Below are 221,735 nucleotides of genomic sequence, written 5' to 3'. Positions count from 1 at the left end.
TCCATCGACGAGCAACCGGGCAATGCGCGCCCCGACAAGATCCCGCATCTCAAGCCCGCCTTCCGCAAGGACGGCACGGTGACGGCGGCGAATTCGTCCTCGATCTCGGATGGGGCGGCGGCGCTGGTGCTGGCCTCGGAGGCTGCGGCGAAGGCCGAGGGCCTGCCGATCCGCGCCCGCATTCTGGGCCATGCGAGCCATGCGCAGGCGCCGGCCGATTTCCCGACGGCGCCGGTTCCGGCGGCGGAGAAGCTGCTGAAAAAGCTCGGCTGGACGGTCGATGACGTCGATCTGTGGGAGGTCAACGAGGCCTTCGCGGTCGTGCCGATGGCCTTCATGCACAAATTGGGCATCTCGCATGACAAGGTGAACGTGAATGGCGGCGCCTGTGCGCTTGGCCATCCGATCGGGGCGTCGGGCGCGCGGATCATCGTGACGCTGCTCAATGCGCTGGAAAAGGCCGATCTCAAGCGCGGCGTGGCCGCGATCTGTATCGGTGGGGGCGAGGGCACGGCCATCGCGATCGAACGGGTATGAGCGTGGATTACGACGATCTGGCGAAACGCATCGCCGCGCTGACCGAAGGCGAGACCGACGAGGTCGCGCTGATGGCGACGCTCGCCTGCGAAATCCATCATGCGGATGACCGTTTCGACTGGACCGGGTTCTACCGGGTCACCGAGCCGGAACTGCTGAAGATCGGCCCCTATCAGGGCGGGCATGGCTGTCTCGTGATCCCGTTTTCGCGCGGGGTCTGCGGGGCGGCTGCCCGCGAGGGAGCTACCCAGCTGGTGCCCGATGTCGAGGCCTTCCCCGGCCATATCGCCTGCGCCACCTCCACCCGCTCGGAACTGGTGATCCCGGTCTATGCGCAGCGTGGTATCATCGCGGTGCTCGACATCGACAGCGATCAGCCCGACGCCTTCACCGAAGCGGATGCCGCGGCGCTGGAAGCGATCCTGAAGGACGTGTTCGGCGCGCTCTGACTTGACCGCCGCGCGGGGGCGGTGCATCCCCCGCGCATGAGTTATGTCTATGACCCGCCGCAGGAGGCCCCGCGCATCCTTCATGCCGATCACGAAATCCTCGTGGTCGACAAACAGGCGGGGCTGCTCTCGGTGCCCGGCAAGGGGCCGGACAAGGCCGACTGCCTGATTGCGCGGCTGCGGGGGATTTACCCCGAGGTGCTGCTGGTGCATCGGCTCGATACCGATACTTCGGGCGTGATGGTCTTCGCGCTGACGCCCCATGCGCAGCGCCATCTCGGTCTGCAATTCGAGAAGCGCCAGACGAAGAAAGCCTATCAGGCGCGGCTTTGGGGTGAGCTGGCCGAGAAGGAGGGGCGGGTCGACCTGCCGCTTTGTGTCGACTGGCCGAACCGTCCGCGCCAGCATGTCGATCATGAGAACGGCCGCCCCGCCCAGACCGACTGGCGGGTGATGCGCCATCAGGACGGCACGACGCGGGTGCGGCTGATGCCGATCACGGGGCGCAGCCACCAGCTGCGGGTGCATATGGCCGAGCTTGGCCATCCGATCCTCGGCGATCCGCTTTATGCCGAAGGCCCGGCGCAGGCGTTCGAGCGCCTGATGCTCCATGCCGAGACCCTGCGCTTCCGGCATCCCGATGGCGGGATGCATATGACCTTCACCGCGCCGGTCCAGTTCTGAAACCGATACAATCGCAGGTCTTTTCCCCGCCTGCGCGCGCAGGCATACTCCTGCGAGACTTATTGCGGAGAGCCCGATGCCCAAACCTTTGCGCCTTGGTGTGAATATCGACCACGTGGCCACCGTGCGGAATGCCCGCGGCTCGGCCTATCCCGACCCGCTGCGCGCCGCGCGTCTGGCCGAACAGGCCGGGGCCGACGGGATCACCGCGCATCTGCGCGAAGACCGCCGTCATATCCGCGACGCGGATATCGACGCGTTGCGCAGCGGCATCGACATCCCGCTGAATTTCGAGATGGCCGCGACGCCCGAGATGCAGGAGATCGCGCTGCGCCATCTGCCCCATGCCTGCTGCATCGTGCCGGAAAAGCGCGAAGAGGTGACGACCGAAGGCGGCCTCGACGTCGCGGGCGATCTGTCGCGGCTGACCGATTACGTGGGACCGCTCGTCGAGGCGGGCATCCGCGTGTCGATGTTCATCGGTCACGACCCGGCGCAGATCGAAGCCTCCGCCAAGATCGGCGCGCAGGTGATCGAGCTGCATACCGGCCATTTCTGCGACATGCATTACGCGGGCGATTTCGCCGCGCGCGATGCCGAGCTGGAGGCGCTGAAAGCGGGCGCCGCCTATGCCGACAGCCTCGGGCTGGAGGTTCATGCCGGCCACGGTCTGACCTATGAGACCGTCGAGCCGATCGCCGAGATGAAGCAGATTCGCGAGTTGAACATCGGCCATTTCCTGATCTCCGAGGCGATCTTCGTGGGGCTCGGTCCCGCGATCGTGCATATGCGCAAGCTGATGGATGCGGCGCGGGGCTGAGGCGGCATGATCCTCGGCATCGGCACTGATCTCGCGAATATCGAGCGGATTGAGCGCACGCTCGAGCGCTTCGGCGACCGCTTCCGCAACCGGGTCTTCACCGAGACCGAGCAGCGCAAGGCCGAGCGCCGCAAGGATGTGGCGGGCACCTATGCCAAGCGCTGGGCGGCGAAGGAGGCCTGTTCCAAAGCGCTTGGGACCGGGTTGCGCATGGGCATCGCATGGAAGGATATGGCGGTCACGAATCTGCCAACGGGACAGCCGGTGATGCAGGTCACGGGCTGGGCGGCGGACCGGCTTAAGGAAATGACACCAGAGGGTTACGAGGCCGTCATCCATGTGACGCTGACCGATGACCACCCCTGGGCGCAGGCCTTCGTCGTGATCGAGGCCCGCAAGCTTTCTTGACTTGGGCGCGAGGCCGCGTATTGAGGCCAAGGAATTTTGAGGCAGGGTAAGAGATAATGGCGAAGAACAAGGCCGAGGGCGGTATCCTCGACACGATCAAGACGATTGTCTGGGCACTGGTGATCGCGGGGGTGTTCCGCACGCTGTTCTTCCAGCCCTTCTGGATTCCCTCCGGCTCGATGAAGGACACGCTGCTGATCGGCGACTTCCTCTTCGTGAACAAGATGGCCTATGGCTATTCGCGCTATTCCTGCCCGTTCTCGGCCTGCCCCTTCGATGGGCGCCTGCTGGCCAGCGACCCCGAGCGCGGCGACGTCGTGGTGTTCCGTCACCCGACCAAGAACGTCGATTTCATCAAGCGTCTGATCGGCCTGCCGGGCGACAAGATCCAGATGATCAACGGCGTGCTGCAGATCAACGGCAAGGCCGTCGAGATGAAGCCCGAGCCCGATTTCGAGGAAGTCATGCAACCGCAGGGTCCGCAGGGGCTACTGCCGCGCTGCTCGAACTCGCCGGTGGGCATGGGCGATACCTGCATCAAGAAGCGCTATGCCGAGACGCTGCCCAATGGCGTCACGCATGACATCTTGCAGATCAACAATGACGGCCCCGTGGACAACACGCCCGTCTACACCGTGCCCGAGGGCATGTATTTCTTCATGGGCGACAACCGCGACAACTCCGAAGACAGCCGCTTCCCGCAATCGGTGGGCGGTCTCGGCTTCGTCCCGAAAGAGAACCTGATCGGCCGGGCCGACCGGGTGATGTTCTCCTCGGCGGGTCGCTCGCTGTTCTACTTCTGGACCTGGCGTCCGGATCGGTTCTTCAAGGCGATCAATTGAAGCTAAGCGCGGAGATCAAGGCATTCGAGCAGCGCCTCGGGCATGAGTTCAAACGGCCCGAGCTGCTGGCGCGCGCGCTGACGCATAGCTCGATCTCCACGCCGACCCGGCCCGACAACCAGCGGCTGGAATTTCTGGGCGATCGCGTTTTGGGTCTCGTGATGGCCGAGGCGCTGTTCCTGGGCGATCGCGCCGCTTCCGAGGGCCAGATGGCGCCGCGCTTCAACGCTCTCGTGCGCAAGGAAGCCTGCGCCGATATCGCCCGCAAGATCGACCTCGGTGCGGTGCTCAAGCTCGGCCGGTCCGAGATGATGACCGGCGGGCGGCGCAAGCTCGCCCTGCTGGGCGACGCGATGGAGGCGGTGATCGCCGCGGTCTATCTCGATGGTGGGTTCGACGCGGCGAAGGTGCTGATCCTGCGGCTTTGGGAAGACCGGCTCGACAGTGTCGAGGAAGACGCGCGCGACCCGAAAACCGCGCTGCAGGAATGGGCGCAGGCACGCGGCCTGCCGCCGCCGCGCTACGAGATCATCCATCGCGACGGTCCCGATCACGCCCCCAATTTCACCATCGAGGTGCGTCTGGAAAACGGCGCGCGCGAAACGGCGAAGGCCGGATCGAAGCGTCAGGGCGAGATGACGGCGGCGAAGACGCTGCTGAAACGTCTGGAAGAGGGCGCTGAGGGCTGAGCCAAGGCCCGGATCAGCCGCGCAGCGGCCCGGGCAGCGCCCGACCGCCCCCTCGGGCGGGCGCTTTCGACACCACCGCGCGTGGACAGCTCTTGCGGATTTTGCCCGATCAAGCGCAGACCACGAAGGTATCACGCCCACCCGGCGGTCAGCCGCCACCCTCCGCCACATGACAAGATGACTGGCAACGCGGGCCGTTATAAGCTACGCCGCGCCCCGTATCGCTTCGCGTATCGCCAAAAAGGAACACCCATGACCACACGCGCCGGTTTCGTCGCCCTGATCGGAGAGCCCAATGCGGGCAAATCCACGCTGCTCAACGCGATGGTTGGCGCGAAGGTCTCGATCGTCACCCATAAGGTGCAGACCACCCGCGCCCGCATCCGTGGCGTCGCGATGGAAGGCCAGAGCCAGATCGTCTTCGTCGACACGCCCGGCATCTTCCGCCCGCGCCGTCGTCTGGATCGCGCGATGGTCAACGCGGCTTGGGGCGGGGCGGCCGATGCCGACATGATCGTCCTGCTGGTCGAGGCGCATCGTGGCCTCACCCCGGGTGTTGAGAGCATCCTCGAAGCACTCCGCGAACGCGACGGCTCGCAGCCGGTCGCGCTTGCGATCAACAAGATCGACAAGGTGAAATCCGAGGAGCTTCTGGGCCTGACCGCGAAGCTCAACGAAGCGTTCGAGTTCACCAAGACCTTCATGATCTCCGCAGAGCGCGGCTACGGCGTGCAGGATCTCAAGGAATGGCTTGCGGGTGAGATGCCCGAGGGGCCGTGGCTCTATCCCGAAGACCAGATCGCCGACCTGCCGATGCGCATGATCGCGTCGGAGATCACCCGCGAGAAGCTGACGCTGCGCCTGCATGAAGAACTGCCCTACCAGCTGACCGTCGAGACCGAGAGCTGGGAAGAGCGCAAGGACGGCTCTGCGCGGATCGATCAGGTTATCTATGTCGCGCGCGACGGTCACAAGGGGATCATCCTCGGCAAGGGCGGCGAGACGATCAAGGCGATCTCGAAAGCCGCGCGCGAAGAGCTGATCGAGTTCCTCGACCGGCCCGTGCATCTGTTCCTGCAGGTTAAGGTGCGCCCGAACTGGCTCGAAGAGGCCGAGCGCTATTCCGAGATGGGTCTCGATTTCAAGGACTCGAAGTGATGAGCGAGGCGCGGCTGACCACGGATTTCTGGGTCCGCGCCTATCTCAAGCGGCTGGAGCTGGCGAATATCCCGGCCTATGTCACCGCGCATGGGCAGGCGTCTTCGGGGGCCGTGCTGGTGAAATGCGCGCGGCTCGACGGGACCGCCCAAAGCTACGAGCGGCGCGCCGACCTGATGACCGGCAAAAGCGTATGGATGCTGTTGCATGACGGTCCCGAGGCCGAGGTCGATGCCAGCATCCGCAAGCAACGCAGTTTCGACCCCGACCTTTGGGTCATCGAGATCGAGAGCCGCGACGGGCGCACGATGCTGGACGAGGATGGCCTCAGCGGCTGATCCCGAGACGGTTGAGCCCGCGACCCAAGGTCACGATCACCAGCCCGCCGATCCAGAAGGCCACGAGGAACTTCGCGCACCACAGGCCCAGCCCGCCCCATCCGAGCTTGTCGAGGTTGAGGAAGAAATACGGGTAGAACCCGGTCTCCAGCCCCCGGATCACCGCATAGACCAGATAGACGAGCGGCCAGGCGAGCCAGATCGCCGCGTGGTGGCTCGTCAGCCCGCCTTTAGGCGCGAAGGCCAGCCACCAGACCGGCACGAGGATCGGGGCGGCCGTGTGGTAGAGCAGGTTCGAGACGTAATCGAGCCCGTGCAGCGGCGCGTCACCCGCCAGCAGCAGGTGATAGACCACGCCCACGATCAGGATCCACAGCACCAGCGCCGCGAGGAACGGTTTGGCCAGTGCCCGTTTGCGCCATGCCATCCAGCCGAAGGCGAGGCCCACCAGCGTGTTCGTCCAGATCGTGAAATAGCGAAACATCAGCCACAGGATGCCCAGCGGCACGGCGGCGTGGGGGTGTTCGGCCATGTTGTTGACGAAGCTCGCGCCGAACGCCGCCAATTCGACGAGGGCGATCAGGGCGGCGAAGAGGATCGAGGCGCGTGTCATGGCGATGACGCTAGTGCGGCGCGGGTCGCTCGCGCAACTCACGAAGCTGCTTGCGCCGCAACGTCACGGAAAGGATAGTCGCTGCCATGGACTGGCAAGACCTCGGCACGATCCTCTCGGCACGACCGCATGGCGAAAGCTCGATGATCGTCGAGCTGTTCACCTCGGCGCATGGGCGTCACGCGGGGGTCGTGCGCGGGGGCGCGTCGCGGAAGATGACGGGGATCTTGCAGCCGGGAAACCGGGTCACGGCGACGTGGCGCGCGCGGCTGGAAGATCACCTTGGCAGCTACACGATCGAGCCTTTGCAAAGCCGCGCGGTGATCCTGTCGGACCGGCAGGCGCTGGCCGGGCTGAACGCCGCGACGGCTTTGCTGCGGTTCACGCTGCCCGAACGCGAGGCGCATGACGCGCTGTTTCTGGCCTCCGAGGCGCTGTTCGACGCGATGGCCGAGGGCGGCGATTGGGTGCCGACCTATCTGCGCTGGGAGTTGGGGCTGCTGGAAGAGATGGGCTACGGGCTCGACCTGTCCTCCTGCGCGGTGACCGGGTCGCGCGACGATCTGGCCTATGTCAGCCCGCGTTCGGGGCGTGCGGTGAGCCGTCAGGGCGCCGGGGAATGGGCGCCGCGACTGCTGCCGCTGCCGCTGTGCCTGCTGGGGCAGGGGCCCGCGAGTATGGGCGAGATCGTGCAGGGGCTGCGGCTGACCGGGTTCTTCCTTGGCGAGCGGATGGCGCCGGATCTGGGGGATCGGCCCTTGCCCGAGGCGCGGCAGCGGTTTGTGGATTTGCTGGGGCGGAGTGCGCGCTGACGGAGGGACGCGCCCGAGCCTCAGGGGGGCGCTTTGTTCGGCTCGTGGCTGGGCGCTTTATCTCTCAAGCCCGTAGGTCGGTGGTGCCCGCGATGTCATCGCCAATGCGCCCTCCCGGGGGGGAGGGTCGGGCGCGGCCCGGGGCTGGTCGCCCCGTGCTATAGTTGGAAACCCGCAGTGGTGCTCAAGGCCGCTCGCGATCGTCCAGCAGCAGCGTTAGCAACGCCAGATCCAGCCAGCGCCCGAACTTCTTGCCGACCTGCGGCATCAAGCCGACCTGCGTGAAGCCCAGCCGCTCATGCAGCCGGATCGAGCCCTCATTCGCAGCGTCGATCGCGCCGACCATAACGTGAAACCCGCCCTCTTTGGCACGCGCGATCAGCGCCTCCATCAGCTTCGCGCCCTTGCCGCCCGCGCGGTGGTCGCGATGGACATAGACGGAATGCTCGACGCTCAGGTGATAGCCGTCATGGGGACGGAAGGGGCCGAAGCTCGCATAGCCCACGGCACGCCCGTCTTCCTCCCAGACCAGCACCGGATAGCCCGCCGCCTGCCGATCCGCGATATAGGCGCGGCGGTTCTCGGGGCCGACCTCGATCTCGTTCCAGATCGCGGTCGTGTTGCGCACCGCGTCATTGTAAATCTCGGTGATCGCCTCAGCGTCTTGCGGTCTTGCGTCGCGGATCATCTGCGCCCCTCCAGTCTGTCGCGCCAGATTTGGCCGCGAAACCGGGCGAGCGCAACGCTATTTCTGCACGACGAAATGTCCGGTGCGGCGCACGGCCTCGGCGGCGGATACGAACTCCACGCCCAGATCGCGGGTCGCGGCCGCGTGGCTGAGGTGCATCTTCATCCCGAGCATCGGCTTGATCAACGCGATCTGCTCGTCGAACAGCGCGAGGATCGAGACGATCCAGTTCGGCGCCTTCCGCGTCGGGATCTTGCGGTCGGGGAACTCGGCCTTCAGCACCTTCGCCATCTCGAGGAAGGACATGAAGCTTTCCGCGCAGACATAGCGACGGCCGATGCTCTCGGACCGGTCGAGCGCCGCGACATGGCAGGCGGAGACATCGGCGACATCGACCACCGGAATATCGAATTCCGGCGCCATCGGGTCCTTGCCCGCCATCAGCCGCTCGATCACCGCGACCGACGAGCCGGTATGGCGGTCCATCGGCGTGCCGCAGACGAGGCCGGGATTGATCACGGTCAGCCGCATCTCGTGATGATCCTCGATGAATTCCCACGCCGCTTCCTCGGCGAAAATCTTCGAGCGCGTATAGGGGCTGCAGGTCGGCGCACGCGGGTTCGACCAGTCGACCTCCGTGATCGGGTCGGAGGTCACGCCATGCATCACCGCCTCCATCGAGGAGGTCTGGATTACGCGGGTCACACCGGCGGCCTGCGCCGCAGCCAGCACCCGCTTGGTGCCCTCGACCGCAGGCTGGATCACCTCGGCCTCGTTCTTGGGCTTGCTGAGCGGGAAGGGGGAGGCAGTGTGGATCACGGCATCGACCCCCGCCATCGCCGCGTCCCAGCCCTTATCCGCCATCAGATCGGCCTCGACGAAGCTCAGCCGCTCCAGCGCTTCGGGGCTAAGGTCGCTCAAGGCGGCTTTCACCTCCTCGCCGCGGCTGGCCTTGCGCAGCGTGCCGCGCACGATCTCGCCCTGCGCCAGAAGGTCATAGGCAATGCGTTTGGCGATGAAGCCGGTGATGCCTGTGACCAGAATTGTGCGAGCCATGCGCCCTCCGTTGTGCTGAACCTCGTCGTTCAACTTGCGGGGGCGTTGGGCGGGTGTCAAATCAGAACGGGGCGATGCGAGATTTGCCCGCATCGCCCCGTATTTTTCAGTCTGGTTCCGGCGCCGCGACGCGCGGCGCGGCACTCACCCAAGCAGTCTGCGCGCGATCACCTGCGCCTGAATTTCGGCGGCACCCTCGAAGATGTTCAGGATGCGCGCGTCGCAGAGGATGCGGCTGATCTGGTATTCCAGCGCGAAGCCGTTGCCGCCGTGGATCTGCAGCGCGTTATCCGCCGCCGCCCAAGCCACGCGGGCCCCCAGCAGCTTCGCCATGCCGGCTTCCAGATCGCAACGATGTCCGTGATCCTTTTCCCAGGCCGAGAAATAGGTCAGCTGGCGGGCGATCATCGTCTCCACCGCCATCATCGCGAGCTTCGAGGAGACGCGCGGGAATTCGATCAGAGACTTGCCGAATTGCTTGCGGTCGATCGCGTATTGCATCCCGATCTCCAGAGCCGATTGCGCCACGCCCACGGCGCGGGCGGCGGTCTGGATGCGGGCGGATTCAAACGTCTCCATGAGCTGCTTGAAGCCCTTGCCCTCTTCGCCGCCCAGAAGGTTCTCGCCCTTCACACGGAAATTGTCGAAGCCGAGCTCGTATTCCTTCATGCCGCGATAGCCGAGCACTTCGATCTCGCCGCCGGTCATGCCCTCGGTGGGGAAGGGATTGTCATCGGTGCCCGGCGTCTTCTCCGCCAAGAACATCGACAGGCCCTTGTAGTTGTCGGTCGCGGGATCGGTGCGCGCGAGCAGCGTCATCACATGGGTGCGCTGCGCATGGGTGATCCACGTCTTGTTGCCCGTCACCAGCCAGTCGTCGCCATCCTTGACCGCGCGGGTGCGCAAGGAGCCCAGATCCGAGCCGGTATTCGGTTCGGTGAACACGGCGGTCGAGAGGATCTCACCGGTGGACAGGCCCGGAAGCCATTTCTGCTTCTGCTCTTCGGTGCCACCGCAGATGATCAGCTCGGCGGCGATCTCGGACCGGGTGCCCAAGGAGCCCACACCGATATAGCCGCGCGAAAGCTCCTCGGTCACGACGACCATCGAGGCTTTCGACAGGCCGAGCCCGCCATATTCTTCCGGAATGGTCAGGCCGAAGACGCCCAGTTCGGCCAGTTCCTCGATGATCTCCATCGGGATCAGCTCGTCTTTGAGGTGCCATTCATGCGCATTCGGCTTCACGCGATCTTCGGCGTAGCGGTAGAACTGCTCGCGGATCATTTCGAGGTCTTCGTCGAGACCCGACTGCCCGAAGATCGAGCGGCCCTGAACGTCGCGCATCAGCTCGACCAGACGCATCCGGGCGGCGTTGGAATTGCCCTCGGCGATCAGCTTCGCGGCAGCCTCGGACGGGGTCCAGCTGACGTCCATATCGGCCAGGCGCACCATCTCGCCCTGGTTCATCTGGATGCCGCCCGCGATCTGCGCGAGATATTCACCGAAGCCGATCTGCACGATCAGCTTCTCCATCTCGCCCAGTTTGCCTTCCTCGGCCAGACGCGCGGCCCAGCCGTGCAGCTGCTTGAGCGACTGCTGGTAGGTGGTCAGCCAAGCAAGGCCATGGGCGCGATATTGGTTCGCCTCGAGCGCGGCGCCGGAAATGCGGCCGTCTTTCTCGGTCGCAGCGCGCAGGCTCGCGGTCGCGTCGGAGACCAGCGTCTCCAGTTCGGGCAAGCTCGCCTCCGCAAGGCCCATCAGGTCGTCCAGAATGATCGTCGTCGGCATATCGGCCCCGTCATGTGCCATGAGTCGGCTCCTTATTCTGCAGTTGCAGCCTGTCTAGTTACTTCGCAACCGCAGCGCAATAAAAATTCGCCAGTAGCGACGATTGCGACGGATAATGTCGCAGTGGTTGTCGGCGCGGTCGGATATCCGCCTGATTTCACGTCGCTTCACGGCTGCATCCCGCCGCGTAACCCGCTAGAAGCGACGCGGGACACAGAAGGGAACGCGCATGTTCGGGATGGAAGTTTGGCAAATATTCGCGGCGCTTGGCGTCACGCTTTTCGCAGGTTTCGTGAAAGGCGCGGTCGGTTTCGCGATGCCGATGATCATGCTCTCGAGCTTCGCGTCCTTCCTGCCGCCGCATCAGGCGCTGGCGCTTTTGATCCTGCCGACGCTGGTGACCAACGTGATGCAGGCCTTCCGTCAGGGTGTCGGCGCGGCGGTGGGCTCGATCAAGAATTACCGGTTGTTCATCGCGATGATCATCGTCTTCATCCCGATCAGCGCGACCCTCGTCGACGTGATCCCGCAGCCGGTGATGTATGCGCTTTTGGGCGGGCCGATCGTCGCCTTCTCGATCTGGCAGATCTCGGGACGGCAGATCCCGATGCCCACGCGCCACCGGGCGGTGACCGAGACGGGGCTGGGCATCGTCGCGGGGCTCTATGGCGGGATTTCCGGGATCTGGGGGCCGCCGCTGATCATCTACCTGATCTCGATCGACGCGCCGAAACAGGAGGCCGTGCGCATCCTTGGCGTCGTCTTCCTCACCGGCGCGATCATCCTCACCGGCTCGCATCTGGTCTCGGGCGTGCTGAACGCGCAGACGATCCCGCTGTCGCTTCTGATGATCCTGCCCGCGCTGGCAGGGATGAAGCTGGGCTTCAAGGCGCAGGACCGGCTCGACCCGGTGCGATTCCGGTGGTGGACACTGATCCTGCTGGGCGTGGCCGGGCTGAACCTGCTGCGCCGTGCGCTGATGGGTTAAGCCACGAAGGGGCGCAGCCCCTGACGGCGGGCGGAGGCCAGCGTCTTCGCCTCATAGCCCGAGACGATCTTGCGTACCGGCTTGCGATGGAGCGGCACCCCGCCTTCGCGCACCAGCCCCGCAAAGGCCGTGGTCGCCGCCAGAAGCGGTTGCCGGGCGAGCCGCCCGATATGCAGGCTCTCCAGCTTGCAGCCATCCGCCATCAGCAGGTGGTGGCCGCCCAAGAGCAGCCCGTGCCATTCGAGCACGCCGGGGCAATCGGGTTGCAGCGCGGCGCAGCCATCGGCCAGCGAGCGCGCCTCGATCAGCACCTCGTCCTCGCCGAAGATGAAATCCACCGACGGCCCGCTGAGCGCCACGCGGTGCTGCGGCATGACCCACAGATCCTGCCGCGCCGAGAAGACCGGCGCACAGAGTTTCACCGGCCGCAGATGCCCGATCGCAGGCAGGCTGACCCGCCCCGACCAGAGTACCGGCTGCGGCCCGGCATCAACGGTCTCGACCAGATCACCCGCGCGCAGCCGCGCCGCCGGCACTACGCCCTCCGGCGTCTGGATCGGGGTCGCGGGGGCGAAACAGCCCGCCGGTCCCATCGGTTGCAGATGATCTCCAAGCGCCAGCCAATCGACGCGCGGCCCGATCCGCGCGGGCCCCGCCGGATCGATCAGGGCCGCGGCCTCGTCACGCGTCAGCGGCAGCGGCGACACGCCCGCCTGCTGCCGGATCGTGCGCTGGTCGAGCGCCTCCAGCGTCAGCAGGCTCTCGCGCCCCGGCCCGTCCCAGCGCCATGTGAGCCGCATCCGCCCGCCCGTCAGTCGCTCCTGCGTGGCGTCGATCGAGATCGCATGGACCGCCGAGCCGCGCCGCTGCGCCAGCACGATGCGCCCGTCGACATCGAGATTGAGCGAGAGGAAATTCCGCCAGCCTTCGCGCTGATGCAGATGGATCAGCGGCAGGGGCGATTGCTCGCCGCGCATCAGGGTGAATTCCAGCATCAGGCTGCCGCGTGCGAGCAGCTCCGGCAATCTGCGCTCGTCGAACCTGACCGCGCCGCGATGTGCGATCTGCGCACCTATCCAGCCCTGTTGCGCCCTCATCCGCGACGCTCCGAATGCTGCTTTGATCCCATGCCTGTCTCCGCGCCCGGGGAAGCCGACACGGAAAACGCACGCCGCCTGAATAGGCCGCGCGTGGGTCTGTTGCGTCTGACTCCGGGCTTTGCCCTGCTCGATATGCCCGATTTCGGGCTTTTGCTTTTGACATATCATGACACCGCGACCTGCCTTTGGGTAGCCCCTGTCTCCGCGTCACTTGCGCCCGGTGTCGAGCCTGCAACAGCCATTGCCCCGAGGGCTTCGTCGCTCTAAGCCTGTAGCGCTGAAAAGGAGTGCCCATGACGACCGATCCCATCCGCCTGAGCGCCGATCTGATCCGCTGCCCCTCGGTGACCCCGGAGGAGGGCGGCGCGCTGGTCTTGCTGGAAGGCCTGCTGAGCGGGGCAGGCTTCACCTGCACCCGCGTCGATCGCAATGGTACGCCGAACCTTTATGCGCGCTGGGGCGCGAAGGGGGCGGCGAAAAGCTTCGGCTTCAACGGGCACACGGATGTCGTACCGGTGGGCGATGCCGCTGCCTGGACGCATGATCCCTTCGGCGCCGAGATCGTCGATGGCGTCATGTGGGGGCGCGGCGCGACCGACATGAAGACCGCCGTTGCGGCCTTTGCCGCGGCAGCGGTGGATTTCGTGACCGAGACGCCGCCCGACGGCGCGGTGATCCTCGCCATCACCGGCGACGAGGAAGGGCCGGGCCGCGACGGCACGCGGGCGCTTCTGGATTGGATGAAGGCCGAGGGCGAGGCGATGTCGGTCTGCCTCGTCGGCGAGCCGACCTGCCCGAACGAGATGGGCGAGATGATGAAGATCGGGCGGCGTGGCTCGCTCAGCTTCTATATCGAGGCCGAGGGCGTGCAGGGCCATGCCGCCTATCCGCATCGGGCGAAGAACCCGCTGCATGCGCTGGTCGATCTGCTGGGCCGGATGACCGCAGAGCCGCTCGATCACGGCACCGATCATTTCCAGCCGTCGAGCCTGCAGATCACCACCATCGATTGCGGCAACCCGGCCAATAACGTGATCCCGGCCAAGGCGCGCGCGACCGTGAATATCCGCTTCAACGACGCCCATACCGGTGAGGGGCTGATCGCCTGGGCCGAGGCGATGGCCGCCGAGATCTCCGCCGAGACTGGCATCCGTATCGCGCTCAATCCCGACATCTCCGGCGAGAGCTTCGTCACGCCGCCCGGGCCCTTCGTCGATCTCGTCGCGAAATCGGTCGAGGCGGAAACGGGCCGCGCGCCGGAGCTGTCCACCTCGGGCGGCACCTCGGATGCGCGCTTCGTGAAGGATCATTGCCCGGTCGTGGAATTCGGCCTCGTCGGCGCGACGATGCATCAGGTCGACGAACGTGTGCCGCTCGATCAGATCGAAGCCCTCACGCGCGTCTATGCCCGCATATTGAGAGACTATTTCGCATGATCAAGATCGAGCCGGTCACCGATTACACGCCCTGCCACGCGCTGCGCCGGGCGGTGTTCATCGAAGAACAGGGCATCCCGGAGCCCGAGGAATGGGACGATCTCGACGATCAGGCGGTCCATCTGCTTGCCAGCGAGGAGGGCACGCCGCTCGGCACAGCGCGGCTGATCCGCAAGGGTGAGACCGGCAAGATCGGCCGCATCTGCGTGGCGAAATCCGCGCGTGGCACCGGGCTTGGCGCGGCGCTGGTGCGCGACGCCTGCGAACGGTTTGCTGAGATGGGTTGCACCCGCGCCTATCTCTCGGCCCAGAGCTACGCGATCCCGTTCTACGAAAAGCTCGGCTTCGTGCCCTACGGCGCGGATTACGACGACGCGGGCATCCCGCATCGCGATATGGAAAAGCCGCTTTAGCTTCCTCTTGGCGAAAATATCTCGGGGGGTGAGCCGGGGTCGGCGGCCTTCCGGTGGAAGGACGCCCCGGCGAACGCCCGAAGCGCAAGCGCAGGGCTCGACACCCACGAATAGCGCAACACTCTTTGAGTGACGCCCCTCACGCCCCATGTTAGGCAAACCCATGAGCAAACCCGCCCCCATCCCCTCGCGCCAGCAAATCCTCGACTGGCTGAACGACAACCCCGACCAAGGGGCCAAGCGCGACATCGCGCGGGCTTTCGGTGTGAAGGGGCAGGCGAAGATCGAGCTGAAGCGCATTCTCAAGGACATGGCCGAGGAAGGCCTGATCGAGAAGCGCCGCCGCAATTTCCGTGATCCCAACGTGCTGCCGCCGGTGTCCGTGCTGCGCGTGATGCGCGAGGACAGTCAGGGCGACCAATGGGCCGAGCCTGCGGAATGGACTGGCGAGGGGCCTGCGCCTTTGGTGCTCTTCGTTCCGAAGGACGGCGATCCCACGCTGGCCGAGGGCGACCGCATCCTCGGCCGCCTGACCCCGGTCGACGACGAGGATTACAGCTACGAGGCGCGGCTGATCCGCAAGATCGGGCAGGCCTCGCATCGCATCGTCGGCATCTTCCGCAAGAATGCCGAGGGCGGACGGATCATGCCGATCGACAAGGGGGTCGGCAACGAATGGCAAGTGCCGACGGCGGTCACGCAGGGCGCCAAGGATGGCGAGCTGGTCGAGGCCGAACAGACCGGGCCGCGCGGGCGCATGGGCCTGCCCAAGGCGCGCGTCATCGAGGTGCTGGGCGATCCGTCCGCGCCGAAGGCGGTCTCGCTGATCGCGATCCACCAGCATGGTATCCCCGACGATTTCCCCGATGCGGTCGTGGCCGAGGCCGATGCCGCAGAGCCCGCGCCTCTGGGTGATCGCGAAGACCTGCGCAAGCTGTCTTTCGTCACCATCGACCCGGCGGATGCGCGCGACCGCGACGATGCGGTGCTGGTGATCCGCGACGACGATCCGAAGAACGAGGGCGGCTTCCTGATCTGGGTCGCGATCGCCGATGTGGCGCATTACGTCACGCCGGGCTCCGAGCTGGACCGCGAGGCCCGCAAGCGCGGCAACTCCACCTATTTCCCCGACCGCGTCGTGCCGATGCTGCCGGATCGTCTGTCGGGCGACCTGTGCTCGCTGCACGAGAACGTGGACCGCGCGGTATTGGCGGTGCGGATGAAGATCGACGCGCAGGGGCGTAAGGTTAGCCACCGCTTCACGCGCGGCATGATCCGTTCGGTCGGCTCGCTCGAATACGGGCAGGTGCAATCGGCGCGTGACGGCAACCCGGATGAGAAGACCGAGGATATGGTCGAGGAGATCATCGACCCGATCTACGAGGCTTACGAGGCGCTCAAACATGCCCGCGCGATCCGTCAGCCGCTGGAACTGGACCTGCCCGAGCGGCAGATCGTGATCGGCGACGATGGCCATGTCGCCTCGATCCGGTTCAAGGAACGGCTCGATGCGCATAAGCTGATCGAGGAGTTCATGGTGCTGGCCAATGTGGCCGCCGCCGAGGAACTGGAGAAGCTGCGCCGTCCGCTGCTCTATCGTGTCCACGAAGAACCCAGCCTCGAGAAGATCGAGAGCCTGCGCGAAGTGGCGCAGGCGTCGGGCTTCACGCTGGCGAAGGGGCAGGTGCTGCAGACCGCGCATCTGAACAACCTGCTGAGCCAGTCCGAGGGCTCCGAGTTCGACGAGCTGATCAACATCTCGACGCTGCGCTCGATGACACAGGCCTATTATGCGCCGACGAATTACGGGCATTTCGGCCTCGCGCTGCGCTCCTACGCGCATTTCACCTCGCCGATCCGGCGCTATTCCGACCTGATCGTGCACCGCGCGCTGATCCTCGGGCATGGCTGGGGCAAGGATGGGCTGAGCGCGTGGGATATCGAGAATCTCGACGAGACCGCTAAGCAGATTTCCGACACCGAGCGCCGCTCGATGGTGGCCGAACGCGACACGACCGACCGCTATCTGGCGGCTTACCTGTCGGATCGCGTGGGCAGCGAGTTCACCGGCCGCATCTCGGGCGTGCAGAAATTCGGCGCGTTCGTGAAGCTCGACGAGACCGGCGCGGACGGGCTGATCCCGATCCGCGAGATCGGGCGCGAATTCTTCCATTTCGACCGCGAGGCGCAGGAGCTGGTCGGCTCGGATACCGGCATGGTCATCACCATCGGGCAGCGTGTCCGGGTGCGGCTGTCCGAGGCCGTGCCGATCACCGGCGGGCTGATGCTGGAGCTGCTGGAAGTCGAAGGGCAGGGGATGCCCTCGGGCGACGGCAAGCGCCGCAAGGGCCGCCGCCCCGGCACGCGTCCGCCGCGCAAGGGGCCCGGCAAGGGGCCGCGCAAACCGGCCCGCGACGCCGCCAAGAAGAAGGCGGTCGCGCGCAAGGTGAAACGCACGCGCAAGAGCTGAGGCTTACAGCATCCACTCGATCGGCAGGCGCTGCGCGATCCACAGGAAGATGCGGTGCGAGAAGGGCACGCCCGGCTCGCGCTTGCGCACGCCATGCCCGGGCCGCGACCAGCGCAATTGCTGCGCGCGGGTGAGGCGCAGCCGCCATGCGCGGGCGGGGATGAATTCCTTGAAGGCCTCGGAGATTTCCGTCGCGATCTCGGGCGCGTCGATCACGATGCCCAGCTCGGTATTCAGGCGCATCGAGCGCGGATCGAAGTTGAACGAGCCGATGAAGACCCGCGCGCGATCTACCGCGAAAACCTTGGCGTGCAGCTTGTTGCGCGAGAAGGGCGAGGTGCCGCGAATGTCGGAGCCCAGCAGCCGCTCGCGGCGGTTGCGCTCGCTCGGGCGGCGCTCTTCGGCATCGGCGGCGTATTCGTAAAGCTCGATGCCCGCACGCAACAGCCCCTTGCGGCGATGCGCGTAGCCGGAATGGACCAGCGCCACATCGGTCGCGGCATAGGAATTCGTCAGCACCTTGATGGTCGCCCCCGATTGCGCGATCCGCTTGAGATACCGCACCCCCGTCCGCGTCGGGACGAGGTAGGGCGTGACGAGAACCAGTTCCTCCAGCGGTTGCCCCAAGGCGCGCACCAGATATTGCCAGAGCAGTTTGCGCCCCTGCAAAAGCCCGTGGATTTTCGACGGGTGGTCGTAGATCAACTGCGCCTCGGCGAAGATCACCCGCGCCTTGCCCGACAGCAGTCGCGACAGCCGGTCGGGATGCTGAAGGTCGTCGGCATAGCGCTTCGCCTCCGGCGCCGAAAGGCGGAGCTCTTCGGTCTTGATGATGGTCTCGGCCTCTTTCGCCTCGCAGCTGCCCAACATCTTTTCCGCAGGGATTGCGGGGGGCGCGTTCCAGTACAGATCGAACTGCTTGCCGATCTGCGCGAGAACCGGACCCGCGACGGCGACGTCGAGATCCATGTAGAGCCCGCTCTCGGAGAGGCTGTTGAAATAATCGTCGCCGATATTGCGCCCGCCGAGGATCGCCATGCGGCCATCCGCTATCATCGCCTTGTTGTGCATCCGGCGGTTCAGGCGGCGGAAATCGGACAGGTAGCCAAGAAAGCGCGCGGTCCGGATCGGGAAGGGGTTGAACAGGCGCACGTCGACATTGGGCAACTGATCGAGCGCAGCCAGCGTGCGGTCCATTCCCGCCGTGCCGTTATCGTCGATCAGCAGACGGATATGGACCCCGCGCTTGGCCGCCTCGCGCAGAGCGCCCAGCATGATCGCGCCCGCCGTGTCGTTCTGCCAGATGTAGTATTGCAGATCGAGCGAGACCTCCGCCGCGTCGATCAGTTCCAGCCGCGCCGCCAGCGCGTCGAGCGGATCGGCAAGCAGCTGGACCGCGCTCTTTGTCTCAATTCCCGCGAGTCGGTCCTGCAGCGCGGTCGCGAAGCGCCCGGTTTCGGGGGCGAGCTGCATATGGGACTTGGGGAACGGACCCTTGGGGCGCCGATGCGACAGCCTTGCGACGATCAGCGTCAGACCGGCCAGCGCGATGAGGCCGGCGATCAGGGCGAAGCCCAGAATATGAAGCAGTTCCCGTTCCATGGCTGGCATCATGTAGGCGGTTCAAGGGTTTAGGAAAGTGGGCTTCGCGCATGAAAAAGGCCGACGTGATCGCCGGCCCTTCCAAATTTTCGTGTTCCGGTCTCCGCGGATCACCCGATCGCGGCGGCTTTCACGTCGTCGTCGATGTAGGGCACGTATTGCGCGAAGTTGTCCGAGAACATCTCCACCAGTTTCTGCGCCTGCGCGTCATAGGCCGCCGCGTCGTCCCAGGTGCGGCGCGGGTCCAGAAGCACGTCCGAAACATTCGGGACCGAGACCGGAACCTCGAAGCCGAAGTTGGGATCCTTGCGGAACTGCACGTCATGCAGCGAGCCGTCGAGCGCAGCTTTCAGCAGTGCACGGGTCGCGCGGATCGGCATCCGCGAGCCGGTTCCGAAGGCGCCGCCGGTCCAGCCGGTGTTGACCAGCCAGCACGACGCGCCGGTGTCGCGGATCTTTTCCTGCAGCAGCTTTCCATAGACCTCGGGGCGACGCGGCATGAAGGGCGCGCCGAAGCAGGTCGAGAAGGTCGGGAGCGGCTCGACCACGCCGACCTCGGTGCCCGGGGTCTTCGAGGTGAAGCCCGACAGGAAGTGATACATCGCCTGCGCCGGGGTGAGCCGCGCGATGGGCGGCAGGACACCGAAAGCGTCGCAGGTCAGCATGATCACGTTCTTGGGCTGGCCCGCCATCGCGGTATCCGAGGCGTTCGGAATGTAATGCAGCGGATAGGCGCAGCGCATGTTGTCGGTGATCGAGTTGTCGTTGAAGTCCAGCTCCAGCGTCTCCTCGTCGAACACCATGTTCTCGACCACGGTGCCGAACATCGAGCAGGTGTTGTAGATCTCCGGCTCGGCTTCTTTCGACAGGTTGATCGTCTTCGCGTAGCAGCCGCCTTCGAAGTTGAAGATGCCGTTATGCGACCAGCCATGCTCGTCATCGCCCACGAGGATGCGCGAGGGATCGGCCGAGAGCGTCGTCTTGCCAGTGCCCGAAAGGCCGAAGAAGACCGCCGCGTCATCGGGGTCGTCGATCGCGTGGTTGGCCGAGCAGTGCATCGCCATGATGCCTTCGCCGGGCAGGATGTAGTTGAGAAGGGTGAAGACGCCCTTCTTGTTCTCACCCGCATAGGCGGTGTTGCCGATCAGGATCGTCTTCTTCTCGAAGTTCAGCGCGATCACGGTTTCCGAGCGGCAGCCGTGCTTCTCGGGATCGGCCTTGAAGCTCGGGCAGTTGATGATCGTCCATTCCGGGTTGAACGTGTCGAGCTCCTCACGCTCGGGGCGGCGCAGCATGGTGCGCAGGAACAGCCCGTGCCAGGCCATTTCCGCCACGAGGCGCACGTCGAGTCGATGCTCGGGATCGGCGCCGCCGAAGAGGTCCTCGACGAAGTAATCCTTGCCCTTCATATGCTCCAGCATGTCGGCATGGAGGCGGTCGAAGGCTTCGGGCTCCATCGGGGAGTTGTTCTCCCACCAGATGCTGTCTTCGACCGAGGCGGTGCGCACGACGAACTTGTCTTTGGGCGACCGGCCCGTGTGTTTCCCGGTGGTGCAGTAGAAGGCGCCACCCTTGCCGAGCGTACCTTCGTCGCGCTTGATCGCTTCTTGGATCAGCGCCGGTTCCAGCAGGTTGTAATAGACATTCGCGAGACCTTTGATCCCTTGATCTTCCAGTCGTTTCGCGGGGTTAACGCGTCCAATGTCCATCTGATGCTCCCGATGCCGTCGCGCGGCGTTACAGGGTTATTCCCGGCGCCTCGGGGCCTCGAAGCGCCGATCCGAGCAACAATGTTACCCGGATGGATCGCCTATAGCATGACAATTTTGCGAAGGAACAGAATGGATAGGGGGAGTTAGCGCAACCATTTCTAGGTTTAGCGCAATCACGGCGAAATGTCGCGGAAAGGTGAGGCAAATTAGTCAAAGGTTCGGAAATTCTGGCTCTGATGATTCGCGAAACCTTGGTGATTCGCAGCTTTTTGTTGATTTGAAGGCAACGAACGCGGAATATGCGTGTAATAACTATAAAGTAGCAGTGAAGGGATATTCCGACATGTCGAGAATCGCGCTGGTCGACGACGACCGCAATATTCTGACCTCTGTCTCGATGACGCTCGAGGCCGAAGGTTACGATGTCGAAACGTATAACGATGGACAGGCTGCATTCGACGCGTTCACCAAGCGCCTCCCGGACATGGCGGTTCTCGATATAAAGATGCCGCGGATGGACGGCATGGAGCTGCTGCAGAGACTTCGCCAGAAGACCGCGATCCCGGTGATCTTCCTGACTTCCAAAGACGACGAAATCGACGAGGTTCTCGGTCTGCGCATGGGCGCGGACGACTACGTCAAGAAGCCGTTCTCGCAGCGTCTTCTGGTCGAACGCATCCGCGCGCTGCTGCGCCGGCAGGAAGCGATCTCGACCGGCGAGGTCGCCTCGACCGAAGACACCAAGGTCATGGTGCGCGGCTCGCTGGAGATGGATCCGCTGCGCCACGCAGTGACCTGGAAGAGCAAGGACGTCACGCTGACCGTGACCGAATTCCTGCTGCTTCAGGCACTCGCTCAGCGGCCCGGTTTCGTGAAATCCCGCGATCAGCTGATGGACGTGGCTTACGACGATCAGGTCTATGTCGACGACCGCACGATCGACAGCCACATCAAGCGCCTGCGCAAGAAGATGCGCAGCGTCGATGATGATTTCACGGCGATCGAGACACTCTACGGCATCGGATACCGGTATAACGAAGAGTGATGCTACGTTGATGAGTATTGCCGGGAAGATCGGATTGGCTCGAAAGCGCTCCTCAAACTTCGCCCGTCACGCGCCGGAAACGGAAGTCGTGCTCGGCGAGGATTGGGTCGGCCCGGCCGATATCGTCGACGACGATCTGCGCAAGGGTCGGGCGCGGCGGTCGATGTTCTCGCTCAACCGCTCGCCGCTGGCGCGCAAGATCATCACCTTCAACCTGTTGGCGATGATCGTGCTGGTGACCGGCGTGCTCTATCTCAACCCGTTTCGCGACAGCCTCGTGCTGCAGCGCGAAAGCGGGCTGGTGAACGAGGCGCAGCTGGCCGCCGACGTGTTCGAGGCGCAGCTTCCGGCGGGGGCTCCGGTTAATCTGGCGGCGGGAGACGGGCTCGACCCGCTCGCGACGATCCGCGGGATGGAGCTGCCCGAGGGCGCCGATCTCTACCTGTTCGATCCCAGTGCGGCGCTGCTTGGCACCACTACCACGGGCGACCGCGCGCCGGTCGAAGAGGTCGACGGGCTCAATTTCGACAAACGCTCCACCGTGCTCAGCGATTTTCTCGGTCAGATCTGGGACTCGGTCGCGGGTCTGTTCGAGCGCGGTGGCGGCACCGCCGCCAATAGCGCACTCGACATGGTGCGCGATCTGGTGCCCTCGGCGTTGGATGGCCGCACCAAGATCGCGTCGCAGAAGAACGCCGCCGGCGAGACCATCTTCGCCGTCGCCACGCCGATCCGGCAGGGCGATCGCGTCGTAGGCGTAGTCGGGCTGATCTCCGTCGCGGGGCAGATCGACGCGCTGGTCCGCGTCGAGCGCGAGCAGGTGCTGCAGATGTTCGTGATCGCGATCATCGTCTCGATCGGGCTGTCGCTGGTGCTGGCCTCGACCATCGCCAACCCGCTTTCCGATCTTGCCGCCGCTGCCGAAATCGGGCGCGACAAGAACGCGCGCAAAATGGCACCCGCCCGGGTGCGCATCCCCGACCTGACCGCGCGACCTGACGAGATCGGGCGGCTGTCGGGCGCGATGCGCGGCATGGTCGGCGCGCTTTACGAACGCATCGACGCGAACGAACAGTTCGCCGCCGACGTTGCCCATGAGATCAAGAACCCGCTGGCCAGTCTGCGCTCTGCCGTAGCCTCGCTGCATATGGTCAAGAAAGACGAACAGCGCACCCGTCTTCTCGAGGTCATCGATCACGACGTGCGCAGATTGGATCGTCTGGTGAGTGACATTTCCAATGCATCGCGGCTCGATTCCGAGCTGGTGAAAGAAGAGGAAGAGCAGTTCGACCTGATCAAGATGGTGTCGAATCTCAGCGAATTCCTCGGGCAGCAGGCGCGCGAGAAGGGCGTCGATTTCATCACAGACCTGCCGTCGCAATCCGTGGTCATCTCGGGGCTGGAAGCGCGTCTGGCGCAGGTCTTCGTCAACCTGATCACCAACGCGACCTCGTTCTGCGAAGAGGGCGACGCGGTGCGGGTCTGGGCGCGCCAGCGCGACAATCGCGTGCTGGTCGTGGTCGAGGATACCGGGCCGGGCATTCCCGAAGAGGCGCTGACCAAGGTCTTCAAGCGGTTCTATTCGGAACGCCCCGAGGGGCAGTTCGGCGATCACTCGGGTCTCGGCCTCGCGATCTCCAAGCAGATCGTCGAAGCCCATGGCGGCGTGATCTGGGCCGAGAATATCCGCCCCACCGATGCCGACCGGACCTCCGATCCTCTGGGCGCGCGTTTCGTCGTGGGCCTGCCGGTCAGCTGAATGACCGGGTCGGACGACCTCTCGACCAATCTCCATGCCAGTGCCGTCGCGCTCGACCCCGAGCGCGGCGTTCTCATTCGTGGCGCCTCGGGCAGCGGCAAATCGCTTCTCGCGTTGCGGTTGATGGCGCTGGGGGCGTCACTCGTCGCCGATGATCGGGTCGATCTGCGCGCCGAAGGCGGGGCGCTGATTGCAAGCGCACCGGAGGCGATCGCGGGCCGGATCGAGGCGCGCGGAGTGGGTATCCTGCGCGCCGATCACCTGTCGCAAGCCCGCATCACTTTGCTGGTCGATCTCGATCGGGAAGAGGTCGAACGCTTGCCAACCTGTCGAAAAGACATGGTGTTGGGGGTCAATCTGCCCCTTGTGCTGCGCGTGCAGCATGGTCATCTTGATGTGGCAATCTTGCAATGGCTGAAAGGGGGCCGATGGGCGTGACGCGATCCGATCCGGTATGGGCACAGGCTGGCCAGCGCGTCGTGCTGGTGACCGGCCCGTCAGGTGCGGGCCGCACGACCGCAATCGGCGCTTTGGAGGATCTGGGCTACGAGCCGATCGTCAACCTGCCGCTGAGTCTCGTGCCGCGCCTTCTCAAGGGCCATCTGACCGGCCCCGTCGCGCTTGGCGTCGATGTACGCGGGCGCGATTTCTCGGCCGCGGCGCTGATCGAACTGGTCGATATGCTGACCAAGCGCCCGGATCTGCATCTCGACCTGCTCTATCTTGATGCGCGCCCCGATGTGCTCGAACGGCGCTACTCCGAGACCCGCCGTCGCCATCCGCTATCGCCCGAGGAAGACCCCGGCGCAGGCATCGCGCAGGAGATGGACCTGCTCTCGCCGATCCGGATGCGCGCCGATGTCCTGATCGACAGCTCCGAGATGAGCCCGCATGATCTTCGCGCCGAGGTCGGGCGCTTCTTCGACACGGGCCGCACCGAGGCGCTCTCGGTCACGGTGAATTCCTTCAGCTACAAGCGCGGGGTGCAGCGCGGGCTCGATCTGATGTTTGATTGCCGCTTCCTCGCCAATCCCCATTGGGAGCCGGAGCTGCGCGCGCTTGACGGTCGCGACGCGGCGGTCGCGGATTATGTCGCCGCCGATCCGCGCTTTGCGGAGTTCCACCAGCGCGTCCACGATCTGCTGTTGTTCCTGCTTCCCGCCTATGTCGCGGAGGGCAAGGCCTACCTCTCGGTCGGCTTCGGGTGTACCGGGGGGCAACACCGCTCGGTCGCAATGACCGAGAGCATCGCCAAAGCGCTTGCGGAAGCAGGGTGGCGCGTGTCTAAACGTCATAGGGAATTGGAGCGTCTCGGCCATGCCGAGAACGAAGAAACGAAGGTGAGGTCGGGCGCGTGATCGGTATCGTGATCGTGGCACATGGTGGTCTGGCGCGCGAATATCTCGCCGCTATAGAGCATGTCGTGGGCCCGCAGCGCGGCATTCGTGCCATCACGATCGAGGACGATCACGACCGCGCGGGCAAGCAGGCGGAGATTCGCGCCGCCGCCGATGCGGTCGATGACGGCACAGGTGTCGTGGTTGTGACCGACATGTTCGGCGGCTCTCCGTCCAACCTGTCTCTGATGGCCTGCGAGGCGCGAGACCGCGAAATCATCTACGGTGCGAACCTGCCGCTGCTGATCAAGCTGGCGAAATCGCGCAGCCTCGCGGTCCATGCCGCGGTCGAGGCCGCGCTCGATGCGGGACGAAAATATATCAATAGTTACAATGCCCAAGCGGGAGTGGTGAAATGTCCGTGACCCGCGAGTTGGAGATCGTGAACGAGAAGGGCCTGCATGCCCGCGCCTCCGCCCGTTTCGTCGAGGTTGTCGAGGATCACGACGCCCGTGCCACGGTAGCGAAGGATGGCCAGTCGGTCTCGGGCGACTCGATCATGGGGCTTTTGATGTTGGCAGCTTCGCGTGGAACCACTATTGAAGTGACGACAAGCGGGGCCGAGGCAGAAAAGCTCGCCGATGCGCTTCAGGCATTGGTGGCCGACAAGTTCGGCGAAGGTATGTGACGCTCCGCACCCAGCGAGGGGGTTCGCCCAATGAACCAAGAGAGCGACATCGCAATCGACGCCGCGCAAGCGGTATCGCGACCCTATGACAAGCGCCGTCTGTCCTATGCGGGTACGTTTTCCAATCCGTTCAAGGTCGGCACGATCCGCACCTTGGAATGGCTGACCGCGAAGGCACAGCTTCTGCATCTGATCCGCAAGTTCGAGAAACGCGGCGCGCCGGTCGGGGCCGAGTTCTGGCCGCAGGCGCTCGATGTGATGGGGATCGATGTCACGACGCCGCCCGAACAGATCGCCCATATCCCGAAAGAGGGCCCGCTGGTGGTCGTCGCCAACCACCCGCACGGGCTGGTGGACGGCATGGTGCTGGCCTACCTGATCGGGCAGGTGCGCGACGATTTCCTGATCCTCACCCGCTCGCTGCTGACCGGGATTCCCGAGGTTGAGCAATACATGCTGCCCGTGCCCTTCCCGCACGAGCCCAATGCCCGCGAGGACAGCCTCAAGATGCGCGCCGCCTGCATGGCGCAGCTCAAGCGCGGCGGCGTGGTGGTTCTGTTCCCGGCGGGGCAGGTGGCACATTCCGAGACGCTGATGGGGCCGGTGATCGAGCAGGAATGGAACCCCTTCACCGCGAAGATGCTCGCTCGGTCGAACGCTTCGGTGCTGCCGATCCATTTCCCGGGGCAGAATTCGCGCGCCTATCAGATCGCCAACAAGCTCAGCGCGACGGTGCGGCAGGGGCTTCTGCTCTATGAGATCAAACGCGCGCTGAACAAGCCCCAGAACCCCGCGATCGGTCCGGCGAAGGGGCCCGAAGAGATCGCCGAGGCGCTGCAAAACCCGCGCAAGTTCCTCGCGGATCTGCGCGCGGAAACGCTGGCGCTGTAAGGCGATTGGTGGAGGGGGCTCTGCCCCCGCGGTTTCACCGCCCCCCGGGATATTTGACGCAGTTGGAAAGAAAAACGCCCGGTTATGCCCCTTAGGTGGCGGCGAACCGGGCGCTTCCAACTGCACGGTCATCGGCGTCCCCGCCTGTTCCGTGAACCCATTTAAGGGGGGCAGGGTTTAGAAAGCCTTAACAGTCTTCCGACTGCCCGAAATATCCCGGGGTGAGCGGCGAAGCCGCGAGGGGCAGCGCCCCTCGACGCCGTCGCCTCAGCGCGTCGGCACCGGCTCCTCGCCGCGATAGTCGTAGAAGCCGCGCCCGGTTTTGCGGCCGAGCCAGCCGGCTTCGACATATTTCGTCAGAAGCGGGCAGGGGCGGTACTTGGTGTCGGCCAGCCCGTCATGCAGCACGTTCATGATCGCGAGGCAGGTGTCGAGCCCGATGAAATCGGCCAGCTCCAGCGGCCCCATCGGATGGTTCGCGCCGAGCTTCATCGACTCGTCGATCGAGCGCACATTCCCCACGCCTTCATAGAGCGTATAGACCGCCTCATTGATCATCGGCATCAGGATGCGGTTCACGATAAAGGCCGGGAAATCTTCGGCCGAGGCCGCGGTTTTGCCGAGCTTTTCCACCACCTCATGCAGTGCCTTGTAGGTTTCCTGATCGGTCGCGATGCCGCGGATCAGTTCGACCAGTTGCATCACCGGCACCGGGTTCATGAAGTGGAAGCCCATGAACTTCTCGGGCCGGTCGGTGCGCGAGGCGAGCCGCGTGATTGAGATCGACGAGGTGTTCGAGGTCAGGATCGTCGTTGGCTTGAGATGCGGAAGCAGGTCTTCGAAGATCGCCTGCTTGACCGTCTCGCGCTCGGTCGCGGCCTCGATCACCAGATCGGTCGGGCCCAGATCGCTCAGTTTCGTGGTCGTGGTGATCCGCTTCAGCGCGGTGGTTTTCTCGTCTTCCGAGATCTTGCCGCGCGACACTTGCCGATCGAGGTTCTTGGTGACCGTGGAGAGCGCTTTCGTCAGCGCCTCGTCGCTGATGTCATTCAGCAGAACGTCATATCCGGCCAGCGCGAAGACATGGGCGATCCCGTTGCCCATCTGCCCTGCACCCACGATGCCCACTTTCTCGATCGCCATAATTTTCCCTCTCACGCTTTGCGCCCTGACCATAGTTCTCCGCTCGGTCCATGCAAGCGAAACGCAGGGCTGAGATCATTTTAACATTAGCCGTTTGGCAAGATTTTGGGCGCAATCTGGCCTCGGGTGAGTCGAACTCAGACTGAGGTGGGAAAATGGCTTTCGAATATACGGGCGATGGCGCCCTCGATTACTTTCCGTGCAGATACGGGAAGTCCAAACTGCTGTTCCGCGGGCCGCGCCGTGCGCTGCAGGGGGATTTCATCGCCGCGATGGGCGGGACGGAGACCTATGGCAAATTCGTGGAGCATCCCTGGCCCGCGCTGCTCGAGGCGCGGCTGGAGATGCCGGTGGTGAATTTCGGCTATCTGAATGCCGGGATCGACGTGTTCCTGCACGAGCCGCAACTGGCCGCCGCATCGGAGGCGGCGAAGGTCACGGTGATCCAGTTGCTCGGCGCGCAGAACATGTCGAACCGCTTCTATGCGGTGCATCCGCGCCGCAATGACCGCTTCCTGCGCGCGTCGAGCCTGATGCGCTCGATCTTCCGCGGCGTAGATTTCACCGAATTCAATTTCACGCGTCACATGCTGAGCGCATTGAAAGAGCGCGAGCCCGAGAAATTCGCCTTGCTCGAGGTCGAATTGCAGGAGGCGTGGCTGCAGCGGATGACCGCGCTTCTGGCCAAGATCAAGGGACGCAAGCTGCTGCTTTGGCTGGGCGAATTCCACGATCCGGCCCATAGCGACACGCTCGGGCACGAGCCGCTGATGGTGACGGAGGCGATGGTGGAGACGCTGCGACCGCTCGTGGCCGATATCGTGCGGGTCGAGCCGTCGGTGACGGCGCGCAGCGCGGGCACGACGGGGATGCATTTCTCCCCGCTGGAAGAGCCGGCGGCGGAAATGGTGCCGGGGCCGCTGGTGCATGAGGAGATCGCAGCGGCGCTCGCGCCTGCGCTGCGGCCATTTCTCTAACAGGAAAGGGCGGGGAAATTCCCCGCCCTTTCGATTTGGTTCAACTCTCCCGGGGGGCAGCGCCCCTTCCGTGGATCAGAGCTTCTCGGTCAGCGCCGGAACAGCGTCGAAGAGGTCCGCGACCAGGCCGTAATCGGCGACCTGGAAGATCGGCGCTTCTTCGTCCTTGTTGATCGCGACGATGATCTTCGAGTCCTTCATGCCGGCGAGGTGCTGGATAGCACCCGAGATGCCGCAGGCGATGTAGAGCTCGGGGGCCACGACCTTGCCGGTCTGACCGACCTGCCAGTCGTTCGGAGCGAAGCCCGAGTCGACGGCGGCGCGCGAGGCACCTACAGCAGCGCCAAGCTTGTCGGCCAGCGCTTCGATCACCTTGAAGTCCTCTTCCGAGCCGACGCCTCGGCCGCCCGACACGACGATCTTCGCCGAGGTCAGCTCCGGACGATCGCTCTCGGCGACCTTGTCTTCGATCCAGCTCGACAGAGCGGGCGCGTCCGACATGGCGACGGTCTCGACCGAAGCCGAACCGCCTTCGCCGGCGGCGTCGAAGGTCGAGGTGCGGAAGGTGATGACCTTCTTCTCGTCCTTCGATTTCACGGTCTGGATCGCGTTACCCGCGTAGATCGGGCGCTCGAACGTGTCGGCATCGACGACGCCGGAGACATCCGAGATCACCATCACGTCGAGAAGCGCGGCCACGCGCGGCATCACGTTCTTCGCATCGGTCGTGGCGGGGGCTACGATATGCGAGTAGTCGCCTGCGAGCGACACGATCAGCGCGGCGGTCGGCTCCGCCAGACGGTGGCTCAGCGACGGATCCTCGGCCACGAGAACCTTCGCGACGCCTTCGATCTTGGCGGCGGCTTCACCCGCGGCGGCAGCAGACGCACCCGCGCAGAGCACGGTCACATCGCCCAGCGATTTTGCGGCGGAGACGGCCTTGGCGGTCGCGTCGACCGACAGTTCGCCATCATTCACTTCACCCAGCAGCAGAACGGCCATCACACGACCCCCTTCTCTTTGAGTTTCGCAACCAGCGTGTCGACATCCGGCACCATTTCGCCAGCCTGACGCGCTTCGGGCTCGGTGGTTTTCACCACTTCGAGGCGCGGCGAGACGTCGACGCCGTAGTCGTCGGCGGTCTTCTCGTCGAGCGGCTTCTTCTTCGCCTTCATGATGTTCGGCAGCGACGCGTAGCGCGGCTCGTTCAGTCGAAGGTCGGTGGTGACGATCGCGGGCAGCTTGACCTCGATGGTCTGCAGACCGCCATCGACTTCGCGGGTGACCTTCGCGGCCTCGCCCTCGACCACGACTTCGGACGCGAAGGTCGCCTGACCCCAGCCCAGAAGCGCCGCCAGCATCTGGCCGGTCGCGTTCATGTCGTTGTCGATCGCCTGCTTGCCGAGGATCACCATGCCGGGCTGCTCTTCCTCGACGACCTTGGCGAGGATCTTGGCGACGGCCAGCGGCTCGATATCGGTCTGCACGTCATCGGCGGCGACCACGAGAATCGCACGATCCGCACCCATCGCGAGCGCGGTGCGCAGGGTTTCCTGCGCCTGCTTCACGCCGATGGAGACCGCGATGATCTCTTCGACGGCGCCCTTCTCCTTCAGACGGATCGCCTCTTCGACAGCGATTTCGTCGAACGGGTTCATCGACATTTTGACATTGGCGAGATCGACACCGCTTCCGTCCGCTTTCACGCGAGCTTTCACGTTATAGTCGATCACGCGCTTCACAGGCACGAGAACCTTCATGGCGTGTCTCCCTTGTGTAGTCCGCCAAATTGCGGCGAACGGATTCATTCGGCAATTTTGTTACAAGAGCAAAGGGCGAAGGGACAGGGGGAAAACGCCTCGTTTTGGCCCTGAAACGTCACGTCTTTTCGACTGTTTGCGCTAGCGGTGCGTGCAAATTGCCCTAGCGTCGCGCTGTGTCCACGATCCGCCCATGAAAAAGGCCGCCCGAAGGCGGCCTTTTGCGTTTGTCTGCCGGGCAAGGTCAGTCGTCCTTGCACTCACCGGCGATCTTGCAGTCGTTCTGCATCTCGAGCCACATCGCGTTGGCGACGGCGACCAGAGCGGCCAGCGGAAGCCCGAGGATCCATGCGAAATACCACATCTGTCTGTCTCCTTAGTAAACGGTATGGCTGTCGCGCTCGACATCTTCGACCGTCACCTTGCCCCACAGGACCTTATAGACCCATGCGGTATAGGCGAGGATGAGCGGCATGAAGATGAGCGCGCAGACGAGCATGATGAACAGCGTCTGGTGCGAGGACGAAGCGTCCCAGACCGTCAGCGAGGCGTTGGGCATTTTCGAGCTCGGCAGGATGAAGGGGAACATCGTCAGGCCGACCGAGGAGATCACGCCGAAGATGCCCAGTTTCGACCAGAGCAGCGTCGAGACTTCGCGCCCGGCGCGCAGCCCCCGCACCGCCATCGCGATACCCACGAGGCCAAGGATCGGCGCAATCGCGATCCACGGGCGGTCCGCATAGGCCTGCATCCAGCTCCCGCTATGCTCGACCGTCGAGAAGAGCGGGTTGGAGGGGCCGTTGTCCGGCACCACCGAGGTGATGTGGTAGCCCTTGATCCCGAAGGCGAGCCAGATCCCGGCGAGGATATAGGCGACGAAGGCCACCATGCCCGCAACGGAGCCGATCTCGGTCGCGCGGACTTTCACCGCGCCTTCGGTCTTCACCGAGAGCCACGCCGCGCCATGCATCATCAGCATCGACAGCGACACCACGCCCGCAAGCAGCGCGTAGGGGTTCAGAAGGCCCAGCAGCTTCATGATGAAGTTGCCCGGATAGAGCGGCATCAGCATGTCGTTGAGCTCGAAGGGCACGCCTTGCAGCACGTTGCCCACGGCGACGCCGAAGATCAGTGCCGGCACCGCGCCGCCCACGAAGAGCGCCCAGTCCCAGCCGTTGCGCCACGCAGCCGAGTCGCGCTTCGAGCGATACTTGAAGCCGACCGGGCGCAGGATCAGCGCCGCGAGCACGAGGAACATCGCGAGGTAAAACCCCGAGAAGCTCACCGCGTAGAGCGGTGGCCAAGCCGCGAAGATCGCGCCCCCGCCGAGGATGAACCAGACCTGGTTGCCTTCCCAGACCGGGCCGACCGTGTTGATCGCCACGCGGCGCTCGCTATCGGTCTTGCCGACGAAGGGCAGAAGGGCCCCCACGCCCATATCGAAGCCGTCGGTGAGCGCAAAGCCGATCAGCAGGACGCCCAGCAGCAGCCACCAGATGACGCGCAGAACGTCGAAGGGGATAAGTTCAAAGAGGATCATGTTCCTTACTCCGCAGGCATGGTGACAGGGGCGTTGCCATCGCGACCGGACAGGCGGTCGTCATGGCGCTGCAGCCATTCTTGAGTGACTTCGACATCCTGATACGGGCCTTTTTTGATGTATTTGATCATCAGGCCCATCTCGATGATGAAGAGCACGGTGTAGAAGGCCACGAAGCCCAGTAGCGTGAACAGCAGGTCGCCCACCGACAGGTGACTGACCGACAGTGCCGTCGGCAAAACGCCGTCCACCGTCCAGGGTTGGCGTCCGAACTCGGCGGTGAACCAGCCCAGTTCCGCGGCGATCCACGGGGCGGGGATGACGATCACGGCCAGACGCAGCGCCCAACGCGGGTATTGCATGCCCTTCCAGTTCGAGACGACGAAGAAGTAGACCATCAGCGCGATGAAGGAGAAGCCAAGCGCCACCATCAGGCGGAAGGACCAGAAGATCGGCCAGACCGTCGGCACGGTATCGTCCGCGGCCATCTTGATCTGCGCATCGGTCGCCTGACGCGGATCGTCCACGTAGCGTTTGAGCAGATAGGCATAGCCCAGATCGCCGACGTTTTCGTTGAACTGCTTGGTGACTTCGGGCGGGACATCTCCCTTGGCTTCGCGGATTTTCAGAAGGTCGTCATAGGCGACGATACCGTTGCGAATCCGCTCTTCCGAGCCTTTCACGAGCTCGTCGATCCCGGTGATCTGCTCGGTCAGCGAGCGGGTGCCGATCAGGCCCATCACCCACGGGATGTGGATCGCGTATTTGGTCTCGCGATCTTGCTGATCGGGAATGCCGAAGAGGGTGAAGGAGGCGGGGGCCGGTTCGGTCTCCCACATCGCTTCCATCGCGGCGAGCTTCATTTTCTGGTTGTGAGTCGTCTCGTAGCCCGACTCGTCACCGAGGATGACGACCGACAGGGCCGAGGCGAGACCGAAGGCGGCCGCGACCGCGATCGAGCGGCGGGCGAGTTCGAAATGACGGCCCTTGAGCATGTACCAGCTCGACACGCCCATCACGAACACAGCCGCCGTGACGTAGCCTGCCGACACCGTGTGCACGAACTTGGCCTGCGCGACGGGGTTGAACACGACGTCGAAGAAGGAGGTCATCTCCATCCGCATCGTCAGCGGGTTGAAATGCGCCCCGACGGGGTTCTGCATCCAGCCATTGGCGATGAGGATCCAGAGCGCCGAGAAGTTCGACCCGATGGCGACGAGCCAGGTGACGACCATGTGCTTGACCGGCGAGAGTTTCTCCCAGCCGAAGAACATCAACCCGACGAAGGTCGCTTCCATGAAGAAGGCCATCAGGCCCTCGATGGCGAGCGGCGCGCCGAAGATGTCGCCCACGTAATGCGAATAGTAGCTCCAGTTCATGCCGAACTGGAATTCCATCGTAATGCCCGTGGCCACGCCCAGCACGAAGTTGATGCCGAACAGGGTGGCCCAGAACTTGGTCATTTGCCGCCAGATGGGGCGGTTGGTCATCACATAGACCGTCTCCATGATCGCCACGATGATCGACAGACCAAGCGTCAGCGGCACGAAGAGGAAGTGATACATGGCGGTCATGGCAAATTGCAGCCGTGACAGCTCGACGATCCCGAAATCCATTCTCGTTCTCCGTTTCCCTACTTGCACCCGACCTCGCCAAAAGCCGAGTTTCTCGGAAATATTATTCCTGGATGCAGCTTATGGGCGGGCGGTCTGCGCCTGACATTGAGCCAAATCAAATTGACGATGTGTCGCACGGAGACGTGAACAGGGGTGAACGACAATATGTCACATGATTTTAGTGACTTATCGTCGCAGGTCGTGCGTCATTTGAGCGCGATTGTGCCCGTGGCGGCGCTCTGATCGGGCTGTCTGTGAGACACCAGAAGGAAGCCTGCTTCGGGCAAAAGCGCGCGCAATCCGGAGAGAGTCGCGGCGGCCGTCGGCGCGTCGAGCCCTTCGGTCGGCTCATCCAGCAGCAGGATGTCGGGCTGGCGCAACGCCGCACGGGCCAGCGCCAGACGTTTCGTCTGACCGCCCGAAAGACCGGTGCCGCCTTCTCCAAGCCGCGCCTCGAGACCACCGCGCGCGGCGATCACCTCATCGAGCGCGACGGCGCGCAGTGCGGCCCAGGCCGCGTCTTCATCGAGCTGCGCCTCGGGCGGCAGGGCGAGCGCGAGGTTCTCGGCGATGGTGCCGCCGATCAGCTGGCTGCGCTGCGGAACCATGGTGAGCACATCGCGCAGGTCGCCTTCCGGCCAGTCGGGCAGCGCGCGCCCCATCACCGTGATCTCGCCACCGGACGGCTTGAGAAGGCCGGACAACACGGCGAGCGCGGTGGATTTCCCCGCCCCCGAAGGCCCGGCGAGCATCACCGTCTCGCCACGCGCGAGGCTGAAGGTCAGATCGGAAAAGAGTGGCGCGGCGCTCTTGGCGCGGGTAAAGGCCACGTTGCGCGACTCGATCAGCGGGGCGTCCGTATCGGTGGGGGCGTGGCCGCCGGGCTGCGGCCGCTCGGGCGTATCGGTCAGGTCCATGACCCGCGCGCCCGCCTCCTGCATCCGCCCGATTTCCGCCATGCCGCGACGGAGCAGCATCAGCGACTCGGCCAGCGCCAGCGCGACGAACAGGCCCACCGCGGCGCGGGCGGGTGTGATCTGCCCGGCCAGCGCCATCTGTCCGGCGATGGCCAGAGCGGCGGCTCCGGCAAGCGCGGTGGTTCCCGAAATCACGGCTCCCACGCGCCTATCGAGCGCCTCGAGATTGCGCCGCGCCAGCGCCTCGGCCTCGACCTCGGCCAAGGTCTGCGCGGTGGCGGTCTCCAACTGTCCGGCCACGGCCAGATCGGCGCGCGCACGCATCGTCTCCAGTGCGCGGCGGCGGATATTTTGCAGCGCGGTCTCGGCGGCGCGGGCATCGTGGCGGGCGGCGCGGGCCACCCAGATCAGCCCGAGCCCGCCGCCCAGCAAATAGATCAGGAATACCGCCAGCCCGATCGGTAGCCCTTCGAGCCACCACAGCATCACAAGCGCCGCGATCTGCACCATGCCGCCTGCGAGGAAGGGGATCACCAGCCGCAGCAACACGCCGTCCAGCGCATCCACATCCGAGGTGATCCGGTTCAGCGCCTGCGCACCGCGCAGCCGCGCCTGTTCCTCATGCGGGCGGCGCGAGACGCCATCCATCAGGTCGATGCGCAGCTTCGCCAGCGCGCGCAGCGTGGCGTCATGGGTCAGCAACCGCTCGCCGTAGCGCGAGACCGCGCGGCCGAGCGCGAGGCCGCGCACGCCTGCCGAGGGGGTGAAGAAATTGAAGTTGAGGCCCAGCCCCGTGATCCCGGCCAAGGCCGAGGCGGTGATGAACCAGCCCGACAGGCCGAGCAGGGCCGCCCCCATCGCGAGCACGAGGAACGACAGCGCGAGGCCCCGGCTGAAGGCCCATTTCTGATCGGCGATCAGGCGGGCGGTGAGGGTCAGAAGCGTCTTCATGCTGCGCCCTCCAAGTCGATCTGGCGGTCCATCGCGGCGACGAGCGCGGGGTCGTGGCTCGCGACGATCAAGGTGGTGCCGTGGGCGCGCAGCGCCAGCAGCGCCGCGATCACCTTGGCGCCCGTCTCGGCATCGAGATCGGCGGTCGGTTCGTCGGCCAGCACGATCGGGCGGCCCGCGTAATGGGCGCGTGCGATCAGCAGACGCCGCGCCTCGCCACCCGAGACGCCGCCGCCCATATCGCCCAGCCGGGCGTCGAGCCCGCCGGGAAGGCCCGCGACGACCTCGGTGGCCTGCGCGGCGTCCAGCGCCGCATCGAGATCGCCGGGACGGTTCAGCGTGATCAATTCGCGCAGGCTCGCATCGGCGAAGCGCGGGCTTTGCGGAATCCAGCCGAAGGCCGCGCGCCAGTCATCGGCGTTTTGCTCGGTCAGCGCGGTGTCGCCCAGTGTGATCTCCCCCGCCTCGGGATGGATCAGCCCGACCAGCGCGGTCAGAAGCGTCGTCTTGCCTGCGCCCGACGGCCCGGTGATCGCCACCGCCTCGCCCGGGGCGATGTCGCCATCGGGCAGGGGGATCGGATCGGCGGCCTCGCCGGGGCGGATTTGCAGGCCGTGCCAGTGCAGCGCCCCGAGCTGCGGCGCCGTACCTTCGCCGCCGGTGCCCATCAGCGTGTTGGCCTTGGCGATTTCGGTCTCGGTCGTCTCCAGCTCGGAGGCCACGGCGAGTGCGGCTGCCCGGTCATGCCACGCCGCTGCAAGATCGCGCAGCGGCTGGAAGAATTCGGGTGCGATCATCAGCAGGAAAATCCCCTCGGCCGGGGTCATCTTGCTGCCCCATGTGCCGAAATTCATCCAGCCGATCAGCGAGAAGCCGACATAGACCGCGACCAGCGCCACGCCGATCGCGGCGAACAGTTCCAGAAGGGTCGAAGAGAGGAAGGCCACCCGCAGAACCGCCATCGTGCGGACGCGCAGGTCTTCGGATTTGGTCTCCAGATCGGCGCGCGAGCGGGCCTCCGCGCCCAGAAGCCGCAGATCGGTGATCGCGGCGATCCGGTCGATCAGCAGGCGGTTGAGCGAGCCGATCTCGACCATCTGCTTTTCCGAGGCATCCTGCGCGGCCATGCCCACAAGCGCCATGAAGAGCGGGATCAGCGGCCCCGCGATCAGCAAGATGCCCGCGACCGCCCAGCTTTGCGTGGCGGCGAGCAGGATGAAGGCGAGGGGGATGATCCGGGCGCGCAGGAAGGCGGGCTGGTAGCGCGTGGCCCAAGGACCGAGTGCGCCGAGCTTCTCCGCCGAGAGCGAGGCCAGTTCCGCAGGCGACAGCGCGGCGGCTCCGCTGGCCTGACGCAGCGCCTTTCGGATCAGTGTCTCGCGGCTCTCGCGCAGCACGACCTCGGCGGCATCGGCGGAAAGTTTCTGCGAAACCCAGTCGAGCGCGATCCGCACGAGCGCCAGCGCCACGAAACCCGCGGCCCCGGCAAGCGGCGAAAGCGCGGGGCTTACCCCGGGCGCGACCAGATCGCCCAGCACCAGCCCGATCAGAGCGGCCTGCGCGGGCCAGATCAGCGCCGAGGCCACCCCGAGCCACCCGGCGAGCTTCAACTTCCCCGCCACCGGCTGAGCGATACGGGCCAGAACGGCTTTCGGCTTCGGCGCTTCGGTCGTGGCGTCTGTCATAGGAATTTAGGGGTCTTTTTCTCTGTCGCGCTTGGCTGTGGAGATAGCCGGGCAGAGGGTCTGCGGCAATGGCGTGCGACAATCCGCGCCTGTCACGTCTGCGGCACGTTCCGCCAATCGCGCATGAAAAAAACCGTTCGGATGAGGGTCCGAACGGTTTTCGAGGTTACCTGTAGCGGGGCCTTAGCAGGGCGCGATGTACTCGCGGCCATAGGAGTCGCGATAGCGGCACTGACCCGGCTCGTTGGCTTTGCCGATCAGAGCGCCTGCAACGGTGCCGACTGCGCCGCCGATCGCGGCGTTCTGGAGGCGGTCGCCGTCATCCGAAACAGCAGCGCCGATCGCGGCACCGGCAACACCGCCGGTCGCGGCAGCGCGGTCTTGTTGCGACATCTGGCAGCCTGCGACGGCAACGGTGGCGCTGAGCGGCAGGATAAGGAACATCTTCTTCATGGTACGTGTCTCCCTTCTGTATCTTCGGATATCCAACGTCGCCCCGCTCCGGGCAGTTCCAAGTTTTTCTTGATTCATTTTGAGCGCCCATCCTGCAGGCGTGATGGTCGTGTGGCTTGACATGCGGGGTCATTCGAGGGTCAAGCAATATGGAACCCTTCGACACAGACGACAGAAAGACACGCCTATGAGTTCGACCGCTTGGCGCGTTCCCCTGATCGGGGCGCTTTTCCTTTTCGCGCTGAGCGCGGTGGTGTTGATGGTCATGCGCCCGCTGATGGCGATCGACGAGACGCGCTATGTCACCGTCGCCTGGGAGATGTGGCAGGGCGGCTCCAAGCTGGTGCCGCATCTCAACGGGGCCATCTATTCCGACAAGCCGCCGCTTCTGTTCTGGCTCATCAATATCGTCTGGAGCGTCACGGGCCCCAGCGAATGGGCGGCGCGGCTGGTCGCGCCAGCTTTCGGGCTGCTGTCGGTCGGGCTGGTCGCGATGCTCGCGCGCAGGCTCTGGCCGGAGGAACCCGAGCGCGCCGGGCTCGCCGCGCTGATCCTCGGGACGAGCGGGGTGTTCCTGCTGTTCGGCTCCACGACGATGTTCGACACGATGCTGACGGCGGCGACGCTGCTGGGGATGCTCGCGGTCTGGGCGATGCGCGACACGGATCGCTTCGCCCCGGTGATCGGGCTCGGCATTGCGCTGGCTTTCGGCGTCTTCGCCAAGGGGCCGGTGATCCTGGTGCATGTGCTGCCGACTGCGCTTCTGATGCCGCTTTGGGCGACGGGGGCGGAGCGGCCCGCGCTCAAGCAATGGTATGCGCGGATCGGGGTCGGTTTTCTGATCGGTTTCGGCATCGTGCTGCTGTGGCTTGGCCCCGCGATCATCTTCGGCGGGGCGGAATATCGCGAGCAGATCCTGTGGAAGCAAAGCGCCGGGCGGATGGTGGAAAGCTTCGCCCATGGCCGCCCCGTCTGGTTCTTCGTGGCGCTGCTGCCCTTCTTCCTCTGGCCGTGGGGCTGGAGCCGCGCGGGGCTGGCCACGTTCAAACCCTCGCGGCTTTGGGAGGATGCGGGCACGCGCATGGTGGCGGTCTGGTTCGCCACCGCCTTCGTCGCCTTCTCGCTGATTTCGGGCAAGCAGGCGCATTACCTCGTGCCGGAACTGCCCGCGCTGGCGCTGATCCTGTCGGGGCTGCTGCCCACGGCAGAGCGTCGGATGCGCTGGCTGCGCCTGCTGTGGCTTCTGCCCGGCGTAGCGACGGCAATCGCTGCGGCATCGGTGCATTTCGGGGCGTTCCCGGAACTGCCCGAGGGCACCGGCTCGTGGCTCTTCGTGATTGCGGGTGTGGCGCTGCTCGTGGGCGGCGCGCTGATCGTGATGAAGGCGCGGCAGGGGTGGTTCGCGGAAGCATTCGTCGCGCCGCTGGTGCTGATCGCCATTCAGATCATGGTCTGGCCGATCCTTTGGAAAGTCTACGATCCGGCCCCGATCGCGAGCCTGATCGCGGCGCATTCCGAGAATGGCGTGGCCACCACCGATCGCGGCTATGCGGGGCAGTTCTCGTTTGTCGCGCGGCTGGAGAAACCCGTGACGGTGCTTGGCAACAGCGCCGATCTGGGGCGCTGGATGGCGGATCATCCCGGCGGTCTCGTGCTCGCGGCGAAGCCGATCGAGGGCGTCGACGGGCTCAGCCAGATTGCTGAGCGGCATTTCCGGCAGGACGACTGGCGTCTCTATCAGGTGGCCGAGACGATCGCGCCGCCCGCTGAAGCCGCGCCCGAGGCTGCTCCCGAGGCTACTCCCGAGACTGGGCCGGCCTCCGCGCCCGACAGCGCAAACTGACCCTTCAAAATAAAAGTCACGCCCGAAGCAGATGCTCCGGGCGTGCCTTCTAACCGATAGACGTCAAGTATTACGACTTGGTCTTCTCGGTGGGCCGCTCATCAAGAGTGACGGAGAGCGTGAGCGGCTTGTTCGCGCGCAGCAGCGAGAGCTGCACTTCGGTGCCCGGCTCGTCGGACCCGATGGCACGGGTCAGATCGCGGGGCTCTTTCATCGGCTTGCCATCGACGCCGACGATGATGTCGCCGCGCTTCAGGCCAGCTTTCTTCGCGGGCGTATCGGGCGACACATCGGCCACGAGCACGCCTTCGGGCTTGTCGAGACCCAGCGCCGCCGCGATGTCTTCGCTGACCGGCTGAATCTGCACGCCGAGGAAGCCGCGCTTGACGGTGCCGTCATTCTGCAGATCGGCGACGACGCCCTTGATGGTGTCGGAGGGCACCGAGAAACCGATCCCGACGGAGCCGCCGGTGGGCGACAGGATCGCGGTGTTCATGCCGATCACTTCGCCTTGGGCGTCAAAGAGCGGGCCACCCGAGTTGCCTTTGTTGATGGCTGCGTCGGTCTGGATGTAGTTATCGAACGGGCCCGATTTCAAGTCGCGGCCCTTGGCCGAGACGATGCCGGTCGACACGGAGGTGCCAAGGCCGAACGGGTTGCCGATCGCCACGACGGGCTCGCCGACCTGTGCGGTCTGGCTGTCGCCGAAGCCCACGGTCTGCAGGTCCTTGTCGGTATCGACCTTGATCAGCGCGATATCGGTGGCCTTGTCTTCGCCGATCACTTTCGCATCTGCGGTCGAGCCGTCGGAGAAGGTGACCTTCACGCTCTCTGCGCCGTCGACGACATGGGCGTTGGTGACGATATGGCCGTCTTTCTGGATGATGAAGCCGGTGCCGAGGCCGGTGATCTCAGGACGTTGCATCTGCTGGCCCTGGCCGTTGGGCCCCATGTCGGGCATGCCGAAACGACGCTGGAAGAACTCGAAGGGGAACTCCTGCGGCATCCCCATCTGGGCCATTTCCTGATCGTTGGCCTGCTTCTTGATCTCGATGGTCACCACGGCGGGCATCACCTTCTTCACCAGATCGACGGTGTTGGTGAAGGTTTCGGCGGCGGCCACGTTCGGGACCAGTGCGAGCCCGCTCGTCGCCACGACGCCGGCGCCGAGCATTGCGGTGGTCGCGAGGGTGCGCAGCAGGGGAGCTTTGCGAATGTCCTGCATCTTTCTCTCCTTATTGACAGGGATGCACCCTATGTGAGGGCCTAGCCTGTCAGGAACTCTGCGGGAAGATTGCAGAGCTGTTATCCTTTTCACCTTTAGGGGAGGGGTGCGTGACTTGTGCGGTGGCATCGGCCACATATGTCGCGAACCGAGAAAGCGAGTGCGATGAAACTGCTGTTGATCGAAGACGACGCGACCACCGCCGATTACGTGCTGCGGGGCCTGCGCGAAGAGGGCCATACGGTCGACCATCTCGCCAATGGCCGCGACGGGCTGACCCAAGCGCTGGGCGGCAGCTATGACGTGATGATCGTGGACCGGATGCTGCCCGAGCTGGACGGGCTTTCGATCACCCGCGCGATCCGCGCCGCGAAGGTCACGACGCCGATCATCTTCCTGACCGCGATCGGCGGGGTGGATGACCGGATCGAGGGGCTCAACGCAGGCGCGGACGATTACCTCGTGAAACCCTTCGCCTTCGGCGAGCTGTCGGCGCGGCTCGCTGCATTGGCGCGCCGCCCGCAGGCGCAGTCGGAGCAGGTGATGCTGGAGGCGGGCGATCTGAAGATGGACCTGATCGCGCGCAAGGTGACGCGCGGCGGGCAGGAGATCGACCTTCTGCCGCGGGAGTTCTCGCTTCTGGAATTCCTGCTGCGCCGCAAGGGTCGGGTGCAGACCCGGACGATGTTGCTGGAGGGCGTTTGGGATCTGAATTTCGATCCGCAGACCAATGTCGTCGAAACCCATATCTCGCGGCTCCGGAACAAGGTCGACAAGCCGTTCGACCGTGACCTCATCCACACCGTTCGCGGTGCGGGCTACCGGATTGAGGGCTGATGAAGGCACGTCTGAACCGCGCGGAAATCCTTGCCTCGACGCCGCTGCGGCAGGCGCTCGGGCTGATGGGGATCGTCTTCGCGATCCTTCTGGTGACGCTGGGCTTTGCCTATGTCGCGCTGCGCTCCTCGACCGAGGATTCGATCCGCGCCGATCTCAAGCAGCAGACGGCGGTGTTTCAGGTCGCGGCCAACCCCGAGACGCTCTCGGTGATCGTCTCGGCGGAGGCGCGGGCGTCCGATCCGTCCGAGCGCGCCATCGCCTTCGTCATGTCCGACGGGCGGCAGGTCGGCAATGTGCGGGTCACGCATGAGGGCGACCGTTGGGTCATCTCGCGGCATCCCGAATATGCGCCGCTCTCGAAACATGGATATTTCACGCTGACCATGCCGCTCGCGGGTGGTTTGCTGGTGATCGGCGAGAGCCGCGCGCCGATTGCGGAATTGACCTCGACCTTCCTCGCGATCCTCGTCTTCTCCTTCGTGCCGTCGCTTCTGGTCTCTGCCGCCTATGGCGCGTGGGTCGGGATGCGGGCGCGCAAGCGGGTGAGCGCGATCGAGGAGACGCTCGACGATCTGACCGAAGGGCGGCTGGAGGCGCGGGTGCCGCGTGACGAGATCAAGGCTAAGCGCGGCGACGACCTCGCACGGATCGGGGCGCGGCTGAACGTGATGGCCGAGACGCAGGAGGCGACGGTGGCGGCGCTGCGTCAGGTCTCCGCCGATATCGCGCATGACCTAAAGACGCCGATGCAGCGGATCTCCGTGCTTCTGTCGGAGCTGAAGGAAGCTTTGCCCGAGGATACGCCGCCCCGGGCGCTGGCCGAGCAGGCGGGCACCGAGGCCGAACGCGCGGTGGCCGTGTTCCACTCGCAGCTGCGGATCGCTCAGATCGAAGGCGGCAGTCCGAAGGCGCGGTTTGCGCGGGTCGATCTGGGCGCGCTCGCGGCCGATATCACCGAGCTTTACGAGGCGAGCGCCGAAGAGGCGGGCGGGGCGCTGACCCTGCAACGGCCCGATGCGCCGCTGATGGTGCATGGCGATCGCGGGCTGCTGGGGCAGATGCTGTCGAACCTGATCGAGAATGCGATCCGTCACGGTGGCCCTGCGCCGCAGATCACGGTGCGCCTGTCGCGCGAGAACGGCGCGATTATTCTCAGCGTAGCCGACCATGGCCCCGGGATTCCTGCAGCCGAGCGCGAGAAGGTTCTGCGCAGGCTTTATCGGCTGGAACGCTCGCGTACGACGCCGGGCAACGGGCTGGGGCTTGCGCTGGTTCATGCTGTGGCGGGGCTGCATGAGGCGGAGCTGGAACTGTCCGACAATCGCCCCGGCCTGATCGTGTCGCTGCGCTTCGCCGCGCCGGGTCAGTCGGCCTGATCGGGCAGGTCGATCTCGGTCAGGAAACGCAGGCTCAGCGGCAGGGTCGCGGCTCCCAGCGCGCGCGCATCGGGGCCCACCTGACCCTCGCGCACGATCGGAACGCCCGCGCCCGAGAGGTTGATTTTCGCGAGTTCCGCTTCGGTGGCGGCGACGAGCCGCGCGCGCAGATCGTTGGGCATCCAGCCGTCGATCACCATCGCATCGAGGTCGCACAGCGCCGCCGAGGCGGCGGCGACAGTCGCGAGACCGCGCGCCGCTTTCGCGAGCCAGTCCTCGACGATGTCTTCGGGAAGATCCCAGACATCGCGCCGCTCCCAGAGGAAACTCGCATCGAGGCCCTGCTCCGCCATCGCCGCTTCGATGGCCGAGAGCGAGGCCACGTCGAGCAACTGGCACTGGCCGCCGTGACCGTCGGGCACCGGCATCGAGGCAAGCGCGCCCGCATTGTTGTTGGGACCGGTCACAAGGGAGCCGTTCATCACCAGCCCGCCGCCCACGAAGAAGCCCACGAACGCATAGAGGAAATCGTCCGGCAGGGTCTGGTCGCCCAGCAACAGCTCTGCCGAACAGGCGGCGGAGGCGTCGTTTTCCAGCACCACGGGGAAGGGGTAGATCGCCTCCAGCTCGGCGCGGATGTCGCGTTCGCGCCAATCGGCCATTGCACTTTCTTCCAGTCCGAGCGCCACGCCCCAGTCCCACATCCGGAAGGGCGCGCCGATGCCGAGGCCCGAGATGCGCTCGCGTTTCGACGCGGGCAATTCCGTCACCATCCGGGCGATCGCGTCGATGGCGAAGGCGATGGTGTCGGCGGCGGTGGGGTAGTCGTGGCGCGAGACGCTGCGCGAGATCGGCGTGCCCATCATGTCGATCAAGATCACTTCGGTGCGGCGACGTCCGACTTTCAGCCCCAGAAAATAGGCGCCATCCGGGTTCAGGCGCATCGGCACCGTGGGCTGACCGACCTTGCCGCGCACCGGGTCGCAGCGCAGCAGGAAGCCTTCATCTTCGAGCGCGCGCATGATGACGGAAACGGTCTGCGCCGAGAGGCCCGTCATCCGCGCAATTTCGGATTTCGCGAGGGCGCCGCGGCGGCGAATCAGTGACATCACCAGCCGTTCGTTGCGGTTGCGCATTGAGGAATGATCCGTGCCAATTTTCACCGGGGCGGTCTTGATCATTTCCATCACGCGCTGGGGCACAGTTCATTCTCCGAGGCTGCTCGCGCTTAAGTTACGCTGAGTATTTATCGGCTTCCAGTGGGTGTTCTGTCAATTAATAAATCCACGTGATTTATCTATTGACGAGTCGCCCCGTCTTCGCACATGATTTGCCTCGAAGCCGATCGGAGGGACGGCTCAATTCGTTTCTGGGAGGAGACCTGACATGATGAAGAAAACCGCAATTCTCGGTGCAACCGCGCTTGGCCTGATGGCGACGGGCGCTTGGGCGGAAACCACCGCCTGCCTGATCACCAAGACCGACACCAACCCCTTCTTCGTGAAGATGAAAGAGGGTGCGACGGCCAAGGCCAAAGAGATGGGCATCACGCTCAACACCTATGCGGGCAAGCTCGACGGCGACGTGGAAAGCCAGGTCGCGGCGGTCGAAAGCTGCATCGCGGCAGGCGCCAAGGGGATCCTGATCACCCCGTCCGACAGCCGCGCGCTTGCGCCTGCGGTGCAGAAGGCGCGTGACGCCGGTGCGCTGGTGATTGCGCTCGACACCCCGTTCGAGCCCGCCGACACCGCCGATGCGACCTTCGCCACCGACAACTTCAAGGCAGGCGAGCTGATCGGCCAATGGGCCAAGGCGAAAATGGGCGACAAGGCCGCGGATGCGAAGATCGGCTTCCTCGACCTCAACCCGAGCCAGGTCTCGGTGGATTACCTGCGCGATCAGGGCTTCATGAAGGGCTTCGGCATCGACATCAAAGACCCCAAGAAGATCGGCGACGAAGACGATCCGCGCATCGTCGGCCATGACGTGACCAACGGCAACGAGCAGGGCGGCCGCACCGCGATGGAGAACCTTCTCCAGAAAGATCCGGGCATCAATGTCGTCTACACGATCAACGAGCCCGCCGCGGCCGGTGCCTATGAGGCGCTGAAATCGGTCGGCATGCAGGATCAGGCGATCATCGTTTCGGTCGATGGCGGCTGCCCGGGCGTGCAGAACGTCAAGGAAGGCATCATCGGCGCGACCTCGATGCAGTTCCCGCTGAAGATGGCCTCGATGGGTATCGAAGCGATCGCGGCCTTCGCCAAGGACGGCACCAAGCCGCAGAACTCCGAAGGTCTCGACTTCTACAACACCGGCGTGACGCTGATCACCGACCAGCCGGTCGACGGCGTCGACTCGATCTCGTCGGAAGAAGGCCTGAAGCAGTGCTGGGGCTGATCCCCGCCTGAAAGATCGGAGGGGCCGCCCGTGCGCGGTGGCCCTTTCCATTGGGCCGGATGACGGCCCTTCACCCCACATTGCACAAAGAGGATGACGGACATGACCCAGACCGTTCCGCCTCGCGGCCAGTCCTTCGAGCACGGCCTCGACCAAAGCGACAAGACTGTCGCGGCCTTCAAGACTAAGAAACGCGGGCTTCTCGGCACGATCCAGCACGGGCTGCACGGCAATCCGACGATGGTGCCGGTGATCGTGCTGCTGTTGTCCGTCGCCGTGTTCGGCCTGGTCGCAGGGGACAAGTTCTTCTCGGCCTTCAACCTGACCCTGATCATGCAGCAGGTCTCGATCATCGGGATGCTGGCTGCGGCGCAATCGCTGATTATCCTGACCGCTGGCATCGACCTGTCGGTGGCCGCGATCATGGTGCTGATGTCGGTCATCGCGGGTAACCTTGCCGTCTATATGGGCGTGCCCGCACCGATCGCGCTGCTGATTTCCTTCGCAGGCGGCACCGGCGCCGGTTTGCTGAACGGCTTCCTCGTCACCAAGGTGAAACTGCCGCCCTTCATCACCACGCTCGGCACCTGGTCGATCTTCTACGCGCTGAACCTGTGGCTTTCGGGCGCGCAGTCGATCCGTTCGCAGGATATCGACAAGTTCGCGCCCCTCCTGAAATTCTTCGGCAACACGATCACCGTCGGCAATGCGCGGCTGACCTATGGGTCGGTCCTGATGGTCGTGGTGTTCCTCGTGCTCTGGTATCTGCTGAACAAGACCGCCTGGGGCCGCCACGTCTATGCCGTGGGCGACGACAAGGACGCGGCGGAACTGGCCGGCATCCGTACCGACCGCACGCTGCTGTCGGTCTACGGTCTGGCCGGGCTCGTCTGCGCGATCGCAGCCTGGGCATCGATCGGCCGCGTGGGCTCGATCTCGCCGCAGGCCTTCTACGAGGCGAACCTGCATTCCATCACCGCCGTCGTGATCGGGGGCATCTCGCTCTTCGGCGGGCGCGGCTCGATCCTCGGCGCATTGTTCGGGGCGCTGATCGTGGGCGTGTTCCAGTCGGGGCTGCGGCTCGCGAATGTGGACGTGCTCTGGCAGGTCTTCGCCATCGGCTGGCTCATCATCATCGCGGTCGCTATCGACCAATGGATCAGAAAGGTTTCGGCATGACGCAAGAGCCCATTCTCACCGCACGCGGTCTGGTCAAACGCTATGGCCGCGTCACCGCCCTCGACGAATGCGACTTCGATCTCTACCCGGGCGAAATCCTTGCCGTGATCGGCGATAACGGGGCCGGGAAATCCTCGCTCATCAAGGCGATTTCCGGGGCCGTTACGGCCGACGAGGGCGAGATCAAGCTCGAAGGCAAATCGATCTCCTTCAAGAGCCCGCTCGAGGCGCAGGATGCGGGGATCGCGACGGTCTACCAGACTCTCGCGCTCTCTCCCGCGCTGTCGATCGTGGATAACATGTTCGTCGGGCGCGAGCTGCGCCGCGCCGGTCCGATGGGCAAATGGCTGCGGATGCTCGACAAACCCGCGATGCGCGCCTTCGCCCGAGAGAAGCTCAACGATCTGGGGCTGGCGACCATTCAGGACATCGATCAAGCGGTCGAGACGCTGTCGGGTGGCCAGCGTCAGGGCGTGGCGGTGGCCCGCGCGGCGGCCTTCGGGTCGAAGGTGATCATCATGGACGAACCGACGGCGGCGCTGGGCGTGAAGGAAAGCCGTCAGGTGCTCAACCTGATCCTCGATCTCAAGGCAAAAGGTCTGCCGATCATCCTGATCTCGCACAACATGCCGCACGTCTTCGAGGTGGCGGATCGGGTCCACGTCCACCGGTTGGGCAAGCGGCTTTGCGTGATCGATCCGAAGAACCATTCTATGTCGGATGCGGTGGCCTACATGACCGGCGCGAAGCAGCCCGAGGATGCGAACGAAGCCGCTTGAGAGCAGGCAAGAGAGCACGAAACGCCCGGTCGGATCGGCCGGGCGTTTTTCGTTTGGGGCTGTGTCCTTGGCGCGGGGCGACCAGCCCCGGGCCGCGCCCGACCCTCCCCCTGGGAGGGCGCATTGGCGATGCCAGCGCAGGCACGAATGAGCGACGGGCTTGCGAGATAAAGTGCTCAGCCACGAACCGATCAAAGCGCCCACCCAAGGCTCGGGCGCACCCCTCAGCCCCAAAAGAAACCCCGCGCCCTCCCGAGCGCGGGTTTCCCGTGAAACATCAAGGGATCGTCAGCCGCGGCGACCCGCTTCCAGCGCGTCCTCGAAGGTACGCAGCCCGGTCTTCGGGGCCTGAACCAGCACCGCCATGTTGCCCGGCTTATGCTCGTTGCGCAGCATCTTGGTATGGGCCTGCGGGATCTGATCCCACGGGAAAACCTCGGACATGCAGGGGTCCAGACGCCGCTCCACCATCAGCTTGTTGGCCGAGGCCGCCTGCTTGAGGTTGGCGAAGTGCGAGCCCTGAAGGCGCTTCTGGTGCATCCACATGTAGCGCACGTCGAAGGTGCAGTTGAAGCCCGAGGTGCCGGCGCAGATCACGACCATGCCGCCCTTCTTCACGATCAGCGTCGAGACCGGGAAGGTCGCCTCGCCGGGGTGTTCGAAGACCATGTCCACGTTCACGCCCTTGCCGGTGATGTCCCAGATCGCCTTGCCGAACTTGCGGGCCTCTTTCAGCCACTCGTTATATTCCGGCGTGTTGACCGTGGGCAGCTGACCCCAGCACTTGAAGTCCTTGCGGTTGATGACGCCCTTGGCGCCCTGATCCATCACGAACTGACGCTTGCTCTCGTCCGAGATCACGCCGATCGCGTTGGCGCCTGCGGTGTTCGCAAGCTGGATCGCGTAGGAGCCCAGACCGCCCGAGGCGCCCCAGACCAGCACGTTCTGGCCGGGCTTGAGCTCATGCGGGTGGTGACCGAACAGCATCCGGTAGGCGGTGGCCAGCGTCAGCGTGTAGCAGGCGCTCTCTTCCCAGGTCAGGTGCTTCGGGCGCGGCATCAGCTGCTGCGCCTGCACCCGGGTGAACTGCGAGAACGAGCCGTCATGCGTCTCGTAGCCCCAGATCCGCTGGCTGGGCGAGAACATCGGGTCGCCGCCGTTGCACTCCTCGTCGTCGCCATCGTCCTGATTGCAGTGGATCACCACCTCGTCGCCGACTTTCCAGCGTTTGACCTTGTCGCCCACTTTCCAGACGATGCCCGCCGCGTCGGAGCCCGCGATGTGATAGGGCTGCTTGTGGCCGTCGAAGGGCGAGATCGGCACGCCGAGACCGGCCCAGACGCCGTTATAGTTCACGCCCGCGGCCATCACGAGGACGAGCACTTCGTGGCTGTCGATCTCCCAGGTGTCGACGACTTCCTGCTGGAACGACTGCTCGGGCTCGCCATGGCGTTCGCGACGGATCGCCCAAGCGTACATTTTCGGGGGGACGTAGCCGAGGGGCGGCATCTCGCCGATCTCGTAGAGGTCCTTCTCCGGCGCATCGTAGGGCGCGATACCGGTTTCCTGATCAAGGGCCATGGCTCTCTCCTGTCTGTCCTTGCCGCGCCGCAGAATCGGGCGGTGTTCGTTCAGAGGGATACGCATGGCTGCGCAACTTTTCAATCCCTGACGTTCCGTTTTTGTAATTTTATGTCCCTCGCGATTTTATAGCTGCGGGCAAACCCCTATTTATCAAGCCTCGCGCTGCGGACGCTGCGTGAAAGCCAGCCACGCCGCGTTGCAGCGAATTGACAGGATCACAAAATTCAATTTAAACCATCCCAACGCGCAACAATATTGCGCAACGAAGATTCGTATTCCGATGGAGGCCGCCATGACCGACACGATGCCCGCCAAAGACCGCCCCTGGCTGTTTCGCACCTATGCGGGCCATTCCACGGCCGCCGCCTCGAATGCGCTCTATCGCAACAACCTCGCCAAGGGGCAGACGGGCCTCTCCGTGGCTTTCGACCTGCCGACCCAGACCGGCTATGACAGCGATCATGTCCTGTCGCGCGGCGAGGTGGGCAAGGTCGGTGTGCCGGTCTGCCATCTGGGCGACATGCGCGCGCTGTTCGATGAAATTCCGCTCGAACAGATGAACACTTCGATGACGATCAACGCGACCGCGCCATGGCTCTTGTCGCTCTATATCGCGGTGGCCGAGGAGCAGGGCGCGGATGTGTCGAAGCTGCAGGGCACGGTGCAGAACGATCTGGTGAAAGAATACCTGTCGCGCGGCACCTATATCTGCCCGCCGAAGCCCTCGCTCGCGATGATCACCGATGTCGCGGCCTATACCCGCGAGCACCTGCCGAAATGGAACCCGATGAACGTGTGTTCCTACCACCTGCAGGAGGCGGGGGCGACGCCGCAGCAAGAGCTGGCCTTCGCGCTCGCGACCGCCATCGCTGTGCTGGACGACCTGAAAACCAAGGTGCCGGAAGAGGCTTTCCCCGCGATGGTCGGGCGGATCTCCTTCTTCGTGAATGCGGGCATCCGCTTCGTGACCGAGATGTGCAAGATGCGCGCCTTCACCGAGCTGTGGGACGAAATCTGCCGTGATCGCTACGGCGTCGAGGACGAAAAATTCCGCCGCTTCCGCTATGGCGTGCAGGTGAACTCGCTCGGCCTGACCGAACAGCAGCCCGAGAACAACGTCTACCGTATCCTGATCGAGATGCTGGCCGTGACGCTGTCGAAAAACGCCCGCGCCCGTGCGGTGCAGCTGCCTGCGTGGAACGAAGCGCTCGGCCTGCCGCGCCCCTGGGATCAGCAATGGTCGCTCCGGATGCAGCAGATCATGGCCTATGAAACCGACCTTCTGGAATATGGCGATCTGTTCGACGGCAACCCGGCCGTGACCGCCAAGGTCGAGGCGCTGAAGGACGGCGCGCGCGCCGAGTTGGAAACGCTCGACGGTATGGGCGGCGCGATTGCCGCGATCGACTACATGAAGTCGCGTCTGGTGGAATCGAACGCCGCGCGGATCAACCGGATCGAAGCCGAGGAAACCATCGTCGTCGGCGTGAACCGCTGGCAGCAGGGCGAGCCCTCGCCGCTGACTGCAGGCGATGGCGGCATCATGGTCGTCGACCCGGCGGTGGAGCAGGAGCAGATCGACCGTCTGAACGCCTGGCGTGCCGAGCGTGACGAGACCGCGGTGCAGGCCGCACTCACTCAGCTCAAGGCGGACGCGAAGGCCGGAAAGAACATCATGGAAGCCTCGATCGCCGCCGCCAAGGCGGGCGCGACCACGGGCGAATGGGCGGGCGTGATGCGCGCCGTTCATGGCGAGTATCGCGGCCCCACGGGCGTCTCGCGCTCGCCCTCGAACCAGACCGAAGGGCTCGACGATATCCGCGAGGCCGTGGATGCGGTGAGCTCGCAGCTGGGCCGCCGCCTGAAATTCCTCGTCGGCAAGCCGGGCCTCGACGGTCACTCGAACGGCGCCGAGCAGATCGCCTTCCGCGCCCGCGACTGCGGCATGGATATCACCTATGACGGCATCCGTCTGACGCCCGAACAGATCGTCGCCAAGGCAATCGAGGACGAGGCGCATGTGGTGGGGCTGTCGATCCTGTCGGGCTCGCATATGCCGCTGATCGAGGAACTGATGGAGCGGATGCGCGCGGCTGGCCTCGACCATGTCCCGGTCGTCGTCGGCGGGATCATCCCGGATGAGGACGCGAAGAAGCTCCTGAGCTTCGGCGTCGCGCGCGTCTACACGCCCAAGGATTTCGAGCTGAACCGGATCATGATGGATATCGTGACGCTCGCGACCCCGGCCGAAAAAGCCGCCTGAGCGCGCAGCCCATTTGGGATCGGGAAGAAGCAGGCGTCTTCTTCTCGACCCAAATATCCCCGCCGGAGGCTCCCGGCGTCGGACCCCGCGAAAACCGCGCCCTTTCGCCCTTCCGCCCGCCAAGGCGCGCAGGTAAGGTCGCGCCATGACGACCCCCATGATCCAGTTTTCCGAGGACCAGGCCGAGGCTTGGGATGCCGTTGCTTCCGCGCTCGAGGCGGCGGGGGTCGATATTCTCGAAGGCGCGATGACGCCCGAAAGCGGCAGCAAACGCGTGCTTTCGGTGATCGGCAAGGCGGGGTCGGGCAAGACGCTGCTTCTGGCGGAGCTTTATAAAGCGCTGGAGGCGGCAGGCGTCGATCTGGTCTCGGGCGATTTCGAGGGCAAGCGGCGCAAGGAAAAGCGCACACTGGCGATCCTCGCGCCCACGAACAAGGCGGCGAGCGTGTTGCGCTCGCGCGGCGTGCCCGCGACGACGATCCACCGCATTCTCTACACGCCGGTCTACGACCCGGAATACGAGCGGATCGCGGAATGGCTGACCGGGCAGGGCGAGCGGCCCAAGCCCGAATTGCTGATCGAAATGGGCCTGACCGAAGCGACGCTCGACCGGGCGAAAGCCTTCTACGAGTTGCACAAGTCGATCCCGGCGGCGCTGGCTTCGGCGGGGCTGCGCGGCTCGGATTTCATCAATGGCTGGAAGCGGCGCGAAGACCCGCTCGATATCGGTTTCGTCGACGAGGCCTCGATGCTCGACGAGCGCCAGTTCGACGATCTGCGCGAGATTTTCCCGACGCTGGTGCTGTTCGGCGACCCGGCGCAGCTGGCGCCCGTGAACCAGTCGGGCGAGATGGTGTTCGAGCGCCTGCCCGACGAGCGGAAACACATCCTGCACCGCATCCACCGGCAGGCCGAGGATAACCCGATCCTCGATCTGGCGCATATGTTGGGCGATGAGAGCCTCACCTTCGAGCAGTTCGAGCGCGAGATCGAGAAGGCCGCCGCCAAGGACGACCGCGTCGTCTGGGCCGAGCGGGTGGAAAGCGATCTGATGGCGCGCTCGCCGGTGCTGGTCTGGCGTAACGCCACGCGGATCCGGCTGATCCATGCCTTCCGCGCCGCCCATTCCGCCCCGGCCGACATGATGCTGCCGGGCGAGCCCTTGATCTGCGACGGGATCGAACTGCCGGTGAAGCACCGCAAGAAGCGGATCGATCTGGAGGCGCGCGGCCTGATCAAGGGTGCGCAGGTGATCTATCTCGGCCCCGGCAAGAAGCCCGGTTTCTCGCGGCTGCATGTGATGGGGGCGGAAGACCCGCGGCTCTCGGCGGCCTCGATCGTGAAGATCGAGATGCCCGACGAGGAGGAGCCGTTCATTCCTTTCGCGGCCCGGATGGGCGCGACCTTCCTGCATGGCGCGGCGGTGACGATCCACAAGGCGCAGGGCTCGCAATGGGAGGACGTTCAGGTCTTCGCGCCGGATATCTACGCGGCCTACAGGGCAGGGCGCGTCGAGGCGGGTATCCCGCTGTGGAAGCGGCTGGCCTATGTCGCGATCACCCGGGCGCAGCATCGGCTCTTGTGGGTGGTGCGGGCGCGGCTGGCGCGGCCCTCGGCGCCGCTGACCATTGACGATCTGCCGAAAGGCGGCGGTAAGCTGGAACTGAAAGCCGAGCCGCAGGACGGATAGGGCAGGAGCCTCCGGCGGGGATATTTGAGCCAAGGCGAAGGAGGGGCGAGATGGGCGTGATGGTGGTGACCGGGGCGAGCGCCGGGATCGGGCGCGCGGTGGCAGAGGCCGCGCTGGCCGAGGGCTGGCAGGTCGCCTGTCTGGCGCGCTCGGAGGACAAGCTGGCGGAGGTCGCCGCGCAAGGCGACGGGCTGGCCGTGGCCTGCGACGTGAGCGATGCGCAAGCGGTGGAGCGCGCCTTCGCCGAGGTGGTCGCCAAGTTCGGCCGGATCGACGTGCTGTTCAACAATGCCGGGATGTTCCCGCCTGCGGCCTTGCCCGACGAGGTCACGCTCGAGGATTGGGACGCCTGTATCGCGGTGAACCTGACGGGGATGTTTCTCTGCGCCCGGGCCGCATTCGCGCAGATGCGCAGGCAGGCGCCGCGCGGTGGGCGGATCATCAATAACGGCTCGATCTCGGGGCAGGTGCCGCGCGCGAAATCGCTCGCCTATACGACCACCAAACACGCGATCAACGGCATGACCAAGCAGATCGCGTTGGACGGGCGCGATTTCGACATCGCCTGCGGGCAGATCGACGTCGGCAACGCGCGCACGGGGCTTCTGGAGAATATGGATTCGGCGGCGACCAAGACGGCGGAGCCCACGATGGACGTAGCCAATGTCGCGCGTTCGGTGCTGCACATGGCGTCGCTGCCGCTCGAGGCGAATGTGCTCAACATGACGGTGATGGCGAGCGCGATGCCCTTCGTCGGGCGCGGTTAACGCACGAAGCGGAAGATCGCGGCGGCGGCCCAGCCTGCGAAGACTGCAAGCGCCAGCGACAAGAGCCCGTAAAGCGCCGCGTTCTCATGCGCGAGCGTGTAGAGCCAGCGCTCCAGCCCGACTTTGCGCACCTCGATCGCGGATTGGTATTTGTCCACCAGCTTGCCGTCGCGCAGCAGGAAGATGCGGGTCTTGTAATCGCCCTCGGTGAGGTTCGCCGGCAGCGCGAAATCGGCGCGGAATAGCGTGTTGTCCACGATATGCACGCCGCCGGTCTCGAGTTTGTAGAGCCCCTGCTCCTTTCGGATATCGACGAGCGCTTCGGTGAAGGGGATCGAATCGTCGACGGTGATCGGACCGGAGAAGGCGCGCATCGCGAGCGGAATCGAGATCCGCTGCTGGGTGTCGGTGCGCCGGTCGAGGATGTCGCCGAGCGGGCCGGAGGTGGCGACGGCGTAATAGCTGGGGGCTGCGGCGACGCCGACCGAAGCCGTGTTCACCCAGATCCCGAATTCGCGCGATTTCTTGCGGATGGTGACCGGGCCGAGCGGCCCTTCGAGCGTCACGATCACCGCGAGTTTCTGCCCTTCGGGCTCCGGCGTCTCGCGCTTGATCGCGCCGTAGATCAGGATTTGCGACCCGTCGAAGGAGGTCGTGATCCCGATATTGTCGCGGCTGAGGCCCGCCACGATCTGCTCGTCGGGTTCGGGGCGATTGGTGATCGGCATGCCCGGACGCGCGGGCAGAACCTGTTGGTCCTGTGCCAGAGCGGGCAGGGCGACGGCGCAGAGGCCGAGGGCGAGGAGGGCGGCACGGATCATCATTCGCCCCCCGTCGCGATGGAGTAGAGGTTGCTCGGATGCAGCACGAGGTCGAGGCCGAGCTTGCCCGCGACGAGGATCACCAGCAGCGCCAGCAGGATGCGCAACTGTTCTGCCTTCAGCCGTGCGCCCAGCCGCGAGCCGATCTGCGCGCCGATCACGCCGCCGACGATCAGCAGGAGCGCAAGCATCACGTCGACCGTCTGGTTGGTGATCGCGTGCATTAGCGTGGTGAAGGCCGATACGAACAGGATCTGGAACAGTGAGGTGCCGATCACGACCTTGGTCGGCATGTTCAGCAGGTAGATCATCGCCGGGACCATGATGAAGCCGCCGCCGACGCCCATGATCGCCGCGAGGATGCCGACCGCGACCCCGACCAGCAGCGGCGGGATCACCGAGATATAGAGGCCCGAGGCGCGGAACTTGAACTTGAAGGGCAGTTTGTGGACCCAGGTGTGCTGCACGCGCTTCTTGCGCACGCCACCGCCCTTGCGCTGCTTTTGCAGGGTGCGGATGCCCTCTTGCAGCATCAGAAGCCCGATCAGCCCGAGGAAGACGACGTAGCAAAGCTGCACCGCGAGGTCGATCTGGCCCAGCTCGGTCAGCAGGTTGAAGACGTAGATGCCGCTCGCCGAGCCGAGCAGACCACCCACCAGCAGCACGAGCCCCATCGGAATGTCGACCGCCTTGCGTTTGAGCTGCGCCAGAACGCCCGACACGGACGAGGCGACGACCTGGTTCGCGCCGGTCGCCACGGCGACGGAAGGGGGGATGCCGATGAAGAACAGAAGCGGAGTGATCAGGAAGCCACCGCCCACGCCGAACAGGCCCGAGAGCAGCCCCACGATGCCGCCGAGCCCCAGCAGGGTGAAGATATTGACCGAGACTTCGGCGATGGGCAGGTAGATCTGCATGAGCTGCACCCGCTGAGGAGGTTGCATCGTTAGTGTCCCCGAAGGGCAGGCGAAGTCAAACCCCGCCGTGCCGCAGGGTTACAACTGTTGCAGATATCGTCGCAAAACCTGTTCGAGCTTGGCTGCGCCCATCGGCGCGATCGCCTTGGTCTGCTCGTGGCTGATATTCTCCTGCGCCATGCCCGCCCCCATATTGGTGATGACGGAAACGGCGGCCACGCGCAGCCCGAGGAACCGCGCGAGGATCACTTCCGGAACCGTGGACATGCCGACCGCATCGGCGCCGAAGACTTTCGCGGCGCGGATTTCGGCAGGGGTTTCGAAGGTCGGGCCGGAGAACCAGCAATAGACGCCTTCGGGCAGTTCGATCCCTTCGGCCTGGGCCGCCGCTTTGAGCCCGGCGCGGATCTCCGGGTCATGTGCCTCGGTCAGCGGGACGAAACGCGCGTCCGAGGGCTCGCCGATCAGGGGATTGTTTCCCGAGAAATTGATGTGATCGTTCAGCATCATCAACCCGCCGGGCTGGATGTCCTCGCGCAGGCTGCCGGCCGCATTGGTCAGCAGCAGGCTCTCGCAGCCAAGCTCCTTGAGGATCTCCAGCGGCAGGCGCATCTCGGCGGGGTTGCCGTGTTCATAATAGTGAACCCGACCGCCGAAAACGGCCACGCGGACGCCTTCGAGCGTGCCGATCACCAGCTTCGGATTGTGGCCCGAGACGCCCGCATGGGGAAAGCCCGGAAGCTCCGAATAGGGGATCGCGACGCCCTCGACCTCCTCGGCCAGATGGCCGAGGCCGGAGCCGAGGATCAGGCCGAGGCGCGGGGCCTCGTCGCCCGCGCGTTCGCGGATCAGTTGCGCGAGTTCAGCGCTCTTTGACATAGGGCTGCCCCCCTGCACGCGGCGGGATCGCCTTGCCGATGAAACCCGCGAGGATGATCACGGTAAGGATGTAGGGCACCGCCTGCATGAACTGGATCGGCAAGGTCACGACGCCCAGATCGATATTCGGATAGCGGTTCGAGATCGCCTCCAACAGGCCGAACAGCATCGTCGCCCCAAGCGCCGGAACAGGCCGCCATTTGGCGAAAATCAGAGCCGCCAGAGCAATATAGCCGCGCCCGGCGGTCATTTCCTTCACGAAGCCAGCCGCCAGACCGGTTGCCAGATAGACGCCGCCCAGACCCGCCAGAACGCCGGTGATGGCGACGGCGGTGTAGCGCATCCGGATGACCGAGATGCCCGCGGTGTCGACCGATTCCGGGTTCTCGCCCACCGCGCGTAGGCGCAGGCCGAAGCGGGTGCGGAACAGCACCCACCAAGTGATCGGCACCATCGCGAAGGCGACATAGACGAGGATCGAGTGGCCCGAGAGCAGGTTCGAGTAGATCGGACCGAGGAAGGGCACATCCTTCACCGCGTCGGCGCCGGGCAGGGTGATCGGATCGAAGCGCCCGTTGCCCGACAGTTGCGGGGTGCGACCGCCCTGATGGAACCAGCTTTGCGCGATCAGAACGGTAAAGCCCGAGGCAAGGAAGTTTACCGCGACGCCGGAGATCAGCTGATTGCCACGGAAGGTGATCGAGGCGAGGCCATGCACGAAGGCGAGGCTCATCGAGCCTCCCACGCCCGCCAGCAGCCCGAGCCACGCATTGCCCGTCACCGCCGCGACCGCGCCGGAGAAGAAGGCAGCCATCAGCATCTTGCCCTCAAGGCCGATGTCGAATATGCCCGCGCGTTCCGAGAACAGACCTGCGAGGCAGGCGAGCAGCAGCGGCGTGCCGAGGCGAACGGCGCTATCGAGAATTTCGATGATCGTTGCGAAATCCATCTCAGGCCTCCTTCCGGGCGTTGGCGCGCGCGACGAAGAAGCTCTCGATCGGTGCGCGCAGCATGTTGTCGAAGGCCCCGGTGAACAGGATCACGAGCGCCTGGATCACGGTGATCAGTTCGCGCGGGATCGTGGTTTCCAGCGCCAGCTCGCCGCCGCCCTGATAGAGGAAGCCGAAGAGAAGCGCGGCGAGGAACACGCCGAACGGGTGGTTGCGGCCCATCAGTGCGACTGCGATCCCGATGAAGCCTGCGCCCTCGACCGAGTTCAGCACGAGGCGATGCGCCTCGCCCATCACGTTGTTGATCGCCATCAGACCGGCGAGGCCGCCCGAGATCAGCATCGCTGCCATGACGATCTTCACCGGCGAGATGCCGGCATAGCGCGCCGCCGTTTCCGACCGCCCGAAGGCGCGGATCTCGAAGCCCAGCTTGGTGCGCCAGATCAGCACCCAGACGAGGTAGCAGGCGAGGATCGCCACGAAGAACGACACGTTTGCCGGGACCGATTTCGAGAAGAACTGACCGATCAGCGGGAAGTCATGGAAGGTCGGCAGATGCGTCGCCGGGCCGAAGCGTGCGGTGGCCGGGTCCATCGAGCCGCGCGGACGCAGCACGTTGACCAGCATGTAGTTCAGCACCGCCGCGCCGATGAAGTTGAACATGATCGTGGTGATCACGATATGGCTGCCGCGCTTGGCCTGCAGATAGGCCGGGATCGCCGCCCAGGCCGCGCCGAAGATCGCGCCGCCCGCCATCGCCGCGATCAGCGCGATGGTCCAATGCGGCCACGGGAAGGCCAGCAGCACCAGCGCCACGCCGAGCCCGCCGAGCGTCGCCTGACCCTCGCCGCCGATATTGAACTGGCTGGCGTGATAGGCGACCGCGACCGCGAGGCCGGTGAAGATGAAGTTCGTCGCGTAATAGAGCGTGTAGCCCCAGCCATAGGGCGAGCCGAGCGCGCCCGAGACCATGACCTTGATCGCCTTGATCGGGTCTTCGCCGATCAGCAGCACCACGATCCCCGAGATCACGAAAGCGATCAGCAGGTTGAGGAGCGGGATCAGGGCCACGTCGACCCATTTCGGTGTCTTTTCCATTATTGGCTCTCCTCGGGCGCGGCGATCGTCCAGCCGTCCATGCCGCGCACGTCCTCGCCGCCCATGCCCGCCATCAGGCAGCCCATGCCGGTCTGGGTGGCGGTCTCGACGGGGCCGATGCCCATGACCTGCCCGTCGAACATGACCGCGACGCGGTCCGAGAGCGCCCGGATCTCGTCGAGCTCGACCGAGACCAGCAGAATCGCGGCGCCTTGGTCGCGCAGTTCGATGATGCGTTTGTGGATGAATTCGATCGCGCCGATATCGACGCCGCGGGTGGGTTGCCCCACCAGCAGCAGCGCCGGGCTTCGTTCGATCTCGCGGGCCAGCACGATCTTTTGCTGGTTGCCGCCCGAAAAGCTCTTCGCGGGCAGGCTTGGGATCGGCGGGCGCACGTCGAAGCGTTCCATCGCCTCGGCCGTGTGGGCCACGATCCCCGCATTGTCCATCACGAAGCGGTTCTTCTGATAGGCCGGATCGGTGTGATAGCCGAAGACCATGTTCTCCCACGCGGCGAAATCGAGGATCAGGCCAAGGTGGTGGCGGTCTTCGGGGACGTGCGAGATGCCCCGGCGCCGCCGCGACTGACCGTCGCTATGCTTGCCGGTGAGGTCGATCTCTTCGCCGTTGATGCGGATATTGCCGGTGCCCTTGGCGAAACCGCCGAGGATTTCCAGCAGTTCGGACTGGCCGTTGCCCGCCACGCCCGCGATGCCGAGAATCTCACCCGCGCGGATTTCGAGATTGATGCCCTTGAGGCGCTCGATCCCGTCTTCGTCCTTCACGCGGAGGTTCTCGACCTCCAGCACGGTCTTGCCGGGCTGCGCAGGCGTCTTGTCGACGTTGAGCAGAACCTTGCGGCCCACCATCAGTTCGGCCAGTTGCTCGGGCGAGGTCTCGGCGGTCTTCACCGTCGCCGTCATCTCGCCGCGGCGCATCACGCTGACCGTGTCGGTGATCTCCATGATCTCGCGCAGCTTGTGGGTGATCAGGATGATCGTCTTCCCTTCCTTGCGGAGGAAATCGAGGATGCGGAACAGGTGATCGGCCTCGGCGGGCGTCAGCACCCCGGTCGGCTCGTCGAGGATCAGGATATCCGCCTGACGATAAAGCGCCTTGAGGATTTCCACGCGCTGCTGGTGGCCGACGGAGAGCTCTTCGATCTTCTCGTCGGGGTCGACGTTGAGCTCATATTCCTCGGCGAGGCGCTTGAGTTCCTTGCGGGCCTTGGAGAGCGAGGGGCGCAGCAGCGCGCCATCCTCGGCCCCAAGGATGATGTTCTCGAGCACGGTGAAATTCTGCACCAGCTTGAAATGCTGGAAGACCATGCCGATGCCGGCGCTGATCGCAGCCTGGCTGTCGGGGATATGGGTGTGCTTGCCTTTGATCCAGACCTCGCCCGCATCCGCCTTGTAGAAGCCGTACAGGATCGACATCAGCGTGGATTTCCCCGCGCCGTTTTCGCCGATGATGCCGTGGATCGTGCCGGGCATGACCCGGATCGAAATGTCCTTGTTGGCCTGCACCGTGCCGAAGGCTTTCGAGATGCCTTTCAGCTCGATCGCGGGCGCGCCCGTGGGCGTGGCGGCAGCGTGGGCCGCCTCAGCCGCATCGCTGGCGTTTTCAGTGGCAAGGGCGGCAGTTGCCTGCCGCCCCGCGTTGTTCGACTCTGTTGTGCTCATCACTCGACCGGGCAGCTGTCGTCCGACATGTAGTCATGCACTTCGATCTTGCCCGAAGCGATGTCGGCTTTCGCCTGCTCGACCGCTTTTTCCATCTCGGGCGTGACGAGCGACTTGTTGTTGTCGTCCATCGCGACGCCGACGCCGTTCTGGGCCAGACCCATCACCTTGATGCCCGGCTTCAGATCGGGGCCCGCCGTGAACGCGTCATAGACGGCGTTGTCGACGCGCTTGAGCATCGAGGTCAGGACCTTGCCCGGGTGCAGGTAGTTCTGGTTGCTGTCCACGCCGATCGACAGAACGTCGCCATCCGCGGCCGCCTGCAGAACGCCGATGCCGGTGCCGCCGGCGGCTGCGTAGATCACGTCCGCGCCCTGGCTGATCTGGGCCTTGGCGATTTCGCCGCCCTTCACCGGGTCGTTCCAGGCCGCCGGGGTGGTGCCGGTCATGTTCTGGATGACTTTCGCGTCGGGGTTCACGGCTTTCACGCCCTGAACGTAACCGCAGGCGAATTTGCGGATCAGCGGGATGTCCATGCCGCCGACGAAGCCGACGGTGCCGGTCTTCGACGCCATCGCGGCCATCATGCCGACGAGGTAGGAGCCCTGCTCTTCCTTGAAGACGATCGACTCGACGTTGGGCTGGTCGACGACCATGTCGACGATCGCGAATTTGGTGTCGGGGTAGTCGGGAGCGACGGTGTTGAGCGTGTCGCCGAAGGCGAAGCCGGTCATCACGATCGGGTTGGCGCCGGACTCGGCGAGTTTACGCAGGGCCTGCTCACGCTGAGCTTCCGACTGCATTTCCAGTTCCTTGTAGGAGCCGCCGGTCTCTTCGGCCCAACGCTTGGCGCCGTTGAAGGCGGCCTCGTTGAAGCTCTTGTCGTATTTGCCGCCCAGATCGTAAATGATCGCGGGATCGGCCAGCGCGGCCCCGGCGCTCAGCGCGAGCGCGGTCGCGGCACCGAGGAACTTGGTGAAATAGGTCATGGATTACTCCCGAACGTTATGGCCCTGTTGGATAAGCCTGTTGGCGCGCTCGGTTCAGCGCGCGGACCCGGCGATTTGGGCAGAGCTTGCCAAAGGGGTCAAGCGTCAAGTTGTGGATGACGCGGGGTCGCAAGACAAAATTGATTGAACGGTCAGCTTGTCGCTCTAGCGAGCGGCAAAGTGAGAACCAGCGCGTCGATGCGATCGCCCTCAGGGCTGCGGTAATAGCCCTTGCGACGCCCCGATTCCTTCCAGCCGGTCGCGGCATAAAGCGCGCGTGCGGCGTCATTCTCGGCGGAGACTTCGAGGAAGGCGCTTTCGGCCCCCAGCGCCTCGGCTTCCTGTGCGAACCGCTCCACCAGCGCGCGGCCGGTGCCGTTGCGCCGCGCTTTCGGGTCGACGGCGAGGGTCAGAAGCTCGGCCTCGCCCGCGATGACGCGTCCCAGCAGGAAGCCTCGGTTCTCGTTCAACAGAAAGGCGCCGGGGCCGCGCATCAGATCCCGGAATTCGGCCTCGTTCCACGGGCGTGGTGTGGTGAAGCAGGCGGCATGCAGCTCGGCGAGGGCTTCGGCGCGCATCAGTCGAGGATCCTTGGCGGCGGGTCGGAGGGCGGAGCGGCATCGGCCGCACGCAGATAAAGTGGCGCGGGGCGCTCTCCGGGGATGAATTCGCGAGAGGCCGCGATCCGTGCGATGGCTTCGGCAGGCGCGAAAGCCGCGGGCGCGGCAGCAGCGCCGATCCGTTGGGCGACCTCTTCGGCGGCGGAGCCGATGCAGGTCAGGCCGGGTTCGGCCAGACCTTCCGGCAGTGAGTCGAGCTCATGCAGATCGAGCGGGATGTCCTGTGCGGTGCGGAACCCTTCGAGATAGGCCCGTTCCCGTGGTGCTGCGACCGCTGCAAGCACCGGACCGTCGCTGCCGAATTGTGCGGCATCGGTGATCGAGACGCCGAGCGCCGGGGCCCGCAGGCTCAGCGACAGGCCGCGCGCGGCAGAGACGGCGATGCGGACGCCGGTGAAATTCCCCGGTCCGATCCCGACGCCGATCCGCGTCAGGTCGCGCCAGCCGACGCCCGCCTCGGCGAGCACCTCTTCCAGAAGCGGCATCAGCCGTTCGGCCTGCCCGCGTCCCATCTCTTCGTGACGCGCGACGAGGCAGTCATCACCCGACAGCAAAGCGGCCGCGCAATGCGCGGCCGATGTGTCGAAGCCTAGCGTCAGATCAGGCATTGACCGGACGCACCTCTGAAACCTCGGGGATGTAGTGTCTGAGCAGGTTCTCGATCCCCATCTTCAGCGTCAGCGTCGACGAGGGGCAACCGGCGCAAGCGCCCTGCATGTGCAGGTAGACCACGCCACGCTCGAACCCGTGGAAAGTGATGTCGCCACCGTCCTGCGCCACGGCTGGGCGCACGCGGGTGTCGAGCAGTTCCTTGATCTGCGAGACGATCGCGCCGTCCTCGCCGTCATGCTCGGCATGGCCCGAGGGCGCAGCTTCGCCTTCGATTACCGGAGCGCCGGACTGGAAATGCTCCATGATCGCGCCGAGGATCGCCGGTTTCGCGTGATCCCAGCTGGTCGCGTCATCTTTCGTCACGGTCACGAAGTCCGAGCCGAAGAACACGCCGGTCACGCCGGGCACTGCGAAAACGCGCTTGGCCAGCGGCGATTTGGCCGCCGCCTCGGCGGAGGGGAAATCAGCGGTGCCGGTCTCCAGCACGGTCTGGCCGGGCAGGAATTTCAGCGTCGCGGGGTTCGGGGTCGTCTCGGTCTGAATAAACATCGCGTGCCTCCTTGGCTTGCCGCTCATATGCGCCTTCCGACTGAATTAATCAAGTAATCGCGGCTATGCGCTAGATGATGCGCGGCGCGATCTCGGCGGGATCGGTGACCTCCGGGCGCCAGAACGCCTCCGCTTCCGGTCCGATCCGCGCGAGAGCGGCCTCGAAGTCACGATGATTGACATGACGCCAGAGCGCAAAGGCCGTGGCCTCGATGGCGTTGTCGGGGGTCAGGTTGTGATGCGGGCGCAACGCCTGCGCTTCGCGGGTCATCTCGGTCCGGCTGCCGAACGGGCGCGGCGTCGCCATCACAACCCAGTGATACAGGAAGATCGCGCGCAACACGGCGGGCAGGCAATCGGCGAAGGCGATGGCCTCGACAGGGCGCAGCCGTGCGCGGAAGGTTACGAAGACGCCCTCGATCGCCGTGTAGGTCATGTTGTCGGAGTCGAGGCCCATCCGATCGCGCGCATCGGCGAGGAAAGAGGCGAACTCCTTCTGCGCATGGCGATAGGTCCAGGGCATCGGCATCGGTCAGGTGATCTGTTCGAGCTTTTCCTTCGACATCTCGCCCGGCACGATGGTCAGCGGACAGGGCAGGGTTCCGCCCTGTTTCACCATCTGCGTCACCAGCGGCCCCGCGCCGCCCTTGCCGGAGCCTGCGCCGAGGACCAGCACGCCGATCTCGGGATGTTCGTCCATCACGGCGATGATCTCGGGCACCGGTTCACCCTCGCGGATCACCAGTTCCGGCTCCACGCCCTGACGGTCGCGCATCCATTTCGCGAAGACCTCGAAATGCGCCTCGATCCGCTCGCGGGCTTCTTCGCGCATGATCTCGGCCACGCCGATCCAGTGCTGGTATTCGTCGGGCGGGATCACCGAGAGGATGATCACGCCGCCGCCGGTATGGTTCGCGCGCATCGCCGCGAACCGCATCGCGTTGAGGCATTCGCGGGTATCGTCGAGCACAACCAGAAACTTGCGCATGGCTCCTCCGGGACGGGGTGTTCGTGGATCATCGCCCGGCGCGAGGTCTTTGGCAACCGCGGGGGTGTCGAGGCTCAAAGCGGCGACCCTTGCGCCCAGTCCATATAGGCCTCGCGCGCCCGCTGCGTGCCCTTGCCGGGCGCGTAGCTGACATCGTCGAAACCTGCGACCGGGGTGACTTTGGCGAAGTTGCCGGTCAGGAAGACCTCGTCGGCATTGCGGAAATCGTCGAGCGTCAGCACCGCTTCATGCACCGTCTCGCCGCCCTCGCGCAGAAGGCCCATGATCCGCTTGCGCGTGAGCCCCGCGAGGAAAGTGCCGTTCGGCATGGGCGTGAAATACTCGCCATCCTTCACCATCCAGACATTCGCGGTCGCGCTTTCGGCGACATTGCCCATCGCGTCCTGCACCAGCGCGTTGCCGAAGCCCTTGCGCTGCGCCTCGACCAGCATCCGCGCGTTGTTCGGATAGAGGCAGCCCGCCTTCGCATCGGTGACGTTATCGGCCAGAACGGGACGGCGGAATTGCGTGGTGGTCAGCGTCGTCGCCTTGCTCGGGTCGGGCATCGCCACTTCTTCGAGGCAGAGCGCGAAGCCGGTCTCGCCGGGTTTCGGTGCGACGCCCAGATCGGACCCGGCGATCGCCCAGTACATCGGGCGCACGTAAACGGCGGCACCCTTGTCGTATTTCCGCAGGCCCTCGCGCGCAATCTCGACCATCTCCTCGGGCGCGATGGTCGGCGTGATCATCAGCGCCTCGGCGGAGCGGTTGGTGCGCGCGCAATGCGCGTCGAGATCGGGGACGACCCCATCGAAAAGCCGTGCCCCGTCAAAGACCGAGCTGCCTTGCCAAAGCCCGTGATCGGCGGCGCGCATGACGGCGATATCGCCCTCGTGCCATGCGCCTTCGAACCAAGTGCGGATGTTTTTGCCGAATGCCATCGGTGCCTCCTTCGTATCGGGCGCGATCCAACCACTCGCGCCCCGCGAAGTCCATACGACCGATTGTATCGGTGTCAGGTGTCGTGAGGTCCGGTCGCGTCTCGTTGCGGTTGAGCGTTAACCGCATGGCAACCGCGACCTGCCTAGGCTTGCGAAAGTGTCGCCTACTCGACGGCGGCGCAGCAGCAGGAGATTTCGCATGACCCCGGCCCGGCGCAGGCGCAAACGTCTCTTCGATCTGACGCTGGCACTTCTGGCGCTGCCCGTGGTGCTGCCGCTGATCGCGCTGGTCTGGCTGGCCGTCGCGCTGGTGCAGGGGCGACCGTGGTTCTACGGCGGCGAGCGGATGCATAGCCCCACGCGCAGCTTCCGGATGTGGAAGTTCCGCACGATGGAGGCGGAGGCGGGCGATCACGGCATCACCGCCGGGCATAAGCGCGCGCGGATCACCCCGCTCGGGCAGATCCTGCGGCGGTGCCACGCGGATGAGCTGCCGCAGATATGGAATGTCCTGCGCGGCGATATGAGCTTCGTTGGCCCGAGGCCGCCGCTGAGCGAGGTGGTGGCGCGTTTCCCACAGCTCTACGCGCAGGTGCTCGCAAGCCCGCCGGGGATCACCGGCCTCGCGAGCGTGCAGTTTGCTCAAAAAGAGGCGCGGCTGCTGGCGCGATGTCGAACGGCCGAAGAGGCGCGGCGGATCTACGATCAGGCTTGCGTCCCCGAGAAAGCCCGACTCGATCTGCTTTACCAAAGACAGGCCTCGTGGCGGCTCGATCTGGCGCTGATCTGGCAAACCTTGCGCGGAGGGATCGCGTGAGGGAAGCGCTCACCGACACGATCGCGACGCGCCTGATCGCGCTGTCGCGTCCGCGCAAGGCGGTCGTCATCGCGACGCTCGATGCGCTGCTCGCGATGGCGTGCCTTGCGCTGGTGTTGCAACTCGCGCCTGCCTTGAGCCGCGGGGGCCTCGGAGGGGGTGCCTGGCTCCTGGTCCCGATCGGAAGCGGTCTCGCGGCAGTGGCAAGTCTTGGCTCCGGCTTGGCGCGCCTGCCCCTGAAGGACTTCGCTATGCTGGGGGCGGGAAAAGCGGTCGTCCTTTCCTGCCTCCTTGCAATGGCCCTCTGGGCCGGTCTCGGATGGCAAGGCGGCGACACTGCGTTCTTCTTTGGTTGCGCGTTTCTATCGGGCATCGTGGTGCAGCGCCGGGCGCTTCTGGCGCTCACTGGATGGCTCTATCGACGCTCGAACGTCGTCTCGCGCATCGCGATCTACGGCGCGACGCCGGAGGGGATCGCGCTGGCACGGGCGTTGCGCGACCGATCCGGGTTTTTGACCTGCGCCTATCTCGACGACAGCCCGGTTTTGCGTGGCGCGACGTTGGACGGGGTGCCGGTCCTAGGCCCCGCGGCGCGCAAGGCGCTGATCCGCAAGTTCAATGTCGATCGCGTCGTCCTCGCCGATCCGCGCTTGCCCGAGCCGCGCAAGGCCGCGCTGGCGCGAGACCTCTCGCGCCTTGGATTGCGCTGCGAGGCGCTGCCGGATTTCGCCCTGCTGGTCGGCGGGGCGGACCTTGCCGCGCGGCTCGAACCGGTGCGCCCCGAGCGCTGGCTGGGCCGCAGCGAGATCACCGGGGGCGACCCGCCCGAGGCGGAGTTCTACCGCGGAAAATCCGTGCTCATCTCGGGGGCGGGCGGCTCCATCGGGGCAGAGCTTTGTCGTCAGATTCTCGCCTGTGGCCCGGCGAAACTCGTTCTGCTCGAACTCTCGGAGCCCGCGCTGTTCGCCCTCCTGTCCGACCTGACGCCGCTTGCCGCACGCGCAGGTGTCGATCTCGTCACCCGGCTCGGCTCCGCCGGGGACGCGGCGCTGGTGCGGGAGATTTTTGCACGCGAGGCGATCGACGCGGTGTTCCACGCCGCCGCCTACAAGCACGTCGCGCTGGTGGAGGAAAACCCGCTTTCCGGTTTCGCGAATAACGTTACTGCCACGGTCTGCCTCGCGCGGGGGGCGCGGGCCGCGAAAGTTGCGCGGTTCGTTCTGATTTCCAGCGATAAGGCGATTGCACCGCGCTCGGCCATGGGGGCGTCGAAACGGATGGCCGAGCTGGTGGTGCAGGATCTTGCGACCCGCGCGGGCGCGACGGTTTTTTCGATCGTGCGCTTCGGCAATGTGATCGGCTCGTCCGGATCGGTCGTGCCGATTTTCGAGCGGCAGATCGCGCAAGGCGGGCCGATCACGCTCACCGATCCTGACGCCACACGCTATTTCATGACCATCGCCGAAGCGGCGCGGCTCGTGCTGATCGCGGGCCGCTGGGAGGTCTCGGGGCGGGTCTATGCGCTCGATATGGGCGCGCCGATCCGGATCGGGGATCTCGCCCGGCAGATGGTCGAGGCGCGCGGGTTATGGCTGCGCGGGCCGGACTGCCCCGAGGGAGAGATCGAGCTGTTGCGGATCGGTTTGCGAAGGGGGGAGAAGTTGCACGAGGCCCCCGTGACCGGCGCGCATAGTCGCGCAACCGCGCATCCGAAGATCAGGCATGCCCCCGTGACCCATCTCTCGGAGCGCGAGACCGCCCTGCTTCTGCGCGACCTCGATGCCACCCTGGCGCAGCGCTGCCGGGAGCGGCTGGAGGCGCTCATGTCGCGGCTGCGCGGCGAGGAAAGCCAAGTCCCCGCGCCGTGTCTGGGTGAGGCGTTCAGCGCATCAGGCGCGGATGAGGGCGACCTTGAGCCGTCCGATAGCGAGGCGCGCTGGCAAGATGAAACGTCTGGAAGCCGGGTAGCGTGTTCCGTGACGGAGGGCCGGAGCTTCGGCCTCACTCAGACGCGCGGCATCGCCCTGCCAACGCCAATGCCATCAGGTCCCGCTCCACCCGGCGCGCGGGGCGCGTCAGGCGAAGGGATCGCTGGGATAGCCGACCGCGCTTAGATAGAGGCCCTGCGGCGGGCAGACCGGTCCGCAAGCGGCGCGGTCGCGCGCGGCGAGCGCTTCGCCCACGCGATCGGGCGGCCAGGACCCGGCGCCGACGCGTTCCAGCGTGCCGACAATCGAGCGGACCTGATTGTGCAGGAAGCTGCGCGCGCGCAGGTGAAACCGGACCTCGCGCCCGTGCGGGATGTCGAGCGCCTCGATCCGGATCTCGTCGAGCGTTTTGACCGGCGAGTTCGACTGGCACATGGTCGAGCGGAAGGTGGTGAAGTCATGATGCCCGATCAGATGCGCGGCCCCTTCGCGCATCGCCTCGATATCGAGCGGGTTGAGCACCTGCCAGACCAGCCCGCGGTCATGGGTCACCGGCGCGCGGCGTTGCACGAGCCGGAACAGGTAGCGCCGCTCTAGTGCAGAAAACCGGGAGTGGAATTCGTCTTCGACCCGGGCGCAGGCGAGGATCGCGACCGGCGCCGGGCGCAGGTGATAATTCAGCGCCTCCGACAGGCGGAACGGGTCCCAATCCTTCGTCAGATCGGCATGGGCGACCTGCCCGGTGGCATGAACACCCGCATCGGTGCGCCCCGCCGCCGCGATCGTATGGGGGCCGGGTTCGAGCTTCGCCAAAGCCGCCTCGACCGCGCCCTGCACCGAAGGCTGGTCGGCCTGACGCTGCCACCCGGCGAAGGGCCCCCCGTCATATTCGATTTTGAACGCGTATCTCGGCATGGAGCGGCCATAGCCCGAGCGCGCCCCGTTTCGCAATCCCCTCCCGGCCACGCGCCGCGATTGCGGGCCCCTGCACGGGGCGGCTTGCCCTCGTCATGGCCCGGAGCTACCGATTGCCGGTCGGGGAGAGAAGGGCGCGGATATGAGTTTGACGATCATGGCGGCGGTGCTGGGCGCGGCCTTCCTGCATGCCTTGTGGAATGCGCTGATCCGCCTGGGCGGCTCGAAAATCCGCGCGATGGTGATGCTGTCCATTGCCGAGGCCCTGATCGGGCTCGTCGTCGCTTTGTCGCGCCCGTTGCCGGACAGCGCCGCGCTGGGCTGGATTCTCGCCGCGGGGGTGATCCATTTCGGCTACAAGTTTTTCCTCGCCCATGCCTATGAGCAGGGCGATCTGAGCCGGGTCTATCCGATCGCACGCGGAACCGCGCCGATGATGGTGGCGATCGTCTCCGCTGCGCTGGCGATCGATGCGATCAGCGGGCTCGAATATGCGGGGATCGCCGTGCTGGGGCTCGGGATCGCCCTGATGGCGCGCGGCGTGTTCACCGATGGCGAAAGCCGCCGCCTGCTGCCCTATGCGCTGGGCTCGGCGCTGGCGACCGCGAGCTATACGCTGGTCGACGGGATGGGCGCGCGGATCTCGGGCGAGCCCGTGGGCTATGTCGGATGGATCATGGTGCTGGGCGGGGTGTTCTTCGCCATGGGCATGGTCGGGCTGCGTGGAACCGCGATGCTGCGCTCCGCGCCGCGCGAATGGGGGATCGCGACGCTTGGGGCGGCGGCCTCCTATGCGGCCTATGCGATTTCGATCTGGGCGATGACCCGCGCGCCGATCGCGCTGGTCGCGACCCTGCGCGAGACCTCGATCCTGTTCGCGGTGCTGATCGGCTGGCTCGTCTTCGGCGAGAAGATGCGGATGACGAAGGCGCTGGCGGCGTTGTTGATCGTCTCGGGCGTGGTGCTGACGCGGGTCTGAGCGATTAAAATCGCGGCTGGCCTTGGTCGTCGCAGCTGGCAGGCATGGCGTCGTCCGCCGGGCGCGCGATCAGGTGTCCGGTCACGATTTGCAGCGGCGTGAAGGGCGGCTCCTGAAGCGCGGGCTGGATCTGGCGGGTCACATAGCAGCCGCCGAAACTCTCGGTCTTGCCGTCACGCGTCCGGGCGCTCACCGTCACCCCGAGCGTGGTATAGATCGAGCCGGCCGCGCCTTCCGACATGACCGGGCCGATCGTGACCGAGGCCTCGGCGGTGTTTGCATAGCCTTTCGCGAAATCCGCATAATCGCCGTTCTTTTCGGGATGGGCGAAATAGCTCCAGGCGCGGGCGTAGTGATGCAGCGAAATCGCGTTATAGAGCGAGCGGATCAGCGCGGACGGGGTCGAACGGTCGTCGAGATAGTCCGGCGCGGCCATGGCCGATTGCGCGGAAAACACGAGAGCCAGAAGTGCGAGACTGCGGCGCATGCGACCTCCGTTTCGCGGCCCGTGCGGCATGGGTCGCCGCGCCGGGGCCGCAGTTCGAGTCAGCTTCGCTCGGGCACGAGTTGTTGCACGATGCCGACGAGCAGCAGGTAGATGGACGTGACGACCAGCCCCCAATGCGCCCAGCTTGCCGGATCGAAATCGACCCATGCGGCCCAGCCCGCGAAGAAGGTCCACAAAAGCGCCATCGGCAAGGAAACCACGCGCCAGCGCTTCGTACGCACGGGGTGGATGAACTTGAGCGGCAGGAACATCGCGATGGCGAGCGCCACGACGACGAGCAGGATCGTCCAATAGCCCGGCTTGAGCGCGAACAGCACCAGCACCAGCATGTTCCACGCGCCCGGGAAGCCCTGGAACGAGTTGTCCTTCGTCTTCATCCGGGTGTCGGAGAAATAGACGACGCTGCCATAGGTGATCGCGATGATCGCGAGCCAGCCCGTCCATCCCGGCAGCAGGCTCGACTGGAACAGCGCGAAGGCGGGGATGAAGACATAGGTCAGATAGTCGATGATCAGGTCCATCAGGACGCCGTCATAGAGCGGGAAATTCGCCTTCACATCGTAGCGCCGCGCGAGCGGACCATCGATCCCGTCGACGAAGAACGCCGCGACGAGCCAGAGGAACATCAGCGACCATTCGCCCTCCGCAGCCGCGAGAAGCGCGAGCATCGACAGCACGGCGCCGGTGGCGGTCAGGAGGTGAACGAACAGGGCTTTGATGCGGATATCCATGCGTCCCCTGATGCCGGATTTGCGACGCAGGGGCAAGCGTCGCTTCAGGCGCGCGGATGGCTCTTGTCGTAGATTTCCATCAGCCGCGCGGCATCGACGGCGGTGTAGATTTGGGTCGTGCCGAGGCTCGCATGGCCCAGCAGTTCCTGAATGGCGCGCAGGTCGCCGCCGGCCGCCAGCAAATGCGTCGCGAAACTGTGACGCATCGCATGCGGGGTCGCCGTGGAGGGCAGGCCCAGCGACATCCGCGCCCGCTCCATCGCCTTGGAAATCATGCGCGGATTGAGCGGCTTTCCGCGTGCGCCGTAGAACAAGGGCGCATCCGGCTCGGCGGGGTAGGGGCACAGGCGCATGTACTCCGCGACGGCCTCGCGCGCGGCGGGCACGACCGGCACGAGCCGCTCCTTGTCGCCCTTGCCGCGGATGCGCAGCACCTCGGGCAGGGGATGAGCCTCGGCACGCAGGGCGAGCGCTTCGGAGATTCGCAGTCCGCAGCCGTAGAGCAGGGTCAGCACGGCGGCGTCGCGCGCGGCGATCCACGGCTCCATCGCCTGCGTGTCGACCTGTTCGATCATCCCGGCTGCGGCGTCCTCGTTCAGCGGGCGCGGCAGTTTGCGCTGATATTTCGGGCTGCGGGTCGAGAGGATATGGCTCGCATCGAACCCGTCACGATCGGCGAGCCAGCGGATGAAGCTTTTCACCGAAGAAAGCGCGCGGGCGAGCGAGCGTGACGAGACCTCGCGGCCGCGTTCATGCGCCATCCACGCCCGCATATCGGAGGGTACAAGCTGAGCGATCCGGGCGGTGCCCAGGCTCTCGCCGTGATGGGTTTGCAGAAAACCCAGGAAGCTCGCCACGTCGTGCCGGTAGGCGGTGATCGTGTGATCGGAGGCGTCGCGCAGCCCGCGCAAATGGCTCAGCCATTCGGCGAGCGCGTCTTGCAGCCCTGCGGACGGCTCCGCCATCAATCCAGCCAGCGGCGCATCGTGCGTTCGAATACGCCCGCGAAGAAGGCCAGAAGATCGGTGCCCTGAGAGGGTTTGAACTGATGCGGGTCCTCGGCGGCCATGACCAGCATGCCGGGCAGGCGGCCCTCGCCGAGATCAAGCTGCATCAGCGCCTCGGAGCGCACCCAGTTCGCCGCCTCGCCGAAGATCGCCTCGGAGCCCGGCACGGTCTGGCGCAGCACGACCTGTCGCGGCTGTCCGCCACGCCCGCCGCGCATGTATTCGGTGATGAAGCCGGGTTCGGCCACGCAAAGCACCTCGCCCAGCTGGCGCAGCGCCGGGTCGTTCTCGTTCTGGTGGCTTTCCAGCACGAGGCGCACCGCGTCGACGCGCAGGATCTCGGCCACTTCGGTCGCGAGATTCGACAGGAAGGACTGGAAGTCATGCGGGTCGAGCATCCGCAGCACCGCGCGGTGAATCTGGTTCGTGCCCGCGAGGTTCTCGTAAGCCGCCGCGATGACCGACCGGTGGGTGTCTTCCAGCCGGTCGAGCCGCGCCTCGAGCCTCGACATGGCCGCGCCGCGCAGGTCGACGATATTGCCGCCCATCGCGGCCTCGTTCGCAGCGATCAGCGCCCGCATCAGGTCGCGGTCCTCGAGAATCACGTCAGGGTCGGAAATGATCTTGTCGCGGAGTTGCTCCACGAGGGCCGGTTCGGTCATGCCTGTCTCGTCGCTGGTCGATGCATCATTTTTTCCAAGCATACACGATGCGCCCCGCGACGCAGTCCAAAAAACGGCCCGTGCCACGAAAAAGGCCCGCCGGAGAGGCGGGCCTGTGCCGTTTCGGACTCACGCGAGAAGATCAGATCTTCTGGCCGGTCGCTTCCCAATCCTTGAGGAACTGGGCCAGACCCTTGTCGGTCAGCGGGTGGTTCGCCATCGACTTGATGACCGCCGGCGGCGCGGTGATCACGTCGGCGCCGATGCGCGCAGCGTCGCTGATGTGGTTCACCGAGCGGATCGACGCGGCGAGGATCTGGGTCGAGAAATCGTAGTTGTCATAGACCGTGCGGATGTCCTCGATCAGCTGCATCCCGTCGAGGTTGATGTCGTCGAGACGGCCGATGAAGGGCGAGATGAAGGTCGCGCCCGCCTTCGCGGCGAGGATCGCCTGCGCGGTCGAGAAGCACAGCGTGACATTGACCATGTGGCCTTCGGATGCGAAAGCCTTGCAAGCGGTCAGGCCGTCCCAGGTCAGCGGAACCTTGATCGCGATATTGGGGGCGATCTTGGCGAGCTTCATACCTTCTTCGATCATGTCCTTGGACTCGGTCGCGACGACCTCGGCCGAGACCGGCCCGTGGACCATGTCGCAGATTTCCTTGGTGACTTCGAGAATGTCGCGGCCCGATTTCAGGATCAGCGAGGGGTTGGTGGTCACGCCATCGACCATGCCCAGATCGTTGAGTTCCTTGATCGCGGCGGTGTCGGCGGTATCGACGAAGAATTTCATGGCAGCTCTCCTTGGCGGCAGTCGCGAGCGTGTTAGCGCAAAAGCGGCGAGGGTGAAAGAGGTCGCAACGGGAGAGGGGCTCCGCCCCGCGGCGTCGCCGCTCCCCGAGATATTTAGGGCAGTTGGAAGGCAGGGCGATGTCTGAGCCCGGTTGGTTCGAAGAGGGCGCGCGGGTCGCGGTGCTGACGGCGGAGCCGATCGGGCGGCCGCTCGATTATCGCGCGCCGGAGGGCGGGTGTTTCAGCGGGGCTTTCGTCGAGGTGCCGCTGGGGCCGCGCAAGGTGCTGGGTGTGGTCTGGGGGCCGGGCGAGGGCGGTTTCGATGCCGCCAAGCTGCGCGCGGTGAACCGGGTCTTCGACGTGCCGCCGATGCGCGACGAGCTGCGCGTCTTTCTGGAGCGGATGGCGGAATACACGATGACGCCCTTGCCGCAGGTGCTGCGGCTCGCGACGCGGGCGCCGGGCTTGGGCGACCCGCCGGGCATGCGCAAGATTTACCGGCTGGGCGACCGGGAGCCGTCGCGGATGACCGATGCGCGGGCGCGGGTGCTGGAGGTGCTGGAAGAGCATGGCGGTGCCGGCTTCTACCTGAGCGAGCTGGCGCATCTGGCGGGGGTGACGACGCAGGTGGTGAAGGGGCTGGTGAAGACCGGCGCGCTGATCGAGGCGGAGGTGCCGCGCGATCAGCCGTTCCCGCGGCTCGATCCGGCGCGGCCCGGCAAGGCGCTGTCGGAGGCGCAGGCCGCCGCGGCGGAGGCTTTGCGCGCGGGCTCCGGGGCCTATTCGACGACGCTTCTGAAGGGCGTGACCGGCTCGGGCAAGACGGAGGTCTATCTGGAGGCGGTCGCGGAATGTCTTCGCAAGGGGCGGCAGGCTTTGGTGCTGCTGCCCGAGATCGCGCTGAGTTCGGAATTTCTCTCACGGGTCGAGGCGCGGTTCGGCGCGCGTCCCGGCGAGTGGCATTCCGGCGTCACGCAATCCGAACGTCGTCGGCTATGGAAGGCTTGCGGGGCGGGAGAGGTGCAGCTTGTCGTCGGCGCGCGCTCGGCGCTGTTCCTGCCGTTCCGCGATCTGGGGCTGATCGTGGTCGATGAGGAGCATGACAGCTCCTACAAGCAGGAGGAGGGCGTTCTCTATAACGCCCGCGACATGGCGGTGTTGCGCGCCTCGGGCTGTTCCGCGCAGGTGGTTCTGGCCTCGGCGACGCCGAGCCTCGAGACTTGGGCGAACGCGGAGGCCGGGAAATATCAGCGGCTCGATCTTGGCGCGCGGTTCGGCACGGCGGAGCTGCCCGAGATGGGTACGATCGACATGCGTGACGAAGCCATCGAGAGCGCGCATTGGATCGGGCCAACGCTGGTGAAGGAGGTTCTGGCGCGGGTGGCCGAGGGGCAGCAGGCGATGCTGTTTCTCAACCGTCGCGGCTATGCGCCGGTCACGATCTGCCGCGCCTGCGGACATCAGATCGGCTGCGATCATTGCGATGCGCGGATGGTGGAGCACCGTTTCCTCAAGCGGCTCGTCTGCCACCAATGCGGCGAGACCAAGCCGATCCCGGTAAAATGCCCGAGCTGCGAGGTGGAAGGGAAGCTCGCCCCCGTTGGGCCGGGGGTGGAGCGGCTGGCCGAGGAGGTCGCGGAGCGCTTTCCCGAGGCGCGTCTGGCGGTGCTGTCCTCGGACCTGTTCGGCTCGGCCCGTGCGCTGAAGGAAAAGATCGCGGAGATCGCGCAGGGCGAGGCCGATATCATCATCGGCACGCAGATCGTGGCTAAAGGGCATAACTTCCCGCGGCTGACCTTGGTGGGGGTAATCGACGCCGATCTGGGCCTGCAGGGCTCGGACCTGCGCGCGGCGGAGAAGACGTTCCAGTTGATGCGGCAGGTGGCGGGCCGGGCTGGCCGGGCCGAGGAGAAGGGCGCGGCGCTGTTGCAGACCTATCAGCCCGAGCATCCGGTGATCCGCGCGATTCTGGGCGGCGACGAGGAGGCGTTCTGGGCGCAGGAGGCCGCCGCTCGGCAGGCGCAGGGCGTGCCGCCTTACGGGCGGATGGCGGGGATCATCCTGTCGGGGCCGGATTTGCAGCCGCTGTTTGAGGTGGGCAACCACCTCGCGCGCAACGATGCCGCGCTGCGCCGGATAGGGGCGCAGGTCTTCGGGCCCGCGCCTGCGCCGATCGCACGGGTGCGCGGGCGGCATCGGGTGCGGCTCTTGGTGAAGGCAGAGAAAAGCGCGCCGCTGCAGGGCGCGCTCAAGGCTTGGCTCAAGGGGCTGAAACTGCCGACCAATGCGCGGCTCGCGGTCGATATCGATCCGCAGAGCTTCCTTTGACGGCGCTTAGCGGTTCGCTCCGGGAACCCAGAGCACATCATCCTTGCCGTCGTCATTCGCGATGCGGGCTGCGACGAAGAACCAGTCGGAAAGGCGGTTGAGATATTTCACGGCCCATTCGTTGACGCCTTCGATCGCGGCCAGCGACACGGCCTCGCGCTCGGCACGACGCGCCACGGTGCGCGACATATGCAAGTGCGCGGCAAGCGGCGTCCCGCCCGGCAGGATGAAGCTGCGCAGCGGCTCCAGCTTCTTGTTCATCGCGTCGATCTCGGTCTCGAGCCGGGTCACCTGGGACTCGACCATGCGCAGGACCGGGTAGCCCGCCTCGTCGTCATGCTCCATATCGGGCCGCGCCAGATCGGCGCCCAGATCGAAGAGGTCGTTCTGGATCACGGAAAGCTGCTTTTGCAGCGCCTCATCCGCATGCAGGCGCGCAATGCCCACGGTCGCATTCAGCTCGTCCACGGTGCCATAGGCGGTCACGCGCGCGGAATGTTTGGCGACGCGCACCCCGTTCGAGAGCGCGGTTTCCCCGGCATCGCCGGTGCGCGTGTAGATGCGATTGAGAACGACCATCAGCCACCCCTTCTAAGATAAACGAACAACAGGATCAGCGCTATCGCGACCGCCTGGGCGGCAATGCGCAACCGCATCAGCTTGTTGGCATGTTTCTTGTTGAAATCGCCCCCGCGTCCGAAGCCCGCGATGCCGATCATCAAGATCACCAGAACCGCCAAACTCGCCAGAGCGACGACATAAAATAACGGGTCGTTGCGCATGTAGTCTCTCTCCCTCTGGGCTCAAGACATAGCTGGAGATCACGAAAATGCGAAAGGATTTTCAGCCCTTGTCCAGCACCCAGTCGAGCATTCGGTCGGGCAGGAAGCGGCGCACGACGCTGATTGCCTTGGTCGGCGTGGTGATCTTGTAGCGCGGCTTCGGGTTCGGAGCCTCGAGCGCCTTGAGGATCGCCTTGGTCACCTCGGAGGGCGGCAGCTCGAACGTGTCGGGCTTGCCGCGGCTTTGGTAGAGGCGCTTGAGCAGACTGCCCTCGTATTGCGCGCGGCGGGCGGAGTTCTCCCAATCCACCCATTTCTCGAAAGGCGGGATCGAGTTGACCCGGATTTTCGAGGTGATCGGGCCGGGCTGGATCAGCACGATCTTGATATCCGTATCGGCCATTTCGAGCCGCATCACATCGGTCAGCCCTTCCAGCGCGAATTTCGTCGAGGCATAGGCCGCGCGCCATTTCAGCCCGACGAAGCCCAGCACCGACGAGCATTGCAGGATACGCCCCTCGCCATTGTCGCCCTGCGCGCGCATCACCTTGATCGCGCGGGTCGTCAGGTCGTGCAGGCCGAAGAGGTTGGTCTCGAAGATCTCGCGCAGCGCGCCGGGCGGAATGTCCTCGGCCGCGCCGGGGCAGGCGAAGGCGGCATTGTTGTAGAGCGCGTCGAGTCGACCGCGCCCGCGCGCCAGCGCCTCGTTGAAGCCCGCCTCGATGCTTTCGGGATCGGCCACGTCGAGCTGGAAGGAGATCAGCCCTTCGGAGCGCAGGCGCTCGCAATCCTCTTCACGGCGGCAGGTGGCGAAGACTTTCCAGCCCGCGGCTTTCAGCCCATGGGCCGCGTCGTAGCCGATGCCCGAGGAGCATCCGGTGATAAGGATCGTCTTGGCCATGCGCGCGCCTTCCCAGTGGTTCGGCGGTGCAAAGAGAAACCCGCCGGAGGTTTGCCTCCGACGGGGGTATTTCGAGCCATTTGAAAAGGCAAGATTTTAGCGGCTGGCAGACCGGTTTAGGTCAATTTGCCGGGCGCAGGTACTTCTTGGAGACCCAGCCTTCGGTGCCGTCGCCCTCGATCTTCACATGCGCCCAGCCGCCGGTCTCGGCCACGACGAGCACTTCATCGCCTTTACGGACGCGGTCGATCGCGGCGTTTCTGGTCGAGGGGCCCGAGCGCACGTTGAGCGCATTGGCCGTCACGCTCCAGAGCGTGCCGCCCTCGACTTTCGGCGCCGAGGTGTCGCGATATTCCGGCGACGGTTTGAGTTCGGGGCCCGGCATCCGCGTGTTCGGCGTGATGCGGGTGATCAGGGAGGCCTTCTCGACTTTCGGCGTGTTGGTCTGCGATGCGGCGGCAGCCTTCGCAACTATTTGAGGGGCCTCGCTGGCTGAAAGCTCTTGATTGTCACTCGCGGCGCGTGAGACCTGTACGGTGTCATTCGAGGTAGCCGCCGAGGCCTGTTCGACGTTCCCGGGAACGTCGCGTCCGGCGATGGCCATAACAGCGTAAATACCCGCCAACGTGGTCAGCAATAACTTACCCATGATCAACCCCCTGATTCCGACTTGGCAGCTGGGGAAGCGTGAAAAATGTTAACACGATTCTCTCTGCTCTACGTCGGTGAAATTCCGCCGACGGGGGAAAAGTTCCGTGGAAATTCCTATTCCTGCTTTTCCCGCTGGACCGGGATCGGGCGCGGCTTTAGTAAATCCGCATGAGCAGTGACGAAGAAAATCCCCTCTCCACCAGTTCCGAACCGCTGAGCCGTGCGATCGGCGAGCGCTATCTGACCTATGCGCTCTCGACGATCATGCACCGGGCGCTGCCCGATGCGCGCGACGGGTTGAAGCCGGTGCATCGGCGCATCCTGTTCGCGATGCGCGAGCTGAAGCTGTCGCCCACCGGCGGCTTCCGGAAATCCGCGAAAATCTCGGGCGACGTGATGGGGAACTACCACCCCCACGGCGATGCCGCGATTTACGACGCGATGGCGCGTCTCGCGCAGGATTTCGCGATGCGCTACAAGCTCGTCGACGGGCAGGGCAATTTCGGCAATATCGACGGCGATAACCCGGCAGCCTCGCGTTACACCGAGGCGCGTCTGGCTTCCCCGTCCGAGGCGCTTTTGCAAGGTCTGGCCGAGGACGCGGTCGATTACCGCCCGAACTACGACGGCACGCTGACCGAGCCGGTCGTGCTGCCCGCCGCCTTCCCGAATCTCCTGGCCAATGGCGCAAGCGGCATCGCGGTCGGCATGGCCACGAATATCCCGCCGCATAACCTTGGCGAGCTGGTCGAGGCGCTTTTGGAGATGATCAAGCGCCCCGGCATCACCGATGACGAACTGGTCGAGCATATCCCCGGCCCCGATTTCCCGACCGGCGGCGTGCTGGTCGAACCGCCCGAGAATGTCCGCGACGCCTATCGCACGGGCCGCGGCGCGTTCCGCCTGCGGGCGCGTTGGGAGAAAGAGGAACTGGGCCGCGGTCAATGGCAGATCGTCGTCACCGAGATCCCCTATCAGGTGCAGAAATCCAAGCTGATCGAGCGTCTGGCCGAGGTCATCCAGACCCGCAAAGTGCCCGCGCTGGCCGATGTACGCGACGAGAGCGCCGACGATATCCGCATCGTGCTGGAGCCGAAATCGCGCACCGTCGAGCCCGAGATGCTGATGGGGATGCTGTTCAAGAACTCCGATCTGGAGGTCCGGTTCTCGCTCAACATGAACGTGCTGATCGATGGGCGGGTGCCGAAGGTCTGCTCGCTCAAGGAGGTGCTTCGCGCCTTCCTCGATCACCGTCGCGAGGTTCTGCTGCGCCGCTCGCAGCACCGGATGGACAAGATCGACGCACGTCTGGAAGTGCTCGAAGGCTATATCATCGCCTTCCTGAACCTCGACCGGGTGATCGAGATCATCCGCTACGAGGACGAACCCAAAGCGATGCTGATGGCCGAGTTCGAGCTGTCCGACGTGCAGGCCGAAGCGATCCTCAACATGCGCCTGCGCAGTCTGCGCAAGCTCGAGGAGATGGAGCTCAAACGCGAGCGCGATGCGTTGATCGAAGAGCGCTCGGGGCTCGAAGACCTGCTCGCCTCCGAAAAGCTGCAATGGAAGACAATCGGCGGTGAGCTGAAAGACATCGACAAGAAATTCGGCCGCAATGCCGAGGGCGGCGCCCGGCGCACCGGCTTCGCCGAGGCGGGCGAGGTCGAGGAAGTGCCGATCGAGGCAATGATCGAGCGCGAGCCCATCACAGTGATCCTGTCGAAAATGGGCTGGATCCGGGCGATGAAGGGCCATAACGCGCTCGATGCCGAGGTGAAGTTCAAGGATGGCGACGGGCCGATGTTCGCCATGCATGCCGAGACCACGGACCGGATCGTCGCGATGGGCTCCAACGGGCGCGCCTATACCGTGCTGGGGGCGAATCTGCCCGGCGGGCGCGGCATGGGCGAGCCGCTGCGGCTGATGGTCGATCTGCCCAACGAGGCGGAGGTGACCCATCTGCTGCTGCCGAAGGCGGGCGAGAAATACCTTCTGGCCTCCTCGGATGGCGACGGGTTCGTCTGTCCGGGCGAGGAGCTCGTGGCGCAGACCAAATCGGGCAAGCAGGTTCTGAACATGAAGGGCGCGGCGAAAACCACCGTCTGCTCGAAGATCGACGGCGATACGGTCGCCTGCGTCGGTCAGAACCGTAAGCTGCTGGTCTTCCCGCTGGAAGAACTGCCCGAAATGGCGCGCGGCAAGGGTGTCCGGCTGCAGAAATACAAGGACGGTGGCCTGAGCGACGCGAAGACCTTCACCCTGGCCGATGGGCTGAGCTGGAAGGATCCGGCGGGCCGCACCCGGACCGAGACCGATCTCGCCGAATGGACCGGCAAGCGGGCCTCGGCGGGCCGCATGGCGCCGCGTGGCTTCCCGCGGGATAACAGGTTCACCTGAGGCTTTGCCTGAGGGATCGTCCGGGCAGGTCCGGGCGATCCGCCAGGGGGCGCTGCCCCCTCTTGCCCTGTCGGGCAATTCACCCCCGGGATATTTTCACCAAGGCGAAGGGCGCGTGTTTGCTCTCTCCCGTCACGCGCGCTCTACCGTCAGCCAGATGCCGCCCTTTGGGCGTGTCGTCAGGATCATCTCCGGCACAGGCTCGCGCCCAGGCACGGCGGTGAAGCGGAACCGGGCGAGGAGCGTGGCGAGGATAATCTGCGCCTCCTGCATCGCGAAGCCTGCGCCGATGCAGATTCGCGGCCCGGCCCCGAAGGGCAGGAAAGCGAAGCGGTCATGCGTCGGATTGGCGAAACGCTCCGGACGGAAAGCATGCGGGTCGTCCCACAGCGCGTGGTGGCGGTGGAGCGCGTAGATCGGCAGCATCACCGTGTCGCCTGCGCGCACCTCGCGCCCCAGAAGCGTGTCGGGTTTGCGCGCCGTGCGCGACAGGAAGCCCGCAGGCGGGTAGAGCCGCAGGCTTTCGTTCACGATCTGCGCGACGAGGGGCATTTTCGGCAGGTCGTCGACGGTCGCCGCATGCGCGCCGAGCGCCGCCTGCGCCTCGCTGCGGGCGGCCTCCTGCACCTCCGGGTCGAAGGCGCAGAGGTAGAGCGCCCAGGCGAGCGTCAGCGCGGTCGTCTCATGCCCTGCGACGATGAAGGTCAGCAGGTTGTCGCGCAGCTCGGCCGGGCTCATCTCGCGGCCGGTTTCGGGGTCCTGCGCGCCGTCGAGCAGGTCCAGAAGGTCGGGCACAGCTTTCGCCTCGCCCGCGCGCCGGGCCTCGATGGCGCGGTCGGCATGGCGCTTGAGGTCGCGCACGACGCCCGAGGAGATCACCCGATGCGGGCGCGGCACCCAGGCGGGCAGGGCGAAGAGATCCAGAAGCGAGACCTTCGCCGTCTGCGCGATATAGGCGTCGATCGCCCGGTGGATCGCGGCGCGGTCGAAACCCTCGTCGCCCGAGAAGGTCACGTCCGAGATCACCTCGAAGGTCGCAGCTACCATTTCCTGATGCAGGTCCACCGCGCGGCCGGTATCGGCGGCGGTGCTGATGCGTTCGGCAGAGGCCTCCGCTGCGGCGCCCATGACGGGGGCGAGCGCCTCCATGTTGCGCGCGGCGAAGACCGGAGAGGCGGCGCGGCGCTGCCAGCGCCATTCGGCCCCTTCGGCGACGAACAGCCCTTCCCCCACGGCAGGCCCGAGGATGAGCTTGGTCACCACCGATTTCGGATAATCCTCGACGCGCGTCTTGAGGATGTGGCGCAGGCTGTCTGGGTCCATGACCATATGCCAGCGCGCCCCGGTATTACCCGAGATGATCGGCGCATGGGTCGCCAGTTCCGGTATGATTTCCAACAGGTTGCGCCGCGCGGCGCGGAAGCTCGCGAAGATGCCCAGCGGATGCTCGGCAAGGGGCGCACGGGTCGGAAGGCGGTGGGTGTCGTCTGTCGCAGCGTAATCCATGAGCAGATGGTAGTGCGGCACCGGTCGCTGCCCAAGGGAAACCGCGAACACAGACAGGGGAAACCCTGCATTCCGGGCTTGATTTTTCCCCGCCAGCGCAATAGGTAGCGCGCGATATTGACTCGGGCTCGCTGCTAGCGGCCCCCTAACCAGAGGCGCCCCGCGAGATGGCAAAGGAAAAGTTTGAACGTAACAAACCGCACGTCAACATCGGCACGATTGGCCACGTTGACCACGGCAAGACGACGCTGACGGCTGCGATCACGAAGTATTTCGGTGATTTCCGCGCGTATGACCAGATCGACGGCGCGCCGGAAGAGAAGGCCCGCGGGATCACGATCTCGACCGCGCACGTGGAATACGAGACCGAGTCGCGTCACTACGCGCACGTCGACTGCCCCGGCCACGCCGACTACGTGAAGAACATGATCACGGGTGCAGCGCAGATGGACGGCGCGATCCTGGTCGTGAACGCAGCTGACGGCCCGATGCCGCAGACCCGCGAGCACATCCTGCTCGGCCGTCAGGTCGGCATCCCGGCGATGGTCGTGTACCTGAACAAGGTTGACCAGGTCGACGACGAGGAGCTGCTCGAGCTCGTGGAAATGGAAGTTCGCGAACTTCTGTCGTCCTACGACTTCCCCGGCGACGATATCCCGATCATCAAGGGCTCGGCTCTGGCCGCGATGGAAGGCCGTGATCCGGAAATCGGCGAGAACTCGATCAAGGCTCTGATGGAAGCTGTCGACAGCTACATCCCGACGCCGGAGCGCGCCGTTGACCAGCCCTTCCTGATGCCGATCGAAGACGTGTTCTCGATCTCGGGCCGTGGTACGGTTGTGACCGGCCGCGTCGAGCGTGGCGTGATCAACGTCGGCGACGAACTGGAAATCGTGGGTATCCGCGACACCTCGAAGACGACCTGCACGGGCGTCGAGATGTTCCGCAAGCTGCTGGACCGTGGTGAAGCTGGCGACAACATCGGCGCGCTGCTGCGCGGTGTGGACCGTGACGGCGTTGAGCGTGGTCAGGTTCTGTGTAAGCCGGGTTCGGTTAAGCCGCACACCAAGTTCGAGGCAGAAGCCTACATCCTCACCAAAGAGGAAGGTGGCCGTCACACCCCGTTCTTCGCGAACTACCGTCCGCAGTTCTACTTCCGCACGACGGACGTGACCGGCACCGTGACCCTTCCCGAGGGCACCGAGATGGTCATGCCGGGCGACAACCTGAAGTTCGAAGTCGAACTGATCGCTCCGATCGCGATGGAAGACGGTCTGCGCTTCGCAATCCGCGAAGGTGGCCGCACCGTCGGCGCCGGCGTCGTCTCGAAAATCATCGAGTGATCCTCGGATCATAGCGATTTGCGAAGGGCCGCCCGGTTGGGCGGCCCTTTTGCTTTGCGTGAGGGGTTTGCGCGGGTGGTCGTAATCGCGGGCGTGTCGCGCTAGGTCTTCTGCGGGCGGACCATGGGGGAGGATGTGGGACATGGCAGAGGCAACTGCGGCACGCGAGTGCCATTGGGATGTGGACGGGCTGCGGATCGCGGGGCTCGAATGGGGCCCAAGGGATGGTCTGCCGGTTCTGGCGCTGCATGGCTGGATGGATCATGCGGGCAGCTTTGCCGCGCTCGCGCCGCGGCTCGAGGGCTGCCGCGTCGTCGCGCTCGATCTGAGCGGGCAGGGCCTGAGCGGGCATCGCGCGGCCCATGCGAGCTATAATATCTGGGACGACCTGCCGCAGATCCTGCGGGTGCTCGACGCTCTGGGCTGGGAGGAGTGCGTGCTGCTGGGCCATTCGCGCGGCGCCAATATCTCGGCGTTGCTGGCGGCGGCGATGCCGGAGCGGGTGCGCGGGGTCATCGCGCTCGATTCGCTGGCCCCCGAGCCGGTGGCGCGGGATTTCGTCACAACGCTGCGCGCCTATCTGACCGAGGTGCCCACGCAGGCGGCGCGGCCCGCGCGCCGTTTCCCGACGCGTGAGGACTATATCGCGCGCCGCGCGGGGCAGGGCAATGCGCGCGTGGTGGCCGAGGCGCTGGCGGACCGTGCACTGGAAGAAGGCCCGGAGGGTTGGCATCTGCGCGGCGACCGGCGGCTGTTCGCGAGCTCTGCGGTGAAGCTCGACCGCGACGATGTGGAGGCGGTGCTGCGGGCGATCCGCGCGCCGGTCCTCAACATCTGGGCCGGGGACGGGATCCGGGCGCAGCGCGAGGGCACGGCGGAGCTGGCGCGATGGGGGGCCGAGCTGATCGCCGATTACGAGAGCATCGAGATCGCGGGCGACCACCACTTCCACCTCGACCCGGAGGCGGCGGAGCAGATCGCGGAGGCGGTGAAGGATTGGCTTGCGCGCAAGCTTTGAGCGGGCGGCTGGCGCGGCCCCGCCGCTTGCGCTAGACTGATGGGACGCACGATGGAGGCTCCGATGGACAAGACCCTTTTCTGATCCCGTTTCCCTGAAACCCTGATCGAGAGAGGTCTCTCCATGTCTGCCCATCCGCTGCCGCGGCGCTTTCCTGCGCCCGATACCCGCAATCCCGTTATTCTGCCCGATGGCACGCCGCATGAACCCACCGTGTTCCTGCAGGCGGTGATCGACCATCCCAATATCGAGGTCGGGCGCTATGCCTATTACAGCCCGCTTGCCCCCGTGGCGGACGCGGCGGCGGAGCTTGCGCCATACCTCTATCCCGGCTGCCCCGAGCGGCTGGTGATCGGGGCTTTCGCGCAGATCGCGCATGGGGTGCGCTTCATCACCGCTTCGGCCAATCACCCGATGGGCGGGATTACGACCTATCCGTTCCGGATTTTCGACATGGAGACGGCGGGGAAATATCTCGAGGAGAATGCCGCGATCGGCGACACCGTGATCGGGCCGGATGTCTGGCTTGGCTTCAATGCGATGGTGATGCCCGGTGTGCGCATCGGGGCGGGGGCGATCGTGGCGGCTGGCTCGGTTATCGCGCAGGACGTGCCGCCCTTTGCCATCGTCGCGGGCAATCCGGCGCGCGTGGTGCGGTCCCGGTTCAGCCCCGATGAGATTGCACGATTGCTCGATCTGGCGTGGTGGGACTGGCCGGTGGAGGCGATCCAGAGGGCGTTGCCCGCGCTGGAAGCGGGAGATGTGGCGGCGCTGGCCGAACACGCGCCTTGAGCGAGAGGCTTGCCGCTGCGCGCAACGACGCTAGGCTCTGGGCAGCGCGACGAATTCTCCCGGAGCCCGGATGACCAACAGCCCGATCCTCTTCTCGCATATCCTGACGGGCGCGCCCGATCCCGACGGGCCCGCCGACATCGTCGAGGCGTTGCGGGACGAGCGGCTCGCCTGGGCGCATCTCGACGGGACGCATCCGCAGGCACAGCGCTGGATTCGCGAGGAGCTGGATTACCTCGACCCGCAGGCGGTGGAGGCGTTGCTGGATGTCGATACGCGCCCGCGCATGAGCCAGATCGGCGAGGGGCTTCTGGTGATCCTGCGCGCGATCAACTTCAACGAGGGCGAAGACCCCGAGGATATGGTCTCGCTGCGCATGTATCTCGACCGGCAGCGCATCCTGACGATTTCACGCAAGCGTGTGCGCGCGATCGAAGGGATGAACGCGGCGATCCGCGACGGCAAAGGGCCCAGCGATGCGGGAACCTTCCTCGTGCGACTGACCGAGGATATCGTCGGCAATATCGGGGTGTTCCAGACCGAGTTGGACGAGCGTGCCGAGGCGTTGGAAGATCAGGTCTATGGCGGGCAGGCCGACCATATGCGCCGCGACGTTCTGGATTTGCGGCTGCAGGTGATCGCGGCGCGGCGGTACCTCGCGCCGCAACGCGAGGCGTTGATCCGACTGACACAGGCGGAGAGCCCGATCATCGACGAGGTCACGCGGCGCGAGATCGAGGAAGAAGCGCTGAAGATGACTCGGATTTCGGAAGATATGGACGAGCTGCGCGATCAGGCGCAGGTGCTTCGCGAAGAACTGTCGAGCCAACTCTCGGACCGGGTCAACCGCAACACCTTCGTCCTGTCGGTCGTGTCGACGATCTTCCTGCCGCTCGGGTTTCTCACCGGTCTGTTCGGGGTCAACATTGGCGGGATGCCGGGGCTGAACTCCGACAACGCGTTCACTTATCTGGTGATCGCCTGCGTTCTGATCGTCGCGGCTCCGTTGATGGTGATGGGCCTCCTGCGCCTCTATTCGAAGCGCGGGAAGCGGTAGTTCGCGCGATCAGGCGGCCTCGCGCATGTGGCGGCCCTCCTGAACCTCTTCGATGATCTTCGCGACGAAATCGTCCAGATCCTTCGGGTTGCGCGAGGTGACGACGCCATTGTCGGACACCACGGATTCGTTCACCCAGTCGCCACCGGCGTTTTCGACATCGGTGCGCACCGAATGATACGAGGTCATCTTGCGCCCCTTGGCGATTCCCGTCTCGATCAGGAGCCATGGTGCGTGGCAGATCGCGGCGACCACCTTGCCTTGGTCGTAGAAGCTGCGCAGCAGGTCCAGCGCGCTTTTCTCGACGCGAAGGAGGTCGGGGTTGATCTGACCGCCGGGGAGAACGATCGCATCGTAGTTGGAGGCGACGACGTCGGAGATCTTGCACTGCACCGAAACGGTCTCGCCCCAGTCGGTCTCGTCCCAGCCGCGAATGTCTTCGCCGTCGAGCGAGGCGAGGTCGATTTGCGCGCCAGCCTCGGTCAGCTTGTCGCGCGGAACGGTCAACTCGGCTTGCTCGAAACCGTTGGTGGCCATGATCAGAATGCGGGCTTCGGAAATCTTGGGCATTTGCTTTCCTTTCCTTGAGGCGCAGCTTGCGCAGGTTCGGGAGAAAAACGATCTGCGCCCGGCATGCGTTCCACGACGATTTCTTCGGCGGGGAAATGCGAAAGATCGGTGGAAAGGCACTTGATTTCGGTCGCGTGAGACTTTAGCACCCACGCCACGGCCTAGGGGTATAGCTCAGTTGGTAGAGCATCGGTCTCCAAAACCGAGGGTCGTGGGTTCGAGTCCCTCTGCCCCTGCCATTGATTTTTTGGAAGAAACGTCAATGGCGAGGTCCGTTCTCATCTGCAGTTGGGCGTTTGGTTGGGAATTTTTCCCGCTCAGCGTGCTTGACTGCGGAATCATCGATGCCTGCCGGTCGAGATGAAGTGTTCGCCGTCAGGATGCCCCGCAGAAGTTTCACATCGAGGCCGAGAACTTTGGAGATTTCCAGGTCACTGAAGCCTTGGTCAGAAAGTCTCTGAAATGCGCTGCGCCGCAGATCATGAAACGACAGGTTGGTCAGGCCAGCTTTCGCCATGGTTCTCCGCCAGACGAACGAGAACCCCGCAATAGTCCATGCCTTCCCGTCTTTTAATGCGAGAATTGTAGGTCCTTGCCGTATTGGTTTTGACGCGTCGAGAATGTCCTTCAACTCTGCACTTACAGGGATGGAAATGAGACGATCATCCAGGCGTCTTCGAATGCGCAGGGTGTCGCCATCGTAGGCGTGCCACTCGAGCGGGAGAAGATCGCCCAAACGTTGGCCGGTCCATGTAGCAAGATAAAACGCCAATTTTAGCTGTGGCGAGGCCACCGCGACAAAAGCGGCCTCATCCGCTGGTGTCCAGATTTTGTCGGTGCTGAGGGTAGTTTCGGAGGGTGTGTTCATTTTTTGTTCCTTTTGTCTTTGCCATAAAATGGCTTTGTCGACTGTTTGTGGGCTCCACCGCCCGTTTCTTGCCTTGCTTCATAAGCTTCACGCTTCCTCGAAGCAGATTCGGCGAGTTTCACGTTGCGGCTCAAATAGTGCTTGTCCAGAATGGCATTGATTTCTTTCAAACTGTGCCCGGTGAAAGTGGCGATCTCCGCGACGGTGCAGCCGGCCAAAGCGAACTGAGTCACCGCGGTCCCTCGTAGGTCATGAAAGGTGACCCCCTTGATATCTGCTTTTTTCAGGACTTTCCGCCACTCGGTGCGAAACCCGTCGGATGTCCAGCTCAGGCCTCGGGAGTTCTTGAGAATAGTCTCTGACCATTTGGTTTCGTCTTTGGGCTTGAGGTCATCAAGACGTTTTTTCAGGTCCGCAGGCACGGGGAGTGTAACCAGACGCTTGGTCTTGCTCTGACGTAACTTGATGTAGCTGCCGTCATAGGCTGACCATGTCAGGCGGATGAGGTCCCCTTGTCTTTGTCCCAACCATTCCGCGAGCAGGAAGGGCAGTATCATCCTCTCAGGGGCCGCCTTCAAGAACGCGTCCTTCTGCTCAGTGCTCCATGTGATCTCAGAACGGTCGCCGGAATAGGTTTTGCCGACACGCCTGCACGGGTTCGCAGCAATGAGGCCATAATCGAGGGCCCAAGAGAGAATTGCTGCAAGTGTGGTCATCGCATAGTCGGCTTGACGCGCAGACTGCTTTGCAAGTTCATCGCGCCAGCCGAGAAAGACGGTTCTTGCCCCTGGTTCGGACATTGCAGACAACGGGAAATCGCCGAACTCTGCTTCGATCTTTGAAATGTTTCTGATGTAGTCTTTTCTCGTTCGTTCTGCGAGTTCTGCAAATTTCGGCGAGGCTTGATACTTCGTCAGAACGGCTTGCAGCACATTTTGGGCCGGAGCAGCTTTCGTTGCCACAGCCTCATTGAAAGCCGCCACGAACTCGGGATCCCCCGGCTTGCCCGGCAACCGGGGGCCTCCTTTCCAAGCATAGTGGTAGGTGACCTTTCTACCATTTGCCAAGGTCTTCTGGACCCTGTTGAGACCTTTAAGTCGAACTTGCATTTCGCTTTGCCTTCCATTTTTCGAGAGAGGAGGGCTGTGACGGAGACTAGCCCCACGGTGGTGAAGATGCGGATCGTGCCGTCCGGCGCGATTTCTGAACCGGCGACGGTCAGGCCAGCTGCTTGCATTACTTTCAATGCTGTCCGCATGTCGGTTTGCTTGAATGTTGAGGTGGATCTGGCCATGGAAATTCTCAGGGGCTGATAAGCGAGCACGTCGTCGTGGCGGGAGCGGCCAATGTGCCCTGTATTGGTTTTCTGAGGCTTGATGGCAGAAACCGACGCACCTGGGAACTGGCGCGATTTGGTTTGACCTCTCTACTAAATGTAGAGGTGTGAAGGTGTATATTGCTCTATTTGTTGTGTCTTGATGGCCGAGCCGCCGATATCCGGCCCGACCAACCAATGTTTTTCAGCCCCGCCCACGCTCAATCGCCAGCAGATTCAGACGAAAAATTTGTCGCTCTGCCTCCGCATAGTCGAGCAGGCGCTGACGCAGGCACCTGAATTCATCCAGCCGCGCCCACAACTTCCGCGTGGCCTCACAGAGACCGTCGGCGAACTGGAATCCATCGGTGTCGTAGTTGAGCGCGATTTCCCTATACCCGGGGGCAAGTTCCTCGAGCGTTTCGAGAACCAGCTCTGCGAGGGCGTCAGGATCACCTTCACGCGGATCGAGCAAGAGCCCGCCAGCTTCCAGCTTCGGAATCAGTTCATGTCGCGAGAACTGTTCGAATGGTGCAGCCCGCATTACCTTGGCCAGATCGCGCGCAGAGACGATAGCCTTCACAGCAGCTTCTTGTGTGTTCAGGGACTTTTCAAACATACGCATTGAGACCTCCGTGCGTATGAGCGGAGATCACCTCCGCTCCTCAAGAACGTGCCGCCATCTGCTCGCAGGCAGCGGCACGGGGTTGTCAGTCAAGCCGCCAAAGGCTGAGCTTGAAACGCGACGGGGTCCGCGTCGCGAAGTGCGTCGAGATAGCCGCTGAACTGGTCAGTCAGCCAGCAGATCTCGGGAACGACCGGATCTTCCGGATCGATCAACGCAAAATGCACCGCCTCGAGCGACTCAACGTCGGCGACATGCTCGAGCGTCAGCAGGTCCCGAAAGCTTTCGAGCTTCCGGGCAAGGCGCCGCGACAGAGCCTGCTGCTCAGGAAGCTCGCGGATCAGCTCGGCGACCTGCTGGACGGCTCGCTTGCCACCGAGCACACCAGCGGCGTTCATCAGCGGCTCTGCGTGTTCGACGAGGAACGACGACAGCGCGAAGAGTTGCGGTTGGAGGGGGGTAAAATGTTTCATGACAGCATTCCTCCTGTCATGCCTCGCGATCTTCGCGAGGCTTCAAGATCGGCTTGGAAAACTCCTTTTCTCCCGCCGCGGGATTGGTTGGTTGCGAGGCCATCTGGCCGGCGAGCTTCGCAAGAAGGGCTCGCCGAGGAGGTGGCCTTGTAATCGGCCGTCTTTCAAGGATCTCAGTCGAGACTCGGCTAGGGTCTGCGCGTCATGTCACTCAAGGCAGCCGAGATCATTGAAGAGTTCGCCTATCAACTCTTGCCCGCGCTGCATCTCGAGATCGGCAAGCGAGCGTGCCTGGTAGAATTCCCGGGTTCGTGGGTCTCGCTGGGCACAGAGCGCCAGGGCGCTTTCCACCCCGGCTGGACCCAATTTTCCGAGCTCGGTGTGGATCCGAGTTCGCGCGATATGCGCTCCCGTTCCGAAGTGCTTGCGCCAGACCGTCGAGGGGTAGTCGTGCGCCAAGGGCTGGCCGTCGTGACGGCGCAGAAGCGGCAATCGCTGCGTCTCTGCGCGTGCGCGCATCTCTTCGAGATACTCGACTGACACCCCCTCGAGCAGCAACGCATCGAGGAATGGGATTAGGCGCGCATGCAATCGCCCTGACAGTGGCACGTCTGCCTTCTGAGTTACGATGCTCACCCTGTAGGCATCGTCGTCCCAGCAGATATCCTCGCCCCAGAGAAGGGCGCTGTCGGCAAGTCGCAGGGGCAGAAACGACCAGAGCGCGATGACCGCAGCTTCGTTACGCAAACGTCGCGCGGGACCACGATGCGGAGCCTTGCGCGCGTCCGCAAGCAAGAGCTTCGCCAGGCTCCAGGTCTCGGCGAGGTTCGGCAGTGCTGCATATCTGACCTCCTTCAGCGGGACAACGCGACCGAGGCCTTTGCACAGATGTCGGTGGTGTCGACGTAGATCCTCACTAATGGCGTCGGCCACGCCGTGATGTCTGGCGAATTGGCAAAGCCGCAGAGTATGTGTTGCAAGCGTCGCTGGCCGTCCTTTCCGATCTCTCAGCCGTTTTTCGTGAATCCGCAGACCCTCGACGGTAATGTTGAACGGCATGCCGGCATCGCGCAACGACCCGGCATAGGACCGTAGGACGTCCTCCATGCTTTTCACCGTGCTCGGCGCGAAGAGCGCATTCGTTCGAATGTCCTCGAGTGTCTCTCGCCATTCCGCGGGCAGATCGTGTCGGTCGACTCCGAGGATGCAAGGGCGCGGCGGCGCGTCCGATCTCGGAGCACGGGGCGCCTTGCGCTCAATCGCCGCTCGGAGCGTCAACAGCACAGCCGGGTTGCCTGGAATGATGCGCGTAAGCGCTGCCTCGACCGCACGCAGGCGCCGGGTGGATCTCACGTCTGACGCGAAGGCGAGGAAGTTGTCCACCGTCGGCACCTCGATCCGCCGCTCCTCGGCGAAGGCGAGAAAGCGATCAAGCGCGCGCAGATCTTCAAGCGAGACCTCACCGAGACCTGGAGCATCTCGGTAGGGTTCAAATTGCGGATCTGAGAGAATTGTGTCGCGATCACGCCAATCGCAGCGACGAGACGCAGGGCGCATTTCCCGCAATGCATCACGTAGCTCACCGAGAACAGCCGCGTCGGGCGGCAGGATCCGATTGAATGCAGAACGGAGGTCCGCGAGCGCGCGCTTCGATTCGGCACGTTCGGCAAAGCACAAAAAGTCTTCTTTTCCCGGTGTCTCGATTTGGAGTTCTGAGGCCCAAGTCAGGAAACGGCCGAGCATCCGCAATTCGCGTGTTGGGAGGCCCGCCAGCCCGGGGAGCTCGCGCAGCCCGTCAAAGATGGGCGCTGCGATGATCTCCTGGGCCGAGCGAGTGTCGTAGGTGCGTGTTGTCATTTGTCATTCCTCTATCAGGCCGGCGACGAGCGACTGGCCGCGCTCCATCGCGCCCACCGCGTCGATGAAGGCATAAAAGCTGAGCATGGTGTCAGTCCGGTCGCCGATCCGACGCGCAATGACCACGACCTCTTCGGGATGCCGGTTGAGCAGAAGCGATGTCTGACCATGCCGGAACTGGTGTGGGGTCATGGGGAAGTTCACCACCTCCCGCATCACTTCTTTGAACTTCGATCCGAACCATTGATCCGAAAGCGGCTGTCCGTCTGCGCGCGGCGACGGCAGGAAATACCGATTGCTCGCAGCACCGGGAGCCAAGGGTCGGATGCGTCGCAGATACCAAAGCAGAGTGTCGTGGCCTGCAAACTTGTCGGGCTTGATCGAGAACCGAACATCCTCGCGTTTCGCCTTGGTGGACATAAATGGGATGAAGACCGAGATCGGTCCCTTCCCCTTCTCCGGGGCCCTGATCCAGGCGTCCTGACCTACGACTGACGCCTGCAAAACGTTGTCGATACGAAGCGGAGCCCCGGCGATCTCAAGAGCAGCGAAGGCAGCCGCCGCCCCGAGCACAAAGACCTTCGAGCGCTCTCGCGGTGTGAGCTGCCGCCCACCAGCTTGCTCAAGCAGGTGCTCCGCCGCCTCGCGCAACGGACGGTGCGCCGTGAGAAACCGTTTCTGCAGGTGTTTGGTCCCGATCAGGTTGAGACAGAATGCCTGGTTCTTCGGCGCCATCTGTTTGTCTGTCCTTGCGGCGGCTTTCAGGGCCTTGTTGCCTTTGAGCGATTGCGAAAGTGCATCACACTGATATCCAGCATGCTCCAACGTCTGCCGGATGCATTTGAGATATTTGCGCGTCGTGCGCCCAGCGAGACGCCCCGCGTTCTTCGGCGCGTTATCTCGGTCTAGCAGCGCGCCGATCACCCTGGGCGCCACGTCATCGGAGAATGCCGACAGGCAGGAAGATGTGGTGGCGTCGAGCAATCCAAGATCGAGGGCCATGCGTAAATAGGTCCGGAACGCGGCCCGTGCGACATGCGCATGCTTTACCCGCTCGTCGGTATGCTCTTCGGAGACAGGGTCCCAGTCGCCGACTGTTACATTTTTCACCCACTCACACAGCTCCGCCTCGAACGCCACCGGCAGCCTCCGGAGCGCGGACAGCTGCTGCGCGCGTTCGAAACCTATCGGCTGGGCGGGCAACAGCGATTGCAGCTGCGAATTTCTACGCAATGAATCGAGAATCCCGGCCGCCGAGCGATGGCTGTCACGACGTCCGCCCTGGTAGTGCGTCTCTAGCGTCTCCATCACACCGCTATCCAGCTGACGCGGTTGAACGCCCAGAGCGCGACAGGCTTTCGCGAGGTTGGCGATTGGGATCAGTTTTTGCGGCGCAAGCTCCCAGCGGGTGGGATGGTCTTGCGTGAGCGGCTTGAGTTTGCTGAGCAATTCGGCCCAGGCGTCGTCCAGGTCGATCGCTGGGCGGATTATTCCTTCCCGCGCCGACAGAAAACTCGCGATGCTACAACGCGCGCGCCTCCGCATCTGAAGATAGCCTTGAGCACTGCCGTTTCTGCCCGGGTCGAACCCATCTTCCGGAAAAGCCGCGTCAAAGCGCTCAAGATCAGCGACGCATATCTCTAAAGGCATGTTCTGCCGCCGTGCACAGCTTCGAAGCGCTGAGCGATAGCTCTCGGCAACGCTTGGCGTGATATTGCCGCGCGCTTCGCGCGCGGTGACGTCGGCGATCACTTCAATATAGGTCGGCACCTTTGGCAGAGCGGGTTTTGCGGATTTAGGCTTAGTGAGATTCAGCATCGGGGGTGTCCGTGTCTAAGCGGTGATTTCATGGCAAAATCGCCGCGCCGATACAGACACCCCAAGGGTTGCCGCCCGAGAAACCCTTGGGGTGTTCGTATCGGAATGGTCTTGCCGGTATCGGTGTGACTTGGCCGTATCCGATGTATCGGATCGACGAATTTTGCGGGCGTGAGTAGCGGTGAATCTGAGCTACTCCCCATCTCTTGGACAGGATCTGACGTAAATTAAGCTACTCGTTGCACCTGCTGACCGGGTTGGTTGATATCATTTCTCTGCCAATACACCAGCGCCGGTGGCTTGCCGCCGAGGGCTGAGTGAGGGCGCTGGTGGTTGTAGAAGGTCATCCATTTCCGGATGGCCGCCTTCGTCTCCGATCCTGTCTCCCAAGCGTGCAGGTAGACGCACTCGTATTTCAGGGTGCGCCACAGCCTCTCGATGAAGATGTTGTCCAGGAAGCGGCCTTTCCCATCCATCGATATGCGCACGCCGGATCGACGCAGCGTGTCCGTCCAGGCGAAGGACGTGAACTGAGACCCTTGATCGGTATTCATGATCTCGGGCGGGCCGAACTTGTGGACGGCTTCGTTCAGCGCTTCGACGCAGAAGTCGGCCTCCAGCGTGTTCGAGATCCGCCAGGCCAAGACCTTTCGCGTGTGCCAGTCCATGATCGCAACGAGGTATAGAAATCCGCGCCTCATGGGCAGGTAGGTGATATCCGAGCACCAGACTTGGTTCGGGCGATCCACTCGCAGACCTCGCAGCAGGTAGGGATAGGTCTTGTGGCCCTTTGCGGGCCTGCTGGTGTTGGGCTTCTGGTAAATCGGCATCAGCCCCATCAGGCGCATCAGTCGCCGTATCCGCTTCTCGTTCACCAAGTGTCCGTCGTTACGCAGATGCCAGGTCATTTGCCGGACGCCGAAGAACGGGGTCTCCAGGAACTGCTCGTCGATCCGTCGCATCAGGCCGAGGTTCTGTTCGGTCTCGCCCTTGGGGGTGTAGTAGAAAGACGAGCGCGCGATCGACAGCAGCTTGCACTGCTGGCCGATCGACAGGTCCGGGTGGTGAGGCTCGATCATGCCGCGCCTCACTTCCCGCCCCAGGGCTTCAGCTTTCGTTCCAAAAAAGAGTTGGCCACCGCCAGCTCCCCGATCTTGGCGTGGAGCTCCTTCACCTGCTCCTCGTCGATCTCGGGCTTCTTGCGGCCCCCGCGCTCGAACACGCCGGACGCGCCTTCGAGCAGGGCCCGCTTCCATTGATGGATCATCGTCGGATGCACCCCGAACCGGCTCGCCAGTTCGGCCGCTGTCTCTTCACCCTTCAGGGCTTCCAGCGCGACCTTTGCCTTGAACTCGGGCGCGTGCTGCTTGCGTTTCGACATCTCTGATCTCCTTCTCGTCGAAGATCAGCAGACTGCAAATCGTAGCTTATGTCAGTGTCCGAATTTCAGGGGGTAGCTCAATCATTGCCCCGGCCTCGGTGCGAGAGCTCCGAAAGCAGGTTTTCTGCGCTTGTTTTGCTTGGGGTAGGAAGGTATCGGCCGTAGACCCTGCCAAGCGCGGATGTCGCTCTTGCGCCAGCGTATTCGTCTCTTCCCGAGCACGATGGCGGGCGGCATGTCCGGTCGGCCCTCTCGCACCCACCGGTAGACCGTCTCCGGGTCGACGCCGAGATCGTCCGCGACTTCCCGAGTGGTCATGAGGGGCGCCGTCAGCTCATCATGATGTTGCGGATCCTGGTCCGGTGAGAGACCGATCGCTTTCCAGACCAGAGCCCAAGGGATTTTTCGGCCCGGACAGGAGACCCCAAGTTCTCGCAGAATGACCGGCACCGATCGGTCGCTTTGCACGTTGAAGAACGTCCGAAGATCGTCACGCGTCGCTGAGTGTTGTGCCATGTTTCACCTCCGGAGGAGGAGAAAGGAAAAGCCGGCGGGTAATCCAAATTTTGGCGGTTCTGGCTCAGTTCTGCAGGTGCGGCACTTTCGTGTAGAGGCGCCGAGACACCGCCGTTTCAGCGTCGAGGTATCGATGCCCGGTTGCATCCACCTCGATGAGCCGGGTCATCGCACCCATCGAATAGAGTTTTCCGGGATCCCAAGTCGTGTCGACATGGCTGATCTTGATCTTGATCGTCAGCTTGTCCGTCTCCCAGTCGTCGCTTTGAAGCGCGAATAGGAAGCTGTCGCCGGTCTTGCACGCCACCTTCTGCGCCGCCCGTAGCCAGCGATCTCGATCCTTCGGCCAATGCGACGCGGATTGCTTGCTGTCATAACCTGGGAGAAGAAAGAGCGGGTATCTTTTGTTGCGGTGCAGAAGCACATTCGAGAGGAACTGCAACTCAGCAGAGGATCGGCACTGTGCGATGTGTTCGACTTTGAAGCCTGCAAACGCCACGTTAGTTCCCCGTCCGCAATTCACCACATGCGACGCGAATCGGCACAGAACGCCTTGCCCGTTGGCAATCGGTTCGAGTGTCGTAAACAGTTTGCTCTTATCTCGGAGCTCGGAGATAGCCGCATGGTAGACGCGATTGTCCGTTGCACCTCGCGGCCCGATGGTCTTGCGTAGGCTGGAAAGCCGAATCCGGCACCCTTTCGACGCGGCAATGCCCCACGCTCTCTTGTCGGGCAGTGTCATGCCGACAGCGAGATATAGTCCGTGCACGAGCCGCAACGCGTTCAAGCTAAGAGTTTCGCGGTTCAACAAGTCAATCATGCCCACCGGCATCGAGTAGTAGTCTTCGTTCACAACGGTCTCCTGTTTGGTGTCTCAGGAAGGTCGTCCTGTTCCCCGGCGAGGGAAGAAAATGTTTGATCCGTGAAAATCCGGCTGCTCCCCGTGGAACTGCGCTGACCGCCCGTGAAAATCCTCGAGTGTCCGTGAAGATCCGGTTCTGATCCGTAAAAAATCCGGCAATCAGCCGCGAAAGCACGGTGTCAAAGCGTGCTCCATGAGACAGGCATGTGTCCAAGTTGTTGTTTTGTGGAATTTACTCCGGTCGAGAACAACTTTTGGAACTGTATTAGAACCCCTCCTTAGAAAAGATTTCCCGGGCAAGTGAAGCGAACGCATGCCGTGATCGAGGGCTGAACCGTCTCCTCGAAACAAACCGTTTTGGGATTTGCAGACCACTCCCACTTCCCGTTCAGGTTTGGCGCTGTGTCAGGCCGCACGCGGCCATTCGTTGAATTACATTCCTCAAGTAAATCAACGAATGATTGCACGAATACAGAGGTTCGAATGACTGAGAAGAGCACTGCCGGGCGGAAGCCCAATTTCAACCAAGCCGATATCGCGAACGCTATCGCTGATCTGCGTCGTAAAAAGGAGGCCATTAAGACTGCTAGTGTTGTCCAATGGCTCAAAGAGGCCGGGATCGCCAAATCCCCTAGCTCGGAATCTGTGAAGAAGGTCATGCAAGAGGTTCTTGATCGCGAGCGAGAAGAGGAGGAGCGGCGGTTGCTTAACGGATTGCCGATTTGGATCAAGAATGAGCTCGAACCCGGCGTGGCCGCTTTGACTTCGCACCTCCAACTGATGGTGGCCAAGGTGCACGAGCAGACGCAACAAGCTGAAAACCGCTCTCGGGAGGAAGCAGAAGGGTGGATCAGGTTGCGTGATCGGCAAATTGGCAGGCTGGAAGAACAGCTTGTCGATCAGGGTGATCAGCTTGAAAAATGCACTCAGGACCTCGAGGAAGCGATCCGCAGGGCTGAAGAATACGCAGTTGAGGTCGAAGAGCTTCGGATGAAAAATATTGAGCTGAAGAGCGCAAATTCCGCCCTCGAAAGGGCCTTCCAGACACTTTCGATGAGCCCAAGTGCATAATCCTAAAAACCCCGGCGCGCATCGAACCGGGGTGCCGGAGTTCGCGGAGCCAGGCGTCTCGCGATAACTCGCTGCTCTTCAAACCTCTGGCATTCCCTTTACGCGGCCAAACCGCTTCTGCGCCGCGATCCGGAAGGGGGCATTGGCGGCTCCGAACCCTTCGTAACCATTTCTTCGTTCGAGGATTTCGAAGAACATTCCTCCCGCGAATGGGCGGGAATAGAGCTGAAGAAAGGCGCCCGTCGCGTCCTCGTCATAGAGGATGTTGGCGGACTGCAACTTCTGCACAAATTCGCGCGACAATTCGAAGCGCGCTTCGAGATCGGCGTAGTAGTTGGATGGTATTGGCAATGGATCGAAGCCAAGATCGGCAAGCGACGCAGCGGTCTTCAGCATGTCCGTGGTTCTCAGAGCGATGTGCTGAACCGATGCTCCGAAGCCATGTGTCAGGAAATCTCCCGCGAGGGTTCGATGCGTCTCGGCGCCGTTGAGAGTGACCTGCAGGCCCTTTCCGTTCCCGGACCCGCGCGATGCGATGGCTTGGCTGCGGACCAGGCCGTCGGGGTCGATCACATCGACCATCGGGGCCTTCTGCATGTCGAATAGCGTCGTGTAGAAAAGGGTCCAGCTGAGCATCTCATCATACTCCATCGTCTGGGCCAAATGGTCGATGGAGATCAGACCGGCCTCGCATTGCGATGTCTCTTCCGCGGGCTCGAACTCCACGTCCCAGACGTCGTTGAGGCCGCTGGAGCCATCCACGAAGTGCAGAACCGAACCTCCAAGACCGCGGATCGCCGGAATTTCCAATTCCCCGGGCCCGATTGGTTGCGAGAAGGTCTTCGCGCCGAGGGCGCGTGCACGCGTAACCGTCGCCGCGGCATCCGCGACCTTGAGACCGATATCGCAGACATTGGTGCCGCGCGCGGTCCAAGTGGAGGCGGCGAAGCCCGTTGTCTCGGCGTTGATGAGAATCCGGATATCGCCCTGCCGCCAGACTTCCAGCTTCTTGTTGCGGTGCCGTCGCGACATGTGAAAGCCGAGGGTGGAGAGCAATGTCTTCAGCGTCTCCGCTTCGGCGCCCTGGGCCGCGAATTCGATGAATTCGACACCTTCCACTGCAACGCGTGCCGGAATCTCTCTGATCTTTTCTTCCAGCCCGGGCTCGGTGCGGCGGACATCGTCCATCAGCGCCACCAGTGAGCGATAGCCGTCGCGTGCGATGGTCCGCGTCGGGCCGCCGCGGAACTGGTCGTTGAAAATCTCGAGGCTCGCCGGTCCGTCGTAGCCGGTGGCCATCACGGCGCGCATGAAGCCGGAGACGTCCAGATCACCCTCGCCCGGCATGTTGCGGAAGTGGCGCGACCAATAGAGCAGGTCCATATCGATCGCCGGAGCATCGGCAAGCTGGACGTAGAAAATCTTGTCGCCCGGGATCCGCCGTATCGTATCCGGGTCGATCTTGCGGGCGAGCGAATGGAAGCTGTCGAGGATCAGGCCGACGTTGGGATGGTCCGCCCGGCGCACCACTTCCCACGCATCGCGGTGGTCCCAGACATGACGCCCCCACGCGAGCGCCTCGAACCCGACACGGATGTCGTAATCTGCGGCAAGCTCGCCCAAGGCGGCGAAATCGCCAGCCATGCGATCGATCCCGCCGAGCGCCTCGGGATGGACGGAGGAACAGACCAGCATGTCGCGGGTGCCAAGCTCGCGCATGAGCTCGAATTTGTGCTCAGCGCGTTTCAGGGCGCGGTGGCGCAGCGGAGCCGGAAGCCCTTCGAAATCCCGAAAGGGCTGAAAGAGGAAGATTTCCAGCCCGTGATCGCGCACCATCTGGCCGACTTCGCGCGGCCCGCCGTCATGGGCGATGAAATCCTGCTCGAATATCTCGATCCCGTCGAATCCCGCTGCAGCAATCGCCTCGAGCTTTTCCTGCAACGTTCCCGAGATCGAGACAGTTGCGATGGCGGTTTTCATTGGAGGCCTCCTTTCAGGATGTGGCCGGGACGGTTTTCGCGAGATCGCTGCGCAAACGGGCGACGTCGAGCGGCAGACCCGTGAAGAGCTTCCAAGCATCGACGCCTTGCCAGATGAACAGCTCGTAACCGGAAATGACCTGCAGGCCTGCCGCTTGCGCCGCGGCGAGGAATTCGGTCTCGACCGGCGTGTAGACGGCGTCGAAGGCCCATGCGCTGGCGATGGCGGATTTGGGAAGCGGCGATCCCGGATGGCCGGTCATACCGACCGGGGTCGCGTTGATGAGGCCCTCGGCGCCTTCGGACATCTCGGCGGCGTCCCGTCCCACGGTGACGCGAAGTCCCGGTCTCGCCGCCTTCAGTTCCGAGGCGAGGACATCGGCCTTCTGGATGTCACGGTCCGCAAGGCGGATCTCTGAAGCGTCGAGCGCGACCAGCGCGAAGGCGATGGCCCGCCCCACGCCGCCGGTGCCGATAAGCAGAGTTGCTCCGGGCGGAGTGGAACCGCGTGCGGCGCGATAGGCGGAGATGAAGCCGGAGTGATCGGTGTTGTGGCCCTCGGCTCCGGTGGGTTCGAAGAGGACGGTATTCACGGCACCCAGCCGCCGGACCATCGGGTCAGAGATACGCACCAGCGCCGCCACCTTCTCCTTGTAGGGGTAGGTGATGTTGAGACCCCGATAGCCCTGTGCCGCGCACTCGGCGAGGATCGTCGCGTGACCCTGTCCGAGCTCGCGCGGGACAAGCCGGTCATAGGTCACCTTCCGTCCGTTCTGCAGCCCGGCCAACCGATGAAGCCGCGGAGCCTGCGAGACGGCGATATTGTCGCCGATCAGACCCAGCCGGATGACTGCATCGTCTGACGCTGTCTCAGAAGGGCTCTCGGGGGCAGGCATCACTTGGCGCCTTTCACGAGTTGGGCGATCCGGTTGATCGCGAAGCCGTAGCCCGCGATGCCGAAACCTTCGATCTTCGCCGTTGCCGCTTTCGAGACGTAGGACGGGTGACGGAATTCGTCGCGCCGGAACAAGGCCGAGACGTGAACCTCGAAGATAGGCCCGTCGAAGATCAGCAGGGAGTCGAGGATCGCGATCGAGGTCGAAGTGAAGCCCGCCGGGTTGATCAGGATGGCGCAGGCGTTCGTGCGGGCCCATTGAATCCAGTCGACGATTTCACCCTCGTGGTTGGATTGGCGGAAGTCGATCTCCACCCCCGCCGCGGCCGCCGCGTCGCGGCTCAACCGCTCTGCATCCTCGAGCGTGTCGTGCCCGTAGATCTCTGGCTGACGCGTGCCGAGCAGGTTCAGGTTGGGGCCATTGATGACCAGGATTGGAAGGTCTTTCTGGGCCATGAGAGGTCTCCTGATGTGCGGCCCTGTCAGCCGCCGTAACCGTAAAGCCGCGGCAGCCACAGCACGGTGCCCGGCACGAAAGTGATGATTGCGAGCCCGACGATCATGATGATCAGGAAGGGCACGAGATGGCGGATCGTCTGGCCGATCGGGGATTTGGTGATCCCGCTGACGACGAAGAGCAGCAATCCGTAGGGGGGCGTTGCAAGGCCGATCATCGTGTTGACCACGACGATCACCCCGAAATGCACCGGGTCCACGCCGAGCGAGACTGCGGTCGGCAGCAGGATCGGCACGATCACGAGGAGGATTGCATTGGCTTCCAGCAAGCACCCGAGCACCAGCAGGAGCACGTTTACCATCAGCAGGAAGGTGATCCGGTCGAGCTGCATGTCGCCCAACGCGCCGCGGATCTCGTTCGGGATCTGCTCGACCGTGACCACGTAGTTGAAGGCCAGCGCCCCTGCGATCAGGATGCCTACGCTCGCGGTGGAGCGGGCGGATTGGCACACGGTTTCATAGGCCGCGCGCAGGCTGACGGAGCGGTAGAGGAAAGTCGAAATCAGGAAGGCATAGAGCGCGGCGAGTGCGGCCGCTTCGGTAGGCGTGGTAATGCCGCCGTAGATGCCGACCAGAAGGATCACCGGCATCAGCAGCGCAGGCACGGCGCGCAACGTGATGCGGGGCATTTCTCGCACCGGGACGGGCACTTCCACTGGGAAGCCGTGACGCCGTGCCTGGATCGCGTTCATTACCATCAGCAGGAGCGCGAGGATCAGACCGGGCCCCACGCCGCCGAGAAAGAGGTATCCAATTGAGGTGTCCGAGACGAGCGCATAGAGCACCATCGGGATCGAAGGCGGTATGATCGGGCCGATGATCGCGGCGGCGGCGGTGATGGCCCCAGCATAGGCGGGTGGATATTTCCCGTCCTTCGTCATCAGCTGGATGATGATCTTGCCGATGCCCACCGCGTCGGCGATGGCGGATCCCGACATGCCCGAAAAGATCAGCGATGACACGACGTTGACATGGCCAAGCCCGCCACGGAAGCGGCCCACCAGTGCACGGCAGAAATCCAGCAGCCGGTCGGAGAGCGAGCCAATATTCATCAGGTCAGCCGCAAAGATGAAGAGCGGGATCGCCAGCAGAACGTAGGAGCCGTAGAGCCCGCGCAGGACCTGCTCGGCGGCGATGCTCATGTCCTGATGCTCGAGCAGAAGATAGAGGATCGAGGCCCCCAGCATGGCATGCCCGATCGGCAGGCCGACGATGGCGGTGGCGACGATGGCCGCCACGGCGAGGGTGAATTCCCAGCTCATTCGGAGAAATCCTTGCGCGCGACTTGCGTCAGATCGGGGCTGTCATCTTCGGGGCCCGGACCGCGCAGCTCTTTGACGAGAATCCAGCCGTAGCGCAGGATCGTGACCGCCGTGAAAATTGCGAAAACGGAGAAGACGTAGCTGAAGGGGATCTTCATGTAGGCCGTCTTCTCGATCTTCATGAAGGAGATGTAGCTGAGGACATCCGGCAGTGAGGCCGCATAGATGCCGACGATGAAGAGCGAGAACAGAATGCGGAAGACGCGGCGAACCTTGGGCCGGACAGCGCCGTAGATGATGTCGAAGCGGATCTCGTCTTCTTCACGCGCCGAGACGGATTGTCCCCATAGCACGACCCAGAGCCACGCGATGACGCAGAGCTCGACCGTCCAGCCGACGGGGTGGTTCAGCACGTAGCGCATGAAAACCTGAACGATGAAGGCCAGGAACATGGCGGCCAGAAGCAGCGCCGGAACGGCGTCCGCCAGACGGCGCGCTACGTTCCGCCAGCGGCGTCTCGTGTTTTGCATCGGTTTGCCTTTCGAGGGGCGAAGGGCCGACACGGCCCCCCGCCCTCAGCTTGTCCGGGGTTCAGGCCTGGATCGCGTTGATCTGTTCGAGCATCCCCTCGGGCCAGCTCTTGGCGAAGTCGCTGGCGAGATACTTCTTCTGGGCGTAATCCCGGAAGGCGGCGCGGTCGGGTTCATAGACCTCGAGGCCTTGCTTCTTGAAGAAGTCCACCAGTTCCTGCTCGCGCTTGAGGTGCTCCTCGGTGCTGGCGGCGATTTCCTTGTCCACGGAGTCCTTCAGCAACTTCTGCTGATCGGCGTTCATGTCATCCCAGATTTTCTTGGAGATACCCAGCACGTCGAAGCCGACGAGGTGGCTGGTCAGTGCGATCTGGCTCGTAACCTCATAGAACTTCATGTTGTAATCATTGGGCAACGGGTTGTCCTGACCGTCGATCGCCCCGGTCTGGAGGGCGGTATAGACCTCGGAATAGGCCAGCGGCGTAGGGCTGGCGCCGATCGCCTCGCCAAGGAACTGCCACGCGTCGCCGCCCGGCATGCGCAGGGTCATACCCTTCAGATCTTCGGGCGTGTTGATCTTCTTCTTGGGCTTCAGGTTGACCTGACGTGCACCGAAATAGACCGGCGCGAGGACATGCAGCCCGGCCTTCGCGGCAAGGTCATTGAGTTGCTTGCCCACGTCGCTGTCGAAGACGGCTTTCATATGGGCCGCATCGCGCAGCACGTAGGCCGCGGTCAGGATCGACCATTCCGGCACCTGATCGGCCAGCTTCTGCGGCGCGACGAGGCCCATTTCCAGCGTCCCGCGCTGGATCGAGGTCAGTTCTCCCCCCTGCGGGACGAGCGTCGACTGGTTGTAGACCTGCAGGTCGAAATCCTTGGCAACGTCTTCGGAAATGCGGGCAAAGGCCTTGGCGCGAATATCGTTATTCGACACCACCGAAGACAGGCGGAGTCGTTTGCGATCTTGAGCGAGTGCAGTGCCAGCCATCAGGGTCGCGGCTGCGCCGGCGGCCCCTGTCGCCAGCACGCTGCGGCGAGTCAATTTGGTCATAGTTCCTCCCTTTCGCCGCATCGAGAGCGGCTGATCCAATTCGACATCTCGATTTTCATATGTCAACTTCAAAAATATCATACATTTTTATTTTTGACGCACAAAATCACGAGCGGGTGTTTTCATCCACCCGTTGCGCCGGCTGTCAGATGCCGTCGTTATAGGTGCTCAGGGAACGCGACCGGTCGCCAGAATGTGGTCGACGCCGCTTTCAACATGGGAGATCAGCAATTCCACGGCGGCATCCGCATCCCGGGCCAAGGTCAGGTCACGCAGGCGAATGTGGTCTTCCTTCGCCTTTTCGCCGCGAAATTCCAGAATGATCATGTGATAGCGCATGAAGCGATCGAAGACCGAGGAATGCGTGCGCATCAGGTTCGGCCTGTCGCAAGCTGCGATCATCGCGAAGTGAAAATCCCAGTCGTGACGGACCCAAGGTTGCACCGGCCCTTCACCGCCCGCGATCAGCTCTCGCTCGATCATCTCCAGTTTGTAATGCGATGAGACGACCCCCGCTTCCCACTCGATATCGCCGTTCGCTATGGACTGGCGCAGGGCGTGGGTCTCGAGCAGCAGACGCAGGTCGGCCAGATCGCGCAGGTCGGCCTTGCTGATCGGCGCCACTTCGAAGCCGCGTTGTCCCTCGGCGGTGACGAGCCCTTCGTTCGTCAGGCTACTGAGCAATTCGCGCAGGGTCGTCACGCTGACATCGTATTTCTTGCGCAGCAGATCGAGCTTCAGTTTCTGCCCCGGCTTGAACCGCCCGTGCACGATGTCCCCACGAAGGCGCCGATGGGTGATGTCCCCGACGGTTTCTCCCGGATGGCCACTGATATCGAACTTATGAATCTTCACGTTTGAGGCCGCTACCTTGTGTTCCTTCCCGACGGTTATCGCCCCGCGTCGAGACTGAGCCAAGTGCTTTCCCTATTTTCCGTCCATCTTGTTGCGGAACTCGAACGCTGAAGAAGGGAGCGTTTCTCCGAGAACCCCGAGCATTCCTCCAGTGCCGCCAGACTTAGCGGCGGGTTACTCCTGACAGCTTTGGCGGGCTCAGGCCTCTGCCCTGATTGCCGAGAGAATCCGGTTCTCGGCATCTCTCAAGCCGCGTTGCGGAGACTTGCCGTGGAACACGATGTCGTGGATTTCCTCGCCCAAGGTCCGCTCGATCAGGTTGAAGGCGGGCACTGGCGGGCGCGCCCAGGTCACCAGTTCGTTTTTGCGGGCCATCCGGTCCACCATGCTGACGATCGGCGAGGAGGCGAGGGCTTCAGGGTCCGCGCAGACCGAGAAGCGCGGCGCGACGGGGAAGCCGTTCTTCACGTGCTCCTTCATCGCTTCGGGAGACACCATCCAGGCAATCGCGTCGATGATCTGTTTCTGGCGGGTCGGCTCGACATAGGAGGGGATGGTCAACAGAAAGCCCCCGACCGGCGCGGAGACACGCCGCATCCGGCGCGAAGGAGGCGGAAGGTAAGCCACGCGCCGGGCCACGCGAGAACTCAGCTCGTGCTCGAAGCGCGCGGCGCGCATCGTCCAGCAATAGGTCATCGCGGCCTGACCGGACATGAAGTAATGGATGCGTCGCTCCCAGTCGATGCTCGCGATATCCGGGGGCGAGACCTCCACAAGCTGCTTCATGTATTCGATCACCTCGAGCGCGTCCTCGGTGTCGATCTGCAGCTTGAGCGAGTCGAACGTATCGAAACTCCAGCTCTCCTGATTGCGCAGCGGCATGTCGATGACGGTGGTGCGACAGGCAGCGAGGAAGAACATGAAGGAATTCGCGATCGGCATGCCGCGTTGTCCGTTCCAAGCGATGCCGTAGAATTCGTTCTGCGGATCGTGGAAGGCGCGGGCGGCCGCGATCGTCTCGTCGAAGGTCTTGGGATAGGTGACCCCCTCTGCGTCAAACAAGTCCTTGCGCGCGGCGAGGATTTCGATCGTGCAATAGAGCGGAATGCCGTATTGCGTGCCCTTCCAGTTGCCCGTCCCCCAGACCGAGGGGTGGAAATCGAGCGAGTTGATGGCGGCATCAGAGATCAGGTCGTCGAGGGGCGCGAGCTCTCCGCGTTCGGCGAATTCACCCAGCCACGGCATGTTCATCGCAATGACGTCATAGCGCGGCGTCATCTCCGAGAAGGTCTGGCGCGACTTGGCGTAGAGATTGGGGAGACGTTGCAGGTCAAAGCTACTGCGCTTGCCGAATTCGTTGCGGAAATCCGACCACATGTTGCGCATCGCGATGAAGTAATTGTCGTCGTTGAGCAGGAACTTGATGTCGCTCAGGTTGAGTCCGGTGATGTCCTCGCCGCGCACAGGGGAGATGATCTGCGCTGCGAAATAGCTGCCGCCGAAATAGTATTCGCTCGTCTCGGTGCCTTGCCGTAGTCCGAAGGTCTTTGCCATGTGACCTTTGACGTGGATGGCATAGCTCATGAAGGCGCTGAGCAAACTTTCCGACGGCTCGAGGAAATGCGTCTTCAAGCCGTTCCCGCGCGGCACTTGCCGTATCAGCCCGTCATCGATCATCTTCATGATCATGCGGTTGCCGGTGCTATAGGGAACATCGGCAAGACTGATGAGCCCTGACTTGTCGATTGGGCTCAGTCGCAGATGTGCGTCGACCAGTTCCAGCGTGATATTCTGATAGACGTCGGGCTTGGCACCGGGCATCTGATGGTCGAACGGAGCCCGCAACCGTCGAAGAAAATCGACGATTCTGGAAAGCTCGTGGCTCGTCAGATCAGCATCCTGTGGTTGCATTGCGTCCGGATGCTGCCCGACCGGAGTCACCTTGTCGACAATTTTTCCTGCCATTTCACCAATGCGAAGAAATCTTCGTCCCTCATGCCAGCATTCGCCGCGCTCCGATAGAGTTCGAGGATCAGGCCGGTGGTCATCAGCGGCACGTCATTGCGGCGCGCGGCATCGCTAATCAGCGTGAAATCCTTGATCATTTGCGAGACGGTGAAAGCGGGGGTGTAGTCATCGTTGACCACGGCCTCTTGCTTGTATTTGAACAGCGGCGAGGCAACGGCGCTTTCACAGATCACTTCCATCATGTCGGCCCGCGACAGCCCCCCGCTCGCGCCAATGGCCAGCGCCTCCGATAGCACGGCCGAGAAAGCGCCGACGAGGGTGTTTAGCACGAGCTTCATATAGCGTGCTTCCTCGCCCTCTCCGAGGAAGAACTGCCGTGCCGAGAAGGTCTTGATAAGGGGGAGCACCTCGTCCCAGCCCGCACGATCGCCCGACGCAAGAACCGTCAGTGCCGCTTTTGCGGCGAGATCCGTGCTGCCGGAGAGCGGGGCACGCAGGTAGCGCAGGCCCGCCTCGCTCAGGATCTGCGCAACGCGCTCGGAACATTCCGGCGAGACGGTGCTCATTTCCACCAGCAAGGCCCCGCGCGGTAGGCCGTGAATTAGCCCGGTCTCTCCCGATACCACCGCTATCAGCGCGTCGTCATTGGGCAGCGTAGAGAAGACGACCTGCACATCGCGCAGATCGCGCGCGCAGTCGGCGGTTTTTGCGCCTTTCTCGGCAAGCTTCGCACGGTTGCCCGAATCGGGTTCCACAACGGTAAGCCCGACGCCGCTGTCGAGGAGATTTCGCGCCATCGGCCCGCCCATTTTCCCGACGCCGATCCAGCCGACCGCGCGAGATTCGGATTGGGGGAGGTGGGGCGCACTCGCCATGTTGCTCATCCATATGTCTCCGTTTGTCTTGCCTCACCCTAAGATGCCGCTTCGGCGAACGCTGAAATAATTTTTCCGGAGCGGAGATTTTTTTCCTGATGCGATCGGATCGGTTTGCTACGAATCATGGCAAGCAGCGCGACGGTGCCGCGGTCCGCCGAGCGGATCACAGGCCGCAGTCGCCGCGCCGACAGGACAGGAGGAGGTCGAATTGAAAGCCGTTCGTTTTCACGGAGCAAAGGATATCCGCGTCGAGGATGTGGAGGAGCCGTCCGGGCAGCTTGCCCCCGATGACGTGCTGATCGAGCCGATCATCACGGGCATCTGCGGCACCGATCTTCATGAATATATCGCGGGGCCGATCGTCACGCCCGCTGAGCCGCATGTCTACACCGGAGCAAGCAACCCGCAGATCCTCGGGCACGAGTTTTCGGCCCGCGTGTTGAAGGTCGGTGATGCGGTCAGCGATGTTGCGCAGGGCGATCGGATCTCTATCCAACCGCTCGTAGCGCCACGCAATGACTATTACGGAAAGCGCGGTCTCTATCACCTCTCGCCGCAGCTCGGCTGCATCGGCCTCAGCTGGGCCTGGGGTGGCATGGGCGAGAAGGCTGTGGTCAAGGACTACAACGCCCAGCCCGTGCCCGACGCGCTGAGCGACGAGCAGGCTGCGATGATCGAACCGGCGGCGGTTGCGCTTTACGGCGTCGATCGGGGCGGGGTGACGGCAGGCTCCACCGTGCTGGTATCGGGCGCAGGGCCGATTGGCGCGCTGACAGTGCTTTCGGCCCATGCAGCGGGCGCGAGCACGATCATCGTCTCCGAGCCGAATCCGAACCGCCGCCGGATCATCTCCGAGATTGCTCCCTATGCCTTCGTCGTGGATCCCGGCGCGGGCAACCTTCAGGAAGTCGTGGGCGATCTGACCGAGGAAGGCGTCGGCGTCGACGTGGCGCTGGAATGCGTGGGGCTCGAGCGCTCGCTCAACGCCTGCGTCGAGGCGGTGCGCCGTCAAGGCAAAGTCGTTCAGGTCGGTCTGCACATGAAGCCCGCCAGCATCGACGCCATGCTCTGGGCGCTCAAGGATATCACGGTCGAAGCGACCTGGTGCTACCCGACCCAGATTTGGCCGCGCATCGCGCGTATGGTCGCCTCGGGCAATTTCCCGATCGAGAAAGTCATCACGGCCCGCATCCGTGCCGAGGACGTCGTGGAGAAAGGCTTCGAGGCGCTGCTCGATCCTGCCGGGGAACATCTGAAAATTCTCGTCACCACCTGACGAAACCGAACTGCAAGAAAGGGGCGAAGACCCATGGCTGAACAGAATATTGCGTTGATTGTCGGGGCTACCGGTCTCTCGGGCAGCTACACCGCGCGCGAGTTGAAATCTCATGGTTGGACGGTCGTCACGGTGTCGCGCAGCGACGTCGATCTTGAGTGGTCCGACCGTCATATCGCCGCGGATCTGACCGATGCAGAGGGCAGCAAGGCCGCGCTGGCTGCGGCCAAGGATGTGACTCATGTGTTCTATTGCACGTGGTCGCGTCAGGCGAACGAGGAAGAGAACGTCCGCGTGAACGGGATGATGGTGCGCAACCTATTCGAGGGAATCGCAGGCGCGCCGATCAAGCACGGGGCGCTGGTCACGGGCCTCAAGCATTACCTGGGTTCGTTCGACGACTACGCCAAGGTTACGCCCTACACGCCCTTCCTTGAATCAAGTCCGCGTCTGCCGGGGCCGAACTTCTACTACGCGCAGGAAGATGTGCTGCTGGAGATGGCCGAGAAATACGGCTTCACCTGGTCGGTGCACCGCCCGCACACGATGATCGGCTTCACGGTCGGAAATTACATGAACATGGCGGTCACGCTCGCGGTCTATGCGTCGATCTGCAAGCACACTGGCAAGCCGTTCCTCTATCCCGGCTCGCCCGAGCAATATAACGCGGTCACCGACGTGACCGATGCGCGCATCCTCGCCAAACAGTTCTACTGGGCGGCGACGACGCCGGAAGCTGCGAACATGCCGTTCAACACTGCGAATGGCGACGTCTTCCGCTGGACTTGGCTCTGGGCGCGGATCGCCGAGTATTTCGGCCTCGAGGTCGCGGATTACCCCGGTCACACGACGCCGCTCGAAGAGCAGATGGCGGATGCGCCCGCGATCTGGTCCGAGATGGTCGCGCAATATGGGCTGCAGGACATCCCTGTGACCAAGCTCGCCTCGTGGTGGCACAGCGACGCCGATCTGGGGCGCGAGCTGGAATGCTTCACCGATATGACGAACAGCCGGAAACTGGGCTTCGACGCCTATCAGAGCACGCCGGACAGCTTCTTCGATGTGTTCGACGAGCTGCGCGCGCGCAAGATCATCCCGGCCGGAAACTGAGGAGACCACAATGCATTACGTGATCCATTGCCTCGACCACGATGGTGCCGTCGATAAGCGGCTGGCCAATTACGAGGACCACAAGGCCTATCTGGCTCAGGCGCCGGTGAAGACGGTTATCTCGGGTCCGCTGCTCGCGGATGACGAGGAAACCATGATCGGCAGCTGCTTCGTGCTGGAGGCTGACAGCCTTGCAGAGGTCGAAGACTTCAACCGCAACGATCCCTTCGCGAAGGTCGGTCTGTGGAAGTCCGTCTCGATCCGTCCGTTCTCGAAGCGCGTGGACAATCGCTGATGTCGGGGCCAGTCAAAATCGCCCTCGTCGGGCTCGGCTGGTGGGGGCAGAAAATGCTCTCCGTTCTGTCGAGCGCCCCCGAGGATATCAAAGTCGTCCGCGCAGTGGAGCCTAACATGGACGCGGTGCGCGATCTCTGCGCCGATAAGGGCGTGACGCTCAGCGCGGATTACGCGGATGCGCTGAACGATCCGGAAGTCGAGGCCGTCGTCTTGGCAACGCCGCACTCGCTGCACACGGATCAGATCGCAAAGGCGGTCGCCGCAGGCAAGCACATCTTCTGCGAAAAGCCGCTCGCGCTCACTGCGGAAGAAGCCGCTCGTTCGGTTGCGCTTTGTGCCGAGGCCGGGCTCGTCCTGGGCATGGGCCACGAGCGCCGGTGGGAGCCGCCGATCGCCGAGATGCTGGCGAAGGCCGATGCGGGTGACCTGGGACGTATCCAGCAGATCGAGGCCAATTTCAGCCACGACAAGTTCGTCGGCATGGACCCGAGCAACTGGCGTGTTCAGGCGAGCGAGGCGCCGGCAGGCGGCATGACCGCGACGGGCATTCACCTGCTGGATCTGTCGGTCCGCCTTCTGGGCCGCGCGGAAAGCGTGCTGTGCATCTGCGAGCAGCTGTCTTCGAAACTGCCGCAGGGCGACACGGTCGCAGCCTATGTGAAATTCGCCGGGGGAGGGACCTCCTACGTGTCGGCCTCGCTGTCGAACCCGTTCATGTCCCGCTTCACTGTCTACGGATCGAAAGGCTGGATCGACATTCGCGACAAGGCGCATGTCGAAGCGCCTGACGGCTGGATCGTGACCTCGGCCATGGCCGGTGGCCCGATCGAGACCGTGGAGATCGGCAAGGCCGAGCCCGTGAGGGACAATCTGGTAAGTTTCGCCCGCGCCGTGCGCGGACAGGAAACCTACCCGATTACCGCCGATCATCTGGTCGACAATATCGCGCTGCTCGAGGCGGTCTTCGCCTCCTCCCGCAGTGGTCAAATCGAACGCGTGGCGCAACCCGCCGCAGCGAAAGTTGGAGCCTGACATGAAAGCCCTGATCTTCGACGAACCAAACAAGCCCATCGTGACGCAGGTGCAGACGCCCGGCATCACCGACAACGAGGTGCTCATCCAGTCGCGCCGCGTCGGGATTTGCCATTCCGATTACGAGCTGCTGGCCGGTCAATACATTATCCCGATTTCCTACCCGGTCGTTCCGGGCCACGAATGGGTCGGCGAAGTCGTCGAGGTCGGGAAAAATGTCGACGGGCTCAAGCCCGGGGATCGTGTGGTCGGCGAATGCGTGATCAACACGCCCGAGCGCATCCACCACTTTGGCTTCTCGATGGACGGTGCGGATCGTGAATTCTTCGCCGCGCGTCCCGAATGGCTGCACAAGCTGCCCGATGCGGTGGATGATGCGAAAGGCGCGCTGATCGAGCCCTTCACCTGCGGGTATTACGCGGTGATGCGCCATGGCGGCGTCTGCGCGGCGGATACGGTCGTCGTTTCTGGCGGCGGCACGATCGGCCTCGTCTCGGCTGCCGCCGCAATCGGCATGGGCGCCCGCGTGATCGTGGTCGACCCGGTGCCGCTGCGTCGTGAGATCGCGATGAAGCTCGGTGCGGATGGCACGATCGATCCGACCGACGGCGATCCCATCGAAGCGGTGCAGGAGATGACCAAGGGCGGCGCCGATCTCGTGGTCGAATGCGCGGGCCATCCGGCCTCGCTGGCCAATGTCTTCGACTATGCCCGCGACGACGGGAATGTCTCTATGGTCGGCATCAATATCGGCCAGAAATTCCCGGTCGAGCTGGGCAAGATCCAGATCAAGAACCTCAACGTGCGCGGCTGCATCGGCTCTCCCGGCGTCTGGCCGGCGGCGATCCGGTTCCTGGAGCGCACCGGGCTCGATCTCTCGCCGATCCAGACCCACAGCTACAACATCGATGACGCGATGACCGCGCTGGAGCTTGGCAAGTCGCCCGACAAGGCGGTCAAGGTCACCTTGGAAATCAGCTGAGACGCGACGCGAGGGAGGAGGAGAAATCATGGCTGAGACGACGCCGCATAGCTTCGGAGGCCCGACGGGTCTGATGTCGATGCCCTTGTCGAAGGGCTTCGTCACCATCGTCGCCTCGACGCTGGCGCTCATCCTTCTTTGCGTCATCTTCGCACCCTCGGCGGTCACCGCCGGGTCGCTGATGGGCAGCCTGCCTTTCGCGGCGGTGCTTGGCATCGTCGGGCTCGGCCAGATGCTTGTGGTGCAGCAGGGCGGCTTCGATCTGTCGGTGCCGGGGTCGGTATCGCTTGCGGTGGTGATCGCGACCCACATGCCCAACGGGCAGGATGCCGGGCTTCTGCCCGCACTTGTCATCGCGGTCGGCTTCGCGCTCGCGGCAGGGATCCTGAACGGCATCATGGTCGCCTATTTCCGCCTGAACGCGATCGTTGCGACCATCGGGATGAACGCGCTTCTGTTCTCGGCGGTCTTCGCGATCTCCGGCGGTGTGCCGCGGATCACCACGAACCTGCTGGCCCATATCGCGGGCGGTCAGAGCCTGGGCATTCCCCATTCGGTCCTGTTCGCCCTCGCTATTCTGGCTCTCGTGTCCTTCGGTCTGAAAAAGACGGTGGCTGGCCGTCGCTTCGAGGCGATCGGGGCCAATCCGAAGGCGGCCCGCGCGGCGGGTCTGAGCGTCAAACCGTATCAGGCGATGGCCTATGTGGCGGCGCAGATCCTTTACTGCACCGCGGGCATCCTGATCGCAGGCATCACCCGCGAACCCACGGCATTTCAGGGCAACAGCCTGCTTCTGCCCTCGGTCGCCGTTGTGGTGCTGGCAGGGACATCGCTTCTGGGAGGGCGCGGCTTTCCGATCTCGGTCGTCATCGCCGCCTTCTTTCTCAATCAGCTAAGCCAGTTCGCTCTGTCGATCGGTGTGCCCTACTCGGCGCAGACCATCGTGCAGGCGCTCGCTCTTGTATTCGGCATCGGGGTCTACTCGATCGAATGGACGAACCGTTTCAAGACAGAACAAACAAGTTCTACAGAGGAGGAGAACCATGAAACTGTCTAACCTGAAAGGATGCGCTGCCTATATGGCGCTGGGGCTTGGAATTGCCCTCTCGGCCTCGGCGGCCAGCGCAGAGGACGCACCCTCCTGGTGCGGCCCGAACAAGGCCTCGCTGGCGCTGCTCGACGGTTTCGGGGGCAATAGCTGGCGTCTGGTGACGACCGCTTCGGGCAAGGAGGAAGCCGCGAAGTGTCCGAGCATCACCGACTACTACTATGCCGACGGTCAGGGCGACACGCAGAAGGCGATCTCCGACATCAACTCGATGGCGGCACGCGGTGTCGATGCAATGGTTGTCTTCGGCGATGCCGGTCCCGCGATCTTGCCCGCGCTGACCAAAGCATATCGCTCGGGCGCGGTCGTCGTGCCCTACCGTGTGAATGTCGGCGGGGAAGCCGGCAAGAACTACACCCGCTTCGTCGGTGCCGATTTCGTCTATGACGGCGAAAGCTGGGGCAAGTGGATCAAGGAGAACTTCCCGGACGGCGCGAACATCCTGTTCCTGTCGGGCCCGGCGGGCAACAGCCAGGGTCTGGACGAGCTCAAGGGGATGAAGAACATCCTCGACGACAGCTACAAGTTCCTGAACCCGGACCCCTTCGCGGTTACCAACTGGGATCCGTCCCTGACGCAGCAGGTGTTATCGGCCGCTATCGCGCAGCATGACAATATCGACGTTATCGTGTCCGACTTCGGCCCGTCGCTCGTGGGTGCGCTGCCGGTGTTTGCGAACTTCGACCGCTCGATCCCGGCGATCGCCACGTCCGATGGCAACTCGCTCGGCTGCTTCTGGGAGAAGGTCCACGCCGACAACCCCGATTTCAAGCTCTTCACGGTCGCGACCGGCAACGACAACGTTCGTCTCGCCGTGCAATGGGCGATCGCGGAAGCGACCGGTGGCACCCCGCCGTCGGAGGAAGTCTTCAAGGCCCCGAACTTCGAGGACTCGACCGATGGGGATCCGAACCCCGTTCAGTGTCGCTCGGATCTGCCCGGCGCGATCTATCTCTCTGCTCAGCTTTCGGGTGACGAGCAGGCGAAGGCCGTCGGCCAGTAACCTCCCCTGTCTCCGGGCGGCGCGATCCGCCCGGAGATACCCGCGCCAACCCCTCAGATCGGCGGAACTAAACGGATGATAGCATTGGCTGAAATCGAACCGATGGAGAAGGCGGACGGGCTCCGCGAAACGTCAACGGGCACCCCCGTGATCCGCTTGCGCGGTGTGTCGAAATCCTTCGGGGCGGTCCGCGCCCTGAGTGATGTGAGCGTCGACATTCACGCGGGCGAAGTGCACGCGATCCTGGGCGAGAACGGGGCCGGGAAATCGACCCTGATGAACCTGATCACAGGCGTTCTGCAGCCCAGCACCGGCCGGATAGAATTCGACGGGCGTGATGTGATGCCGCTCTCGCCGGAAAGCTCGTCGGCGCTTGGCGTCGCGATCTCCTATCAGCACCCGGCGATCTTGCCTGACATGACGGTGCTCGAGAACCTGCAGGTGTCACTGCCAGCCTCTGTTTTCCAAGGCGACCGCAAAGACCGCGTCGGTAAGCGTCTGCTGGAAGAGGTCGGCCTTGAGGTGCCGCTGAACGCGCGTGTCGATACGCTGACCATCGCGCAGAAACACCTGCTGGAACTGGCGAAAGCGCTCGCCGTCCAGCCCCGTGTGCTTATTTTGGATGAACCGACGGCCGCGCTCGATCAGGACGCGACGGATATGCTTTTCGCGAAGGTTCGGGCGCTGAAGGCCTCCGGCACCGCCGTCATCTATATCACCCACCGTCTGGCCGAACTGCGTCAGATCGCGGATCGCGTGACCGTGCTGCGCGATGGCCGTCACCGGGGCAGCGCGCCTGCGAGCGAGATCAGCAATTCCCAACTTCTGGATCTGATCGTCGGTCGCCGCCTGGCCTCTGCGTTCCCGCCGAAATGCGCCGACGCCAATCCCCCGATCAACTTTGAGGTGGAAGGCCTCAGCGGTCGCAAATTTTCGGACGTGTCATTCTCGTTCGGGCGGGGCCAGATCATTGGCGTCGCTGGCGTCGAAGGCAACGGCCAGTCCGATCTGATGCGCGCCTTGGTCGGCCTTCAGCCCTATCGCGGCGCGATAAAGCTTCATGGCCGGACGCTCGCATCCAAAGAACTCAAGCACGCAGCGGCTTTCATGCCTTCGGATCGTCATTCGGAAGGCCTCGCCGCGGATCTCACGATCCGGGAAAACGCGACCTTCGCCTCTCTCGACAAATATGCCTCAAGCGGCGTGCTCGATCGCAAGAAGGAAATGAAGAAAGTGCAGGAGGTCTTCTCCTCACTCGCGGTGAAGGCCGCAGGCGTCGAAGCGAAGGTCTCCCAACTGTCGGGCGGCAACCAGCAGAAGATCGTGATGTCCCGCGCTCTTCTCTCGGAGCCCGGCTTCATCGTGGCTGACGAACCCACGCAGGGTGTCGATGTCGGCGCGCGCTTCGAGATCTACCGGATCCTGCGCGAAGTCTCCGACGCGGGCACTCCGGTGATCGTCAACTCCTCGGACGCGGCCGAACTGGAAGGGCTTTGCGACGTCGTTCTGGTCATGTCGCGGGGCCGTATCGTCGAGACGCTGCGCGGCGAGGACATCACCGAGGCTCGCATCGTCGGCGCAGCGGTCCAAGCGGACACGCATGCCCATCATGTGGCCGAGGAACGGAGCGCGAAAGAGGGCTTCGGCGCGAAGCTGCGGCACTTCGTGCAGACAGATAATGCGACAATCGTGCCGCTTGCGCTGGTGACCGTGCTGCTCGCGCTCTTCGTGAGCGCGCAGAACGAGAATTACCTATCGTCCTTCAACGTCTCGAACATCCTGATCCTCGCCACTGCACTGGGCTTCATCGCCTTGGGGCAGACCATTGCCTTGCTGATGGGCGGGATCGACCTGTCGGTCGGACCTCTCGCCGGTTTCCTCGTGGTGATCGGGTCTTTCTTCATCAACGATGGCAGCCCGACCTCGACAATGGCGCTAGGTTTCGCGCTGATGTTCGGCGCGGCGATCGTCGTCGGATTGATCAACGGCGTGCTGATCCGTTTCGCCAATTTCACACCCATCGCCGCGACACTGGCGATGTTCATCGGCCTCCAGGGCCTGAGCTTCGTGCTGCGCGAAGGTCCGGGCGGCTACATCTCCTTCGACGTGATCGATACGCTCACCCGGAGCTTCGGGCCGATCCCGATCGCCTTCGTGGTGATGATCGTGATCGCCATCGCGATGGAGCTGGGTCTGCGCCGCAAGCGGGCAGGGTGGCAGCTTCGCGCGGTCGGCTCGCACGAGGAATCTGCGCGGCGGATCGGGATACGCACGGATCGGACCTTCGTGCTCGGCTATATCGCCGTGTCGCTGCTGACCGCACTGGGTGCGATCATGCTGATGGCGCAGATCGGCGTCGGCGACCCGGCGCAGGGCGTGAACTACACGCTGGGCAGCATCACCGCGGTCGTGCTGGGCGGCACCAGCCTTCTCGGTGGGCGCGGCACCTTCATCGGCTCGCTGCTGGGCGCGGTGCTTCTCACCGAAGTGCTCAACGCCGTGTCCTTCCTCGGGCTGTCGCAGGCCTACCAATACGGCTTCCAAGGGGTGCTGATCCTCGTGGCGGCGCTCATCTACACGACCGCGCGTCGGCGCAGCGAGGAGTAACCTCGCGGACCACGCTGGCTCAATTCAACGCCTCGTCTGTGCGAGGCGCAGGGAGGAACCATGCCTGAAGCGTTCATTTACACATCCAGCCCCGGGCGTATCGTCTTTGGCTCCGGGACCTCGGTGAAGGTCGCCGAGGAGGTGGAGAGACTGGGCTGCGCCCGCGCGCTGATCCTGTCGACGCCGTTCCAGAAAAACGACGCCGAGGCGCTTGCGAAAGACCTCGGGGAGATGGCGGCCGGAACCTTCACCGAAGCCGCGATGCACACGCCCGTCGCAGTGACCGAGGCTGCGCTCAAGATCTATAACGAAACCAAGGCCGATTGCGTCGTGGCGCTCGGCGGCGGCTCGACCATCGGTCTGGGCAAGGCCATCGCCTGGCGCAATGACGCACCGCAGGTGGTGATCGCGACGACCTATGCCGGCTCGGAAGTGACAGACATTCTCGGCCAGACCGAGAAGGGGCAGAAGACGACCGTCCGCGCCCCCAAGATCCGCCCGGAAACTGTGATCTACGACGCCGATCTGACCTTGGGCCTGCCGGTCGCGATGAGCGTTGCGAGCGGGTTGAACGCGATGGCCCATGCGGTCGAGGCGCTCTACGCGCCCGATGCGAACCCGGTCACGTCGCTGATGGCGGTCGAAGGGCTGCGCGCGCTGAAATCAGCGCTGCCGCGGATCGTCGAGACGCCGGAGGACCGCGATGCCCGCGCCGATGCGCTCTACGGGTCGTGGCTCTGCGGCACCGTGCTGGGCGCGGTCGCGATGTCGCTGCATCACAAGCTCTGCCACACGCTCGGCGGCGGGTTCGACATGCCCCACGCGGAAACGCACGCGATCCTGCTGCCGCATACCGCCGCTTATAACGCCGCGGCGGCGTCTGCCGAACTGGCGCGCGCGACCGAGCTGTTTGGTGGCGATCTGGGCGGCGGACTCTACGACTTCGCGCGCTCCATCGGCGCCCCTCTCGCGCTGGCCGACTATGGCCTCAAGGAAAGCGATCTGGCGCGCGCCGCCGATATGGCCGTCCAGAACCCCTACAAGAACCCGCGCGAAATCACGCGCGACGGCATTCTCGACCTGCTGAGCCGCGCCCATGCCGGGCAGCGCCCCGTCACGACCTGATAGGAATGAATGACATGACCCAAGAGCCGAAGATCGCCTATTTCACCGAGGACGCCTCGGTCGAAACCGTCAACGCCCGGGTTTCGGAGAGCACCGATCTGCGCCTCCAGACCGTGATGGCGAGCCTCGTCCGCCACTTGCATGCTTTCGTGAAGGACGTCGAGCTGACGCAGGCCGAATGGGACATCGCGATCGATTTCCTCACCAAGACCGGACAGATCTGCGACGAGAACCGTCAGGAGTTTATCCTGCTCTCTGATGTGCTTGGCGTCTCGATGCTGGTCGATGCGATCAACAACCGCCGCCCGACCGGGGCGACCGAGAACACGGTGCTCGGCCCGTTCCATGTCGATGGCGTGCCGGAATACGAGATGGGCGCGAACATCACGCAAGCGGGCGGGCGCGAGACCTGCCGCTTCTATGGCACGGTCACCGATCTCGACGGCAACCCGGTCGAAGGGGCGCGGATCGACGTCTGGTCGGACAGCGAGGACGGCTTCTACGACGTCCAGCAGCCGGACATTCAGCCGCGCAACAACAATCGCGGCGTGTTCACCACGGGGCCGGACGGGCGCTACTGGTTTGAGGGGATCAAGCCGGTCTCCTACCCGATCCCCGATGACGGTCCGGTGGGTAAGATGCTGGGTAAGCTCGGGCGTCACCCGTATCGCCCGGCGCATATGCATTTCATCGTCAGCGCCGAGGGCTTTGATCCGGTGACGACCCATACTTTCGTGGCGGGCGACAAATACCTGACCTCGGATGCGGTGTTCGGCGTCAAGGAATCCCTGATCGCCGAGTTCACCCCGGTCGAAAACGGCGAAACGCTGTGGGAGTCCAACTACGATTTCGTGCTGCACCGCGCGACCTGAGCAGGGGAGGATATCATGTCTGAACAAGAGCAAATGGGCGGCGTTGTCGTTACGGGTGCCGCACGGGGCATTGGTCTCGAGATTGCGCGGCGCGCCGCGGCGGCTGGATACGGCGTGGTGATTGCCGATCTTGATCAAGAGGCCGGCGCGGAGGCCGCCGCAGCCCTCACCGCCGACGGTGGACGCGCGATTTTCTGCAAGACCGACGTGACAGACCGGGCTGCCACCCGCGGGGCCATTGCCGCCTGCGAGGCGGAGTTCGGCTTTCTCCATGCCATCGTCAACAACGCAGGTTTCAACCGTCCGCAGCCGTTCCTCGAGACGACCGAAGAAAATTGGACGCAGGTCATGTCGGTCAACGGCATGGGCGTGATGATCGGCATCCAGGAAGCGGCGAAGGCGATGATCGCGGCCAAGCGGAAAGGCAAGATCATCAGCACCGCCTCGATGGCGGGCCGCGCCGGTTTCGGTGATTTCGCCCCATATTGCGCAAGCAAGGCCGCGGTCATCAGCCTGACGCAGGCGGCGGCCCGCACGCTCGCGCCGCACGGAATCACAGCCAACGCCTTCGCTCCCGGCGTGGTGGAGACCGACCTCTGGACGGTGCTCGACAAGGACTTGATGGAAATGGGCGTCTCCTCCGAGCCGGGTGAGGCCCTGCGCAACTTCGCCGCCGGGATCCCGCTCGGCCGGACTTCGACGCCCGCCGATGTCGCCGGAACGGTGGCTTTCCTGCTCTCGCCGGACTCAGATTACATGACCGGCCAATGCCTGCAGATCGACGGCGGGATGATCATGCAATGACCGCAACCGAGGAGATACGCCCGATGACGAAGCAACCCCCTTTCCCTCGGATCGCCTTTATCGGGACCGGTGCGCAGGGCGCATCGGTCGCCGCCGATTTCGCGCTGGCGGGGCTCGACGTCACCTTCATCGACCAGTGGCCGGCGCATGTCGAGGCGATGCGCGAGAAGGGGCTGACGGTCAACCTGCCGACACGGCAGCTGCACACGCCGGTCAAGGCGTTGCACCTGTGCGAGATCGCCGAAATCAAGGAGCCCTTCGATCTCGTCTTCATGGTGGTGAAAGCCTATGACACCCGCTGGGCGGCGGAAATGATCAAGCCGGTTCTGGCGGAGCACGGCTTCGTCGTGGGACTGCAGAACGGCATGACCCACGAGGCGATCGCCGACATCGTCGGCGCGCATCGCACGATCGGCGCGGTTATCCAGATTGCGTCGAACATGTGGGAGCCGGGGATCACGACCCGCCAGAACGACACGGACGAAAGCTGGTTCGCGCTTGGCGCGCTCGACCCCGAGCAACAGCCGCGGGTGCACGACGTCGCCGATATCCTGCGCCATTCCGGCACCGTTCAGGTGGTGGACGATATCCGCTCGGCGAAATGGATGAAGCTGGTGGTGAATGCAGCCGAACTGATCCCCACGGCGATCATCGACACAGCTATGCGTGACAGCGTCCGCGATCCCGAGTTTCTCGAGGTGATGCGGCGCGCCGGCTATGAAGCAATGGAGGCAGCACTCGCTGACGGCGCCACCATCATGCCGATCATCGGGATGCCGCCGGTGATGAGTAACCACCCGGAACGCTATGTCGACGAGATCTTCGACGAGGTCGTTCGCACCTTCTCAAGGGACGACACGCTGACGACCTCGCTGCAGGATTGGCGCAAGGGCCGTCGCGCCGAGGTCGACGAGGTGAACGGGCTGGTGGTCGACTTCCTCGAGGCGCGCGGCAAGGAGGCGCCGATGAACCGCAAGGTCGTGGAGATGGCGAAGGAGATTGAGGCCGGCCGGCGCAGGCATCACCCCGACAACGCGCGCGAACTTGTAGCGCATTACCGGGGGCTGGCGCAGGCGTAGCAAGGAACTATCGGGCGTCGTCGCGCAGTGTGGCTTCATCATTAGTTTCCAGAAAGGAGCTTCTACGCCATCTTGGAAATATTCGGTCTTTTCTTCTTTGACGCGCTATTCCGACGTTCGTGGCGTGTGCAGCGGAACTCAACTTCCACCATTCCTGCTTGGGCGCAGTGAACGGCCCACAGGCGACCTTGGCCCCACGTTCCGAATGCTGCGGTGCGGCCCGTCGAAGCAGCCGTTCGCGCATCGCGCAGCATTTTTTCGACTAAAACGTCGGTGTGCGGACAGAGCGGGCGTTCGCTGTATTTTGCACGAAGGTCCGCTCCCGTGGATTGGACCGGCCAGCTCTACCTGTGTATTCAGGTCTCATGACCTGGACCATCCACATTGCCAATTCCTCGGGTCGCCTCAACGGCCTCGTGTCCCCGATCCGCGCCGCGATTGATCGTGCGCAAGCGCGCGCAGAGGCCGTTACCGAACCCGTAAATCTCGACGTGGTGATACAGGCTTGGCCGGGCCGCGTCATCGCGCATCTGGGGCACGCGGGCTATGCCCCGACCGCCGATATGATCCAACTAACCTTCGATCCTGCCAACTCGAACTGTGCGCAAAATCTGGGCGAACCGCTTGAGCGAACCATTGTTCACGAATTGCACCATGCGCTGCGGTGGCGCGGGCCGGGTTATGGCCGCACGCTGGGCGAGGCCCTTGTCACCGAAGGGTTGGCAGGTCACTTCGCGCAGCAGCTCTATGGGGGGCCGCCGGAAAAGTGGGAGTCGTCACTTGATGACGAAGCCCTCGCGCAAGCCGCAAGTGACGCAGCGGCTGCTTGGGACGATGAAGCCTACGACCACGCCGCATGGTTTTTCGGAACGGATCCCGCGTGGCGGGGCTATGCCCTTGGATATGCCCTGGTTGAGAGGCATCTCATCGCGCATCCGAACGAAACGCCCGCCACGCTAATCCATACCGAAGCGGCAAGCTTTCTCGGCGACCTCAAAATCGGCTATTGAATGAAAAGCACAGGATATCATCGATATTCGATAGCCGCCGTTCGTGCCCATTGCAGCATCTTGCAAGAAGGGCTCGAAGCGGAGCTCGGATGCGCCGCAGCATTTCATGATATGATGATCCGTCAACGTCGGGTTGTCGATGTGGAGGGCGTGGCGGATCGGAGGATCAGTCATGCAAACACCGAACTTACCTGCCATTCGCGCGCTTCGCCCTGCTTGGAACAAGGGGCGCATCGTTGGCCAGAAGCGGCCTATAAAACCCAAGCATGTTTGGGCGATCAGGGTTCGGCTTGAACTGGCCGAGAACCATCGCGACTTGGCGCTCTTCAACTTGGCTATCGACAGCAAGCTGCGCGGGTGCGATCTGGTAAAACTGAAGGTCGTAGATGTCATGGCTTCCGGCCAGATCAAGGAACGTGCCTCGGTCCTGCAGAGCAAGACGCAGAAAGCAGTGCGGTTCGAAATCTCGGATGGCACGCGGGCGTCATTGGACAAGTGGATGCAAGACCCCTTGATGGTCGGATCAGAGTATTTATGGCCTGGGCGTTTTCACGAACGACTTCATATCTCGACCCGGCAATATGCACGCATCGTCAGGGATTGGGTGATCTCAATCGGGCTGGAGGCGAGCGCATACGGCACGCACTCTATGCGCCGGACCAAGGTCACTCAGATCTACAAGAAGACCGGCAACCTGCGCGCGGTTCAACTCCTGCTGGGCCATACCAAGATGGACAGCACGGTCAGATATTTGGGTGTCGAGCTTGAAGACGCACTTGCTATCGCCGAAGCCATTGAAATCTGAGACTACGGGCCGTCTTCATGGACGGCCCAAAGCGGCCGTTCCCCTATTATCGCTATGCTGCGGCGCAGCCCACCGAACCTGACATTCTTTGCATACGCGTGTTCTGGAGGCCGGCGCGAGTCAACGAGTTGCCGCGTTGAGCCGCCCATTTATTCGGCGATGTTGCGATCCAACCGTATCGGCGGGTAGAATCGGTATATACCCCGATTGTGGAACATCTGATGCAGGAAATCGACCCCAAGGAACTCGAGCATGCGCACAACCGTCGGCCGCACAGGTTATACATCTCGAAGCGCTTCGGTTTCCCAGGGCGTGATACCGTCTACCGCTTTGGTTGGAAACGTTTCGAGGTGGGTCCCTTGAAAGAGCTCGTAAAGGAAGGAGAAGAATGCGTTCTTCATGAGACGCAGACCGGTATTCAGCAGGTAAAGGCGCGCTTCGTCGAGGACGGGCGGGGCATCACCCATCTCCACATCCAGAGATGGAGCACGAAGACCGGGAATCCGATTGGCGATCAGGTCGTGCTATATGGTGAGCAGATCGCGAGGCTAATGACTTTTCTGGATAATCTTCGGCGCGTCGAAATCCCAGGCCCGGAAAAGTTTACCGTCGACGAAGCCGACCTGCGACTTGTTCATATGCCAGATGATGCGGCCCGAAAGCTCCTCGAAAATCGGCCCGATATCGTGGCCGAATTTGCACGCAGCGAGATCACCACCGAAGACGTGGTGGCGCTCGCTTTCCGTCGTGAGCAGTTGAAGGTATTCTCTGACATGCTCGACGATCACGCCGAAATTTCCGAGAACGATTGGCAGGCGTTCTTTGAGCGCAATCAATGGATTTTCGGTTATGGACTCAGCTACATTTTCACGACGGGCCTTGACGGCCGGAGGCTGCAACAAACGATTAGAGGTTCGAGTCTCGTCACGCCCGGTAAAATCCCAGACGGTATCATGAAGACACGTGCCGCTATCAACGCGTTGTGCCTCGTCGAGATCAAGAAGAGCTCCACCGAACTTCTGAGGAAAAGCGAATACCGCCCTGGGACTTGGGCTCCCTCGACCGAGCTTGGCGGATCAGTGGCGCAATGCCAGGAAACTCTGCGTGCCGCGAGCGAAGTTCTCGACACGCATCACCGGCTTACCGATGAGCAAGGCAACCCAACCGGCGAAGAGCTTATGTCAGTCCAGCCAAGATCGTTTCTCGTCATTGGCAGCCTGAGGCAGTTCCAAACTAAACACGGCGTGAATTCTGCTCGCTACAGGGCCTTCGAGGACTTCCGCCGCAACCTCCGGCAACCAGAGATCCTCACCTTCGACGAGCTCTATGAGCGTGCTCGATTTATCGTCGATCATGCGGCGGCGTCGAGCATCCAAACTGCTGATGATGAGGACGAAATTCCGTTCTGAGTGCCCCGCCCATGCGCCTAAATTGCGAGTTTACTGAACTCGGCACATCGGCCGGAGCGGATCTACGCGGCGCCGCCAAATCGGAATCGAGGACTGTCTCCGCCGTAGACGCACACGACCCAGAGCTGCCGTTCGCGTCACGGCTTGATGCTGGGTTGCAGATTTTGTGTTGCTGTCGTTTGTCCACCGTGTGTGTGCGCCCGAGAATAAGTTGGTGGCAGGCCCAATGTAGTTGTGTTTGAACGCAATGCGAGTGTAGGTTGCGTCAGCCGACGACATTTGGGGTGCGAATGCCATTCATCCTCGACATCTGTGATGATGAGCCATTTGAGATTAGAGTTCACAAGAATAATCTTGAAATACTTGCGACTGTTCCGATCGGTCACGATCCCGAAAATGGGCACCTATACAGCGCTCACGTAGGCTTGATTCGCCTTGAGCCGTTCGAAGGCCCGAACAAATCCGAACTGATGTTTGACATCATCGAAGCGAACGATGACGGTAGTCAGTTTTTCGATAACGGCCTTGAAACACAACGTTTTCTTGTCGGAGCGGATCGGAGGGCCGTGCTTGAAGTGATATGTGGAGTGACTGTGAACATCGTGTCACAGCGAAAACCTGACGCCATTGTGATGACAACTTCTCAGTCTAACCTGCCTGGCAAAGCGTTGAGAAAATACGGATATGTTTCGGAGGCGATTCGAAATGCCGGATACGAAGGTGGTGAAGGCAACAGTTTCAACGGCCAACGCATCTGGATGTTTGTAAAGTGTTAGGTTCTGTCCTACATACTAACGCATGCGTGCACGAATCGTGGAACCGCATTGGGAGATTGTCATGGGTCAAGCACCTTTGAACAGAGATGAGCAGATCGAGTTCATGAAGAATGCCCGCGAGCGCCGCGCGGCAGCCTTGGAGCGTTGGTCTAAGAGCGAAATGATTCAGGCCGCCCTGCGCGAGCCTGCACACCGCGATGCGCACGACTCCCAGTATTCGCGCAAAAACGTGATTGGTCGGCGCTGCGCGTGAAGGCGTAGCGAGCTTAACTTGACCTCGACTTGACGTAGGGCCGCCCGCCGGGCGGCCTTTTTGCCGCGTCGGGAAGCCAAGAACCTCACTTCCTTGCAACATCTGCGGAGAGTTTCACGGCTTCAATATATGACGATTTCGCCAATGGAGAACTTCGAGCGGTCGTAAGATATACGGTTGATGTGTTTATGGACTATGCGACCGGGTTCGGGCGGAAGCTGAACTTGTCCAATTAGAAATGGCGGGTGCCCAGTGTGCCTGAAAGCAATATGCGGCATTCGCAAATGCAGCGAGTGTTGAATTTCGTCGCAGGTCCCGGGTCGGCGGCGTCAGCAAAGGGTTTTGTTGCTCTACCCTGAATGTCGAGCAGACATATGCGAGCTGAAGCCGTGGCTGAAAGTCTGCTTACGCAGTGCGTCGGGATTTCCCTCGCGGCTGTAGCGACTGACGGCTCTACGCCCTCAGTGCCAAGCACCTCAATCTCGGCGAGGCAGGCTTGGCGGAATGTCCGCTTCCAAGGTGAATCTCGGGCCGGTTCGCGCTCGCGGCGAACTTCCGGAATCCGCCCGAAGTGAATAGACCGCCAGAACTTACTTACTATGTTTTCCAATCATATTGCGGCTGCGCCCCAACTGTCTCAGGCGGCGAACGCAGCTCGGGCGGAGTGTCTGACAGGGTGAACCCCGCGATCGGCACGGTGAGGCGGCGTCCGTCTGCGCCCCATTCGGGATGCTCCCCTAAGAGACCGCGCGACGCGATCTGATGGTCCGCCAGCGCCTCTTCCAGTCGCCGCACGCGTGCGGCCGGAATGCGCGCAGCAAGGAAAGCGTCCTCCCACACGGCAGCGGGCTGGGTCGCGAAGATTTCCGTCAGCAATGCCTTCTCAGCCGCGTGGGCCGCAATCCGTGCGTTGTTGTCGGTCTGGATCATCTCGGGATGGCCCAGAAGGTGCCAAAGCCGGTCCTGCTGCGCGAGATTGGAGGCTGCGATCATCAACGGTTCGTCCGCGGTGTCATAGCAACCGAGAGTCGCGAAAAAGAAATCGTTGCCCACCGCTTCGGGATGCGCACCGTTCCACAGATAGCCGGTGAGGGGTGCGCTCATCAGTATCAGCGCCACGTCGAGCATCGAAACATCGACATGCTGACCGCGTCCGGTCCTCGTCCGCTGCAGTAGCGCGGCGGTGATCGCGAAAGCGGCAGTGGTCCCAGTCGCGTAATCGATCACCGGTGCGCCGCATTTCAACGGGCCGCTCGCTTCGGTGCCGGTCATCGCCATCATGCCGCAAAAGGCCTGGATGACGTTGTCATAGCCTGTCTGCGCGCGGCGTGGTCCGGTCGCGCCGAACGCGGAAATCGAACAATAGACGAGCCCGGGATTGCGTGTGCGCAACGCCTCGTAGCCAAGTCCGAGCGCCTCGAACGCGCCGGGGCGGTAGTTTTCGACGAAGACATCGGCGCCATCGACCAGCTCGAGAAGTTGCTCGCGCCCCGCCTCGGTCTTCAGATCGAGTGCGAGGCAATGTTTGTTCGAGCCTTGCGCGAGGAACGCCGTGCCCATCTTCGCAGCTGTCAGTGCTGGATCGCTGCCCTGCATCCGTGCCTGATCGGGAACGTTCGGATCCTCGATCTTCACGACCTCTGCGCCGAGCACGCCAAGCTGATAGGCCGCGAAAGGTCCCGCGAGAACATGCGTCGTGTCGATCACACGCAGTGGCTCGAGTGCGCCGGCCATCAGTCGCAGCGCACCGACATGCCGCCATCGACCACGATCTCGGTGCCAGTGACGAAGCGCGCCTCTTCGGAGGCGAGGAAGAGGGCAGCATTCGCGGTGTCGCGCCCGTCGCCCATCCAGCCCATCGGGATCCGCCCGAGCCGTTGCGCCAGCAGCGTATCGACATCGCCGCCCGAACGCTGCCCGGCAAGCCGTGCCTCGACCATCGGCGTGTGAAGCTGGCCCGGAACGACCGTGTTTACCCGGATGCCCTTCGGCGCGTATTCGACCGCCGTGACCTTGCCGAACTGGATGATTGCCGCCTTAGCGGAGGCATAGGCCACCTGTGCCGCACCTGTCCAACGCAGGCCCGAGGTCGACGACGTGTTGACGATTGCACCTGAGCCTTGCGCCACCATCTGCGGCAGAACCGAGCGGCAGGTGAGGTAGACCGAATTCAGGTTGAACGCCATCTGGCGGTCCCAGTCTTCCTCGGACAGATCGACCGCGCCGCCTTTCGCGGAGCCGCCCACATTGTTCACGAGGCAATCGACGCGTCCGAACCGTTCGATGCAGGCGGCGACCATCGCTTCGACGGCCTCCCGGTCGGTCACATCGCATAGATGCGTCTCGATTTCGCCACCGGCCTCCTTGGTGCGGGCGATGGTTTCCTTCATCGTGTCGGCGCGCAGGTCGACCGCAAAGATTTTCGCGCCCTCTTCAGCGAAGCGCACGCAGGCGGCGCGTCCATTGCCCCAGCCGGGGCCGACGCAACCCGCGCCGGTGATGATGGCAACTTTTCCTTCCAGACGTCCGCTCATGCGCTCACCTCGAAATCATAAAGGGTCTGCGGGTTTTCGACGAGCAGGCGTCGGCGCGCCTCCTCGGTTGGGGCGATGTCGGTGAGGGTATCGACCAAGAGCCCATCATCGGGTGGGGCCGCGCGGAAATTTGGGTGCGGCCAGTCAGTCCCCCAGATCGTTCGGTTCGGGTAAAGCTCGACCAGCTTGGCGGCGAAGGGCGTCGCATCCGCGTAAGGCGGTTCGAGCTCGGAACTGCGCTCGGAGCCGGAGACCTTGAGCCAGATATGTTCGTTCTCACCCAGTCGGATCAGCTCCTGAAACGGGGCCTGATCCATGCCCAGCCGGGCTTCGACACGACCCATATGGTCGATCACCACCGGGCAGGGCAGGTCGGCCAGCACGGGCGCCAGCTCCGCGATCAGCCCCGCCTCCATGTGAATCAGTAACTGCCAGCCATGCTCGGCCAGACGCGGCGCGAGGGAACGCAGCTCGTCATGGCTCGCGCCGGGCGCGAGGTGGGACATGTAGTTGAAGCGCACGCCGCGGAAGCCCTGCGCATGCATCTCCTTGATCCGAGCGGGCGAGATATCCGGCGGGGCGAGAGCGATGCCGCGATAGCGCCCGGCGCGTGCCGCCATCGCATCCGCCACCACCGAATTGTCGAAACCGTGGCAGCCAGACTGGACGATCACGCAACGGTCGATCCCCAGCATGTCATGCAGCTTGAACAGCTCTTCCTTGGGCGCATCGCCGGGCTTGAAGCGACTTTCGGGCGCGAAGGGAAAGCGCGACGTGGGGCCGAAGACGTGGACGTGGCAATCGGTGGCCCCTTTCGGCAGGCACAGCTTGGGCTGCGACGGCGCGGTGTTCCATGTGAGCGGAGCGTCGTTCATGTCAATTCCTTCGGAGCGTCTTCGGGGGGAGATATGCGAAACACGTTCAGCGTCGCGGAAATCAGCGTGTAATAGCCAATGAGACCCACCAGATCGACGAGACGCTGCTCGCCCAGAACCTCGATCGCCTCGGCGTAAAGCGCGTCGGGGACGTTGTTCGTCGTGAGAACGGAGGTCGAGACGCGGTGGATCAGGCGTTCGTCGGCATCAGCATAGGGCGGCTTCGCGCCGGTGCGCAGCGCCTCGATCAGATCGGGCGAAAGGCCTGCCTTCAGAGCCGGCGGCTTGTGCGCGAACCATTCGTATTCGGCGCTCCAGTGGCGCGCCATCGTCAGGATCGCAAGCTCGCTCAGGCGCGGCTCCAGCGCACTGTCATAGCGGCAATAGCGCCCCAGTGCCTGCGCCTTGGCCGCCAGTTCCGGGCGGTGCAGCCAGACGGCCAGTGGGCCGCGCACGCCGCCGCGCGGGCCGCTCGCGATCTCGTCGTGAATCTCGCGCTGACGGTCGGAATAGGTGGCGGGGTCCGGCGCTGCGAGCCGTTGCGTGGGCCAATCTGTCATTGCGGCGCCTCCGTGTTTTTGAATGCAGGTTCGGCGGCGGCAAAATCCGCGAGCCATCGGGCAAGTGTGGGCCAGTCCTCACGCCATTCGATCGGGGCACGCCAGTCGAGATAGCCAAGCCCGCAGGCCAGCGAGATCGCGAAAGCATCGGTGCGCTGTGGATCGGGCAGGATGTCGCACAAGCGGGTCAGGCCCCGTTGCAGCTTGCCGCGTTGATGCGAGAGCCAGCGCTCGGAGATTTGCGCCTCGTCGCGAAAGCGGCCCTCATAGACCATCAGAAGAGCCGCATCGGTCACGCCATCGGCGAGGCTGACATGCGTCAGGCAGCGGAAGCGGTCCATTCCGGTGCGCGGGATCAGGCGGCCGCCACCGGCCACCGCGTCGAGATATTCCACGATCACCCGGCTGTCATAGAGCGTCTGACCGTCCACGAGCAGGCAGGGCATCTTGCCCAGCGGGTTCTGTGCGCGCAGGTCGTCTTCCGGGTCGCGCGTATCTGCGGGCACGATCTCTACCCGGTCGCTCAGGCCCAAAACCTCCAGCGCCATGCGCGTCTTGCGGCCATAGGGAGAGGTCAGGGTGGTGCGCAGGATCGCGCGCCCGTCCCGGCCAGGACCATCAAGGGGGAGGGCGGTCTCGGTCATCACGGGCATTACATCGACTCCGGCAGGAAGAGGGCGATCTGCGGGAACACGCAGAGCAGGATCAGCATCGCGAACCCTGCGAGCACGAATGGGATCAGGCCTTTGAAAATCTGCTCGAGGCTCACTCGCCCGTTCGACGAGGCCTGAACGACGAAGCAGTTGATCCCGACCGGTGGCGTCACCGCGCCGATCTCAACCAGCAGCACTACGAAGATGCCGAACCAAATCGGATCGAAGCCGAGGTTCATCATCACCGGATGGGTGATCGGCAGGGTGATGGCCAGAAGCGCCGGCGCATCCATCATCATCCCGAGCGCGAGATAGATCAGCGAAACCAGTGCCACGATGACCCAGCGGTTCACGTCGAGCCCGGTCAGGAACCCGCCCACCGCATTCGCCACGCCCGACAGTGCGAGGAATTTCGAGAAGACCAATGCGCAGATCAGGATGCCGAAAATCATCGCCGAGGTCTGGATGGTCTCCAGCAATGTCTTGCGCAGCTCGACGCCTGCGAAGCCGCGATGCCGGATCACCGCCAGAATGAAGGTCGCGAAGGCGCCCACCGCCCCGGCCTCGGTCGGCGTGAAGATACCCAGGTAGAGGCCCACGACGATTAGCAGGATGATCAGCACGAGCGGGCCCGCCAGTTTCAGCGAGGCTAGCTTTTCGCGCAGCGTGAAGTTCTGCCGCTCGAGAGGCGCGAGCGCGGGATTGCGCAGCACGGTCAGCCAGATCGCCACGCACAACACGATCGCGAATAGGATGCCGGGCACGAAGCCCGCGATCAGCAGCGCGCCGATAGAGCTGTTGGTCAGGATGCCATAGACCACCACGAGCGACGAGGGCGGGATCATCACCGCCAGTGTCCCGGCAATCGCGATCGAGGCCGAGGCGAGGCTCTTGTCGTAGCCGCGCGCCAGCATCTCGGGCAGCGCGAGCTTGGTGAAGATCGTGGCCGTGCCGACCGATGAGCCCGAGGCCGCGCCGAAGGCGGCCGCCCCCAGCGTGGTGGAGATCGCCAGCCCGCCGCGCAGGTTGCCGAGCCATTTCGTCGTCGCCTCGAAAAGATCCTCGCCCAGACCTGCGCGCATCGCGAAGAAGCCCATGAGCAGGAACAGCGGGATCACCGAGAAGTGGAACGAATGGGTAGTGTCGAAGAATACCGTGCCGAGGATGGCGGTCGCGGCCTTCAGCCCGACCAGCCCCGCAAGGCCCAGGGCCCCGACCAGCCCCAACACCACCATCACGTTGATGCCCAGCAGAATTCCGGCAAACAGGCCGAAAACGCCGATGCCGCCGATGAGAAGCGAACTCATTCCATCACCTCGCTCGTTTCGGTTTCGCCGCCCATCGCGATCCAGAGCGCGTCGAGCAGGAATTGGATTGCGATCAGCGCAAGACCGAAGAAGACCGCGAATTTCACCGGCCAGATCGGAAAGCGGATCGAGCCGCGTTCGAGTTCTCCGATGGCGAGGCTCTTGACGGACATGTTCCAGCCCGCCCATGCCGCCCAGCCGAAGAAGAGCGCACCTGCCAACATCGCGAGCACGGCGGCCAGACGCGCGCCGGTGCCGGACATGCGCTGCGTCAGCAGCACGACCTTGATATGGCCGCCGTGGGCCTGTGTCAGGCCGAGCGAGAGAAAGACGATCAGCGGCAGGGCGCTTTCGGTCAGCTCCAGGGTGCCCGTGATCGGCTGGTTGAACGCGTAGCGCATGGTCACATTCGCAACCACGAGCAGCATCGTGGCGAAGACCATTAGGCCCGCGATCGAGCCGCATATCATCAGGAACGCGGCATAGAGCCTGCGCAGCGAAGCGAGGGTTTGCATGGTGTAAATCCTAACGGATGTCACCCGCGCCCGGGGCGCAAAGGCCGATGGGTTCATCGACCGCCAAGGGCGCGGGCTTTTGTCACTGAGCGGAGTCGAACTGGAAATTCTTGATGATCTTGTCCGCGGGAACGCCTGCGGCATTCGCCTTGTCGACCCATTCCTGACGGACCGACTGGATCTTCGGATCGTCGATCACTTTGAGCAGCTCGTCTTTCGGGAAGTCGATCACTTCCACGCCAAGCTTGCCCTTCCATTCCTCGCGCACGCGCTCTTCGTCCTGCTTGAGGACCTTCGCGTATTCGACGAGGTAATCTTTACCCAGCTGGTCGACGATCGCCTTGGTCTTGTCGTCCATCGAGTCGTAGATATCCAGGTTCATCGCCAGCAGGTGACCGAAGGAGGCGCCGAAGGGCACTTCAATGTAATACTTGGCGACCTCGTCGTATTTCCAGCCGCGGGCAAGCGCCGGACCGATCGGGGTGCAATCGATCATGTTGCGCTGAAGCGCCTCATAGGCTTCGGCGGTCGCGATCGAGACGGGCGTGGCCCCCATCGCTTCGATCAGCGCCGGATAAGCGAAGCCGTAGGAGCGGATGCGCAGGCCCTTCATCTCTTCGAGATTGTGCACTGGCTTGGTGCAAAGGAGGCCGTAATTCTCCAGTGGGCGGAAACCGAAGGCGTGCAGGTTCTGGCTCGCCAGCTCCTCGTCGAACTGCGGATATTCGGCGTGCATCTTTTCCATGAACTGGCCGACTTCGAGCGTGTTCATCGGTTGCGGGATGAAGAAACCCACCGCGTTGTTGAGCGGCATCCGGTCGGGGAAATAGGGGGTGATGATGTCGCCGAAATCGCCTACGCCCGCGGCCAGCGCGTCGGGGATTTCCTTGGTCTTGGCGACCGAGCCACCCCAGAACACCTCGATTTTCTCCTTGCCGTCGGTGCGCTTAGCGAATTCGTCGACGAGCCATTGAGTCGTCACCGCCTGCGCGTCGCCCGCGCCCTGCGGCTTGAAGGTGATCCACTTGTAGGTTTTTGCCTCAGCGATGCTCGCGAGGCCCGCGATTGCGGCGACGGCCAGCACAGATGTGCGGAATACTGATTTGAAAGACATGGTTCCTCCCTGATGTCTTGGCCCTCCTCAAGGCCTGCCCGCAGATCATGGGAAATGGCAGGAGATATCACAAATACTATAATATGATTGAAGCTATGCTTTTCTGCGATAGCTACTTCCAGACACCCTCGTCGACCAATTCGCTGACGATATTGCGAACCAGCGTTTCCACGACCTGAATCGCGCGCTTGGAGCGCTGATCAGCCTTGGTAGCTGTGCAGAGCGTCCATCTAATTTCGGGATCAGTGATCGGACGCGCCTCGAGCGTTTGGTTTTGCACCTCCGACAGCACGCCGCCATAGGTCAGGATCGTGAAGCCATGGCCGTTTCGCACCAGAGATTTGAGGTGCCAGACCCCGTCGACGCGCTGCACGAGGTTGAGCTCCGCGCCGATCTGGTCAGCGTGCTTGTCGACCAGCACGCGCAGGTAATTCGGACGGCTCGGCATGATCAGCGGCATCGCTGCCGCTTCGGCTAGGGTGTAGCTGCGATGTTCCAGCGATCCGCAGGGCCCGATCACGAAGAGCCTCTCCACCAAGAGATCGGAGGTCACGATATCGGCCTGCATCGGCGCGTCATGCATGACTGCGAGACCGATCTCCCCGCTATGGAGCTTTTGCGCCAGCGCGTTTGAGAACCCCTCGACGAAACGTAGCTCGATCCCGGGATATTCGGCCTTCACCCGCGCGAGAAGTGGTGGCGTGATGAACTCGCCCGGGGTCGGCGGCATGCCCACGACAACCACCCCGCGCGGTTCATCGACATGGATGGTCACGTCGTGATGCGCCTGTGCGATCTGCGCGAAGATCGTGTAGGCGCGGCGTTGCAGGATCTCGCCCGCATCGGTCAGGTCCATGCCGCGCGCATTGCGTCGGAAGACTTTTACGCCCAGCTCTGCCTCGAGCCGCGCGATCTGGCGGCTGAGCGCGGGCTGCGCGATGCGCAGCCGCTCGGAGGCGCGGGTCATGTTCTTCTCTTCCGCGACGCAGAGGAAATAGCGCAATGAGCGCAGCTCCGGCTGCCAGTCCGCTGTCAGTCGCCTGCTGTCGCCGAATTCCGGCAAGCTGTCCGGATCGTCAGTCATCCGGTCGCATCAACTCCCAAGCTTCAGTCACGGTCGAATAGTCACGATACCCCATCCGCGCGATCGGGCGGGCACCTGCCGTGTCGAAGCGGCCGTCCTTGATGAACGCGTCCTGAATATGGGTTTGAACGACCTGGCCGATGATCATGAAGCGATTGATTGGCGTGCCGTCGCGATCCTTCAGTTCGGTAACAGAGAGCGTGACGCATTCCAGCGCCGCCGGGCTCTCGGCCACAATGGGCGCATTTGTCTCGATGCTCTTCCCGATCGTGAGCCCCGCCTTTTCGAACTCGTTCGCGCCGTCGGCCATTGCCTGCGAAGAGATGTTCATCGCCTGCGCCAGCTCTTCGGTGGCCAGCGAGAAAGTAAATTCCCCCTGATCGCGCGCATTCTTCGCCGAGTGCTTCAGCCCTTCGGAGGTGAAGCAGATCATGTGGGGGTGGTTTCCGATCGCGTTGAAGAAGGAATACGGTCCGAGATTGGGAATGCCGTCGGCGTTGCGCGTTCCTATCCAGCCGATCGGTCGCGGCGCGATGATGGCCTTGAACGGATCGTAGCGCAGAATGTCGGGGCGGGTGTCGCCGTAGTGCATTGAGCCTCCTAATGTCTCGTTCCGTTGTTCTAAGTCGAAATGCTGCAAGGTGACCACCCGTTTCAGCGTGTTCCAGCACCGACGTTCGTAAGTGTGCATCATACTATGACAAAGAAACCTTCACATACGGCGCAGCGAATGTTCGATTGGTGCCCTTTAGGCCGCGAGGCTCAAAATGGACCGACAGCGGACGCCCGCGACAGGCGCAGCGAACGGCTGCTCCCCGCCCTTTGGGACAGAAGAGCGTTCTCTGTCCATTGCCGACTTCCAGGCTGCCGCAATTTGCTTCAGCGTAGTTTCTCGAGACCTGCCATCCGCTCAGCACTTCTAAGTGACTGCCCGCCGAACTTGCTGAAGTTCGCAATGGTCTCATGGGCTCAAAATTTTCGAAGAAGGCGTCCACGATGCACGAGGCTCTTTACCATCCGGCGCAAGTGGCCGCGGCAAACCGCGCGCTTATTTGTCGTCGTTGGTGTTAATCACACCGAAGCTACCCGAATTTCCCTGCTTGCCGGCTTCTCCATTGTAGCCTTCAGCTCCAAGGCCCCGCCGCAGCAACTCGCGTATGGCGGCAGCGCGGCTGGGCATCCTTTCGGAAAACCGCCAATCATCCAAAGCTCGGATTTCGTCATCCGAAACTATGATTTGCAGCCTCGTCAGGCGCTTGCCGTGTTCACTTGTCATGAAACGCCCCGGTGAGACTCAATCTACTCAATTGACGCAAGGTTACAAAGCTTAGTGTATAGCAGAAAAACGTCAACCGAAGCCAGAAACGTCACAGACTGCTTTCAGGCAAGGTTGTTCGATAACTCAGCAGCTTCAAGTTATGCATTCGAAATAATTTATAAATTCTTCTTCTTATGATAACGTTGCGGGTATGGAACAGCAAAATGCGGAGACATATAGAGGCAATCTGGTTCAGCCTCGCCCGGTTGCATTATTCACGAGCGAAACAATTTTGGCGCTCGATCTTGAGCAGGTGCTGGGGAAGGCAGGGTATCCCACGTGGCATTGCGTCACGTGTGACGCGGGAGAGTTGAAGGATCATGGGAAAGACGGATTCTTGGCCGCAGTCGTCGACGTCACGCTCCACGAAGCAGAAGCGGCCGAGGCTCTACCTTGGCTGAAACGGCACGAGATCCCGACAATCATCATTCGCAGCGGCGCAGAGGTCATCGATTTCGAACAATCGAAATTTCCGAACATCGTCGCCGAGTTCGAAAAGCCGATGATCGGCGAGCAGATAGAGCAAATGGTGCGGCACTTTCGGTGTCATCTCAGCCCTGCTGCACAAACGACGTGAGTAGAGCCTGACGTTGCGCGCCAGCACCAACGATCGTCTCCGAAAAGTTTGAAACGCGCGTTTCTTACACCAGAGCGACGCCTGCGAAATACTCATGCAGCTGGAGTAGCGCCAGATAGGCGATGAGGCCAAGCGCCGCCCGACCGAGATCGGCCAGCGTGAACCCCGCAAACAGGGGCGCGGCTTTCGTCCGGCGTAGCGTCTCGGCCCAGACCTCCGGACTCATCTCCCGGCGTTGCTTGCGGTCGATCAGCCGCATACCAAGCAGCGCGAACCCTCCGAGCGTCCCGAACAGTAGCACATGCGCCAGATCGCCGTTCGGCAGCAGGTGCAACCCGGCCCAGGTGGCGAGGCCCAGCAGCATCGGGTGGCGATGCAGCCGAACGATGCCGGGGCGGTCGGGGTCGAACTCCTTGCGGCGGCTGCCGCCGAAGGAGAACGGGTTGGCATGGCCGAGCGCCACCGCGCACCACATGCAGACCAGCGCCATCCCAGCCTTTGTTGCCTCCATCGCCCAAAGGGTGGTGGGCCACAGGTAAATCGGATCGGGCCATGCGGCGGCGCGGATCAGGATCAGCAGCATCGCCGTCGACAGGAGCGAATAGCCAAGCGTGAAACCGGACGCGCCGAACGCCGCCATCAGTCGCGCCTTCACCGTCGGGCGCGTCGGGATCGAATGGGTCGCGAGGAAGGCCGCGAAAACTCCGCCATAAGCCAGCCACATCATTGCGCCCTCCGTCTGGGTTGCCACAGCACCGGAGCATAGAGGATCGCGAAGCCGAGGAAAGCCGCGCACCAAGCCACGCCGGAGACCGAATAAAGCGCGCTCACGCCGAGCCATCCCGCGAGGAGCCGCGCGATCATCGCGACGAAGAGGGCGGCATAGACCGCGACGGTTCCGGCGCTGGCCTCCAGCGGGCGTCCGGTATGGCCGAGCGACGCACGGCTCATCACCGCGAGCGTCATCCCGCCAAGCGTGCCCGCCGTCCACAGATGCAGCGCGGTGGCCGGAGTGAGGGCGGCGGGGAACAGGATCGCGAGCCCAAGCGCCAGCGCCCCGAGCGGCAGGCAGATATAGGCCAGATGCAGCACGAACAGGATCGGCGCGCGCAGCGTCAGCCCGCCTTTCCAGCGCCACAGCCGCGCGAGGTGCAGCATACCGGTCGCGAGCAGCAGCGCCGCAGTCAGCCCCGCCTCGGGCAGCGCGACCCAGGCCAGCAACGCCGCACCCGCAGCCACCATCGCAAGCTTGTCGAAGCGTTGCATCGGCGGGGCGGGGCGCGCGGGGTGGTTCTCCTTCACCAGCCAGTTGCGTGTGAAGGAGGGGATGATCCGCCCCCCGATCAGCGCGACCATCATCAGCACGGCGGCAAGCCCCAGTCGCATCCCGATACCCGCTGCCGCATAGCCGCCGCGGGCCGCCTCGATCAGGAACAGAAGGTCCGCGAGGGTGAAGACGCTCAGCAATACCAGCACCGGCAGGTTGCGCCAGTTCTTCCCTGCCACGATCTCACGAAGCACCACTCCGCCAAGCGCCAGCGGGAAGGCGAGATCGACGCTCGCGACCAGTGCGAAGGGCAGATGCGCCGAGGCGAGCAGCCCAAGCCGCCCGAGCGCCCAGAGCGTGACGAGGCCAAGGAGCGGCCAGCCCACGACCGGCAACCGCCCGGTCCAGTTCGGCACCGCCGTCAGCAGAAAGCCCGCGATCGCCGCGCCGAGATAGCCGAAGAGGAAGGTATGGGCGTGCCAGCTGACCGGGTCGAGCCGCGTCGGCAGCTCGATCAGCCCAGTCAGTGCCGGCACCCAAAGCGCCATCGCCAGCGCAGCCCAGACGGCGCCGAAGAAGAAGAACGGACGAAAGCCGCCCGACAGCAGCGCCGGACACTGCCAGCGGCGCATCAGTTCTGCGGATGATAGGGCCATGATCGGCTCCTTTCAGCTCTCGGCGGCGTCCATCAGCCGCCGGATGTGACATGCGAAGGCGTAGGTCGTGGGCACGGCGACCACCGCGCCCAGACCCAGCGAGACGACCGGAGTCGCGACCGGCAGCCCGACCCACGACCCGATGAGCGAGGCGAAGAATACGTTGACCGCGAAGGCGCCCCAGCCGAACGGGTAGAGCAGCAGCGCGATCCGGGCGGAGGACCAGCGCGCGCTCATCGCCGGGCGACCACCCGCGCCACCACTGCCAGCGCCGCGATGAGCGCCAGCGTGGCCAATGCGAACCAGAACTCGGCGGTGGCCGATTGCGCCTGCGGGATCGGTCGCTCGAAGCTTGCAGCTTGTGCGGCGGCCGGGGCGAGGGCGAGAAGAAGAGGCAGTTTGCGCATGTCAGGTCTCCTGTGTGAGCGAGCGGTAAATGTCGGGCAGGGCGCGCAGCAGCCGTTCGGGCCGGGGCAGCAGGGTGAAGCCGCCGCGCCCGAAAATGCGCGCGAACCAGTCCTGCCCGTCCTCGTCGATGATGACGCCGTGCAGGCTCTGGCCCGCGCGCCGGGCCTCGCGCACGGCCATGTGGCTGTCCTCGATGCCGTGCTGGCCCTCGTAATGGTCCAGATCGTTGGGCTTGCCGTCGGTGAGCACGATCAGCAGCTTGCGGCTCGCGCTCTCCTGCGCGAGCTGTGCCGAGACGTGGCGGATCGCGGTGCCGAGGCGCGTGTAATGGCCCGGGCGCAGCGCCGCGATATTGCTGTGGATCGGCGGCGCCATCGGGGCCTCGAAGCCTTTCACCCGTGTCAGAAAAACCCGGTCGCGCTTCAGTGACGAGAAACCCCAGATCGCGAACCGGTCGCCCGCCGCATCCAACCCCTCGGCCAGCGCGGACATCGCTTCGCGCGCGATGTCGATCACGCAGCTTTCGCCGATCGCGGCCTCGGTCGAGCGTGAGGTATCGATCAGGAAGGCCACGGCGAGGTCGCGTTCCACCTTGCGCAGGCTTTGCCAGATCCGGTCGCTGCCCCGCCCGGTCGCGGCGAGATCGGCGCGGCTGGCGATGACGGCGTCGAGATCCAGCTCGGTCCCGTCGATCTGGCGCGGGCGCAGGATGCGGCGCGGTTGCAGCGCCTCGAACTGGCGGCGCACGGCGCGGATATAGCGCGGATCGGCGCGGAAACTCTGCTTGGCCTCGGGCCGCGCGGACGCGTCGAGCACCCGGCAGTGGCCTTCCATATAGGCGCGGCTGCGGTGGTTCCATTCGGGATAGACATGCTCGCCCGCCAGCACCTCGTGCTCCGCCTCGGCGGGCGAGAGGTCGAGATGCAGCCGCAGCCGCGTCGCGGCCTTGCGGTCGTGGCGGGTCAGGGTGATCTGGTCCTGATCCTCGGCGGCCTTGGCGGCGTTGTCCTCGTCATCGTCGTCGACCGAGCGATTGACGTGGAGCGCCTCGACCCAGGACAGGATCGACTCGAAACGGTGGATGATGAAGCTGTCGCGGCGGCGCGCCTGATCGAGATCGCGGCGCTCGCCATGCTTGCGCTGCGTGCTGGCCATCGCGGTCGGGGCGGAGGCGGGGGCGTCGGCCTCTTCCGAGGCGGCGCTGCGGCCTGCGGTGTTGGGAGCGAATTGCAGCCAGATCGGCACCGGGGCGAGCGGCATGTAACCGCGTGCGCCCTCCGCAGTCTCGGGCAGTGCTGCGGGGGCGGCATCGGCGGAAAGCTGGTCGCAGAGCGCGGTCTCCAGCGCGGCCTCAGCCGCCGGGCGCGACAATCTGCGGCGACGTGCAAGGGTGAGCGCCGCCATCTCGCGGTAGGGCGCGCGCAGCCCGATGCAGCGGCGATAGGCCAGATCGCAGGCCTGCGCATTGGCGCGGATCTGCGCGCAATCCATCGCCGGTCCGTCGGTCTCGTCGGGCAGCTCGGGCATCGCATCGCGGCTGAGCGCCGCCAACGCCGTCAGCCAGAAATAGGCGGCACGGTTGAGATCAGGCCGGGGGAAGACATCCATCACCGGCGGCATGCGCAGCCGCGCGCCATCGAAGCGCGCGACGCGCTCTGTCTCGCGCCCGGCGCCAAGGCGGCGCCGGACGGGTTGGCGGTGACGGACCGGCGTGACCGGGGCCTCGACGATCTCGACATCCGCACCGCCGCCAAGCGCGCGCAGCAACAGCGCGAGCGAGGGGCGCAACGCAGCCAGTTCGACTGCGGCGTCGGGATGGCGATCGTCCTGACCGATATCCTTGGCCAGATCGTGCCAGATCTCGCCTACGGTTTCCTCGGGCTCCATCAGGTCCATCAGTTTCATGACGTGCTCCTCAGCCGTAGATCGTGGCGATCAGGTCGCGCAGCGCCTGCTGCACATCCGGCTCGTCGCTGAGCGCCTGGACCACGGCGGTCTCCAGCGCCTCCTCGATCGCGATGCCCGCTCCGATCAGCCGCGCGGCATACACCAGAAGCCGGGTCGAGACGCCTTCCTCCAGATCCATGCCCGAGAGCTTGCGGATATGCCCGGCGAGGCGCACCAGCGGCACCACCTGCGCCACCGGCAGGCCGGTCTCAGCGGTGATCACGCGGGTTTCCGCATCGGCCTCGGGGAAGTCGAAGGCGATCGACAGGAACCGCTGCCGCGTCGAGGGCTTCAGCCGTTTGAGCACGCTCTGGTAGCCCGGGTTGTAGGAGGCCACGAGCATGAAGCCCTCGGGGGCCACCAGTTCCTCGCCGGTGCGGTCGATGATCAGGCGACGCCGCGAGTCGGTGAGCGGGTGCAGCACCACGGTCACGTCCTTGCGCGCCTCCACCACCTCGTCGAGATAGCAGATCGCCCCTTCGCGCACGGCGCGGGTGAGCGGCCCGTCGACCCATTCGGTCTCGCCGCCCTTCAGCAGGTAGCGCCCGATCAGGTCCGCCGCCGACAGGTCGTCATGGCAGGCGACGGTGTAGACCGGCTTGTTCAGCCGCGCCGCCATATGCTCCACGAAGCGGGTTTTGCCGCAGCCGGTCGGCCCCTTCAGAAGAAGGGGCAAACCGTTGTCATGGGCGCGCTCGAACAGGGCGCATTCGCGGCCAGTGGGGTGGTAGTAGGGGATCTGTGCATTCGTCATGTCGAGGGACATCGTCATTCTCCTGCGACGGGGGTTGCGGGACCGGGTGCGATGACTTCACGCCGACGCACCACGACGAGCGAGTAGATGAACAGAAGCGCGCCCAGCACGACCGCCGCCCCCGCGCCGAAGCGCATCAGGTAGAAGATCGACAAGCTGTCCTGCACGTCCATGTAGTAGTCGCCCACGACCCGCTGCATGTGGGTCTGGATCGTGCCCGCGAAGGTCAGCACGAAGGTCATGAAGGCCATGCCGCCGGTCATCAGCCAGAATGCGCCCATGTTGAGCACCTGGTTGTAGGGATCGCGCCCGCGCAGCATCGGCATCGCATAGGTGAAGACCGCGAGGTTGAGCGCCACATAGGCTCCGTAGAAGGCGAGGTGGCCGTGCGCGGCGGTGATCTGCGTGCCGTGGGAGTAGAAGTTCACCCCGTGCAGCGTGTGCAGGAAGCCCCAGACGCCTGCGCCGAAGAAGGCCACGGTCGACGAGCCCAGCGACCACAGGAGTGCTGCCTTGTTGGGGTGGTTCTTGCGGCCCTTCCAGACCATCACGAAGGCGAAGGACATCATCAGGAAGAACGGGATCACCTCGAAGGTCGAGAAGATCGAGCCCACCCATTGCCAGTAGCCCGGCGTGCCGATCCAGTAGAAGTGGTGCCCGGTGCCGAGGATGCCGGAGAAGAGCGCGGTGGCGACGATGACATAGAGCCATTTCTCGACCACCTCGCGGTCGACGCCGGTCAGCTTGAGCATCAGGAAGCCGAGGATCGCGGCCATCACCAGCTCCCAGGTCGCCTCGACCCAGAGATGGACGACCATCCACCAATACATCTTGTCGAGCGACAGGTTGTCGGGGTTGATGAAGGCGAAGATCCACAGCAGGCACAGCAGCCACAGACCCATCAGCAGCACATTGGTGATCGCGGTCTTGCGACCCGCCAGCACCGTCAGCGAAATGTTGATCAGGAAGATCACCGCGGCGACGAGGATACCGAATTTCACCCAGAGGGGCTGTTCGAGGAACTCGCGCCCGCCATGGATGCCGACGAGATAGGAGCCGACCGCGCCCAGCGTCCCGATCATCAGGATCGCGAGTTGCAGATAGGCGAGCTTGACCGAGAAGATCTCACGCTCGCTTTCCTCGGGCACGAGGAAATAGGCCGCGCCGAAGAAGCCCAGCAGCAGCCAGACGATCAGGGCATTGGTGTGGATCATCCGGATCACGTTGAAGGGCAGGATCTCGGAGAGGGTGTTGGGCGAGACATAGATCCAGCCGGCCAGAAGACCGCCCAGAACCTGCACGCCGAACAGCAGCATCGCACAGTAGAAATAGGCTTTCGCCACGGATTGGGATTGGTATTTCATCGGTCTCTCTCCTCAGCCCGCATCATTGGGCGGCCAGCCCTGCGTGTCGGTTTGATCGGCCCAGCGGAGGAATTCCGCGAGCGCGCGCATGTCCTCTTCGTTGATGTCGAAATGCGGCATCTGGCGGCGGCCCTCGATTCCGGAGGGTTGCGCCGCGATCCAGGCGTCGAGCGTCTCGTAGGCGCCTTGCGGATCGTCCGCGACGCCCCAGCGGGTCATCACGTTGCCGACCTCGGGCGCGAAATAGGCACCCTCGCCATGCAGGGTGTGGCAGTTGATGCAGGAATTGCGTTCCCACACGCCCTTGCCGCGTGCGATCTGTTCGGTCAGCGGCGCGGAGGCGGTGGAGTTGTTCACGATATAGAAGTGGCTTTGCGCGGTCAGTGCGATGAACACCAGCACGAAGAAAATGGATCCTCCGTAAAAGATGTTTCGCGCCCGCGACTTGGTCAGGATTTCAGCCATTGGGGCCTCCCTTGGGGGTCAGTCGATGGCCCGAGGGATAGCGGCGTTCGCAGTTGGGAAGTTTGCGCCAGCACAACGTTTGATTGGATTGCCGGGATTAGCTTGGTCGGCAGAGAGGTCCCGCCATGTCAAAAGCCAGCTGGAAGAATCCCGATGCCACGCTCGATGCGCTGATGCGCGATTGGCCTGCTACGATCGAGGTGTTCATGCGTCACAAGATGCTCTGTGTGGGCTGCCTCGTGAACCCGTTCCACACGATCGACGATGCCTGCACCGAGTATCGGCTCGATCTCGACGACTTCATCGCCGAGCTGGACGAGGCTATTGCAGCGTCTATCGAGACGGCGGGGCCTCGCCCCGGCAAATCAGCACCAGCCGGTGCGGATCGGTGACGGTGATCCGCTTGCGACGGCTCGCGACCACTCCCTGCTTTTCCCACGCGCTCAACAAGCGCGAGACCGTGTGCAGCGTCGTCGCGGTCATTTCCGAGAGATCCTGCCGGGTGATCGGGAAGTCGATCTCGATCCCGTTCTCCACTTTGCGCCCGGTCTGATTGATCAGGCGCAAGAGCGAATTGGCCACCCGCTGCTCGACCTGCTGGGTCGCCATTTCGACGATGCGGGTGTTCATCTCACCGATGCGCTGACCGACAGTCTTGTAGGTCTCGGAAGCGAAGCCGTCATATTGCGCCACGAACTGATCCCAGAGCCGCATCGGCCAGCCCAGCACGATCGCCTCCGAGGCGGTGACCGAAGTGGCAGGGTAGGTGGTGCGCCCAAGCGCCTGCGCGATCCCGAAGAGCTGCCCCGAAGGGATATGCAGCGCGATCACCTGCTCGCCCGTCGGCGTGATCCGCATCACCCGGATATAGCCGTCGAGCAGCATGTAGAACCGCTCTGCCGGAGCGCCTTCCTCGAAGACCGCCACGCCCTCGTCGAAGCGGCGCACGCTGGCGAGGTCGAGAATCTCGCGGATCTGCCGCTTCTCCAGCCGAGAGAAAGGCGGCATCGGCGTCAGCAGGCTCTCGTCGAGCCGCGGCATGGTTTTACGGGGGATTGGCGCGCTCATGCCTTCTCTAAACATACGCCCCGCGCTGCGTCCAATATGAAACGTCACGTCGTCGCGAACGGGGTTTGAATATTTCTCGCGTTTTCGTGAGAAAGCGTCGCGAAGTTTGCGCCAGAGCAAAAAGCCACGCGTCCAAGCTCACTAAACAGAGGGCAATTCAAGGATCCAAGGAAAGGACAAAAGATGATCCGCACCCTGATTTCCGCCCTCGCGCTGACCGCTCTTCTGGGTGGTGCGGCGAGCGCCGAGACCCACGAGGTTCACATGCTCAACAAAGGCGAAAAAGGCATGATGGTCTTCGAGCCCGCGCTTGTGAAAGCCGCTCCCGGCGACACGATCCGCTTCATTCCGACCGACAAGGGTCACAACGCCGAAAGCATCGACGGGATGATCCCCGAAGGAGTCGACGGGTTTACCGGCAAGATCAACAAAGAGGTCGAAGTGACGCTCGACGCCGAGGGGCTCTACGCCGTGCGCTGCAAGCCGCATTACGCGATGGGCATGGTAATGGTGATCGCGGTGGGCGACGCAACCACCCCCGACAATTTCTTCGAGGGCCGTGTGCCGAAGAAGGCCAAGGAACGCTTTGAAGAGGAAATGGGCGCGCTGTGAGCGCCCGCGGCAGGAAACGCGCGACATCTTCCTGCTACGTTTAACCAGTGGAGGCTAAAATGCCGAAATATGTCAATCCAGCTCTCGTGAAAACCAACCGCCGCAACGTGCTGCGCGGCTCTCTTCTGGCAGGCGCCGCGGCGATGACCGCGGGGGCCGGGATGGCCGGAACCGCGTCGAAGCGCATGGCGCCCCATGTCGCGCCGCGCCCTGCCGCACCGAAATTCATCCTCGCCGAGGCCGAGGCTCAGGTGGCCGCGCCCAAGGTGAATCTGTCGGGATATACCCGCGTTCGGCAGGAGCTGGTGGCACCACCCTTCGCTCCGAAGCACGAGCAGGTCGCGACCGGCGGTCCGAAAATCGTCGAGATCCGGATGGAGACCAAGGAGGTCCTGCTGACGGTGGATGAGGATACCGGCGCCAGCATTTGGGCGCTGACCTATAACGGTTCGGTTCCCGGCCCGCTGATCATCGTGCATCAGGACGACTATGTCGAACTGACCCTGAGCAACCCCGCCGCTTCGCAGATGGAGCACAATATCGACTTCCACGCTTCCTCGGGTGCTCTGGGCGGCGGCGGTCTGACCCACGTCTATCCGGGAGAGGAAACGGTGCTGCGCTTCAAGGCGACGCGGCCGGGCGTGTTCACCTATCACTGCGCGCCGGGCGGGGCGATGATCCCCTATCACGTCACCCACGGTATGAACGGGACGCTGATGGTGCTGCCGCGTGATGGGCTCAAGGATGCCGATGGCAACCCGCTGCGCTACGACACGATCGCCTATATCGGCGAGCAGGACTTCTACCTGCCGATGGACGAGAACGGCGATTACAAGACCTACGAAGTCGCCGGTGAGGACTTCGCCGACAGCGTCGAAGCGATGCGGACGCTTACGCCGACCCACTCCGTCTTCAACGGCTCGGTCGGGGCTCTCACGGGCGAAAACGCGTTCAAGGCCAAGGTCGGCGACACGGTTCTGATGGTCCACAATCAGGCCAACCGCGACAGCCGTCCGCACCTGATCGGCGGTCATGGCGACCATGTCTGGGAGAACGGTAAATTCGCCAACCCTCCGCAGAAGGATCAGGAGACCTGGTTCATCCGCGGCGGTAGCGCGGGGGCCGCGATGTATACCTTCCTGCAGCCGGGTGTCTACGCCTACGTCAACCACAACCTGATCGAGGCGGCCCTGCTGGGTGCCACGGCCCACTTCGTGGTGGACGGCGCATGGGACAACGCCCTGATGGAGCAGGTGACGCCGCCCTATGTGGTTGAAACCTGAGCCAAGGAGACCGGAGATGATCGCCAAGCTCGCCTCTCTCGCGCTCCGTCTTTCCCTTCGGAAGGTGCTTGCGGCGGGGGCGGCGATCATCGCCCTCGGGGCCGCGTGGGGTTTCCTGCGCGGCCCCGATCTCGATTATGTGCCGCAGATGGCCGAGCGGGTGGTGACGCTGCCCGACGGCCATGCGATCTACGTTCAGAAATACGAAGTGACAGTCGCGGAGTGGAACCGTTGCCACGCAGACGGCGCCTGCGAGCTTGCCTTGCGCGCTCCGCCCGGCAGCGAGACGGCGACGACGCCGGCCACCGGGCTGAGCCATGTCGATGTCGAGCAATATCTCGGCTGGATCAATCGCAAGGCGCGCCATGACTTCCGGCTGCCGACGATTGCCGAATGGCAGTTCATGGCCAAGGACGTGCTACCGGAAAAGGAAGATCCGATCTTCACCGATCCCGATCTGACATGGGCTTCGACCTACCTGACCGCCAGCCTCGCGCCGCGCAAGCTTTCGCCGCGGGGCAGCTTCTCGACCAGCGCCGAGGGAATCGTCGATCTCGACGGCTCGGTCTGGGAATGGACGCAGGACTGCTATGGCGGGGAGGGTGGCGGTGCAGTCGATCCGAAGAAATGCGCGGCCTTCTTCGCAGGCGGCGAGCATGTCGCTGCGATCCCCTTTCTCGTCCGCGACCCGGCGCGCGGCGGCTGCGCGGTCGGGAGTCCGCCCGCGCATCTCGGCCTGCGTCTGGTCAGTGAAACCCGGATATGATGAGAACTGGCGACAGTTCTGCTGAGCCAGGCCGATTGGCTGTTCCCAGTTGGCCAAAGTCGACACACTCTCTCCAGTTAACCTCGCATGCCTGGACCTTGGGCTCTCACGCAGCGAATGTCGGCTCCCCGCCGATTCTGTGGAAAAACACCCGTTCGCGATTGCAGAAATTGGAAGCTTTCGTGATGTTTGACTGCCTTTCCTATAAGGCTTTTCGCGGTTGCTGCGGTGCGGGAAGGATCTTTGCCAGCTTCCTGAGGTTCTGAGCGGTTGCGGCGAGGAGAAATTCGTCATTTGCGCCGCACGGGCCACGTAGTCGGAGGCGTCCGAGGCCAAGGATGCGTTTGAGGTGCGCGAAGAGCATCTCGACCTTCTTCCGGAGCTTCATCGAGACCTCGTATTGCCTGGTCTTTGCGATGTCCCTGGCGACCTGGCGGGCGTCTTCGTGTTCCTCGCGGGTGATGGACCGGAAGTCCATGTTCGGGCAGCAGTGCTGCTTCGACGGGCAGGCCTGGCAGATGTTCTTCAAGCCGCGGTATTTGGCGACGCCCTTGCCGGTCGGTCCTCTGTTCGGGTCGGAATAGTTCCGGCGGAACTGCTTCAGCGTCTGGCCCTCTGGGCAGATGTATTGATTGTTTTCGGCGTCCCACTCGAAGTCGGCCCGCGTCCAGGTGCCATCGTTACGGCCCGACTTGTCCAAGACGGGGATGTGCGGCGCGATCTTGCGCTCGACCAGCCAACCCAGCATCGGCCCGGTGCCATAGGCGGTATCCGCGATCAGGCGTTCGGGATGCAAATCGAACTTGGCCTTCACCCGGTCCAGCATGGTGCGTGTCGAGCCGACCTCCGCCTGCCGGATCGACCGCGTCGCCTCGACATCCACAATGACGCCGTGATCCGTGTCGATCAGGTAGTTGTCTGAATAGCTAAAGAATGCCGGACCCTTGCGCGCTGCCGTCCACTGGCTGGCCGGGTCGGAATGCGAGGTGAACTTGGGCTGGACCTCGCTGGCGGCACCGAAGGCGGCCTCGTCCAGGGTCTCGAGATACTCGCGAACGGCGCGGGGCGCATCCGTCGGGTCGATTTGCGAGGCGTCCCACTCTTCCTTCGGCGTCGAGTTCTGCTTGTTCGCATCCGCCTCGATCAGGCTGGCATCGACCGCCATGCGCTGCCCGCTCACCAGGCCTTCCTCGATGCAGCGTGCGACCGTCATCTCGAACAGGTGGCGTAGCAGCTCGCTGTCACGAAACCGGCCATGGCGGTTCTTCGAAAAGGTGGAGTGATCCGGCACCCGGTCAGCAAGGTCGAGGCGGCAGAACCAGCGATACGCCAAGTTCAGATGCACCTCTTCGCAGAGGCGCCGCTCGGACCGGATGCCGGAGCAATAGCCGACCAGGAGCATGCGGATCAGCAGTTCGGGGTCGACAGACGGACGGCCCGTGTGGCTGTAGAAATCCGCAAGATGAGCACGGATGCCGCTCAGGTCGACGAACCGGTCGATGGATCGAAGCAGGTGATCTTGCGGAACATGATCCTCCAGCGAAAACTCGTAGAACAGCGCTGGCTGAGCTTCCTGCTTCGGTCCCATCATCGCCAATCCTCCCACCTGATGTCGGAATTGAATCAGCGCCACGCCCAGCAATCAAGCGCGAGTTTTTCAACGGAATACGCCCTTTTCGTCGCTCTGTGATCAGTAACTGCCGATCGAGCCTTCGACAGAGGGAGCGCGAGGCAACGCATTGCCATGGATGATGTTGGCCCGTGCGCAGGTCGAGGCGGCTGGGCATCGCGTGGCACAGTTGTTTCTATCGACCACAAACGTCCCTGACTCCAAAGTCAGTTGGAATTACGCCCGTAACCTATTGAAACAAATAGGTCGATTTTCGCTATGTTTGGGGAAAATACTATTATTTCTCAATAAGAGGCATCGGTCTCCAAAACCGAGGGTCGCGGGTTCGAGTCCCTCTGCCCCTGCCAGCCGTTTCCTGAAAATTTACGTTCGTTCGCCTAACGTTCCCGAAGTGGCGTCCTGTGACGCCGGTTTTGGGCGCTGTCGCGAGGAACCGTCGTGCTTGGCAGAATTTTCCGGGTCTTTCAGCGATATGTGGATGCGAATCTCCGGATTTCGCGAAGGGTGCCGGATCTGGGGCCGCCCGCGGTGGCTCGGGGGCTGCATGTCACGCGCTACGATTTCCGCGGCAACCGTCTTCGTCTGGAAGGGCGAATCGATGCGCGCGAGGTGATTTTACAGTTGGGGGGCGTGGCGCAGCGCTGCGCGCTCGAGCCTGATCCATCGGGGCCGGCGAAGTTTGCCTTCGACGTGCCTTTCTGGCCCGGCAAGGTGGAGCTGGTCATTCCCGATACGGGTGCCGATGGGCAAGGCGAGGAAAGCTGGGTTTTGCCGCCGATCGGCAGGGTTCGCCTCGCATGGGGGCGGCTGCGCCTCGCCCCGGTGTTCCTTTGGCGAATCGCCCGTCATGCTCGCGATATCTGGCGCTGGCGACACCACGACGACAGTGCCGCGGGGTTCCGCGTGAAATCCGCGCTCGGTTTCGTGGGGCAGTTGCGGGGTGCGACGCTGCCGTCCGACCTGCTCCGCGCCACGGCGCCGACTGAGCCGTCCACGTTCCCCGGGATCGTGATCGTGTTGCCGGTGTTCAATGCGCGGGCGCTGCTGCGCGAGGCGCTTGCCCGCGTCATGCAGCACACCGATCTCGACTGGCATCTGATCGTGATCGAGGATCGCTCGACCGATCCCGAGATGCGGCCGTTTCTGCGCGATTGGTGTGACGGTCGGGCGAACGCGACGCTTCTGGAAAATGACACAAATCTCGGCTTCGTCGCGTCGGTCAATCGCGGGTTTGAGGTGGCGCTCAGGCGCTTTCCCGACCGCCCTGTGGTCTTGCTGAATTCCGATGCCCTTGTGCCTGCGGGCTGGGCGTCGCGGCTTGTGGCTCCGCTTTCCGATCCGCAGGTCGCAAGCGTCACGCCGATGTCGAATGACGCACAGATATTGTCCGTGCCGCAAGCCCGAGCGCGGAGCGATCTGCCGCTCGGGGCTGTCGATCAGATCGACGCCGTCGCCGCGCGCATGAACCCGGTGCAGGCGCGCGCCGACCTGCCGACCGGGGTCGGCTTTTGTATGGCGCTTGCGCCGCGCTTTCTTGCCGAGCTCCCGCAATTCGACCCTGCGTTTGGGCGCGGCTACGGGGAGGAGACGGATTGGTGTCAGAAAGTAAGGCGGCTCGGGGGGCGGCATATCGGGATCGGCTCGCTCTTCGTGGAGCATCGCGGTAGCGCCTCCTTCGGCGCGGCGGCGCGGCGAAAGCTTCTGGACGCCAATCAGGCGAAAATCGAGAGGCGCTATCCAAGCTATCCGCGCGCCGTCGATCGTTTCCTCGCCACTGATCCGCTGGCGGCCCCGCGTTTCGCGCTCGCCCTGGCCCGAGCGGGCGCGCTGCAAACCGAGCCGATCAAGATATGGCTCGGACATTCCCTCGGCGGCGGCGCGGAGATGTGGTTACGCAAAGAAATCGCCTCGGAGCTTCGCGCCGGGCGGCGGGGCGTCGTTCTTCGCGTCGGTGGTTCCGTGCGCTGGTCTATCGAGCTTCACGACCCACTTGGCCAGAGCACGATCGAGACAATGGATCGTGCGGTGGCGCTATCCCTGCTGCGGCTTCTGCCGGATCGCCACGTCATCTATTCCTGCGGCGTTGACCACCCGGACCCGCTCGAGATACCCGCACTGCTTACGGAACTATCCGCGCGGTAGCAGCTCGATATCCTGTTTCACGACTACTTGCCCCTGAGCGAGGCCTACACGCTCCTGCGTGCGCCAAAAAGCTTGCGCGAGATCCCCGAATACATCGGCCCTCGGGTCAAGTCTCGGAAGCAGCTTCAGCTCTCTTCAACCGACGAACTCTCGGATTGGGAACGCGCTTGGGGCGCGGCACTGACCAGCGCAACGCGATTGCAGGTTTTTTCGCGCAGCTCCGCAGAAATTGTGGCCTCGGCCCGCCCCGACGTCGCGCAAAAGCTCGACTGCAAACCGCATGATGTGGCCCGGCCTGCGCTTCTCATCCGCCCGCCTCCTGAACCCCAGGCGGGCGCCCGCACCGCGGGCTCTGTTCTTGGCGTGCTCGGTCATATCGGCGTCCACAAAGGCGCCGCAGTTGTCGAGGCCTTGGGTAATACCTTCGCTGCGGACGGCCGCGCGCGGCTGGTGCTGCTGGGAAGTCTCGATCCGCGGTTTCATTTGGGCACGCCGAACCACGTCCACGGCCCGTTTGAGCCCCTAGATTTGCAGATGCTGATCGCGCGGTACGGAATTGACCGATGGCTGATCCCATCGCTCTGGCCGGAGACCTTTTCCTTCACCACGCATGAGGCGCTCGCCACCGGCCTACCCGTGTACTGTTTCGACCTTGGTGCCCAAGCTGAAGCGGTCAGAGCCGCAGGCGCAAAAGGGGGCGTCTTGCCGGTGCCACGCTGGCCATCGGATATAGACATCGATCGCCTCCTTGGAGCGCCCGAGACGCAGAGGTGGGTGGCATGACCCTCGAGGACAGTCATGCGATCTTCCATATAGGCGCCCCGAAATGCGGCAGTTCGGCTCTTCAAGCAGCATGGAGCGCGGAACCGGACCGGCTATCGCGCGCTGGTTTGCTTGTGCGCTATATCGGCGCGGTGCGGGTGGGCGGCAAACTCATGCCGTTGCGTGGCAGGGCCGTGCGCCGCGCCGCAGCGCTATCTCCCTATGGCTATGTCTCGATGCCCGATCCCGGCCGGGAGGTCGCAGCGAAATCGCTCGGCGATTTCGTCTTGCGCGAGGTCGCACGCGCGCGGCGGCGCGGCTACATCCCGTTCTTCTCGAATGAGGGCTGGATTCGTCGGCCCGATTTTTTCACGCGGCTGCTTTCTGACCTTGGCCATCCGCCCGTGACGGTGCTGGCCTTTCTGCGTCCTCCCCTGACATGGATGAACGCGGCGTTCTGGCAATGGGGCGTCTGGAGCCGGCCCCGCTTCGACGATTGGTTTTCGTCCCGCCCTGTCCCGTTCAGCTTTGGCGAAGATCTCGCAGCCTGGGCGCGCATTCCCAACGTAAGACTGCAGGTCGCGCCGGCAAAGCAGGATGTGGTCACCTTCGCCGACGCTTTGCTGGGAACGCCGGGCAACGCAATCGGACCGTGCCACAGCACGGGCAGCGCAGCACAGTTTGGTTTTCTGCTGCGCAATCGCCGTTTTCGGCCGGATAGCCATCGCGCAGAGATCGAGTTCGTATTGCAACGGCAATTGGCGAACGGCCCCACGTTGCGCCGCGCATGGGCGCTCGCGCCACATCACGTCGAGACATTGCAGCGGCTTGCACAGAGCCATCGTCGAGAGCTCGAGCGCGTCTTACCCGCCGTTCAAGCGGAGGAAATATTCGACGACCTGCTTTGGACGGCGCCATATCCGTATCATCCTGAAATCGAACGCGGCCCGGCGCCGCTGCATGATCTCGACGAATTGCGCGCGTTCGCGGGAGGTCTTCGCTCGAAACCGTTGCCCGACGGGTCCGAGCTCGGTGCGCTCGACGCGTTTATAGCGGAGCGGCTCGGTGTCCTTTTGCGCGAGGACCGTTCTCATCGGTGGCGGACCGCGCTCCTTGGAGCGCCGCGAGATCAAACGCCGCGGCCCAGATCGTTCACCTTGCGAGGAGATCCCGGTAGCTCGTCCTGAGGGCCAAAAGGCCAAGGGCGAGGGCCACGAGCGACACGCCGACTACGTAGAGCGCAGAGAGATAGTCGGGCTGATAGGTCGGGAAAAAGCCGCGTCGCAGATAGCCGATCACATGGACCAGCGGGTTAAACCATAGGGTGTCCGCGGCCCAGCGCGGCAACTGGTCGGTGAGGAAAAAGACTCCGGAAATCAGGAACATCGGACGCATCAGGATCGACCATATCTGCTGCCAGACCGGCGCGCGAAGAAAGAGGTAACAGTTCAGGGTGCCGACCCCGAAGGATAGCAATACGGCGAGACCTTCCGCTTCGAAGATACGCAGCGGATCTGGGCTCGCGCGGGTGTCGAACATCAGGAGGCATCCGTGAAGAACGAGGTAAGAAACAACAAGTTTCGTCAGCGCATTCAGAACGAGCCGTGCGATGAGCGCATCGACAAAGCTCACAGTGGGATAAGCGAGGAGCGCGCGGGAGTAGGTGAGTGCATTGGCGACCTTCGACTGAACGTCTGAAAACAACATGAAAGGTAGTAACCCCGTCGCGTAGAAAAGTGCGAAACTGGCCCCGAGCGGCGGGGCGTGAAAGGTCAGCGAAAAGAACAGCGTCAACAGGGCGACGCCGCCGATCGGCTCGAGCAACGCCCAAAGATAGCCCCCCGGTGAGCGACCGTAGCTTGCCGACATCTCGCGCAGAATGAGCGCACCGATGGCGCGGAGCGCCGGGAAGGACCGGGCAGGGGCGTGCGCCGCGCGGGAGGTGAACATTTCGAGCCTCGTTTACCGGTTTTCAATTCGGATCGTGTTCGCTGGACCCTGACGCGACCGATAGTGGAGCCAATTGTGAAACACGCGGTTAACGAGCCTGCGCAGGCCACGCTCGTCCTCGCAAAGGGGGCTGGGTTGCGCGAAGTGCCAGTGCCGCTCCGGCCGGTGCCGAGCGCATACGCGCCCCCCGCACGCAAGGCGCGCTGGCGGCGGCGGCATCAGACTGTGGCGTTAAGCTTCCTGGCGCTGGTGATCGCGCCGGTTCTGGTGGCGGCCTATTATCTTTACGCGCAGGCGGCGGATCAGTTCGTTTCACGCGTCGGCTTCACGGTGCAGCGGGAGGAAATGGCGCCGGCGCTCGATCTTTTCGGCGGTCTGTCCAGCCTGTCGGGCGCGTCTTCGAGCGACACCGACATCCTCTATGAATTCATTCAAAGCCCGAGCCTTGTTGCGCAGATCGACGATGCGCTCGACCTGAGAACGATCTGGTCGCGCGACCGATCCGATCCGGTGTTCGGGCTTCCTGGCGACGCCACTTTGGAGGAGCTTGTCGCCTATTGGAATCGCATGGTTCATGTGCGGCACGGGGCGGGCGCGGGGCTGCTCGACATCGAGGTGCGCGCTTTCGATCCGGGCGCGGCACAGCGGATCGCGCAAACCTTGATGACACAAAGCTCTGCGATGATTAACCGGCTCAGCAACGCCGCGCGCGAGGATGCGATTCGCCATGCGCGCGGGGAGTTACGGCGCGCCGAGGCGCGTCTGACGACGGCGCGCACGGCGCTCACCACCTTCCGCAATCGCCACCAACTGATCAGTCCGGAGATGGATTTGCAGAGTCAGGCGGGGGTGCTGGGGTCGCTGCTCGAACAGCAGGCGCAGGTGATGATTGAGAGTGATCTGCTGCGCGGCACGGTGCGCAGCGGGACGGACCCGCGGTTGAAGCAGGCGGAGCGGCGACTTGCGGTGATCGAGGACAGAATCGGGGCGGAGCGACGCAAGCTCGGGATCGATGGCGGCTCCCAGGAAGAGGCGTTCGCGAACATCGTTGGCGAGTACGAGCGGCTTATGGCGGAGCGCGAATTCGCAGAGCGTGCTTATGCGGCGACCCGCGCAAGCTATGATGCGGCGGAAGCCGAGGCCCGCCGTAAAAGCCGCTTTCTCGCGACCTTCATGGCGCCGACCCTTGCCGAAAGTGCCGAATATCCACGGCGCGAGACGCTTCTGGCGCTGATCGCGGGCAGCCTCGTGTTGCTTTGGGCGATTGGCATCCTGGTGGGCTACGCGATCCGGGACCGTCGGTAACGGCGATGATCCGGCTGCAAAATCTCAGCAAGAGTTTCCGCGTTCCCGGTGGCGAGAAGGTCGTGGCGCGCGATATTTGCACGAGTTTTCCAGGCGGACGATCCGTCGCTTTGCTCGGGCGAAACGGGGCCGGAAAGTCGACGCTGCTGCAGATGATCGCAGGCACCGCGCGGCCCGATCGGGGGCGGGTGATCACGCGGGGCAGCGTGTCGTTCCCGGTGGGCTTCGCTGGGTCGTTTCACAACGATCTGACGGGCGCGCAGAATTGCCGCTTCATCGCGCGTATCTATGGGGTGGATACCGATGAGATGGTGGCTTTCGTTGAGACGACCGCCGAGCTTGGGGCGCATTTCCGGATGCCGCTGCGCAGCTATTCTTCCGGGATGCGCGCGCGATTGGCGTTTGCGGCGTCGATGGCGATCAGCTTCGACACCTATCTCGTCGACGAGATCACGGCGGTCGGCGATGCCGCGTTTCGCGAGAAGAGCGCAGCCCTGCTTCGCGACCGGCTGAAAGACGCCGGGGCGGTGGTGGTCAGCCACTCGATGAACCAGTTGCGCGAGATTTGCGATTGCGGCGCGGTGCTGGAGCATGGGCGGCTTGAGTTTTTCGACGATCTCAACGCCGCGATTGCCTGCCACGAACGCAACATGCTTTGAGCTGGGCGCTGTGAGCCGTCGCATTCGATTAAAATATTGAGAGAAAACCCCTTTGGGGCCGCTTTTCCTCCGCGCTCTGTGCCCAGCGGCGCCTCACAGTCGAGACAGTGTGAACATGGAAAGCGGAGGTGAGCATGCCTCAATTGACGCCGGTCGCGACTGTGACGAATGGTGCGGAAAACTTCCTGACGTCGATCACCGACCTGCTTCTCGTGCAGGGCGAGACGGGGCCGACGCTCTATTCGATTTCGAATGCGCCGGGCGGTATCTCGCAGATCCCGCTGACTGCGCGGCTGAATTCGAGCGATTTGGCTTATCTGAGCGAGAGTGCGGGGCTGGATGCGGCCGGAACGCTGACCGAGATTTCGATCGACGGCAGCCCTGCCTTGATGGTGACCGGTTCGGCGTCGGGCGCGTTTCAGGCGGTCTGGCTGAACCAGAATGACGGCGGAATCAGCGATGTGTTCACGCTGCCGGGGGCGGTTGCGCCCGGTGCGGTGCTTGCGATCGCGCCGCTGCAACCGGGCGCGCAGAGCTTTTTCGTCGGGGCCCTGTCGCATGGCAGCGGGCTGCATGTCTGGCAGATGGGTGCCGGAGGCCGGATGACCGAGATCGCGCAGGGCATCGCGGGCGAGGTCTGGTCAGAGAATGACGTCCATGCGCTCGATACGGTCGAGATCGAGGGCGCGCAGTATGTCCTTGCGGCTTCGGTGACGGATAATTCGCTGACCACGCTCGCGCTCGATACGCAGGGACAGCTGCAAATCGCCAGTCAGATCGATGCGCGCGACGGCCTCTTCATCAACACCCCGAATTCGATCGAGACGATCCAGGTGGGCGGACAGGCCTACGCGGTTCTGGGGGCGGCGGGCACAAGCTCGATCTCTGTCGTGGCGCTCGGTCCGGGCGGGCGGATGGAGGTCACCGATCAGATCAATGACGATCTGGGCACGCGGTTCGACGGCATGACGACGCTCGAAACCGTGATGATGGGCGATCAGGTCTATGTGCTGGCCGGAGGCGCCGATGACGGGGTCAGCCTGCTGACGCTGCTGCCCGGCGGCAAACTGGTCCAGATCGGGACCTTGGCGGACGGGCTCGAGACTGCGCTTTCTGATCCGGCTGCGGCGGCGATGATCGCCGATGCGACCGGGCTCGATATTTTCGTGGCGGGCGACGTGCCCGCGAGCGTGAGCGATCAGGGGATGGGGATCAGCCATATCAAGGTGGAGTTGGGCCCTGCCGGTCTGGCGCTGAAGCTTGGCGATGGCGGCGACACCGCAAACGGAGGCGTCGAGAACGATCAGATTTCCGGTGGCGCTGGCGATGATGAAATCCGTGGCGGGGCGGGGGCCGACATTCTGCAAGACGGCGGTGGCGCGGATTCCCTCTGGGGCGGCGAGGAGCAGGATGTGTTCGTGCTCGACGCGGACGGGCGCACCGATTTCATCATGGATTACGAGCCCGGCATCGATCGGCTCGACCTCTCGAGCATGGCGTGGTTCTACACCAAGGAGGCTTTGGACATCGCCCCGACCGCGACGGGGGCGGATATCCGGATCGGCGATGAGCGGGTGATCGTGAATACCGCGGACGGCTCGAGCCTGAGCGCCGCGGATTTCGAAACCTCGGAGCTGCGTGATCTGTGGCATTCCGCAATCAACCCGCTCGAGGTCGGCGATATCCACAAGGAAGGTACCGCGCAGGGAGATCTGATCGACGGGCGCGGCGGCGATGATCTGCTCGTCGGCAATGACGGGTCGGATATCCTGCAAGGCATGGCGGGGGATGATCTGCTCAATGGCGGGCGGATCGATCGCAGCTACGACCCGTTCGCGGCACAGGTGTTCCGGGTCTATCAGGCGACGCTTGACCGGGCGCCGGATGGGAACGGTCTGCACTATTGGACGGACCTTCTGTCGAGCGGCGCGGTCGAACTGCAGGAGGTCGCGGATCGGTTCATCAACTCGCCGGAATTCCAGTCGAACTACGCGGAGACGAGCGACGCGGAGTTCCTGACGCTGCTTTACCAGAATGTGCTGGATCGGGACCCCGATGTCGGGGGGCTGACCTATTGGCTCGACCAGCTGGATCAGGGGGTAAAAAGTCGGGAGGAAGTTGTTTTGGGATTTTCGGAAAGCCCGGAATTTCGGGATTCGACAGAGATCGACACGCTCATGCTGAGCCATGCCAGCGCGCAGACGGATTTCACCGATGACGTGTTCCGTTTGTACCAAGCGACGCTGGGGCGCGAGCCGAACCTTGGCGGGATGATGTATTGGAGCGAGATGCAGGCGGACGGGATGGAGTTCCTCGATGTCGTCTCCGGCTTCGTCAACTCGCCTGAATTCACCTCGACCTATGGCAATCTCGACGATGCCGTTTTCGTCTCGCTTCTCTATCAGAACGTCTTGGGGCGGGCACCGGACAGCGAGGGGCTGACATGGTGGGTCGATCAGCTCGACAGCGGGGGCTACACCCGCGAGAAAGTGGTCGCCGCATTTGCGCAAAGCCCCGAGATGATCACCCAGACGGCGCAGCCGCAGATCGATTGGTTCCGATCTTTCGGCTTCGAGGATCAGCTCGATGGCGGCGAGGGGTACAATCTGCTGCAGGGCGGTGCGATGGCGGATCAGTTCGTCTTCCGCGCGGATGAGGACGGGCACCACGTCATTATCGATATCGAGCCCTGGGATCGGCTGAGCTTCGATGGCTTCAACTACAGCTCTGCCGCCGAAGCCCGCAGCCATATGGTCGAAGCGGGCTCCGGCGTGACCTTCACCGATCAGGGCGTCACGGTCGAGTTCATCGATGCCGATCTCGGCCTGTTCACCGACGGGATGTTCGACGTCTCGGGCTAGGTGAGTTCGGTTCGTAGCGCCGCGAGGTAGCGCGCCACGAGGGTCTGCGCGCGCTCCGGTGTCGCGGCTTCGGCATAGCAACGGCATTCGGGCGCGTTGCCCGAGGGGCGCAGATGGACGATCTCGCCCGAGGGGAAGGTCAGGCGCAGCCCATCGGTGCGGTCGATCTGTTCGGCCGGGGCGAAATCGCTGAAGAATTCCGCCCGTGCGGCGGGGTCGTCGGCAAGGCGGTCAATGAAGGCGCGCGAACGGTCCGTCGGGACTTCGGCGACCCGGTCGGCCGCGGTGAAACGGGCGGGAAGCTGGGCGACAAGGCCGCTGAGCGCGGTGCCGGCCTGTTTCGCTGCAACAAGCGGCGCGATGATCGGCAGGAGGCAATCGCGCGTCGCGAGCGGCGCAATCGGCCCCGCTGGACCCGTCGCGGTGAAGCCCAAAAGGAAGCCGCCATTGGGCTCATAGCCCACGACCTTCGCGGCGGGATCGGCATCGCGCGCCGCTTCCATCGCGGCGATCACGAAGGGCGAGCCGATCTTCGTGCGATGGATACTGTCGAATTCGGGCATCGCATCGACCATCGTATTGGCGGAGACCGGCGTGCAGAGGATTTTTGCCTCAAGCAGCCGCGCGGTCAGCGCGCCCAGCACGTCGCCCGGGATCAGCGTGCCGGTCTCGTCGCTCAGCATCGGACGATCGGCATCGCCATCGGTCGAAATCACCGCATCGAGCTGGTGTTCGGCGCACCAGCCTTGCAGGGTTTTGCGGGTCTCAGGATCGACAGCCTCGGTGTCGACGGGAATGAAAACGTCAGAACGTGCGAGCGGCACGGCGGTCGCGCCCATCGCCTGCACCGCGGTGACGAGGATGTCGCGCGCGACCGAGCTGTGTTGATAGACACCGATGCGCAGACCATCGAGAGCCTCGGCCCCGAACCCGTCGACATAGCGCGCGATGTAGCGTGCCGCGCTGTCCGCCCCCGGGATTTCGGGCCCCGGTTTTTCGGCTGCGGGATGGTCCTGAGTGAGCCGGTCGAGAATCGCGGCCTCGTCCTCCTTCGCGATCTCGCCATGCGGGATGTAGAATTTCAGCCCGTTGCGATCGGCGGGAATGTGGCTGCCGGTGACCATGATCGCCGAATTGCCCGCCCCCATCGAAGCGAGCGCCAGAGCGGGCGTAGGCAGCGCGCCTTCGCGAATGGCGGTGAGGCCCGCAGCGCGGATCGCGGCGATGACGGTCTCGGCGATTGCGGGGGAGGAGGGGCGCAGGTCCCAGCCGACATGAACGGCTTCGCCCTGCGGGCAGGCCGAAATGAAAGCGCGGGTGTAATCGGTGACCAGCGCGTCGGTCAGTTCGGTGACGAGGCCACGCAGGCCGCTGGTGCCAAATTTCGGTGCCATATGTCCTCGAATGCTGCGCCGTTGAAATCGGGCCGAACCTAGGGGGAGGGGGGCGGACAGGCAAGCACCGTGCGCCGCTCTCAAACACGGTTAACGCCGGGTTCCTATCGTCGGCCTCCATCGCAACCCAGCGCAGGAACTCCCGATGTCCGATCAAACCGCCAATCTCGCGCTGCCGCTTATCCTTGGCAGCCAGGCCCAGAAACACGTCACCCATAACGAGGCGCTGCAACGGCTCGATGCGCTCGTGCAGCTTGCGGTGATTTCGCGCAGCGTGACCGAACCGCCGATCGGTCCGCCCGATGGGGCGCGGTATCTGCTGCCGACCGGGGCGCTGGGCGCATGGGCGGGGCAGGACGGGGCGCTTGCGATCTTTGCCGCCGGGGCGTGGCAATTCTTGACCCCGCGTGAGGGCTGGCGCGCTTTCGTGCTGGATGAGGCGGTGGAGCTGGTCTTCGCCGCAGGCGCTTGGGGCGTGCCGCCGTTGCCGGAGTTGAGCCAGCTCGACGGGGTCGGGATCATGACCGGCTATGACGCGGTGAACCGGCTTTCCGTCGCGGCGGAGGCCACACTTCTGAGCCATGCCGGGGCAGGCCATCAGCTCAAGCTGAACAAGGCGGCGGCGGGCGAGACGGCAAGTCTTCTGTTCCAGTCGAACTGGTCGGGCCGGGCCGAGATGGGGCTGGCGGGCAGCGACGATTTCGCGATCAAGGCGAGCGCGGACGGCGCGACATGGTTCGAGGGGCTGCGCATCGACGCGGCCACCGGGCGCGCGGCGATGCCGCAAGGCGCGGTGATCGACGGGGCGCTCACGGGAAGCGGTGTCGTCGGCACGGTTGCGCAGGTTGGTGGCATGTCGACGGGCGCCGTGATCGAGCATGGCAGCACTGCCTCGGGCGATTATATCCGCTTTGCCGATGGCACGCAGATTTGCTCAGCGCAGGTGAGCCTTGCTTACGTCGCGGATTGGGCACTCAAGCAGGATTGGGCCTATCCGGCGCAATTCGCGCAGGCGCCCTCTCTGAGTGTCGCGCTCGATGCGGACAGCCTAGCGGCGGGCAGTGCCATCGGCGCGGGCGCGATCTCCTTCGCAGGGGTCGAGGGCGTCACAAGCTCGGGCGCGCGCGCCGTGGTCTATGCCGCGAATGGCGCGAGTTTCCTCAGCGGCGAGAGCTGTGATCTGAGCGTCACCGCGATCGGGCGCTGGGTGTGACGCTTACTCGGCGGGGCGGGCGAGCGGTTTGCGCGCCCCGTCGAGCCGGGTGAAAATCTCGGACAGGCGGGCACCGTAGCGCGCGGCAATCGCATCGGCAGAGAAGTGGCGGCGCACGAAGGCTTCGGCCTGCGCCGCCTTTTTTCTGCGCGCCTCCGGGTCGCTGCGTGCCGCGCGGAATTGGGCGACCGCGGCGGCGTGATCCGGCTCGCCCCAGTGCATTCCGGGCTCGACATAGAGATAGTCCTGCGGCGCGACTTCGATCTCGGACGCGGGCACGAGCCACGCAGTGACCTCGTTGCAAAATTCCAGATTGCCGGAATAGCCCGTGCACAGGACCGGCACGCCAAGCGCCATCGCCTCCAGCATGCCGAACCCCCAGCCCTCGGAGCGATGCAGCGAAACGTATAGGTCCGCGCCAGCCATCAGCTCCAGCACCCCTGCGTGATCGAGCGTGTCGTCGAGCAAAGCGATGCGCGGGTCGGCTGCGACGAGCCGGTCGATTTCGGCCCAGAGCGTGGCCTGCGCCGCATGGCAGACATTGCTGCGATTTTGCGTCTTGATCAGCAGGCGCGCCTCCGCATCTTCGGCGAAGGCTTCGCGGAAAGCGTGGATCGTGCCGAGCGGGTTCTTCCGCTGCACGAAGGAGAAGCTGTCGAAACTGGCAAGGCAGACGAAGCTTTCCTCGGGCCAATCGTTGCGTTGGCGCAGGGCGCTGCGCGCGTGGGCGCGGTCGATGGCGGGCGGTTCGGGATAACACATCCCGACATTCACCACCGGCGCGTCGGTCTCTTTGCGGTAAATCTCGGCGCAGTATTCCGAGGGCACCCAGACCTCGTCGACAAGGTCGAGCGCGAGGTGATGGCAGGCCGGGGCCCGGTCCAACTCCCAGTGCATATAGGCGATGTTGTAGGCATTGGAGTAGCTGTCGGCGTCGAAGGCGAAGGCCGGGGGGACCGCGTCGCCATTCAGGTGCAGCAGGTTGATGCGCGCGGGGCGCGGCGCGCCGGTCTTGGCGCCGTCTTGCACGGGCGTCGGATTGTCGCGCGCGCTTTCCACCGCGTTGAGCGTGACGTCGCAGCGGGACAAAATGTCATGTGAGAGCCGCGTCGATTGGCCCAACCCGGAGGCTTTCGCGAAGGGGCCGTGGATCTGAACGTCGACGGGGGGGGGCTCGGGGATGGGGCGCGTGGCGGCGGCGATCCGGTGGCCGTCGGGCGTGCGCAGGAAGGACATGCTCTCGAGGTCGAAACCCTTCGCGCGCAGCGCCGCAGCATAGCGCGCGCGGGTGATCGGCGGGCCGGGATGCAGTTGCGAGCAGACATCCGAGAGGCGGCCACCTTCGAGCAGCGTCTTCGTTTCGCTGCGGGGCAGGAATAGCAGGATCTCGGGCCGTTCGACCGCAAGGATCATCGCGAGCACATGCAGCATTCGGCGGTGGCGCTCAGTCTTCGGCGAGAATTGTGCGAGCGGCGGGATCGCCTCGCGCAGGCCCAGAAGCCCGCGGGTCATCGGCCAGGGGCTGGAGCCTTTCGTCTCTGCCAGCGTCTCGATCAGGCTGTCGGGGAGGAGGCAATCGCCGACCCCAAGCGACGGGGTGTCGCGAAGCGCCCATGCGGTCGCCGCGTCCGGGTCGCCGGTCTTACCGAAGAGGTCCATCGCGCGGCTCGGTCCGCCGGGGCGGGTCTCCGAATTGAGCCAGTCGATCGCGGCGCGGCTCAGCGGGATTTGCTGCGACGGATGCTGCGCGGCGTAGCTGTCGAGATACCAGCGCAGGATGTCCGCCACCGCCGCGTCGCTGCCATCGAGGGCGAGGTGCTCTGCCATGCCCGCGCGATGGCGCGCGTAATCTATGTAGGAAAAGAGAGGCGCGGGCAGGTCTTCGCCATGCGCGGACCGTGCCGCGAAAAGCGGTTGCTGCGCGGTCAGATCGGGTATGTCCGCCTGCGCGGTGGACGCGGCGCGCAGCGTGATGATCGGGCCATGCATATAGCGATGCAGGGCATCTTTCTCTTTCGGAAGCGGCGTCGCGTCGGGATCGAAGCGCAGCGTGGCGATTGGGCCGCTGCCGGGGACATGGAGGCTGATTTCGCCGCCCGCGGCCTCTTGCAGGGCTGCCGACAGCGGCAAGGCGAAGCCGTGATTGCCCGCGCCGATGCCAGCCTGCGCAAGGTCGGCGCGGAACATCGCCGCGCGTCCCGAGGTGAGCCGCCCGGCATTGCAGTGGATTTCAATGTCGAGCGGAGTGCTATCGCCTTTCTTCGCGATCCAGCCGATCACCCTCCCGTTCTCGATCCGCTCCAGCGCGCCGCGATAGCCGCGCAGGCGGTGGAGCAGTGAGACGGCTGACGGCGGCGGAACGAAAGTCGACATGCAATTCCTTGATGAAAAACAACCTTTGGTAGAATCACCCTAGTCGATTGCGTGGCAGTCGCAACCGTCTTGCGCCGCCCGAGATGCCCCGCACGGCGCGACGGGCCGTTATTGCGGCTGCCCCATCAGTTGCTGGGCAAGCGTCGTGGCGGAGCTTTCGCGCGCCGAGGCGATCTCGGTCAGGCTTTGCGTCACATCGGCGTTCAGCTTGGCGGCGGCGTCGGTGCCCGAGAGGCCGAGCACGGGCGCGGCCTCCGACAAAGGCGCGTCGAACAGCGCCTGCGCGATCGCGAATTGCGGCGGCCCGCCACGCGCGCCGCTTTGAGAGCTCGTCGCGGCGGGAAGGACGAAGGCCAGCGCCGCCACGACCGAAAGCGCGAGCGCCAGCCCCATCGGCGCGCGTTTGAAGTAGGTGGTCATCGGGCGCCAGTTCTTCCAGATATGCAGCACGAAGGGCACGATCAGCACCATCGAGAGCCATTCATGCATCCCGTGAAACCACGCGCTGCCCCAATGGAAGAATAAGGCGATTCCTGAAATCAATGAGACGAGGAAAAGGCCGGTGATGAACGGCGTGGCGTAGCGGTTGAGGATGGCGGGCATCGATGGCTCCTGTCGAATCGCGGCTGTGCTGACAGCGCGGGGTGTCGGATGTTAAGTTGCACGCGCATCGATGGATTTTCCGTTATCAAAGCCGGCTTGCAGTGGGCGCATGGCGTCTGCGGAGGGGCGGGTGGTCGCAACAGCCTTGAAATCCGCGAGGGGAGCAAGTATCTGGCGGCAGTTGCGCCGAAAGCGGCGCGGTATTTTCGGCTCAAGGGCGCCGCATTGGGCGCGTAAGGAACGACGACGATGGCAAACCCACTCCAGTTTCTCCAGCAGGTGCGCTCGGAAGCGGGCAAAGTGGCTTGGCCGAGCCGCCGCGAAGTTCTGCTGACGACCGGCATGGTGCTGGCGATGGCTGCGCTGACGGCAATCTTCTTCTCGCTCGTGGACTGGGTGATCCGTCTCGGCGTGACGCAGGTGATCGGGAGCTGATAGGCCCCCGGCGCTCTCCGCCAGACCTCATTCGCAGTTGCGGCGAGGAAGTGATCGCGCTCCGGCCTTACGCTCTTGAAATCACAGGGCTCCGGCGGTAAAGGGGCGGGACTTTCCCAGAGGCGGCGTGCATCGATTCGCGTGGTGCGCGCTGTTTTTTATTCTGGGAGACGCGGGTAATCCCGTGAAATAACAGGAATTTTCGGCGCTCCGGCGTCGGCGGCAAGAGGCAAAGAATCGGCATGGCGAAGCGTTGGTATTCGGTAAGCGTTCTCTCGAACTTCGAGAAGAAAGTGGCCGAGCAGATCCGTCAGGCCGTGATCGATCAGGGTCTGGAAGACCAGATCGAAGAGGTTCTGGTGCCGACCGAAGAAGTGATCGAGGTGCGTCGCGGCAAGAAAGTGACCTCCGAGCGTCGCTTCATGCCGGGCTACGTGCTGGTGCGGATGGAGATGACCGACAAGGGTTATCACCTGATCAACTCGACGAACCGGGTCACCGGCTTCCTCGGGCCGCAGGGCCGGCCGATGCCGATGGGCGATGCGGAAGTGAACCGCATCCTCAGCCGTGTCGACGAATCGGGTGAGCAGGCCGCGCCGCGCAGCCTCATCACCTTCGAGGTCGGCGAGAACGTGAATGTGACCGACGGGCCCTTCGAGGGCTTCTCGGGCATGGTCGAGGAAGTGGACGAGGCGGCGAGCCGCCTGAAAGTCACCGTCTCGATCTTCGGCCGGCCGACGCCGGTCGAGCTGGAATACACGCAGGTGCAGAAAACCGCCTGAGTGTGAGCCGTGGGAGGCGAGGGGCCCTGCGCGACAGGGACGCCCGGACCGAACCACTAAACTTCGCGACCCCCTAGGGGCGTGACAGTGATAAGGAGAGGGCCACATGGCCAAGAAAGTTGTTGGGCAGCTCAAGCTGCAAATTCCGGCAGGCGGCGCGAACCCGTCCCCGCCGGTCGGTCCGGCGCTGGGTCAGCGCGGGATCAACATCATGGAATTCTGCAAGGCGTTCAACGCCAAGACGCAGGAAATGGACAAGCAGGCGAAGATCCCGACGATCATCACCTACTACGCCGACAAGTCGTTCACCTTCGAGATCAAGCAGCCCACCGCGAGCTTCATGATCAAGCAGGCAGCCGGCCTCAAGCCGGTCGGCAAGCGTAACCGTCCGAAGGGTTCGGAAGCTCCGGGCCGCGTCGTCGCCGCGACCATAACCGCCGCTCAGGTGCGTGAGATCGCCGAAGCGAAGATGAAGGACCTGAACGCCAACGACATCGAAGGCGCGATGAACATCATCCTCGGCTCCGCGAAGTCGATCGGCATCGAGGTGAAAGGCTAAGTCATGGCAAAGCTCGGTAAACGCACCAAAGCCGCCCGCGAAGCCTTCGCCGGCAAGTCCAACGTCTCCGTCGAGGAAGCTGTTTCGCTGATCAAGTCGAACGCGAACGCGAAATTCGACGAGACCCTCGAAATCGCAATGAACCTCGGTGTCGACCCCCGTCACGCCGACCAGATGGTTCGTGGCGTCGTCGCTCTGCCGAACGGCACCGGCAAGACCGTCCGCGTGGCTGTCTTCGCTCGTGGCGCGAAAGCGGATGAGGCCAAGGAAGCCGGGGCCGATATCGTCGGCGCCGAGGACCTGATGGAAACCATTCAGGGCGGCACGATCGAATTCGATCGCTGCATCGCGACCCCGGACATGATGCCGATCGTCGGCCGTCTGGGTAAGGTCCTGGGCCCGCGCAACCTGATGCCGAACCCGAAAGTCGGCACCGTGACGATGGACGTGAAAGCGGCTGTCGAAGCGGCGAAAGGTGGCCAGGTTCAGTTCAAGGTCGAGAAGGCCGGCGTCATTCATGGCGGCATCGGCAAGGTCTCCTTCTCCGAGGAGCAGCTGGCCGAAAACATCCGCGCCTTCGTGGATGCCGTGACCAAAGCCAAGCCCGCCGGCGCGAAAGGCACCTACATGAAGAAGGTGTCCCTGAGCTCGACGATGGGCCCGGGCGTCGCCGTCGACATCACGTCGGCGACCGGCAACTAAGAGAATTCCACCGGGGGAAACCTCGGTGGGTGGTAGGGCGGTGGCCTGATGCTTCCGCCCTGACCTGTCCGAGACGGAGGGTGCCTGATCCCGCAAAGGTGACGGCTTAATTTCCTTCCTGAGATGGGGATCGAGACCAATTCCGGGTTTGGGCCTTCGGGCCGATCTCGGGCGATCTGGCCTCGGGCCCTTCGGACCCGACCCCGGGAAACCGGGACAATGAGAGCCGGGGGGAAACCCCCATACTTGGAGTGTAACTGTGGATAGAGCCCAAAAAGAGAAAGTGGTCGAGGAACTCGGCCAGATCTTCGCAAGCTCTGGCGTCGTAGTGGTTGCTCACTACGAAGGCATGACGGTTGCTAACATGCAGGACCTCCGCGCGCGCATGCGTGAAGCGGGTGGTTCGGTTCGTGTTGCCAAGAACAAGCTCGCCAAGATCGCCCTTGAAGGTCAGCCCTGCGAAAGCATCGCTGAATACCTGACGGGCATGACCGTGCTTTCCTATTCTGAGGATCCTGTCGCTGCGGCGAAAGTGGTCGTCAAATATGCCAAAGAGAACGAGAAACTCTCGATCCTCGGCGGCGCAATGGGAGACTCGGCACTCGACATCGCTGGTGTCAAAGCTGTCGCTGACATGCCGTCGCGTGAAGAGCTCATCGCTCAGATCGTGTCGCAGATCGGCGCACCCGCTTCGAACATCGCCGGTGCCGTTGGCGCGCCTGCTTCGAACATCGCGAGCATCCTTTCGACCATCGAGGAAAAGGCTGCGTAAGCAATCGACTTGTCCCGTAGCGGCTTGAAACCGCGACGTTGGAAACCCAAATCTAGGAACTGAAAAATGGCTGATCTGAAAAAACTCGCCGAAGAAATCGTGGGTCTGACCCTCCTGGAAGCCCAGGAACTGAAAACCATCCTGAAAGACGAATACGGCATCGAGCCCGCCGCTGGTGGCGCTGTCATGATGGCCGGTCCGGCTGCTGGTGGCGAAGAAGCTGCTGAAGAGAAAGACGAATTTGACGTCGTTCTCGTCGAAGCTGGCGCTCAGAAGATCAACGTGATCAAAGAAGTCCGCGGCATCACCGGCCTGGGCCTGAAAGAAGCCAAAGAGCTCGTTGAAGCTGGCGGCAAGGTCAAGGAAGGCGCTGCGAAAGCGGAAGCCGAAGAGATCAAGAAAAAGCTCGAAGACGCTGGCGCGAAAATCGAGCTCAAGTAAGCGAGCCGGATGCGACTGCATCCGATCTGAAAAAAGGGCTGGGTCCGGGGTTTCCCGGGCCCAGCCGAACCTGTCTCGGAGAGGGCTTTGGCGCCCTGAAGCCCTCTCCAAGGCGGTGTTCGCGGTTCGGGAGCCTTTCGGTGGGACGAAAGGCAGGTATGGAACCGCCCCCCCTTCATTCGCCTTGCGGCGTGCAATGGGCCCCGACATTGCATGTGCCGCGAAGAGACGAAAGGTCACGCAGAGCATGGCTCAAGCTTACGTTGGTCAGAAACGCATCCGTCGCTATTACGGCAAAATCCACGAAGTCCTCGAAATGCCGAACCTCATCGAGGTTCAGAAATCCTCCTACGATCTGTTCCTGCGCTCCGGCGAAGTGGATCAGCCCACCGATGGTGAGGGTATCCAGGGCGTTTTCCAGTCGGTCTTCCCGATCAAGGATTTCAACGACAACGCCATCCTGGAGTTCGTGAAATACGAGCTCGAAAAACCGAAATACGATGTCGACGAGTGCCAGGCTCGCGACATGACCTATTCGGCGCCGCTGAAAGTCACCCTGCGCCTCATCGTGTTCGATGTGGACGAGGAAACCGGCGCGCGTTCGGTCAAGGACATCAAGGAACAGGACGTGTTCATGGGGGATATGCCCCTCATGACCAAGAACGGTACGTTCATCGTGAACGGCACCGAGCGGGTCATCGTGAGCCAGATGCACCGCTCGCCGGGCGTGTTCTTCGACCATGACCGCGGCAAGACCCACTCCTCGGGCAAGCTGCTCTTCGCCTGCCGCATCATTCCCTATCGCGGCTCGTGGCTGGACTTCGAATTCGATGCCAAGGACCTCGTCTTCGCGCGTATCGACCGTCGTCGGAAACTGCCGGTGACCACGCTGCTCTATGCGCTGGGTCTCGATCAGGAAGGCATCATGGATGCCTATTACGACACCGTCACCTACACCGCGAAGGGCAAGTCGGGCTGGGTCACCAAGTTCTTCCCCGATCGCGTGCGCGGCACCCGTCCGACCTTCGACCTCGTCGATGCGGCGTCGGGCGAAGTGATCCTGAAAGCGGGCGAGAAAGCGACCCCGCGCATGGTCAAGAAATGGCGTGACGACAACTCGGTTCCCGAGCTGCTCGTGCCGTTCGACCACATCATGGGCCGCTTCTGCGCCAAGGATATCGTCAACGACGAAACCGGCTTCATCTACATCGAAGCGGGCGACGAGCTGACGGCGGAATACGACAAGAACGGCGAGCTCTCGGGCGGTTCGATCAAGACCCTGATCGACAACAGCATCACCGAGATCCCGGTGCTCGACATCGATAACGTCAATGTCGGTCCCTACATCCGCAACACCATGGCGTCGGACAAGAACATGAACCGCGAAACCGCGCTCATGGATATCTACCGCGTCATGCGTCCGGGTGAGCCGCCGACCGTCGAGGCCGCGGAAACCCTGTTCAACAGCCTGTTCTTCGACTCCGAGCGCTACGACCTCTCGGCCGTGGGCCGCGTGAAGATGAACATGCGTCTCGACCTCGATGCGCCGGACACCCAGCGCACGCTGCGCAAAGAGGACATCATCGCCTGCATCAAGGGCCTGGTGGAACTGCGCGACGGCAAGGGCGAGATCGACGACATCGACCACCTCGGCAACCGCCGTGTGCGTTCGGTCGGCGAACTGATGGAAAACCAGTATCGCGTGGGTCTCCTGCGCATGGAGCGCGCCATCAAGGAGCGTATGTCCTCGGTCGAGATCGACACGGTCATGCCGCAGGATCTGATCAACGCGAAACCGGCCGCGGCTGCGGTGCGTGAATTCTTCGGCTCCTCGCAGCTGTCGCAGTTCATGGACCAAACCAACCCGCTGTCGGAAGTCACGCACAAGCGTCGTCTCTCGGCGCTCGGCCCGGGCGGTCTGACCCGTGAGCGTGCCGGCTTCGAGGTGCGCGACGTTCACCCGACCCACTACGGTCGGATGTGTCCGATTGAGACGCCGGAAGGTCAGAACATCGGTCTGATCAACTCGCTGGCCACCTTCGCCCGCGTGAACAAGTACGGCTTCATCGAAACCCCGTATCGCAAGGTCAACGACGGTCAGGTCACCGACGAGGTGGTCTACATGTCGGCGACCGAGGAAATGCGTCACACCGTGGCGCAGGCGAACGCGACGCTCGATGAGAACGGCAAGTTCATCAACGATCTCGTCTCGACCCGCCAGTCGGGCGAATACGCGCTCAACCCGCCGGAAACGGTGGACCTGATCGACGTGTCGCCGAAGCAGCTGGTCTCGGTCGGTGCGGCGCTCATTCCGTTCCTCGAAAACGACGACGCGAACCGCGCTCTGATGGGTGCGAACATGCAACGTCAGGCCGTGCCGCTGCTGCGCTCGGAATCGCCCTATGTCGGTACCGGCATGGAAGCGACCGTCGCACGCGACTCCGGCGCTGCGATCATGGCGAACCGCGGCGGTATCATCGACCAGGTCGATGCGCAGCGTATCGTTATCCGCGTGACCGACGATCTCGAAGCGGGCGACGTGGGCGTGGACATCTACCGTCTGCGCAAGTTCAAGCGCTCGAACCAGTCCTCGACCATCAACCAGCGTCCGATCGTGAAAGTGGGCGACCGGGTGGTGAAGGGGCAGATCGTCGCTGACGGTCCGTCGACCGACATGGGCGAACTGGCTATCGGCCGTAACGTGGTCGTCGCCTTCATGCCGTGGAACGGCTACAACTACGAAGACTCGATCCTGATCTCCGAGCGGATCCACCGCGACGACGTGTTCACCTCGATCCATATCGACGAATACGAAGTGGCGGCCCGCGACACCAAGCTCGGCCCGGAAGAGATCACCCGCGACATCCCGAATGTCGGCGAGGAGGCCCTGCGCAACCTCGACGAAGCCGGGATCGTCTATATCGGCGCCGAAGTGGGGCCGGGTGACATCCTCGTCGGTAAGATCACGCCGAAGGGCGAAAGCCCGATGACGCCGGAAGAGAAGCTCCTCCGCGCCATCTTCGGCGAGAAGGCATCGGACGTGCGCGACACCTCGCTGCGTCTGCCGCCGGGGGCTTACGGTACGATCGTGGAAGTCCGCGTCTTCAACCGTCACGGCGTCGACAAGGACGAGCGTGCGCTGCAGATCGAGCGTGAGGAAGTCGAACGTCTGGCCCGTGACCGGGACGACGAGCTCGCCATTCTCGAGCGCAACATCTACGCGCGTCTCAAGACCCTGATCACCGGCAAGACCGCCGTGAAGGGGCCGAAAGGCGTCAAGGCTGGCTCGACCATCGACGAAGAACTGCTGGGCACCCTGTCGAAGGGCCAGTGGTGGCAGCTCGCGCTCGAAGACGAGGGCGACGCCAAGGAAGTCGAAGCCCTCAACGACCAGTTCGAGGCGCAGAAGCGCGCGCTCGACCTGCGTTTCGAGGATAAGGTCGAGAAGGTCCGTCAGGGCGACGATCTGCCTCCGGGCGTGATGAAGATGGTCAAGGTCTTCGTGGCCGTGAAGCGCAAGCTTCAGGCTGGCGACAAGATGGCTGGCCGTCACGGCAACAAGGGCGTCGTGTCGAAAGTCGTTCCGATGGAAGACATGCCGTTCCTCGCCGATGGCACCCCTGTCGATCTCGTGCTGAACCCGCTGGGCGTGCCGTCGCGCATGAACGTCGGTCAGATCCTCGAGACGCACATGGGCTGGGCTTCGCGCGGTCTGGGCAACCAGATCGACGAGGCGCTGAAAGCCTATCGTCGTAACGGCGACCTGACCCCGGTTCGCGAGGCGATGAAGATCGGCTATGGCGACGAGACCTACGGTGAGATCATCGAAGGTATGGATGACGAGGCGTTCATCGAGAGCGCCGAAGCCGTCCGCACCGGCGTTCCGATCGCGACCCCGGTCTTCGACGGTGCCAAAGAGGCCGACATCAACGACGCGCTCAAGCGTGCGGGCTTCAACGAATCCGGTCAGTCGACCGTGTTCGACGGCCGCACCGGCGAGCAGTTCGCGCGGCAGGTCACGGTGGGTGTGAAGTACTTCCTGAAGCTTCACCACCTCGTCGATGACAAGATGCACGCCCGTTCGACCGGTCCGTACTCGCTCGTCACGCAGCAGCCGCTGGGTGGTAAGGCGCAGTTCGGTGGTCAGCGTCTCGGGGAGATGGAGGTCTGGGCTCTGGAAGCTTACGGCGCCGCCTACACCCTGCAGGAGATGCTGACGGTGAAGTCGGATGACGTGGCCGGCCGGACGAAGGTCTACGAGTCGATCGTCAAGGGCGAGGACAACTTCGAAGCCGGCGTGCCGGAATCGTTCAACGTTCTCGTCAAAGAGGTCCGGGGCCTCGGCCTCAACATGGAACTCCTGGACGCGGAGGATGACGAGTGAGGGCTTCGGCCCTCCTCTAAGCCCTTCCGCCCTCATTCAAGGATTTACAGATGAACCAGGAACTGACCCAAAACCCGTTCAACCCGCTCGCGCAGCCGAAGGCGTTCGACGAGATCAAGATCTCGCTCGCCTCGCCGGAGCGGATCCTGAGCTGGTCCTTCGGTGAAATCAAAAAGCCGGAAACCATCAACTACCGTACGTTCAAGCCCGAGCGTGACGGTCTGTTCTGCGCGCGCATCTTTGGCCCGATCAAGGACTACGAATGCCTGTGCGGCAAATATAAGCGCATGAAGTATCGCGGCGTCGTCTGCGAGAAATGCGGCGTCGAAGTCACCCTCCAGAAAGTGCGCCGCGAGCGTATGGGCCACATCGAACTGGCCTCGCCCGTCGCTCACATCTGGTTCCTCAAGTCGCTGCCCTCGCGCATCGGCCTGATGCTCGACATGACGCTGCGCGACCTCGAGCGTATCCTCTACTTCGAAAACTTCGTGGTGATCGAACCGGGTCTGACCGACCTGCAATACGGTCAGCTGATGTCCGAAGAAGAGTATCTCGATGCGCAGGACACCTACGGCGCGGATGCCTTCACCGCCAATATCGGCGCGGAAGCGATCCGTGAAATGCTTGCTGGCATCGATCTCGAAGCCACGGCCGAGCAGCTCCGCGAGGAGCTGAAGGAAGCCACGGGCGAGCTGAAGCCGAAGAAGATCATCAAGCGTCTGAAGATCGTCGAGTCGTTCCTCGAGTCGGGCAACCGTCCCGAGTGGATGGTGCTGACCGTGCTTCCGGTGATTCCGCCGGAACTGCGTCCGCTCGTCCCGCTCGACGGTGGCCGTTTCGCGACTTCGGATCTCAACGACCTCTATCGTCGTGTGATCAACCGGAACAACCGTCTGAAGCGTCTGATCGAACTGCGTGCACCCGACATCATCGTGCGCAACGAAAAGCGGATGCTGCAGGAATCGGTCGATGCGCTGTTCGACAACGGCCGTCGCGGTCGCGTCATCACGGGCACCAACAAGCGCCCGCTGAAGTCGCTCTCGGACATGCTGAAAGGTAAGCAGGGTCGCTTCCGTCAGAACCTTCTGGGTAAGCGCGTCGACTTCTCGGGTCGTTCGGTCATCGTGACCGGCCCGGAACTCAAGCTGCACCAGTGCGGTCTGCCGAAGAAGATGGCGCTCGAACTGTTCAAGCCCTTCATCTACTCGCGCCTCGAGGCCAAAGGCCTGTCGAGCACCGTGAAGCAGGCGAAGAAGCTGGTCGAGAAAGAGCGTCCCGAGGTGTGGGATATCCTCGACGAGGTCATCCGCGAGCACCCGGTTCTGCTGAACCGTGCGCCGACGCTGCACCGTCTGGGTATCCAGGCGTTCGAACCGATGCTGATCGAAGGCAAGGCGATCCAGCTGCACCCGCTCGTCTGCTCGGCGTTCAACGCCGACTTCGACGGTGACCAGATGGCCGTCCACGTTCCGCTCTCGCTGGAAGCCCAGCTGGAAGCGCGCGTGCTGATGATGTCGACGAACAACGTTCTGTCGCCCGCCAACGGCGCGCCGATCATCGTTCCTTCGCAGGATATGATTCTGGGTCTCTACTACGTGACCATGGAACGCGAAGGCATGAAGGGCGAAGGCATGTCCTTCTCCTCGGTCGAGGAAGTGGAGCACGCGCTCAATTCGGGCGAAGTGCATCTGCACGCCAAGATCAACGCGCGGATCAAGCAGATCGACGAAACCGGCAACGAGGTCTACGAGCGTTTCGAGACCACGCCCGGCCGTGTGCGCCTCGGCGCGCTGCTGCCGCTGAACGCGAAAGCTCCGTTCGAACTGGTGAACCGTCTTCTGCGTAAGAAAGACGTGCAGAACACGATCGACACCGTCTACCGTTATTGCGGTCAGAAAGAGTCGGTCATCTTCTGTGACCAGATCATGGGCATGGGCTTCAAGGAAGCGTTCAAGGCTGGTATCTCGTTCGGCAAGGACGACATGGTGATCCCCGACAACAAGTGGGACATCGTCGAAACCGTCCGCGATCAGGTCAAGGACTTCGAACAGCAATACATGGACGGTCTGATCACCCAGGGTGAGAAGTACAACAAGGTCGTCGACGCATGGTCGAAGTGTAACGACAAGGTCACCGACGCGATGATGAACACCATCTCCGCGCCGAAATACGACGAGGACGGTGCCGAGCAGGAACCGAACTCGGTCTACATGATGGCCCACTCGGGCGCTCGTGGCTCGGTGACGCAGATGAAGCAGCTGGGCGGCATGCGTGGCCTCATGGCCAAGCCGAACGGCGAAATCATCGAGACGCCGATCATCTCGAACTTCAAGGAAGGCCTGACCGTTCTTGAATACTTCAACTCGACCCACGGCGCCCGTAAGGGTCTGTCGGATACCGCACTGAAGACGGCGAACTCGGGTTACCTGACCCGTCGTCTGGTGGACGTCGCTCAGGACTGCATCGTGCGCACGCATGATTGCGGCACCGACCGCGCGATCACCGCGTCTGCTGCTGTGAATGACGGCGAAATCGTCGCTCCGATCTCGGAGCGCGTGCTGGGCCGTGTCGCAGCTGACGACGTGACGGTTCCGGGCGAGGACGAGGTAATCGTCCGCGCCGGCGAGCTGATCGACGAGCGCAAGGCCGACGCGATCGAGCAGGCGGGCGTGCAGTCCGTCCGTATCCGCTCGGCGCTGACCTGTGAGGCCGAAGAGGGCGTTTGCGCGCTCTGCTACGGTCGCGACCTCGCACGCGGTACGCTGGTGAACCAGGGCGAAGCGGTGGGCATCATCGCCGCGCAGTCGATCGGTGAACCCGGTACGCAGCTGACGATGCGGACCTTCCACCTGGGCGGTGTTGCTCAGGGTGGCTCGCAGTCGTTCCTCGAGGCCAGCCAGGAAGGCAAGATCGAGTTCCGCAACGCCAACATCATCCTCAACGAGATGGGCGAGCAGATCGTCATGGGCCGGAACATGCAGCTCGTGATCGTGAACGATCAGGGTGAAGAGCTTGCCTCGCACAAGATCGGCTACGGCACCAAGGTCTTCGTGAAGGATGGCGAGGCGGTCGGTCGCGGCGACAAGCTGATCGAATGGGACCCCTACACCCTGCCGATCATCGCCGAGAAGCCCGGTAAGGTTCGCTTCGTCGACCTGATCTCGGGCATCTCCGTGCGCGAGGATACCGACGATGCGACCGGCATGACCCAGAAGATCGTGTCCGACTGGCGCGCTGCGCCCAAGGGCAACGAACTGAAGCCGGAAGTTCTGATCCTCGGCGAGGATGGCGAGCCGGTCCGCAACGAAGCGGGCAACCCGGTGACCTATACCATGTCGGTGGACGCGATCCTCTCGGTGGAAGACGGTCAGGACGTGAAGGCGGGTGACGTCGTTGCGCGTATTCCGCGCGAAGGCGCGAAGACGAAGGACATCACCGGCGGTCTGCCGCGTGTGGCCGAACTCTTCGAAGCTCGTCGTCCCAAGGATCACGCGATCATCGCCGAAATCGATGGCTATGTGCGCTTCGGCAAGGACTACAAGAACAAGCGTCGGATCGCGATCGATCCGCGTGATGATGGTCTGGAGCCGGCAGAGTACATGGTGCCGAAAGGCAAGCACATCCCGGTGCAGGAAGGCGACTTCGTGCAGAAGGGTGACTACATCATGGACGGCAACCCGGCGCCGCATGACATCCTGCGCATCATGGGGATCGAGGCTCTGGCCGACTACCTCATCAACGAGGTGCAGGACGTCTATCGACTGCAGGGCGTGAAGATCAACGACAAGCACATCGAGGTGATCGTTCGCCAGATGCTGCAGAAGATCGAGATCCTCGATTCCGGCGATACGACGCTCCTCAAGGGCGAGCATGTCGACAAGGTCGAGTTCGACGAGGAGAACGACAAGGTCGCAGCCCGTGGTGGGCGTCCGGCGCATGGCGAACCCGTGCTGCTCGGCATCACCAAGGCCTCGCTGCAGACCCGGTCCTTCATCTCGGCGGCCTCCTTCCAGGAGACGACCCGCGTTCTCACCGAGGCTTCGGTGCAGGGCAAGCGCGACAAGCTCGTGGGCCTCAAGGAGAACGTCATCGTCGGCCGTCTGATCCCGGCGGGTACCGGTGGCGCGACCACCAAGGTCCGCAAGATCGCGACCGAGCGTGACTCCAAGGTCATCCAGCAGCGTCAGGCCGAGGCGGAAGCCGCGGCAGCGCTGGCGGCTCCGGCCGAGGCAGAGGCCGATTTCGGTCCGGTCGAGACGCCGGAAAGCCGCGATTGATCCACCTCCGGTTGGAGACGATCTGAATCATCCCCCCGCGCGAGCGATCGCGCGGGGGTTTTTCTTTGCGCGAACCCGATCTCTGGGGCAGGGTAGCGTCGAAAAGGCGAAAGCCTGTTTGCCGGAGGAGGGACCCCGATGATCCGCTTTTTGACCCCGTTCGCGCTGAGCGCGCTGATCGCCATGCCTGCCTTTGCGGGCGCTTATCAGGATGCGGAGGCGCAGCTGCGCAAGGCCTATGGCGACTACCGCGCGGCGCTGTTCCTGTCGAACCAGGGCAAGCAGCCGGAAACCAAGGCCGCGCTCGATCGCTTCGTCGGCGAATGGCAGACGCTGTCCGACGCTTGGACCGCCGAGCCGCCGCCGCAATATGCCGATGACGCGGTTCTCGGCGCGACTTTCGACAAGGTCAGCGAGCTCGCGGCGAAGGCTGAGGAAGAGGTGGCCGCCGGAAAACTGCCCGAGGCGCATGAGACCCTCGAAGGGGTGCGCGAGAGCATCGGCGATCTGCATGTGCGCAACGGCATCGTGGGCTTCTCGGACCGGATGAACGCCTATCACGCGGAGATGGAAGAGGTGCTCGCGCGCGATTACGCCGGGATGGGCAGCGAGGGCGCGCGTCAACTGATCGCGGATGCCTCGCTTCTGAGCTATCTCGCGGCGCAGATCGTCAAGCATCCCGCCCCGGAGGCCGAGACCGACATGGGTTATCAAAAGCTCGTGGACGGTTTCGCGGTCTCTGTTGCGTTCTTCTACGATGCGGCGATGGCGGGCGACATGGAGCGTGCAATGGAGATGCGAAACGCCCTCAAGCCGAGCTATTCGAAGCTTTTCGCGAAATTCGGCTGATCCGCCACAGGGACGCGGCTGCCCCGGGATGATCCGTTTACAAGACCGGGTGGCGGGTCTAATAGAGCCGCACCTTCGGCGCCATCCCGGCCCAGCGGCAAGAGAGTTCCGGCACCCATGCCCGAGATTTCGATCGTAATCCCTGCGAAGAATGAAGCGCCCAACATCGCGGGGCTTCTCGACGAGATCGACGCCGCCTGCGCGCCGGTCTGCGACTACGAGGTGATCGTGGTCGATGACGGCTCGGATGACGGGATGGACCAGATTCTGCGCGAGCGGATGAAGACCCATCCGAACCTGCGCCTGCTGCAGCACAAGAATGCGGCAGGGCAGCGGGCGTCTGGCGGTCAAAGTGCGGGCGTCCATTCGGGCGTTCGGGCCGCGAAAGGCAGCATCATCTGCACGCTGGACGGCGACGGGCAGAATCCGCCCTCCGAGCTTCCCGCCCTGATGGCACCGCTGCGCGCGGCGAACTCCGAGAAGATCGGTCTGGTCGCGGGCCAGCGTGTCGGGCGGCAGGACACGATGTCCAAGAAACTCGCCTCGAAGGCGGCAAACAAGATTCGCGGCGCGATCCTGAAAGACGGCACCCGCGACACCGGCTGCGGCCTCAAAGCCTTCCGGCGCGAGGCGTTCCTCGCGCTACCCTATTTCGACCATATGCACCGCTACCTCCCCGCGCTGTTCTCGCGCGACGGGTGGCAGGTAGCCCATGTCGACGTCGCTCACCGTTCGCGCGGCGGCGGCAGCTCGAATTACAACAACCTGCAGCGCGGTCTCGTTGGCATCGTCGACCTGATGGGCGTCGCGTGGCTTCTCCGTCGGCGCAAGAAAGCGCAGCCCGGCGAAGTGACGCGCGAGGAGTGACGCCGATGGACTGGCTGATGGATATGCTTCACGCGGACAGCGTTCTCGAGCTGTGGTGGGTCCTTTTCGGCCTGCTCGCGCAGCTCATGTTCACGGGGCGGTTTCTCGTCCAGTGGATCGCGTCCGAGCGCAAAGGCGAATCCGTGGTGCCGCTGGCGTTCTGGTATTTCTCGCTCGCGGGCGGCGTGATGCTGTTCAGCTATGCGGTCTATCGCAAGGACCCGGTCTTCATTCTTGGCCAGTCGCTGGGCGTGCTCATCTATTCCCGCAATCTCTGGCTGATCTATGCCAAGCGCCGGCGCGAAGCTTGATTTCAGGGCGGATCGGGACGGCTGGCTCGTCCCGGCTCTGATCGTCGTCGCCGCAGTCACCGCGCTGCGGCTGGTACTTCTGGCGTTCAACAAGACCGATCTCTTCGTCGATGAGGCGCAATACTGGCTCTGGGGCCAGCATCTCGATTTCGGCTATTACTCGAAACCGCCGCTGATCGGCTGGCTGCTCCGCGCGGTGACCGATCTGGCGGGCTCGGACGCGCCGTCTTGGGTGCGGATGCCGGGGGCCGTGCTGCACGGCATCACGGCGCTGGTACTCGGCGCCTTGGGCGCACGGATCGCGGGCCGTTCGGTCGCGATCTGGTCGGCGGCGATCTATGTCACGCTACCCTTCGTCGCAGTCGGCTCGGTGCTGATCTCGACCGATACGGTAATGGCCCCGTTCTACGCGCTGAGCCTTTTGTTCCTGCATCGCGCGGGCGAGAGCCGCCGCTGGTCGGACGCGCTCGCTGCGGGCGTGGCGGCGGGGCTGGCCTTCATGGCGAAATACGCCGCGATCTACCTGATCCCCGGTCTGGCGCTGGCTGCCCTTGTCGCGCCGGCGTGGCGGATCGGCTGGCGCAACACGGTGATCGCGGCGCTGGCCTTCGGGCTGGTGATCGCGCCGAACGTGGTCTGGAACCTGAATAACGGGCTGACCACGGTCTCGCATACGATGGACAATGTCGGCTGGGTCCGCGAAGGGGCTGCGCTGAATTTCGGCTCGATGGTGGAGTTCGTCGCCTCGCAATTCGCGGTCTTCGGGCCGGTGACGATGGTGGCGCTGCTGATCGGTTACGCGGGCTGGGGTGACCCGGACAAGCGCGGGTTGGCGATGCTCTCGGTGCCGCCGCTGGTCGCGGTGACGATCGAGGCGCTGCTCGACCGGGCCTATGCCAATTGGGCGGTCGCCGCCTATTTCGCCGGGACCGTTCTGGCGGTGATGGTGCTGCGCGGCATCTGGCGCTGGATCGCGATCGTGATCAACGGGCTGATCGCGCTGTCGATCCCGCTGCTGACGGTCCTTGCGCCCTATCCGGATCGAGATGGCGCGCCGCTTCTGAAGCGGTGGCTGGGGCAGGCCGATCTGAGTCGCCAGATCCTCACGCTCGCGGAAGCGGCCGACGTGCCGGTCTACACGGGCAATCGCGCGATCCTCGCCGACCTTTACTATACGGGGCAGGATTCGGGCGTGACCGTCTACGCTCCGAACCCCCAGCAGCGCGCCGACAGCTATTACGAGCAGATGTGGCCCTTGCCACAGGACTATAATGGTCGTTTGCTGGTGATCGCCAATAGCGCGCCCGATTGCGGTAGCGGTCCGGTTGCGCCCGAGGCGCAACTCGACGCGACCGGGACATGGGCGGGCAAAGGCTATGCGGCTTATCTGGTGGAGGCGCGCTGTGTCCGTTCCGAAAATTGACATGATCTTCGCGGGCCGCCTGTTGCTGGCGGCGTGGATCGGGGGCTTTCTGCTGTTCCGCTTCGTGCCGGAGCTCGATCTCGGCGTCGCCGGGCTGTTCTACCGGGCAGGGGAGGGGTTCTCGGTGATCACCAATCCGCTCTGGGAATGGCTGCGCCAGCGGATCTGGGATGTCTCGATCGTGCTGTTCCTCGTCTCGCTCGTAGCCTGGCCCTGGGCGGGGCTGCGCCATCGCACGGTGCTGCGCCTGCCCGCGCGGATCTGGGCCTTCATCTGCCTGCTCTACCTGCTCGGCCCGATCGTGGTCGTGAACGGGGTCCTGAAGGCCAATTCGGGGCGCGCACGCCCGGCCGATGTCGATCTCTTCGGCGGTGCGCATCACTTCAGCCTCGCGGGGACCTTCACCGATCAATGCTCGCGGAACTGCTCGTTCGTGTCGGGCGAGGTGGCGGCGGCGGTGGCGCTGGGGCTGCTGATCTGGCTCGGCGCGGAGCTGTCGCGGCTGCGTCTGCCGCGCTGGGGGTTGCTCTATCTGCGGGCCGTCGGCGTCTTCGTCGCGGTCTTCATCATCGTGCAGCGGGTCGGCACCGGACGGCACTTCCTGTCGGACGCCTATTTCGCCGGGCTGGTGTCCCTTTCGGTGGCCTGGCTGCTCTGGGGGATCCTGTTTGCGGGGTGGGGCGCGCAGCTCCTCGCGCGGACCCGCCGCGAGAGTTGACAACCCAAACGACTCCCCCTATACGCCGCGCTACCTGACGGGCGAAGTCTGCCCGGAGGGTCGCCGATTTCTAGTGGTCATGATCCGGGCCTTCGCCCCGATCCTCTGGAATTCAACGCATTCGCCGCGGTCCTCGGGCCGGGGAGGAGTGCGATTTGGCGTTTTCGCGAATCCGCGCGGAAACGTGTCGAGAAGTGGCGCCTCCGGAAACGGGGCGAGTATTGACAGCAGAACGGGGAACCGAATGCCGACGATCCAACAGCTGATCCGCAAACCGCGGCAGCCCAAGGTGAAGCGCTCTAAGTCGCAGCACCTCCAAGAATGCCCGCAAAAGCGTGGCGTTTGCACGCGCGTCTACACCACGACGCCGAAGAAACCGAACTCCGCTATGCGTAAGGTCGCCAAGGTGCGCCTGACGAATGGCTTCGAGGTCATCTCCTACATCCCGGGCGAAAAGCACAACCTCCAGGAGCACTCCGTTGTGCTCATCCGTGGCGGCCGTGTGAAAGACCTTCCGGGCGTTCGTTACCACATCCTGCGCGGTGTGCTCGATACGCAAGGTGTCAAAGACCGTCGTCAACGCCGTTCGAAATACGGCGCGAAGCGTCCGAAGTAAGGAGATCTCGAGATGTCTCGTCGTCACGCCGCTGAAAAGCGCGAAGTCCTGCCCGACGCCAAATATGGCGATCGCGTGCTGACCAAATTCATGAACAACCTGATGATCGACGGCAAGAAGTCCGCCGCCGAGAAAATCGTCTACAACGCGCTCAACCGCGTTGAGGGCAAGCTCAAGCGTGAGCCCATCGAGGTGTTCCACGAAGCCCTCGACAACGTGAAGCCTTCGGTCGAAGTGCGTTCGCGTCGTGTGGGTGGTGCCACCTACCAGGTTCCGGTCGAAGTGCGCCCGACCCGTCGCGAAGCGCTGGCCATCCGCTGGCTCATCGCTGCCGCCAAGTCCCGCAACGAGAACACCATGGAAGAGCGCCTCGCTGGCGAACTTCTGGATGCGGTGAACTCGCGTGGTTCCGCGGTCAAGAAGCGCGAAGACACCCACAAGATGGCCGACGCGAACAAAGCGTTCAGCCATTATCGCTGGTAATAACGGAAGGACGCCACAATGGCTCGCGAATATCCCCTACAGCGTTACCGCAACTTCGGGATCATGGCGCATATCGACGCTGGTAAAACCACGACGACCGAGCGCATCCTCTACTACACCGGCAAGTCGCACAAGATCGGCGAAGTGCACGACGGTGCAGCCACCATGGACTGGATGGAGCAGGAAGCCGAGCGCGGCATCACGATCACCTCGGCAGCTACCACGACTTTCTGGCAGTGGCAGGAAGATCCGACCGCCGAAGGTACGGATGATACCAAGTTCCGTATGAACATCATCGACACCCCCGGCCACGTCGACTTCACCATCGAGGTGGAGCGTTCGCTGGCCGTGCTCGACGGCGCTGTTGCGCTGCTCGACGGGAACGCCGGTGTTGAGCCGCAGACCGAGACCGTGTGGCGTCAGGCTGACCGCTACAAGGTTCCGCGCCTCGTCTTCGTCAACAAGATGGACAAGATCGGCGCGGACTTCTTCAACTGCGTGAAGATGATCAAAGACCGCACCGGTGCGACCCCGGTTCCGGTGAACTTCCCGATCGGTGCCGAAGATCAACTCGAAGGCATCGTCGATCTGGTCACCATGGAAGAGTGGGTCTGGAAAGGCGAAGACCTGGGCGCTGCCTGGGTTCGTCAGCCGATCCGTGACGATCTGAAGGCGACCGCGGACGAATGGCGTTCGCACCTCATCGAGAACGCCGTCGAGCAAGACGACGACGCGATGATGGCCTATCTCGAAGGCGAAGAGCCCGATATCGCAACGCTGCGCAGCCTGATCCGTAAGGGCACGCTGTCGCTGTCCTTCGTTCCGGTTCTGGGTGGTTCGGCCTTCAAGAACAAGGGTGTCCAGCCGCTGCTCAACGCCGTGGTCGACTTCCTGCCTTCGCCGCTCGACGTGCCCGCCTATATGGGCTTCTCTCCGGATGACGAGACGGAAACCCGTAACATCGCGCGTCACGCCGATGACTCGGAGCCGCTCTCGGGTCTCGCGTTCAAGATCATGAACGACCCCTTCGTGGGCTCGCTCACCTTCACGCGCCTCTACTCGGGCACGCTGAAGAAGGGCGACTCGATCCTGAACTCGACCAAAGGTCGTAAAGAGCGCATCGGTCGTATGATGATGATGCACTCGAACAACCGGACCGAGATCGAAGAAGCGTATGCAGGCGACATCATCGCGCTGGCCGGTCTGAAAGAGACCACCACCGGTGACACGCTGTCCGACCCGAACAACCAGGTCGTTCTCGAAACGATGACCTTCCCCGATCCGGTGATCGAGATCGCCGTGGAGCCGAAGTCGAAAGCCGACCAGGAAAAGATGGGCCTCGCCCTTCAGCGCCTGGCAGCCGAAGACCCGTCCTTCCGCGTCGAGACCGACCTCGAGTCGGGTCAGACCATCATGAAGGGCATGGGCGAACTTCACCTCGACATCCTGGTCGACCGCATGAAGCGCGAGTTCAAGGTTGAGGCGAATATCGGTGCGCCGCAGGTGGCCTATCGCGAGACGATCAGCCACGCGACCGAGATCGACTACACGCACAAGAAGCAGACCGGCGGTACCGGTCAGTTCGCGCGCGTCAAGCTCGAGATCACGCCGACCGAGCCGGGCGAAGGCTATTCGTTCGAGAGCCGCATCGTTGGTGGTGCTGTTCCGAAGGAATACATCCCGGGCGTCGAAAAGGGCATCAAGTCGGTCATGGACTCCGGTCCGCTGGCAGGCTTCCCGGTGATCGACTTCAAGGTTGCGCTGGTTGACGGTGCTTTCCACGACGTCGACTCCTCGGTGCTCGCCTTCGAAATCGCTTCGCGTGCCGCGATGCGTGAAGGTCTGCGCAAGGCTGGCGCGAAGCTGCTCGAGCCGATGATGAAAGTCGAAGTGGTGACCCCGGAAGAATATACCGGTGGCATCATTGGCGACCTGACCTCGCGTCGGGGCCAGGTGCAAGGTCAGGACACCCGCGGCAACGCGGTCGTCGTGAACGCCTTCGTGCCGCTCGCCAACATGTTCGGCTACATCAACAACCTGCGTTCGATGTCCTCGGGCCGCGCGGTCTTCACGATGCTCTTCGATCATTACGAAGCCGTGCCGCAGAACATCTCGGACGAGATCCAGAAGAAATACGCGTAAGGGACGTGCGCCGGGGCAACCCGGCGCCTTTCCAATCCAACGCACTGACAGGAGGCCATCATGGCAAAGGAAAAGTTTGAACGTAACAAACCGCACGTCAACATCGGCACGATTGGCCACGTTGACCACGGCAAGACGACGCTGACGGCTGCGATCACGAAGTATTTCGGTGATTTCCGCGCGTATGACCAGATCGACGGCGCGCCGGAAGAGAAGGCCCGCGGGATCACGATCTCGACCGCGCACGTGGAGTACGAGACCGAGTCGCGTCACTACGCGCACGTCGACTGCCCCGGCCACGCCGACTACGTGAAGAACATGATCACGGGTGCAGCGCAGATGGACGGCGCGATCCTGGTCGTGAACGCAGCTGACGGCCCGATGCCGCAGACCCGCGAGCACATCCTGCTCGGCCGTCAGGTCGGCATCCCGGCGATGGTCGTGTACCTGAACAAGGTTGACCAGGTCGACGACGAGGAACTGCTCGAGCTCGTGGAAATGGAAGTTCGCGAACTTCTGTCGTCCTACGACTTCCCCGGCGACGATATCCCGATCATCAAGGGTTCGGCTCTGGCCGCGATGGAAGGCCGTGATCCGGAAATCGGCGAGAACTCGATCAAGGCTCTGATGGAAGCTGTCGACAGCTACATCCCGACGCCGGAGCGCGCCGTTGACCAGCCCTTCCTGATGCCGATCGAAGACGTGTTCTCGATCTCGGGCCGTGGTACGGTTGTGACCGGCCGCGTCGAGCGTGGCGTGATCAACGTCGGCGACGAACTGGAAATCGTGGGTATCCGCGACACCTCGAAGACGACCTGCACGGGCGTCGAGATGTTCCGCAAGCTGCTGGACCGTGGTGAAGCTGGCGACAACATCGGCGCGCTGCTGCGCGGTGTGGACCGTGACGGCGTCGAGCGTGGTCAGGTTCTGTGTAAGCCGGGTTCGGTTAAGCCGCACACCAAGTTCGAGGCAGAAGCCTACATCCTCACCAAAGAGGAAGGTGGCCGTCACACCCCGTTCTTCGCGAACTACCGTCCGCAGTTCTACTTCCGCACGACGGACGTGACCGGCACCGTGACCCTTCCCGAGGGCACCGAGATGGTCATGCCGGGCGACAACCTGAAGTTCGAAGTCGAACTGATCGCCCCGATCGCGATGGAAGACGGTCTGCGCTTCGCAATCCGCGAAGGTGGCCGCACCGTCGGTGCCGGCGTCGTCTCCAAAATCATCGAGTGATCGATGGTTTCGGGGCCCTCTGCGGGGCCCCGAAAACGACAGTTGGAGAGAATTTGAATGGTGCGCCGAAAGGCGCGCCATTCGCTCTTGACAGACTCAGGGTGACGCCATAGAGGACGCGCCTGATCTGCCAAGATTTTCAGGTTCGATGCAGGCGCTACATTCGGTGCCGTCTGCCTCTCAACCTTCACGCCATGCGAAGAGGCATGACATATGACCGGCCAAAATATCCGCATCCGGCTCAAGGCGTTCGATTACCGCGTGCTGGACGCCAGCACCCAGGAAATCGTGAACACCGCGAAGCGCACGGGTGCCCAGGTTCGCGGGCCCATCCCGCTCCCGAACAAGATCGAGAAATTCACGGTTCTGCGTGGTCCGCACATCGACAAGAAGTCGCGCGACCAGTGGGAAATCCGGACGCATAAGCGTCTTCTCGACATCGTCGATCCGACCCCCCAGACCGTGGACGCGCTGATGAAGCTCGACCTCGCAGCGGGCGTCGACGTCGAGATCAAGGTGTAAGGAGGGCATTATGCTGCGGACTGGTGTTATCGCCAAGAAGCTGGGCATGACCCGGCTCTTCCTTGAGGACGGCAAGCAGGTTCCTGTGACCGTTCTCCAACTCGACAAGCTTCAGGTGGTGGCTCAGCGCACTTCCGAGACCGACGGCTACACGGCCGTTCAGCTCGGCGCTGGTGAAGCCAAGGCCAAGCGTACGACCGCCGCTCTGCGTGGTCACTTCGCGAAAGCCAATGTCGCCCCGAAGCGCAAAGTCGCGGAATTCCGCGTCGCTGAAGAAAACCTGATCGAAGTGGGCGAGGAAATCACCGCGAACCACTATTTCGAAGGTCAGTTCGTGGATATCGCGGGCACCTCGATCGGTAAGGGATTCGCCGGTGCTATGAAGCGTCACAACTTCGGCGGTCTGCGCGCCACGCACGGCGTGTCGATCTCGCACCGCTCGCACGGTTCGACCGGTCAGTGTCAGGACCCGGGCAAAGTGTTCAAGGGCAAGAAGATGGCCGGTCACCTCGGTGCCGTGCGCGTCACGACCCAGAACCTTCAGGTCGTCAAGACCGATGCCGACCGTGGCCTGATCATGGTCAAGGGCTCGGTGCCGGGCGCCAAAGGTGGCTGGGTGACGGTCAAGGATGCGGTCAAGAAGCCGCTCTCCGAGAACATCATCTACCCCGCCGCGCTGAAGTCGGCTGCCGAAGCCGCTGCGAAAGCTGCTGAAGAAGCCGCTGCCGCTGCTGCTGCCGAGGCTGAAGCCGAAGCCAAGCGTCTCGCCGAGGAGCAGGCCGCTCAGGAAGCTGCTGCGCTGAAGGAAGCTGAAGAGTCGATCGAAGCCGAAAAAGGCGAAGACGGCGGCGACGCGCCCGAAGGAGACAAGTAATGAAACTCGATGTGATCAAGCTCGACGCCGGCAAGGCCGGTTCGATCGACCTCGCCGACGAGATCTTCGGGCTCGAGCCGCGTGCGGACATCCTGCATCGCGTCGTGCGCTGGCAGCGCGCGAAGGCTCAGCAGGGCACCCACTCGGTTCTCACCCGCTCGGAGGTCAGCTACTCGACCAAGAAGATCTACCGTCAGAAGGGCACCGGTGGCGCACGTCACGGCTCCCGCAAGGCGCCGATCTTCCGCAAGGGTGGTGTCTACAAGGGCCCGACCCCGCGCAGCCACGCTCATGACCTGCCCAAGAAGTTCCGGGCTCTGGGTCTGAAGCACGCGCTGTCGTCGAAAGCCGCCGCTGGCAAACTGATCGTCCTGGAGGACGCGCAGCTCGCCGAAGCCAAGACCAAGCTGCTGGCGAAAGCCGCCAAGGAGCTGGGCTGGAAAAAGGTGCTGGTGATCGACGGGGCCGAGGTGAACGAGAACTTCGCCCAAGCCGCGCGCAACATCGACGGCATCGATGTGCTGCCTTCGATGGGCGCCAACGTGTATGACATCCTCAAGCGTGACACGCTCGTGCTCACGAAGGCGGGTGTCGAAGCTCTGGAGGCTCGTCTGAAATGAGCGCGAAACCCGAACATTACGACGTGATCGTCAAGCCGATCATCACCGAGAAAGCCACCATGGCCTCGGAGAACGGCGCTGTTGTTTTCGAAGTCGCGAAAGACGCTTCGAAGCCGCAGATCAAAGAAGCTGTCGAGACTCTCTTCGGCGTCAAGGTGAAGGCGGTCAACACCACCATCACCAAGGGCAAGACCAAGCGCTTCCGGGGCACCCCCGGCCGTCGCTCGGACTTCAAGAAAGCCTACGTGACGCTGGAAGAAGGCAACACGATCGACGTCACCACCGGCCTGTAATCCGGTAGGACCGAGACATTGGAAAGGCCCTCGCGATCTGCGGGGGCCTTTTCGTTTGCGGTGGTGGGGGAGGGGGCGCTTACCCCTCAAGGGACGCGCCCGGGCGCTGCGCGTCACTTCTCCCGCAGGTAGCTCTCCGAGACATAGCCGCGCAGGTTGCGGGCGGCGTCGAGCGAGACGTTGCACCAGCGGGTATTGCCGCTGCGCTCGCAGCTGCGCACGTGGACGATCGCGCCGTTGGGAAGGCCCAGGATCACCTTGTAGCCGGTGCCGGGGCCCGCGCGCAGTTTCAGCATGTCCTGCCCCTTCACCCCGGCGACCTCATAGGTGCCGCGCCATGCGTCGGCGAGGGTGGGGGTGGCGAGGGTGGCTGTCGCGCAGAGCGGGGCTGCGAGGAGGATTGCTCGGGTTGGACGCATTGGTTGCTCCTGTTATGTCTTCTGCCTCGGGAGCCATTTTGCCCGCCCGGACCGCGAAGCGCCAGTTGCTTGGTCCATCGCGCGCAAAAACAGGCCAAGCCTATAGACTCACCCCCGCATCCCTGCTACATCGCGCCAGTCTCGCGGCCTCGGATTCGTTCCGGGGCCCGTGATTTTTGAATTCGGGGACCTTCGGGGCCCTATACACACAGACAGGCGAGGCAACTCGCCGCAAACCAACGGAAGACAGAAAGCATGGCACTCAAGTCGTATAAGCCGACGACGCCGGGCCAGCGTGGGCTGGTTCTGATCGACCGTTCGGAGCTTTGGAAAGGCCGTCCGGTCAAAGCCCTCACGCAGGGTTTGACCAAGTCGGGTGGCCGGAACAACACCGGGCGGATCACGATGTGGCACAAGGGTGGTGGCGCGAAGCGTCTCTATCGCATCGTCGATTTCAAGCGTCGCAAGTTCGATGTTCCGGGCACCGTCGAGCGGATCGAATACGATCCGAACCGGACCGCCTTCATCGCGCTGATCAACTATGAAGATGGTGAGCAGGCCTACATCCTCGCACCCCAGCGTCTCGCTGTCGGTGACAAGGTCGTTTCGGGCTCGCGTCACGACGTCAAGCCGGGCAACGCGATGCCGTTCTCGGGTATGCCGATCGGTACCATCGTCCACAACGTCGAACTGAAGCCCGGCAAGGGTGGCCAGATCGCACGCGCCGCGGGCACCTACGCCCAATTCGTCGGCCGTGACGGTGGCTACGCTCAGCTGCGTCTTTCGTCGGGCGAACTGCGCCTCGTGCGTCAGGAATGCATGGCGACCATCGGTGCCGTGTCGAACGCCGACCACTCGAACCAGAACCTCGGTAAAGCCGGTCGTAAGCGCCACATGGGCGTCCGTCCGACCGTCCGCGGTGTCGCGATGAACCCGATCGACCACCCGCACGGTGGTGGTGAAGGTCGTACCTCGGGTGGCCGTCATCCGGTTACGCCGTGGGGCAAGCCCACCAAGGGCAAGCGCACGCGCGTCAACAAGAAGACGGACCAGTATATCCTGCGTTCGCGTCACGCGAAGAAGAAGGGTCGCTAACATATGTCTCGTTCTGTTTGGAAAGGCCCCTTCGTTGATGCCTACCTGCTGAAAAAAGCAGAGAAGGCTCGCGAGTCGGGCAAAGGCGACGTCATCAAGATCTGGTCGCGTCGCTCCACCATCCTGCCGCAATTCGTTGGTCTGACCTTTGGGGTCTACAACGGCCACAAGCACATCCCGGTGAACGTCACCGAGGAAATGATCGGTCAGAAGTTCGGTGAATATTCGCCGACCCGCACCTATTACGGGCATGCGGCCGACAAAAAAGCCAAGAGGAAGTAATCGTCATGGGTAAGGAAAAGAATCCGCGCCGCGTGGCGGAGAACGAAGCGATGGCGAAGACCCGCATGCTTCGCACCTCGCCGCAGAAACTGAACCTCGTCGCCGCGATGATCCGTGGCAAGAAGGTCGACAAGGCCCTTTCGGACCTGACCTTCTCGAAGAAGCGCATCGCGCTCGACGTGAAGAAGTGCCTTCAGTCGGCAATCGCCAACGCTGAGAACAACCACGGCCTGGACGTGGACGAGCTCGTCGTGGCGGAAGCCTGGGTTGGCAAGAACCTGGTGATGAAGCGTGGCCGTCCGCGGGCACGTGGTCGCTTCGGCAAGATCATGAAGCCGTTCTCGGAAATCACCATCAAGGTGCGTCAGGTTGAGGAGCAAGCGTAATGGGTCAGAAGGTTAATCCGATCGGCATGCGCCTCCAGGTCAACCGCACCTGGGATAGCCGCTGGTACGCCGACAGCAAAGACTATGGCGACCTGCTGCTCGAGGACATCAAGATCCGCGAGTTCATCCACGAGGAAGCCAAGCAGGCCGGCATCAGCCGCGTCATCATCGAGCGTCCGCACAAGAAGTGCCGTGTGACCATTCACGCTGCACGTCCGGGCGTCATCATCGGCAAGAAGGGCGCTGACATCGAAGCGCTCCGCAAGAAGCTGGCGAACTTCACCGACAGCGAGCTGCACCTGAACATCGTCGAAGTCCGCAAGCCGGAACTCGATGCGCAGCTCGTCGCCGAGTCGATCGCACAGCAGCTCGAGCGTCGTGTCTCGTTCCGTCGCGCCATGAAGCGCTCGGTGCAGAACGCGATGCGTATGGGTGGTCTTGGTATCCGTGTGAACGTCGCTGGCCGTCTGGGCGGCGCCGAGATCGCACGTACCGAGTGGTATCGCGAAGGTCGCGTGCCGCTGCACACCCTGCGTGCCGACATCGACTATGCGCTGTCCGAAGCGTCGACCCCCTACGGGATCATCGGCGTGAAGGTCTGGATCTTCAAAGGCGAGATCATGGAACATGATCCGCAAGCTCGTGACCGCAAGCACGCTGAAGCCCAAGAGGGCCCGGCACCGCGCGGCCCGCGTCGCGATCGCTGAGGGAGTAGATAGTTATGCTGCAACCGAAACGGACGAAGTTCCGCAAGATGCACAAAGGCCGGATTCACGGTGAAGCCAAAGGTGGTTTCGACCTGAACTTCGGTCACTTCGGCCTCAAGGCAGAGGCGCCCGAGCGCGTCACCGCCCGTCAGATCGAAGCTGCGCGTCGTGCGATCACCCGCCACATGAAGCGTCAGGGCCGTGTTTGGATCCGGATCTTCCCGGATACCCCGATCACCGCGAAACCTACCGAAGTCCGTATGGGTAAAGGTAAGGGTTCGGTCGACCGTTGGGCCGCCAAGGTCAAGCCCGGCCGCGTGATGTTCGAGATCGACGGCGTCAACGAAGAGACCGCTCGCGAGGCTCTGCGCCTCGGCGCGGCCAAGCTTCCGGTCGCCTGCCGTATCGTCGAGCGTCAGGACTGGTAATCCCGGTCTGACTGCTGAAGACAAACGAAAGCCCCGCCAGAGATGGCGGGGCTTTTGCTTTGGAAGGTTGGGCGATCAGGCTCCGTCGGAGATCCAGCCGTCGATCAGCGCATCGAGCGCCTCCCAGTCGGTATATTCGATATCGGCGTCGAGATCGGCATCGGGGTCCTTCTTCGCCACGATCCGGCGCATCACGAACCGGCGGAAGATATCGTATTTCGACGGCAGGTAGGCGCCCGCGATTTGTTCGGTCAGATCCGGCGTCCAGCCGGTCGCTGCCTCGAAATCCTTCAGGATCTTGTCGAGGCCGCGCCAATCCTCTGCGTCGTGGCCAGCGGCGGCCAGGGACACGGAGAGAAAGAGGCTCGGGCGGTTCCGGATGATGTCGCGTTGCTCTGCGACGAAATCGGCAAAGCGGCCCTGATAATGTCCGACATGGATCGACGCCGCGAGGATGATCCGGTCGAACCGGTCGAGGTTCATCCCCTCCGCCTCATCGGTGGAAATCAATTCGGCGGAGTGGCCCAAATCGGCGATGCGATCGGCGACGCGCCGCGCGATCTTGCGGGTTTGCCCCTCGCTGGAGGCATAGGCGACGAGTGTTTTCATGCTGCGCTCCCGGTGTCTGGTTGCGCAGCAAGAAAATCAGGTGAGACGCGGCTTGGCTATGATGACGATCAAAGCGCCGGGCTCAGTCCACCCATTTGTAATTGAAGCTGACCGAGATGCGTTCGTCCTCGGCCATGTTCATCGGCACCTCGTGGCGCAGCCAGCTCTCCCAGAGCAGCACCTCGCCGGGCTCGGGGGTGATGTAGATGAAGGGTTGCAGCTCGCGCCGGGCGGTCTTGAGGCGGGTAGGGGCCGCCATCATCCGGGCGCTGCGGGGGTCTTCCAGCTTCAGCGCAGAGGCACCGTCGGGCATCGCGACATAGGTCGTGCCGGAGATTACCGAATGGGGGTGCAGGTGCGAGCTGTGGGTGCCGCCTTCGGGCAGGATGTTGATCCAGAGGTCTTCGAGCACCAGCTTGCCCTCGCCCAGATCGAATTGCAGATCCTCGGCGAAGGCCGCGACGTGCTTGTCGAGCGCCTTCACCATGTCCGCGAAGATCGGGAAGCGCCAGGGCAGGTCGGTGAGCGAAGCGTAGGAGGTATAGCCCGGATAGCCGTTCTCCTCGCACCAGTCCTGCCCGGCCTCGTCATCCTCGGCGATGGCGTAGCACGACGCCTCCAGCTCGCCCGTATCGACCTTCGGGCCGAATTCGGATAGGGCAGAGCGGTAGAGGCGGGTGACGAAGAGGGACTCGATCTGGGGCTTGGGCTCGGACATAAGGGCTCTCGCAACTGGGCGTGGATTTATCCCCCTGTTACGCCAAAGCGGGCCGAAGGCCAAACAATCCTTGCCATATTCGATTCGCTCTGATATTGGCCCCAAGTTCCTGAAATCAGGACCGACATAACCCATCAGAAAGCAGGGTCACCCGCGAGGGGCCCTCTGATGCCAAGAAAGGACCCGGGATGAACGCCCAAGAACTCAAGGCGAAGACGCCTGATGAGCTGCGTGATCAGCTCGTCTCGCTGAAGAAAGAAGCCTTCAACCTCCGCTTTCAGCAGGCCACGAACCAGCTCGAGAACACCGCGCGCATGCGCACCGTTCGTCGGGACGTTGCACGTATCAAAACCGTGCTGAACCAAAAAGCCGCTGAAGCCGCGAAGTAAGGAGAGCTTCCTATGCCCAAACGCATCCTGCAAGGTACCGTGACGTCGGACAAGAACGACCAGACCGTAACCGTTTCGGTCGAGCGCCGCTTCACGCATCCGGTTCTCAAGAAGACGATCCGGAAATCCAAGAAATACCGCGCCCATGACGCGGAAAACCAGTTCAAGACCGGTGACATTGTTCGCATCGAAGAGTGCGCACCCGTCTCGAAGACCAAGCGCTGGCGGGTTGTGGTTTCGGCGTAAGCCGGGGCCATTCGCCAGTATTCGAAACCCTGGGGCCCTTACTGCATAGGCGTCCCCAAAGGTCGGGAGTAACCCCATGATCCAGATGCAGACCAATCTGGATGTTGCTGACAACTCCGGCGCTCGCCGGGTTCAGTGCATCAAGGTCCTCGGCGGCTCGCACCGCCGTTACGCATCCGTGGGCGACATCATTGTGGTGTCGGTCAAGGAAGCGATCCCGCGCGGCCGCGTGAAGAAAGGTGACGTCCGTAAGGCCGTCGTCGTGCGCACCGCCAAAGAAGTTCGTCGCGACGATGGCACCGCCATCCGTTTCGACCGCAACGCCGCCGTCATCCTGAACAACGCGGGCGAGCCGGTCGGCACCCGTATCTTCGGGCCGGTCGTGCGTGAGCTGCGTGCGAAGAACTTCATGAAGATCATCTCGCTTGCTCCGGAGGTGCTGTAATGGCTGCTAAGCTCCGCAAAGGCGACAAGGTCGTCGTTCTCGCTGGCAAGGACAAGGGCAAGCAGGGTGAGATCACCTCTGTCGACCCGAAAGCCGGCAAAGCTGTCGTCGACGGCGTGAACGTTGCGATCCGCCACCAGCGTCAGACCCAGTCCAACCAGGGCGGTCGCCAGCCCAAGGCTATGCCGATCGACCTGTCGAACCTGGCTCTGATGGACGCAAACGGCAAAGCCACCCGCGTCGGCTTCCGCGAGGAAGACGGCAAGAAGGTGCGTTTCGCCAAGACCACGGGGGATGCGATCTGATGCTCGATCAAGCTACCTACACTCCGCGTCTTCGCGCTCTTTACCGCGACACCATCAAGGCGGCGCTGAAAGAAGAGTTCGGCTACAAGAACGACATGATGATCCCGAAGCTCGACAAGATCGTGCTGAACATGGGCGTCGGCGAAGCCGTGAAAGACACCAAGAAGGTCAAGCAGGCCGCCGAAGAGCTCTCGCTCATCGCTGGTCAGAAGGCCGTGATGACCAAGGCGAAGAAGTCGATCGCTGGCTTCCGCGTCCGGGAAGAGATGCCGCTGGGTACGAAAGTGACCCTGCGCGGTGACCGGATGTACGAATTCCTCGATCGCCTGATCAACGTTGCTATGCCGCGCGTTCGCGACTTCCGCGGCGTGAAGCCGTCCTTCGACGGTCGTGGCAACTTCGCAATGGGCCTCAAGGAGCACATCGTGTTCCCCGAGATCGACTTCGATAAGGTCGATGAGGTTCTGGGTATGGACATCATCATGGTGACCACGTCTGACGTGGATGCCGAAGCGAAGGCGCTGTTGAAGCATTTCAACATGCCCTTCAACGCCTGATCGCGGAGGAACGAAACTTATGGCTAAGAAATCCATGGTTGCGCGCGAAGCGAAGCGCCAGCGTCTTGTGAACAAGTACGCTGACAAGCGGGCCGCGCTCAAGGAAATCATCAACGACCAGGAGCGCCCGATGGAAGAGCGCTTCAAGGCGTCGCTGAAACTCGCGGAACTCCCGCGCAACTCGTCGGCGGTCCGGCTGCACAATCGTTGCCAGCTCACGGGTCGTCCCCACGCTTACTACCGTAAGCTCAAACTCTCGCGGATCATGCTGCGTGACCTGGCCTCCTACGGTCAGATCCCCGGCATGGTGAAGTCGAGCTGGTAAGGAGGGCGACATGTCTGTGAACGATCCTCTCGGCGATATGCTGACCCGCATCCGCAACGCACAACTGCGTGGCAAATCCACCGTCCGCACCCCGGCCTCCAAGCTCCGCGCTTGGGTTCTCGACGTGCTGGCTGACGAAGGCTACATCCGTGGTTACGAGCAGGCGACGTCTGCTGCAGGCCATCCGGAGCTGGAAATCAGCCTCAAGTACTACGAGGGCACCCCGGTCATCCGCGAGCTGCAGCGCGTCTCGACCCCCGGTCGCCGCGTGTACATGGCCGCGAAAGACGTTCCGTCGGTCCGTCAGGGCCTCGGCGTCTCGATCGTCTCGACCTCGAAGGGCGTGATGTCGGATGCAAACGCACGTTCCGCCAATGTTGGCGGCGAAGTGCTCTGCACCGTGTTCTAAGGAGGGCTCAATGTCTCGTATTGGTAAGAAACCGGTCGAGCTTCCCAGCGGCGTTACGGCGCAGCTGTCGGGCCAGACCATCGAAGTGAAGGGGCCGAAAGGCACCCGTTCCTTCACCGCGACCGACGATGTGAGCCTCAAGCTTGAGGATAACATCGTCACCATCACCCCGCGTGGCCTCTCGAAGCGTGCGCGCCAGCAGTGGGGCATGACCCGCTCGCAGGTCGCGAACCTCGTGCAGGGCGTGACCGAAGGCTTCAAGAAGGAGCTGGAGATTCAGGGTGTTGGTTATCGTGCGCAGATGCAGGGCAACGTCCTGAAGCTGTCGCTCGGTTATTCGCACGAAGTCAACTTCGAGGTTCCGGAGGGCGTGACTGTCACCGCTCCGAAGCAGACCGAGATCGTTGTGGAAGGTTCTGACCAGCAGCAGGTGGGCCAGGTCGCGGCAAATATCCGCGAATGGCGTGCTCCCGAGCCCTATAAGGGCAAGGGCATCCGCTACAAGGGTGAGTATATCTTCCGCAAAGAAGGTAAGAAGAAGTAAGGAACGCGAAAATGGCAAACAGCAAACGGGATCTGTTCCTCAAGCGCCGCCTGCGCGTCCGGAACAAGCTTCGCAAGATGGCCGCTGGTCGCGCCCGTCTTTCGGTGCATCGTTCGTCGAAGAACATCAGCGTTCAGCTGATCGACGACGTCAACGGTCGCACTCTGGCCGCCGCTTCCACGCTCGAGAAAGATCTCGGTGTGGTCGGCAAGAACAACGTCGAAGCGGCAGCCAAAGTTGGTGCCGCGATCGCCGAGCGTGCGAAGAAGGCCGGTGTCGAAACCTGCTACTTCGACCGCGGTGGCTTCCTGTTCCACGGGAAGATCAAGGCGCTCGCCGACGCAGCCCGCGAAGGCGGTCTGAAGTTCTAAGACTGGTGGGGGACGTTCGCGTCCCCCCGATGATCCGGGCCGCGTCCTTCGGGGCGGGGCACCTGGATTGAGACAAACGGCGTGAAACCACGCCATCACGAGAAGGAATGCCTCATGGCAGAACGTGACAACCGCCGGGGCCGCCGCGACGACCGCGACGAAAACCCGGAATTCGCCGATCGCCTCGTCGCGATCAACCGCGTGTCGAAAACCGTGAAGGGTGGTAAGCGCTTTGGCTTCGCAGCCCTCGTGGTCGTCGGCGACCAGCGTGGCCGTGTCGGCTTCGGCAAAGGCAAGGCCAAAGAGGTTCCGGAAGCGATCCGCAAAGCCACCGAGCAAGCGAAGCGCAACCTGATCCGCGTCCCGCTGCGCGATGGCCGCACGCTGCACCACGACATCGAGGGCCGTCACGGCGCTGGTAAGGTCGTGATGCGCACCGCACCGGAAGGTACCGGGATCATCGCCGGTGGTCCGATGCGTGCCGTGTTCGAGATGCTGGGCGTGAAGGACGTCGTGTCGAAATCGACCGGCACCCAGAACCCCTACAACATGATCCGTGCCACGCTGAACGGTCTGACCCGCGAAGCAAGCCCCCGTCAGGTGGCTGCGCGCCGCGGCAAGAAAGTGGCCGACATCCTCAAGAAGCCCGAGGCTGAGGCACCTGCCGAAGCCACGGAAGCGTAAGGAGAGCGATCAATGGCTACCATCGTCGTCAAGCAGATCGGTTCGCCGATCCGTCGCCCCGCCATTCAGCGTGCTACGCTGAAAGGTCTGGGTCTGGACAAGATGAACCGTACCCGTGAGCTGGAAGATACCCCGGCCGTGCGCGGTATGGTCGCGAAAATCCCGCACCTCGTCGAAATCGTCGAAGAGCGCGGCTGAGCCGACCGGTTCGTCTGAATAACGGAACGCCCCGACCGAAAGGCCGGGGCGTTTTGCATTCGTGGAGTGTGGCTCTCGGTGGGGGAGAGGCTTCCGGTCGACAGCGTGTGATACATGTCAATCAGTGCGGCGAGGAGGACCGGATCTTCTGCCGATATGAGCGGCGCTCGCGCCGGCGATGCACTAAGTGCCACGATCGCGATCACGGTGATCATCGCGCCGAAATCCTGTTCCATATCGGGAGTGAAAACACCTCGGCCACTCCGTCTCGGGACAGTCGAGCGTAATATTCGTGCGAATGGCGGAAGTTGCCGCCGATGTGACCGCGCGCCGCAGGTCCACGTAACGGCATGTCATTTCTTTAATTTTTCTTCACGAAATCCGGAACCGAATGTGACACACTGGGTTGGTTGGATATCGTTGCATCCTGAAATAGGGTGCCGCGCTTCAAGACTGAGGGACGGATCGATATGTTTGAAAAGATTATGGTTCCGATCGACCTGCGTCACGTCGAGAAGATGGACAAGACGTTGAAAGTCGCTTCGGAGATCGCTGCGAAACACGATGCAGAAGTCGTGTTTATCGGTGTTACAAGCCAAGAGCCGAGCGAATTCGGCCACAATGCCAAGGAATATGCCGCGAAGCTGGACGCCTTCGCGCAAGGCCATGCCAACGAGTTTGGGCATAAGGGGTCGTCGAAGGCGGTCATCGTGCCCGACCCGGCCGTTGATCTCGACAAGACGCTGTTGAAGACGGCCGACGAGCTCGGGGCCGATCTGGTGGTGATGGCCACGCATGTGCCCAACGCGGCCAACTATCTCTTTGCGTCGCATGGCGGCCACCTCGCCGCGCACAGCGATGCGTCGGTGTTTCTCGTACGTGGATAACGCGGACCAATATAACCAATAAGGACAGGAGGACGGCATATGGCCGAACCTGAAGAAGTTCAGGGCATCCCTGCCCCCGAAGGGGACACACAACTGATCGAGACCGATTATGAGATCGGTCAAGACAACGTCGAAGGGCATGTAGGGCCCTTCGGTTTCGACATTCACAACCCTGTTTTCATGATCTCGGCGTTGTCCATCGTGGCCTTCGTCTTCTACGCGCTGGCTCTGCCGGAGCAGGCGAGTTCGCTGTTCGGCGCGATGCGCCCGTGGCTGACCTCGACCTTCGACTGGTTCTTCATGAGCGCCGCGAATATCTTCGTCATCTTCTGCCTCGCGCTGATCGTCTCGCCCTATGGCGCAGTGCGTCTGGGCGGCACGGATGCGGAGCCGGACTTCACCTATATGGGGTGGTTCGCGATGCTCTTCGCAGCCGGTATGGGCATCGGCCTGATGTTCTTCGGCGTGCTCGAGCCGGTCTATCACATGGCGGTCTCGCAGCCTCTGGGCACGCCTTCGCCCTTCGATGCGGATGGCAATCTGATCCCGGAGAATGTCGCGCGGGCCAAGGAAATGGGCCTCGCCGCGACGATCTATCACTGGGGTCTGCACCCCTGGGCGATCTATGCGGTCGTGGCACTCGCGCTGGCGCTGTTCTCCTATAACAAGGGTCTGCCGCTGACGATCCGTTCGGCCTTCTACCCGATCTTCGGCGAGAAGGTCTGGGGTTGGACCGGCCATATCATCGACATCATCGCGGTGTTCGCGACGCTGTTCGGCCTTGCGACCTCGCTCGGCTTCGGCGCGCAGCAGGCGAATGCGGGCCTCAACCACGTCTTCGGCGTTCCGATCGACACAACGGTCCAGATCATCCTGATCACGCTGATCACCGGCGTTGCGCTGTTCTCGGTGCTGCGCGGCCTCGATGGCGGCGTGAAGCTGCTCTCGGAGATCAACATGGGGATCGCGGCGCTGCTGCTGCTCTTCGTGCTCTTCGCGGGTCCGACGCTGATGATCTTCACCGATTTCGGTCAGGGGCTTCTGGCCTATGCGAAAGACATCATCCCGCTGTCGAACCCGATCGGGCGCACGGATGACAGCTATCGCGACGGCTGGACCGCGTTCTACTGGGCGTGGTGGATTTCCTGGTCGCCCTTCGTCGGTATGTTCATCGCCCGCGTGTCGCGTGGCCGCACCGTGCGCGAGTTCATCATCTGCGTGCTGCTGATCCCGTCGCTCGTCTGCGTCCTGTGGATGGCGGTCTTCGGTGGCGTCGCGATTGACCAAGTCATCTCGGACCCGGCGGGCTCGATGGTGAAGGCGAACGTGATCGACAGCTACAACCCGCCGCTGTCGCTGTTTGCGATGCTGGACGGGCTGCCGCTGGCCTCGATCACCTCGGTCATCGCGATCATCCTGGTCATCGTGTTCTTCGTGACCTCGTCGGACTCCGGCTCGCTCGTGATCGATACGATCACGGCAGGCGGCAAGGTCGATGCGCCGGTTCCGCAGCGTGTGTTCTGGGCCACTTTCGAGGGCGCAGTCGCGATCGTGCTGTTGATCGGCGGCGGTCTGAGCGCGCTACAGGCGATGGTGATCTCCACCGGTCTGCCCTTCACGCTGGTTCTGCTGGTGATGTGTTGGGCGATCTGGAAAGGTCTGCGCAGCGAACCACGCTAAGCTGACCGATTATCGAGACAGAGGCGCGCGGGGGAAACCTCGCGCGCCTTTTCCTATGTCGCGCGGCGTCTGGAAACGCGGCGCGTCTGCGTATATGACCCGGCGCATGTCTGACGGCGCGACCCCATCCTCCGCGAGCCATATCGCGATTTCCGATCTCGGCCACGATCTTGACGGTCGTCCGGTGTTGGAGGGGATTTCGCTGGAGACCCGCGCCCGCCGCATCGGCGTGGTGGGGCGCAACGGGTCGGGAAAATCCACCCTGTCGCGGCTGATGGCGGGGCTGATCGCGCCGAGCCGGGGCAGTCTGCGGATCAACGGGCACGATCTGGCCGCCGACCGGAAGGCCGCGCTGCACGAGGTCGGCATCCTGTTCCAGAACCCCGATCATCAGATCATCTTCCCGACCGTGATCGAGGAGATTTCCTTCGGGCTGCGTCAGCAGGGGATGAAGAAGGCCGAGGCCGAAGCTGCGGCCGATCGTACCTTGGAACAGTTCGGCAAAGCGGCGTGGCGCGATGCCTATGTGACGACGCTCAGCCAGGGCCAGAAGCAGCTTCTGTGCCTGATGGCGGTGAGCGCGATGGCGCCGAACCTGCTGATCCTCGACGAGCCCTTCTCGGGCCTCGACATCCCGACCAAGGCGCAGCTGGGCCGGGCGCTGACGCTCTATCGCGGGACGCTGGTGCAGGTGACGCACGATCCGCGCGAGCTGGAACATTACGACGAAATCCTCTGGCTCGACCAAGGACGGTTGCGGATGCATGGCGCGGCGCGCGAGGTGCTGCCTGCCTACGTCGAAGAGATGACCCGCGCGGGAGAGGCCGATGATATCGCTCAGCTCTCCCGTTAAGACAGCCGCCCATGACTGGCCTGCGGGCCTGAAGCTCGCAGCGCTCTGCGTGGCGACCGTGGGCCTGTTCTATATCGAAAACCCGCTGATCCTTGCGGGCGTCGTGACCGCGATCGCGATCGCCTATGCCTTGCCGGGCCGCGCCTTCCTGCGCGCGGGGCTGGCGGCGCTGAAACTGCTCTGGCCCTTCATCGTGATCGTCGCGATCTGGCAGGTGGTGATCGGCGAGCTGGTGCAGGGCGCGGTGATCGTGATGCGGATGATCTCTGCCGTGGCGCTGGCGAACCTCGTGTCGATGACGACGCGGCTGAGTGATATGATCGCGGTCGTGCGCTGGCTGACGACACCGTTGCGCCGCTTCGGGCTGTCTACCGCCGCGCTGGAGATCGCAATCGCGCTGGTGATCCGCATGGTGCCGGTGCTGACCAACAAAGGGGGGCGCCTCACCGAGAGCTGGCGCGCCCGCGCCACCCGGCGGCCAAGCTGGCGGCTGGTGCTGCCCTTTACACTTCTTGCGCTTGACGATGCCGACCATGTCGGCGATGCGCTTCGGGCCCGAGGAGGGCTCACATCCGAGAGGGAGACTTGAGATGGAAAAGAATGTCGCGCTGATCGCGCTGTTTGCGGCCCTGATTGCAGTGCTCGCGCTGATCCCGAAAATCACGCTGGGCTTCGGGGTGCCGATCACGGCGCAGAGCCTTGGCATCATGCTGGCCGGGGCGGTGCTGGGCTCGAAGCGCGGTGCGCTCGCGGTTCTGCTGTTCCTGCTGCTGGTGGCCGTGGGGCTGCCGCTGCTCGCAGGCGGTCGCGGCGGGCTTGGCGTCTTCTTCGGCCCGACGGGCGGCTTCCTGTTCAGCTGGCCGCTGGCGGCGTGGCTGACCGGCTTCATCGTCGAGAAGTGGCGCTCGGTGCCGCTGGGTGCCTCGGTCTTCGTGGGGGCGATCCTTGGCGGGATCGTGCTGTCCTACGCGATGGGGGTCGTCGGGCTGTCGCTCGCGCTTGGCAAGAGCCTGATCGAGAGCACCTCGCTGATGCTGGTCTTCATTCCGGGCGATCTGATCAAGGCGGCGGTCGTCGCGGCGCTGACCGTGTCGCTGGCGCGTGCACGCCCCTCCAGCGTTCTGTCGCGCAACTGAGGGACGCAGCGTGGCGCTGCTGCTGATCCATACGGGCGGCACGATCGGCATGGTCGCCTCGGATGCGGGCTTCGTGCCGCAGCAGGGTGTGGTCGAGGCGTTCCTCGCCACCTTGCCCGAGGGGCGCGCGGTCGAGACCCTGCGCCTCGATCCGCTGATCGACAGCGCCAATGCCACGCCCGCCGACTGGGACCGGATCGCCGAGACCATCGCCGCGCATCACGACCGCTGCGACGGCGTGATCGTGACCCACGGCACCGATACGCTGGCCTATACGGCGGGGGCTTTGTGCTTCGCGCTCGAAGGGCTGGGCAAGCCGGTGATCGTGACCGGCTCGATGCTGCCGCTGTCGGTCGAGGGCAATGACGGCGCGCGCAATCTGCGTGATGCGATCGCGGCGGCGGGGCAGGCGGAGCCCGGCGTCTGGGTGCAATTCGCCGGACGCCTGCTGCACGGCGCGCGGGTCCGCAAAAGCCATTCGCGCGCCTTCGACGCCTTCGCCGCCGATCCCTCCGACATCCCGCCCCGCCAGCCGGGAGAGCGCCTGACGCGCCACCCGATCCGGCCCGCCCGGATTGCCGTTCTGGCTGTCGCGCCGGGGGCGGAGGAGAGCCTTCTCGAGCATGCGGCCAAGACCTGCGACGGTCTGGTGCTGCGCTGCTACGGCTCGGGCACCGCGCCCGACACGCCCGGCGTGCGGGCAGCGCTCGTCACTGCGCAAGAACGCGCGATCCCCGTCATCGCGGTCAGCCAATGCCCCGAGGGCGGCATGGCGCTTGGCACCTATGCGGCGGGGGCGGTGCTGCGCGATCACGGCGTGATCGACGGGCGCGACATGACGCCGGAGGCGGCCTATACCAAGCTTTCCCATGTCCTCTCGCTCGACGACCCGCAGGCGCGGGCTGCACGCCTTTCCCGCGCGCTTTGCGGAGAATACACGCCCTGATCTGAGGGGCTCACGCCGGTTTTTCGGAACGCCTTCGCCCGCCTTTCCGTTAGGAGAGCGAACCCCGAAAAGGAGCCCCTCCCATGGCCGACGGCAATAACAAACCGAAATCCTCCAATTCGAAATTGCCTAGCCAAAAGCGGGCGCGCAAGGCGACCGGGGTTGCGCCCGTCGAACAGCTCCAGAGCCGCGTCGAGGCCTATCGCGAGCTTGCCGGGGCCTATGTGAAATACCCCTGCGTGATGCGGCCGGGCGATCTGACGGGGCTCGCGCGTCGCCTGCATGTGCGCTCGACGATCATCGAGGACCACGCGGTGCGTATCGACGAGAAGGCCGAGGGCGCGGGCGAGAAGTTCGAGGAACTGGCGGATTCGCTGTTTTCCTTCTTCCGCGGCACCTCGCTTCTGTTTCACCGCGACATGCTGGGCGAGGATGAGCGGATGCCGACGGTGCTGGCGCTCGGGGACGTTCATCCGGAGAATTTCGGGATCATGCCCAATGCCGATAACGTGCCGATCTTCGGCGTGAACGATTTCGATGACGTGCTCTACGGGCCTTTCACCTGGGACCTGAAGCGCGGGATCACGGGCTTCCTGATCGCGGCCAAGGAAGAGGGCGATCAGAAGAAAAAGCACCGCGAGAAGATCGTGCGAAAATTCGTCGAGGGTTATCGCGACGGTATGGAGTTCTATGCCCGCCACGACAAGGAGGCGAGCCAGCAGATGCGCCCCGATAACAGCCCGAAGGTGATCCGGCGGATGTTCAAGAAGGCGCGCAAGAGCCGGAAGAAATGGCTCTGGGATCGCTATCTCAACGAGACCGGGCGGGGCTTCCGGGCGAATGACGAGCTGACGCCGATCTCCAGCCGGATCTCGGAGTTTCAGGCATACATCAATGACGTGGCCAAGCAGAACGGGATCGATCCGGGCGGTCGCGCGGGTGAGCTTAAGGTGAAGGATGTCTGCATCCGCCACGGGCAGGGCACCGCCTCGCTGGGGCTGCCGCGCTACTATTGCCTGATCGAAGGTCCGAGCAAGGATGCCAGCGACGATCTGATCATCGAGTTCAAGCGCGCCCGCCAATCCGCGCTGGAAGGCCTCGTGCCCGAGAATGATTTCGTCGCCGGCGATAAGGGCGACCGGATCGCGCATGGCCAGCGGGTCCATCTGGCGCAGGGCGACGTGTTCTACGGCAGCGTGGAGATCGACGAGATGAGCTTCATGTCGCGCGAGCGCGCGCCCTTCCGCGACGATATCGACCTCGACGATCTGTCGAAGGGCAGCTGGCGTGACTATGCCCATGCCTGCGGTCAGGCGCTGGCGCAGGCCCATGCGCGCTCCGACGATGCGGGCGAGCTGGATTACCGGATCGAACCGCGCATCATCGAGGCGATGCAGCCTTTCGACCTGTTCGTTGACGACTTGCTGTGTTTCGGGCGCGAGGCGGTCAAGCGGCTCAAGCGCGATCACAAGTTCTTCAAGATGGATTTGAAGCGCGGCGCCTTCGACATGACGCAGAAACACTACCGCTAGGGGCTCGGGCTGGCCCCGCGCCGGGCCACCTCAACAAGAAGTTACCGCTCTCCGAGCCTGTTCTGGCCAACGATATGACTGCAGCAGGCGACGCCACTCGACGGTGCACGCTATGCAAACTACGTGGTTCGGTATCCCCGCGCGATCACCCCGCGCGAGGTCATGCTGGGGGAGGTCGCACATCATGCATCCTGACGAGATCGCGAGTGCTGGAGAGGCGTTGGCCGCGGCGCATGCCGGGGAGACGCTCGATGGGCTGACGGCGTTGCCGAGATTTCCGGCGGAGGCCTACGCGGTGCAGGCCGAGAGTCTGCGCCACCTCGGCCCTGTGGGCGGCTGGAAACACGCGCTTCTGGGAGGCCGCGACCTGTCCTGCGCGCCGGTATTGGCGGCCGCAATCCATCCTTCGGGCGCAAGCCTCGCCTTAGCGCCCGATGCGCGGATTGAACTGGAAATCGCCGTACGACTGCGCGCCGATATCGCGCCCGAGGCCAAGCCGGTAGAGATTTTCGAGGCGATCGGCGGCCTGCATATCGCTTTCGAGCTGCTGCAATCGCGCTTCACCGCGCGCGAGACCCAGCCGCCGATTGCCCAGATGGCGGACCGGTTTTCGAACCAGGCAATCATTCTTGGCGACGAGATCCCCGATTGGCGCGCGCGCGACCTGTCGCGCTTGCCGCTTTCGATCGGCGTGCCCGAAGACCCGTCCGCGATGGCTGCAGGCATGTCGTTCTCCGAGATCGTGAGCTTCCTCAGCTTCCTTGCCGAACGCGCCTCGGTGATCGGCCCGGGGCTGCGGGCGGATCACTACGTGGTCACAGGAGCCCGCATCGGTCCGAAACCGCTAGCTGCGGACACGCAGGTGCAGGGGGTGCTCGATGGCTACCAAGTCTCGCTGACGACCTACAAGCACTGAAGGCGCAAGCTGGAGGTTCACGAACGGCTTCACCAGCGCCCAACGCAGATCCGGCCTGACCGAGCCGGGCCGATCCACATCATCGCGCCTTCGCCATCACCCGCCCATGCCGGTCGCGGCACTCTCGAGCGCGTCGATCAATGCCGACAGCTCGCGCCCCGGCTGGGTGGTGCCGCGCAGGGTGATCCCGACCGGTCCGCCCAGCGGCGCATGGCGCAGGGGCAGCACCGCCAGCGACCCGGACTCGATCTCGTCGCGGACCACGCCTTCGGAGATGAACCAGACCGTATCGGTGCCCTGAACGATCGCGCGGCCGAATTCATGCGAGACGTTCTCGTATTCGGGGCCGGGGTCGCTGAGCCCGACTGAATGCAGCCACGCGTGCACCTGTCCGGCAATCATCGCCCCTTTGGGCGGCAGCATCAGCGGGTGGCGGGCCAGGTCGCCCACCGACCAGTCGGACCGCAGCAGCGAATGGCCGGGGCGCACCACCGGCAGGACCCGCTCCCAGAACAACTGGCGAAAGACCAGTCCCTCGATATTGCCCTCGGGCGGCATGCGCCCGACCACGAGGTCGAGGCTGCGTTCGCGCAGTTGCGACAGCAGCAGCCAGTTCGGCCCGGTGGCGACACGCAGGAGGCAGTCGGGATGGGCCTCTTTGAAGGCCATGACGGCGCGCGGCGCCAGCGCCCCCGCAGCGGTGGGAAGCAAGCCAAGCGCGAGTTTCGGGCGCGGGGCGGGCGGAGACACGACGAGCCGCTGCGCCTCTTCCAGATCGGCAAGCGCCGCGCCCGCGCGGGTGGCGAAAATCTTGCCTGCGGGGGTCAGAACCAGCCGCCGCCCCGTGCGATCGAACAAGGCGGCGCCAAGCAGCTCCTCAAGCTCGCGGATCGTCTTGGAGGCGGCGGGCTGGCTGACATGCAGCGCCTCGGCCGCTGCCGAAAGCGACCCGCGCCGGGCGGTCTCGAGAAACACGCGCAGATGGCGCAGCCGGAGAAGGGGGTCGAGCAATTCATAACCCTGAAGTTAAGTTAGACGACGAATAATATAATTTCTACGCGCTGCCCGCCAGCGTATACCTGAGGCAGGAGGATCCATGCAGGTAACCATGCCCCCATCCGGTTGCAGTTTGCAGTCTCGAAACGCGGCGCTGTGCGATGGCCGGGCCGTGTTCATTGCGCAGTCGCGCATCCGAGCTGGCGCGTTTGCTGCCTGTGTCGAGAGGATCCTCTGAATGAAAGACCGTCTCGATAAAGGCATGGAGCTGCGCCGCGCCGTTCTCGGACATGCGCATGTGAACCGCGCCGCAGCCGCGCGCAGGCCGGTCGACGAGCCGTTTCAGGAGCTCGTTAACGTCTCGGCCTCGGACCGGATCGACCAGCGCGCGCGCTCGATGCTGACCTTGGCGCGGTTCGCCGCGACCGGTAACTTCGACGCAATCCCGATCGATGTCCGGGCCAGCGCGCGCCAACCACGCTTTGAAACTTGCCAAACAGACCTATGCGGAAATGGAGGAGACCGCCGATGAATGACCTAGGCCCCCTGATCCCGCGCAACCGCGCGATCCACCCGACCCCCTATGATCCGGCCTACAAGACGAGCGTGTCGCGCTCGCCCAACCTGCCGCTGCTGTCGATGGAGAGCAGCCCCTCCGAAGAGACCGGGCCGACCTTCGGGCACAACCGCTTCGGCGCGCTCGACAACAACCTGATCCTGAACTGGACCAAGGGGGCGGCGCCTGCGGTGGGGGAGCGGATCATGATGCATGGCCGTGTCCTCGACGAGAATGCGCGTCCGGTGCCCAACACGCTGATCGAGATCTGGCAGGCCAATGCGGGCGGGCGCTACCGGCACAAAAAGGACAGCTATTTCGCGCCGCTCGATCCGAATTTCGGCGGCTGCGGGCGCACGATGACCGACGAGAACGGCTATTACCAGTTCCTCACGATCCGCCCCGGCGCCTACCCGTGGCCGAACCGCGGCAATGACTGGCGTCCGATGCATATCCACATTTCGGTCTATGGTCACAGCTTCGGCCAGCGGCTGATCACCCAGATGTATTTCGAAGGCGATCCGCTTATCGACCATTGCCCGATCGCGGCGACGATCAAGTCGCGATCGCAGCTCGACCGGCTGGTCGCGCCGCTCGATCTGGCGCATTCGCGCCCGCTCGATTTCCTCGCCTACAAGTTCGACATCGTGCTGCGCGGCCGCCGCCAGACCATGTTCGAAAACAAGCTGGAGGGCATGTGAGATGGTCCAGAAACTCGAAACGCTTCAAGAAACCCCGTCCCAGACCGCAGGGCCTTACGTCCATATCGGGCTGATGCCGACCTATGCGGGCAATGCGGGCGCCTACGATCAAGAGATCGGCGAAAGCCCGATCGGCGAGGGCGTGCAGGGCGAAGTCATCGAAATCGTAGGCTCGGTCTATGATGGCACCGGCTGGGCGTTGCGCGACGCGATGATCGAAAGCTGGCAACCCGACGCAGAGGGCCGCTTTCCCGGTCAGGAAGGCGCCGATCCGGCGGTCCTGGGTCTGTGCCGGTTCGCGGCGGATGCCGAGAGTGGCGAATTCACTCTGCGCACGGTCAAGCCCGGCGCGGTCAAGGGGCGCGGCGGCAAGGTGAGCGCGCCGCATATTTCGCTCTGGATCGTGGCGCGCGGGATCAATATCGGCCTCAACACCCGGATCTATTTCGAGGATGAGGACAACTCCGCAGATCCGCTTCTGGCCCGGATCGAGCAGCGCCCGCGAGTCGAGACCCTGATCGCGAAGAAGGAAGGTCCGGGGCGTTACCGCTTCGACATCCGGCTTCAGGGTGAGGGCGAGACGGTGTTCCTCGACCTCTGATCGGGGATCAGGTTGAGCAGGCGGGGGCAGCAGGCGCGGCCCCCGCCTCACTATTTCGCGCCTTCGGGAACGGTGAAGCATGGGCCGCAGTGTCTTCGGTCGTCCGTGCCTGCGCGGGGTGTCCGCCGATGTGCAGACTCCCGCGATCTGAAGGCCCGAGGTGCAGCTTTCCCGGATGCGGGTCTTGGTGCCAGCGATCAGGCCGTCAAGCGACCGACCTGAAATCAACGGATCCTGAGCCTGGGAAGATGTGCTTCCGCCTGTTTCCCAATGAAACCTGTGGCCTGACGCGGCCAGGATCACTGGTGACTTGTCGGAGATGCAGTAGTGGAGGCGAGTACCGGAATCGAACCGGCGTACACGGATTTGTGATCCGCGCTTTCCCGCTGATTTCATTGAATTTACTTGTAAACTAAGTGAGTTTGGCTTGCTGTAATATCAGTGACTTAAAGGGCGAGTTGTAAACCGCCCGGGCTTGTAGCGAAAATTGGGTCGGTATCGGCTATATTCGGTGAATCTCGCCCGGAAAAACTGTCTAGCATCGAGGCGGAGATCGGCGGCTGGCACCAGACAGCGGCTTCAGGCGACAAGTTTCCGCTCGAGTTGGACATCCCTCTGGGGCGACAATTCGACGTTGCTTCCCCGACTAGGCTCAGGACGCATAGCCAATAGATGACCGTAGCGGCGAAAGCTATTGCGGAGGCCAATGAGGTCGCACAGGCAATCGCGCTGTTGCTCTCCGACGAGGCCGGTTTGCTCACCGGTGCTGTGCTGCCGGTCGATGGTGGTTTCCTGTCCGCCTGACCTCACCCAGGAAGCTATCTCACGAAACCTGCGGCCCATGCTGCTCTAACTCAGCCCTTAACCAGTCCCTCCTTGCGCCACGCGTCGAAGATCTCAAGCGCGGCTGCGGGGAAGTCGGGGTCGTTGATATGGGCCTTCACCTCGTGCAATGCGACATTGTCGGGCGCGCAGGCGCGGATTTCGTCGAAAAAGCCCGATAGCCCCTCGGGGTCGTGCAGATCGTGGCCGGGACGGTCCAGTTCGTGCACCCCGCCCAAGGGCAGCAGCAGCGCGGTCGGTCCCTTTGCCCCAGCCAATTTCTCGCAATGCGCACGCGCCACGGCCCGGCGCTCCGCATGATCGAGCACGACTGAGGTGAGCAGCCGGTTATGCGCGTGACTCGGATGATCTTTCCATTTGTCGGGCAGGGGCTGCCAGCCGACCATGTCGACCAGATCGTGACAGGCAGGGGCGACGATCTGCGGCGTGCCCGAGGCGCCTGCATTCGTCATCCGGTCGGCACCCGCGCTGATGGACGAGCCATGCAGGTGGTTGCCGATTTCCTGCGTGGCAAAGTCGAAGACGCAGGCAAAGGCCCCCTGTGCCGCGAGGCTCTCGAAGGCGCGCCCGCCCATGCCCGTGGCGTGAAATACCGCGACCTCGTAGCCGCGCGCTTCCAGTTCGGGCTTCAGCGTCACCATGTATTTCAGGAAGGATTTCCCGAAGGACGTCATCCCGATCAGCGGTTTCGAATGATCGGGCCGTTCTACCGCGCGGGCCGCGCCCAGAACCGCGCCCGCCGCCTGACTAAGCGAGGCTTTGCAGATCGAGTTCAGCCCGTAAAGCCCGCCCGCCCAGAGGATCATCTGCACATCCGCCGCGATCCGTTCGGGCGGCAGAAGCGGCGAGAAAGAGACCGTCGAGACGATATATTTCGGCACCCCGATCGGCAGCGCCGCACATAGGTCGAGCGCCAGATCGGTGCCCATCGTTCCGCCCAGCACGACCATCCCGTCGAACAGGCCCTCGGCGTGGAGTTGCGCGACCAGCGTCGCGCCCCCGCGCGCCATGATCTGCATCGCCTGGTTTTCGTCGCCGCTCGCAATCGCAGCCTCTATAGAAGAGCCGCCCGCTTCGGCCACCTGATGCTTGCTGTAGTCGACCGGGGTCGAGGGGTCGCCGAGAACCGAGACGTCCATGCGCAGGACACGCCCGCCCTGTGCTTCGATCACCTCGCGCAGATAGGTCAGTTCATCGTCCTTGGTGTCGTAAGTGCCGACAACGAGAATGGTGCGATCAGTCATGCGCGCCCCCTTAAAGTTTGATCCAAGCGGTTTTCAGATCGAGATATTTATCGAACGCATGCAGTGACTTGTCATGCCCGTTGCCCGACTGCTTGACCCCGCCCAGGGGCACGGTCAGGTCGGATCCGCCATAGGTGTTCACATGCACGACGCCCGCGTGGATGCCCCGGATCATCCGGTGCGCGCGGCTCAGATCTGCGGTCCAGACGGCCGCAGCCAGCCCGTAATCGGTGCCGTTGGCGATGCGCAGGGCCTCTTCTTCGGTGTCGAACGGGATCACTGCCAGAACCGGGCCGAAGACTTCGCGCTGTGCGATCGGATCGTCGGGGGCGACCCCGGTGATGATCGTGGGCTCCATGAAGAACCCGCCTGTCTCTTCACGGATGCGTTTGCCGCCGAAGACCTGTCGGCCCGCGGCTTCGGCCTCGCTGACGAAGCGGAGGTTCTGCTCCAGCTGACGGGCGGAGTTCACCGCACCGGCCTGCGTCGCGGGGTCGAGCGGATCGCCCACCTGCATCGTCTCGGTGAAGGCGCGCAGCTTCTCGACGAAGGCGTCGTGGATCGAGCGCTCGACCAGCAGCCGAGACCCCGCGATGCAGACTTGGCCGGAATTGCGGAAGATGCCGTTGGCCGCGACCTTCACCGCCGTGTCCAGATCGGGCGCATCGGCAAAGACGATGTTGGGCGATTTGCCACCCAGTTCCAGATAGACGCGTTTGAGGTTCGATTTCGCGGCGTTCTCCAGCAGACGCCGCCCGACCGGACCCGAGCCAGTGAACACGATCACGTCGATCTGCATCGACAGAGCCATCGCTTCGCCGACCACCGCGCCTTCGCCCAGCACGACGTTGAACACGCCCGGCGGCATCCCGGCCTCGAGCGCCAGATCGGCGATACGGCGCAGCGTGAGCGACGCGGTCTCGGCCGGTTTCAGAACGACGGTATTTCCCGCCGCCAGCGCCGGGCCCAGCTTCCATGCGCCGATCATCAGTGGGAAGTTCCATGGTACGATCGCGCCGACCACGCCCACCGGTTCGCGATGCACCAGCCCCAACGCATCGGGCGCGGTGGGGGCGATCTCGCCATAGATCTTGTCGATGGCCTCGGCATAGTAGCGGATCGTTGCGGCGGCGGAGAACGGCTCGGCCTTCAGTGCCATGCCGATCTCGGTGCCGTTGTCGCGCACGCCGAGAACGGCAAGCTCCAGCGCGTTGGTCTCGATCAACGCGGCCCATTTCATGAGCACTGCCTTGCGTGCAGCCGGGGCCAGCCCCGACCAGCGCCCGTCATCGAAGGCCGCGCGCGCGCTGGCGATGGCGGCTTCGGCATCGGTGGTGGTGCCGCGCGCCAGCGTGGTGATCTCGCGCCCGTCGAGCGGTGAGATCACCGGCAATGTGCCACCGTCCGAGGCGGGCTGTGCCGCGCCCTCGATCAGATGCAGGGCAGGGGGGATGTCGGCGCTACGCAGCGCCGCGATCTTGTCAGTATCGAGCATTGCTTACCTCGTGAAACTGTCATGCATGTCGTGATCGTGCGCGCTCTCTGGCTCGCGGTTCTGGCGCTCGCGGTAAAGGCTCGCGAAATGGGCGATCAGAAGTCCGCCGATGGCCAATCCGAGGATTGCCGCGATCGGACGGTCGAAGAAGTCGATCGGCACGTGCACGCGCGCCATCGACGACCGCAACTTGGTTTCCATGATGCCGCCCAGAACCATGCCCAGAACGATCGGGACGATCGGCAGGTTTTGCCGTTTCAGGATCAGTCCGAGGACACCGAACGCGGCAGCAATCGCGCAGTCCACAATCGAGTTGCGCAGTGAATAGACGCCGACGAAGCTGAGCACGAGGATCATCATGCCAAGGAAACGCGTCGGGATCTGGATGATCTTGAGCAGCCAGTTCGACGAGACGAGCATGAACAACACCACGATGATGTTGAGCAAGATCATCGCGATATAGAGCGCGTAGACGAAATCGAGCTTGTTCTGGAACAGCTGCGGGCCGGGGATTACGTTGTGGACGTAGAAGACCGACAGCATCATCGCGGTGAGCGCCTCGCCCGGGATGCCGAGCGCCAGCAGCGGGATCATCGCGGCGGCAGGCACCGCGTTGTTGGCGGCCTCCGAGGCGATCAGGCCTTCGGGACTGCCTTTGCCGAATTCCTCGGGCGTCTTCGAGGTTTTCTGTGCGTAGGTGTAGGACAGAAATTGCGCGGTGAACTCGCCGACGCCGGGGATCATTCCCATCATCACGCCGCAGCTGGCGGCAAAGCCCGCCACCCTTTTGTGGCGTAGGACACCCATCATCGCTCGCCCCATCGAGCCTTCGATGCGCTGCGCATGCGGTGCCGATTCCGGCTCGATCAGCAGGAGGAACGCTTGGCTCAGCGCGAAGAGCCCCAGAACCACCACGATCAGATCAAAGCCCGAATTCAGGAAATCGAAACCAAAGGTGAAGCGCATCGTGTATTTGACGGGCTCCAGCCCGACGGTCTGCAGAAAGATTCCGAAGGCCGCCAGCATCCCGGCCGCAAAGGTCTGGCCGCGATGGGCGAGGATCACCAGGACGATACCCAGCAGCGCGGCCAGGAAAATCTCGCGCGAGCCGAACATCGGCGCGATTTTCGCCAGCACGGGCGACAGCAGGATCAGAGCGATGATCGAGGCGACGCCGCCGAAGAACGAGGCTCCATAGGCGAGGCCAAGCGCGCGCAACGCCTCGCCCTTCTTCGTCATCGGGTGACCGTCATAGGTGGTCAGCGCGTTGACCGCCGTGCCGGGCGTGTTGATCAGGATCGCGGGCAGCGATCCGCCGAACATTGACGACCCGTAGATGCCCAGAAGCATGGTCAAGCCGACCAGCGGCGGCATCGCAAAGGTCGCGGGCAGCAGGATGGCGATTGCGACGGCCGGGCCGACGCCGGGGATCGCACCGATGATCACCCCGCCAATCGAACCGATCAAGAGAGCGACCATAACGTCGAGGCGCATCAGCATCTCTGCGCCGGAAAGCAGCATGTCCATGAGGGACGCTCCTTAGAAGTAGGTCATTAGAATTGCGCGGAAGGGCGCAGGGGCGGCCTCGTAAATCAGTCCGGCGGGGATTTTGACTTGCAGGAAGCTATTGAAAAGCACCACGACGACGACCGAAAACAGGACGGAGATCAGCATCCAGCGCCAGCCGCGGTATCCCAGACGCAGCGTCATCGCGCAGCTGAACAGGATCGTGGCGGGCAGGTATCCGATGAGCGGGACCAGTGCGACATAGGCCATGAACCACACCGCATATTCGAGCGAGCGTAGCCACTGCATGACTTCGCGCCATCGGCCGGGAATGCGCTCCGAGACGAACGAGCCGAGAAGGTGAAACATGCTGAATACAACCATCGCGATGATCGAGATCATCGGCCAGAAGGCGGGTTGCGCGTAGGTCTTCGTGCGCTTGACCCATTCGGTCTGCCACGGCAGGGCGATCAACAAGCCGATGGAGAGCGCGAAGAACAGCACGGCGAAGGCCATGTCACCGGGACGGCGATAGCGCTTGAACAAATCCTCCAGGTTCTTGGTGCGGATCGCCCGGGCAAAGCGGGCGCCCGCGCGCGGAGGGGTCTCGCGCGCGGGGCCTGGAGAGGATGGCTCATTCGCCATTGATGAGACCGTCGATCGTGCCGAGGGTTTCACTGTCATGCGCGATGCGCTGGGTCGCGGTCGCGGCATCTTGCCAGTAGATCAGCGCGCCCGTCTGATCGGCCAGCTCCTTGGCCTTGTCCGAGCTCATGACCTTTTCGGCGACGGCTGCGATCTTTTCGCGCACATCGTCGGGGGTGCCTTTCTTGACGAAGAGGCCATTCCACAGCGCCAGGTCGAGATCCGGTTCCAACTCGCCGACCGTCGGCGTGTCGGGCGTCAGTGGAATACGCTTCTCCCCGATCGATGCCATCACGTTGATATCGTCGAGGCAGGGGAGGATCAGTTGCAGGGTGGTGTTGATCACATCCGCATCGCCCGAGGCCAGCGTGTTGCAGTCGAGCGCGTCGAACGCCGCTTCGGATCCGAAATCGAAGCCCTTTTTCTTCGCGAGTGCGAAGGTCACCTGCGTCGGGATCAGGAAGGAGCCGAAGTGGCCGAGTGCGACGTCGTGGTCCTTGGCATAGCTGGCCAGCTCGTCGATCGTTGCATAGGGCGCGTCCTTCGAGGCGGCGATGACGAACGGGTAGGTCAGGAAAATGCCCACCGGCTCGAAAGGATCGGGGCTGAGTGCGGGGATGCCAACTGAGGGGCCGACCACGGGCACGTCAATCACGAACGAGCCGACCGTGTAGCCATCGGCGGGAGCCTGCGCGACTTCGGCCGCGCCGGGGAAGGGGCCGCCGCCGCCGCCGGGCTTGTTCACCACCGCAGCGGGAACGCCATAGGTCTTCTGGAACTCGTCCGCGATCATCCGGGTCAGCACGTCTTCCAGATCGCCCGGCGGGAACGGGACGACGAATTCGACGGGTTTCTCGGGGTATTCGGCCTGCGCGGGCAGGCCCGCGGCAAGCGGGAGGCCGAGGGCGAGCGCCCCTGCCAGCAGCTTGAAGGTCGAAGTCATGAAGCTCTCCTGTTGAGTGGTTTATTAATTGAACCGTTGGTATCAAATATTCTTGCATCGGGTTTTCTTTTCTGTCAACGTTTCAGTTGAAACGAACAGAAATTTTACGAGAGGCTGCCAAAGGGCGCGATGGGAACGATCACAAAGGCATTGGAATTGCTGGATTATATTTCCACTCAGCGCCCCGAGATCGGGCTCAGCGAATATGTTCGCCTCACGCAGCGCGATAAGGCTACGGTGCACCGTCATCTCGTCGAATTGGCCGAATGCGGCTTTCTCGAACAGAACCCGGAGACCCGTGGCTATCGGCTGGGCCCCGCGATTCTGCGTCTCTATGGTGTGCGCGAGGCGAATATGCCGCTGCGCTCGGTGTTGCGTCCCTTTATCGAAGAGATGGCGCAGGAGGTTGGCGAGCTGGTCCATGTCTCTCTGTTGCAAGGCCAGCAGCTATCGCCGGTCGTGCATCATGATCCGCGCCTGCACGGGACGCAGGTCGCTTTCGACGAGTCGCAGCTTCTGCCTCTGCACGCGACAGCCTCGGGCTTGGTGATGCTTTGCTTCGGCGGAGACGATCTGCGGACGCGGGTTCTGGATGCGCCGCTGGAGAGCTTCACCGCCCAGACCGTCGTCGATCCCGATAGCCTGCGCGAAAAGCTGGCGGAATGCCGTGCCAATGGCAGTGTGTGGGTGGAGAAGGGCTTCGACGACGAGGTTTCCTCCCTTGCTGGTCCGATCTTCGGGCTCGGCGGTGCGGTGATCGGCGCGGTTTCGATCGCGGTTCCTTCGTCGCGCGCGGGATCCGAGAAGCACGCAGCCATGGTGGAGGCTCTGCGAAAATGGGTGCCCCGCCTGTCCGAGCTCATGGGCGGTTCGCTTCCTGCGGATTATCAACAACGCGAGGTGACGCATGGCTGAGCGCGCGCTCGTGCTCGACTTCGGTGGCGTGATCTCACGCACGTTGTTCGAAACGCATGATCTGACCGAGGCTGCGTTGGGTCTTGCGTCGGGAAGCTTGACCTGGCGCGGTCCGTTCGAGCCTCAGACCGATCCGCTCTGGCGCGCGATGCAGGCGGATGAAATCTCGGAGCGCGACTATTGGCGCCAGCGCACGCAGGAAGTGGCGGCTCTGGTCGGACGCGACTGGAGCGAGATGTCCGATTTCGTGCGCGCGGCGCGCGGGGCGAGCCCTGCCGATGTGATCCGCCCGGAATTCCTCGCAGCGATCGACAGGGCCGAGGCTGCAGGGTGCCGCCTCGCGATCCTGTCCAACGAGCTCGATCTGTTCTACGGCGCGGATTTCCGCGAGAAGCTGCCCTTCCTGCGCCGGTTCGATGCTGTGATCGACGCGACCTATACCAAGATTCTGAAACCCGATCCGCGCGCCTATCATGGTGTGCTCGAGGCGCTCGAGCTTCCGGCCGAAGCCTGCGTTTTCGTCGATGACCAGCTGCGCAACATTCGCGGCGCCGAGGCCGTCGGCATGATCCCCGTTCACTTCGATGTGCAATCTCCCGCTCAGGGCTACGCCAACGCGCTGCGCCTGCTGGGCCTATGATGAGGACCGACATGAAAGACGAGAATTTCCTGAAAGAGCGCAACGCCCGTTCGATCTGGCACCCGATGGCTCACCCTGCGGACAGCCAGAAGAATCTGCCCGAGATCATTGTGGCAGGCGACGGTGTGACGATCACCGATGTCGATGGCCACAAGACGGTCGACGGTGTGGGCGGGCTTTGGAACGTCAATCTCGGGTTCTCGTGCCAACCGGTGAAGGACGCCATTGCCGCACAGCTCGACCGTCTGCCCTATTACTCGATCTTTCGCGGCACCACGAACGACGCGGTGATCGAACTGGGGGAGATGCTGGCCGAGTTCTTCGCCCCCGACGGGCTGGAGCGCGCCTTCTACACCTCGGGCGGTTCGGATTCGGTCGAGATCGCGCTGCGTCTGGCGCGGCAATATCACAAGCTGCGCGGCGAGGCGGGCCGGGTGAAATACCTCTCGCTCAAGAAGGGCTATCACGGCACCCATACGCTGGGGGCGAGCGTCAACGGCAACTCCAATTTTCGCACTCAGTACGAACCGCTGATGCCGGGCTGCTACCACATCCCGGCGCCCTATACCTACCGCAACCCCTTCAACGAAACCGATCCCGAGAAGCTGGCGCAGCTCTGCCTCGCTGCGCTGGAAGACGAGATCAAGTTTCAGGGCGCCGAGACAATCGCCGCAATGATCATGGAGCCGATCCTCGGGGCAGGGGGCGTGATCGTCCCGCATGAGAGTTTCATGCCCGGCGTGCGGGCGATCTGCGACAAATACGGCATTCTGCTGATCGCCGATGAGGTGATCACCGCCTTCGGTCGCACGGGGGCCTGGTCGGGCTCGCGGCTCTGGGGTGTGCAGCCGGATATGATGACGACCGCCAAGGCGATCACGAACGGGTATTTCCCCTTCGGCGCCGTGATGATTTCGGGGCGCGTGGCCGAAGTGTTCGAAACCGATACCACCGGCAAGGCGGCGATCGGCTCGGGCTACACCTATTCGGGCCATCCGGTCGGCGCGGCAGCGGCCATTGCCTGCCTGAAAGAGACGCAGGCGCTCAACGTCAAGGACAACGCAGCCGCGCGTGGGACCCAGTTCTATGAAGGGTTGCTCGATCTTCAGAAAAAGCACGACATCGTGGGCGACGTGCGTGGCGGACGTGGTCTCATGTGTGCGCTGGAACTGGTCTCGGATCGCGCGACCAAGGCGCCGATCGACAAGGCCAGCATCGCCAAGGTTCATCGCGGTGCCTACGAGACGGGCGCGATGGTTCGGATCTCGGGCAACAACGTGATCCTGTCCCCCTCGCTGATCGTGACCGAAGAGAACATCGCCACGATCCTCGGCGCGCTCGACGCAGGGCTGTCGGCGGTCTGACAAAAACGCCCGGCCTGCATCTGCGGGCCGGGTGCATTCAAGCCGTCTGGACGCGCCTCAATGCGGGGTCTTGTCGGGATGCGCCGCGGCGAAGGCAGGCAGGCTTTCGAGATGCGCGCCGATCCGGGTCAGTTTCGGCATCCCTGTCAGGTCGACCTTCCAGCGCTGCGCATTGTAGAGCTGCGGCACGAGGCACAGATCGGCCAGAGTGACCGACGATCCGTGGCAGTAATCGCCTGCATCCACCATCGCTTCGAGGGCCTGTAGGCCGGGCCCGATAAACGCCTGCATCCAGCCCTCCATCGTGATCGCTCCCTCAGAGGCGGCGACTGCATGTTTGGCGACGCGAAGGTTGCAGATCGGGTGAATATCGATGGCGACGGCATGGGCGAGAGCACGGATCTTCGCGCGTTCAGCGGCATCGCCGGGCAGAAGGTTCAGTTCACGCGTCTCATCGAGATATTCGAGGATCGCCATGGATTGGGTGAAGCACTTTCCGTCGAGCTCTATCGCAGGAACCAGCCCTTGCGGATTGCGCGCAAGATGCGCGGGCTCGGTCTGCTCGCCCTTGGTCAAGTCGACGGAAACGCTCGTCCAGTCCATTCCGGCCAGACCGAGGGCGATCCGCACCCGGTAACTCGCCGAGGACCGCCAGTAATCATAGAGCACCGTCATTGTGCCGCCTTCTTTGTAAGCAGTTTGTCCATACCGCGTCGCAGCCCCGCCAGATCGCGGCCCAGTAGTGTCTCCAGATCCGATTGATAGGCGATGGCGCGCGGAAGCAGTTTGGCCATCAACTCGCGTCCGACCGGGGTCAGGCTAAGCGCGATCAGGCGTCCGTCGGAAGGGTCGAGGCGTTTCGTCACAAGTCCCGCCTGTTCCAGCGCCGCTGCGGCCCGGCTGACCTTGGGCCGCTCCAGCGAGACGCGCCGTTCGATATCGCGGACCGACACCGGCCCGGCATGGCTGAGGTGAACCATCACTCGCCATTGCGGCATACTCAGCCCGGCTTCGCGATAGCCCTGAGCCAACTCGTCGCTCAGCTTCGCCGCGATCTCCGCCATCAGATAGGGCAGGAAATCATCGAGCTGGAACTCGGGCAGCGGCGTATCGGTCTCGTGTCGGGTCATCGTCGCGTGGGCATCTGTGTTTTGTTGCGCTTGCAACAAAGAAGCACAAAACACGTTTCATTTGCAACGATAAAGAGGCGGCGACGTGCAGTCGACTGCACCAAAAGACCGGGAAGCCATGTCGTTTACCGTGGTGGGAGTGCGAGAAGCCGGTCCAGACCGGTCTCCAGCTTTGTGGCCGCGTCGCCGAGTTCCGCCACCAGCTCGGCTTGGAAGGCGTTCGCCAGCACCAGAAGCTCCGCCATCATTGCGCGGCCATTCGCGGTGAGACGCAGCTTGACCAGTCGTTTGTCGCCTTCGTGGCGGGTCTTCGCGATCAGCCCGCTGGCCTCGAGGCGGGACGCCGCGCGCGAGACCTTGGATTTTTCCATCGCCACCCGCGCTTCGATGTCCCGCACCGATACGTCATCGCTCTGTGCGAGATGGACGAGGACGCGCCATTCGGGAATCGAGATGCCGAACCGGTCTCGATATTGCCGGGCGAGCCGCTCCGAAAGTTTCTCGGCAGCTACGGCCAGCCGATAGGGGGTAAAGCTGTAGAGATCAAATTCGGGCATCTCAGTTGCATCTTCAGACATCCTCAACCCCCTGCTTTCGCACATGTTTTTATATACGCACCATCATAATACAGCGGCGAATTCATTGCGAGTGCAATAAATATCCTTGACTTCGTTGCGAATGAAACGAAAAATCAGGTCAGGTTCGAAACCGCAGCTTTCCGCGCTGCCCGTGACCAAGGGATTGGAGGATCTCATGACCGATCAGGCGCTTCCGAAGGGCATGATCCGCGCGACCGGCACCACCGGCACGCATGAAGGTTATATGCCCGGTTTTGGCAATGACTTCGAAACCGAGGCGTTGCCCGGCGCTCTGCCTCAGGGGCAGAACAGCCCGCAGAAGGTCGAATATGGCCTCTATGCCGAGCAGCTTTCGGGCACCGCTTTCACCGCGCCGCGCGGCCAGAACGAGCGCACGTGGTGCTACCGTATCCGACCCTCGGTGAAGCACACCGGTCGGTTCGAGAAGATCGACGTGCCGTATTGGAAATCGGCGCCCAATATCGACCCCGACGTGATCAGCCTTGGTCAGTATCGCTGGGATCCGGTGCCGCATACCGACGAAGAGCTGACCTGGATCACCGGGATGCGCACGGTCACCACGGCCGGCGACGTGAACACTCAGGTCGGCATGGCGAGCCATATCTACCTCGTCACCAAATCGATGGAAGACGAGTATTTCTTTTCGGCCGACAGCGAATTGCTGGTGGTCCCGCAGGAGGGGCGTCTGCGCTTCTGCACCGAGCTCGGGATCATCGACCTCGAGCCCAAGGAAATCGCGATCCTGCCGCGCGGTCTCGTGTATCGCGTCGAGCTTCTCGACGGGCCTGCACGCGGCTTTGTCTGCGAAAACTACGGCCAGAAGTTCGACCTGCCGGGCCGCGGTCCGATCGGCGCAAACTGCCTTGCCAACCCGCGCGACTTCAAATGCCCCGTCGCGGCCTTCGAAGACCGTGACGCGAAAAGCCGGGTCGTGATCAAGTGGTGCGGGCAGTTCCACGAGACCTTCATCGGCCACAGCCCGCTCGACGTGGTGGCATGGCACGGGAACTACTGCGCCTATAAATACGACCTGCGTACCTACAGCCCGGTCGGCGCGATCCTGTTCGATCACCCCGATCCGTCGATCTTCACCGTGCTCACCGCGCCCTCGGGGCAGGAAGGTACCGCGAATATCGATTTCGTGCTGTTCCGCGAGCGTTGGATGGTGGCGGAGCACACCTTCCGTCCGCCGTGGTATCACAAGAACATCATGTCCGAGCTGATGGGCAACATCTACGGCATCTACGACGCCAAGCCGCAGGGCTTCGTGCCGGGCGGGATGAGCCTGCACAACATGATGCTGCCGCACGGGCCGGATCGCAACGCCTTCGAACATGCATCGAACGAGCCGATGGAGCCGGTCTATCAGGCCGATACGATGCAATTCATGTTCGAGACGCGCTTCCCGCAGATGCTGACCGAATTCGCGGCGAAGGAAGCGCCCCTTCAGGACGATTACATCGACTGTTGGGACAGCATCGAGAAGAAATTCGACGGAAAACCGGGGATCAAATGACCGACAAGACCAGCTGGGTGTCGTCCGCACAGGGCGACACCGACTTTCCGATCCAGAACCTGCCCTACGGCGTCTTCGACGACGGCAAGGGGGCGCGGATGGGCGTCGCGATCGGGGATATGATACTTGATGTGGCCAAGGTGGATCACGGGCTTCCGGCGGAGCTTTTTGCCGAGCCCGCTTGGAACCGCGTCATGGAAGCCGGCCCGGAGACCTGGGCCAAGCTGCGCGCGCGTCTGACCGAGCTTCTCTCCGACGAGACGCACAAGTCCGCGGTCGAGCCGCATCTGGTGCCGCAGTCCGGCGCGAAGATGCTGATGCCGTTCCGCGTGGCCGAGTACACCGATTTCTACGCAGGCAAAAACCACGCGACCAATGTCGGCACGATCTTCCGGGGGGCGGAAAACGCGCTGCCCGCGAACTGGCTGTCGATCCCGATCGGCTATAACGGCCGCGCCTCGTCGGTCGTCGTCTCGGGCACGCCGGTTACCCGCCCCAACGGGCAGGTGAAAGGCCCGAACGAGGATCTGCCGCGTTTCGCCCCCTCGGCGCGCTTCGACATCGAACTGGAATTCGGCGCGATCGTCGGCCAGCCCTCCGAAGGCATGATCTCGGTCGGTCAGGCCGATGACATGATCTTCGGCTATGTGCTGCTCAACGACTGGTCGGCGCGCGACATCCAGGCTTGGGAATACGTGCCGCTCGGTCCGTTCCAGGCCAAGGCGACCGCGACCACGATCAGCCCGTGGATCGTGACCCGCGCCGCGCTGGAGCCGTTCCGGGTCTCGACGCCCGAGCGCGAGCGACCGCTCCTGCCGTATCTGCGCGAGCCGGGGCCGATGAATTACGACATCGACCTGGAGGTCGCTCTGCGCCCCGAGGGCGGCGAGGAAGCGGTGATTTCTCGCACCAATACCTCGATGCTCTACTACTCCGCCGCGCAGCAGCTGGCCCATCACACCACGTCGGGCTGCGTCATGCGCGTGGGCGATCTGCTGGGCTCGGGCACGATCTCGGGCACCGAGAAAGACAGCCGGGGCTCGCTGCTCGAACTCAGCTGGTCGGGCAAGGAGCCGCTGGAACTTCCCGATGGCTCGACCCGCAGCTTCATCGAGGATGGCGACACGCTGACCCTGCGCGGTGCTGCGCAGGGCGAAGGATACCGCATCGGGTTCGGTGATTGTGCGGGGCAGGTATTGCCCGCGCGCGCCTTGCCGGACTGGGCTAAGGAATAAGGAGGCATCTCATGGCCAAGGCATTCGCGTCGCAAGGCGACATGGAAGACAAGAAAATCAGCTTCACCCAGGTGGGCGAGGGGCTGTATGCCTTCACCGCGGAAGGTGACCCCAACACCGGTGTGATCATCGGCGACGACAGCGTGATGATCGTTGAGGCGCAGGCCACTCCGCGCCTTGCGCGCAAGGTGATCGAATGCGTCCGCTCGGTGACCGACAAGCCGATCAGCCACCTCGTGCTGACCCACTACCATGCCGTGCGCGTTCTCGGCGCATCGGCCTATGGTGCCCGCGAAGTCATCATGTCCGACACCTCGCGCGCTCAGGTTGCTGAACGCGGTCAGGAAGACTGGGACAGTGAATTCGGTCGTTTCCCGCGCCTGTTCCAAGGCCATGAGGAAATTCCGGGTCTGACCTGGCCGACCACGACCTTCTCAGACCAGATGACGGTTTATCTGGGCAACCGCCGCGTCGATATCATGCATCTGGGCCGCGCCCATACCGCAGGCGACGCGGTGATCTGGGTTCCGGATCAGGAGGTCATGTTCACCGGTGACATCGTCGAGTATCACTCGGCCTGCTATTGCGGCGACGGGCACTATCAGGACTGGCCCGAGACGCTTGCCAATATCGCGGCTTTCGAGCCCAAGGCGATTGCGCCCGGTCGGGGCGATGCGCTGGTCGGTGAGAAGATGGTCACCGAGGCGCTGGAAAACACCGCCGACTTCATCCGCTCGAGCTACAAGCCGGTGGAACGTGTGGTGGCCCGCGGCGGCACCCTGAAAGAGGCATGGGACGCGGTGCGCGAAGCCTGCGATCCGAAATTCGCCGATTACGCGATCTACGAACATTGCCTGCCGTTCAATGTGGCGCGCGCCTATGACGAGGCCCGCGGCATCGACACCCCGCGTGTCTGGACGGCTGAGCGCGATCAGGAAATGTGGAACGCTTTGCAAGGCTGAGGAGAGCCGGGAGGGAGGAGAGCGATGCCGTATGATTACAAACCGTTCGACTATGTAGCGCCTCCCGGCCTTTCGGGGCCGGAGGCACGCCACAAGGTCATCATCGTGGGCGCTGGGCCGATTGGTCTTGCGGCTGCGATCGAGCTTGCGAACCACGGCGTGGGCTCCGTCATCCTCGATGACAACAATGTCGTTTCGGTCGGCAGCCGCGCGATCTGCTGGTCGAAACGCTCGCTCGAAATTCTCGACCGTCTCGGCGTGGGCGATGCCTGCGTGCAGAAAGGCGTGACCTGGAAGGTCGGGCGCACCCGGCACGGCGCGCGCGAGGTCTTCAACTTCGACCTGCTGCCTGAAGACGGCCACAAGATGCCCGCCTTCGTGAACCTGCAGCAATACTATGTCGAGGAGTATCTGGTCGAGGCGGCGCTGGCCAATCCGCTGATCGACCTCCGTTTCAAGAACAAGGTCACCGGGCTGAGCCAGACCGACGATTGTGCGGTTGTGCAGATCGAAACGCCCGATGGTGAGTATGCGCTTGAAGCAGACTATCTGCTGGCCTGCGACGGGGCGCGTTCACCCATTCGCCAGATGATGGGGCTCGATTTCGAAGGCGAGTTGTTCGAGGAGCGTTTCCTCATCGCCGATATCGAGATGCAGGCCGATTTCCCGTCCGAGCGGTGGTTCTGGTTCGAGCCGGAATTCCACGCCGGGCAGTCGGCGCTTTTGCACAAGCAGCCCGACAATATCTACCGCATCGACCTTCAGCTCGGTTGGGAGGCAGACCCGGAGGAAGAGCGCAAGCCCGAGCGGATCATCCCGCGTATCGAGAAGGCAGTGGGTCATTCGAACTTCAAGCTCGACTGGACGTCGATCTACACGTTCCAGTGCCGCAGGCTCGAGAAGTTCGTGCATGATCGTGTGATCTTCGTGGGCGACAGCGCCCATGTCGTTTCCCCGTTCGGCGCACGTGGCGGCAATGGCGGCCTGCAAGATGTCGATGCGCTCGGTTGGCGGCTTGCTGCGATTATCAATGATGGAGCGAGCCCGGAACTTCTTGAGCGCTACGATGCGGAACGGACCTATGGCTCGGATGAGAACCTGACCAATTCCAGCCGGACGACACGGTTTATGTCGCCTCGT

The 221,735-nt window shown here is 63.6% G+C and carries 223 protein-coding genes, 1 tRNA gene and 2 pseudogenes (2 of these 226 running past the window's edge); 127 read left to right on the top strand and 99 right to left on the bottom strand.

The features are described 5' to 3' along the window. The 9 genes from AC2TZ7_RS01710 to AC2TZ7_RS01670 all read left to right on the top strand — a co-directional run. On the top strand, positions 1–537 hold the 3' end of the coding sequence (locus AC2TZ7_RS01710) for a thiolase family protein (RefSeq protein WP_489865673.1). The gene continues 642 nt to the left of window position 1, outside the view; the window shows 537 of its 1,179 coding nt (coding positions 643–1,179); its start codon lies beyond the left edge, outside the window; the stop codon is at positions 535–537. Then, positions 534–986, top strand: coding sequence for a GAF domain-containing protein (locus AC2TZ7_RS01705; RefSeq protein WP_489865672.1), 453 nt, complete (start codon positions 534–536; stop codon positions 984–986). The genes AC2TZ7_RS01710 and AC2TZ7_RS01705 overlap by 4 nt, the downstream gene beginning before the upstream one ends. A gap of 36 nt (positions 987–1,022) precedes the next feature. Then, entirely contained in the window at positions 1,023–1,670 is a 648-nt protein-coding gene (locus tag AC2TZ7_RS01700; protein WP_489865671.1) for an RluA family pseudouridine synthase, read from the top strand. Positions 1,671–1,746: 76 nt separating this feature from the next. Further along, positions 1,747–2,490 (top strand): pyridoxine 5'-phosphate synthase, encoded by a 744-nt coding sequence (locus AC2TZ7_RS01695; protein WP_083077999.1) that lies wholly within the window; start codon positions 1,747–1,749, stop codon positions 2,488–2,490. A gap of 6 nt (positions 2,491–2,496) precedes the next feature. Then, positions 2,497–2,898, top strand: coding sequence for a holo-ACP synthase (gene acpS / locus AC2TZ7_RS01690; protein WP_078542544.1), 402 nt, complete (start codon positions 2,497–2,499; stop codon positions 2,896–2,898). Between the two features lie 56 nt (positions 2,899–2,954). Beyond that, positions 2,955–3,740 (top strand): signal peptidase I, encoded by a 786-nt coding sequence (gene lepB / locus AC2TZ7_RS01685; RefSeq protein ID WP_093477024.1) that lies wholly within the window; start codon positions 2,955–2,957, stop codon positions 3,738–3,740. Further along, positions 3,737–4,429 carry a ribonuclease III gene (gene rnc / locus AC2TZ7_RS01680; RefSeq protein WP_489865670.1) on the top strand — a complete coding sequence of 231 codons (693 nt, stop codon included), beginning with the start codon at positions 3,737–3,739 and terminating at the stop codon, positions 4,427–4,429. The genes lepB and rnc overlap by 4 nt, the downstream gene beginning before the upstream one ends. 252 nt (positions 4,430–4,681) lie before the next feature. Further along, positions 4,682–5,587 carry a GTPase Era gene (gene era, locus AC2TZ7_RS01675; RefSeq protein ID WP_489865669.1) on the top strand — a complete coding sequence of 302 codons (906 nt, stop codon included), beginning with the start codon at positions 4,682–4,684 and terminating at the stop codon, positions 5,585–5,587. Further along, entirely contained in the window at positions 5,587–5,925 is a 339-nt protein-coding gene (locus tag AC2TZ7_RS01670) for a DUF1491 family protein (RefSeq protein ID WP_489865668.1), read from the top strand. Before era ends, AC2TZ7_RS01670 begins: the two co-directional genes overlap by 1 nt. On the opposite strand, the gene AC2TZ7_RS01665 is transcribed toward AC2TZ7_RS01670, so the two are convergent. Then, a complete protein-coding gene (locus AC2TZ7_RS01665) occupies positions 5,915–6,538 on the bottom strand; it encodes a Pr6Pr family membrane protein (protein WP_489865667.1) in 624 nt (207 codons plus the stop codon). The two genes, AC2TZ7_RS01670 and AC2TZ7_RS01665, sit on opposite strands and share 11 nt — an antisense overlap. An 86-nt stretch (positions 6,539–6,624) precedes the next feature. Between AC2TZ7_RS01665 and recO the strand changes: the two genes are divergently transcribed. Further along, a complete protein-coding gene (gene recO, locus AC2TZ7_RS01660) occupies positions 6,625–7,350 on the top strand; it encodes a DNA repair protein RecO (RefSeq protein WP_489865666.1) in 726 nt (241 codons plus the stop codon). A 184-nt stretch (positions 7,351–7,534) separates the two neighbouring features. Here recO and AC2TZ7_RS01655 read toward each other — a convergent pair whose 3' ends face one another. The 3 genes from AC2TZ7_RS01655 to AC2TZ7_RS01645 form a co-directional block, all read right to left on the bottom strand. Continuing rightward, the gene (locus AC2TZ7_RS01655) at positions 7,535–8,038 is read right to left on the bottom strand and encodes a GNAT family N-acetyltransferase (RefSeq protein WP_078521463.1); all 504 of its coding nucleotides are present in this window, start codon (positions 8,036–8,038) and stop codon (positions 7,535–7,537) included. 57 nt (positions 8,039–8,095) lie between these two features. Next, on the bottom strand, positions 8,096–9,094 hold the full coding sequence (locus AC2TZ7_RS01650; RefSeq protein ID WP_489865665.1) for an NAD-dependent epimerase/dehydratase family protein: 999 nt from the start codon (positions 9,092–9,094) through the stop codon (positions 8,096–8,098). A gap of 144 nt (positions 9,095–9,238) precedes the next feature. Continuing rightward, the gene (locus AC2TZ7_RS01645; RefSeq protein WP_489865664.1) at positions 9,239–10,903 is read right to left on the bottom strand and encodes an acyl-CoA dehydrogenase family protein; all 1,665 of its coding nucleotides are present in this window, start codon (positions 10,901–10,903) and stop codon (positions 9,239–9,241) included. 208 nt (positions 10,904–11,111) lie between these two features. On the opposite strand from AC2TZ7_RS01645, the gene AC2TZ7_RS01640 reads away from it, so the two are divergent. Next, complete coding sequence (locus AC2TZ7_RS01640) at positions 11,112–11,870, top strand: sulfite exporter TauE/SafE family protein (protein ID WP_098412161.1); 759 nt, start codon at positions 11,112–11,114, stop codon at positions 11,868–11,870. On the opposite strand, the gene AC2TZ7_RS01635 is transcribed toward AC2TZ7_RS01640, so the two are convergent. Then, the gene (locus tag AC2TZ7_RS01635) at positions 11,867–12,967 is read right to left on the bottom strand and encodes a Hint domain-containing protein (protein ID WP_489865663.1); all 1,101 of its coding nucleotides are present in this window, start codon (positions 12,965–12,967) and stop codon (positions 11,867–11,869) included. The genes AC2TZ7_RS01640 and AC2TZ7_RS01635 overlap by 4 nt on opposite strands. Positions 12,968–13,263: 296 nt before the next feature. On the opposite strand from AC2TZ7_RS01635, the gene dapE reads away from it, so the two are divergent. The 3 genes from dapE to rnr all read left to right on the top strand — a co-directional run bounded on the left by dapE (position 13,264) and on the right by rnr (position 17,289). Then, entirely contained in the window at positions 13,264–14,406 is a 1,143-nt protein-coding gene (dapE, locus tag AC2TZ7_RS01630) for a succinyl-diaminopimelate desuccinylase (RefSeq protein WP_489865662.1), read from the top strand. Then, complete coding sequence (locus AC2TZ7_RS01625; RefSeq protein ID WP_489866774.1) at positions 14,406–14,819, top strand: GNAT family N-acetyltransferase; 414 nt, start codon at positions 14,406–14,408, stop codon at positions 14,817–14,819. Before dapE ends, AC2TZ7_RS01625 begins: the two co-directional genes overlap by 1 nt. Before the next feature lie 163 nt (positions 14,820–14,982). Then, positions 14,983–17,289, top strand: a complete 2,307-nt coding sequence (gene rnr, locus AC2TZ7_RS01620) for a ribonuclease R (RefSeq protein ID WP_489865661.1) — start codon at positions 14,983–14,985, stop codon at positions 17,287–17,289. A gap of 3 nt (positions 17,290–17,292) precedes the next feature. Here rnr and AC2TZ7_RS01615 read toward each other — a convergent pair whose 3' ends face one another. After that, positions 17,293–18,891: a phospholipase D-like domain-containing protein gene (locus AC2TZ7_RS01615; RefSeq protein WP_489865660.1), complete on the bottom strand. Its 1,599-nt coding sequence runs from the start codon at positions 18,889–18,891 to the stop codon at positions 17,293–17,295. A 110-nt stretch (positions 18,892–19,001) separates the two neighbouring features. Then, entirely contained in the window at positions 19,002–20,600 is a 1,599-nt protein-coding gene (locus AC2TZ7_RS01610; protein WP_489865659.1) for a phosphoenolpyruvate carboxykinase, read from the bottom strand. Between the two features lie 346 nt (positions 20,601–20,946). On the opposite strand from AC2TZ7_RS01610, the gene AC2TZ7_RS01605 reads away from it, so the two are divergent. The 7 genes from AC2TZ7_RS01605 to AC2TZ7_RS01575 are packed head-to-tail and all read left to right on the top strand — an operon-like array spanning position 20,947 to position 26,323. Beyond that, complete coding sequence (locus AC2TZ7_RS01605; protein ID WP_098412154.1) at positions 20,947–21,648, top strand: response regulator transcription factor; 702 nt, start codon at positions 20,947–20,949, stop codon at positions 21,646–21,648. Between the two features lie 10 nt (positions 21,649–21,658). Then, positions 21,659–23,407 carry a sensor histidine kinase gene (locus AC2TZ7_RS01600; RefSeq protein ID WP_489865658.1) on the top strand — a complete coding sequence of 583 codons (1,749 nt, stop codon included), beginning with the start codon at positions 21,659–21,661 and terminating at the stop codon, positions 23,405–23,407. Further along, a complete protein-coding gene (locus AC2TZ7_RS01595) occupies positions 23,408–23,845 on the top strand; it encodes an HPr kinase/phosphorylase (protein WP_489865657.1) in 438 nt (145 codons plus the stop codon). It begins immediately after the preceding gene. Then, a complete protein-coding gene (gene rapZ, locus AC2TZ7_RS01590) occupies positions 23,836–24,765 on the top strand; it encodes an RNase adapter RapZ (RefSeq protein ID WP_489865656.1) in 930 nt (309 codons plus the stop codon). Before AC2TZ7_RS01595 ends, rapZ begins: the two co-directional genes overlap by 10 nt. Then, entirely contained in the window at positions 24,762–25,169 is a 408-nt protein-coding gene (locus tag AC2TZ7_RS01585) for a PTS sugar transporter subunit IIA (RefSeq protein ID WP_075776867.1), read from the top strand. Before rapZ ends, AC2TZ7_RS01585 begins: the two co-directional genes overlap by 4 nt. Beyond that, the gene (locus AC2TZ7_RS01580; RefSeq protein ID WP_075776868.1) at positions 25,160–25,432 is read left to right on the top strand and encodes an HPr family phosphocarrier protein; all 273 of its coding nucleotides are present in this window, start codon (positions 25,160–25,162) and stop codon (positions 25,430–25,432) included. Before AC2TZ7_RS01585 ends, AC2TZ7_RS01580 begins: the two co-directional genes overlap by 10 nt. Positions 25,433–25,462: 30 nt before the next feature. Further along, the gene (locus tag AC2TZ7_RS01575; protein ID WP_489865655.1) at positions 25,463–26,323 is read left to right on the top strand and encodes a lysophospholipid acyltransferase family protein; all 861 of its coding nucleotides are present in this window, start codon (positions 25,463–25,465) and stop codon (positions 26,321–26,323) included. Positions 26,324–26,590: 267 nt separating this feature from the next. On the opposite strand, the gene AC2TZ7_RS01570 is transcribed toward AC2TZ7_RS01575, so the two are convergent. Next, positions 26,591–27,466: a 3-hydroxybutyryl-CoA dehydrogenase gene (locus AC2TZ7_RS01570; RefSeq protein WP_489865654.1), complete on the bottom strand. Its 876-nt coding sequence runs from the start codon at positions 27,464–27,466 to the stop codon at positions 26,591–26,593. Positions 27,467–27,621: 155 nt separating this feature from the next. On the opposite strand from AC2TZ7_RS01570, the gene AC2TZ7_RS01565 reads away from it, so the two are divergent. Beyond that, a complete protein-coding gene (locus tag AC2TZ7_RS01565) occupies positions 27,622–28,443 on the top strand; it encodes a DUF6473 family protein (protein WP_489865653.1) in 822 nt (273 codons plus the stop codon). A 75-nt stretch (positions 28,444–28,518) separates the two neighbouring features. Here AC2TZ7_RS01565 and AC2TZ7_RS01560 read toward each other — a convergent pair whose 3' ends face one another. The 8 genes from AC2TZ7_RS01560 to AC2TZ7_RS01525 all read right to left on the bottom strand — a co-directional run bounded on the left by AC2TZ7_RS01560 (position 28,519) and on the right by AC2TZ7_RS01525 (position 37,365). After that, complete coding sequence (locus AC2TZ7_RS01560; RefSeq protein WP_489865652.1) at positions 28,519–29,445, bottom strand: electron transfer flavoprotein subunit alpha/FixB family protein; 927 nt, start codon at positions 29,443–29,445, stop codon at positions 28,519–28,521. Continuing rightward, positions 29,445–30,203, bottom strand: coding sequence for an electron transfer flavoprotein subunit beta/FixA family protein (locus tag AC2TZ7_RS01555; protein ID WP_078521428.1), 759 nt, complete (start codon positions 30,201–30,203; stop codon positions 29,445–29,447). Before AC2TZ7_RS01555 ends, AC2TZ7_RS01560 begins: the two co-directional genes overlap by 1 nt. Positions 30,204–30,447: 244 nt before the next feature. Then, positions 30,448–30,567 (bottom strand): cytochrome bd-I oxidase subunit CydX, encoded by a 120-nt coding sequence (gene cydX / locus AC2TZ7_RS01550; RefSeq protein ID WP_078521427.1) that lies wholly within the window; start codon positions 30,565–30,567, stop codon positions 30,448–30,450. Between the two features lie 12 nt (positions 30,568–30,579). Continuing rightward, the gene (gene cydB, locus AC2TZ7_RS01545) at positions 30,580–31,743 is read right to left on the bottom strand and encodes a cytochrome d ubiquinol oxidase subunit II (protein WP_489865651.1); all 1,164 of its coding nucleotides are present in this window, start codon (positions 31,741–31,743) and stop codon (positions 30,580–30,582) included. A 5-nt stretch (positions 31,744–31,748) separates the two neighbouring features. Next, positions 31,749–33,359 carry a cytochrome ubiquinol oxidase subunit I gene (locus tag AC2TZ7_RS01540; RefSeq protein ID WP_098412146.1) on the bottom strand — a complete coding sequence of 537 codons (1,611 nt, stop codon included), beginning with the start codon at positions 33,357–33,359 and terminating at the stop codon, positions 31,749–31,751. 206 nt (positions 33,360–33,565) lie between these two features. After that, positions 33,566–35,227 carry an amino acid ABC transporter ATP-binding/permease protein gene (locus AC2TZ7_RS01535; RefSeq protein ID WP_489865650.1) on the bottom strand — a complete coding sequence of 554 codons (1,662 nt, stop codon included), beginning with the start codon at positions 35,225–35,227 and terminating at the stop codon, positions 33,566–33,568. Continuing rightward, a complete protein-coding gene (gene cydD, locus AC2TZ7_RS01530; RefSeq protein ID WP_489865649.1) occupies positions 35,224–36,912 on the bottom strand; it encodes a thiol reductant ABC exporter subunit CydD in 1,689 nt (562 codons plus the stop codon). The genes AC2TZ7_RS01535 and cydD overlap by 4 nt, the downstream gene beginning before the upstream one ends. Positions 36,913–37,095: 183 nt before the next feature. Continuing rightward, positions 37,096–37,365, bottom strand: coding sequence for a YMGG-like glycine zipper-containing protein (locus AC2TZ7_RS01525; RefSeq protein ID WP_098412143.1), 270 nt, complete (start codon positions 37,363–37,365; stop codon positions 37,096–37,098). A 187-nt stretch (positions 37,366–37,552) separates the two neighbouring features. Here AC2TZ7_RS01525 and AC2TZ7_RS01520 point away from each other — a divergent pair, with 187 nt between their 5' ends. Further along, positions 37,553–39,208, top strand: coding sequence for an ArnT family glycosyltransferase (locus AC2TZ7_RS01520; RefSeq protein ID WP_489865648.1), 1,656 nt, complete (start codon positions 37,553–37,555; stop codon positions 39,206–39,208). A gap of 70 nt (positions 39,209–39,278) precedes the next feature. On the opposite strand, the gene AC2TZ7_RS01515 is transcribed toward AC2TZ7_RS01520, so the two are convergent. After that, positions 39,279–40,433: a S1C family serine protease gene (locus AC2TZ7_RS01515; protein WP_489865647.1), complete on the bottom strand. Its 1,155-nt coding sequence runs from the start codon at positions 40,431–40,433 to the stop codon at positions 39,279–39,281. A 165-nt stretch (positions 40,434–40,598) separates the two neighbouring features. On the opposite strand from AC2TZ7_RS01515, the gene AC2TZ7_RS01510 reads away from it, so the two are divergent. Next, positions 40,599–41,270, top strand: coding sequence for a winged helix-turn-helix domain-containing protein (locus AC2TZ7_RS01510; protein ID WP_489865646.1), 672 nt, complete (start codon positions 40,599–40,601; stop codon positions 41,268–41,270). Continuing rightward, positions 41,270–42,649, top strand: a complete 1,380-nt coding sequence (locus AC2TZ7_RS01505; protein WP_489865645.1) for a sensor histidine kinase — start codon at positions 41,270–41,272, stop codon at positions 42,647–42,649. Before AC2TZ7_RS01510 ends, AC2TZ7_RS01505 begins: the two co-directional genes overlap by 1 nt. On the opposite strand, the gene AC2TZ7_RS01500 is transcribed toward AC2TZ7_RS01505, so the two are convergent. Further along, the gene (locus AC2TZ7_RS01500) at positions 42,637–43,851 is read right to left on the bottom strand and encodes an ROK family transcriptional regulator (RefSeq protein ID WP_489865644.1); all 1,215 of its coding nucleotides are present in this window, start codon (positions 43,849–43,851) and stop codon (positions 42,637–42,639) included. The two genes, AC2TZ7_RS01505 and AC2TZ7_RS01500, sit on opposite strands and share 13 nt — an antisense overlap. Before the next feature lie 187 nt (positions 43,852–44,038). On the opposite strand from AC2TZ7_RS01500, the gene AC2TZ7_RS01495 reads away from it, so the two are divergent. From AC2TZ7_RS01495 to AC2TZ7_RS01485, 3 genes are all read left to right on the top strand, one after another. After that, positions 44,039–45,049: a sugar ABC transporter substrate-binding protein gene (locus AC2TZ7_RS01495; RefSeq protein WP_489866773.1), complete on the top strand. Its 1,011-nt coding sequence runs from the start codon at positions 44,039–44,041 to the stop codon at positions 45,047–45,049. 102 nt (positions 45,050–45,151) lie between these two features. After that, positions 45,152–46,228, top strand: coding sequence for an ABC transporter permease (locus AC2TZ7_RS01490; protein WP_489865643.1), 1,077 nt, complete (start codon positions 45,152–45,154; stop codon positions 46,226–46,228). Next, a complete protein-coding gene (locus AC2TZ7_RS01485; protein WP_083077974.1) occupies positions 46,225–47,007 on the top strand; it encodes an ATP-binding cassette domain-containing protein in 783 nt (260 codons plus the stop codon). Before AC2TZ7_RS01490 ends, AC2TZ7_RS01485 begins: the two co-directional genes overlap by 4 nt. Positions 47,008–47,295: 288 nt before the next feature. Here AC2TZ7_RS01485 and ccrA read toward each other — a convergent pair whose 3' ends face one another. Continuing rightward, entirely contained in the window at positions 47,296–48,588 is a 1,293-nt protein-coding gene (gene ccrA, locus AC2TZ7_RS01480) for a crotonyl-CoA carboxylase/reductase (RefSeq protein WP_098412139.1), read from the bottom strand. A gap of 295 nt (positions 48,589–48,883) precedes the next feature. On the opposite strand from ccrA, the gene AC2TZ7_RS01475 reads away from it, so the two are divergent. From AC2TZ7_RS01475 to AC2TZ7_RS01465, 3 genes are all read left to right on the top strand, one after another. Continuing rightward, entirely contained in the window at positions 48,884–50,854 is a 1,971-nt protein-coding gene (locus tag AC2TZ7_RS01475) for a protein meaA (RefSeq protein ID WP_489865642.1), read from the top strand. 145 nt (positions 50,855–50,999) lie between these two features. Then, entirely contained in the window at positions 51,000–52,544 is a 1,545-nt protein-coding gene (locus AC2TZ7_RS01470; protein ID WP_489865641.1) for an ATP-dependent DNA helicase, read from the top strand. A gap of 50 nt (positions 52,545–52,594) precedes the next feature. After that, positions 52,595–53,311 carry an SDR family oxidoreductase gene (locus AC2TZ7_RS01465; RefSeq protein WP_489865640.1) on the top strand — a complete coding sequence of 239 codons (717 nt, stop codon included), beginning with the start codon at positions 52,595–52,597 and terminating at the stop codon, positions 53,309–53,311. Here AC2TZ7_RS01465 and AC2TZ7_RS01460 read toward each other — a convergent pair. The 13 genes from AC2TZ7_RS01460 to AC2TZ7_RS01400 all read right to left on the bottom strand — a co-directional run bounded on the left by AC2TZ7_RS01460 (position 53,308) and on the right by AC2TZ7_RS01400 (position 64,357). Further along, complete coding sequence (locus AC2TZ7_RS01460; protein WP_172976271.1) at positions 53,308–54,132, bottom strand: TIGR02186 family protein; 825 nt, start codon at positions 54,130–54,132, stop codon at positions 53,308–53,310. The genes AC2TZ7_RS01465 and AC2TZ7_RS01460 overlap by 4 nt on opposite strands. Next, positions 54,132–55,049 (bottom strand): sulfite exporter TauE/SafE family protein, encoded by a 918-nt coding sequence (locus AC2TZ7_RS01455; RefSeq protein WP_098412135.1) that lies wholly within the window; start codon positions 55,047–55,049, stop codon positions 54,132–54,134. Before AC2TZ7_RS01455 ends, AC2TZ7_RS01460 begins: the two co-directional genes overlap by 1 nt. 78 nt (positions 55,050–55,127) lie before the next feature. After that, complete coding sequence (locus tag AC2TZ7_RS01450) at positions 55,128–55,928, bottom strand: purine-nucleoside phosphorylase (RefSeq protein ID WP_489865639.1); 801 nt, start codon at positions 55,926–55,928, stop codon at positions 55,128–55,130. Then, the gene (locus AC2TZ7_RS01445) at positions 55,912–56,877 is read right to left on the bottom strand and encodes an ABC transporter permease (protein ID WP_489865638.1); all 966 of its coding nucleotides are present in this window, start codon (positions 56,875–56,877) and stop codon (positions 55,912–55,914) included. The genes AC2TZ7_RS01450 and AC2TZ7_RS01445 overlap by 17 nt, the downstream gene beginning before the upstream one ends. Before the next feature lies 1 nt (position 56,878). Continuing rightward, positions 56,879–57,976 carry an ABC transporter permease gene (locus tag AC2TZ7_RS01440; protein WP_098412133.1) on the bottom strand — a complete coding sequence of 366 codons (1,098 nt, stop codon included), beginning with the start codon at positions 57,974–57,976 and terminating at the stop codon, positions 56,879–56,881. After that, on the bottom strand, positions 57,976–59,658 hold the full coding sequence (locus AC2TZ7_RS01435; protein WP_489865637.1) for an ABC transporter ATP-binding protein: 1,683 nt from the start codon (positions 59,656–59,658) through the stop codon (positions 57,976–57,978). Before AC2TZ7_RS01435 ends, AC2TZ7_RS01440 begins: the two co-directional genes overlap by 1 nt. Beyond that, positions 59,658–60,647, bottom strand: a complete 990-nt coding sequence (locus AC2TZ7_RS01430; protein WP_489865636.1) for a BMP family lipoprotein — start codon at positions 60,645–60,647, stop codon at positions 59,658–59,660. Before AC2TZ7_RS01430 ends, AC2TZ7_RS01435 begins: the two co-directional genes overlap by 1 nt. 152 nt (positions 60,648–60,799) lie before the next feature. After that, complete coding sequence (gene rimI / locus AC2TZ7_RS01425) at positions 60,800–61,225, bottom strand: ribosomal protein S18-alanine N-acetyltransferase (protein WP_489865635.1); 426 nt, start codon at positions 61,223–61,225, stop codon at positions 60,800–60,802. Next, on the bottom strand, positions 61,225–61,875 hold the full coding sequence (gene tsaB, locus AC2TZ7_RS01420; protein ID WP_489865634.1) for a tRNA (adenosine(37)-N6)-threonylcarbamoyltransferase complex dimerization subunit type 1 TsaB: 651 nt from the start codon (positions 61,873–61,875) through the stop codon (positions 61,225–61,227). The genes rimI and tsaB overlap by 1 nt, the downstream gene beginning before the upstream one ends. Beyond that, complete coding sequence (locus AC2TZ7_RS01415) at positions 61,868–62,428, bottom strand: NifU family protein (protein ID WP_078571230.1); 561 nt, start codon at positions 62,426–62,428, stop codon at positions 61,868–61,870. The genes tsaB and AC2TZ7_RS01415 overlap by 8 nt, the downstream gene beginning before the upstream one ends. Positions 62,429–62,498: 70 nt before the next feature. Beyond that, positions 62,499–62,957 (bottom strand): DUF2267 domain-containing protein, encoded by a 459-nt coding sequence (locus tag AC2TZ7_RS01410; RefSeq protein ID WP_489865633.1) that lies wholly within the window; start codon positions 62,955–62,957, stop codon positions 62,499–62,501. Between the two features lie 3 nt (positions 62,958–62,960). Further along, positions 62,961–63,416: a universal stress protein gene (locus AC2TZ7_RS01405; RefSeq protein ID WP_489865632.1), complete on the bottom strand. Its 456-nt coding sequence runs from the start codon at positions 63,414–63,416 to the stop codon at positions 62,961–62,963. Between the two features lie 74 nt (positions 63,417–63,490). Beyond that, positions 63,491–64,357, bottom strand: a complete 867-nt coding sequence (locus tag AC2TZ7_RS01400; RefSeq protein ID WP_489865631.1) for a branched-chain amino acid aminotransferase — start codon at positions 64,355–64,357, stop codon at positions 63,491–63,493. Between the two features lie 199 nt (positions 64,358–64,556). Here AC2TZ7_RS01400 and AC2TZ7_RS01395 point away from each other — a divergent pair, with 199 nt between their 5' ends. Both AC2TZ7_RS01395 and AC2TZ7_RS01390 read left to right on the top strand, forming a co-directional pair. Continuing rightward, positions 64,557–65,174: a sugar transferase gene (locus tag AC2TZ7_RS01395; protein WP_489865630.1), complete on the top strand. Its 618-nt coding sequence runs from the start codon at positions 64,557–64,559 to the stop codon at positions 65,172–65,174. Then, positions 65,171–67,288 carry a polysaccharide biosynthesis protein gene (locus AC2TZ7_RS01390; protein WP_489865629.1) on the top strand — a complete coding sequence of 706 codons (2,118 nt, stop codon included), beginning with the start codon at positions 65,171–65,173 and terminating at the stop codon, positions 67,286–67,288. The genes AC2TZ7_RS01395 and AC2TZ7_RS01390 overlap by 4 nt, the downstream gene beginning before the upstream one ends. Here AC2TZ7_RS01390 and truA read toward each other — a convergent pair. Then, positions 67,250–68,017 (bottom strand): tRNA pseudouridine(38-40) synthase TruA, encoded by a 768-nt coding sequence (truA, locus tag AC2TZ7_RS01385; RefSeq protein ID WP_489865628.1) that lies wholly within the window; start codon positions 68,015–68,017, stop codon positions 67,250–67,252. The two genes, AC2TZ7_RS01390 and truA, sit on opposite strands and share 39 nt — an antisense overlap. Positions 68,018–68,159: 142 nt before the next feature. On the opposite strand from truA, the gene AC2TZ7_RS01380 reads away from it, so the two are divergent. Then, positions 68,160–68,996: an EamA family transporter gene (locus AC2TZ7_RS01380; RefSeq protein WP_489865627.1), complete on the top strand. Its 837-nt coding sequence runs from the start codon at positions 68,160–68,162 to the stop codon at positions 68,994–68,996. A 4-nt stretch (positions 68,997–69,000) separates the two neighbouring features. On the opposite strand, the gene AC2TZ7_RS01375 is transcribed toward AC2TZ7_RS01380, so the two are convergent. The 5 genes from AC2TZ7_RS01375 to fsa all read right to left on the bottom strand — a co-directional run bounded on the left by AC2TZ7_RS01375 (position 69,001) and on the right by fsa (position 72,697). After that, positions 69,001–69,483: a hypothetical protein gene (locus AC2TZ7_RS01375; protein ID WP_489865626.1), complete on the bottom strand. Its 483-nt coding sequence runs from the start codon at positions 69,481–69,483 to the stop codon at positions 69,001–69,003. A 59-nt stretch (positions 69,484–69,542) separates the two neighbouring features. After that, complete coding sequence (locus tag AC2TZ7_RS01370) at positions 69,543–70,235, bottom strand: CDP-alcohol phosphatidyltransferase family protein (RefSeq protein WP_098412119.1); 693 nt, start codon at positions 70,233–70,235, stop codon at positions 69,543–69,545. A gap of 44 nt (positions 70,236–70,279) precedes the next feature. Then, entirely contained in the window at positions 70,280–71,200 is a 921-nt protein-coding gene (locus AC2TZ7_RS01365) for a tyrosine recombinase XerC (RefSeq protein ID WP_489865625.1), read from the bottom strand. Next, positions 71,200–71,904, bottom strand: a complete 705-nt coding sequence (locus AC2TZ7_RS01360; protein ID WP_078542595.1) for a DUF484 family protein — start codon at positions 71,902–71,904, stop codon at positions 71,200–71,202. Before AC2TZ7_RS01360 ends, AC2TZ7_RS01365 begins: the two co-directional genes overlap by 1 nt. A gap of 142 nt (positions 71,905–72,046) precedes the next feature. After that, positions 72,047–72,697, bottom strand: a complete 651-nt coding sequence (fsa, locus tag AC2TZ7_RS01355; RefSeq protein WP_098412117.1) for a fructose-6-phosphate aldolase — start codon at positions 72,695–72,697, stop codon at positions 72,047–72,049. 137 nt (positions 72,698–72,834) lie between these two features. On the opposite strand from fsa, the gene AC2TZ7_RS01350 reads away from it, so the two are divergent. After that, on the top strand, positions 72,835–75,024 hold the full coding sequence (locus tag AC2TZ7_RS01350) for a primosomal protein N' (RefSeq protein WP_134331189.1): 2,190 nt from the start codon (positions 72,835–72,837) through the stop codon (positions 75,022–75,024). Positions 75,025–75,030: 6 nt separating this feature from the next. Here the strand turns inward: AC2TZ7_RS01350 and AC2TZ7_RS01345 are convergent, their stop codons facing one another. From AC2TZ7_RS01345 to AC2TZ7_RS01330, 4 genes are all read right to left on the bottom strand, one after another. Continuing rightward, entirely contained in the window at positions 75,031–75,603 is a 573-nt protein-coding gene (locus AC2TZ7_RS01345; protein WP_078571240.1) for a cob(I)yrinic acid a,c-diamide adenosyltransferase, read from the bottom strand. Beyond that, positions 75,603–75,806: a twin transmembrane helix small protein gene (locus AC2TZ7_RS01340; protein WP_078521361.1), complete on the bottom strand. Its 204-nt coding sequence runs from the start codon at positions 75,804–75,806 to the stop codon at positions 75,603–75,605. The genes AC2TZ7_RS01345 and AC2TZ7_RS01340 overlap by 1 nt, the downstream gene beginning before the upstream one ends. Positions 75,807–75,867: 61 nt before the next feature. Continuing rightward, a complete protein-coding gene (locus AC2TZ7_RS01335; protein ID WP_134331190.1) occupies positions 75,868–76,707 on the bottom strand; it encodes an SDR family NAD(P)-dependent oxidoreductase in 840 nt (279 codons plus the stop codon). 121 nt (positions 76,708–76,828) lie between these two features. Further along, the gene (locus tag AC2TZ7_RS01330; RefSeq protein ID WP_489865624.1) at positions 76,829–77,356 is read right to left on the bottom strand and encodes an SH3 domain-containing protein; all 528 of its coding nucleotides are present in this window, start codon (positions 77,354–77,356) and stop codon (positions 76,829–76,831) included. Between the two features lie 170 nt (positions 77,357–77,526). Here AC2TZ7_RS01330 and parC point away from each other — a divergent pair, with 170 nt between their 5' ends. After that, positions 77,527–79,755 (top strand): DNA topoisomerase IV subunit A, encoded by a 2,229-nt coding sequence (gene parC / locus AC2TZ7_RS01325; protein ID WP_078521356.1) that lies wholly within the window; start codon positions 77,527–77,529, stop codon positions 79,753–79,755. A 132-nt stretch (positions 79,756–79,887) separates the two neighbouring features. On the opposite strand, the gene AC2TZ7_RS01320 is transcribed toward parC, so the two are convergent. Next, on the bottom strand, positions 79,888–81,261 hold the full coding sequence (locus AC2TZ7_RS01320; RefSeq protein ID WP_489866772.1) for a cytochrome P450: 1,374 nt from the start codon (positions 81,259–81,261) through the stop codon (positions 79,888–79,890). 167 nt (positions 81,262–81,428) lie between these two features. Between AC2TZ7_RS01320 and tuf (AC2TZ7_RS01315) the strand changes: the two genes are divergently transcribed. From tuf (AC2TZ7_RS01315) to AC2TZ7_RS01300, 4 genes are all read left to right on the top strand, one after another. Further along, a complete protein-coding gene (tuf, locus tag AC2TZ7_RS01315) occupies positions 81,429–82,604 on the top strand; it encodes an elongation factor Tu (RefSeq protein WP_134331249.1) in 1,176 nt (391 codons plus the stop codon). A gap of 142 nt (positions 82,605–82,746) precedes the next feature. After that, positions 82,747–83,622, top strand: a complete 876-nt coding sequence (locus AC2TZ7_RS01310; protein WP_489865623.1) for an alpha/beta fold hydrolase — start codon at positions 82,747–82,749, stop codon at positions 83,620–83,622. Between the two features lie 123 nt (positions 83,623–83,745). Beyond that, positions 83,746–84,414 (top strand): CatB-related O-acetyltransferase, encoded by a 669-nt coding sequence (locus AC2TZ7_RS01305; protein ID WP_489865622.1) that lies wholly within the window; start codon positions 83,746–83,748, stop codon positions 84,412–84,414. Positions 84,415–84,484: 70 nt separating this feature from the next. Then, a complete protein-coding gene (locus AC2TZ7_RS01300) occupies positions 84,485–85,471 on the top strand; it encodes a zinc transporter ZntB (RefSeq protein ID WP_489865621.1) in 987 nt (328 codons plus the stop codon). A gap of 9 nt (positions 85,472–85,480) precedes the next feature. Here the strand turns inward: AC2TZ7_RS01300 and AC2TZ7_RS01295 are convergent, their stop codons facing one another. After that, complete coding sequence (locus AC2TZ7_RS01295) at positions 85,481–86,041, bottom strand: type 1 glutamine amidotransferase domain-containing protein (protein ID WP_489865620.1); 561 nt, start codon at positions 86,039–86,041, stop codon at positions 85,481–85,483. Positions 86,042–86,204: 163 nt separating this feature from the next. Between AC2TZ7_RS01295 and AC2TZ7_RS01290 the strand changes: the two genes are divergently transcribed. Further along, positions 86,205–86,280: transfer RNA gene (locus AC2TZ7_RS01290), tRNA-Trp, on the top strand. Between the two features lie 20 nt (positions 86,281–86,300). On the opposite strand, the gene AC2TZ7_RS01285 is transcribed toward AC2TZ7_RS01290, so the two are convergent. The 9 genes from AC2TZ7_RS01285 to AC2TZ7_RS01245 all read right to left on the bottom strand — a co-directional run bounded on the left by AC2TZ7_RS01285 (position 86,301) and on the right by AC2TZ7_RS01245 (position 95,747). Beyond that, entirely contained in the window at positions 86,301–86,909 is a 609-nt protein-coding gene (locus AC2TZ7_RS01285) for a tyrosine-type recombinase/integrase (protein WP_489865619.1), read from the bottom strand. Then, positions 86,906–87,922 carry a tyrosine-type recombinase/integrase gene (locus AC2TZ7_RS01280; protein ID WP_489865618.1) on the bottom strand — a complete coding sequence of 339 codons (1,017 nt, stop codon included), beginning with the start codon at positions 87,920–87,922 and terminating at the stop codon, positions 86,906–86,908. The genes AC2TZ7_RS01285 and AC2TZ7_RS01280 overlap by 4 nt, the downstream gene beginning before the upstream one ends. Positions 87,923–88,429: 507 nt before the next feature. Next, complete coding sequence (locus AC2TZ7_RS01275) at positions 88,430–88,849, bottom strand: hypothetical protein (RefSeq protein ID WP_134331201.1); 420 nt, start codon at positions 88,847–88,849, stop codon at positions 88,430–88,432. Positions 88,850–88,938: 89 nt separating this feature from the next. Further along, positions 88,939–89,322, bottom strand: a complete 384-nt coding sequence (locus AC2TZ7_RS01270; RefSeq protein ID WP_134331202.1) for a hypothetical protein — start codon at positions 89,320–89,322, stop codon at positions 88,939–88,941. 207 nt (positions 89,323–89,529) lie between these two features. Beyond that, complete coding sequence (locus AC2TZ7_RS01265) at positions 89,530–91,179, bottom strand: hypothetical protein (RefSeq protein WP_489865617.1); 1,650 nt, start codon at positions 91,177–91,179, stop codon at positions 89,530–89,532. A gap of 3 nt (positions 91,180–91,182) precedes the next feature. Beyond that, entirely contained in the window at positions 91,183–92,997 is a 1,815-nt protein-coding gene (locus AC2TZ7_RS01260; protein WP_489865616.1) for a hypothetical protein, read from the bottom strand. A 227-nt stretch (positions 92,998–93,224) separates the two neighbouring features. Continuing rightward, positions 93,225–94,378, bottom strand: a protein-coding gene (locus AC2TZ7_RS01255; RefSeq protein ID WP_489864349.1) for an IS3 family transposase whose coding sequence is annotated in 2 segments (ribosomal slippage) — positions 93,225–94,126 and positions 94,126–94,378 — 1,155 coding nt in all. Because the reading frame shifts where the segments join, the coding sequence is not laid out codon by codon here. 81 nt (positions 94,379–94,459) lie between these two features. Further along, positions 94,460–94,696, bottom strand: coding sequence for a helix-turn-helix transcriptional regulator (locus AC2TZ7_RS01250; RefSeq protein WP_489866771.1), 237 nt, complete (start codon positions 94,694–94,696; stop codon positions 94,460–94,462). Positions 94,697–94,958: 262 nt separating this feature from the next. Then, positions 94,959–95,747: a hypothetical protein gene (locus AC2TZ7_RS01245; RefSeq protein ID WP_489865615.1), complete on the bottom strand. Its 789-nt coding sequence runs from the start codon at positions 95,745–95,747 to the stop codon at positions 94,959–94,961. 492 nt (positions 95,748–96,239) lie between these two features. On the opposite strand from AC2TZ7_RS01245, the gene AC2TZ7_RS01240 reads away from it, so the two are divergent. Then, positions 96,240–96,827 carry a hypothetical protein gene (locus AC2TZ7_RS01240; RefSeq protein WP_489865614.1) on the top strand — a complete coding sequence of 196 codons (588 nt, stop codon included), beginning with the start codon at positions 96,240–96,242 and terminating at the stop codon, positions 96,825–96,827. A gap of 78 nt (positions 96,828–96,905) precedes the next feature. Here AC2TZ7_RS01240 and AC2TZ7_RS01235 read toward each other — a convergent pair whose 3' ends face one another. The 9 genes from AC2TZ7_RS01235 to AC2TZ7_RS01195 all read right to left on the bottom strand — a co-directional run bounded on the left by AC2TZ7_RS01235 (position 96,906) and on the right by AC2TZ7_RS01195 (position 106,770). After that, entirely contained in the window at positions 96,906–98,807 is a 1,902-nt protein-coding gene (locus AC2TZ7_RS01235; protein WP_489865613.1) for a bifunctional sugar phosphate isomerase/epimerase/4-hydroxyphenylpyruvate dioxygenase family protein, read from the bottom strand. Between the two features lie 13 nt (positions 98,808–98,820). Continuing rightward, positions 98,821–99,702 (bottom strand): shikimate dehydrogenase family protein, encoded by an 882-nt coding sequence (locus AC2TZ7_RS01230; protein ID WP_489865612.1) that lies wholly within the window; start codon positions 99,700–99,702, stop codon positions 98,821–98,823. After that, positions 99,702–100,157, bottom strand: a complete 456-nt coding sequence (locus AC2TZ7_RS01225) for a type II 3-dehydroquinate dehydratase (RefSeq protein WP_134331207.1) — start codon at positions 100,155–100,157, stop codon at positions 99,702–99,704. Before AC2TZ7_RS01225 ends, AC2TZ7_RS01230 begins: the two co-directional genes overlap by 1 nt. A 26-nt stretch (positions 100,158–100,183) precedes the next feature. After that, on the bottom strand, positions 100,184–101,479 hold the full coding sequence (locus AC2TZ7_RS01220; protein WP_134331208.1) for a TRAP transporter large permease: 1,296 nt from the start codon (positions 101,477–101,479) through the stop codon (positions 100,184–100,186). Continuing rightward, complete coding sequence (locus AC2TZ7_RS01215) at positions 101,476–102,009, bottom strand: TRAP transporter small permease (protein ID WP_134331209.1); 534 nt, start codon at positions 102,007–102,009, stop codon at positions 101,476–101,478. The genes AC2TZ7_RS01220 and AC2TZ7_RS01215 overlap by 4 nt, the downstream gene beginning before the upstream one ends. Positions 102,010–102,070: 61 nt before the next feature. Beyond that, entirely contained in the window at positions 102,071–103,063 is a 993-nt protein-coding gene (dctP, locus tag AC2TZ7_RS01210) for a TRAP transporter substrate-binding protein DctP (protein WP_134331210.1), read from the bottom strand. A gap of 168 nt (positions 103,064–103,231) precedes the next feature. Then, positions 103,232–103,918: a GntR family transcriptional regulator gene (locus tag AC2TZ7_RS01205; protein WP_489865611.1), complete on the bottom strand. Its 687-nt coding sequence runs from the start codon at positions 103,916–103,918 to the stop codon at positions 103,232–103,234. 198 nt (positions 103,919–104,116) lie between these two features. Further along, positions 104,117–105,739, bottom strand: a complete 1,623-nt coding sequence (locus tag AC2TZ7_RS01200) for an extracellular solute-binding protein (RefSeq protein WP_489865610.1) — start codon at positions 105,737–105,739, stop codon at positions 104,117–104,119. Positions 105,740–105,855: 116 nt separating this feature from the next. Beyond that, positions 105,856–106,770, bottom strand: a complete 915-nt coding sequence (locus AC2TZ7_RS01195) for an NAD(P)-dependent oxidoreductase (protein ID WP_489865609.1) — start codon at positions 106,768–106,770, stop codon at positions 105,856–105,858. A gap of 202 nt (positions 106,771–106,972) precedes the next feature. Here AC2TZ7_RS01195 and AC2TZ7_RS01190 point away from each other — a divergent pair, with 202 nt between their 5' ends. The 17 genes from AC2TZ7_RS01190 to AC2TZ7_RS01110 all read left to right on the top strand — a co-directional run bounded on the left by AC2TZ7_RS01190 (position 106,973) and on the right by AC2TZ7_RS01110 (position 124,312). After that, positions 106,973–108,040, top strand: coding sequence for a 2,3-butanediol dehydrogenase (locus AC2TZ7_RS01190; protein ID WP_088718331.1), 1,068 nt, complete (start codon positions 106,973–106,975; stop codon positions 108,038–108,040). A gap of 33 nt (positions 108,041–108,073) precedes the next feature. Then, a complete protein-coding gene (locus tag AC2TZ7_RS01185; RefSeq protein ID WP_134331215.1) occupies positions 108,074–109,150 on the top strand; it encodes an SDR family oxidoreductase in 1,077 nt (358 codons plus the stop codon). A gap of 10 nt (positions 109,151–109,160) precedes the next feature. Further along, positions 109,161–109,445 carry a YciI family protein gene (locus AC2TZ7_RS01180; RefSeq protein WP_038067927.1) on the top strand — a complete coding sequence of 95 codons (285 nt, stop codon included), beginning with the start codon at positions 109,161–109,163 and terminating at the stop codon, positions 109,443–109,445. Next, positions 109,445–110,479, top strand: a complete 1,035-nt coding sequence (locus tag AC2TZ7_RS01175) for a Gfo/Idh/MocA family protein (protein ID WP_489865608.1) — start codon at positions 109,445–109,447, stop codon at positions 110,477–110,479. Before AC2TZ7_RS01180 ends, AC2TZ7_RS01175 begins: the two co-directional genes overlap by 1 nt. A gap of 1 nt (position 110,480) precedes the next feature. Beyond that, positions 110,481–111,461 carry a zinc-dependent alcohol dehydrogenase gene (locus tag AC2TZ7_RS01170; protein ID WP_088718334.1) on the top strand — a complete coding sequence of 327 codons (981 nt, stop codon included), beginning with the start codon at positions 110,481–110,483 and terminating at the stop codon, positions 111,459–111,461. Positions 111,462–111,489: 28 nt separating this feature from the next. Beyond that, positions 111,490–112,518, top strand: a complete 1,029-nt coding sequence (locus tag AC2TZ7_RS01165; protein ID WP_489865607.1) for an ABC transporter permease — start codon at positions 111,490–111,492, stop codon at positions 112,516–112,518. Then, on the top strand, positions 112,505–113,572 hold the full coding sequence (locus AC2TZ7_RS01160) for a substrate-binding domain-containing protein (RefSeq protein WP_134331218.1): 1,068 nt from the start codon (positions 112,505–112,507) through the stop codon (positions 113,570–113,572). The genes AC2TZ7_RS01165 and AC2TZ7_RS01160 overlap by 14 nt, the downstream gene beginning before the upstream one ends. Positions 113,573–113,656: 84 nt before the next feature. Further along, on the top strand, positions 113,657–116,179 hold the full coding sequence (locus tag AC2TZ7_RS01155; RefSeq protein WP_489865606.1) for an ATP-binding cassette domain-containing protein: 2,523 nt from the start codon (positions 113,657–113,659) through the stop codon (positions 116,177–116,179). A gap of 60 nt (positions 116,180–116,239) precedes the next feature. After that, a complete protein-coding gene (locus tag AC2TZ7_RS01150; protein ID WP_489865605.1) occupies positions 116,240–117,304 on the top strand; it encodes a maleylacetate reductase in 1,065 nt (354 codons plus the stop codon). A 14-nt stretch (positions 117,305–117,318) separates the two neighbouring features. Further along, positions 117,319–118,176 (top strand): intradiol ring-cleavage dioxygenase, encoded by an 858-nt coding sequence (locus AC2TZ7_RS01145; protein ID WP_489865604.1) that lies wholly within the window; start codon positions 117,319–117,321, stop codon positions 118,174–118,176. Positions 118,177–118,191: 15 nt separating this feature from the next. Further along, positions 118,192–118,980 (top strand): SDR family NAD(P)-dependent oxidoreductase, encoded by a 789-nt coding sequence (locus AC2TZ7_RS01140; protein WP_489865603.1) that lies wholly within the window; start codon positions 118,192–118,194, stop codon positions 118,978–118,980. 23 nt (positions 118,981–119,003) lie between these two features. Next, a complete protein-coding gene (locus AC2TZ7_RS01135; RefSeq protein WP_489865602.1) occupies positions 119,004–120,059 on the top strand; it encodes a ketopantoate reductase family protein in 1,056 nt (351 codons plus the stop codon). 365 nt (positions 120,060–120,424) lie between these two features. Further along, positions 120,425–121,069 (top strand): DUF2268 domain-containing putative Zn-dependent protease, encoded by a 645-nt coding sequence (locus AC2TZ7_RS01130; protein ID WP_489865601.1) that lies wholly within the window; start codon positions 120,425–120,427, stop codon positions 121,067–121,069. Positions 121,070–121,241: 172 nt separating this feature from the next. Beyond that, positions 121,242–121,874: a tyrosine-type recombinase/integrase gene (locus AC2TZ7_RS01125; protein ID WP_489865600.1), complete on the top strand. Its 633-nt coding sequence runs from the start codon at positions 121,242–121,244 to the stop codon at positions 121,872–121,874. 221 nt (positions 121,875–122,095) lie between these two features. Continuing rightward, positions 122,096–123,283 carry a Shedu immune nuclease family protein gene (locus tag AC2TZ7_RS01120; RefSeq protein ID WP_489865599.1) on the top strand — a complete coding sequence of 396 codons (1,188 nt, stop codon included), beginning with the start codon at positions 122,096–122,098 and terminating at the stop codon, positions 123,281–123,283. A 290-nt stretch (positions 123,284–123,573) separates the two neighbouring features. Further along, positions 123,574–124,059, top strand: coding sequence for a hypothetical protein (locus AC2TZ7_RS01115; protein WP_489865598.1), 486 nt, complete (start codon positions 123,574–123,576; stop codon positions 124,057–124,059). A 61-nt stretch (positions 124,060–124,120) separates the two neighbouring features. Continuing rightward, entirely contained in the window at positions 124,121–124,312 is a 192-nt protein-coding gene (locus AC2TZ7_RS01110; RefSeq protein ID WP_489865597.1) for a hypothetical protein, read from the top strand. Between the two features lie 597 nt (positions 124,313–124,909). Here AC2TZ7_RS01110 and AC2TZ7_RS01105 read toward each other — a convergent pair. The 11 genes from AC2TZ7_RS01105 to AC2TZ7_RS01055 form a co-directional block, all read right to left on the bottom strand. After that, entirely contained in the window at positions 124,910–126,046 is a 1,137-nt protein-coding gene (locus AC2TZ7_RS01105) for a CaiB/BaiF CoA transferase family protein (RefSeq protein WP_489865596.1), read from the bottom strand. Beyond that, positions 126,046–126,846 carry an SDR family NAD(P)-dependent oxidoreductase gene (locus AC2TZ7_RS01100; protein WP_489865595.1) on the bottom strand — a complete coding sequence of 267 codons (801 nt, stop codon included), beginning with the start codon at positions 126,844–126,846 and terminating at the stop codon, positions 126,046–126,048. The genes AC2TZ7_RS01105 and AC2TZ7_RS01100 overlap by 1 nt, the downstream gene beginning before the upstream one ends. Then, positions 126,843–127,721, bottom strand: coding sequence for an amidohydrolase family protein (locus AC2TZ7_RS01095; RefSeq protein WP_489865594.1), 879 nt, complete (start codon positions 127,719–127,721; stop codon positions 126,843–126,845). The genes AC2TZ7_RS01100 and AC2TZ7_RS01095 overlap by 4 nt, the downstream gene beginning before the upstream one ends. Further along, positions 127,718–128,281, bottom strand: coding sequence for a carboxymuconolactone decarboxylase family protein (locus AC2TZ7_RS01090; protein ID WP_489865593.1), 564 nt, complete (start codon positions 128,279–128,281; stop codon positions 127,718–127,720). The genes AC2TZ7_RS01095 and AC2TZ7_RS01090 overlap by 4 nt, the downstream gene beginning before the upstream one ends. After that, positions 128,278–128,934, bottom strand: a complete 657-nt coding sequence (locus AC2TZ7_RS01085; RefSeq protein ID WP_489865592.1) for a glutathione S-transferase family protein — start codon at positions 128,932–128,934, stop codon at positions 128,278–128,280. The genes AC2TZ7_RS01090 and AC2TZ7_RS01085 overlap by 4 nt, the downstream gene beginning before the upstream one ends. Then, the gene (locus tag AC2TZ7_RS01080; RefSeq protein WP_489865591.1) at positions 128,934–130,241 is read right to left on the bottom strand and encodes a TRAP transporter large permease; all 1,308 of its coding nucleotides are present in this window, start codon (positions 130,239–130,241) and stop codon (positions 128,934–128,936) included. Before AC2TZ7_RS01080 ends, AC2TZ7_RS01085 begins: the two co-directional genes overlap by 1 nt. Further along, positions 130,238–130,756, bottom strand: a complete 519-nt coding sequence (locus tag AC2TZ7_RS01075; RefSeq protein WP_489865590.1) for a TRAP transporter small permease subunit — start codon at positions 130,754–130,756, stop codon at positions 130,238–130,240. The genes AC2TZ7_RS01080 and AC2TZ7_RS01075 overlap by 4 nt, the downstream gene beginning before the upstream one ends. An 82-nt stretch (positions 130,757–130,838) precedes the next feature. After that, complete coding sequence (locus tag AC2TZ7_RS01070) at positions 130,839–131,870, bottom strand: C4-dicarboxylate TRAP transporter substrate-binding protein (protein WP_489865589.1); 1,032 nt, start codon at positions 131,868–131,870, stop codon at positions 130,839–130,841. A 112-nt stretch (positions 131,871–131,982) separates the two neighbouring features. Further along, positions 131,983–132,954 (bottom strand): LysR family transcriptional regulator, encoded by a 972-nt coding sequence (locus tag AC2TZ7_RS01065; RefSeq protein WP_489865588.1) that lies wholly within the window; start codon positions 132,952–132,954, stop codon positions 131,983–131,985. Then, positions 132,947–133,546: a flavin reductase family protein gene (locus tag AC2TZ7_RS01060; protein ID WP_489865587.1), complete on the bottom strand. Its 600-nt coding sequence runs from the start codon at positions 133,544–133,546 to the stop codon at positions 132,947–132,949. The genes AC2TZ7_RS01065 and AC2TZ7_RS01060 overlap by 8 nt, the downstream gene beginning before the upstream one ends. A 456-nt stretch (positions 133,547–134,002) precedes the next feature. Continuing rightward, positions 134,003–134,230, bottom strand: a complete 228-nt coding sequence (locus AC2TZ7_RS01055) for a hypothetical protein (protein ID WP_489865586.1) — start codon at positions 134,228–134,230, stop codon at positions 134,003–134,005. A gap of 193 nt (positions 134,231–134,423) precedes the next feature. Between AC2TZ7_RS01055 and AC2TZ7_RS01050 the strand changes: the two genes are divergently transcribed. Then, positions 134,424–134,849 (top strand): hypothetical protein, encoded by a 426-nt coding sequence (locus tag AC2TZ7_RS01050; protein ID WP_489865585.1) that lies wholly within the window; start codon positions 134,424–134,426, stop codon positions 134,847–134,849. Between the two features lie 64 nt (positions 134,850–134,913). Here the strand turns inward: AC2TZ7_RS01050 and AC2TZ7_RS01045 are convergent, their stop codons facing one another. Genes AC2TZ7_RS01045 through AC2TZ7_RS01010 form a run of 8 tightly spaced genes read right to left on the bottom strand, consistent with a single transcriptional unit; the run spans position 134,914 to position 141,710 of the window. Then, positions 134,914–135,576, bottom strand: coding sequence for an NnrU family protein (locus AC2TZ7_RS01045; RefSeq protein ID WP_489865584.1), 663 nt, complete (start codon positions 135,574–135,576; stop codon positions 134,914–134,916). Further along, entirely contained in the window at positions 135,573–136,772 is a 1,200-nt protein-coding gene (locus AC2TZ7_RS01040; protein ID WP_489865583.1) for an NnrS family protein, read from the bottom strand. Before AC2TZ7_RS01040 ends, AC2TZ7_RS01045 begins: the two co-directional genes overlap by 4 nt. 12 nt (positions 136,773–136,784) lie before the next feature. Next, positions 136,785–137,009 (bottom strand): NnrT protein, encoded by a 225-nt coding sequence (locus AC2TZ7_RS01035; RefSeq protein ID WP_489865582.1) that lies wholly within the window; start codon positions 137,007–137,009, stop codon positions 136,785–136,787. Then, a complete protein-coding gene (locus AC2TZ7_RS01030) occupies positions 137,006–137,179 on the bottom strand; it encodes a protein NnrT (protein ID WP_489865581.1) in 174 nt (57 codons plus the stop codon). The genes AC2TZ7_RS01035 and AC2TZ7_RS01030 overlap by 4 nt, the downstream gene beginning before the upstream one ends. Position 137,180: 1 nt before the next feature. Beyond that, positions 137,181–139,085, bottom strand: coding sequence for a nitric oxide reductase activation protein NorD (locus AC2TZ7_RS01025; RefSeq protein ID WP_489865580.1), 1,905 nt, complete (start codon positions 139,083–139,085; stop codon positions 137,181–137,183). A 10-nt stretch (positions 139,086–139,095) separates the two neighbouring features. Further along, positions 139,096–139,893, bottom strand: coding sequence for a CbbQ/NirQ/NorQ/GpvN family protein (locus tag AC2TZ7_RS01020; protein ID WP_489865579.1), 798 nt, complete (start codon positions 139,891–139,893; stop codon positions 139,096–139,098). A gap of 2 nt (positions 139,894–139,895) precedes the next feature. Then, a complete protein-coding gene (locus AC2TZ7_RS01015; protein WP_078549583.1) occupies positions 139,896–141,245 on the bottom strand; it encodes a cbb3-type cytochrome c oxidase subunit I in 1,350 nt (449 codons plus the stop codon). A gap of 12 nt (positions 141,246–141,257) precedes the next feature. Then, entirely contained in the window at positions 141,258–141,710 is a 453-nt protein-coding gene (locus AC2TZ7_RS01010; RefSeq protein WP_078571128.1) for a c-type cytochrome, read from the bottom strand. A gap of 125 nt (positions 141,711–141,835) precedes the next feature. Here AC2TZ7_RS01010 and AC2TZ7_RS01005 point away from each other — a divergent pair, with 125 nt between their 5' ends. Beyond that, positions 141,836–142,102 (top strand): DUF1858 domain-containing protein, encoded by a 267-nt coding sequence (locus AC2TZ7_RS01005; RefSeq protein WP_489865578.1) that lies wholly within the window; start codon positions 141,836–141,838, stop codon positions 142,100–142,102. On the opposite strand, the gene AC2TZ7_RS01000 is transcribed toward AC2TZ7_RS01005, so the two are convergent. Continuing rightward, a complete protein-coding gene (locus AC2TZ7_RS01000; RefSeq protein WP_152845740.1) occupies positions 142,044–142,751 on the bottom strand; it encodes a Crp/Fnr family transcriptional regulator in 708 nt (235 codons plus the stop codon). The genes AC2TZ7_RS01005 and AC2TZ7_RS01000 overlap by 59 nt on opposite strands. Before the next feature lie 210 nt (positions 142,752–142,961). Between AC2TZ7_RS01000 and AC2TZ7_RS00995 the strand changes: the two genes are divergently transcribed. The 3 genes from AC2TZ7_RS00995 to AC2TZ7_RS00985 are packed head-to-tail and all read left to right on the top strand — an operon-like array spanning position 142,962 to position 145,439. Beyond that, the gene (locus AC2TZ7_RS00995; protein ID WP_489865577.1) at positions 142,962–143,390 is read left to right on the top strand and encodes a pseudoazurin; all 429 of its coding nucleotides are present in this window, start codon (positions 142,962–142,964) and stop codon (positions 143,388–143,390) included. A 59-nt stretch (positions 143,391–143,449) separates the two neighbouring features. Further along, complete coding sequence (gene nirK / locus AC2TZ7_RS00990) at positions 143,450–144,673, top strand: copper-containing nitrite reductase (protein WP_489865576.1); 1,224 nt, start codon at positions 143,450–143,452, stop codon at positions 144,671–144,673. Between the two features lie 16 nt (positions 144,674–144,689). Continuing rightward, complete coding sequence (locus AC2TZ7_RS00985) at positions 144,690–145,439, top strand: formylglycine-generating enzyme family protein (RefSeq protein ID WP_489865575.1); 750 nt, start codon at positions 144,690–144,692, stop codon at positions 145,437–145,439. A gap of 202 nt (positions 145,440–145,641) precedes the next feature. On the opposite strand, the gene AC2TZ7_RS00980 is transcribed toward AC2TZ7_RS00985, so the two are convergent. After that, positions 145,642–147,030, bottom strand: a complete 1,389-nt coding sequence (locus tag AC2TZ7_RS00980; protein ID WP_489865574.1) for an IS1182 family transposase — start codon at positions 147,028–147,030, stop codon at positions 145,642–145,644. Between the two features lie 567 nt (positions 147,031–147,597). On the opposite strand from AC2TZ7_RS00980, the gene AC2TZ7_RS00975 reads away from it, so the two are divergent. From AC2TZ7_RS00975 to AC2TZ7_RS00965, 3 genes are all read left to right on the top strand, one after another. After that, positions 147,598–149,211, top strand: a complete 1,614-nt coding sequence (locus AC2TZ7_RS00975) for a glycosyltransferase family 2 protein (protein ID WP_489865573.1) — start codon at positions 147,598–147,600, stop codon at positions 149,209–149,211. A 72-nt stretch (positions 149,212–149,283) separates the two neighbouring features. Then, complete coding sequence (locus AC2TZ7_RS00970) at positions 149,284–149,994, top strand: glycosyltransferase family protein (RefSeq protein WP_489865572.1); 711 nt, start codon at positions 149,284–149,286, stop codon at positions 149,992–149,994. Continuing rightward, complete coding sequence (locus tag AC2TZ7_RS00965) at positions 149,991–151,160, top strand: hypothetical protein (RefSeq protein ID WP_489865571.1); 1,170 nt, start codon at positions 149,991–149,993, stop codon at positions 151,158–151,160. The genes AC2TZ7_RS00970 and AC2TZ7_RS00965 overlap by 4 nt, the downstream gene beginning before the upstream one ends. On the opposite strand, the gene AC2TZ7_RS00960 is transcribed toward AC2TZ7_RS00965, so the two are convergent. Continuing rightward, on the bottom strand, positions 151,126–151,923 hold the full coding sequence (locus tag AC2TZ7_RS00960; protein ID WP_489865570.1) for an ABC transporter permease: 798 nt from the start codon (positions 151,921–151,923) through the stop codon (positions 151,126–151,128). The two genes, AC2TZ7_RS00965 and AC2TZ7_RS00960, sit on opposite strands and share 35 nt — an antisense overlap. Here AC2TZ7_RS00960 and AC2TZ7_RS00955 point away from each other — a divergent pair. The 3 genes from AC2TZ7_RS00955 (at position 151,900) to AC2TZ7_RS00945 (ending at position 156,748) form a co-directional block, all read left to right on the top strand. Next, a complete protein-coding gene (locus tag AC2TZ7_RS00955) occupies positions 151,900–153,228 on the top strand; it encodes a KpsE/RkpR family capsule polysaccharide export protein (RefSeq protein ID WP_489865569.1) in 1,329 nt (442 codons plus the stop codon). The two genes, AC2TZ7_RS00960 and AC2TZ7_RS00955, sit on opposite strands and share 24 nt — an antisense overlap. A gap of 5 nt (positions 153,229–153,233) precedes the next feature. After that, a complete protein-coding gene (locus tag AC2TZ7_RS00950; RefSeq protein WP_489865568.1) occupies positions 153,234–153,887 on the top strand; it encodes an ABC transporter ATP-binding protein in 654 nt (217 codons plus the stop codon). 134 nt (positions 153,888–154,021) lie between these two features. Further along, on the top strand, positions 154,022–156,748 hold the full coding sequence (locus AC2TZ7_RS00945) for a DUF4214 domain-containing protein (protein WP_489865567.1): 2,727 nt from the start codon (positions 154,022–154,024) through the stop codon (positions 156,746–156,748). Here AC2TZ7_RS00945 and AC2TZ7_RS00940 read toward each other — a convergent pair. Beyond that, complete coding sequence (locus tag AC2TZ7_RS00940; protein ID WP_489865566.1) at positions 156,745–158,142, bottom strand: phosphomannomutase; 1,398 nt, start codon at positions 158,140–158,142, stop codon at positions 156,745–156,747. The two genes, AC2TZ7_RS00945 and AC2TZ7_RS00940, sit on opposite strands and share 4 nt — an antisense overlap. Positions 158,143–158,287: 145 nt before the next feature. Here AC2TZ7_RS00940 and AC2TZ7_RS00935 point away from each other — a divergent pair, with 145 nt between their 5' ends. After that, entirely contained in the window at positions 158,288–159,355 is a 1,068-nt protein-coding gene (locus AC2TZ7_RS00935; protein ID WP_489865565.1) for a DUF2793 domain-containing protein, read from the top strand. A gap of 3 nt (positions 159,356–159,358) precedes the next feature. Here AC2TZ7_RS00935 and AC2TZ7_RS00930 read toward each other — a convergent pair whose 3' ends face one another. Both AC2TZ7_RS00930 and AC2TZ7_RS00925 read right to left on the bottom strand, forming a co-directional pair. Next, the gene (locus tag AC2TZ7_RS00930; protein WP_489865564.1) at positions 159,359–161,728 is read right to left on the bottom strand and encodes a glycosyltransferase; all 2,370 of its coding nucleotides are present in this window, start codon (positions 161,726–161,728) and stop codon (positions 159,359–159,361) included. A gap of 108 nt (positions 161,729–161,836) precedes the next feature. Next, complete coding sequence (locus AC2TZ7_RS00925; RefSeq protein ID WP_489865563.1) at positions 161,837–162,331, bottom strand: DUF4405 domain-containing protein; 495 nt, start codon at positions 162,329–162,331, stop codon at positions 161,837–161,839. A gap of 249 nt (positions 162,332–162,580) precedes the next feature. Here AC2TZ7_RS00925 and secE point away from each other — a divergent pair, with 249 nt between their 5' ends. The 21 genes from secE (at position 162,581) to AC2TZ7_RS00820 (ending at position 185,637) form a co-directional block, all read left to right on the top strand. Further along, positions 162,581–162,766 (top strand): preprotein translocase subunit SecE, encoded by a 186-nt coding sequence (gene secE, locus AC2TZ7_RS00920; RefSeq protein ID WP_075773824.1) that lies wholly within the window; start codon positions 162,581–162,583, stop codon positions 162,764–162,766. A gap of 242 nt (positions 162,767–163,008) precedes the next feature. After that, positions 163,009–163,548, top strand: a complete 540-nt coding sequence (nusG, locus tag AC2TZ7_RS00915) for a transcription termination/antitermination protein NusG (RefSeq protein ID WP_075773825.1) — start codon at positions 163,009–163,011, stop codon at positions 163,546–163,548. Between the two features lie 106 nt (positions 163,549–163,654). Continuing rightward, entirely contained in the window at positions 163,655–164,107 is a 453-nt protein-coding gene (gene rplK / locus AC2TZ7_RS00910; RefSeq protein ID WP_078521322.1) for a 50S ribosomal protein L11, read from the top strand. Positions 164,108–164,110: 3 nt separating this feature from the next. Continuing rightward, positions 164,111–164,809: a 50S ribosomal protein L1 gene (gene rplA / locus AC2TZ7_RS00905; protein ID WP_075773827.1), complete on the top strand. Its 699-nt coding sequence runs from the start codon at positions 164,111–164,113 to the stop codon at positions 164,807–164,809. A gap of 259 nt (positions 164,810–165,068) precedes the next feature. Further along, complete coding sequence (rplJ, locus tag AC2TZ7_RS00900; RefSeq protein ID WP_078521320.1) at positions 165,069–165,581, top strand: 50S ribosomal protein L10; 513 nt, start codon at positions 165,069–165,071, stop codon at positions 165,579–165,581. 66 nt (positions 165,582–165,647) lie between these two features. Then, a complete protein-coding gene (gene rplL / locus AC2TZ7_RS00895) occupies positions 165,648–166,022 on the top strand; it encodes a 50S ribosomal protein L7/L12 (RefSeq protein WP_078521318.1) in 375 nt (124 codons plus the stop codon). A 247-nt stretch (positions 166,023–166,269) separates the two neighbouring features. Next, the gene (gene rpoB / locus AC2TZ7_RS00890; protein WP_489865562.1) at positions 166,270–170,406 is read left to right on the top strand and encodes a DNA-directed RNA polymerase subunit beta; all 4,137 of its coding nucleotides are present in this window, start codon (positions 166,270–166,272) and stop codon (positions 170,404–170,406) included. A 50-nt stretch (positions 170,407–170,456) separates the two neighbouring features. After that, positions 170,457–174,683 carry a DNA-directed RNA polymerase subunit beta' gene (rpoC, locus tag AC2TZ7_RS00885; RefSeq protein ID WP_489865561.1) on the top strand — a complete coding sequence of 1,409 codons (4,227 nt, stop codon included), beginning with the start codon at positions 170,457–170,459 and terminating at the stop codon, positions 174,681–174,683. Between the two features lie 138 nt (positions 174,684–174,821). Then, on the top strand, positions 174,822–175,532 hold the full coding sequence (locus AC2TZ7_RS00880) for a hypothetical protein (RefSeq protein ID WP_489865560.1): 711 nt from the start codon (positions 174,822–174,824) through the stop codon (positions 175,530–175,532). Between the two features lie 117 nt (positions 175,533–175,649). Then, complete coding sequence (locus AC2TZ7_RS00875; RefSeq protein WP_489865559.1) at positions 175,650–176,399, top strand: glycosyltransferase family 2 protein; 750 nt, start codon at positions 175,650–175,652, stop codon at positions 176,397–176,399. 5 nt (positions 176,400–176,404) lie between these two features. Then, entirely contained in the window at positions 176,405–176,710 is a 306-nt protein-coding gene (locus AC2TZ7_RS00870; protein ID WP_098412091.1) for a lipid-A-disaccharide synthase N-terminal domain-containing protein, read from the top strand. Then, positions 176,685–178,133, top strand: a complete 1,449-nt coding sequence (locus AC2TZ7_RS00865) for an ArnT family glycosyltransferase (RefSeq protein ID WP_489865558.1) — start codon at positions 176,685–176,687, stop codon at positions 178,131–178,133. The genes AC2TZ7_RS00870 and AC2TZ7_RS00865 overlap by 26 nt, the downstream gene beginning before the upstream one ends. Beyond that, the gene (locus AC2TZ7_RS00860) at positions 178,114–178,851 is read left to right on the top strand and encodes a phosphatase PAP2 family protein (RefSeq protein WP_489865557.1); all 738 of its coding nucleotides are present in this window, start codon (positions 178,114–178,116) and stop codon (positions 178,849–178,851) included. Before AC2TZ7_RS00865 ends, AC2TZ7_RS00860 begins: the two co-directional genes overlap by 20 nt. Positions 178,852–179,095: 244 nt before the next feature. Then, a complete protein-coding gene (rpsL, locus tag AC2TZ7_RS00855) occupies positions 179,096–179,467 on the top strand; it encodes a 30S ribosomal protein S12 (RefSeq protein ID WP_038074720.1) in 372 nt (123 codons plus the stop codon). Positions 179,468–179,479: 12 nt separating this feature from the next. After that, positions 179,480–179,950, top strand: coding sequence for a 30S ribosomal protein S7 (gene rpsG, locus AC2TZ7_RS00850; RefSeq protein WP_075773836.1), 471 nt, complete (start codon positions 179,480–179,482; stop codon positions 179,948–179,950). Between the two features lie 18 nt (positions 179,951–179,968). After that, the gene (fusA, locus tag AC2TZ7_RS00845) at positions 179,969–182,092 is read left to right on the top strand and encodes an elongation factor G (RefSeq protein WP_489865556.1); all 2,124 of its coding nucleotides are present in this window, start codon (positions 179,969–179,971) and stop codon (positions 182,090–182,092) included. Positions 182,093–182,152: 60 nt separating this feature from the next. Beyond that, the gene (gene tuf, locus AC2TZ7_RS00840; RefSeq protein WP_134331249.1) at positions 182,153–183,328 is read left to right on the top strand and encodes an elongation factor Tu; all 1,176 of its coding nucleotides are present in this window, start codon (positions 182,153–182,155) and stop codon (positions 183,326–183,328) included. Between the two features lie 213 nt (positions 183,329–183,541). After that, positions 183,542–183,850: a 30S ribosomal protein S10 gene (gene rpsJ, locus AC2TZ7_RS00835; RefSeq protein WP_036639457.1), complete on the top strand. Its 309-nt coding sequence runs from the start codon at positions 183,542–183,544 to the stop codon at positions 183,848–183,850. 10 nt (positions 183,851–183,860) lie between these two features. Beyond that, positions 183,861–184,724, top strand: a complete 864-nt coding sequence (gene rplC / locus AC2TZ7_RS00830; RefSeq protein ID WP_078521298.1) for a 50S ribosomal protein L3 — start codon at positions 183,861–183,863, stop codon at positions 184,722–184,724. Further along, a complete protein-coding gene (gene rplD, locus AC2TZ7_RS00825) occupies positions 184,724–185,344 on the top strand; it encodes a 50S ribosomal protein L4 (RefSeq protein WP_075773839.1) in 621 nt (206 codons plus the stop codon). Before rplC ends, rplD begins: the two co-directional genes overlap by 1 nt. Continuing rightward, entirely contained in the window at positions 185,341–185,637 is a 297-nt protein-coding gene (locus AC2TZ7_RS00820; RefSeq protein ID WP_078521296.1) for a 50S ribosomal protein L23, read from the top strand. The genes rplD and AC2TZ7_RS00820 overlap by 4 nt, the downstream gene beginning before the upstream one ends. A gap of 113 nt (positions 185,638–185,750) precedes the next feature. On the opposite strand, the gene AC2TZ7_RS00815 is transcribed toward AC2TZ7_RS00820, so the two are convergent. Continuing rightward, a complete protein-coding gene (locus AC2TZ7_RS00815; RefSeq protein ID WP_489865555.1) occupies positions 185,751–186,056 on the bottom strand; it encodes an SH3 domain-containing protein in 306 nt (101 codons plus the stop codon). 255 nt (positions 186,057–186,311) lie between these two features. On the opposite strand from AC2TZ7_RS00815, the gene rplB reads away from it, so the two are divergent. From rplB to rplP, 5 genes are read left to right on the top strand one after another with little or no spacing between them, the layout of a single operon-like run. After that, complete coding sequence (rplB, locus tag AC2TZ7_RS00810) at positions 186,312–187,151, top strand: 50S ribosomal protein L2 (RefSeq protein ID WP_134331252.1); 840 nt, start codon at positions 186,312–186,314, stop codon at positions 187,149–187,151. A gap of 3 nt (positions 187,152–187,154) precedes the next feature. Beyond that, positions 187,155–187,433, top strand: coding sequence for a 30S ribosomal protein S19 (gene rpsS, locus AC2TZ7_RS00805; protein ID WP_078521291.1), 279 nt, complete (start codon positions 187,155–187,157; stop codon positions 187,431–187,433). 5 nt (positions 187,434–187,438) lie between these two features. Continuing rightward, positions 187,439–187,819 carry a 50S ribosomal protein L22 gene (rplV, locus tag AC2TZ7_RS00800; RefSeq protein WP_078521290.1) on the top strand — a complete coding sequence of 127 codons (381 nt, stop codon included), beginning with the start codon at positions 187,439–187,441 and terminating at the stop codon, positions 187,817–187,819. Beyond that, positions 187,819–188,526, top strand: coding sequence for a 30S ribosomal protein S3 (gene rpsC / locus AC2TZ7_RS00795; protein WP_078521288.1), 708 nt, complete (start codon positions 187,819–187,821; stop codon positions 188,524–188,526). The genes rplV and rpsC overlap by 1 nt, the downstream gene beginning before the upstream one ends. Positions 188,527–188,540: 14 nt before the next feature. Beyond that, positions 188,541–188,954 carry a 50S ribosomal protein L16 gene (rplP, locus tag AC2TZ7_RS00790; protein ID WP_078542381.1) on the top strand — a complete coding sequence of 138 codons (414 nt, stop codon included), beginning with the start codon at positions 188,541–188,543 and terminating at the stop codon, positions 188,952–188,954. A 75-nt stretch (positions 188,955–189,029) separates the two neighbouring features. Here rplP and AC2TZ7_RS00785 read toward each other — a convergent pair whose 3' ends face one another. Then, positions 189,030–189,563: a flavodoxin domain-containing protein gene (locus tag AC2TZ7_RS00785; protein WP_489865554.1), complete on the bottom strand. Its 534-nt coding sequence runs from the start codon at positions 189,561–189,563 to the stop codon at positions 189,030–189,032. 82 nt (positions 189,564–189,645) lie between these two features. Next, positions 189,646–190,281 (bottom strand): 2OG-Fe(II) oxygenase family protein, encoded by a 636-nt coding sequence (locus AC2TZ7_RS00780; protein WP_489865553.1) that lies wholly within the window; start codon positions 190,279–190,281, stop codon positions 189,646–189,648. 188 nt (positions 190,282–190,469) lie between these two features. Here AC2TZ7_RS00780 and rpmC point away from each other — a divergent pair, with 188 nt between their 5' ends. From rpmC to AC2TZ7_RS00685, 19 genes are all read left to right on the top strand, one after another. Continuing rightward, a complete protein-coding gene (gene rpmC, locus AC2TZ7_RS00775; protein ID WP_075773849.1) occupies positions 190,470–190,670 on the top strand; it encodes a 50S ribosomal protein L29 in 201 nt (66 codons plus the stop codon). A gap of 12 nt (positions 190,671–190,682) precedes the next feature. After that, positions 190,683–190,916: a 30S ribosomal protein S17 gene (gene rpsQ / locus AC2TZ7_RS00770; RefSeq protein WP_078521280.1), complete on the top strand. Its 234-nt coding sequence runs from the start codon at positions 190,683–190,685 to the stop codon at positions 190,914–190,916. Between the two features lie 76 nt (positions 190,917–190,992). Next, positions 190,993–191,361 (top strand): 50S ribosomal protein L14, encoded by a 369-nt coding sequence (gene rplN, locus AC2TZ7_RS00765; RefSeq protein ID WP_075773851.1) that lies wholly within the window; start codon positions 190,993–190,995, stop codon positions 191,359–191,361. Further along, positions 191,361–191,666: a 50S ribosomal protein L24 gene (gene rplX, locus AC2TZ7_RS00760; RefSeq protein WP_078521279.1), complete on the top strand. Its 306-nt coding sequence runs from the start codon at positions 191,361–191,363 to the stop codon at positions 191,664–191,666. The genes rplN and rplX overlap by 1 nt, the downstream gene beginning before the upstream one ends. Next, positions 191,666–192,223, top strand: a complete 558-nt coding sequence (gene rplE / locus AC2TZ7_RS00755; RefSeq protein WP_078549282.1) for a 50S ribosomal protein L5 — start codon at positions 191,666–191,668, stop codon at positions 192,221–192,223. Before rplX ends, rplE begins: the two co-directional genes overlap by 1 nt. A gap of 19 nt (positions 192,224–192,242) precedes the next feature. Beyond that, positions 192,243–192,548 (top strand): 30S ribosomal protein S14, encoded by a 306-nt coding sequence (gene rpsN / locus AC2TZ7_RS00750; protein ID WP_075773854.1) that lies wholly within the window; start codon positions 192,243–192,245, stop codon positions 192,546–192,548. Between the two features lie 10 nt (positions 192,549–192,558). Further along, on the top strand, positions 192,559–192,957 hold the full coding sequence (gene rpsH / locus AC2TZ7_RS00745; RefSeq protein WP_152845393.1) for a 30S ribosomal protein S8: 399 nt from the start codon (positions 192,559–192,561) through the stop codon (positions 192,955–192,957). Between the two features lie 10 nt (positions 192,958–192,967). Continuing rightward, positions 192,968–193,501 carry a 50S ribosomal protein L6 gene (gene rplF, locus AC2TZ7_RS00740; RefSeq protein WP_489865552.1) on the top strand — a complete coding sequence of 178 codons (534 nt, stop codon included), beginning with the start codon at positions 192,968–192,970 and terminating at the stop codon, positions 193,499–193,501. A gap of 11 nt (positions 193,502–193,512) precedes the next feature. Beyond that, positions 193,513–193,872 carry a 50S ribosomal protein L18 gene (rplR, locus tag AC2TZ7_RS00735; protein ID WP_075773856.1) on the top strand — a complete coding sequence of 120 codons (360 nt, stop codon included), beginning with the start codon at positions 193,513–193,515 and terminating at the stop codon, positions 193,870–193,872. 114 nt (positions 193,873–193,986) lie between these two features. Then, positions 193,987–194,556, top strand: a complete 570-nt coding sequence (gene rpsE, locus AC2TZ7_RS00730; protein WP_075773857.1) for a 30S ribosomal protein S5 — start codon at positions 193,987–193,989, stop codon at positions 194,554–194,556. 12 nt (positions 194,557–194,568) lie between these two features. Further along, positions 194,569–194,754, top strand: a complete 186-nt coding sequence (rpmD, locus tag AC2TZ7_RS00725; protein ID WP_075773858.1) for a 50S ribosomal protein L30 — start codon at positions 194,569–194,571, stop codon at positions 194,752–194,754. Positions 194,755–195,224: 470 nt separating this feature from the next. Next, complete coding sequence (locus tag AC2TZ7_RS00720; protein ID WP_098412604.1) at positions 195,225–195,641, top strand: universal stress protein; 417 nt, start codon at positions 195,225–195,227, stop codon at positions 195,639–195,641. Positions 195,642–195,680: 39 nt separating this feature from the next. Beyond that, positions 195,681–197,321, top strand: coding sequence for a BCCT family transporter (locus AC2TZ7_RS00715; protein WP_098412079.1), 1,641 nt, complete (start codon positions 195,681–195,683; stop codon positions 197,319–197,321). 106 nt (positions 197,322–197,427) lie between these two features. Then, entirely contained in the window at positions 197,428–198,174 is a 747-nt protein-coding gene (locus AC2TZ7_RS00710; protein ID WP_489865551.1) for an energy-coupling factor ABC transporter ATP-binding protein, read from the top strand. Further along, on the top strand, positions 198,149–198,763 hold the full coding sequence (locus tag AC2TZ7_RS00705; protein WP_489865550.1) for an energy-coupling factor transporter transmembrane component T family protein: 615 nt from the start codon (positions 198,149–198,151) through the stop codon (positions 198,761–198,763). The genes AC2TZ7_RS00710 and AC2TZ7_RS00705 overlap by 26 nt, the downstream gene beginning before the upstream one ends. Position 198,764: 1 nt before the next feature. Next, positions 198,765–199,310: a biotin transporter BioY gene (locus AC2TZ7_RS00700; protein WP_489865549.1), complete on the top strand. Its 546-nt coding sequence runs from the start codon at positions 198,765–198,767 to the stop codon at positions 199,308–199,310. Between the two features lie 10 nt (positions 199,311–199,320). Continuing rightward, complete coding sequence (locus AC2TZ7_RS00695) at positions 199,321–200,256, top strand: asparaginase (protein ID WP_489865548.1); 936 nt, start codon at positions 199,321–199,323, stop codon at positions 200,254–200,256. Between the two features lie 83 nt (positions 200,257–200,339). Further along, a complete protein-coding gene (locus AC2TZ7_RS00690; RefSeq protein WP_489865547.1) occupies positions 200,340–201,788 on the top strand; it encodes a DUF2252 domain-containing protein in 1,449 nt (482 codons plus the stop codon). A gap of 184 nt (positions 201,789–201,972) precedes the next feature. Beyond that, the gene (locus AC2TZ7_RS00685) at positions 201,973–202,704 is read left to right on the top strand and encodes a fumarylacetoacetate hydrolase family protein (RefSeq protein ID WP_489865546.1); all 732 of its coding nucleotides are present in this window, start codon (positions 201,973–201,975) and stop codon (positions 202,702–202,704) included. Between the two features lie 96 nt (positions 202,705–202,800). Here the strand turns inward: AC2TZ7_RS00685 and AC2TZ7_RS00680 are convergent, their stop codons facing one another. Then, positions 202,801–203,715, bottom strand: a complete 915-nt coding sequence (locus tag AC2TZ7_RS00680; RefSeq protein ID WP_489865545.1) for a LysR substrate-binding domain-containing protein — start codon at positions 203,713–203,715, stop codon at positions 202,801–202,803. Between the two features lie 223 nt (positions 203,716–203,938). Here AC2TZ7_RS00680 and AC2TZ7_RS00675 point away from each other — a divergent pair. The 4 genes and pseudogenes from AC2TZ7_RS00675 to AC2TZ7_RS00660 form a co-directional block, all read left to right on the top strand. After that, positions 203,939–204,236: pseudogene (locus AC2TZ7_RS00675) on the top strand (carboxymuconolactone decarboxylase family protein). Beyond that, a complete protein-coding gene (pcaH, locus tag AC2TZ7_RS00670; RefSeq protein ID WP_489865544.1) occupies positions 204,229–204,957 on the top strand; it encodes a protocatechuate 3,4-dioxygenase subunit beta in 729 nt (242 codons plus the stop codon). Before AC2TZ7_RS00675 ends, pcaH begins: the two are co-directional and overlap by 8 nt. Before the next feature lies 1 nt (position 204,958). Next, positions 204,959–205,558, top strand: a complete 600-nt coding sequence (pcaG, locus tag AC2TZ7_RS00665; protein WP_489865543.1) for a protocatechuate 3,4-dioxygenase subunit alpha — start codon at positions 204,959–204,961, stop codon at positions 205,556–205,558. A 696-nt stretch (positions 205,559–206,254) separates the two neighbouring features. Beyond that, positions 206,255–206,362, top strand: a pseudogene (locus AC2TZ7_RS00660) (SDR family oxidoreductase); the annotation flags it as partial. A gap of 50 nt (positions 206,363–206,412) precedes the next feature. Here the strand turns inward: AC2TZ7_RS00660 and AC2TZ7_RS00655 are convergent. Genes AC2TZ7_RS00655 through AC2TZ7_RS00635 form a run of 5 tightly spaced genes read right to left on the bottom strand, consistent with a single transcriptional unit; the run spans position 206,413 to position 212,234 of the window. Continuing rightward, entirely contained in the window at positions 206,413–207,645 is a 1,233-nt protein-coding gene (locus AC2TZ7_RS00655) for a Tm-1-like ATP-binding domain-containing protein (protein WP_489865542.1), read from the bottom strand. A 10-nt stretch (positions 207,646–207,655) separates the two neighbouring features. Then, the gene (locus AC2TZ7_RS00650) at positions 207,656–209,140 is read right to left on the bottom strand and encodes an aldehyde dehydrogenase (protein WP_489865541.1); all 1,485 of its coding nucleotides are present in this window, start codon (positions 209,138–209,140) and stop codon (positions 207,656–207,658) included. A 3-nt stretch (positions 209,141–209,143) separates the two neighbouring features. Continuing rightward, entirely contained in the window at positions 209,144–210,667 is a 1,524-nt protein-coding gene (locus tag AC2TZ7_RS00645; protein WP_489865540.1) for a tripartite tricarboxylate transporter permease, read from the bottom strand. A 12-nt stretch (positions 210,668–210,679) separates the two neighbouring features. Then, complete coding sequence (locus AC2TZ7_RS00640) at positions 210,680–211,330, bottom strand: tripartite tricarboxylate transporter TctB family protein (RefSeq protein ID WP_489865539.1); 651 nt, start codon at positions 211,328–211,330, stop codon at positions 210,680–210,682. Next, complete coding sequence (locus tag AC2TZ7_RS00635) at positions 211,281–212,234, bottom strand: tripartite tricarboxylate transporter substrate binding protein (protein WP_489865538.1); 954 nt, start codon at positions 212,232–212,234, stop codon at positions 211,281–211,283. The genes AC2TZ7_RS00640 and AC2TZ7_RS00635 overlap by 50 nt, the downstream gene beginning before the upstream one ends. 129 nt (positions 212,235–212,363) lie before the next feature. Between AC2TZ7_RS00635 and AC2TZ7_RS00630 the strand changes: the two genes are divergently transcribed. From AC2TZ7_RS00630 to AC2TZ7_RS00620, 3 genes are read left to right on the top strand one after another with little or no spacing between them, the layout of a single operon-like run. Continuing rightward, complete coding sequence (locus AC2TZ7_RS00630; RefSeq protein ID WP_489865537.1) at positions 212,364–213,149, top strand: IclR family transcriptional regulator; 786 nt, start codon at positions 212,364–212,366, stop codon at positions 213,147–213,149. Then, complete coding sequence (locus AC2TZ7_RS00625; protein ID WP_489865536.1) at positions 213,142–213,789, top strand: HAD-IA family hydrolase; 648 nt, start codon at positions 213,142–213,144, stop codon at positions 213,787–213,789. Before AC2TZ7_RS00630 ends, AC2TZ7_RS00625 begins: the two co-directional genes overlap by 8 nt. Positions 213,790–213,800: 11 nt before the next feature. Next, positions 213,801–215,153, top strand: coding sequence for an aminotransferase class III-fold pyridoxal phosphate-dependent enzyme (locus AC2TZ7_RS00620; protein ID WP_489865535.1), 1,353 nt, complete (start codon positions 213,801–213,803; stop codon positions 215,151–215,153). Positions 215,154–215,210: 57 nt separating this feature from the next. On the opposite strand, the gene maiA is transcribed toward AC2TZ7_RS00620, so the two are convergent. The 3 genes from maiA to AC2TZ7_RS00605 form a co-directional block, all read right to left on the bottom strand. Further along, positions 215,211–215,828 (bottom strand): maleylacetoacetate isomerase, encoded by a 618-nt coding sequence (gene maiA, locus AC2TZ7_RS00615; RefSeq protein WP_489865534.1) that lies wholly within the window; start codon positions 215,826–215,828, stop codon positions 215,211–215,213. Next, entirely contained in the window at positions 215,825–216,283 is a 459-nt protein-coding gene (locus tag AC2TZ7_RS00610; protein WP_489865533.1) for a MarR family winged helix-turn-helix transcriptional regulator, read from the bottom strand. Before AC2TZ7_RS00610 ends, maiA begins: the two co-directional genes overlap by 4 nt. 125 nt (positions 216,284–216,408) lie before the next feature. Continuing rightward, on the bottom strand, positions 216,409–216,861 hold the full coding sequence (locus AC2TZ7_RS00605; RefSeq protein ID WP_489865532.1) for a MarR family winged helix-turn-helix transcriptional regulator: 453 nt from the start codon (positions 216,859–216,861) through the stop codon (positions 216,409–216,411). A gap of 175 nt (positions 216,862–217,036) precedes the next feature. On the opposite strand from AC2TZ7_RS00605, the gene hmgA reads away from it, so the two are divergent. The 4 genes in view from hmgA to AC2TZ7_RS00585 are tightly spaced (at most 24 nt apart) and all read left to right on the top strand, a layout consistent with a single transcriptional unit that may run on beyond the window. Beyond that, on the top strand, positions 217,037–218,398 hold the full coding sequence (hmgA, locus tag AC2TZ7_RS00600) for a homogentisate 1,2-dioxygenase (protein WP_078521180.1): 1,362 nt from the start codon (positions 217,037–217,039) through the stop codon (positions 218,396–218,398). Then, positions 218,395–219,633, top strand: a complete 1,239-nt coding sequence (fahA, locus tag AC2TZ7_RS00595; RefSeq protein ID WP_489865531.1) for a fumarylacetoacetase — start codon at positions 218,395–218,397, stop codon at positions 219,631–219,633. The genes hmgA and fahA overlap by 4 nt, the downstream gene beginning before the upstream one ends. An 11-nt stretch (positions 219,634–219,644) precedes the next feature. Continuing rightward, complete coding sequence (locus tag AC2TZ7_RS00590; RefSeq protein WP_098412062.1) at positions 219,645–220,595, top strand: MBL fold metallo-hydrolase; 951 nt, start codon at positions 219,645–219,647, stop codon at positions 220,593–220,595. Positions 220,596–220,619: 24 nt separating this feature from the next. Continuing rightward, positions 220,620–221,735: the 5' portion of an FAD-dependent oxidoreductase gene (locus AC2TZ7_RS00585; RefSeq protein ID WP_489865530.1), read on the top strand. The gene runs 441 nt beyond the window's last position; the window shows 1,116 of its 1,557 coding nt (coding positions 1–1,116); its start codon is at positions 220,620–220,622; its stop codon lies off the right edge, out of view.

Source organism: Thioclava sp. ISO4, assembly GCF_058105145.1.
Note: the sequence above shows the minus strand (reverse complement) of the source record. Positions and strands in the feature narration are given on the sequence as shown.

What these genes read in the sequence shown, in the direction of transcription:
- AC2TZ7_RS01165 (WP_489865607.1), top strand. Translation starts at nt 111,490, where the DNA reads ATGGCTGAGACGACGCCGCATAGCTTCGGAGGCCCGACGGGTCTGATG.
- era (WP_489865669.1), top strand. Translation starts at nt 4,682, where the DNA reads ATGACCACACGCGCCGGTTTCGTCGCCCTGATCGGAGAGCCCAATGCG.
- AC2TZ7_RS00875 (WP_489865559.1), top strand. Translation starts at nt 175,650, where the DNA reads ATGCCCGAGATTTCGATCGTAATCCCTGCGAAGAATGAAGCGCCCAAC.
- rpsE (WP_075773857.1), top strand. Translation starts at nt 193,987, where the DNA reads ATGGCAGAACGTGACAACCGCCGGGGCCGCCGCGACGACCGCGACGAA.
- hmgA (WP_078521180.1), top strand. Translation starts at nt 217,037, where the DNA reads ATGACCGATCAGGCGCTTCCGAAGGGCATGATCCGCGCGACCGGCACC.
- cydB (WP_489865651.1), bottom strand. Translation starts at nt 31,743, where the DNA reads ATGATCCTCTTTGAACTTATCCCCTTCGACGTTCTGCGCGTCATCTGG.
- AC2TZ7_RS01225 (WP_134331207.1), bottom strand. Translation starts at nt 100,157, where the DNA reads ATGGCCCAGAAAGACCTTCCAATCCTGGTCATCAATGGCCCCAACCTG.
- dctP (WP_134331210.1), bottom strand. Translation starts at nt 103,063, where the DNA reads ATGACCAAATTGACTCGCCGCAGCGTGCTGGCGACAGGGGCCGCCGGC.
- rpoC (WP_489865561.1), top strand. Translation starts at nt 170,457, where the DNA reads ATGAACCAGGAACTGACCCAAAACCCGTTCAACCCGCTCGCGCAGCCG.
- rpoB (WP_489865562.1), top strand. Translation starts at nt 166,270, where the DNA reads ATGGCTCAAGCTTACGTTGGTCAGAAACGCATCCGTCGCTATTACGGC.
- AC2TZ7_RS01200 (WP_489865610.1), bottom strand. Translation starts at nt 105,739, where the DNA reads ATGCCCGGTGCCAAGCCCGACGTCTATCAGAATATCACGCTGGAACTG.
- AC2TZ7_RS01575 (WP_489865655.1), top strand. Translation starts at nt 25,463, where the DNA reads ATGAACCAAGAGAGCGACATCGCAATCGACGCCGCGCAAGCGGTATCG.
- AC2TZ7_RS01335 (WP_134331190.1), bottom strand. Translation starts at nt 76,707, where the DNA reads ATGGCCAAGACGATCCTTATCACCGGATGCTCCTCGGGCATCGGCTAC.
- AC2TZ7_RS01570 (WP_489865654.1), bottom strand. Translation starts at nt 27,466, where the DNA reads ATGGCGATCGAGAAAGTGGGCATCGTGGGTGCAGGGCAGATGGGCAAC.
- AC2TZ7_RS01150 (WP_489865605.1), top strand. Translation starts at nt 116,240, where the DNA reads ATGCCTGAAGCGTTCATTTACACATCCAGCCCCGGGCGTATCGTCTTT.
- AC2TZ7_RS00925 (WP_489865563.1), bottom strand. Translation starts at nt 162,331, where the DNA reads ATGCCCGCCATCCTCAACCGCTACGCCACGCCGTTCATCACCGGCCTT.
- AC2TZ7_RS01670 (WP_489865668.1), top strand. Translation starts at nt 5,587, where the DNA reads ATGAGCGAGGCGCGGCTGACCACGGATTTCTGGGTCCGCGCCTATCTC.
- tsaB (WP_489865634.1), bottom strand. Translation starts at nt 61,875, where the DNA reads ATGCCTGATCTGACGCTAGGCTTCGACACATCGGCCGCGCATTGCGCG.
- nirK (WP_489865576.1), top strand. Translation starts at nt 143,450, where the DNA reads ATGCCGAAATATGTCAATCCAGCTCTCGTGAAAACCAACCGCCGCAAC.
- AC2TZ7_RS01215 (WP_134331209.1), bottom strand. Translation starts at nt 102,009, where the DNA reads ATGCAAAACACGAGACGCCGCTGGCGGAACGTAGCGCGCCGTCTGGCG.
- rplA (WP_075773827.1), top strand. Translation starts at nt 164,111, where the DNA reads ATGGCAAAGCTCGGTAAACGCACCAAAGCCGCCCGCGAAGCCTTCGCC.
- AC2TZ7_RS01025 (WP_489865580.1), bottom strand. Translation starts at nt 139,085, where the DNA reads ATGAAACTGATGGACCTGATGGAGCCCGAGGAAACCGTAGGCGAGATC.
- AC2TZ7_RS01055 (WP_489865586.1), bottom strand. Translation starts at nt 134,230, where the DNA reads ATGACAAGTGAACACGGCAAGCGCCTGACGAGGCTGCAAATCATAGTT.
- AC2TZ7_RS01105 (WP_489865596.1), bottom strand. Translation starts at nt 126,046, where the DNA reads ATGGCCGGCGCACTCGAGCCACTGCGTGTGATCGACACGACGCATGTT.
- parC (WP_078521356.1), top strand. Translation starts at nt 77,527, where the DNA reads ATGAGCAGTGACGAAGAAAATCCCCTCTCCACCAGTTCCGAACCGCTG.
- AC2TZ7_RS01370 (WP_098412119.1), bottom strand. Translation starts at nt 70,235, where the DNA reads ATGGATATCCGCATCAAAGCCCTGTTCGTTCACCTCCTGACCGCCACC.
- AC2TZ7_RS01300 (WP_489865621.1), top strand. Translation starts at nt 84,485, where the DNA reads ATGACCAACAGCCCGATCCTCTTCTCGCATATCCTGACGGGCGCGCCC.
- AC2TZ7_RS01510 (WP_489865646.1), top strand. Translation starts at nt 40,599, where the DNA reads ATGAAACTGCTGTTGATCGAAGACGACGCGACCACCGCCGATTACGTG.
- AC2TZ7_RS01070 (WP_489865589.1), bottom strand. Translation starts at nt 131,870, where the DNA reads ATGTCTTTCAAATCAGTATTCCGCACATCTGTGCTGGCCGTCGCCGCA.
- AC2TZ7_RS01010 (WP_078571128.1), bottom strand. Translation starts at nt 141,710, where the DNA reads ATGGCTGAAATCCTGACCAAGTCGCGGGCGCGAAACATCTTTTACGGA.
- AC2TZ7_RS00815 (WP_489865555.1), bottom strand. Translation starts at nt 186,056, where the DNA reads ATGCGTCCAACCCGAGCAATCCTCCTCGCAGCCCCGCTCTGCGCGACA.
- AC2TZ7_RS00590 (WP_098412062.1), top strand. Translation starts at nt 219,645, where the DNA reads ATGGCCAAGGCATTCGCGTCGCAAGGCGACATGGAAGACAAGAAAATC.
- AC2TZ7_RS01540 (WP_098412146.1), bottom strand. Translation starts at nt 33,359, where the DNA reads ATGGATTTCGGGATCGTCGAGCTGTCACGGCTGCAATTTGCCATGACC.
- AC2TZ7_RS01330 (WP_489865624.1), bottom strand. Translation starts at nt 77,356, where the DNA reads ATGGGTAAGTTATTGCTGACCACGTTGGCGGGTATTTACGCTGTTATG.
- AC2TZ7_RS00685 (WP_489865546.1), top strand. Translation starts at nt 201,973, where the DNA reads ATGCATCCTGACGAGATCGCGAGTGCTGGAGAGGCGTTGGCCGCGGCG.
- AC2TZ7_RS01470 (WP_489865641.1), top strand. Translation starts at nt 51,000, where the DNA reads ATGACGACCCCCATGATCCAGTTTTCCGAGGACCAGGCCGAGGCTTGG.
- rpmC (WP_075773849.1), top strand. Translation starts at nt 190,470, where the DNA reads ATGAACGCCCAAGAACTCAAGGCGAAGACGCCTGATGAGCTGCGTGAT.
- AC2TZ7_RS01295 (WP_489865620.1), bottom strand. Translation starts at nt 86,041, where the DNA reads ATGCCCAAGATTTCCGAAGCCCGCATTCTGATCATGGCCACCAACGGT.
- AC2TZ7_RS01145 (WP_489865604.1), top strand. Translation starts at nt 117,319, where the DNA reads ATGACCCAAGAGCCGAAGATCGCCTATTTCACCGAGGACGCCTCGGTC.
- AC2TZ7_RS01430 (WP_489865636.1), bottom strand. Translation starts at nt 60,647, where the DNA reads ATGACCTATTTCACCAAGTTCCTCGGTGCCGCGACCGCGCTCGCGCTG.
- pcaG (WP_489865543.1), top strand. Translation starts at nt 204,959, where the DNA reads ATGGTCCAGAAACTCGAAACGCTTCAAGAAACCCCGTCCCAGACCGCA.
- lepB (WP_093477024.1), top strand. Translation starts at nt 2,955, where the DNA reads ATGGCGAAGAACAAGGCCGAGGGCGGTATCCTCGACACGATCAAGACG.
- AC2TZ7_RS00880 (WP_489865560.1), top strand. Translation starts at nt 174,822, where the DNA reads ATGATCCGCTTTTTGACCCCGTTCGCGCTGAGCGCGCTGATCGCCATG.
- AC2TZ7_RS01345 (WP_078571240.1), bottom strand. Translation starts at nt 75,603, where the DNA reads ATGGTCGTTCTCAATCGCATCTACACGCGCACCGGCGATGCCGGGGAA.
- AC2TZ7_RS00980 (WP_489865574.1), bottom strand. Translation starts at nt 147,030, where the DNA reads ATGATGGGACCGAAGCAGGAAGCTCAGCCAGCGCTGTTCTACGAGTTT.
- AC2TZ7_RS01565 (WP_489865653.1), top strand. Translation starts at nt 27,622, where the DNA reads ATGGCTTTCGAATATACGGGCGATGGCGCCCTCGATTACTTTCCGTGC.
- AC2TZ7_RS01535 (WP_489865650.1), bottom strand. Translation starts at nt 35,227, where the DNA reads ATGAAGACGCTTCTGACCCTCACCGCCCGCCTGATCGCCGATCAGAAA.
- AC2TZ7_RS01515 (WP_489865647.1), bottom strand. Translation starts at nt 40,433, where the DNA reads ATGCAGGACATTCGCAAAGCTCCCCTGCTGCGCACCCTCGCGACCACC.
- AC2TZ7_RS00645 (WP_489865540.1), bottom strand. Translation starts at nt 210,667, where the DNA reads ATGGACATGCTGCTTTCCGGCGCAGAGATGCTGATGCGCCTCGACGTT.
- AC2TZ7_RS01195 (WP_489865609.1), bottom strand. Translation starts at nt 106,770, where the DNA reads ATGAGCAACATGGCGAGTGCGCCCCACCTCCCCCAATCCGAATCTCGC.
- AC2TZ7_RS01405 (WP_489865632.1), bottom strand. Translation starts at nt 63,416, where the DNA reads ATGCGCAAGTTTCTGGTTGTGCTCGACGATACCCGCGAATGCCTCAAC.
- AC2TZ7_RS00820 (WP_078521296.1), top strand. Translation starts at nt 185,341, where the DNA reads ATGAGCGCGAAACCCGAACATTACGACGTGATCGTCAAGCCGATCATC.
- AC2TZ7_RS01140 (WP_489865603.1), top strand. Translation starts at nt 118,192, where the DNA reads ATGTCTGAACAAGAGCAAATGGGCGGCGTTGTCGTTACGGGTGCCGCA.
- AC2TZ7_RS01460 (WP_172976271.1), bottom strand. Translation starts at nt 54,132, where the DNA reads ATGATCCGTGCCGCCCTCCTCGCCCTCGGCCTCTGCGCCGTCGCCCTG.
- AC2TZ7_RS01395 (WP_489865630.1), top strand. Translation starts at nt 64,557, where the DNA reads ATGACCCCGGCCCGGCGCAGGCGCAAACGTCTCTTCGATCTGACGCTG.
- rpsG (WP_075773836.1), top strand. Translation starts at nt 179,480, where the DNA reads ATGTCTCGTCGTCACGCCGCTGAAAAGCGCGAAGTCCTGCCCGACGCC.
- rpsS (WP_078521291.1), top strand. Translation starts at nt 187,155, where the DNA reads ATGTCTCGTTCTGTTTGGAAAGGCCCCTTCGTTGATGCCTACCTGCTG.
- rpsN (WP_075773854.1), top strand. Translation starts at nt 192,243, where the DNA reads ATGGCTAAGAAATCCATGGTTGCGCGCGAAGCGAAGCGCCAGCGTCTT.
- AC2TZ7_RS01440 (WP_098412133.1), bottom strand. Translation starts at nt 57,976, where the DNA reads ATGGAAAAGACACCGAAATGGGTCGACGTGGCCCTGATCCCGCTCCTC.
- AC2TZ7_RS01320 (WP_489866772.1), bottom strand. Translation starts at nt 81,261, where the DNA reads ATGGATTACGCTGCGACAGACGACACCCACCGCCTTCCGACCCGTGCG.
- AC2TZ7_RS01170 (WP_088718334.1), top strand. Translation starts at nt 110,481, where the DNA reads ATGAAAGCCCTGATCTTCGACGAACCAAACAAGCCCATCGTGACGCAG.
- AC2TZ7_RS01400 (WP_489865631.1), bottom strand. Translation starts at nt 64,357, where the DNA reads ATGGCATTCGGCAAAAACATCCGCACTTGGTTCGAAGGCGCATGGCAC.
- AC2TZ7_RS01415 (WP_078571230.1), bottom strand. Translation starts at nt 62,428, where the DNA reads ATGTTTATTCAGACCGAGACGACCCCGAACCCCGCGACGCTGAAATTC.
- AC2TZ7_RS01135 (WP_489865602.1), top strand. Translation starts at nt 119,004, where the DNA reads ATGACGAAGCAACCCCCTTTCCCTCGGATCGCCTTTATCGGGACCGGT.
- AC2TZ7_RS01650 (WP_489865665.1), bottom strand. Translation starts at nt 9,094, where the DNA reads ATGGCTCGCACAATTCTGGTCACAGGCATCACCGGCTTCATCGCCAAA.
- AC2TZ7_RS00690 (WP_489865547.1), top strand. Translation starts at nt 200,340, where the DNA reads ATGGCCGACGGCAATAACAAACCGAAATCCTCCAATTCGAAATTGCCT.
- AC2TZ7_RS01180 (WP_038067927.1), top strand. Translation starts at nt 109,161, where the DNA reads ATGCATTACGTGATCCATTGCCTCGACCACGATGGTGCCGTCGATAAG.
- AC2TZ7_RS01230 (WP_489865612.1), bottom strand. Translation starts at nt 99,702, where the DNA reads ATGCCTGCCCCCGAGAGCCCTTCTGAGACAGCGTCAGACGATGCAGTC.
- AC2TZ7_RS01485 (WP_083077974.1), top strand. Translation starts at nt 46,225, where the DNA reads ATGACGCAAGAGCCCATTCTCACCGCACGCGGTCTGGTCAAACGCTAT.
- AC2TZ7_RS01015 (WP_078549583.1), bottom strand. Translation starts at nt 141,245, where the DNA reads ATGAAATACCAATCCCAATCCGTGGCGAAAGCCTATTTCTACTGTGCG.
- AC2TZ7_RS01240 (WP_489865614.1), top strand. Translation starts at nt 96,240, where the DNA reads ATGACTGAGAAGAGCACTGCCGGGCGGAAGCCCAATTTCAACCAAGCC.
- AC2TZ7_RS01075 (WP_489865590.1), bottom strand. Translation starts at nt 130,756, where the DNA reads ATGCAAACCCTCGCTTCGCTGCGCAGGCTCTATGCCGCGTTCCTGATG.
- AC2TZ7_RS01560 (WP_489865652.1), bottom strand. Translation starts at nt 29,445, where the DNA reads ATGGCCGTTCTGCTGCTGGGTGAAGTGAATGATGGCGAACTGTCGGTC.
- AC2TZ7_RS01705 (WP_489865672.1), top strand. Translation starts at nt 534, where the DNA reads ATGAGCGTGGATTACGACGATCTGGCGAAACGCATCGCCGCGCTGACC.
- rpsH (WP_152845393.1), top strand. Translation starts at nt 192,559, where the DNA reads ATGTCTGTGAACGATCCTCTCGGCGATATGCTGACCCGCATCCGCAAC.
- AC2TZ7_RS01465 (WP_489865640.1), top strand. Translation starts at nt 52,595, where the DNA reads ATGGGCGTGATGGTGGTGACCGGGGCGAGCGCCGGGATCGGGCGCGCG.
- AC2TZ7_RS01610 (WP_489865659.1), bottom strand. Translation starts at nt 20,600, where the DNA reads ATGGACATTGGACGCGTTAACCCCGCGAAACGACTGGAAGATCAAGGG.
- AC2TZ7_RS01365 (WP_489865625.1), bottom strand. Translation starts at nt 71,200, where the DNA reads ATGGCGGAGCCGTCCGCAGGGCTGCAAGACGCGCTCGCCGAATGGCTG.
- AC2TZ7_RS00630 (WP_489865537.1), top strand. Translation starts at nt 212,364, where the DNA reads ATGGGAACGATCACAAAGGCATTGGAATTGCTGGATTATATTTCCACT.
- AC2TZ7_RS01060 (WP_489865587.1), bottom strand. Translation starts at nt 133,546, where the DNA reads ATGCACTACGGCGACACCCGCCCCGACATTCTGCGCTACGATCCGTTC.
- AC2TZ7_RS01435 (WP_489865637.1), bottom strand. Translation starts at nt 59,658, where the DNA reads ATGAGCACAACAGAGTCGAACAACGCGGGGCGGCAGGCAACTGCCGCC.
- AC2TZ7_RS01615 (WP_489865660.1), bottom strand. Translation starts at nt 18,891, where the DNA reads ATGGAACGGGAACTGCTTCATATTCTGGGCTTCGCCCTGATCGCCGGC.
- AC2TZ7_RS01125 (WP_489865600.1), top strand. Translation starts at nt 121,242, where the DNA reads ATGCAAACACCGAACTTACCTGCCATTCGCGCGCTTCGCCCTGCTTGG.
- AC2TZ7_RS01275 (WP_134331201.1), bottom strand. Translation starts at nt 88,849, where the DNA reads ATGCGTATGTTTGAAAAGTCCCTGAACACACAAGAAGCTGCTGTGAAG.
- AC2TZ7_RS00935 (WP_489865565.1), top strand. Translation starts at nt 158,288, where the DNA reads ATGTCCGATCAAACCGCCAATCTCGCGCTGCCGCTTATCCTTGGCAGC.
- AC2TZ7_RS00610 (WP_489865533.1), bottom strand. Translation starts at nt 216,283, where the DNA reads ATGACCCGACACGAGACCGATACGCCGCTGCCCGAGTTCCAGCTCGAT.
- AC2TZ7_RS01580 (WP_075776868.1), top strand. Translation starts at nt 25,160, where the DNA reads ATGTCCGTGACCCGCGAGTTGGAGATCGTGAACGAGAAGGGCCTGCAT.
- AC2TZ7_RS00605 (WP_489865532.1), bottom strand. Translation starts at nt 216,861, where the DNA reads ATGTCTGAAGATGCAACTGAGATGCCCGAATTTGATCTCTACAGCTTT.
- AC2TZ7_RS01235 (WP_489865613.1), bottom strand. Translation starts at nt 98,807, where the DNA reads ATGAAAACCGCCATCGCAACTGTCTCGATCTCGGGAACGTTGCAGGAA.
- AC2TZ7_RS01445 (WP_489865638.1), bottom strand. Translation starts at nt 56,877, where the DNA reads ATGGATTTCGCAACGATCATCGAAATTCTCGATAGCGCCGTTCGCCTC.
- AC2TZ7_RS01490 (WP_489865643.1), top strand. Translation starts at nt 45,152, where the DNA reads ATGACCCAGACCGTTCCGCCTCGCGGCCAGTCCTTCGAGCACGGCCTC.
- rplX (WP_078521279.1), top strand. Translation starts at nt 191,361, where the DNA reads ATGGCTGCTAAGCTCCGCAAAGGCGACAAGGTCGTCGTTCTCGCTGGC.
- AC2TZ7_RS00655 (WP_489865542.1), bottom strand. Translation starts at nt 207,645, where the DNA reads ATGACTGATCGCACCATTCTCGTTGTCGGCACTTACGACACCAAGGAC.
- AC2TZ7_RS00640 (WP_489865539.1), bottom strand. Translation starts at nt 211,330, where the DNA reads ATGACAGTGAAACCCTCGGCACGATCGACGGTCTCATCAATGGCGAAT.
- AC2TZ7_RS01350 (WP_134331189.1), top strand. Translation starts at nt 72,835, where the DNA reads ATGTCTGAGCCCGGTTGGTTCGAAGAGGGCGCGCGGGTCGCGGTGCTG.
- AC2TZ7_RS00870 (WP_098412091.1), top strand. Translation starts at nt 176,405, where the DNA reads ATGGACTGGCTGATGGATATGCTTCACGCGGACAGCGTTCTCGAGCTG.
- AC2TZ7_RS01285 (WP_489865619.1), bottom strand. Translation starts at nt 86,909, where the DNA reads ATGAACACACCCTCCGAAACTACCCTCAGCACCGACAAAATCTGGACA.
- tuf (WP_134331249.1), top strand. Translation starts at nt 81,429, where the DNA reads ATGGCAAAGGAAAAGTTTGAACGTAACAAACCGCACGTCAACATCGGC.
- rapZ (WP_489865656.1), top strand. Translation starts at nt 23,836, where the DNA reads ATGGGCGTGACGCGATCCGATCCGGTATGGGCACAGGCTGGCCAGCGC.
- AC2TZ7_RS01115 (WP_489865598.1), top strand. Translation starts at nt 123,574, where the DNA reads ATGCCATTCATCCTCGACATCTGTGATGATGAGCCATTTGAGATTAGA.
- AC2TZ7_RS01100 (WP_489865595.1), bottom strand. Translation starts at nt 126,846, where the DNA reads ATGAGCGGACGTCTGGAAGGAAAAGTTGCCATCATCACCGGCGCGGGT.
- AC2TZ7_RS00625 (WP_489865536.1), top strand. Translation starts at nt 213,142, where the DNA reads ATGGCTGAGCGCGCGCTCGTGCTCGACTTCGGTGGCGTGATCTCACGC.
- AC2TZ7_RS01375 (WP_489865626.1), bottom strand. Translation starts at nt 69,483, where the DNA reads ATGCGCCGCAGTCTCGCACTTCTGGCTCTCGTGTTTTCCGCGCAATCG.
- rplR (WP_075773856.1), top strand. Translation starts at nt 193,513, where the DNA reads ATGGCAAACAGCAAACGGGATCTGTTCCTCAAGCGCCGCCTGCGCGTC.
- rplF (WP_489865552.1), top strand. Translation starts at nt 192,968, where the DNA reads ATGTCTCGTATTGGTAAGAAACCGGTCGAGCTTCCCAGCGGCGTTACG.
- AC2TZ7_RS00710 (WP_489865551.1), top strand. Translation starts at nt 197,428, where the DNA reads ATGTCTGACGGCGCGACCCCATCCTCCGCGAGCCATATCGCGATTTCC.
- rplN (WP_075773851.1), top strand. Translation starts at nt 190,993, where the DNA reads ATGATCCAGATGCAGACCAATCTGGATGTTGCTGACAACTCCGGCGCT.
- AC2TZ7_RS01035 (WP_489865582.1), bottom strand. Translation starts at nt 137,009, where the DNA reads ATGAGCGCGCGCTGGTCCTCCGCCCGGATCGCGCTGCTGCTCTACCCG.
- fsa (WP_098412117.1), bottom strand. Translation starts at nt 72,697, where the DNA reads ATGAAATTCTTCGTCGATACCGCCGACACCGCCGCGATCAAGGAACTC.
- AC2TZ7_RS01495 (WP_489866773.1), top strand. Translation starts at nt 44,039, where the DNA reads ATGAAGAAAACCGCAATTCTCGGTGCAACCGCGCTTGGCCTGATGGCG.
- rnr (WP_489865661.1), top strand. Translation starts at nt 14,983, where the DNA reads ATGAGCAAACCCGCCCCCATCCCCTCGCGCCAGCAAATCCTCGACTGG.
- AC2TZ7_RS01020 (WP_489865579.1), bottom strand. Translation starts at nt 139,893, where the DNA reads ATGTCCCTCGACATGACGAATGCACAGATCCCCTACTACCACCCCACT.
- rplV (WP_078521290.1), top strand. Translation starts at nt 187,439, where the DNA reads ATGGGTAAGGAAAAGAATCCGCGCCGCGTGGCGGAGAACGAAGCGATG.
- AC2TZ7_RS00960 (WP_489865570.1), bottom strand. Translation starts at nt 151,923, where the DNA reads ATGTTCACCTCCCGCGCGGCGCACGCCCCTGCCCGGTCCTTCCCGGCG.
- AC2TZ7_RS01065 (WP_489865588.1), bottom strand. Translation starts at nt 132,954, where the DNA reads ATGACTGACGATCCGGACAGCTTGCCGGAATTCGGCGACAGCAGGCGA.
- AC2TZ7_RS01030 (WP_489865581.1), bottom strand. Translation starts at nt 137,179, where the DNA reads ATGCGCAAACTGCCTCTTCTTCTCGCCCTCGCCCCGGCCGCCGCACAA.
- AC2TZ7_RS00995 (WP_489865577.1), top strand. Translation starts at nt 142,962, where the DNA reads ATGATCCGCACCCTGATTTCCGCCCTCGCGCTGACCGCTCTTCTGGGT.
- AC2TZ7_RS01640 (WP_098412161.1), top strand. Translation starts at nt 11,112, where the DNA reads ATGTTCGGGATGGAAGTTTGGCAAATATTCGCGGCGCTTGGCGTCACG.
- AC2TZ7_RS01555 (WP_078521428.1), bottom strand. Translation starts at nt 30,203, where the DNA reads ATGAAGGTTCTCGTGCCTGTGAAGCGCGTGATCGACTATAACGTGAAA.
- AC2TZ7_RS00650 (WP_489865541.1), bottom strand. Translation starts at nt 209,140, where the DNA reads ATGCTCGATACTGACAAGATCGCGGCGCTGCGTAGCGCCGACATCCCC.
- rpsQ (WP_078521280.1), top strand. Translation starts at nt 190,683, where the DNA reads ATGCCCAAACGCATCCTGCAAGGTACCGTGACGTCGGACAAGAACGAC.
- acpS (WP_078542544.1), top strand. Translation starts at nt 2,497, where the DNA reads ATGATCCTCGGCATCGGCACTGATCTCGCGAATATCGAGCGGATTGAG.
- AC2TZ7_RS01645 (WP_489865664.1), bottom strand. Translation starts at nt 10,903, where the DNA reads ATGGCACATGACGGGGCCGATATGCCGACGACGATCATTCTGGACGAC.
- AC2TZ7_RS00780 (WP_489865553.1), bottom strand. Translation starts at nt 190,281, where the DNA reads ATGTCCGAGCCCAAGCCCCAGATCGAGTCCCTCTTCGTCACCCGCCTC.
- AC2TZ7_RS01505 (WP_489865645.1), top strand. Translation starts at nt 41,270, where the DNA reads ATGAAGGCACGTCTGAACCGCGCGGAAATCCTTGCCTCGACGCCGCTG.
- AC2TZ7_RS01525 (WP_098412143.1), bottom strand. Translation starts at nt 37,365, where the DNA reads ATGAAGAAGATGTTCCTTATCCTGCCGCTCAGCGCCACCGTTGCCGTC.
- rplL (WP_078521318.1), top strand. Translation starts at nt 165,648, where the DNA reads ATGGCTGATCTGAAAAAACTCGCCGAAGAAATCGTGGGTCTGACCCTC.
- rplD (WP_075773839.1), top strand. Translation starts at nt 184,724, where the DNA reads ATGAAACTCGATGTGATCAAGCTCGACGCCGGCAAGGCCGGTTCGATC.
- AC2TZ7_RS01665 (WP_489865667.1), bottom strand. Translation starts at nt 6,538, where the DNA reads ATGACACGCGCCTCGATCCTCTTCGCCGCCCTGATCGCCCTCGTCGAA.
- AC2TZ7_RS00700 (WP_489865549.1), top strand. Translation starts at nt 198,765, where the DNA reads ATGGAAAAGAATGTCGCGCTGATCGCGCTGTTTGCGGCCCTGATTGCA.
- AC2TZ7_RS01520 (WP_489865648.1), top strand. Translation starts at nt 37,553, where the DNA reads ATGAGTTCGACCGCTTGGCGCGTTCCCCTGATCGGGGCGCTTTTCCTT.
- maiA (WP_489865534.1), bottom strand. Translation starts at nt 215,828, where the DNA reads ATGACGGTGCTCTATGATTACTGGCGGTCCTCGGCGAGTTACCGGGTG.
- dapE (WP_489865662.1), top strand. Translation starts at nt 13,264, where the DNA reads ATGACGACCGATCCCATCCGCCTGAGCGCCGATCTGATCCGCTGCCCC.
- AC2TZ7_RS00950 (WP_489865568.1), top strand. Translation starts at nt 153,234, where the DNA reads ATGATCCGGCTGCAAAATCTCAGCAAGAGTTTCCGCGTTCCCGGTGGC.
- AC2TZ7_RS01475 (WP_489865642.1), top strand. Translation starts at nt 48,884, where the DNA reads ATGACCGACACGATGCCCGCCAAAGACCGCCCCTGGCTGTTTCGCACC.
- fahA (WP_489865531.1), top strand. Translation starts at nt 218,395, where the DNA reads ATGACCGACAAGACCAGCTGGGTGTCGTCCGCACAGGGCGACACCGAC.
- AC2TZ7_RS01095 (WP_489865594.1), bottom strand. Translation starts at nt 127,721, where the DNA reads ATGAACGACGCTCCGCTCACATGGAACACCGCGCCGTCGCAGCCCAAG.
- fusA (WP_489865556.1), top strand. Translation starts at nt 179,969, where the DNA reads ATGGCTCGCGAATATCCCCTACAGCGTTACCGCAACTTCGGGATCATG.
- rpmD (WP_075773858.1), top strand. Translation starts at nt 194,569, where the DNA reads ATGGCTACCATCGTCGTCAAGCAGATCGGTTCGCCGATCCGTCGCCCC.
- pcaH (WP_489865544.1), top strand. Translation starts at nt 204,229, where the DNA reads ATGAATGACCTAGGCCCCCTGATCCCGCGCAACCGCGCGATCCACCCG.
- AC2TZ7_RS01000 (WP_152845740.1), bottom strand. Translation starts at nt 142,751, where the DNA reads ATGCCGCGGCTCGACGAGAGCCTGCTGACGCCGATGCCGCCTTTCTCT.
- AC2TZ7_RS00715 (WP_098412079.1), top strand. Translation starts at nt 195,681, where the DNA reads ATGGCCGAACCTGAAGAAGTTCAGGGCATCCCTGCCCCCGAAGGGGAC.
- AC2TZ7_RS00785 (WP_489865554.1), bottom strand. Translation starts at nt 189,563, where the DNA reads ATGAAAACACTCGTCGCCTATGCCTCCAGCGAGGGGCAAACCCGCAAG.
- AC2TZ7_RS01595 (WP_489865657.1), top strand. Translation starts at nt 23,408, where the DNA reads ATGACCGGGTCGGACGACCTCTCGACCAATCTCCATGCCAGTGCCGTC.
- AC2TZ7_RS01040 (WP_489865583.1), bottom strand. Translation starts at nt 136,772, where the DNA reads ATGGCCCTATCATCCGCAGAACTGATGCGCCGCTGGCAGTGTCCGGCG.
- AC2TZ7_RS01130 (WP_489865601.1), top strand. Translation starts at nt 120,425, where the DNA reads ATGACCTGGACCATCCACATTGCCAATTCCTCGGGTCGCCTCAACGGC.
- AC2TZ7_RS01655 (WP_078521463.1), bottom strand. Translation starts at nt 8,038, where the DNA reads ATGATCCGCGACGCAAGACCGCAAGACGCTGAGGCGATCACCGAGATT.
- rplE (WP_078549282.1), top strand. Translation starts at nt 191,666, where the DNA reads ATGCTCGATCAAGCTACCTACACTCCGCGTCTTCGCGCTCTTTACCGC.
- AC2TZ7_RS01310 (WP_489865623.1), top strand. Translation starts at nt 82,747, where the DNA reads ATGGCAGAGGCAACTGCGGCACGCGAGTGCCATTGGGATGTGGACGGG.
- AC2TZ7_RS01410 (WP_489865633.1), bottom strand. Translation starts at nt 62,957, where the DNA reads ATGCCGATGCCCTGGACCTATCGCCATGCGCAGAAGGAGTTCGCCTCT.
- AC2TZ7_RS01265 (WP_489865617.1), bottom strand. Translation starts at nt 91,179, where the DNA reads ATGACAACACGCACCTACGACACTCGCTCGGCCCAGGAGATCATCGCA.
- AC2TZ7_RS00965 (WP_489865571.1), top strand. Translation starts at nt 149,991, where the DNA reads ATGACCCTCGAGGACAGTCATGCGATCTTCCATATAGGCGCCCCGAAA.
- AC2TZ7_RS00865 (WP_489865558.1), top strand. Translation starts at nt 176,685, where the DNA reads ATGCCAAGCGCCGGCGCGAAGCTTGATTTCAGGGCGGATCGGGACGGC.
- AC2TZ7_RS01450 (WP_489865639.1), bottom strand. Translation starts at nt 55,928, where the DNA reads ATGTCAAAGAGCGCTGAACTCGCGCAACTGATCCGCGAACGCGCGGGC.
- truA (WP_489865628.1), bottom strand. Translation starts at nt 68,017, where the DNA reads ATGCCGAGATACGCGTTCAAAATCGAATATGACGGGGGGCCCTTCGCC.
- nusG (WP_075773825.1), top strand. Translation starts at nt 163,009, where the DNA reads ATGGCGAAGCGTTGGTATTCGGTAAGCGTTCTCTCGAACTTCGAGAAG.
- AC2TZ7_RS01090 (WP_489865593.1), bottom strand. Translation starts at nt 128,281, where the DNA reads ATGACAGATTGGCCCACGCAACGGCTCGCAGCGCCGGACCCCGCCACC.
- AC2TZ7_RS01220 (WP_134331208.1), bottom strand. Translation starts at nt 101,479, where the DNA reads ATGAGCTGGGAATTCACCCTCGCCGTGGCGGCCATCGTCGCCACCGCC.
- AC2TZ7_RS01600 (WP_489865658.1), top strand. Translation starts at nt 21,659, where the DNA reads ATGAGTATTGCCGGGAAGATCGGATTGGCTCGAAAGCGCTCCTCAAAC.
- rpsC (WP_078521288.1), top strand. Translation starts at nt 187,819, where the DNA reads ATGGGTCAGAAGGTTAATCCGATCGGCATGCGCCTCCAGGTCAACCGC.
- rpsJ (WP_036639457.1), top strand. Translation starts at nt 183,542, where the DNA reads ATGACCGGCCAAAATATCCGCATCCGGCTCAAGGCGTTCGATTACCGC.
- AC2TZ7_RS01185 (WP_134331215.1), top strand. Translation starts at nt 108,074, where the DNA reads ATGGCTGAACAGAATATTGCGTTGATTGTCGGGGCTACCGGTCTCTCG.
- cydD (WP_489865649.1), bottom strand. Translation starts at nt 36,912, where the DNA reads ATGACAGACGCCACGACCGAAGCGCCGAAGCCGAAAGCCGTTCTGGCC.
- AC2TZ7_RS01005 (WP_489865578.1), top strand. Translation starts at nt 141,836, where the DNA reads ATGTCAAAAGCCAGCTGGAAGAATCCCGATGCCACGCTCGATGCGCTG.
- ccrA (WP_098412139.1), bottom strand. Translation starts at nt 48,588, where the DNA reads ATGGCCCTTGATCAGGAAACCGGTATCGCGCCCTACGATGCGCCGGAG.
- AC2TZ7_RS00720 (WP_098412604.1), top strand. Translation starts at nt 195,225, where the DNA reads ATGTTTGAAAAGATTATGGTTCCGATCGACCTGCGTCACGTCGAGAAG.
- AC2TZ7_RS01080 (WP_489865591.1), bottom strand. Translation starts at nt 130,241, where the DNA reads ATGAGTTCGCTTCTCATCGGCGGCATCGGCGTTTTCGGCCTGTTTGCC.
- AC2TZ7_RS00620 (WP_489865535.1), top strand. Translation starts at nt 213,801, where the DNA reads ATGAAAGACGAGAATTTCCTGAAAGAGCGCAACGCCCGTTCGATCTGG.
- AC2TZ7_RS00945 (WP_489865567.1), top strand. Translation starts at nt 154,022, where the DNA reads ATGCCTCAATTGACGCCGGTCGCGACTGTGACGAATGGTGCGGAAAAC.
- rplP (WP_078542381.1), top strand. Translation starts at nt 188,541, where the DNA reads ATGCTGCAACCGAAACGGACGAAGTTCCGCAAGATGCACAAAGGCCGG.
- AC2TZ7_RS01695 (WP_083077999.1), top strand. Translation starts at nt 1,747, where the DNA reads ATGCCCAAACCTTTGCGCCTTGGTGTGAATATCGACCACGTGGCCACC.
- AC2TZ7_RS00635 (WP_489865538.1), bottom strand. Translation starts at nt 212,234, where the DNA reads ATGACTTCGACCTTCAAGCTGCTGGCAGGGGCGCTCGCCCTCGGCCTC.
- AC2TZ7_RS01085 (WP_489865592.1), bottom strand. Translation starts at nt 128,934, where the DNA reads ATGCCCGTGATGACCGAGACCGCCCTCCCCCTTGATGGTCCTGGCCGG.
- AC2TZ7_RS01270 (WP_134331202.1), bottom strand. Translation starts at nt 89,322, where the DNA reads ATGAAACATTTTACCCCCCTCCAACCGCAACTCTTCGCGCTGTCGTCG.
- AC2TZ7_RS01605 (WP_098412154.1), top strand. Translation starts at nt 20,947, where the DNA reads ATGTCGAGAATCGCGCTGGTCGACGACGACCGCAATATTCTGACCTCT.
- AC2TZ7_RS00705 (WP_489865550.1), top strand. Translation starts at nt 198,149, where the DNA reads ATGATATCGCTCAGCTCTCCCGTTAAGACAGCCGCCCATGACTGGCCT.
- AC2TZ7_RS01380 (WP_489865627.1), top strand. Translation starts at nt 68,160, where the DNA reads ATGAGTTTGACGATCATGGCGGCGGTGCTGGGCGCGGCCTTCCTGCAT.
- rplB (WP_134331252.1), top strand. Translation starts at nt 186,312, where the DNA reads ATGGCACTCAAGTCGTATAAGCCGACGACGCCGGGCCAGCGTGGGCTG.
- tuf (WP_134331249.1), top strand. Translation starts at nt 182,153, where the DNA reads ATGGCAAAGGAAAAGTTTGAACGTAACAAACCGCACGTCAACATCGGC.
- rpsL (WP_038074720.1), top strand. Translation starts at nt 179,096, where the DNA reads ATGCCGACGATCCAACAGCTGATCCGCAAACCGCGGCAGCCCAAGGTG.
- AC2TZ7_RS01360 (WP_078542595.1), bottom strand. Translation starts at nt 71,904, where the DNA reads ATGACCGAACCGGCCCTCGTGGAGCAACTCCGCGACAAGATCATTTCC.
- AC2TZ7_RS00985 (WP_489865575.1), top strand. Translation starts at nt 144,690, where the DNA reads ATGATCGCCAAGCTCGCCTCTCTCGCGCTCCGTCTTTCCCTTCGGAAG.
- AC2TZ7_RS01635 (WP_489865663.1), bottom strand. Translation starts at nt 12,967, where the DNA reads ATGAGGGCGCAACAGGGCTGGATAGGTGCGCAGATCGCACATCGCGGC.
- AC2TZ7_RS01250 (WP_489866771.1), bottom strand. Translation starts at nt 94,696, where the DNA reads ATGACCACTCGGGAAGTCGCGGACGATCTCGGCGTCGACCCGGAGACG.
- AC2TZ7_RS01120 (WP_489865599.1), top strand. Translation starts at nt 122,096, where the DNA reads ATGCAGGAAATCGACCCCAAGGAACTCGAGCATGCGCACAACCGTCGG.
- secE (WP_075773824.1), top strand. Translation starts at nt 162,581, where the DNA reads ATGGCAAACCCACTCCAGTTTCTCCAGCAGGTGCGCTCGGAAGCGGGC.
- rimI (WP_489865635.1), bottom strand. Translation starts at nt 61,225, where the DNA reads ATGCGCGCCGAAGCCCTCGCCGAGCTGCATGCCGCCTGCTTCACCACA.
- AC2TZ7_RS01160 (WP_134331218.1), top strand. Translation starts at nt 112,505, where the DNA reads ATGAAACTGTCTAACCTGAAAGGATGCGCTGCCTATATGGCGCTGGGG.
- AC2TZ7_RS01045 (WP_489865584.1), bottom strand. Translation starts at nt 135,576, where the DNA reads ATGATGTGGCTGGCTTATGGCGGAGTTTTCGCGGCCTTCCTCGCGACC.
- AC2TZ7_RS01700 (WP_489865671.1), top strand. Translation starts at nt 1,023, where the DNA reads ATGAGTTATGTCTATGACCCGCCGCAGGAGGCCCCGCGCATCCTTCAT.
- AC2TZ7_RS00940 (WP_489865566.1), bottom strand. Translation starts at nt 158,142, where the DNA reads ATGGCACCGAAATTTGGCACCAGCGGCCTGCGTGGCCTCGTCACCGAA.
- recO (WP_489865666.1), top strand. Translation starts at nt 6,625, where the DNA reads ATGGACTGGCAAGACCTCGGCACGATCCTCTCGGCACGACCGCATGGC.
- AC2TZ7_RS01175 (WP_489865608.1), top strand. Translation starts at nt 109,445, where the DNA reads ATGTCGGGGCCAGTCAAAATCGCCCTCGTCGGGCTCGGCTGGTGGGGG.
- AC2TZ7_RS00930 (WP_489865564.1), bottom strand. Translation starts at nt 161,728, where the DNA reads ATGTCGACTTTCGTTCCGCCGCCGTCAGCCGTCTCACTGCTCCACCGC.
- AC2TZ7_RS01050 (WP_489865585.1), top strand. Translation starts at nt 134,424, where the DNA reads ATGGAACAGCAAAATGCGGAGACATATAGAGGCAATCTGGTTCAGCCT.
- AC2TZ7_RS01260 (WP_489865616.1), bottom strand. Translation starts at nt 92,997, where the DNA reads ATGCTGAATCTCACTAAGCCTAAATCCGCAAAACCCGCTCTGCCAAAG.
- AC2TZ7_RS01110 (WP_489865597.1), top strand. Translation starts at nt 124,121, where the DNA reads ATGGGTCAAGCACCTTTGAACAGAGATGAGCAGATCGAGTTCATGAAG.
- rplC (WP_078521298.1), top strand. Translation starts at nt 183,861, where the DNA reads ATGCTGCGGACTGGTGTTATCGCCAAGAAGCTGGGCATGACCCGGCTC.
- cydX (WP_078521427.1), bottom strand. Translation starts at nt 30,567, where the DNA reads ATGTGGTATTTCGCATGGATCCTCGGGCTTCCGCTGGCCGCTCTGGTC.
- AC2TZ7_RS01340 (WP_078521361.1), bottom strand. Translation starts at nt 75,806, where the DNA reads ATGCGCAACGACCCGTTATTTTATGTCGTCGCTCTGGCGAGTTTGGCG.
- AC2TZ7_RS01305 (WP_489865622.1), top strand. Translation starts at nt 83,746, where the DNA reads ATGTCTGCCCATCCGCTGCCGCGGCGCTTTCCTGCGCCCGATACCCGC.
- rplK (WP_078521322.1), top strand. Translation starts at nt 163,655, where the DNA reads ATGGCCAAGAAAGTTGTTGGGCAGCTCAAGCTGCAAATTCCGGCAGGC.
- AC2TZ7_RS01455 (WP_098412135.1), bottom strand. Translation starts at nt 55,049, where the DNA reads ATGCAGATCTACCTGCCCATCGCCGAAGTCTCGGTCAATATCTTCACC.